We start from the raw sequence: 230,686 nt of genomic DNA on the forward strand, positions 1-230,686 counted from the left end.
AGCTGGGTGGTGGCATCTAACCAATCAAGGTGTTGTGGTTGCAGCCGGTAGGTCAGCTCAGCATCACGTTGAATGGTGGAACGATTTATCATCGGGTTAATATTCATATTTGAATTCGGCGCACTCTGATTGGCCATACGAGGTTCCAGGGCGCGGTTATTAAAATAGCGCAGGGCGGTGGTCAACGATTGGCTGTCAGAAAGGTAGGCGGTGGTCTTAAGCATCAGGTTGTTGATAGCTTCATCGTTCGGTGCTTCAGAGCCATTGCCGTGATAAATATTGCCAACCTTTCGTTTACTGAAGGCAAAAATACCATCCAGATGCTCAGTGCGGCCAAACACCGACATCTCCAAGCCTGTGCTGTGATAACCGGTAGCACCGAAGCCACTGACACGAAATCCGAAATTTTGATCTTTTGCCAGTAAATCAGCAGCATCGACAGTCTGGTAGGCAATCACTCCCCCCAAGGCTTCGCCACCCATTAACGAGGTCGCTGGACTACGAATAACACTGACTTTTTTAATCAATGCGGGATCAAGGAAAGTGCCATTAAAATGCACTCCTTTGATTCCCTGACGGATGCCATCAATTAATATCAGTACGCCATATTGATCATAGCCTCTGATATTGATGTTCTGCCCATTGGTGCGACTCGCCCCGGTAACCGTGACTCCAGGTATGTGTTGTAGCATTTCACCGGCAGTGGTGGCGGTTTGCTTTTGTGGCATCGAAGCATCAATAACAGTGACCACACCGGGGTGTTTAAAACTGTCGATGGTTGTACGTGAACCAACTACTTTCAGCGTGTCAGAGTGGCTTTTGGATGTGGGATCGGCTATGGCTGCTGACGACAGCACTAAAGCAATAGCCAAACTGCATGAAGATAAACGAAAAAAACGAGGCATAAACAGCTCTCCATATATTGTTTAATATAATCAATGGATTGCTGGCTGCCTGAGTAGTGATAATTAGGTGGCTGGCGTCGGGGCAATAGTGTTAAGCAAGGAGACTGACTGAAGGTTATTTCGTCAGTATCAGTTTTCCTGCTTTGGTCTGGCGTAAGTAATAAAGCTGACCCTGGTGATTGATGGCGACAACTTCATGTTGTCCAAGTAATTGTTGGCTGTTAATACATGAAAGTGGCAAAGAGGAAACGGTTTGGCCGGTTGCGTTTTGCGTTATGGATGTCGCTTTGTGCATAAGATACTTTCTTTGAGTTGATATTATGAGCAAGTTGATAATGATTATCATCCCCATGCGCTATTGGTTTCAACCCTGGACTTAATTAGTTGTTATTCCAATGTCTTGCTTTTCATTAGTAATTTGTATGCTGAATGATTTAGGCAGACATAAGGTGAGGAGGTGTGAATGGAGTGGCCTGATATATTTAGCTCAGTGATGGAGTGGAGCCTTAGCTAAATGTCATTCCATCACTGATTTTAAATCGAGTTAATGCTAGTTGAACCGGCTACTGACAGCATCGGCCAGTAAACTGAGTAACTGTTCGGTGTCGGCCCAATTCAGGCAAGGGTCAGTAATGGATTGCCCGTAGGTTAGCGGCTGACCCGCAACAATTTTCTGTGTGCCTTCAACCAGGAAACTTTCTGCCATCACACCGACGATAGCGGTGGATCCCGCGCGAATTTGCTGACCAATATCTGCGGCAACTTCTAATTGGCGGCGATGCATCTTCTGGCAATTGCCGTGGCTGAAATCCACCACCAGATGTTCAGGTAAATCAAATTCACGCAAGCTATCACAAGCAGCGGCAATATCAGATGCACCGTAATTTGGCGTCTTTCCGCCGCGCATAATAATATGCCCATGTGGATTGCCACTGGTCTGATAAATCGTCATTTGGCCGGTTTTATCCGGTGATAAAAACATATGGCTGGCTTGTGCCGCGCGGATCGCATCAATAGCAATACGGGTATTACCGTCGGTGCCATTTTTGAAACCAACCGGGCAGGAGAGGGCTGAGGCCATCTCACGATGGATTTGGCTTTCAGTCGTCCGCGCCCCAATCGCACCCCAACTAATCAAGTCGGCAATATATTGGCCGGTCACCATATCAAGGAATTCGGTGGCAGTAGGCAGGCCCAACTCATTAACGGCTAATAGCAACCGGCGCGCCATTTCAATGCCTAAATTGACCTGACATGAGCCATCAAGCGCGGGATCTGAGATCAACCCTTTCCAGCCAACCACGGTTCTCGGCTTTTCGAAATAGGTGCGCATGACGATTTCAAGTCGGTCTTGGTAGCGAATCCGTAATACATTCAATCGCTTTGCATAATCGATTGCGGCATCCAGATCGTGAATCGAGCAAGGGCCGACGATAACCAGCAGGCGCGAATCTTCACCGGTGAGTATTTTTTCAATTCGTTTACGTGACGCTGTCACGTTATCAGCAACAGCTTCGGAAATCGGTAACTTTTCTGCCAATTGTTGTGGCGTCACCAAGCTATCGATGCGCGCGGTCCGCAGTTCATCAGTTTTGTGCATGAAAATTCCTCTAAATCTGTTCTTCGTTGCGGCAGGAATACCGGGAAGTGATGGCGATCACAATAAACCAAAAATAGACGAATTCAACTGCCAGCGTCATGATTCATAGAAATTTTGCTGAAATAAGCCTTAAATTATCACCATAATGAATACTTGTAGCCAAAGTAATTGGAGTCGCAGCCAGGTAGTAAGCAAACCCCCTGCAACTCAAGGACGAAAGGGATAATCAGAACATCCGCCGACTCATGCCCAAAATATCGAGAATTTTGGTTGAAATCTCTTCAACAGAGTAGTTGGTAGAATTCAGATAGCGAATCTGATTCTTACGAAACAGGGCTTCCACTTCGCCGACTTCCATGCGGCATTGGCGCAGTGAGGCGTAGCGGCTGTTTTCACGGCGTTCTTCTCGAATAGCGGCCAGTCGCTCAGGATTAATCGTTAAGCCAAACAACTTATGCTGAAAGGGCTTCAGCGCCGCAGGGAGCTGTAAATTATCCATGTCATCGGCGATAAAAGGATAATTGGCCGCACGAATACCAAATTGCATGGCCAGATACAGGCTGGTGGGGGTTTTGCCGCAGCGGGAAACGCCCAATAAAATCACCTGAGCCTGGTCGAGGTTACGCAGAGAAATACCGTCATCATGCGCTAATGCATAGTCGATAGCCGCAATACGTGCATCGTATTTTCCCAGGTTACTCTCGGTTAAACCGTGGGTGCGATTGAGTACCGGTTGTGGGGATACACCCAGTTCACCCTGAAGTGGAGCCACCAGCGCTTGCACGATATCCTGACAGAACCCTTCACTATGCTGAATGAGTTCCCGAACTTCAGGGCTGATTATCGAATAGAAAACCAAAGGCCTGACACCGGTCTCGCGGTATATTTCATTAATTTTTTCACACACTTCTTGAGCACGCGTGGCACTTTCAACAAAGGGCAGCGTGAAAGTCGTCGCTTTAACTGGAAATTGCGATAAAACGGCATGGCCGAGCACTTCGGCAGTGATGGCCGTCCCATCCGAAATATAAAATACACTTCTTTCCACGCTGACTCCTGAGTCATTTCTGGCCGATTTATACCACTGATTAACCCCATCAGTGTGCCTTATTCGGCTTATCCGTAAAGAGTTTGCTGTCAGAATAGCCTGAAAAACATTTTTCTTGTTGGGTTGATCGATTCACCTGTCTATGGGCTATAGATGATTGTGCTAGTCTGAAATGTCTCCTTCGTCATTGACGCCGCAGCTCACTCACCTGCAACGCCAATGATTTTGGGCAGATGTACCCTACTGATCGTCCGTAATTAATGACAATGTAAAAAGGATTGTTTCGATGTCCAACAATGGCCTAAATCTGTGTAATGTGCTTTGGTACAACCAGCTTGGCATGCACGATGTTGAAAGGGTTGGCGGCAAAAATGCCTCCCTGGGTGAAATGATAACCCATCTTTCTGAACTGGGTGTTTCGGTGCCCAATGGTTTTGCCACCACCGCTCAGGCGTTTAACGACTTTCTGGAGCAAAGCGGCGTTAATAACCGCATCTATCAATTGTTGGATCAAACCAATGTTGATGATATTGCGGCGTTAGCTAAAGCTGGTGCACAGATTCGTCAATGGGTGATTGAAACGCCATTCCATCCTGAGTTCGAACAATCAATTCACGATGCCTATCAGCAGCTAGCTGATGATCCACAAACATCATTTGCCGTGCGCTCTTCAGCGACAGCCGAAGATATGCCGGATGCTTCTTTTGCCGGGCAGCAGGAAACCTTCCTAAATGTTCAAGGCATTGATGCGGTGATGATTGCTATCAAGCATGTCTTCGCTTCACTGTTTAATGACCGGGCCATTTCTTATCGCGTACATCAGGGATACGACCATCGCGGCGTAGCACTGTCCGCGGGGGTGCAACGTATGGTGCGCTCAGATCTTGCCTCATCGGGTGTCATGTTTACCATTGATACCGAATCCGGTTTTGATCAAGTGGTCTTTATCACCGCGGCCCATGGTTTGGGGGAAATGGTGGTGCAGGGGGCGGTAAACCCTGACGAATTTTATGTACATAAGCCTACGCTGCGTAAGGGAAAACCCGCGATTGTACGCCGCAATATGGGGTCGAAAAAAATTCGTATGGTCTATGCCGAAAATCAAGACCACGGTAAACAAGTCCGCATTGAAGATGTGCCAGAGGCGCAACGCAATCGTTTCGCTCTCAGTGATGACGAAGTTGAAGCTCTGGCCCATCAGGCTTTATTGATTGAAGAACACTATGGCCGTCCGATGGATATCGAATGGGCCAAAGACGGCCATACCGGCCAGCTGTTTATTGTGCAGGCGCGTCCGGAAACCGTGCGTTCCAACGAGCAGGTTATGGAGCGCTATCAGCTTAATAATCAGAGTAATGTGCTGGTGGAAGGTCGTGCTATCGGGCATCGCATCGGTGCCGGGCCAGTTAAGGTTATTCATGATATTAGCGAGATGGATAGAATTCAGGCTGGTGATGTGCTGGTAACCGACATGACTGATCCTGATTGGGAACCTATCATGAAAAAGGCAGCGGCCATCGTCACTAACCGTGGCGGGCGAACCTGTCATGCCGCCATTATTGCGCGTGAGTTAGGTATTCCAGCGGTAGTGGGGTGCGGTAATGCCACTGATATTCTGAAAGAAGGGCAAAATGTGACGGTTTCCTGTGCTGAAGGGGATACCGGCTATGTTTACCATGAGTTGCTCGACTTCTCTATTCAAAGCTCTCAGGTGACAGAATTGCCTGATTTGCCTTTGAAAATCATGATGAATGTCGGCAATCCGGATCGGGCTTTTGATTTTGCCCGCTTGCCGAATGAAGGTGTTGGGTTGGCGCGGTTAGAATTTATCATCAACCGGATGATTGGTGTGCATCCTAAAGCACTGCTGGAGTTTGAGACTCAACCGCCTGCAATTCAAACCGAGATCAAGGCGTTAATGAATGGTTATGACGATCCGGTTGAGTTTTATGTCGGCCGTTTAACCGAAGGGATTTCGACTCTCGGCGCGGCATTTTGGCCAAAACGTGTGATCGTGCGCTTGTCAGATTTTAAATCTAATGAGTATGCCAATTTAGTTGGCGGAGAAGCCTATGAACCGCATGAAGAGAACCCGATGCTGGGCTTCCGTGGTGCAGGGCGTTATGTCGCAGACAGCTTCCGTGACTGCTTCGCACTGGAGTGTGAGGCGGTTAAGCGTGTCCGCAATGAGATGGATTTGACTAACGTTGAAGTGATGGTGCCTTTCGTGCGCACTGTCGCTCAGGCTGAGGCAGTGGTAGCTGAACTGGCCCGCCAAGGGCTTAAACGTGGCGAAAATGGCCTGAAAATCATTATGATGTGTGAAATTCCATCTAATGCTTTATTAGCCGATCAATTCCTTGAGCATTTCGACGGTTTCTCCATCGGTTCCAATGATATGACCCAATTAACATTAGGGTTAGACAGGGATTCTGGTGTGGTGTCTGAGTTGTTTGATGAGCGTAATGAAGCCGTTAAGGCATTGCTCTCAATGGCTATTCAGGCCGCTAAACGTCAGGGGAAATATGTCGGGATTTGCGGGCAGGGTCCTTCAGATCATGAAGATTTTGCGTTATGGCTGATGGATCAAGGGATTGACAGTTTATCTCTTAATCCGGATACCGTGGTGCAAACCTGGTTAAGTCTGGCTGAACATACCAAACACTGATAGATAGTACTTTGCGATAGATAGCACTTTGCGATAGATAGCACTTTGGCCAATATATTTATTATCCGCAGCTTAGGTTGCGGATTTTTTATCCTTTTTGGTCGTCATCCCCATCACTCAAGTGATTCAAGGGAATGGACGTAGCTAATACAGACGCTATTCTAATTACACAGAATATAATAAAAAAAAGCCCGTCTTAGGTGACAGGCAAAGACTACACACAGCAATACTTATATTCGATTACAGATATTTAAATAAGTCATTATGAGATAATTTATTTAAATATCCCGGGGGAAAGTACTACTCGATAATAATAAGTAAATTCCGTAACTTAGTCATTAAGAATCATCTGAATAAGATCGATTGAATATATATTTACAATAAAAGTGATTTCACCTTGTTATTAATAATGACTTGATTTAATAACTAATACGAACGGTTGTTTCGAATATAAAAGTGAATATTAAAAAGGCTATTATTTATTTCCAGTAGCGGATGTTGCTGAATAATAGGGGTTAGGCAGCATAACCCCTATTCTATTTCAAAGCTCTTCTAAATGTTTGGCGACTTCGGTAATGCTCTCTTCGGGTTCCGGTGCTTCATTGACCCAAGCGGAGGTCAATCGATAGGAGATAGCCAGCACCACTGGGCCGATAAACAAACCAATCATACCGAATGACAGCAAGCCACCAATAACGCCGGACAGAATTAATATCATCGGCATATCCGCTTCCATACGGATCAGGTAAGGCCGCAACACGTTATCCATTGTCCCGACGATACAACTCCACACCAGCAATATCGTGCCCCAGGTTGAATCACCCGTCCAGTAAAGCCAGATGACCGCAGGTATCAGTATTAGCAATGGCCCGAGTTGCGCGACACAACAAATAAACATTAAGACGGTAAACAATGTCGCATATTGAATTCCGGCAATAGCGAGGCCAATTCCGCCTAACACAGCTTGCACCAGTGCGGTAACTACCACCCCCAACGCCACTGCGCGAATGGCTTTTGCTGCCAGTACAACCACTGCATCACCACGTTTATCGGCAGCTCGCACCGCAAAATGGCGAATACCCAAACCCACTTGCTCGCCGTGGAAATAGAGCAAAATGCTAAATAGCACCATCAGCGCTAAATGAATCAAGAAGTAGCCGATATGAGCGGCTTGTGCGACCAACCAGGTTGCAGCAGCACCGACATACGGCTGAATTTTGGCGATTAGCAGATTACCGCCACCGGCAATTAGCGAATGCCAGCCGCTATAGAGTTTGTTACCCACCATGGGGATTGATTTTAGCCAGGTGACATCCGGCATTTTTAAATTGGATGGGCTGGATGCCCACTGGATAAGCGGGCCGCTATTCTCAACCAGGCTGCTGACCAGCAGAGCAATGGGAATAACGAACAGCAAAATCAGCAGAATGGTCATAATAATCGCGGCCAACCAGCGCTTGCCCCATAAGATCTTTTGTAGCCAGATCAACAAAGGCCAGGTAGCAATTACCACCATGCCAGCCCAGGCAAATCCCATAATAAACGGCTGTACCACCCAAAAACTGGCGATAATCATTATCATAATGAATATCACCCCAAACATCAGTTTGGGTAAATCGAAACGACGTAGCTGCGGGTAATTCATCAGTGGGTTCTCACTTCACAAATCATGGCAAGGTGGCCATCGCACTGTTTTATTTGTACTCATTAGAAAATGCACTAATGAGATATTTGCACCAATCTTATTCAGGGTCAGCTGTAATCATGGTGTATTTCAGCGGTTTTTAACAGATACACTTGAGTTTTACTGCTGTATTTTTATCAAAAAAAGGCAATGTCCTCGGGATAATATAAATCCGATTGCAGTAAAAGTGATGTAACAGCACGTTCTGATTGTGGTTTGATTATTATTTGCGCAATATAAAATTTTGATACTTAATAATTTATTACTGTATTTAACCTTGGTCGCCAGACATCTCTTTCCCATCGTTCTGAATTGGTATAAATCGTTCGACAAAGGTGATGGGTAACGGATAGTCTTTCAGTGGAATAGTCCTTAAAACAAACCCACATATAGATAGGGTCACACTAATGATCCCACAGATTTCTCAAGCGCCAGGTGTTATTCAGTTGGTGCTGGATTTTTTGGATGCTTTGAAGCAAAACGGATTCACCGGCGATACCGCTACCAATTATGCAGATCGCCTAACCATGGCGACGGACAACAGTATTTATCAACTGCTTCCTGATGCTGTTATCTTTCCGCGCTCGACGGCGGATGTCGCACTGATTGGTCGTCTGGCCGGGCAGGAAAATTTTAAATCGTTGGTCTTCACGCCACGTGGTGGCGGAACAGGAACCAATGGTCAGGCATTGAATACCGGTATTGTGGTGGATATGTCGCGCCATATGAACCGCATTCTGGATATCAATGTAGAGCAAGGCTGGGTGCGAGTTGAAGCGGGGGTGATTAAAGATCAACTTAATCAATACTTACGTCCATTTGGCTATTTCTTCTCGCCGGAATTATCCACCAGTAATCGCGCTACATTGGGCGGCATGATTAATACTGATGCCTCCGGTCAGGGCTCATTGGTCTATGGCAAAACCTCCGACCATGTTCTGGGGTTGCGCGCTATTTTGCTGGGTGGCGAGATGCTGGATACTCGCGCTATGCCGACGTCACTGGCGGAAACGATTGCGCAGGAAGATTCAGTCACCGGGCGTATTTACCATACCGTGCTTAACCGCTGTCGGGATCAGCGGGCGCTGATTCTGGAAAAATTCCCTAAATTAAACCGCTTCCTGACTGGCTATGATTTGCGCCATGTGTTCAGTGACGATCTACAAATATTTGATCTGACGCGTATTTTAACCGGTGCTGAAGGGACGCTAGCCTTTATTACCGAAGCCACACTGGACATTACGCCACTGCCAAAAGTTCGCCGTTTGGTGAATGTGAAGTATGACTCTTTCGATTCGGCACTGCGCAATGCGCCTTTTATGGTGGAAGCCAAAGCGCTGTCAGTGGAAACCGTGGACTCAACAGTCCTCAATCTGGCGAAAGAGGATATTGTCTGGCACTCGGTCAAAGAACTCATTACGGATGTTCCGGATAAAGAGATGCTGGGGCTGAATATTGTCGAGTTCGCCGGTGATGATAAGGCACTGATTGACAGCCAAATGGAATCACTTTGCCAACGTTTGGATGATTTGATGGCGGCGCGCGAAGGCGGGGTGATTGGTTATCAGATTTGCAGTGATTTAGCCGGAATTGAGCGCATTTATGGCATGCGCAAAAAAGCGGTTGGTTTGCTGGGTAACAGTAAAGGGCAGGCGAAACCTATCCCCTTTGCGGAAGATACTTGTGTGCCGCCGCACCATTTAGCTGATTATATTGTGGAATTCCGCCAGTTGCTGGATAGCCATAATCTGACCTATGGCATGTTTGGCCATGTGGATGCCGGTGTGTTGCATGTTCGTCCGGCGCTGGATATGTGCGATCCGCAACAAGAAATGCTGATGAAGCAGATCTCCGATCAAGTGGTGCAACTGACGGCGCGCTATGGCGGCTTATTGTGGGGAGAACACGGTAAAGGCTTTCGCGCGGAATATAGCCCCGAGTTCTTCGGTGAGGTGCTTTACCATGAGTTGCGCCAGATAAAATCGGCATTTGATCCCGATAATCGACTGAACCCCGGTAAAATTTGCTCTCCATTGGGGAGTGATGCCCCGATGATGAAAGTCGATACTTCTGACAAACGCGGTACTCTCGACAGACGTATCCCGCTCTTTGTCAGAACTTCATTCCGTGGGGCGATGGAGTGCAATGGCAACGGATTATGTTTTAACTTTGATGCTCGTAGCCCCATGTGCCCGTCGATGAAAATAACCGGTGACCGAATCCATTCGCCAAAAGGGCGGGCCACTTTGGTTCGGGAATGGCTACGGCTGTTATCCGAACAAGGGGTTGATCCGGTGGCACTGGAAAATGGGCTGGCGACTCAGCGCCCCAGCTTGCGCGGGTTGATTGAAAAGACGCGTAATACCTGGCATGCCAGTCAGGGAGATTATGATTTCTCACATGAAGTGAAAGAAGCGATGTCCGGTTGCCTGGCGTGTAAAGCTTGCTCGACGCAATGCCCGATAAAGATTGATGTGCCGGGTTTCCGCTCCCGTTTCCTACAGTTGTATCACACTCGCTATCATCGGCCACTGCGTGATTATGTGGTCGCTGGTGTAGAAGACTATGCCCCGTTGATGGCGAAAGCGCCTAAAGTGTTTAACTTCTTTCTCAAGCAACCGTGGGTTAGTGCGTTAAGCCGCAAAAGCATCGGCATGGTGGATCTTCCGTTACTTTCCAGCCCAACTTTGAAGCAGTCATTGTCCGGTCACTATGCCAGCACCATGACACTGGAACAGTTGGAGAAGTTGCCGGATTCAGAGCGCCGTCAGCATGTTTTGATAGTGCAAGACCCTTTCACCAGCTACTACGATGCTCAGGTTGTCGCCGATTTTGTCCGGCTGGTGGAGAAGCTCGGTTTCAATCCGGTGTTACTGCCGTTCTCGCCGAATGGTAAAGCACAGCATATCAAAGGGTTCCTGCAACGTTTTGCTAAAACGGCGCGGAAAACTGCTGATTTTCTGAACCGCATTGCTTTATTGGGGATACCAATGGTCGGGGTTGATCCGGCGCTGGTGCTCTGTTATCGCGATGAATATAAAGAGATTCTGGCGGATTCCCGTGGTGACTTTAATGTGCAACTGGTGCATGAGTGGTTACATGAGGCATTGGCTGAACAGCAAGAGCAACAAATGACCGGTGAATCCTGGTATCTGTTTGGCCATTGCACCGAAACTACCGCACTGCCCGCCAGTAGTCAGCATTGGGCTGCGATATTCTCCCGTTATGGAGCCAGGCTGGAAAACGTCAGTGTAGGATGTTGTGGCATGGCTGGAACTTATGGTCATGAAGCGAAGAACATCGATAACTCGTTAGGTATTTATGCATTATCCTGGCAACAGGCATTGCAAAAGCTGCCAGCAAAACGTTGTTTAGCTACCGGTTATTCTTGCCGCAGCCAGGTTAAGCGTATTGAAGGCAACGGTATACGACATCCATTGCAAGCGCTACTTGAATTGGTTTAAGATTTGCCCGCTATTAACATTTCTGCAACTTCAAGTAGGCAGGGGCCCCAAACTAATTGAAGTTGCAGGTAGGCAGCAAAAGAGCTAATCCCGATGAGCTGACACCCGTCAGTGATTTGGGTTAGTGAGAGCAGCTAACACCGCTGCAACGCCAGGTTAGGAAGGGAAAAGGATGCTTTGGAAACGCACTGCAACGCTGGAACAGCTAAATCAACAGAGCCAAGGCTGCATGGTCGGGCATCTGGGCATAGAATTTACTCGATTATCCGATGACGAACTGGAAGCTACGATGCCAGTAGATAATCGGACAACTCAACCCTTTGGTCTGCTGCATGGCGGGGCGTCAGTGGTGTTGGCGGAGTCACTGGGTTCGATGGCTGGGTATTTATGTACCACTGAGGGGCAGAACATCGTGGGGTTGGAAATCAATGCCAACCATCTAAAAGCGGTAAAGTCAGGAAAAGTGCGCGGCTGTTGTCGTGCTATTCATGTTGGCCGCAGTCATCAGGTTTGGCAGATTGAGATTTTTGATGAACAAAACCGCCTGTGCTGCACCTCTCGTTTGACCACTGCGGTATTATCATCGCCAAAATAACCTCTCTAAAAATAAATATATATTGCTCAGCGCCAATTGTGGGCCTTGAGCAATATCATTCATGACCACATCTTTCTATTGCTTACCTTCTGATCTTGTGTGGATACCCTAAATCATTCGAGTTGTGGGAAAGCGGCAATTGAGTGACAAATCGGTCGGCAACTGATTTGAACAGCATTTATGCTAGCCCGCAGGGTGAGCCTCAAGGATGAGCTTACTTACTTTAAGGTTAACGACAAATAAGTGATTCGGGGTACGAGAGCCGCCAACGCACATGCAGCTTGGAGTATGAAGGGTATATCTGATAAATGCGGCGAATCTCTCTGATAGGTTCCCCCTGAGGGGGTTTTCAGCTAAAGTTAATGGAGAAATAGGTATTTTTTATGAATGTTTAAAAATACAGAGATTAGCCGTAATTAACCTCTGATATAGCAAGGGATTCAGGCATCGCTGTCGTAATTACTGTTTTATTTCATGGCGATAAAAGTGTGTTTGTTTACCCAGACTTCTCCGGCCATCGCAGCATGCTTCTTTCGTTGCCGCCTCATTTGAGGTCTAAACGGCACTTTTCTTAATATCCCTGCAAAACAAACGGTTGAAGTGATAATTATTATCACTACCATTGTGAACAATCTGTGTTGATTTACCCATAATCAGCCAGCTAATTATTAAGAGATAAAAGGTGGGGCATATGCAACAGGAATCCGTCGGGACATTTTCGCTTGATGATAATGTTTGGCAAGGCGTTACGATCACCGACAGCGCCGCGGCGCAAATTACACGGCTCATGCAACAGGATCCTGAAATAAAAGGGTTGCAGCTGGGGGTCAAGCAATCCGGTTGTGCCGGTTTTGCTTACGTGATGGATATGGCTAAGGAGCCAGCCAGTGATGCTTTGGTTTTCGAGCATGGTAGTGCCAGACTTTACGTACCGCTAAAAGCAATGCCGTTTATTGATGGCACCGTAGTGGATTATGTCCGCGAAGGGCTAAATCAGATTTTTAAATTTAATAATCCTAAAGCTCAGCACGCCTGCGGGTGTGGCGAGAGCTTTGGCGTTTGAGCGATGTAAACGAAATGACACGAAGCAATGTAGAAGTTCCAGATGATGTGCAGGCTTGGGTCAGCGATGGTCGCTACAAAGAAGGCTTTTTTACACAACTTGCGACTGATGAGCTGGCGAAGGGCATCAATGAAGATGTGATTCGCGCCATTTCTGCCAAGCGTAATGAACCGGAATGGATGCTGGAGTTTCGCCTCGGGGCTTATCGCAGTTGGTTAGAAATGGAAGAACCGCATTGGCTGAAAGCGCATTATAAAAGTCTGGATTATCAGGATTACAGCTATTACTCAGCGCCATCTTGCGGTAGCTGTGATGATAACTGCGGTTCGCAATCCGGCGCACTGCAGCAGTCATCAGCTGAAGATTCAGCCGCGCACACCATGAATGAGTACCTCACCGCTGAGGTTGAATCTGCCTTTGCCCAGCTTGGGGTGCCAGTGCGGGAAGGGGCTGAAGTGGCGGTTGATGCCATTTTTGACTCGGTTTCTGTTGCGACCACCTATCGCGGTAAATTGGCTGAACAAGGTATTATTTTCTGCTCATTCGGTGAAGCCATTCAGGAATACCCGGATTTAGTGCGTAAGTATCTGGGATCAGTGGTTCCCGCCAAAGATAACTTTTTTGCCGCGCTGAATGCGGCAGTCGCTTCTGACGGTACTTTTGTCTATGTACCCAAAGGGGTGCGCTGCCCAATGGAGTTATCCACTTACTTTCGTATCAATGCCGCCAAAACCGGTCAGTTTGAGCGCACTATCCTGATTGCCGATGAAGACAGCTATGTGAGTTATATCGAAGGCTGTTCTGCGCCGGTTCGTGATAGCTATCAGTTGCATGCCGCAGTGGTTGAGGTCATTTTGCACAAAAATGCAGAAGTGAAATACTCGACAGTTCAGAACTGGTTTGCGGGGGCTGACAGTACTGGCGGTATTCTCAACTTTGTGACCAAACGGGCGCTGTGCGAAGGTGAGGGTTCCAAAATGTCATGGACCCAATCTGAAACCGGTTCAGCCATTACCTGGAAATACCCGAGTGTCATTTTGCAGGGCGATAACTCTATCGGCGAGTTCTTCTCGGTTGCATTAACCAACGGCCATCAGCAAGCCGATACCGGCACCAAGATGATCCATATTGGCAAAAACACCAAATCAACCATTATTGCCAAAGGGATCTCTGCGGGGCACAGCCAAAATACCTATCGTGGGCTGGTTAAAATTTTGCCCGGTGCGGATAACGCCCGTAACTTCACGCAATGCGACTCGATGCTGATTGGCCCGGATTCCGGCGCACATACTTTCCCTTATGTGGAAGTGCGTAATAACACCGCACAGCTAGAGCACGAGGCGACAACCTCAAAAATTGGTGATGACCAACTGTTTTATTGCTTGCAACGTGGCATCAGCGAAGATGATGCCATTTCAATGATTGTTAACGGCTTCTGTAAGGATGTGTTCTCCGAGTTGCCACTGGAATTCGCCGTGGAAGCCCAGAAATTGTTAGCCATCAGCCTGGAACACAGTGTTGGTTGAGTCTCAGTTGAATAAGCATTTGCAGAGTTTTGCGCGCCTGCGCACCAAGGAAACTTATGTTAAGCATTAAGAATTTAAAAGTCAGTGTTGAAGGTAATGAGATCCTCAAAGGTTTGGATTTGGAGATCAAACCTGGCGAAGTGCATGCCATCATGGGGCCAAATGGTTCAGGGAAAAGTACCTTGTCTGCGGCGCTGGCCGGAAGGGAAGAGTATGAAGTCACTGAGGGTAGTGTGACATTCAAGGGTAAAGACTTGCTGGAACTTGACCCTGAGGCTCGGGCTGGCGAGGGGGTATTTCTGGCTTTCCAATACCCGGTAGAAATTCCAGGCGTCAGCAACCATTTCTTCCTGCAAACTGCCGTCAATGCGGTACGTAAATATCGCCAACAGGAACCGCTGGATCGTTTTGATTTCGCTGATTTTATCGAAGAGAAAATTGAGTTACTCAAAATGCCAGCAGACTTACTGACCCGTTCAGTGAATGTGGGTTTCTCGGGCGGTGAGAAGAAGCGCAACGATATCTTGCAGATGGCCGCATTGGAGCCTTCTTTATGCATTTTGGATGAAACCGATTCTGGTTTGGACATTGATGCATTGAAAATTGTTGCCAACGGGGTGAACTCACTACGCAATCAAGATCGCGCCTTTATTATTGTGACTCACTATCAGCGCATCCTCGATTACGTCAAACCTGACTTTGTGCATGTGTTGTATCAGGGGCGAATCATTAAATCTGGTGATTTCACGCTGGTGAAACAGTTGGAGGAGCAAGGCTATGGCTGGCTTACCGACCAACAGTAATATGCTGGAACAGCAACGTATTCTTGAAAAACAGCGCGCTGATGCGTTGCTACATTTTGGTCAATTGTTTAAACAGAATCAAAAGCTTAAACAGCACCAAAGTGATCAGAGTGCTGAGGCGACTGCACATTGGCAACAAGTGCTGCAATTGGGCTTTCCCAGCAGCAAGCATGAAGACTGGAAATACACACCACTGGAGCGCTTACTCGCGCACAACTTCAGTTTTGCCCCCGCAGCGGAAGTCACGGCGGCTCAGTGCGATGATCTCTCATTGATCAAAGATGCGCATCGTGTGGTTTTCATTGATGGGTTATATGCCCCTGAGTTGAGCGACCGCGATTGTGGCCCGTATCAACTGACACCTGCGACAGAAAATACCCCATTTCCTGCGGCTATTCGGTCGGAAGTTTTGTTGCATCTGACAGAGAGTCTGGCTCAGCAACGTCTGCACATTCGGTTACCCGCTGGGAAACACAGCGACAAACCGCTTTATCTGCTGCATATCAGCTCAGGTAAGGGTTCTGAGGTGGTGAATACCAGCCATTATCGCCATCATCTGGCGATTGAGGCGAGTGCACAGGCTGAGGTCATTGAGCATTTTGTTAGCCTCAATGAACAGCCGCATTTTACTGGCGCGCGGCTGACTATCTCAGTGGGTGAAAATGCTGAGCTGAGTCATTGCAAACTGGCATTTGAAACACCGCAAAGCTACCACTTTGCCCATAACGATTTAGTGTTAAGCCGCGATGCACGGGCCAAGAGTTACAGTTTCTTGCTCGGGGCGGGGCTGACTCGCCACAATACCAGCGCCCAGTTAAATGGCGAGGGTGCAACGTTGTCCATTAATAGCCTGCTGCTGCCAATTGGGCGTGAAATCTGTGATACCCGCACTTATCTGGAGCATAACAAGGGCTATTGTGAAAGCCGTCAGCTGCATAAAACCATAGTGCGCGAACGGGGTAAAGCGGTCTTTAATGGCATGATTAAAGTGGCTCAGCACGCCTTAAAAACTGACGGGCAAATGACCAACAATAACTTGTTGCTCAGTAAGTTAGCTGAAGTTGATACCAAACCGCAGTTGGAAATTTACGCTGATGACGTGAAGTGTAGCCACGGGGCTACCGTTGGGCGCATTGATGCGGAACAGCTGTTTTATCTGCAATCACGCGGTATCAATCAGGCAGATGCACAGCAAATGATTATTTTTGCTTTTGCCGCAGAATTGACCGAAGCCATTCATCACGCATCCATCCGCAAAGTGGTGTTGGCGCGCATTGCACAGCGGCTGGCTGGGGAGTCGCTATGAGTTTCTCTATTGGACAAGCCAGTATCGAACAGATCAGAGCCGATTTTCCACTGCTTAGCCGTGAAGTTAACGCTCAGCCGTTGGCGTACCTGGACAGTGCTGCCAGTGCGCAGAAACCACAAATAGTTATTGATAGAGAGCTTAACTTCTATCGTGATGGCTATGCGGCGGTTCATCGTGGCATCCATACCTTGAGCGCCGAAGCGACTGCGCAGATGGAAGCGGTGCGCAGTCAGGTTGCGGGCTTTATTAACGCAGCCTCTGCCGAAGAGATTGTTTTTGTCAAAGGCACCACCGAAGCCATTAATCTGGTCGCTAACAGCTATGGCCGCCATGCTCTCAAAGCCGGTGATAGCATTATCATTACTGAAATGGAGCATCACGCCAATATTGTACCGTGGCAGATGCTGGCCAAAGATATTGGTATCGAAATTCGTGTCTGGCCGCTGACGGCAACCGGAGAGTTGGAACTTACAGCGTTGGCAGGGCTGATGGATAACACCACCAAGCTGTTGGCGATAACCCAGGTGTCCAATGTGCTGGGAACAGTGAACCCGATTAAAGAGATCGTGGCGCAAGCTAAAGCGGCGGGCCTGGTGGTGCTGGTGGATGGCGCTCAAGCCATTATGCATCAAGCCGTCGATGTGCAGGATCTGGGTTGTGATTTCTATGTCTTCTCCGGTCACAAACTGTATGGGCCATCGGGCATTGGTATCTTGTATGGCAAGAGTGAATTGCTACAGCAAATGCCGCCTTGGGAAGGGGGCGGTGCGATGATTAAAACCGTCAGCTTGACGCAAGGCACGACCTTTGCTGATGCGCCGTGGCGTTTTGAAGCGGGTTCGCCAAATACAGCGGGGATTATGGGGCTGGGTGCAGCAATCAGTTATGTGAATGGCTTGGGGTTAGAGCAGATCCAGCAATATGAACAATCACTAATGCAGTATGCATTGGAGCAACTAAGCCAGATCAAAAGTCTGACACTTTATGGCCCGACCAAACGGGCAGGCGTGATAGCGTTTAATCTGGGGCAACACCATGCCTATGATGTGGGCAGCTTCCTGGACCAATATGGTATTGCGATTCGTACCGGCCACCACTGTGCCATGCCGTTGATGGCGTTCTACCAAGTCCCGAGTATGTGTCGCGCGTCACTGGCACTGTATAATACCCGCGAGGAAGTGGATCGCTTGGTGGCTGGATTACTGCGCATCGAAAAATTATTGGGCTAGCGCAAACCGCTCGCGACAGAGTCCCCGAAAGCCGATTATCATTATAAATAGTCGGCTTTTATTTTTACTGTAAGAGGCATGTTATGGCTGGTTTGCCAGATAAAGATAAATTGATTCGTAACTTTTCCCGTTGTTTGAATTGGGAAGAAAAATACCTGTATGTCATTGAGTTGGGTGCACAGCTACCGCCGTTAACTGAGCAGCAGCGCCAGCCTGACAACCTTATTTCGGGCTGCCAAAGTCAGGTGTGGATTGCCATGAGCACCTCAACCGAAGGCCAGGTGGTTTTTGCCGGTGATAGCGATGCCGCCATCGTCAAAGGCCTGGTTGCCGTGGTGTTTATTCTGTATCAGGGTTTGACCCCGCAACAGATAATCGATCTTGATGTTCGGCCATTCTTTGCCGATTTAGCCCTTAGTCAGCATCTAACCCCTTCGCGTTCCCAAGGCCTTGAAGCCATGATCCGCGCCATTCGTGCTAAAGCAGCGGTACTAAAAGCGGGCTGATTCACGTCAACATTTTGTGCTTTATTCTCCCGTGACTGAGCATTTTTGCGTCATGGGTCACAGTCTTAAAATGGTGAAATTTCAGCAGCTTAAATCGCCCTCAAGGTTGGAAGAAGCATAATAAATTACATTGTAACACCTTGATTTCTAGAGATATAAATTGCCTTTATAATAATGACTGTTACTATATGGTGGCCTTATTATTGGCTGCTAAAATTAACGTAGATAGCCGAATCGAATTTTAAGAAGTGATGTAGGAACTAAGCATGAAACGTGCATTAACTTTGATTGGTATGTTATTCGCAACTTGTCTGGCGGGAAGTATTACCGCTGCCAATGCGACCGAGTATCCTCTGCCGCCCGCCAATAGTCGTCTGATTGGTGAAAATACTACCTATACTGTTCCAAATGATGGTCGTCCACTGGAGGCTATTGCTGCCGATTATAAAATCGGTTTGTTGGGAATGCTGGAAGCAAACCCAGACGCTGACCCATATTTGCCGTTACCCGGTTCAGTGTTAACTATCCCGACTCAGATGTTGCTGCCTGATACCCCACGTGAAGGTATCGTCATCAACCTGGCCGAACTGCGTCTTTATTATTACCCTAAAGGCCAGAACAAAGTCATTGTATACCCAATCGGTATCGGCCAGTTGGGGCGTAATACTCCAACGATGACAACTTCTGTTAGTCAGAAGATCCCGAACCCAACCTGGACACCAACGGCCAACATCCGTAAGCACTACGCAGCTGAAGGTGTGACTTTGCCAGCAGTCGTTCCAGCGGGCCCAGAAAACCCAATGGGTCTATTTGCCATGCGTTTGGCTGCCGGTGGTGGTGAATACCTGATCCACGGAACCAACGCTAACTTCGGTATTGGTATGCGTGTCAGCTCCGGCTGCATTCGTTTACGTCCAGATGATATTGAAGCGCTGTTCAAAGCGGTACCGAAAGGCACCCGCGTACAGATCATCAACGAACCGGTTAAATATTCCGTTGAACCAGATGGTAAGCGTTATGTGGAAGTCCATCAGCCGTTGTCTCGTGTAGACAGTGATGATCCGCAAACCATGCCAATTGCTATCAGTAGCAGCCTGCAGAAATTTATCAATGACAGCCAGACTGATGCACAAGTGGTTCAGGAAGCGATTGTACGCCGTGCTGGCATGCCAGTTATCGTTACTGTAGGTGAGACTGCCCCTGTACAAGCTCCGGCTGCTGTAGCCCCTCAGAGCGAGCAACAGGCACAACCGCAGAGCGAAGGTCAGCAACCCACTGAACAAGAAATTCCTAAGTTGGTTCAGCCTGGCCCGGTTTACTCAGCAGCGAACTAAGCCTTAACACATCCAGGTCTTAACACATCTAAGACTTAACGTATCTTAGCCACGGCAGTTATCATTTTGCCGTGGCTAATTTTTTGCGTATCGGCATGGTGAATGAATAAGTTGCTGATGAAGTAGGTGGTTAGGGAAGGGGATAACAGGGAGAGTTACCGTCAGAGACGAGTTTCTGCGAGGCAAAAAAATGGCGCACAATGTGCGCCATTTTTCATTCAGGAAGTAATATTACTTCTTGTAAGCGTGAGCTTGGTTGTCAAGACGTTGGTTAGCACGTGCTGCATCGTCTTTAGCTGCTTGAACGTCAGAACGGATTGCGTTCACGTCGTTGCTCAGTTGGTCAACTTTAGCGTTCAGAGTCTGAACGTCAGAAGACAGTTGATCGATTTTAGCATTGCTTGAACAACCAGCCAGCATAGTAGAAGCCAGAATTACCGCGCCCAGTACAAGTTTAGTACGATTCATTATTAACACCCTCTAGATTAAGTTAATCTCCATGTAGCGTTACAAGTATTACACAAAGTTTTTTCGAAAGAGAATAAATTTTTAGTATTAGAGGGGTTTATTTTGATCGTTCGCTCAAAGAAGCATCTTGTTTTAAAAAAAAGTTAAAAAAACGAGGTAAAACAGCCGGATTCTTTCGGATAAGTCCTATCCGGGAAAAAGGGTTTGGGGTGCCTAAGATAAAATGGTTTTTTCGGAAAGTTTATTTAGCGGTGCTCAAAAAGAAAAACGCCGCTATTGAAAGCGGCGTTTTTAATTAGCGTTTAGTCGTGCGTTAAGATTATAAAACGTGCACGGAAGAGGTATTGGTGGTGCCACTTGGCACTAACGCACCAGAAACCATCACGACAACGTCGCCTTTTTGTGCCAGGCCGCTCGCCAGAGCTGCTTCTTTACCGATGCGGTAGAAGTCATCTGTTGAAGCAATCTCGTTGACCAGTTGAGTTATCACGCCTTTGGTCAGGATTAACTGACGCGCGGTCACTTCATTGGTAGTCAGTGCTAAAATGGTCGCTGTTGGGAAGTATTTGCGTACTGACTTGGCAGATTTACCGCCACCCGTTGCTACCACGATCAATTTTGCTTCCAGTTTTTCTGCGGTTTCTACTGCACCACGGCAAACCGCTTCAGTGATACGCATTTTACGATTATCATTCAGCGTATCAATGCGGCTAGGCATAATACGGTCTGTACGCTCACAGATGGTCGCCATGATGGTGACAGACTCTAATGGGTACTTACCCTTAGCACTTTCACCAGACAGCATCACGGCGTCTGTACCGTCCAGAATGGCGTTAGCCACGTCGCCAGCTTCTGCACGGGTAGGGCGTGGGTTTTTGATCATGGAATCGAGCATCTGCGTTGCAGTGATAACAACTTTGCGAGCGCGGTTACATTTCTCAATCATCATCTTCTGCGCGAAGATAACTTCTTCAACCGGGATCTCAACACCTAGGTCACCACGAGCAACCATGATACCGTCGGAGGCTTCCAGGATTTCGTCGAAGTTATTCAGACCTTCCTGGTTTTCAATTTTGGAGATGATCTGAATGTGCTCACCACCGTGGGCTTTCAGGTGTTCGCGGATTTCCAGCACGTCTGAACGTTTACGGATAAAGGATGCCGCAACGAAGTCCACGCCTTGCTCACAACCAAAGATCAGGTCAGCTTTATCTTTTTCAGCTAGTGCTGGCAGTTGGATAGAAACACCTGGCAAGTTAACGCCTTTGTTTTCACCTAAATCACCATTGTTCAGCACCTTACATACCACAGTGCTTTCAGTGACTTCGGTGACTTCCATGCCGATCAAACCATCGTCAACCAGCACAGTGTTGCCAATTTTCAGATCAGCAGCAAAGCCAGGGTAGGTCACAGCAACGATGTTGTTGTTACCAATAACGCTTTGATCAGTGGTGAAAGTGAAAGTCTGACCTGCAACCAGAGCAGCATCTTTGCCGCCTTCCAGTTTCATGGTGCGAATTTCTGGGCCTTTGGTGTCCAACAAGATACCGGCTTTCAAGCCAGTTTTTGCCATGACAGCACGGATATTCTTGATACGTTGACCATGTTCTTCATAGTCACCGTGGGAGAAATTTAAACGCATGACGTTCATACCAGCTTTCAGCAGGTTCGTCAGCATTTCTTCGGATTCGGTTTTTGGACCGATAGTACAAACAATTTTAGTCTTTTTCATGACGGATTTTTTCTACAAGTTGTGATGGATTAAAAGCGAATATTCCGTTAAATACAGCAACGGAGTGGAATTTGATTAGTGTCTGGTGTAGCGAAACGTGACCAAGAAGCAAAACATTACTAAGAATAGATGACAGTTGCGGAAGTTGAGTGGAAAACTTTAGCACGAGGCTAAACGCATGATCGATATACGATGGCGTAAATGTGAGTTGTATTTTTTTAGCGTATCGGCAGATCAAGATGCTGAAACCATTCAACTGAAACGACGGTTCGTATTATAAGCGGTAAGTCGCGGGAAATGAAATAGAAAACAGAAACTCATTGCCGATTTTTATAAAAATGGGTCATTAGTCGCGCAAACCTTGCGAATAACGCTTAGTTTGTTGCGCAACAAAAAAGGTTTTTAACAATTTTAACAAAATGAAGCTGGAATAATTGTTGAGAACAACATCAACAGATTGCAGGGGATTAAGTCAGATTGATTAGCGCAGGGAGATAATCGGAAATAAGAGAGTGGTGCGTTCTAATGGACTCGAACCATCGACCCCCACCATGTCAAGGTGGTGCTCTAACCAACTGAGCTAAGAACGCATTGAAAAACTAGCAATTTACCATTTCAGGATAATGCGAGAGTGGTGCGTCCGAATGGACTCGAACCATCGACCCCCACCATGTCAAGGTGGTGCTCTAACCAACTGAGCTACGGACGCACATGATACTCTTGGCATTCTAATAACTTGGCATTCTAATAATAAGATTGGTGCGTCCGAATGGACTCGAACCATCGACCCCCACCATGTCAAGGTGGTGCTCTAACCAACTGAGCTACGGACGCACATTCTATCCTTCTTATCTTGAAGCCGTAGCGTTGTTAGCTGCTCTAACTCACCAGAATCACTGACTTGTGTCAGTTCAACGGGACTCGCTCGTTTGCTGCCTGGCTACAACTCCAATTACTTGGATATAATTATCTCTATCTTCACTCTTATTATTCGCCATCAATGCTGACAGCGGGGACGAATATTAACGAGCCGCCCGTCCTCTGGCAAGGAGAAAAACATAATATTCATCGCAAACTCACGTAATTGCTGCGCTTTTACTCATTGCGCTGTTTTTTTCTCCAGCTTTTCTTATTTGGCGGGGCATTAATCACTGAGATGAGCGTCAGCAATTAATGCCCATAATGACAAGCGCTTAGTGTGCCGCTTTTTGCAAAATAAAAGCAGATGGCTGCTTTTGTAACCAGCGGATGCGTAGCGCCATCAGTATAGCTGCCGAGGTCAGGCCGATAACGAACCCGATCCAGAAACCACTTGGCCCCATCGCGGGCACAATATAATTGGTCAAACCGAGTAAATAACCACTCGGTAGCCCCAACAACCAGTAGGCGGTGAAGGTAATAAAGAAGATAGAGCGGGTATCTTTATAACCGCGTAATACGCCGCTGCCGATCACCTGAATTGCATCAGACAATTGGTAAAGTGCTGCCAATAACATTAAGTGTGAGGCCATTACCACCACTTCAGGTGTCTTGTTATAAAGCAGCGCGATATGTTCGCGAAATACCACAGTAAATATCGCGGTGACACACGCCAACATTAGACCCACAGCAATACTGGTATAAGCAGCAACTCTGGCATCGTCAACCGAACCCTGACCAAGACGAAAACCGACACGAATGGTCGCGGCGACACTCAATGACATCGGTAACATAAACATCAATGAACTAAAGTTGAGGGCAATCTGGTGCCCAGCCACCGCGACAATGCCCAGCGGAGAAACCAGTAATGCGACAACCGCGAACAACGTTACTTCAAAAAACAGCGCCAGCGCAACCGGCAGCCCAAGACCCCCGAGGCGTTTCATGACTTGCCAGTCCGGTGCAGCAAATCCTTTTTCCAGTTTGATATCTTGCTGTGAGCGCGCGCGCGTCACATACCAACGCATCATTAAGAACATCACCCAATAAACCGTTCCGGTTGCCACCCCGCAACCGACACCGCCTAATGCCGGAGCACCAAATTTACCGTAGATGAAAATATAGTTAATGGGAATGTTAACCAGTAAACCAATAAATCCAATCACCATCCCAGGTTTGGTTTTGGATAGCCCTTCACACTGATTGCGTAGCACCTGAAAGAAGAGATAGCCCGGCGCGCCCCACATAATGGCATGCAGGAAACCAACGGCTTTATCTGCCAGTACCGGATCAATATTATGCATGCGCATAATGATGTGGTCGCTATTATAGATGACCACCATAATTAATACCGAGACACAGAATGCCAGCCAAAAGCCCTGTCTGACCTGATGAGCAATTTGGTTGCGCCGCCCGGAGCCATTAAGTTGAGCAACTGTCGGCGTTAACGCCAACAATAATCCGTGACCAAATAAGATAGCCGGTAACCAGATTGAGGTCCCCACCGCCACCGCAGCCATATCGGTTGCACTGACAGAACCGGCCATTATAGTGTCAACCACCCCCATGGCGGTTTGGGACAATTGCGCGATAACAACAGGAATAGCGAGAGCCAACAAGCTACGCGCTTCGACGATATACTTCTGCACGTATGCACCTTTATCTACCCATCGTTCTTCACGATGCATGGGTATAACCTAGTTATAATTTCAGTAGCGATAATTTATCGTTTTGTAACCGATAAATAAAATAGCGGGAAAACATAATACTCTCGGAACACGAAGAGTATAAAAGATTGTACCTCCTCGCAGTGCTTAAGCAATCCTTGTCATTCAGTTTCAATGAAATAACGCGAATACAGATTTTTAGTCTAAGTGGTTTGGTTTTCCTGATCTTCTGAGGCAAAATCAGGGCAGTGAAACTTTTTTTCTACAGATTTTTTTACAGATAAGAGGCATGGCGTATGTTTACCGGTATTGTTCAAGGCACCGCGCCAGTGGTTGCCATTGACGAGAAATCCAACTTCCGCACCCATGTGGTCGAAATGCCAACTGAGATGTTACCTGAATTAGCATTAGGTGCTTCAGTGGCCCACAATGGCTGCTGTTTGACAGTGACTGAGGTTAATGGAAATCGAGTCAGTTTTGATTTAATGAAGGAAACGCTGCGTATTACCAATTTGGGTGATATTAAAGTAGGCGATGTAGTTAATCTGGAGCGGGCCGCTAAATTTAGTGATGAAATTGGCGGCCATCTTATGTCCGGTCATATTATTTGTACCGCTGAAATAGCCAAAATATATACCTCAGAAAATAACCGTCAGATCTGGTTTCGACTGCCCAGCGACGATTTAATGAAATATGTATTACACAAAGGCTTTATCGGTATTGATGGCATCAGTCTGACCATTGGCGAGGTGGTGGGTAACCGTTTTTGCGTTCATTTGATTCCGGAAACACTGGCGCGAACCACATTAGGTAAAAAGCGACTGGGGCATCGGGTGAATATTGAAATAGACCCCCAAACACAGGCTGTAGTGGATACCGTTGAGCGGGTATTGGCGCAACGCGAAATTGCTCCGGTAGCAGCAGCTGAAAAAGTCGCTCGCGTATAAAATAATAAAAGGCAGGGCTGATGTGCTCCTGCCTTTTTAAGTCTGTCTTTTTAAAAGAGTATCACGTTAGATATTAACGAGCGACCCGAATACCGCCTTCTACCCCATTGGGGCTGAATAATACCTGCCACAATTGAATATCTCTGGCGCGGAATGCACCGGCACAGGCATTCAGATAATAGCTAAACATCCGCTCAAATCGAGGCGAGTAATTCTCAGCTAATTTTGGCCATGCGGCTTGGAAACGTTCATACCAGGCCATCAATGTTCGGTCGTAATCGGCCCCGAAATTATGCCAATCTTCCATGATGAAATAAGGCTCGCTGGCCTTGGCAATATGTTGTACCGACGGCAAACACCCATTGGGGAAAATATACTTATTAATCCACGGGTCAACACTCAGGTCAGTACGATTAGCGCCGATGGTATGTAGCAGAAATAAACCGTCAGGTTTTAAATTACGTTTAACTATCTCAAAATAGGTGCTGTAATTTTTAGGCCCAACATGTTCGAACATTCCCACCGAGACAATACGATCGAATTGTTCATCCAGGTCGCGATAATCTTGCAGCAAAATAGTGACATCCAAACCTTCACAGCGTTTTTGTGCCAATTTTTGCTGTTCAGCTGAAATAGTGACACCTGAAACCGACACCCCGAAATGGCGCGCGGCGTAAGCGGCTAGCCCACCCCAGCCACAACCGATATCGAGCAGCTTCATACCCGGTGCTAATTGCAGCTTCTCACAGATCATCTGCAATTTATTTTCCTGCGCTTGTTCAAGGGTGGCCGCATCTTTCCAATAGGCGCAAGAATATTGCATATTGGGGTCGAGCATTAGGCTAAACAGATCATTACCGAGATCGTAATGTTCTTTGCCGACAATCCAAGCTCGTTTCTTCGATTGCAAATTGATAATACGTGCGGCAGCAATGCGTAAAGTATCTTTGAAATGGTGTGGAAGTTGATGCTCCAGACCAGCTCTGAGAACGCGCTGGAAGAAAATATCCAGCCGATCGCATTCCCACCAGCCATCCATATAACTCTCACCTAATGCCAAAGATCCTTCTTGTAATACCCGCTTAAAGAAGTCTGGATTATTAACTCTAATATCGAAGGGACGTGAGCCATTGATTTCAATATCAGCGCGGCTCAGCATTTCTTGTACAATGCGAAACCACGGATTTTCTTGAATACTCTGGTCTTCTATACAGGATGAACTCATAGCTTCTCCATCACTTTCTTCTGACTTATGACCCGCGATAAAAACTATATGCGCAGATACATACCAATAAAGTTGGTGTTTGGTATCCATTACGGACAGAGGAAGATTAAGAAGAAACCCTAATTTAGGGCTGCTCATCCATAAGAGTAAATGTGACGCAATCCACGCGTCCAGCAAGTGCTTAAGATAATGCTTTTTTTAAATGATATTATAATCGGTTAAACCGAGTATAGGCTTGCCGGGAAGCTTTCTCAATACTAAATCTTTCCCGGCCAAAATTTCACTTAGTGACTATTTTTACAAGGAATTATGACTCCACGCAATTATAGTCATTATTATTAGTATGGACTTTTTCTTTCCTCAACGCATAACAATGAATGCCATATCCCAATGCGGCTAAAGCTACCGTTGACAGCATCACAGTGACGGTTGCCAGCAAAGGTTGGCTGATATAGGCCGACACCATCATGCTGGCAATAAAACACAAGCCCAGTTGTAGTGTGTTTTGCAACGCTGCTGCTTTACCCGTACTGGCAGGAAAGGGCATTAATGCATTTGCTACGGTAATAGGGTAGCAGGCACCATTCACAAGCGCCATTAAGCAGAACGGAATAAGTAAGGTCACCAGTGTTGGCGTCGTCAGCGTTGCTATCAGATAAAGTGCAATCATACTGATAGCATAACCGGCCAACAGCCACGGCAGTAGGGTGTTACCCTTGATTCGACTCAATGCACTACGGCAACCAAATCCCCCCAGTAGAAAGGCTACTGTTTGTGGAACATAACTCAAACCAATGACATTCGGGCTATATCCCATATCACCTAAAATAAAAGGTGAACCCGTTAGCCAGGCAAAAAAAACCGGCACTGCATGCAGCAAACATCATCACGTTGCCGCTGAATACCGGAGACTTCAGTAACTGCCAGAAACTAATGGCGTTTTTGCTTCTATCTACGTTATCCGGCGCTGTTTTTTTCCGTTCCTTAAGCAAGGCGGTCGGAATCAGTAGCAGCAGGGTAATCGCCAATAGCACGACAAAAATTGAGCGCCAGCTGAAATGGTTTAATAACCAGGCACCCAGTAATGGCGCGAGCGCAGGGGATAACGCCACTAATGGCATAATGGTCGCAAATACTCGGTTGGCCTTGCCGTCGCGATAGCGATCGACCACTAAGGCTTGCCAGCTCACCGCAGCGGAACAGACCCCCACCGCCTGAATAAAGCGCAAAACCAATAACTGCGCCGCAGTTTCAACCCATAAAATCCCCAGGCAGCCGATAGCAAATAACCCTAACCCTGCTAACAGCACCGGTTTGCGGCCTATTTTGTCCGAAACGGGTCCCCAGATAAGTTGGGCGATCGCGAAACCCGCGAGAAAGATACTAAGGCTGGCGCTGATGGAGCCGGCGGAGGTTTGGAGTTCTTGTTGCATGGCACCAAAGGCGGGCAAATACATGTCAGTGGCCAGATACCCCAACATGCTCAAACCGGCCAGGTAGAACATGAAGCTCGATGTTGTTTTCATTGTTGTTTCTCATTATATCCTTCGTCCTTGAAACCGCAGGGGTGTTAGCTGCTCTTACTTACCCGCATCACTTATTGATATAAGCTCATCGGGATGTGTTCGTTTGCTGCCTGCCTGTGGTTCCAATGACTTTGGCTAAATTATAGTTTTTGCAGGTAAAACTTTTGTTATCGAAAATTAATTGCGGGGGCATTCTAACGACGCGATATTCTGTTGTGAAACGGTAATATTTGCGCCATGCTATCAAAAAAATTGATGTCAAAAATTCCGTTTAAAGGAAGCGCAAAACCATGTGGTCAGAATACTCATTAGATGTGGTGGATGCTGTTGCGCGCACCGGGAGTTTCAGCGCTGCTGCGCAAGAATTGCACCGCGTACCGTCTGCGATAAGTTATACCGTGCGTCAATTGGAGGAGTGGTTGGCTGTGCCGCTATTTGCGCGCCGCCATCGGGATGTAGAATTGACCGAAGCAGGCAAAGTTTTTATTAAAGAATCGCGTGATGTTATCAAAAAAATGAATGACACACGTCGTCAATGTCAACAAGTGGCGAATGGCTGGCGCGGGCAATTAAATATCGTGGTCGATAAAATTGTCAAACCTCAGCGAAGCCGCCGTTTAGTGCTGGATTTTTATCGCCATTTTCCCGATATCGAATTGCGGGTGCGTTATGAAGTCTTTAACGGCGTTTGGGATGCGCTGGCGGATGGGCAAGCGGATATGGCCATTGGTGCGACGCGTGCCATCCCGGTTGGCGGGCGGTTCGTCTTCCGTGACATGGGTTTTCTGACCTGGCATTGCGTAGTAAGTATCAATCACCCTTTAGCGCAGCTAACCGGGCCACTTAACGACGATCAGTTGCGGCCTTATCCCTCCCTCTGTTTAGAGGATACTGCGCGAAATTTGCCGAAACGAGATACCTGGACGTTGGATAACCAACAGCGATTAGTGGCACCGGATTGGGCGACGGGCATAGACTGTCTGTGTGAGGGGTTATGTATTGGCATGGTGCCCGCTCATATGGTATCGCCCCTGATTGCACAAGGGAAACTGGCAGCCTTAACACTCGCTGACCCCTTACCTGCTAGCCCGTGTTGCTTGACGTGGGAGCAGAATAACCATTCCCCGGCCTTAGCCTGGATGTTGGAATATTTGGGTGACAGTGTCACGTTAAATGATGAGTGGCTAAGAGATGCTAATGGCACGGATAATGAGCTTCGGCAGAATTAGCCGCCGGTAACAGGGCGCTACCGGCAGACTAAATGTTTAGCGATGATAACTGTGCTTAGCGACGATAATCGCGGAATGGGCCATCAGCAACAGAACGACGTTCGACTAGTTTTGGATGTACTTCAATGGTTTGAGGGTCTTCGCGTTTGCTGACAATTCTGTCGAGCAACATAGCAAAAGCCGTTTCACCCAATCGCTCTTTCGGCTGATGAATGGTGGTCAACGCCGGCGAGAAATAGCGCGCATTACGCACATTGTCATACCCGATCACCGAAATATCTTGTGGTACACGCAAACCTAATTCATCTGCGGCGCATATCGCGCCCATTGCCATAATATCGCCACCACAGAATACAGCAGTCGGACGATGCTTTTGTGTCAGAATTTGATGCATGGCTTTATAGCCGGATTCTGGCTCAAAATCACCTTGAACCACCCATTCTTCTCGCAGGGTGATGTTGGCCTCCTCTAATGCTTTTAGGAAGCCCTGATGGCGACCGCCACCGGTATTACGCGATAGCTGGCCGGGGATAGCCCCGATATCGCGGTGACCACGCTCAATAAGATAACGGCCAGCTAAATAACCGCCTTCGAATGCATTATCAATAATCGAATCGGTAAAATCGCCACGGGCGGTTCCCCAATCCATCACTACCATTGGAATATTGCGATAATCCTCTAACATTCCCAGTAGCTGTTCCGGATATTCAGAACACATCACCAATAAGCCATCAACACGCTTTTGTGCCAGCATCGCCAAATAGGCTTTTTGCTTGTCCAGATTATTATGAGAGTTACATAAAATCAGAGTGTAGCCTTTGCTATAACAGCTATTTTCAACCGCTTCGATCACTTCAGCAAAATAGGGGGCTTCGCTGGATGTCGCCAACAAGCCAATTGATTTAGTGTGATTAACTTTCAAACTGCGCGCCACAGCACTCGGTGAATAATGCAGTTCTTTAATGGCTGCCCACACAGCGGCCTTGGTGTTTTCGGCGACGAAACGAGTTTTGTTGATAACGTGCGAAACGGTGGTAGTAGACACACCCGCGTGTTTGGCCACATCTTTAATCGTTGCCATAAAAAGAATGACTCCTAAGCTCACCTGTTACAGCAGGTAAGTATTATGTTAATCGTTTGCCTGCATGACTCGAACACCGCTCAGACAGAAACAAGATAGTAGGCTGGAGAGCTAAGTCAGATGGTCGTCTGAGAGTATTTATTAGACGTTATTAGTCGGCATACAGTTATGAACTGCGAATTTTGGCTGATCTGGAGGAAAAGTGGAAGAGGTAATCAATGTTATAAAGTGCGTAATGGGCACAAGATTTTTTTTCTTAACTGTGGGAAAATAATTTAACGCACTAACTATGTGCCTTTACCCTACTAAAATAAACCGGCTGAGGAGTTCTTATGGATACCAATCTGAAAATGTCGCTGATTACGACTGTTGGTGCACTGGCGATGATTATTGCCTTTAGCTTCGTGGCGGTCATGAATTAATTAAGCCGCGTGCCGGTGTGAAGTGATAAGTAGGGCGGTTAACCCGCCCTTAATTATTTCTGTTGGTAATATGATTACCCGGCGTCTTTTGCTTCTTGTCTTATCAGGCTAAGTTTTTCTCAACGAAAGACCAATTCACCAGCGCCCAGAAATTCTCCAGATATTTTGGTCGCGCATTACGATAATCAATATAGTAAGCGTGCTCCCATACATCCACAGTTAACAATGGCTTATCAGCGGTCGTCAGCGGTGTCGCCGCATTTGATGTGCTGACAATAGCTAACGTGCCATCCGTTTTTTTGACCAGCCAGGTCCAGCCCGCGCCAAAGTTTTTTACCGCCGCATCAGTAAATTGCGCTTTAAATTCAGCAAAAGATCCAAAGGATTGATTAATGGCATCGGCGACTTTTCCTGTCGGCTCGCCGCCGCCATTAGGTGATAAACAGTGCCAGTAAAAGGTGTGGTTCCAAACTTGAGCTGCATTGTTAAAAATACCGCCACTGGAGGTTTTGACAATCTCCTCCAAGGATTTACCTGCAAACTCAGTATCCTTGATCAGGTTATTGAGGTTTACCACATAGGTGTTGTGGTGCTTGCCGTAATGGTATTCCAGCGTTTCAGCAGAAATGTGCGGTTCCAGTGCATTTTGTGCATAAGGTAATGCCGGTAATTCAAAAGACATAGCTCTCTCCTTTCGGGGTTGCTCAGGGTGTTTGCTCCTCAAATCCGAACGTTAGCTCACTAAGATGTGGTGAGGAGCGGTTAAAATCGTAATTGTTGTATTTTTATTGTGGGCATTAATTTTAACAACTTTTAACAGGAATGACAGGCATAACCATATTATTTGATGGGATATTGGCTGGTTGAAGTTTGACAGGTATGTTTGACAGGTATACAAGCACCCGATAGGGCTACCGGGTGCGGTGCTTGGTTTAGCGGATAGTTTTCGGTGTCACAACACGACGAGCGCCGACATAATGATCTTGCCAGTAGTCGTTGTCTAGCATGCTGATACGAATTTCTTCACCGGTGCGTGGTGACTGAATAAATTTGCCGTTGCCTAAATAAACGCCGACATGATCAGCAACACCGCGATTAGCAATATTGAAGAACACTAAATCACCACTTTCTAATTCAGCGCGTTTAACCGGTGCTGCATCGCGCAAATGATACATTTCATTAGCAGTACGTGGCATTTTTATTCTGATGACATCTTTATAGGCGTAGTAAATAAGCCCGCTGCAATCAAAACCGGTATTAGGGGAGGTGCCACCCCAGCGATAAGGTTTCCCTACTTGCTTCATCAGTTTGCTCATTGCGGTCTGTTTAGCATGCTGATAGCGCTTTTTATGCGCAGGGCTGAGTTTTATTTTACTATTTGCTACTAATTCGGTCGCGGCTTTACCTTGGGTTTTATTGCGATGGCGACCGTAAGCCACTTTTTCGGTTTTTTTAACTGCCGCTTTTTTATTGCTAGCAGTTTTAATATTCGTTTTTTTGCTACTAGTGACTTTTGGGCTGGTAGGTTTGCTGACTTCCTGTGCCTTTTTCTTAATGGTTTTGCTGGCGGTAGCTGCCGTTTTCTTTTTATCGTTGTTGGTCGCTATTTTATTTGTCACATTTTTACTATTGGTTTTGTTGTTATCAATTTTGGCTTTTTTAGTATTTTTATCAGCTTTACGCTTTTTACGGTCATCAGGACTGGCCTGACTGACTTGGCCTTTTTTTTGCTCAGCCGAGACGTGAGCCTGCGGCGACGCATGTGCGAGGTTTAGAAATAGCTGGGTAAACAGCAGCACAAACAGCGTAAGTATTAAACGCATAATAACGCTACCAACCTTGGCCCTGAAATGAAGATGAAGAGTCACAGTATTGCCGAAACTCCGGATATAAAAAAGCGGAGAGCTACAGGATTTTAGTCGATATTGTGAGAAAACGTTAATGGCGTCGCAATTGTCGTTTTTTCACACGGCTAATGAACTTAAATCAACCATACGTCAACGAGTTAGTCGACCCGAATTTCTGGTATCCCTCAGTGAAGATAATAATGAAGAGAAGGGATCAAAAATGTTATTCTAAATGCACATATTTGTAGCTGATAATATAATCCACAACTAACCGAGTAAAACCCCTGCAAAAGATGGCGTTTTATTCCAGTGGTGACAGTCGCTACAATAGGCTGGACGCAATAATAAAATAGCCCTAATGGATAGGTTCTAAGTATTGTAGCCACTAAATGGCTTGAGGAAGCAAGAAATGACGACGATTGATAAAATTCAGCGCCAGATAGCAGAAAACCCCATCCTGCTTTACATGAAGGGCTCACCAAAACTGCCAAACTGCGGTTTCTCTGCTCAGGCTGTACAGGCGCTATCTGCTTGTGGCGAACGCTTTGCTTACGTTGATATTTTGCAGAATCCAGATATCCGTGCTGAGCTGCCAAAATACGCTAACTGGCCAACTTTCCCACAACTGTGGGTTGACGGCGAATTGGTGGGCGGTTGCGACATCCTGATGGAAATGTATCAGCGTGGTGAACTGCAACAACTGTTGAAAGAGACGGCAGATAAATACCGTACTGAAGAAGAAAAACCTGCAGCAGAGTAATGAGCTGCCAGCTTAGGTAATAAATAAAAAGGCAGCTACTTAAGCTGCCTGAGGTTATTGACAAAGTGCCCGCAGCGGTGAAAACAGGTAGATCATAAAGACGCCGTAAAATCGTCCCTGATGGCTCGAGCCGCGCCGTCCGTGGCGCGGACGCTTTACTCTTCTACCTGTCCTCACCTTGCAAGATCGAGTCGTTGGGGTTTGTCAGCAGTCTGAGGTGGCTCGCAGGCCACCTTTTTTAATAGTGAATTTGCAATTATTGACTTGAGTTAGGTTACTCAGATTCACCCGCCGGTACCGGCCAGCCACCCAATTTCTTCCAACGATTGACCAACTCACAGAATAATTTCGCCGTTTGCATTGTATCGTACAAAGCAGAGTGAGCCTGGCTGCTATCAAACGGAATACCTGCCGTCAGGCAAGCTTTTGCCAATACGGTTTGCCCCAGAACCAGCCCACTAAGTGCTGCGGTGTCGAAAGTGGCAAATGGGTGGAACGGGTTACGCTTCAAGCTGGCGCGTTCAGCCGCGGCCATCACAAAGCTGTGATCAAAATGAGCATTATGCGCGACGATAATGGCGCGGTTACAGCCTTGTTCTTTCAACCCTTTGCGCACAGCTTTGAAAATAGCATGTAACGCATCATGTTCACTCACTGCACCACGTAATGGATTGGTGGGGTCTATTCCATTAAATGCCAGCGCTTCGGGTTCCAGATTGGCACCTTCGAACGGATCTACATGAAAATGTAGCGTTTCATCAGGCAGCAGCCAACCGTCCTTGTTCATTTGCAAAGTGACGGCAGCAATCTCTAATAATGCGTCAGTTTGAGCATTAAAACCGGCGGTTTCTACATCAATTACTACGGGATAATACCCACGAAAACGGCCACTCAGGGCGTTAAGGTCACTTTTATCTGCCATCAGTTTCTTATCTTCATCGAATTCAGCACGCATTATGTCAAATTTTGGCGTGGGATGCAGGGGGATATCGCGATGAGAAAAAAGGCACCTTGCAGGTGCCTTCTTGCTAATCAGTTTCCGAGGCCGTGTCCGGCACTTTTATTCTCGATTAGCTCTATTTTGTAACCGTCTGGATCTTCGACAAAAGCAATAACCGTGTTACCGCCCTTGACCGGGCCTGCTTCACGGGTCACTTTGCCACCAGCATTGCGAATTTGGTCGCAGGTGGCGGCAACATCATCCACCCCCAAAGCCAAATGACCGAATGCCGTTCCCATCTCGTAACTGTCTACGCCCCAGTTATAGGTCAACTCGATCACTGAGCCTTCGCTCTCATCGCTGTAGCCGACGAATGCCAGTGAGTATTTATATTCGGTATTTTCACTGGTACGCAGCAAACGCATCCCTAATACCTTGGTGTAGAAATCGATGGAACGTTGCAGGTCACCGACGCGGATCATGGTATGGAGTAGGCGCATAATACCCTCTGTTGATATGTTGCCTGAATTGTGGGCAAGAGTGAATGAAACCAAGTTTAAGTATAGCCTTGGTAATTAAATCAGTTCAATGGGTTACAGAAAATGAATAGACTGCAAATGATAACGGCCAGGCATATTGCCTGACCGTGAGCAGAGAAATTGATTCACAACTAAGCAAGATTTACAGCTTTGGATAGTCGGTATAGCCCTTAGCGCCACCCCCGTAGAAGGTTTCACCGTCAGGCTCATTCAGTGGCGCATTTTGCTGCAAACGCTCAACCAGATCCGGGTTGGAAATATAGCTGCGGCCAAAGGCAACGGCATCAATAAATCCTTTCTCAATCAGGTTTTCGGCTTTTTCTGCGGTATAAGCACCTGCGCCGATAATCACCCCTTTGAAGCGGGCACGCACAGCATCGCGGAATGCATCCGAATAAGGTTTACCGCCAGCCCAGTCTGGCTCGGAAATGTGCAGATAAGCAATATGGCGTTTGTTTAATTCTTCAATCAGATACAGCGCCGCTTCTTCCTGATCTTCACCATTATCCAAACCATTGAATGGGCCTAAAGGTGAAATACGGATACCAATATGCTCAGCGCCCCATTCAGCCGCTGTGGCATCAACCACTTCTAAGGTCAGGCGAGTTCGGTTTTCAATGCTGCCACCGTATTGGTCAGTACGCTGGTTTGATGCCGGAGACATAAATTGATGTAATAAATAGCCGTGGGCCGCATGCAATTCAATATAATCAAACCCAGCCTCACGGGCATTGGCTGTTGCCTGGCGGAAATCATTAATGATGCCAGGGATCTCTTCTGTTTCCAGTGCGCGCGGCGTAGAGCAGGGAACACGAACCCAGGCACCCGTGTCATCACGAACAGTGGTGCGGGTATCTGCGGCAATGGCAGATGGCGCAACAGGTGCTTGTTGGCCTGGCTGTAAACTGTTGTGTGAAATACGGCCCACATGCCACAGTTGCACGGCAATATGTCCACCTTCATCATGCACAGCTTGCGTGATTTTTTTCCAGGCGTTTAACTGCTCTTGAGTGTGCAACCCCGGAGCGCCAGCGTAGCCTTTCGCCTGGAAAGAAATCTGAGTCGCTTCAGTGATAATCAAACCTGCACTGGCGCGTTGACGATAATATTCAGCCATTAAAGGAGTAGGAATATCACCTGGCTCAATACTACGTAAACGCGTCAGTGGAGCCATAAATACACGGTTTGGCAAAGTGAGCGCGCCAACCTTCAAAGGGGAGAACAGTTTAGCAGTCTTCATGGTGCGTCCTATATTAATAGACCAGTCGACTAGTGACTGGGTAAACCCTGAAAATAAAAAACATAACATTCAGGATCATTGAGCGGGTTGTAAAATCAGTTCGATACTTTCTAGCGCACAGGTCAGCGGCGCAACTGATCGTTTCACCTTCGCTCGCAACGAAGCGCCCAGCCACAAGGCATAGAGCGTTTCTGCGGTTGCCGCAGGGGAAAGCGTAATACGCAAAGAGCCTTCTTCAATGCCGGCTTCGATGGCATCTTGCAAACGACCAATGACGCGAGCAGTGCCGATATCTAACGCATGACGCATAGGTTCAGATAAATCACTCACTTCAGCTGATAGTTTAACCGCCAGACAAGCATTGTGGCATTCACTGCCACAATAGTTAGCAATCGCTTGAGCAAAATAGTGCAGCAGATGGTGGCGCTTATCACCTTGTGAACCGGTTAACAGGGTTGCCATCTGTGCATCATAGCGATCAAAATAGCGCTGTAGCATCGCCTCACCAAATACTTCCTTTGAGCGGAAATAGTGATAAAACGAACCCTTAGGGATACCCGCAGTCGTGAGTAACTGGCTGAGACCCATGCCATTAAAACCGAGGCGTAGGCTGAGGCTCTCACCGGTTGCTAATAGATGTTCACGAGTGTCTACATGTGCGTGCTGTGTTTTGTTCATGCTCGAAAGATTAATAGACCGATCGGTCTAGGTCAAGAAAAAAAATGCCAGCGGAGAGTACGCTGGCATCAATATAGATATCTATCGGCTATTTATTTATGACTACTTTTTTATCGGTTTGCCTTAACTTCGACATTTTTGTAGCAAATCCATTCCAGATTGATATTCAGTAGTTTGAACATTCATCATTCCTAAAATGGTGTGGAAGAGATTATCTTGTGAAATCTCATCATGTTGCGCGCTATCGGACAAACACTGGCGATCAATGCCATAGTTTTTGGTGTATTCAGGCGACAACCACATCAAAAAAGGAATATGTGTCTGCTGGCTGGGGGCAAACATATAGGGTGTGCCATGTAAATACATGCCATTTTCACCTAACGATTCTCCGTGGTCAGAGAGATAAACCAGTGCGGTGTTAAATCTATCATTATGCTGTTGCAGTAATTTGATGGTGTTATCGAGCATCGCATCAGTATAAAGAATGGAATTGTCATAGGTATTGACCAGTTCCTGTGGCGTGCAATCCTGAATTTGGTTGCTATCACAGGTAGGAGCAAACTGACGTATTTCTGACGTGGATCGGCGATAGTAAGCTGGGCCGTGACTGCCCATCTGATGTAACACAATAACGCCATCGCTTTGTAGCCCCTTGATATAATTATCTAACTTGTAGAGCAATGCATTATCCATGCAAACACCATTCTCACAATCAGTGGTTAATTGCAGCTGTGTGACGTCCTGATGAGGAATGCGATCGCAGGCACCTTTACAGCCACCATCATTTTCGCGCCACAACACATTTAACCCGGCATGGGCAAGAATATCCATCAAGCCTTCCTGATGGCTGGCAAGTGTTGCATCATAATTTTGCCGCGGCATATTTGAGAACATACAAGGCACGGATACCGCTGTTTCAGTGCCGCAGGATGATGCATTCTTGAAATAGGTCACATCCTGTTTTTTCAGTCGTGGATTGGTTTCCCGCTCATAGCCACCTAAGGAGAAATTCTCTGCGCGAGCGGTTTCGCCCACCACTAATATCACTAGCGTTTTCTTTTGTTGCCCGCTAATCAAGGGGCCTTTATGGGCATCTTCCCCGATTGTCACTAATGACATATTACTGGCGAAATATTTATGTTTGGCGAATTGAAAACTCCCACTGACAAAATTGGACGGTGTTAGCATTTTAACAATGCTTTTATTATTCCGGATAAGCGAAGCGTAATCTTTATAAAATAATGCCGCGATCAGCAGAATAATGACGACTGACGCCAGAATATTGGCGGCTCTTAGCCCCAGCATATACCACCAAGGGCGCGTCGCTCGGATACGCACGAAACAGATAATAATGGCGGGGAAAATACCTAATATCAGCAACCATAAAGCCATGCGCGGCGTGAAAAGGGCGGTTGCTTCCTGTGCGTTGGTCTCAAACGCATTTTGCATCATATTGGCGTCGATAACGGCACCATAGCTGAACATAAAATAGTTGGCCGCTGCACTCCCCAGCAAAAACAAAATAATGATTGGCTTACGCAGTACAGGTACGGCTAAAAGACTAAAAATAATATTAAGGGCGCAGAAAATCACCAGCGGAATAGTTGCTGCAAAGAAATAACTATCACTGCTGTCAAAGTGAATTAACGACCAGGCTTTATAAATAAACAGCGCATTCTGAAAGAGAGTAAAAAATAGTGCAGTGATTAAAATAAACACCAATCCGTTACACTGTAACTTGTATCGAACATTCATTGTAAACATCAGACCCTAGTATTAACCAATTAACGAAATGCTACTGAATAAAACTTAAGATAACCTTAGCGGTCAGGGCATAGTGTGTAACGTGATTAGCAATAGGAACTTGCCAGTCGCGCTGAAGCAGGCTTCAATTAAAGTACTACCTCTGGTACTTGGGGCCACAGGGGGGTTAGTTGTATTCACTTACCCGAATCACTTACTTGAGTAAGCTCATCGGGGTTCATTCATTTGCTGCCTACCTGCAACCTCAAGTTCTTCAGGTATGTCAGCAGCAGGAGAGGCGATTTGGCTCAGCAACTTGAGTTTTTTGACATCCCCAGCCCATGCCGTGGTATCTGTCAAACAGATGACCGTGGCTTTTGCCGTGGGTGTATGCGTAGCCGGGATGAGCGCTTTAATTGGATGAAAATGAGTGATCCGCAAAAGCGGGATGTCCTGCGGCTGTGTCACCAGCGCTTGTTACGTTTGCAGCGCGCTAACAAACAGCTGGATGACCCGCTACCAGAACAACCTTCATTATTCTGATTCGCCATTGTTTTACCTTAGTGTTTAGCGATTATGGCGATTTCACTGCTCAGCCCCAATTCATTACTCAGGGAGGATTTAACCTTTCTGCCGGTTGTGTATGCTTAAGAGAGATAAACAAATGAGGTAGCAAATAATGGATACACGTAGCCAACTGGCTCCACTTGGGCCTGAGTTTTCTCGCATGATTTGCGGCTATTGGCGGCTGATGGAATGGGAGATGACACCGCAACAGTTGTTGGCCTTTATTGAGCAACATGTTGAGTTGGGCATCACTACTGCTGATCACGCTGATATTTATGGCGGCTATCAATGCGAACAGGCATTTGGCCAGGCATTGCGCCTTAAGCCTTCCTTACGTAGCCAACTGGAATTAGTCAGTAAATGTGGTATTGCCACCACGGCTAAGCCAGAGCATGCGTTGGGGCATTATATTACGGATCGTTCCCATATCATTGAAAGTGCAGAACAATCCTTAACGCATCTGCATACAGATTATCTTGATTTATTGCTAATCCATCGCCCAGACCCATTGATGGATGCAGATGAAGTTGCTGAAGCATTCACTCAATTACATAAAAGCGGCAAGGTGAAACATTTTGGTGTTTCAAACTTTTCGCCTACGCAATTTAGTTTGTTGCAGTCACGCTTGCCATTCTCATTGGTCACTAATCAGGTTGAGATTTCACCGTTGCACCAACCTGCCATTGTGGATGGGACACTGGATGCTTGCCAGCAGTTGCGTATTAAGCCAATGGCATGGTCTTGTTTAGGGGGCGGGCGTTTGTTTAGCGACCCTGAATTCCAAACATTACGTCATGAGTTACAGACAATAGCTGATGAGATTGGCGCTGAAAGTATCGAGCAAGTGGTGTATGCCTGGGTTCTGCGTTTGCCATCGGCACCCTTACCGATTATTGGTTCCGGCAAGATAGAGCGCGTTAAAACTGCCTGGGCATCGCTCTCCCTAACCCTGACTCGCCAGCAGTGGTTCCGTATTCGTCGTGCTGCACTGGGCTATGACGTGCCTTAATTTTATCCTTTGCGCCAGCGAGCCTCAGGCTGGCGCAACTTTGCTTTCTTCGCCCGGCACCGCCATTTGCAATTGTGTTAGCGAACAATACAGCCGCCAGATAAGCCCAGCCAGTTCTCGGCCTGTAGCATCCGGATATTGTCCTAAAATAGCACTCATACGCTGCAATTCTTGCAACGTAGCTTGTAGTGAACTTGGCTGAATACCTTTCTCGGTCATACAACCTTTCAGGCAATGAATACACACGTCCCGCACGGCAGACAAAGGTGCAGAAGTGGTTTGCCAATCGCGTAACTGCCAGACCACATGGCTGCAATTGAGCAGCACCATTCCCCACCGCAGTAGCCACAAGCGCGCGGGTTGATCTTTGCTAAGATTGAGTTGATTGACGCGGTGATATATCAGTGATTCAAATTGATTCTGACTTTGTTGCGGGTGTGCGCTGAGTTGATCGATAAAGTCACGCCGTAGCATGCGAACAATGCGCCGACTCTTGCGTTTATCTGAGCTGGGACGCAGTATCTGAAATGCCACACCTGCCAACATCACGCCAACTAATTTACCAATATTATCATTGAGGAACTCTTGATAATCATAGCTCGGGGGATTGGTCACGCTTAAAAATGAACCCATAAAAACAATCAATTGCCCCCATAGGGAAGCATAAGCCGGATGCTGAAGCTTCATCATTTGCATGGTGATTAAAATGGGAAACAACACCGCGGCAAATTGCCAAAAATCATCAATTTGTACCATCACGCCAAATTTCAGAATAAAACAGCCAATCGAAAGCAAAATAATGGCTTTCACTAGCGTGGCAATGCTGTCAGTTGGCGAAGGGGTGGCAGAGTAAAGCACGCAACTGACCGCCGCCAATGACAGAGCAGCAGCGCCGGAACTCCACTGCGTATTTATCCAGAAGGCACAACCGATAACAATGCACACAAAGGTTCTCAGGCCGTTATAGGCGGCCTCATAGGTGTCGGTGTGGCGAGCCAGGGAGGTCACGGCCGGGGGCAACAACATGCCGCTTTCCGGTTCCTTATCCAGTTGGGCCAGCCAGCGATTAACTTGCAAATATAACCAACAAAAATGTCGCAAGCGCAACCAGAAGGCCCGATGGCGATAATCAAACTCATCATGGGGAGCAATTTGTTGCAGGATCCTGGCTATCTGATACTTATCACAGTCAGGTTGTTGTAAGGCGTTTAGCAATTGATTGAGAACGGCGGGCAGATTCTCCGGTGGCGATGGCCAGTTAACCAACATACGGCGCAGACTGGTAATTACGCTGGTGATGCGTAACTGGCGATGCAAAATGAAATTCAATACATTATTGTGTCGCCGTAAACGGTAATGGCTCCAAAATGCCTGAATACGCAGCAGATTCATCGTAAGAATCTGGCCAATCAGCCCCTCATGGGAGGTGCGAATCTGCGGTGTTTGCTCGGTTTGCCATAATAATTCTGCATGTTCTAACAACCGTGATTGCATACGGCGCAGGGATGTCAGCAGTGCTTCGCCGTCCGAAGTGCTGGGGAGCAGCATCATCATCAGACCACCGCAAAGAATGCCGGTAATAACCTCACAAACCCGGGCTTGGGCAATATCAAAGATTTGTTGTGTATCAGTAGTATTGACAGTAGAAAAGGCAATGATCGCGGTGGTATAGCCAGCCAAAGCGAAAGCATAAGAAACGTTATTTTGATAGTGATTGGAGACAAAAGTACACAGACCAATCCAGGCAGCAATGACAAAGGTGAACAACCAAGGGTCATTTAGACAATGACCTGCAATCATCAATGATGCGGCGGCACCAATCAGGCTACCAATAACCCGGCCAATACTTTTACTGATAACACCGCCAACCGTTGGAAAACTGACTACCGCCGCAGAGGTCATCGCCCAATAGGGCTCATCCAAATTCAGTGCAAACGCAATCCATAGCGATAAACACATTGCCAGCGAATTGCGCAATGTATAACGCCACTGACCCGCATTGGCTTTGCCCCAGGGAGTTTGCTGCCATGAGGGGAAAGAGAGGCGCATTTTTAATTTGCCAGCGAAATGGTGCAGGTGGTGCCAGCGATCAAGGTGACATTGGGCGGAACATCCAGCAATTTAATCCTGACGGGTACCCGCTGTGCCAGACGAACCCAAGGGACATTAGGTTTCACATCAATCAACAAACTCCCGCTGCTATCGACGCTTTGATCATAAATGGCTCGCCCAATACTTTCGACCACACCGCGTAAAGGAATATTGCCATTATACAAAACAATCTTGGCTTCATTACCTTCTCTAATGTGTCTGAGCTTGGTTTCTTCGAAATACCCCATCACATAAAATGAGTCGGTATCGATAAGTGCAACTAATGGAGTGCCAACGGTTGCATAGTCGCCAACCCGGGTTTGCAAGTTGGTGATATAGCCATTGGCGGGGGCATAAACCCGCGTTTTGCTCAGATTCCATTTCGCCTGTTCGAGGTTTGCCTGCGCGCCTTGATACGCGGCCTTCATGCTGTCAGCTGTTAGGTTGGCAATGTCGAGATCTTCGCCTGAAATGATATTTTTAGGTAAATTCCGCCGACGTTCGGCTTCATGATTGGCTTTGGCCAGTTCTGCCTGCGCCCGTACCACGGCAGCTTGGGCATTATCCAATGCTAATTGATAGGGCTGTGGGTCAATGACAAATAATAAGCTTCCAGTGCTTACCAACTGGTTATCATGAACTAATATTTTAACCAATCGGCCAGAGACTTCTGGTGTGATACTGACTAATTCTGCCCGGACTTTGCCATCACGAGTCCAGGGGGATTGCATATAATAATTCCACATCCACCAACCGGCACAAAGTGCAAAGGCGAATACGATGACAGAAGAGAAATATTTAAGAGACTGATGATTCATATCAATTTACCAACCGGCTAATATCCATAAAGAAACGCTGACCGCAATGACAAAAATGGACAGATCCATTAATATTGGATGCCAGATATCACCCGAGTAGATCCAATTCCGCAGCATATGATGGATCAGTAGCCATAACACTAAACCTAGCATAACCGCCTTAAAAATTGGCGGGAAATAGATAGAGGCACCTAAAACCAAGTCTGACAGGGGTGCACTTGTGGATAATATAGATACATACATAAGGTTAATCCTTAAGAGGTAATTTTAGTAAATACATAATTTTTGCTAAAGGATTCCCCGTATTTATTGCTATTGTCCTAGCATCGACGGTATATATACATTTGTGTTTTTAATGTTAATTACCCAAAATAGACTGGACTCTGGTAGTTATGCTAGCACGCTAAATAAAAGGAGGGGCAATTGGAATCGACATTAGGATCTGATTTAGCACGATTAGTTCGCGTTTGGCGCGCGCTAATAGACCACCGGTTGAAGCCGTTGGAGCTGACCCAAACGCATTGGGTTACCTTGCATAACATTAATCGTTTACCACCTGAGCAATCCCAGATTCAACTGGCGAAAGCGATTGGTATCGAACAACCATCATTGGTTAGAACCTTAGATCAACTGGAGGAGAAAGGTCTAATCACACGCCATACCTGTGCAAATGATCGGCGTGCAAAGAGGATAAAACTGACGGAACAGTCTTCACCGATAATAGAGCAGGTTGATGGAGTCATCTGTTCCACCCGTAAAGAAATTCTTGGGGGAATTTCACCAGATGAAATTGAATTGTTATCTGGTTTGATTGACAAGCTTGAGAGAAACATTATTCAACTACAAAGTAAGTAAAATAAAGTTTTAAGACTCAATTCACAGCAGAAAGAAAATTTTTAGCAGTAAAAATAAGCCAGAGATCGCAATGATCTCTGGCTTTACGGATGACATCATAAAATATATTACACAGAGGTGATTAGCGCGGGCTAACAGTCACTGTACTGCCACTGCTGGCGAGCATCACGCGCTGGCCTACGCTAAAGCGGGTTGGGCCTTGTTTCTGAACAACCAGAATAGTGGTGCCATCATCTTTACGCACTTCAAGTTGCACGCCGTCAGTACGGTTCATTGCACCTTGAACACCTTGTCCTGCCATACCACCAGCAACTGCACCAGCTGCTGTCGCCAGGCTACGGCCTGTGCCGCCACCGACAGTATTCCCGAGGAAACCACCCAGTACAGCACCACCGATTGCGCCCATAACATTGTTGTCATCGCCGCCTTGAATCGTCACCGGACGCACGGAAAGCAGAGTACCGTAAGTCACCGTTTGTACTTGCTTGGCTTGTGAAGCGCTGAAAACGTCACCAGATAAGGTGTTGTTGTTGGCACAACCGGTCAGAGTAACCGCAGCAATAGCAACGGCGATTAATGGCTTGATCATAAAAACTCCTATTAAAATGCATAACCGTATTACGGTTCAGTATGCTTGGTATATCCAAATCCAGTCCAATGACGGCCTAGTATTTGCATAAAGTATGGCTTACCCCAATATTTATTTCACTACTTACCGTATTTTTGACGGTGTGCTTTATTTTTTGATAACACTAATAAGACCGCAGCTTAGCGGTTTATACTTCAACCAATATTAAACGGCAGTTTAACTTTCATAAAGTTAGAAATGTCACTGTCATAACTCATACTGTAAGAAGTAATGACTTTTATGTGACCCTTCTTGCAAATAAAAATCATTCTTTAAGACATGCCCCTATGGCGGTATACACTTAAAAAAGTATATCTTTTCATGGTGTTAATTTTATTATTCTGACGTGATTTGGGTAAAGTCTCGTTGCTATTTTGTCCCACAATGGGAAATAAGGTCATTGCTATGAAATCAGGCCGTTTTATTGGGGTGATGTCGGGAACCAGTCTGGATGGCATCGATGTTGTTCTGGCCGCCATTGATGAGCGCATGGTGGCCCAGCAGGCCAGTTATTGTCACCCGATGCCGCTCCAGTTAAAAAAAGATATTCTCGGCATGTGCCAAGGGCAGTCAACCACGTTATCTGCCGTGGGTAAGCTCGATGCGCAATTAGGAATACTATTTGCTGAAGCGGTGCTGGCACTGCTGGCCAAAGCGGGGCTGACAGCACAGGACATCACGGCAATTGGCTGTCACGGGCAGACAGTTTGGCATGAGCCACTGGGTGAACCGGCCTTTACTATGCAATTAGGTGACAATAATCGTATTGCTGCCATGACAAAAATTGCCACTGTTGGGGATTTTCGCCGCCGGGATATGGCTTATGGTGGGCAGGGCGCACCGCTGGTTCCGGCCTTCCACCATGCTTTATTAGCCCATTCCACGGAACGGCGTATGGTGTTGAATATCGGCGGTATCGCGAACTTATCTATGCTCTTACCTGATTTGCCGGTGCGCGGTTTTGATACTGGGCCGGGGAATATGCTGATGGATGCCTGGATCTGGCGTAATCGTTCGCTACCTTATGATAAGGATGCTGCTTGGGCACTATCGGGCCAGGTAAATCAGCCATTGTTGGAACTGATGTACAGTGACCCCTATTTTGCGAAACCGGCACCGAAAAGCACCGGTCGTGAGTATTTCAATGCCGGGTGGCTGGATAAACAATTGAATAAAATTCCGGGTATTAAACCTGAAGATGTCCAGGCGACATTAGCAGAGCTAACCGCGCTCTCCGTGGCTGAGCAAGTTCAGTTGGCTGGTGGTTGTGAGCGGCTGCTGGTTTGTGGTGGCGGGGCGCGCAATCCATTAGTGATGTCACGGATGTCAACATTATTGCCGGGTACCGAAGTGTGTGTTACTGATGATTTTGGTGTCAGTGGCGATGATATGGAAGCGCTGGCATTCGCCTGGTTGGCTTTTCGAACCTTGTCCGGTAAATCGGGTAATTTACCCTCAGTGACCGGAGCCAGTTGCGAGACCATTTTAGGAGCAGTCTATCCTGTATCGTCACGATGAGGGTGCTAAGCTGCCATAAACTAGGGTGGCTTATCCACGCAATAAGGACGGCAAAATGAAACATCTATTTGGCACGACGGCAGTATTGGGTACCGCGGCAGTATTGATGCTAACAGGATGCAGTTTGGTGCAGCCCAAAAACGAAACTTTGCATTACCAATGTGGTGGTACCAAGCTAACGGTAATGCAAGATAATAAGCAGGATAAAGTCAGTTTAGTGCTAGACGGCAAACAGCTTACCTTGCCGCAAGTTCGTGCCGCTTCCGGGGCCAAATACAGTGATAATCACTATACTTTCTGGTCGAAGGGCAATACGGCTTTTGTTGAGCGAGACGAAAAAGTCATTATCAATGACTGCAGACTGCTGACGACCCCCAACGACGCGATCTTGCAAGGTGAGGACAGGTAGAAGAGTAAAGCGTCCGCGCCAAGGACGGCGCGGCTCGAGCCTCCAAGGAGGGGTTTACGGCGTCTTTACGATCTGCCTGTTTTCACCGTTACGGGCACTTTGTCATTAACCTCAAGTCATTATCAATGACTGTATGTTGATAAAATAAATACTTTGATCAAGTAATCAGGCTGTTGTCGGCTCAGGGTGATTGTGATTCTGCCGCTGTGAGGGCAAAATGACAATCACTGCTTTCCTGCGCGATACCGAGCTTATATGACTGACAATAATGAATTTGATGTTGCAGATTTGCGCCGTGAATATATTCGTGGCGGTCTACGCCGCAGCGACTTAACCGAAAATCCATTGGAATTGTTTGAGCGCTGGTTAAAACAGGCTTGTGATGCGCGTTTACCCGATCCAACAGCCATGTGTGTGGCGACAGTGGACGCCAACGGCCAGCCCTATCAGCGGATTGTGCTGCTAAAACATTATGACGACCAGGGTTTGGTGTTCTATACCAACTTAGGCAGTCGCAAAGCGCAGCAGTTGGCGCAAAACCCGCATATCAGCTTATTATTCCCTTGGCATATGCTTGACCGGCAAGTCATCTTCCTTGGCACAACGGAACGGCTTTCCACCCTCGAAGTGCTGAAATATTTCAGTTCTCGCCCCAAAGATAGTCAGATTGGTGCCTGGGTATCCCAGCAATCCTCACGGATTTCCGCTCGTGGCGTATTGGAAAGTAAATTTCTCGAGCTTAAGCAAAAATTCCAACAAGGTGAGGTGCCGCTACCCAGTTTTTGGGGGGGATTCCGGGTTAAATTCGACTCTGTCGAGTTCTGGCAAGGAGGTGAGCACCGCCTGCATGACCGATTTATCTATCAACGGAATGCAGATACCTGGAAAATTGACCGTTTAGCGCCGTGAGAATGATGAAATAATTGTGGTTAAGCCTAGCGCTCATCGGGCGGGCGCTTTATTCTATACCCGCCATACTTCAAGCTGCATGCGCGTTGACTGCTTTCGTTCACCCCAGTCACTTACTTGAGTAAGCTCCTGGGGATTTGCTCAATTGTCGCCTTCCTGCAACTCGAATTATTTAGGGTGTAAATCCGCGTTACCTCGTAAAAGACAAATTTTTTGTAAAAATAATTTTGTAAAACAATGGAGTCGTTGATGACCAGCAGCAACCTGATTAAACAATTGCAAGAGCGGGGCCTCGTTGCCCAGGTTACGGATGAAGACGCGTTAGCAGAGAGACTGGCGCAAGGGCCAATTTCACTGTATTGCGGTTTCGATCCTACCGCAGACAGCTTGCATTTGGGTCATCTGGTTCCATTGTTATGCCTAAAGCGCTTCCAACTGGCAGGGCATCGCCCGGTTGCTTTAGTGGGGGGGGCGACTGGTATGATTGGTGACCCAAGCTTCAAAGCCAGCGAACGTAAGTTGAATACCGAAGATACGGTGAATGAGTGGGTGGAGAAAATCCGTCGGCAGGTTTCGCCATTCCTGGACTTTGATTGCGGTGACAATAGTGCTATTGCGGCTAACAACTACGATTGGTTCGGTGGCATGAATGTGTTGACGTTCCTGCGTGATATCGGCAAACACTTCTCTGTTAATCAGATGATCAACAAAGAAGCCGTCAAACAGCGTTTAAATCGCGATGATAGCGGTATTTCATTTACCGAGTTCTCCTACAATTTGTTGCAGGCTTATGATTTTGCTTGCCTGAATAAAGCGCACGGCGTTGCATTACAAATTGGGGGATCTGACCAATGGGGTAATATTACCTCTGGTATCGACTTAACCCGTCGTCTTCACCAGCAGCAGGTTTATGGCCTGACTGTGCCATTAATTACCAAAGCAGATGGTACCAAGTTCGGTAAAACCGAAGGTGGCGCGGTGTGGCTTGATCCGAAGAAAACCAGCCCTTACAAATTCTACCAATTCTGGATCAATACCGCAGACGCTGACGTTTATCGCTTCCTGAAATTCTTTACTTTCATGAGTTTGGAAGAGATTAACGCACTGGAAGAAGAAGATAAAAACAGTGGCAAAGCGCCACGCGCTCAATACGTGTTGGCGGAAAATGTTACCGGTATGGTGCATGGCGAAGAAGGTCTGGCTGCGGCAAAACGTATCTCTGCCAGCTTGTTCTCCGGTGATTTAAACGACATGACAGAGGCTGACTTTGCTCAACTGGCGCAAGATGGTATGCCGACCATTGAACTGACTCGTGACGCCGATTTGCAGCAAGCGTTGGTCAATGCGGAGTTGGTGCCTTCCCGTGGTCAAGCTCGCACCATGATTAGCTCGAATGCGGTGGCGATTAATGGTGAGAAGCAATCTGATCCGGAATACGCTTTCACGGATGCCGATCGTCTATTTGGCCGCTATACCTTATTGCGCCGCGGTAAAAAACATTATTGCCTGATTAGCTGGCTGTAAGAGTAAAAGAAAATAAGGGGCAAGATATGTCCCTTATTTTTTTGCTGATGGTTTATTCACTTTAGGCCGTACCAATGAAAAATATACTTTCGATTCAGTCACATGTTGTTTTTGGCCATGCAGGTAATAGCGCGGCTGAATTTCCTATGCGCCGGATGGGTGTTAATGTCTGGCCGCTAAATACCGTACAGTTTTCGAACCATACGCAATATGGTCACTGGACGGGATGTGTTATGCCGGCCAGCCATCTGACTGAAATTGTACAAGGTATTGCTGATATTGACCGACTGAAAGATTGTGATGCTGTATTGAGTGGCTATATTGGTTCACCAGAGCAAGGTGGTCATATATTGGCGGCTGTCGCGCGGGTGAAGCAGGCCAATCCTAACGCCTGGTATTTTTGTGATCCGGTTATGGGGCATCCTGAGAAAGGCTGTATCGTGGCACCCGGTGTGGCAGAGTTTTTCTGCCAGGAAGCATTACCTGCCAGTGATATTATTGCGCCAAATCTGCTCGAACTGGAACAACTCAGCGGCGTACACGTAGACAATGTTGAGCAAGCGGTAAAAGTCGCCCGTGACCTCTGTGCGAAAGGGCCGAAAGTCGTTTTGGTCAAACATTTGAGCCGTGCCGGTTATCACCTTGACTGTTTTGAAATGTTATTAGTGACCATGGATGATGCCTGGCATATCAGTCGTCCATTGGTAGATTTTGGCGCACGCCAGCCAGTGGGTGTGGGTGATTTGACCAGTGGATTATTGCTGGTAAATCTACTTAAAGGCGAGCCCTTGGATAAAGCGCTGGAGCATGTAACGGCTGCGGTATATGAAGTGATGTTGAAAACGCAGCAGATGGGGGAGTATGAACTTCAGGTGGTTGCGGCACAGGACGCTATTGTTAACCCTTCCTGTCATTTTACTGCGACAAAATTATAATCTTGGTATGCAGTGCCCCTTATTTAGGGGCACTTCAAATAAGTGACTTTCTTATTTCTTCCCGTCTTCTGCTGCCAGCGCGGCTTTAACTGCCGGACGCTCTGCTACCCGCGCCATATATTTATCTAAATGGCTGCGCTGTTTAATTTCAAGTTTCAGTGCAGTTGCCCAGCGGGTTACGGTAAATAGATAAGCATCGGCTACGCTGAATTTTGAGCCTAACAGATAATCATGCTTTGCTAATACGCCATCGACATAGCTAAATTGCTTATCCAGCCGTTCACGGGCAATAGCTTTATATTCGTCTGGTGTTTTCGGGTTAAACAGCGGGCTGAAACCTTTATGTAATTCAGTCGCAATGAAGTTTAACCACTCAATGGCGTGGTAGCGGGAAAGGGTGCCTGATGGTGCAATCAGGTGGCGATCAGGCACTTTATCTGCCAGATATTGCACGATAGCCACACCTTCAGTGAGTAGGCTTCCGTCATCCAGTAGCAGAGCAGGCACTTGTCCTTTCGGGTTGATGCGCAAATAGTCTTCACCCGTTTCAGTTTTTTTAGTCGCCAAATCGACACTTTCAATACTGAAGTCTAGCCCCGCTTCACGTAATACAATGTGGGGAGACAAAGAGCAGGCACCGGGTTTATAGAACAATTTCATCACAAACTCCTTAATAGCATACTGAAAGAGAAAAACTTCCATTAATCCTAAGACAGGCAGACAAAAAATGCAGCTAGTGCAATGTAATATAATTATGCAGGAAGTGATAAGTTGACCTACAGCAGTATATTTCCCCCACTGTAGGCCACTTGTGACAGTTATTTTCTGTCAGTGGAGATTGTTACCGTGGTGGACGTGTGCTGATCGAGGCAGACCAGCTAAAAGTGGTGGTGCTTGGTGCTGTTTTTTTGGTTTTTCTTTCTACGCGGGTTAATTTTGCGATTTGTTCGCGGGCGTTCATGATCTTTTCTATGGCTTCGTCTTTTACTTTATTTTGTTCTGAGTTGGTTAATGCCCTTCCTAAATTTATCCTGGCTTTATCGAGTTGCGTTTTGACGTCACGTTGCTCACTTTCAGTCATTTCTTTTAATGTCAGCTTTTTCATTTTTTTTGCCTTGTTTGCCTCAGTCCTACTTAGTGTACAACTTTATCCTAAGTGGAGATGTAAGAGATTGCGATCTGGGCGACATTAATCACGATAAAAGCCTGTTAGTGACTTCAAATAGGGAATTAGCACCCGCTCTCAGCAAAATAATGCCAAGAGCGGAGCACCGCAGTTATTTTAAGTAATTATAGCAATCGCGAACCGTAACCCCACAGTAAAACGGTCAGGCCAAGAAGTAACTCTAAAACCAGCACTCCGATGGCAAAGGTAGAACCAGAGAAGATAAAACCTTCTTGTCGGTCAATATTGAGGAAGGTGGGGATGCCCAGATACATCAAGTAACCGGCATAGCAAAGTGCAATTACCCCGACCAATAAGCACAACCAGATAATTGGGTAGAGGGCGACCACTCCGGCCAGCAACATCGGCGTCGCAGCATAACCGGCAAACAAGGTGCAGCGCTGCCAACTTGGGCGGCTTTCATAGCGGCGCGCCATCCAGTAAATCACCCGGCCCATCAGTGCTACGGCAGCCAGAATCAAAACGTAAAAAATGACAGCGAAATAGAGCGCGGTTAGGGAGGCCAGTTTTATGCTCTGCCCATCACCAAAATGCCAACCGACTTGTGTGGTGCCGATAAAGGCGCAAATCACAGGGATAGCAGCCATCAGGAGAATGTGATGAGCATACATGTGGCGTACACTTTCGCCTTCACGTTTGATTTGTTGAAACTCCTGACCGGGATGGGTCATAAGCCCCCAAACATGGTTGATCATAAATCACCTCCTGATCGGTTATCGACCGCAGATAACAGACATGTATCAGCCTGAGATAGGGAGTAAAATTCTGCGATATAAATTGAGTATAGTTTATTTTTTGTACACCAAGAGTGTGACGTTATTCACATTGGTGTTGAGCGGTGGTGCAGACATAATTGGAGGGAATGAATAAGATAAATCAGCAATACTATTTGATGAGTTAATCATAGGAGTAGATCATGGGTATTCAGGGAAATGATAGTCGTATCGACAATATAGAGTTTACTGTCAGTGATATTACCCGTTCAAAAGATTTTTACGGGACGGTTTTTGATTGGCGCTTTACTGATTATGGGCCGAGCTATTGTGAGTTTACCGATGGTCGATTGACGGGAGGATTCACTTTAGGCGAAGTTAAGCCTAATGGTGGGCCACTTGTCATTCTGTATGCTGATAATTTAGAACAGATGCAAAAACGTTTGGAACAGACGGGTGCCAAGATTGTCATCCCGATATTTGCTTTCCCAGGTGGGCGGCGTTTCCACTTCACCGATCCGGATGGATATCAGTTGGCCGTATGGTCAAATAACTGACAGCCCGCAGATGCCAAAAAAGAAAGCGCTCCCGAAGGAGCGCACCAGACTGCTGACAAACCCCAACGACTCGATCTTGCAAGGTGAAGGCAGGTAGAAGAGTAAAGCGTCCGCGCCAGGGACGGCGCGGCTCGAGCCCCCAGGGAGGGGTTTACGGCGTCTTTACGATCTGCCTGTTTTCACCGCTGCGGGCACTTTGTCATTAACCTCAAGCGCTCCCGAAGGAGCGCTCTTAACCAGCCAGCAGATTAAACAACTGCGGCAGGAGAGGGTTTGTTACTGTCACTTGGTGCCAATGTCATGCGATACAGTTTTGGTGCGGTGAGCATCATCAGAACCGCGATGATAGCGGTAACAATACCAATCTGCATAAACACATGACTATAGATAGCAAGTGACGCATGGGCGTCGGTGATATCACTTGGTACCGCGGTCAATGCGGCAACTTTACCGGCGATCAAGGCAGCAGCAGCAGTGGTCAGGAACCATGACCCCATGATGAAGCCCATTAAACGCTGAGGCACCAACTGTGCGACCATCGCCAGACCCAGACCTGAAATCATCAGTTCACCGATGCTTTGCAGCGCATAGCTGAGGATCAACCAATTGACGGAAACAATGCCGTGTTCGTTGGCAAAGCTTGCACCCCACGGCAGCACCAGGAAGGCTGCGGAACAGAGCACCATACCGAAAGCAAACTTATGCGGCATTGGCAGGCGGTCGCCCATTTTGTTATAGACGGCAGCCAGTATTGGGCTGGCAACCATAATCCAGAATGGGTTCAATGCCTGATATTGTTCCGGCTCAAAGGCAATACCAAAGATAGAATGTTCAACGTTATGAATCGCGAAGAAGTTCAGTGATGTTGGCATTTGGCTGTACAAGACAAAGAACACCACCGCTTCCAGCATCAGCAGGAATGCGACGATCATTCTACGACGTGCGGTACCGTGCAGTGAGAATGTCTCTTTGGCAAAGATAAAAATAATGCCGACAGAAACCAGTGCTAATGCCCAGCGTGCCACTATTTGGTTGTGTAGTAGCCAGCTTGACAATGCAACCAGAGCGACGACACCCACCAAAACCATCAGCAGCTTTTTAAATTGTAATGGAGCAAAGTCAGGTTTAGAACCTTGGTTTTTCACCCATTTACGGCAGAACCAGAAGTTCACCAGCGTGATCAGCATCCCGACAACACTCAGTGAGAATGCTACGCTCCAGCCATACTTTGCTGCTAACCACGGGGTCGCCAGCATAGAGAAGAACGAACCGATATTGACGGACATATAGTACATAGTAAATGCACCGTCCAACCGCGGATCGTCTTTGTTATAGCAGGTTGACAGCAGGGAAGATGGGTTGGCTTTGAACAAACCATTACCAACTGCAATAGTTGCCATACCCAGATAGACCCAAAAAATGTCATGACCGGAGTAGGCTATCATGGCATAACCCACTGCCAGCGTCAGCGCACCCAACACAATGACGCGCTTTGCACCGAGGACTTTATCTCCTAACCAGCCACCAATGGCAACAAAACCATAAACCAAGGCGCTGAAGGATGAGAACAAGGTGATAGAGTCGGCTTCGCTCATCCCGAGCATTTTCACCAAATAAACGGCCATGATCCCTTGCAGGCCGTAATAACCAAAACGCTCCCAAAGCTCGATAGAGAAGATCAGGTAAAACGCCTTCGGTTGCTTGAAAGCATTCATGCTGATTTCAGGCTGGCTGTTGTTTGGTGGCTGTGTTGATTGTTGATTGTTGTTTGCTGTTGACACGGAAACCTCTGTTTTCACTACCCGCCATAAATGACAGGAAAGACAAAAGTGAATGCGCGAGATGGCATCCTTTTGCGTTGTTATAAGATGTTTAGCGGCGGTTAATGTTCACTATCTTTGTCAACGAGACAAGGCTTTTGTAATATTCCGTTACATATATCTTACTCAACGCGATAAAGCTATGTTGCAAATGTTATGCAGTATTAACGTTTATGTTTTCGCTGTTTGGCGAATTTTTGTTTTGATTAAATGCTGAACTGATTTTGTTCAGGCATATATTCTGCTATTTGGCTATTTTATGGTTCATATCGTTATATGTATGTGAATAACCAAATCATTATTGTGCTTATAGTGATATATCTGAAACTATCCAAAATTAGATTAAATGTTAACCAGGCAAATGCCTGAGTTGAGCAGTGAAGTGAGATCTGGATCAGAGAGTTGTGTAAATTTTAGCGGGTAAAAACAGCAATACGGCAAAACACGGATACAGGCACAATGATATACTGCATGGAATCATGAAAATCTGAGAATGTGTATGGATATCAAACAGCTTATCTATCTCTGTAATTTGGAGCGCGAGCGGCATTTTGGCCGAGCGGCTGAAGCCAGTTTTGTGAGTCAGCCAACATTGTCGATGCGTTTGAAAAATCTGGAGCGGGAGCTGGGCGTTGCACTCATAAACCGTGGCAATAACTTTGAAGGATTTACCGCAGAAGGCGAACGCGTATTATCGTGGGCGAGAGAAATTGTCTCTGTTTATCAGGGGCTAAAATTGGAAGTCGAGTCACTTAAAAATGGGTTGAATGGCACATTACGTATTGGCGTGGTGCCACAATGCAGTATCTCATTGGCACGATTACTGAAGAGCGCCGGCGAACGCTATCCTCATCTGGACTATCGGGTCTCGGTGTTAAGCGCGGATCAATTGTTGGAAGCGTTAACCGGTCATTCGGTTGATGTAGGCATAGGTTTTTTTGAACTGACCATACTCAATGAGCTGCATTTTCAAGCTCAACCGCTAGTCGATAGCGGGGTTGATGTGGTGTTTCATCCCGAGCATTTTCCTGAGTTGATAGGCACCGAGCCACTGACACTTTCTCAGGTAGCAGCATTGCCACTGTGTTTGGCGGAGCCTGGCCGTTACTTCCGGCGTTATCTGGATAATAGTTTCCACGATGCAGGGTTATCACTGCACGCTCGGCTGGAAAGCGCATCGATATTTCAGTTGCTACAAGGGATCTTTGTTGGGTTGGGCTGTGGTTTATTCCCTCAAGGCAGTTTACTGGCAGAGATGTCTCCGGCATTACTGCGAAGGCCGGTGGATATTCCTAAAATGAGCCGGCATGCTGCGGTGGTGGTGGCTGAGCCAGGGCGGGTAACACCGCTGGCCCAGCACTTCTTTGACGTTGCCCAAGAGTGGCTGACTTCCCACGAGGCGTCATAACTGAGGTGACCGCTGAATTTAAACCGTTTGCCCCAGAGTGTGGCGTAACCGGTTAGTCCATCCCGCAGAGGCGGCGCTGAAGATAATCCCCAGTAACTGTTTATCACCGAGGCCCATCGCCCGCAACGGGCTAATATGCTGCTGGCTAAAGCGCTCTGGTGCGCGGGTCAGTTCGGCCGTAACAGCGATAAGCTGGTGAGATATTTGCTCAGTAGCTTGTGCTGCCAGAGCTTGATCGACTCCGGCCTGTAACGCGGCTAGTAATGCGCTATCTTTAGTTAATTGTTGCAAATTATGCTGATGATGAGCCTGGCAGTAGAGGCTGCCGTTGATTCGGGCACTGACCAATGATACCCATTCCTGCCAGTCCGCGGGGACTCGATCAGGGTTATCTAATTGAGCGGTAATCGCGCTATAGGCGGACAAACTCTCTTGATGGTGCGAGAGCAACTCGTTGAGTGTCACCTCGCTAGCTACTGAGGTATCCTCGGCTGTAACGGAGTCGCTTTGCGCCAGCGAAGGCAGCCAACCTTGCCATTGTGGCTCACTTTCTAATAACAGGGCTGACGGGGCATCTTCCATTCGTGGGAAGCCGGGTAGCATGACGGTTGGATAGCCCGCCTGAGCAGAAAAACCGGCGACGACTCTGGCCTGGAATCCAACAAAACCAATTATCTGCGATAAAACAATAATATCTGCATCGGTTAGTCCTACCTCAGCCAACTGTTGCAATGCATGTCGGTCAATCAGTGTCGGTTGGCTGGCGAGTTGGCGCGCATATTGGGTAATTTGTGTCAATCGCATATTACTTTCCCGCGAGGCATCTGGGCTGGAAAGTGGTGTGAGGAGGGCGGCATAGTGACTGCATAAACGCTGAATTCCGGTAACTTGTGCGACAGTTAAGGCGCTACTTAATCGGTCATAGAGGGAAAATGTATTCTCGTGATTTAGCGCGACAACCGCAGGGAAAAGTGCCAGGTACATGGCATCTGAGGCAGATAAAATAGCAGCGTAATGCTGTAGGGAATGAGTTAATGCCAGCGGAATATCGTTGGCTAAACCGAGCAGGAAAATGCCTTGCTCAAGGGGGGCACCAATCTGATATGTATTGCCGATGTTGCCACTATTGGCCGTGTCACTTTCGTCGACAATTTGTGTTGCAAGAGCACCACCACTGCGCTGAGTTTCATGATACCAATGCGCATTATCTTGTCGTCTAAATTGCACCATAATGACCTCCGTTAGGGGCAGCAACGCGCCAAAGTGAAAGGTGAAAGAAGCACCTCTTCAGGCGACAGGTACAGATGAATACTGAACAAGATAGGTATTGCGGTATCTGGCTGGGCGTTATGCAAAGTGCGAGGGTTCAACATCGGCAAGATATCCTGTTGTTTTATGGAATGAACACAGTGGATATCATTGCTGATTGAGTTGGCGAGATAAAATAATGTTAAACCATAATCCATAACTAAAAGTAATAACATATTATTATATATAACAAAAATGTTGTTACGTTAGTTAATAATTGGCTAACGGGGGGATAGCATCATAAAATTTCCGCGATCAGACGATCGCGGAGGCAGGTTTGTGTGCGGATGACGTGACAATGTCACATTAACCCTGTGGCGGTTAGAAGTTTGCGCTATCCCGACGCCAGGCATCTGCGGTCAGCGCTTCACCAAAATGACTGGAAATCAATCGCTTAGTCAGGTCATGCAAGGGTGCTGCCAGCACTTCTGCGGTACTGCCCCGTTCCACAACTTCCCCTTCATGCATCACAATCACCTGATCACTGATATGCTTCATCATGCCTAAGTGTTGGGTCACATAAATATAGGATATGCCGTGCTTTTCCTGTAACTCCAGCATCAGATTAATAATCTGTGAACGCATGGACATATCCAGTGACGCCAAAGCTTCATCGGCAACAATCACTTTTGGTTGCAGGATCAATGCTCGCGCCAGCGCAATACGCTGTTTCTGACCGGAGGCCAACATATGTGGATAGTAATTCGCGTGATCCGGTAACAACCCCACCTGGCGTAAAGTCTGGTAGATGCGCTGTTCGCGCGCGGCAGCATCTAAATCGGTATTCAGCTTTAACGGTGCATCCAGTAGTTGACCAATACGTTGACGCGGGTTAAGCGAGGTACTCGGGTCTTGGAAAATCATCCGAATACGCTGGCTGCGATAAGCATAATCACCATACACCAGGCGGTGATCGTCGATGAGCAATTCACCGTCGGTCGGTTCAATCATGCCCGACAGCATTTTAGCTAAGGTAGATTTACCCGAACCATTTTCACCAATAACTGCCAGTGTTTGTCCTTCGCGTAAGGTGAAACTGACCGCTTTAACCGCCTCCACATGCTGGCGACGAAACAGCCCAGTGCGATAGCGAAAGGTTTTGCTCAGGTTACGGACTTCGAGCAGTGTCTCGGCCATTATTGCTCCTCCAGATTTAAGGGGAAGTGGCAGGCAAAGGCGTGGTTTTTCACCAATCGCAAGCGCGGTGTTTCGATACAGGTTTTCTGGGCATAAGGGCAACGCGGCCCCAGACGACAACCAATCGGCAAGTGCTCCAATGAAGGAATCGCACCCGGTAAAGTATTCAGCCGACTTTTGTGGGGCAGAGAGCGGCCAAAGTCAGGCATGGCGCGGATCAGCGCTTGAGTATAAGGGTGGTGTGGGGACGCCAGCAGGTCTTCACAAACCGCACTTTCCACCGTCTGACCGCAATACAACACATTAATCCGGGTGGCCCATTTACTCATCATTTGTAAGTCATGGCTGATGAGCAAAATTGTGGTGTTATTGTTTTGATTCAGCCGCGCCAGTAAACGGAAAATTTGTGCCTGAGTGGTGGGCTCCATCGCATTGGTGGGCTCATCGGCAATCAGTAAGCGGGGCTGATTGGCCAGCGCAATAGCAATCATCACCTTCTGGCATTCGCCTTCGGTCAGTTCGTAAGGGTAGCTGCCCATAATGTCTTTATGGTCTTTAATCCCCACCCGATGCAGCAGCTCAATGGCCCGACGTTTACGCCAATGGAATCGCTGCCACCAGCGGCCTTTGTAAGTCCAACCGGGTATAGCTTGCACCAGTTGCCGACCAATACTTTCTGACGGATCCAAACAGGATTGCGGCTCCTGGAAAATCATCGAAATATTATGGCCGATCACCTTACGTCGCTCACGGGGCGTCAACTGCAACAGGTCAATATCATTAAAGCGAAAACGGTCAGCGGTAATACGCCAGTTATCTTTGCTTACGCCACAGATAGCCTTGGCAATCAAACTCTTGCCCGAGCCTGATTCGCCGACTATTCCACGGACTTCCCCCTCCGTGAGGGTGATACTGATGCGGTCAACCGCCTTCACCATCCCTTCGGCGGTCATAAATTCAATGGTGAGGTTGCGAATATCCAGTAATGGCATTATTCCACCCCCGCATTAATAGCTCGGCGCATACCATCACCTAACAGATTAACCAGCAGTACACTGACCAAAATGGCCCCGCCGGGTAACATCACGGTCCACGGCGCGACATAGACTAAATCCAGTGAATCTCCGAGCATCGCCCCCCATTCAGGTGAGGGTAATTGCGCGCCTAAATCAAGAAAACCCAAGGCCGCAATATCCAAAATCGCCATTGAGAGCGCGCGAGTAAATTCAGTGACTAACACTGCCGCGATATTCGGCAAAATGGCATAGGCCAAAATATGGGGAGTAGATGCACCATCCAGACGGGCGGCAATCACATATTCTTTATCCAATTCATCATGCACGGCACTGTAAATAGTGCGCACCATGCGGGGCAGTAGTGCTAGCCAGACGGCGAACATGGCGTGTTCTAAGCTCGGGCCGACAAAAGCCACCACAATAATGGCTAGCAGCAGGGAAGGGATTGAGAGCAGGGTATCCAGTACGTGATTAAGAATGGCTGAACGAAAACCGTGGGTGATACCTGCAAACACCCCGAGGATCACGCCACACAGTGCTGCTGCCACTGTCACCAACAGCGCCGACCCATAAGTGGATGCAGTGCCCGCTAATAAACGGCTTAAAATATCGCGCCCTAAGTCATCAGTGCCGAGGAAGAAAGAGACATTGCCGTAACGTGACCATGAGGGGGGCAGTAACTGGTAGCCCAAAAACTGTTGATCGAGCGCGTAAGGGGCTAGCGTGCTGCCCAACACACAGAGTAATAATAAACCCAGCACGCCATAAAACCCCACCATTGCCAGACCATCGGCATAGAAAAGCCGCCAGGTATACAGCAGCGGGCTGGGCATTTTCTTCTCGCGGTAGACATTATCGAAGGGCATACCATTCCTTATGCTTTAACGGCGTCATCATCGCGCCCAGAATATCCGACAGGACGTTAATGACGATAACCAACGAACCAACCACCATCACACCGGCTGAAATGGCGGCGTAATCTTGTTGGCGAATCGCATTGATTAGCCAACGACCTAACCCCGGCCAGTTAAACACCACTTCGGTTATCATCGCCAGAGTCAGCATGGTCGAGAACTGTAACCCTAATTTTGGAATGATGGGCGGGAGTGCATTGTGCAGAACATGGCGGCGAATAATAGTGAATCTGGATAAGCCGCGGGTGGCCGCTGCTTTAATATAATTCTGCCCGATAACATCGTCGGTACTGGTGCGCATCAGGCGGATAACTTCAGTGGTGGGGGCCACGGCCAGTGCCGTGATGGGTAAAATCATATGTTGCAACGCACTGAGCATCATCTCTTTACGATAGGGCGAAGGTGACAACCATGCATCCACCAATGCCAGCCCGGTGACGGGTTTCACTTGATATAACAGGTCAAACCGCCCAGAAACCGGCAGCCAACCCAAATGCAGTGAAAAGAACAACATCAATAGCAGAGCCAGCCAAAACACCGGGATTGAGAAGCCGAGCAGCGCTATTGAACTGATGGCAATATCAGCAAATTTGCCGCGCATCACTCCGGCAATAATCCCCAGCGGAATACCGACAAACAGTGCCAGGGTAAAGGCCAGAACACACAGCTCCATAGTGGCAGGGAAAGCTTCGCGCAATTGCTCACTGATCGGCTGCCCATTAATACTGGAAACGCCAAAGTCCCACTGAAGTAAGCTGCTGAAATAGAAACGGTAGGCATCAAGCAGAGATGCGCCATTCAAGGGGGCATGAGGAGTAAAATAGCTCAGGCTAAAACTGACCAATGACAACATAAATAGGGTTATCACCAACAGTAATAAGCGCCGTAACGTAAAGATTATCATGGTTTTTTCCCCTCATCGGCAGGACTTTCGCGAAATACACCAGCAAAAGAAGAATTACCAAACGGGCTTAACACTAAACCTTTAATATCATAACGGTATGCTTGCAACCGCAAGGATGACGCCAGGGGTAACAGCGGCAATTGCTGTTCCAGAATGCGTTGGGCTTGCTGATAATATTCAATACGTGCCGATAATTGCTGGGAACGTAAGGCTTTTTGCAGCAACTCATCAAACTCAGGGTCACACCAGTGAGCATAGTTTGTTTGCGATCGAATTGCCGCACAGCTTAACAATGGGCGGAAGAAACTGTCGGGGTCATTACTGTCGGTTGACCAGCCAGAGAGTGTCAAGTCGTGGCTCATTTCCATCAGGCGCGCTTCCTGGAACCGGCCTTCGACCGGCACGATACTCACCGTAATCCCGACCTGCGCTAAATCAGCTTGTATCAACTCCGCGGTTTTTAACGGGCTAGGGTTATAGGACTGCGATGCGGTCGGTACCCATAAGTTGAGTTGCAGCTTGGTGATACCCAGCTCTTTGAGGATCGCTTTGGCTTTTTCCGGATTATATTCAGTCACCTGGGCCTGGTTATCATAAGCCCATGATGCACGGGGTAAAATGGACGCCGCTGTTTCCGCCGTGCCGTAATAAATTGATTGCATCAATCGTTGGTTGTTAATAGATAAGGCGATGGCCTGGCGGACGCGTTGATCATTCAGTGGCGGCTTGCGGGTATTAAAGGCCAAATAGGCCACGTTCATTCCTGGGCGCAGGGTCAAGCGCAGGCGGGGGTCATCGCGTAAAATAGATAACTGGCTAGCGGCGGGATAGGCCAACACATCACATTCGCCAGTCAATAACTTGGATAAACGGCCCGTCCCACCCGCGCCGAGGTCAATGACGACCTGCGGCATACGCGGCAAACCTTTCCAATAATCACTGTTACGGAACAAACGGATATATTGCCCAGACCGATATTCGTTTAGCAAGAAGGGGCCAGTGCCTACCGGTTCGCGGTCGATCTGCTCTTGTCGGCCTTTTTGGCTTAATACATCGGCATATTCGGCCGAAAGGATCGGCGCATAGTGGGTTGCTAAATGCCAAAGAAATGAGGCATCGGGGGCTTTCAGTTTAAATTCAACGGTATAGTCGTCAATTTTTTTGACGCTTTGCACCGCATCTGCAAATTGTAGGCTATCAAAGTAAGGGTATTCACCGCCGTTGACATCATGATAGGGATGCTGCGCATCAAACACTCGTTGGAAACTGAACACCACGTCATCAGCATTCATCTTGCGGGTGGGAGTAAACCAATCAGTCGTCTGGAACGGGACATCTTTACGCAAATGAAAACGGTAGGTGGCGCCGTTATCCAGCACTTGCCAACTTTCCGCCAATTCAGGACTTAACCGGTAGGTGTAGGGGTCAACATCCAATAAGCGGTCATAAAGCTGTGCCGCCAGAGTGTCGATAGTCAATCCGCTACTGGCCATCTGTGGGTTGAAGGTATTCAGTATCCCACTGACACAATAGACAAAACCGCGCTGACGGATATCCGGCAGAGGTTGAGTCGGTTCGGCAACTGGGGCCGGTTGCGCCAGCGCTGGGGGCGCAAGGCAAGCCAGCGACAGCATCCAAATCGATAGCATCAAAATTAGTAACGCACGCATAAACGCTTCGCAATCAGTAAGCAATACTCTTAGTGTACCGTAATCTGGCACGCCTCCCAATCCATTGAGCAAAACAACTGCGCTGTCTGCTGTTTGTTGCAGCAATTGAGAGCAATAAACAGCAAATTATTGTTTATTCACCGAGAAATCGTGAATGCATCATTGGCAGGAAAGGTTTTTCATTCTGAAATTGGCCATAATTCCATCAGAATTAGCATGGGAATGAGAAAAATTCTCAACAAAGTGTTTGCAACTGCTATTGATAACTATTATCATCTGTTTGCTCTTCGAGACAAAGCTAGTTGTTTCAGGCTTTTGACAGAAAAGCACGACATTGCTCACATTGCTTCCAGTGTTTTTTAAGCCAGCTCGGGTGCTGGCTTTTTTTTTGCCTGCCTACAGCCACCATTTCCCTTTTATATATTATGTGTACTGCTATCTGTTCACCATTTAACTTTAAATGATAATGATATTTATCATGTATGTGTCCAGATATTTTGAATTATGGCGTCAATATATCTATTGCTATATTTATCTCTGAGGTAAATGAGTGATGGAGCTATATTTATATATTATTGGAGGTGTCATGAGGCAATATCAGTTAATGATTTCATTGCTTGTTTTCAGCCTGGTGAGTTTTATTAGTAGTGCCAAACCACCGGATATCGTCTGGCGTGTTGATACGCGCGACCATAATGAAATATTCGGTGCGGGTTTTTTTTCTTCTGGTGATAATGATTTTGTACTTGAGCATTTGAGTGGTCGGAGTTGCCGTAGTTACGACAGCCACTCGGCAGATAGCGCATTTATCTCTACTACGGCTGATAGAGGATTTGCTTATGATTATTTAGAACGAGTATTAAAAAGTATACAAAAAACCATAACCAGCAGTACAAAAGCTTATATTTATCAGATACGAGCCGATGCTAATATGTATAGCGCAGAGCACTCCTTGGATTCTTTATTACGACTCGGTGCGAGTGAGATTCAACAGGAGATTCATCGTATTTTTCGCTATGCACCTTTCTTATCGGAATGGATGGCGCACCGCAGAGTTTTAGCGGAACAGGTTATGTCAGCAACCTCATATATATTTGAAGGGGGCCGCGTTATATTTAATGGATATCTCCCTAACCCGTTCTATCGGCAAACACGTTCGAGTGCCAGTATGAATCCTTATCACAATGCTTTAACACTACCGTCGACTCTGAATATGATGCGAGTCTGGATGTTAAGAATGGGGATAAGACCGATGGTCAGGGCGTGTTTTGGCATTATGGATTCAATGAATTCCAAGCGTAGTATAGATTCAATCAATGACAGTGATAGCAAAATGTTTAAGCTGGTGGCTATCTTATAAAGGTAAATCTCATATATCACTAAATGGGGATGGTATATTATGAAATTAATTATCTATGGGGCTATTATATTGGTGTGTGGGCCAGCACTGGCGATTAAATCTGGTGATTTAAAATCACAATGTGATGTTGATAATGGGGTGATGATTTATAAACAGATAATTAAAAGTTATAATGCGAGTGTTATGTGGCGGCCGGATGATATATCGCTTGATGCAATAAATATTAAGATAGATGATCAATGGTATGGAGCCATCGCTGATGATAGAACCAATGGTAATGTAGCAAAAGGGATGTCCAGTTTTGCGCAAGCGGCGTATTTAATTAGTCTTCCTGTTAATGTTTGCGTAAAAGAGGGTTATTTACGTGGGGTTGAGGGGGCTGGCTGATATTCCAGTCAGCGCCCTCTGTTTATCTATTTAGTAGATATGTTTATTGTTCACCAGCCAATATTTGATGTTTTTTCAGCATGCCACGTAATTGGTGGTAGGTTAGCCCCAGTAAGCTGGCTGCCTTGCGTTGATTAAAGCGTGCTTGTGCCAACGCCTGTTTGAGTATCTGATATTCACTATTATGCAGCCAATCCTTAAGATTGAGCGGTAAGGTGGGTAACTCGCCGGTTTGGCTGCCCGACTCATTGAGTTCAATACCCTCGTTTTCTCGGTTCTGTTGGCGTGCAAAAGGGTCGATAATAATATTATCTAACGCCTCGTTGTTGTCGCCGTGGCGATATACTGAGCGCTCGACTACATTTTTCAGCTCTCGCACATTTCCTGGCCAGTGATATCCCAGCAACTGCTGTTTGGCTTGCGGGGTAAAACCGGGGAATAGCGGTAAACCCAATTCGCGGCACATCTGAATGGCAAAATGTTCTGCCAGTAACATGATATCTTGTTGGCGCTCACGTAGAGGCGGCAGTTGCACCACATCAAAGGCCAGACGGTCGAGCAGGTCAGCGCGGAATTTCCCGGCGGCTGCCAGTGCGGGCAAATTATCATTGGTGGCACAGACTAAACGCACATCCACTTGCAAGGGTTGGCTCCCACCAACCCGCTCCAGATGACCATACTCAATCACCCGTAATAGCTTTTCCTGTACCAGCATGGGGGCGGTTGCCAGTTCATCTAAAAATAGCGTGCCGCCATCTGCACGTTCAAAACGCCCAAGATGACGCTTCTGCGCGCCAGTAAAGGCCCCCGCCTCATGGCCGAACAGCTCTGAATCGAGTAAATTTTCATTAAGAGCCGCACAATTGAGCGAAATAAACGGCCCTTGCCAACGGTTGGATAAATAATGCAGGCGATGGGCTATCAGCTCCTTGCCGGTACCCCGTTCACCAATCACCAACACCGGCTTATTCAGTTTTGCCAGCCCTGAAACTTGCTCCAGCACTTCAACAAAAGAGTTGGCTTGGCCTAACAGATTTTCTAATTGCTCACTCATGATGAAATTCGCCAATAGTTGGTTAAAGTAATCAATCTACATTTTATCTTAAAACAGTAAAAAATATTTTTATGTTATTTTTCAATTCATTATATTTTATGAAAAGTTGGCACGACTCTTGATATATCACTACTGAAATTATGTTAATCGGCGCAACCAAACGCCAATCAGTTAAAGAGGATATAAATTATGGGTATTTTTTCTCGTTTTGCCGATATCGTGAACGCCAACATCAATACATTACTGGATAAAGCTGAAGATCCACAGAAGTTAGTGCGGCTGATGATTCAGGAAATGGAAGATACATTGGTTGAGATCCGCTCCACATCGGCCCGCGCACTGGCGGAGAAAAAACAGCTGCTACGCCGCATTGACCATTGTGAAAGCCAGCAACAAGAGTGGCAAGATAAAGCCGAATTAGCTTTGCGCAAAGATAAAGAAGATTTGGCGCGTGCCGCACTGATTGAAAAGCAAAAAGTGGTAGCACTAATTGAGACGCTGACTCGGGAAGTCGCAACAGTTGATGAAACTCTCACCCGCATGAAACACGAAATCACTGAGCTTGAGAGTAAACTGACTGAAACCCGTGCCCGCCAGCAAGCTTTGACGCTGCGTCATCAGGCGGCTGCATCATCTCGCGATGTTCGCCGTCAGTTAGACAGTGGCAAACTGGATGAAGCAATGGCACGTTTTGAACAGTTTGAGCGCCGCATTGATCATATGGAAGCTGAGGCTGAAACCGTGGGTATTGGTAAACAAAAGTCGCTGGAAAGCCAGTTTGCCGAATTGAAAGCCGATGATGAAATCAGCAACCAACTGGCAGCACTGAAAGCAAAAATGAATTCAGCGCAATAAGTTAGCGCTAAACGTCAGAAAAATACCTCGCCAGGCCGCCGGCATAAAGGCGGCCCGTTATGATGAAAATGCGGATATCCGCGAGCATATATACACCAATAATTCGAGTTGCAGGAAGGCGGCCAACGCATATACAGCTTGAATATACTTAAGGAGAATGAATGAGTATTCTATTTCTTGCCATACCGTTGACCATTTTTGTGTTGTTTGTCGCACCGATTTGGTTATGGCTGCATTACAGCAATCGCCAACAAAGCGGCGCTCAACTTAGCCATCAGGATATGCAACGTTTATCGCAGTTAACTGACGATGCACGCCGGATGCGTGAGCGCATTCAGGCATTGGAAGAAATTCTTGATGCTGAGCATCCAAATTGGAGGCAGTCATAATGGGCGATATGTTTAAAAACAATTCTTTTAAGAACGATTCTTTTAAAAACGATTATTTTAAAAACAATGTGTTAAGTAAGAAGAAACTCTATCGCGTGCCAGAAGAAGGCATGATCAAGGGCGTTTGTGCCGGGTTAGCACACTATTTTGATATTCCGGTGCGGCTGATTCGTGTGATGGTGGTGTTATCGCTGTTCTTTGGTCTGTTCGTTTTCACTATTGCGGCTTATATCGTACTGACTTTCGTGTTGGAACCCGCGCCTGCATCCAGTTTTAGTGAGCATCGCGAGGCGACGCCGCGCCAGCTTCTTGATCAGTTAGAATATGAACTGGGGGCAGGAGAGCAACGCTTGCGCCAGGTCGAGCGCTATGTCACTTCCGAAACCTTTGGGGTGCAGAGCCGTTTTCGTCAGTTGTGATATGACTCATTCAATTAACGCTAAAGCCTGCCGGAGGGCATAAAGATGAACAATAATCCCGCCCGAAGCCGTGCAGGTGTAGTATTAACCACACTAATTAAAATTATTTTTAGTGTCGCATTGACCTATGGCCCGGCAGGTGCAGCAGGTTTTATCGTCAGAAATGTCAGCCGTAAACCGCTGCGCTGGTTGTTGCTGATGATGTTGGAACCAATGCTAAAACGTGCAATGGGGGCGGCGGCAGGTCAATTTGCCAAGGAGAAGCATGAAACGACTGCAAAATGAGATTACGTCATTGGTCAATCGCGGGATGGATAGGCATCTGCGGTTGGCAGTAACCGGCTTGAGCCGCAGCGGGAAAACCGCCTTTATCACTTCTCTGGTGAATCAATTACTTCATGTCCACAGCGGTGCGCGTTTGCCGCTGTTTTCTGCTGTGCGCGAAGATCGTCTGCTTGGTGTTAAGCGTGTGCCGCAGCGTGATTTGGGCATTCAGCGCTTTACTTACGATGAAGGTCTGGCCTCTTTATATGGCACGCCGCCTAATTGGCCAACCCCAACTCGTGGTGTTAGCGAAATTCGTTTAGCTTTGCGTTTTCGCTCCAGCGACTCTCTGTTGCGCCATTTTAAAGAGACATCAACGCTGTATTTGGAAATTGTCGATTATCCGGGTGAATGGTTGTTGGATTTACCCATGCTGGAACAAGATTATTTGAGCTGGTCGCGGCAGATGGCTGGCTTGTTACAAGGGGATCGCGCTGAGTGGGCCAAACCTTGGCTGACGCTGTGTCAGCAGTGCGATCCATTGGCCCCGGCCGATGAAAATCAACTGGCGGCGATTGCTCAGGCTTATACTGATTATCTGATTCGTTGTAAAAATGAAGGCCTGCATTTCATTCAACCGGGCCGATTTGTGTTGCCGGGTGATATGGCGGGGGCGCCTGCATTGCAGTTCTTCCCGTGGCCGGATGTCACTGATCTTGGCGAATCGCGGCTGGCTCAAGCCGATAAACATTCCAATTTGGGCATGCTGCGCACTCGTTTTAACTATTACTGCAACTCGGTGGTGAAAGGTTTTTACAAAGAACACTTTGTGCGCTTTGACCGGCAAATCGTGCTGGTAGATTGCCTGCAACCCCTGAATAGCGGGCCGCAGGCGTTTAACGATATGCGCCTGGCGTTGACACAATTGATGCAGAGCTTCCATTACGGAAAGCGCACGTTATTCCGTCGCTTATTTTCTCCGTGTATCGATAAGCTGATGTTTGCGGCAACCAAAGCCGACCATGTGACGGCCGATCAACACGCCAACCTGGTCTCCTTGCTGCAACAATTGGTGCAGGAAGCCTGGCAAAATGCCGCATTTGAAGGGATTAGTATGGATTGTGTCGGGCTGGCGTCGGTACAGGCAACACAAAGCGGCATCGTTGAACATCAGGGACAGAAAATTCCTGCATTACGCGGCAATCGGCTAACTGATGGTGCGCCGCTAACGGTTTTCCCCGGTGATGTTCCAGCGCGTTTACCCGGCCCGGCATTTTGGCAGCAGCAAGGGTTTCATTTTGATGAGTTCCGTCCGCAAGCGGTACATGTCGATAGCCCATTGCCCCATATTCGCCTTGATGCCGTCATGGAATTTTTATTGGGAGATAAATTGCGATGAGCGAGCCTTTAAAACCCCGGATCGATTTCGAACAGCCTCTGCAACCCATAGACGAACCGGTATTAAAAGCGGCGCAAGCTTTTGACCAACATGCTGCCGAGAATTTCTATCCTGCGGACCCCGAACTGGACGCAGAAAATGAAGAAGGGCGGGTAGAAGGGCTGGTTAATGCGGCATTGAAACCCAAGCGCAGCCTGTGGCGTAAAATGGTGACGGTGGGGATAGCCCTATTTGGTGTCAGTGTGATTGCTCAGTCAGTGCAATGGGTTAATCAGGCGTGGCAACAGCAGGATTGGATTGCACTGGGGGCCACCACTGCGGGCGGGCTTATCGTGCTGGCGGGGGTCGGTTCAGTGGTGACGGAGTGGCGGCGTTTGTATCGTCTGCGCCAACGGGCTGAAGAGCGGGATATTGCACGCGAACTACTGGTAAGCCATGGTATTGGCCAAGGGCGGGCGTTTTGTGAAAAGCTGGCACGCCAGGCTGGACTTGATCAAGGGCATCCGGCCCTACAGCGTTGGCAAGCCTCGCTACATGAAACCCATAATGATCGTGAAGTGGTTGAACTGTATGCCAAACTGGTTCAGCCTTCGCTGGATAATTTAGCGCGGGCAGAAATCAGCCGCTATGCCGCCGAGTCAGCATTAATGATTGCCGTCAGTCCGCTGGCGCTGGTGGATATGGCGTTTATAGCCTGGCGAAATATTCGTCTGATTAATCGTATTGCTGCTTTGTATGGTATTGAGTTGGGGTATTTCAGCCGCATCCGCCTGTTCCGTTTGGTACTGCTCAATATTGCTTTTGCCGGAGCATCTGAATTGGTGCGCGAAGTGGGTATGGACTGGTTATCGCAGGATTTAGCCGCACGTTTATCTGCCCGCGCCGCCCAAGGCATCGGGGCTGGCTTGCTGACGGCTCGACTGGGTATCAAAGCAATGGAGTTGTGTCGCCCATTGCCGTGGTTGGGAGATGATAAACCTAAATTGGGTGATTTCCGGCGGCAATTAATTGGTCAATTGAAAAATACCTTGCCAAAAAAAGATAAACCGGCACAGCAGTAGCGCTATTTCAGCCGTGGGTCAAAGGCAAAAGAGAGTGGTTGAACACTGCTTAAGCAGGTTTGAAAGCTTTTGTGCCGAGGATTGAGCAGTAGATTGTTTTCTGTCGGCACCAGAGTGGATGGAACCAGTAATCCAAGTGATGATTCTGACTCCAGCCATTCAGTGCCGATATCCATTGTGGTCGCAGGTGCGGGGTCGCTGCGCCAGTTCGTGGGCCAATCTTGCGGCTGAAGCAGCATAATGTTGCTATCTTCGATTTCAATTTGGAATAACTCGAACTCACTCAGTGTTGAGCTGTCCTGAATATGTACCAACGTCTCCAACATCGCCAGTGATACACTGCTGGCTAAGTAGATGGCGGCGTGCCCCTTATGGTTCCAGCGCCCACCATAGGTTTCGGCACCATAGCCGGTCCAGGTTGAGGCAAGATAGCGGCGCATCACAATGCGGTAGAGCATCATAAATATAGGCCTACCGGATTTATCTTCATAAGCACCTGATCCTTATAGCGCACAGTTATGAAAATACGCCGTGCTCCAGGCGTCCAATCAAATCACAGACTTCCAATGCACCGGTTTCGGTCTCCAGCAAGGAATCTGGACTACGGTGGCCCAGGCCTTTAATCGGGGTCGACATCCAAGTGATAGCTTTGCCTTTATCTCCGCCAAATAGATCAACTGCGGCGTCCATAACCCGAACGAAACGCGCAATGCGCTCACTCTCTTCGGGAGTGAAACGGCCATCATGGGTGCGTCTGCGAGTCAAGCTGCGGCTGGGAATACCGGTCGCACGCAAGATTTCAGCTTTTGGGATAGATGCCCATAGATGGATGCTGTCAATGACATCAACAGAAAAACCCATTTTGATGCTATCGACCAATACCGTACCGCGGCTGGCGGGCAAACCAATCTCTCGCCATAGCGCCCTTGTTTTGGTCGCTGGAGTGGGGTGATACGCTCTCATGTAACCTCCTCGGTCAATTGGCTATGTCTACTATAGCCAGTTGGCCGATATAAAGCAAAGTGTCACTGGTTCTTGACGAGAATGCTGACGGCATGCGTCATTATATAATTCTAAATTATTAGTATAAAAACTAATAACTCGCTATATACGGTGCTGATAGGGGTTGATGATCTTATCTTTGTGAGTTCAATTGGATAGAAAACACAGCAAAAAGCCGATTCCTGTCAACTTTTGCTGACAGACTGCTTCATCAGTAAGGGGGGACAGGGTATTATCATAGACAGATATTCCGCACCTGCCCTACATAAGGTCGATACTGATGCGCTTGGAAGTTTTTTGCGAAGACCGAATCGGTCTCACCAGAGAGTTACTTGATCTCTTGGTTTTACGCGGCATTGATTTACGTGGGATCGAAATTGATCCGATTGGCCGTATTTATTTGAATTTCTCACAGCTGGATTTCAGTGTATTTAGTGCGTTGATGATGGATATTCGACGCATTGATGGAGTGACTGACGTCCGCACCGTCTCCTTTATGCCATCTGAGCGAGAACATCGTTCGCTGCGGGCGCTACTTGAATCCATGCCAGAGCCGGTATTTTCTATCGATTTAAAAGGTAACCTTGAGTTAGCTAATCCGGCTGCCCGTGAGCTTTTCTCCCTTAATGAGGAGAAGGTTCGTCACAAAACCGCGGGTAGTTTGCTGGGCGGATATAATTTTGCTCGTTGGTTCGATGGGGGGGAAACTGCACCTCATACCGAACGTGTATTGATCGATAATCAGGATTACCTGATGGAGATCACCCCGATTCAGCTTGAAGACGAAAATCAGCAGAGTCAGACGGTAGGCGCTGTCGTGATGTTAAAATCGACCGCTCGCATGGGGAAACAGCTGCAAATCTTATCGGTAAATGATGATACCGAATTTAAACAGATTGTTGCCACCAGCGTTAAAATGCGTCAAGTACTTGACCAAGCACGTAAATTAGCCATGTTGGATGCGCCGCTACTGTTGGTGGGTGATACCGGCACCGGCAAAGACCTGTTGGCACGCGCTTGCCATCTACGCAGCCCGCGCGGGAAAATGCCTTTCCTCGGCCTGAATTGCGCTTCTTTACCCGATGATGTAGTAGAAAGTGAGCTATTTGGCTATGCCGCAGGAGCATACCCCAATGCTGTTGAGGGTAAAAAAGGCTTCTTTGAGCAGGCTAATGGTGGCTCAGTACTGTTAGATGAAATCGGCGAAATGTCGCCTCGCATGCAGATCAAACTGTTACGTTTCCTTAATGACGGAACTTTCCGCCGTGTCGGAGAGGAGCATGAGGTGCATGTGGATGTGCGGGTTATTTGTGCCACCCAAAAGAATTTGGTGGAATTAGTACAGCGTGGCGAATTCCGCGAGGATCTCTATTACCGCCTTAATGTATTGACTATCACTTTACCGCCTCTGCGTGAGCGCCAAGCCGATATCATGCCACTGACAGCACTGTTTGTTGCGCGATTCTCTGACGAACAGGGTGTGCCTCGGCCGAAACTAGCGCCTGAACTGAGTGGTTTTCTGACCAATTATGGTTGGCCAGGTAATGTCCGCCAACTGAAAAATGCGATTTATCGTGCTTTGACCCAATTGGAAGGGGCGGAGTTACGGCCACAAGATATCGTCTTGCCGGAGTTTGAGGTTGAAGCGGCTCTGGGGGATGAAGTGCTTGATGGTTCGCTCGACGATATTAGCAAACGTTTTGAACGCTCTGTTTTAACACGACTTTATCGTAACTATCCCAGCACACGTAAACTTGCCAAGCGCCTTGGTGTTTCTCACACCGCAATTGCCAATAAACTACGTGAATATGGCCTGAGTAGTAAGCGCTCCGCCAGTGATGAAAGTGAAGAAGAATAAGGTGTATAACCCACCTGTAGTTTGACGTATGGCGGGTATAAAAGATAAAACCATAAAAAACGGCTGTTCCTGAGAGGGGCAGCCGTTTGTATTAAACTCTATTTAAACCAAAGTAGTTCGAATTACTTCAGTGCTGCCAGTGCAGCATCATAGTCTGGTTCAGTGGTGATTTCGTTAACCAACTCACTGTAGATAACATTGTCCTGACCATCCAGAATCACGACAGCACGAGCGGTCAAGCCTGCCAATGGGCCTTCAGTAATTGCCACACCGTAAGCTTGTTTGAAATCTGCGCCACGCAAGGTTGACAGCGTCGTCACGTTGCTCAGGCCTTCAGCACCGCAAAAACGTGATTGAGCAAATGGCAGGTCAGAGGAGATACAAAGAACAACGGTGTTCTCAAGTTCGCCAGCCAATTGATTGAATTTGCGTACAGATGCGGCACAAACACCGGTATCAATACTCGGGAAAATATTCAGAACCTTACGTTTGCCCACGAAGCTGCTCAGAGCAACATCAGATAAATCTTTCGCAACCAAAGTAAAATCTTTAGCTTTATCGCCGGGTTGCGGTAGTTGACCTGCAACGGTCACTGGATTGCCTTGGAAATGTACTGTCTGTGTCATTATTTGATCCCTTTTACAGATGTGTAACACGAAGCTCAGTTTAAGGTAACAATAGCGGCTTGGATATGAGAAATTTGCTAAATAATTTAGATTTTACTGACATTAGGTTCTAATACCGACCGTCAACCCCTGAATTCTTCTGAGGAACTATAATGAGAACCCTGCGTTGCTATCCCGAGTCCTGGCCTCTACATTCCGCATTTGTGATTTCCCGCGGAAGCCGTACCGAAGCAAAAGTTGTGGTTGTCGAGATTGAGGAAGCGGGCATTCATGCTTTTGGTGAATGTACTCCATATCCACATTATGGAGAAAGTGAATCTTCTGTGATGGCACAGTTAGCCCTGGTGGCCAGCGCCGTTGAGCAGGGTGTTTCGCGTGAGGGTTTACAACAGTTATTGCCTGCTGGGGCGGCGAGGAATGCGGTCGATTGTGCGTTATGGCAGTTGGAGAGTTGGCAAAAACAACAGAGTTTATGGCAGTTGACTCAGACTGCACCGGTCGCCCATATCTCTATGGCCCAGACTGTCAGTATCGGGACTCCGGAAGCGATGGCGTACAGTGCGAGCGCATTGGTACATCAAGGCGCTAACTTATTGAAAATAAAACTGGATGACCACCTGATTGCTGAGCGTTTGGTGGCAATCCGCAGCGCGGCACCAGAAGTGACATTAATTGTAGATGCCAATGAATCCTGGCAGCCTGAGGGTTTAGCCGCGCGTTGCCAGTTACTGGCAGATTTAGGGGTGGCTATGTTGGAGCAGCCATTACCCGCTGGAAATGATGATTCCTTGCAGAACTTTATTCACCCACTGCCTATTTGTGCCGATGAGAGTTGCCATACTCGCGCTGATTTGGCAGGATTGGTTGGCCGTTATGACATGGTCAACATTAAACTGGATAAAAGCGGTGGGTTAACCGAAGCATTGCTATTGGCCGAACAGGCAAAATCGCTCGGATTTGCCATTATGCTTGGCTGTATGTTGTGTACATCTCGCGCAATACGTGCTGCATTGCCACTGGCTCCAGGTGCCCGCTTTGTTGATCTGGATGGCCCTACGTGGTTGCAACACGATGTCGATGATGGGTTACATTTTTCGACCGGTGCTATTGATTTATCGGCTTAATCCGGTCTGGTGAGTAAGTCTATCAGGGCAGCCAGATAACATTCACTGGCTGCATCGGCAGAGATGGGGGGGAATTCCGCCGTAATACAAGGTAAGCTGATGTCGGCACACCAACTGCCGAATGACCCCGGAGTGGCGTAACCCACATTCGTCACCAGTGGTAAGTTAAAGTTTGCCGCCAACTGTTCCCCCAATGCTGAACTATCAGGGTCTTCAATGCAGGCTAATGGTTCGTGAAAAGAGACTACCCAGCGCGGAGACAACTGCGTAATCAATGCACACAATGCTTGAGTTTCGGGTTCGGAGGCGGCGCACTCTCCAGTCGATAACACCACATCTCTTGCATCCGCCGCACTGTTCCAGCGATATACTGTTTCGCCAGCCTGCCAGTTTTTTGCCGGAAAATTACGATTAAGATCTACGCCATTGGCATTAGCCCGCAGCCCCAATTGGCAACCATCAGGATTGACTGCCAATATCACATGGTGGCGCTGCTGTTCAGGGGAAATGCTACGTAACGCGCAGGAGAGGGCTACAATTGCCGCACTTTCATCGCCATGAGTCCCCGCGATAATTAGCCCGGTTTGCGCTGATGGATTTGCGGCCGCAAAATAGATCAGTGGCGCTCCCAGCAGAGAGGTACCGTAGTGTTGCCCTAAGGTAACCAGATTTCCCCGTGTGGAGCGGGGGCGATATTGACTCATGATATTCTGTTATTCCAAATTATATGCATATTACACCCAACATATCATTTAGCATTATTACTTTGAACCAATTGATCTGCTAGTTTATGTTGATAAGAGTTAGTGACTTTCGCTGAAATGGAACGACAACGAAAAGGTTAATAATTATGCGCTATTTCCGTTATGCATTATGTGCCGTATTGGTGGGGGCAGCGCTGGGCGCGGCAAATGCTGCTGATGTCCCTGCTGGCACTGTATTGGCTGAAAAACAAGAACTTGTTCGTCATATTAAAGATGAGCCTGCGTCCCTTGACCCAATGAAAGCGGTTGGGTTAATCGAAGCTCAGGTTGCCCGTGATCTATTCGAAGGGCTGGTTAACCAGGATTCGCATGGACAGATAATTCCAGGCGTTGCGACAAATTGGAAAACGTCAGATAACCAAACCTATATATTTACGTTACGCAAAGATGCTAAATGGTCGAATGGTGACCCAGTGACCGCACAGGATTTTGTATATAGTTGGCGTCGCTTGGTTGACCCTAAAAGTTTATCTCCTTTCGCCTGGTTTGCCGAGCTGGCTGGCATGGAGAATGCGCAACAGATTATTGCCGGAAAAATGCCACCAGAAACTCTTGGGGTCAGTGCTGTTAATGATTACACTCTCAAAGTCAAACTCAGCAAGCCGGTGCCTTATTTCCCCAGCCTGACTGCTAATTTCAGTTTATTCCCGGTACCATCAACCGTGGTTGAAAAATACGGTAGTGACTGGACTAAAGTCGGTAATCTGGTGGGGAACGGCGCATTTAAATTACAAAATAGAGTGGTGAATGAGAAGTTGGTATTGGTGCCAAACGACTATTATTGGGACCATGCTCATACAGTCCTCACCAAAGTAACTTTTATTCCTATCAATCAGGAAGCTAATGCTACTAAGCGCTATCAGGCAGGTGATATTGATATTACGGAATCTTTCCCTAAAAATCTCTATCAGAAACTATTAAAAGATATTCCTGATCAGGTTTATACCCCCGACCAATTAGGCACTTATTATTACGCATTTAATACCCAGCGAGCACCAACAAATGATGTTCGGGTGCGTAAAGCATTATCTTATGCAATAGACCGTAAAATTATCGCTGAAAAAGTCTTGGGTACCGGGGAAAAGCCTGCCTACCACTTTACCCCTGATGTCACGGCTGGCTATCATCCGGTGACCAATTTATTACAACAACAAGATCAGGAAGAACTGAATGCACAAGCTAAAGCGCTACTGCATGCGGCGGGTTATGGGCCTGATAAGCCATTAAAATTATCGCTGCTGTATAACACATCAGATAATAATCAAAAGTTAGCCATCGCCATTGCTTCAATGTGGAAAAAAACATTGGGTGTGGATGTTCAAATGATTAACCAAGAGTGGAAGACCTATATTGATAGCCGCAACACCGGAAATTTTGATGTGGTCCGTGCTTCATGGGTTGGGGATTACAATGAGCCTTCTACATTCCTGTCATTACTGACCTCGACCCATAGCGGTAATATCGCTAAGTTTACGAGTGCAGATTATGACCGTTTGCTGAGTGAAGCGGGTAAACAAACTAATCCTAAAGCACTGAGTGATGATTATAATAAAGCCGAACAAATTATTGCAGATCAGGTGCCAATAGCACCTATATATCAATTTACTAACGGGCGCTTAATTAAACCTTGGGTGAAAGGTTACCCGATTACTAACCCAGAAGATGTGGCATATAGCCAAATGATTTACATCATTAAGCACTAGTTGTCATTAACCAATTAACTTACAAGGGAATTCATTCTTGCGGGTTAATTGGTTGAGTCGAAACTTAATCTATAAGTTATTTATATTATGCTAATCAGACTGTTTTATTTTATCCTGCTTAGGAACAATGGCAGATATAGAGATCATAAAACCAGTCAATGATGCTACTATGAGTGGAAATATAAAAGCATCAGATGTTCTTAATGGGTTTTTCATATCAAAAATTATCACAATAAAAAATGAGCTAGTAGCAAACGTTGATGATGAATATAGTTCATTAAGCTTATATTGCAGATTTTCCAATGCAAATTTTGGCGTCTTTTTTGAAATACAATCCCATGTGATATGCACCAACATGTAAGAAATACAGATGATACAGTAGAACTTCGTCAACTCATCAGTGGTCTGCGGTGAGTACCAGAGGGAAGAGAGTGGCTCCAATTCAGTTCCCCCACTGTTTGCTCAGATAGATACCGGAAATTAATACACTGCCAATTGCTGCGAATGTAAATGCAAGGGATGTAGTAATGGTTAATGTGGGGACTAAAAATGATAACCCTCCAGTAAATGCAAACCCTGCTCCTGCGCCACCAATGAATGCTTTCATTAACGTAATAATACTGGTTTTCATAATCAATATCCCTTGAATATATAACGTGATAATTAGCAAAAATTGTACCTCAAAGTTTGAGGGCTTCTTCTGTCTTTATTATTATGTATCCTTAATATAAGATCTGATTGTTTGAGATAAATTCTGTTGTCCGGAAACATATAGTTAATGAATCGGATAGCTGCATTTACGATGCTCTAATATAAAGTGTATTTCGATTGTTTTATAGTGATAGCAAGCTATCCGCATACATCACCTTTAAATATCAGTGGGTGGGCGCTACACTGAGCTAATTGCATGATAAATGCTGAAATTGAGGATGTTGTCGTGGATGTAGTCGCAGGAAAAGCACTTCAAGTTTCTGATGCCGTTTATTCTTATCAACTCGATGGTAAAGGGGGCGTAACATCAATCAGCCCCGATGCTGTTGCTACCGCAGAGCAGCCATGTTGGCTGCATCTGGATTACACTCACCCGGACAGCGCAGCCTGGTTGCAAAATACCCCGCTATTGCCTGAAGTTGTTCGCGATGGTTTGGCGGGTGAAAGTGTCCGGCCGAAAGTGACCCGCTTGGGTGACGGCACAATGATCACCCTCAGAGGGATTAACTTCAATAATGATGCCCGGCCTGACCAGCTAGTCACTATCCGGGTTTATATGACAGATAAGTTGATTGTCTCAACCCGGCATCGCAAAGTTTACTCGATTGATGATGTGCTCAACGATTTACAAAGTGGCACTGGCCCCACCAACAGTGGCAATTGGCTGGTGGAGATTGTCGATGGCCTGACCGACCATACCAGTGAGTTTATCGAAGACTTACACGATAAAATTATCGATCTCGAAGATGATTTATTGGAGCAAAAAATCCCAGCGCGCGGGCAGATGGCATTGTTACGTAAGCAATTGATTGTACTACGGCGGTATATGGCCCCCCAGCGCGATGTTTTCTCTCGGTTAGCCAGTGAGCGCTTGCCGTGGATGAATGATGATGATCGGCGTCGCATGCAGGAAATTTCAGAGCGTTTGGGGCGGGGTTTAGAAGATTTAGACTCCAGTATTGCGCGTACTGCGGTGCTGTCCGATGAAATTAGTTCATTAATGGCCGATGCGATGAACCGGCGTACTTATACCATGTCACTGTTGGCTATGGTATTTTTGCCCACCACCTTTTTAACTGGGCTGTTTGGTGTCAACCTTGGTGGTATTCCTGGGAATACCGACTCTTTTGGTTTTGCGACATTTTGTATGATGTTGGTGGTGTTGGTGCTCGGTGTTGCATGGTGGTTAAAGCACAGTAAATGGCTCTAATTAGCTATTCGCAAGCGAGTAAAAGAGTGTGCCAGGTAGCACGCTAATCACTGCAAAATTGAGCGATATCAAGATTTGACCGTGATGACTCAGGCATTATCACTTTGCAGGTGAATGCAACGTCAAGCGATGGGCGTTGCGCTCCATATTTGTAATACTTTTATTTTTGAATTACTGCATAGCACATAATTGTTACGATGCCGATGTTGTCTCAACATCGGCATTTTTTTGTTTTTTAGGAAGAACAATGGGTAAGGCAGACGAAAGGATTGCCTCTACACCTGAACGGTGAGAAGCAACACCTGATACTTGCTTATTTGATTTCCAGTACATCGAGGCGAACCAGCGGTTGTGTATCGCCATCTTCAGCATCTTCTGGCTGCCAGCTAACCGGTTGTAGTGGCAGTTCTTCACGATCAAAAGCTAAATCACCGCCATCAACAATTTCACTATTGTGGGTGATATTTTTGAAATCAAACAACTTGTGATCATTTAAATGTGATGGCACCACATTTTGCATGGCGCTGAACATGGTTTCGATCCGCCCCGGATACTGTTTATCCCAATCACGAAGCATATCTTTTATCACCTGACGTTGCAGGTTAGGTTGCGAGCCGCATAAGTTACAAGGAATAATTGGGTACTCTCTGGCAATAGCGAAACGCTCAATGTCTTTTTCGCGACAGTAGGCCAGTGGGCGAATAACCACATGTTTGCCATCGTCGCTCATCAGTTTGGGTGGCATGCCTTTCAGTTTGCCGCCATAGAACATATTCAGGAATAGCGTTTGCAGAATATCATCGCGATGGTGACCCAGCGCGATTTTAGTGGCTCCCAGTTCAGTGGCGGTGCGGTATAAAATCCCACGGCGCAGGCGCGAACAGAGTGAGCAGGTGGTTTTCCCTTCCGGAATGATCTCTTTCACAATCCCGTAAGTGTTCTCTTCAACAATCTTGTATTCAACACCTTGCTTATCCAGATAGGCAGGCAGGATATCTTCAGGGAAACCTGGCTGTTTCTGATCCAGATTAACCGCGATGAGGGTGAAGTTAATTGGCGCACTTTTTTGCAGGTTCTGCAAAATATCCAACATGGTGTAGCTGTCTTTGCCCCCTGACAGGCAGACCATGACGCGATCACCTTCTTCAATCATATTAAAATCAGCAATCGCCTGGCCGACATTGCGGCGCAGGCGTTTCTGTAATTTGTTCAAATCGTATTGTTTTTTTTGGTTAACCACTTGTTTCTCTTGCATTTGTTCTTGACTCATATCCAGTTAGGGGCATGACGGGCAGTGCTGCTATGACATAAGTTTATCATTCAACAAGCATATATATTAGTGTTTTAATCTCTGGCATGTGGGGCATGGTATATGAGATTTGTGAAAGGAGCTCATCTATAGCTTGTGAAATAGTTCACAAAAAAAGGAAGAATCATTATTGCAACTTGCCACAATCCATCCTTTATGATGTAGTGGCTTCAACGGATTGTTACTGTGTAAGAACAGGCAAAACCTAAAAGAGAATGACTCTTTTAAGTTTTGCCTTTTTTTTTGGGTGGAATATGAGAATACAAAGAGTTCTGAATAACAATGTGGTCGTCGCTCACGATTTTAGTGGGAAAGAATGTGTTGTTATTGGTAAAGGCGTTGGTTTCAATAAAAAGCCCAATGATCTGGTTGATGAAGCTGGCATTCAAAAAATATTCCGTCTTGATGCAGAAAATAGCTTTGATAAAACCCATGATGCTTTTCAGGATCTCCCTGAGGAGCTGTTTGATATCGTCCTGGATATTGTTAAACAAGCCACGACCAAATTAGATAGAAAAATTCATAAGAGTGTTTACGCTTCACTGTTGGATCATCTTAGTTTTGCTATTGAACGAGCGAAGCAAGGAGTCCATGTTAGAAATATGCTACTTTGGGATATCAAACGTCTCTACCGTAATGAATTTATTATTGGTGTTTCTGCATTAGAAAATATTAAACAAAAACTTAATGTCGATCTTGCTGAAGATGAGGCTGGATTTATTGCACTTCATCTGTTGAATTCACAAAAAGACGGCACCATGCCTGATATAGAGAATGTGTCAAAAGTCATTCAAGACTTATTGAATATCGTTAAATATCACTTCAATATTGAATATGAAGAAGAATCAATTAATTTCCAACGTTTTGTGACACATTTGAAATTCTTTTCTCACCGTTTACTCAGTAATACTTATGTCATGACCAATGATAACTCTTTGCATGATGTCGTTGCAGAAAAATATTCTACGTCTTATGAGTGCACCAAGAAAATAAATAAGTTTATCAAACATGACTATGGCCGGGAATTAACAAGTGACGAAATGATGTTTCTCGCCATTCACATTGAACATGTCAGAGTGCTGACTTAAATAGAGCATTAAAATATTAATTAAAAAGAATCATCCATAAAATAAATGGATTCAATAGATTATCAATTTAATTGAGGTTATCCCATGGGCGCATATAATATGCTGGCAGGGGAAATAATTGAACATGTAGGTGGGAAGGAAAACATTGTTTCGCTCACTCACTGCATTACACGTTTAAGGTTTTCTCTAAAAGATTCCAAAAAATTCAATAAATCAGTTTTAGATAAATTAGAAGGTGTAATTTTAGCTGTTGAAAGTAATGGCCAATATCAAGTTGTTATTGGTAACGATGTGACTAAAGTCTACAATGTGATCGTTGACGAGTTTGGTATTAAAGGAGATGTGTCATCAATAGACGGTGAGTCATCACCTGATAAGAAAGGTAATATAGTCGGCCGTATCTTTAATAAAATGTCGTCCATTTTAGTCCCTATTGTGCCGGCTCTGGCTGGTGCTGGTATGTTAAAAGCATTGCTGGTTATTTTATCGACGTATCATTTTATTGACCCGACCGGTAGCACTTATAAAATTCTGGCTGCGGCCAGTAACAGTGTATTTTATTTCCTTCCACTCTTATTAGCGTTCTCATGCGCTAAATCTTTCAATGCTCACCCATTTGTGTCAGTGGCAATAGTGGGGGCATTACTGGAGCCTACATTTACAGGGTTGATGAAAAATCAGGGGGATATTGTCGAATTTATGGGGATCCCCGTAGTGCTGATGAAGTATTCATCAACCCTGATCCCGGCCATCCTCGCTATTTGGGCTTACTCTTATCTTGAACGATTTTTAAAACGCTTCATCCATCAAAGTATTGAAATGATTGCTGTCCCTATGCTTGGGCTGCTCATCATGGTACCGGTAATCGTTATTGCTGTTGGGCCGATTGGTGTGTATCTGGGGGATGGCATTGGTGCCGGTATTGCTTATATGAATAATGTAAGCGGTATGCTGACGGGTGCAATTATTGGTGGTGGCTGGACATTGTTAGTTATGTTTGGCTTACATTGGGGATTAGTCCCTGTGATGCTGAATAACCTGGCATTACATGGCTTTGATACCATTAAGCCCGCTGCGGCCACCGCAACATTCGCTTCGGCTGGCGCTGCATTTGGTGTGTTCCTTAAAACCAAGGATAAGAAATTAAAATCCTTCGCCTTGTCCACTATGGTTCCCGCGTTATTTGCCGGGGTGACCGAACCGATTGTTTACGGTATTTCCATCAAATATAAGCGTCCATTAATTGCTTCCCTTATTGCAGGAACTATTGCTGGAGGATTTGTTGGCGCCATGGGCACCACAGTGATGGCTTATGTTTTCCCCGCATTGACTACGCTGCCCGCATTTATGACCAATACTTTTGCTTATTATGTTATTGGTATATCGATGGCATTTGTCTTATCAACAGTACTGACTTATATATTAGGTTTTGATGAGAAAATAGATGAAAGCAGTGTGGTATCGCGTCCAGATAGCTCATCAAATAGTCAATTATCTCGAAATAACTCAGCAACTGTATTAACTGAAGTCTTATTGAATGCACCACTTAATGGAAAAATAGTACCGTTGACTGATGTTAAAGATGGCGTTTTCGCCAGTGAAATAATAGGGAAGGGAATAGCTATTTATCCCACAGAAGGTTTGGTCTATTCGCCGGTGAATGGCGTTGTGTCAAAATTATTCCATACTCACCATGCAATAGGAATTATCTCTGATGAAGGGGTGGAAATTCTCATTCATGTAGGTATTGATACGGTAAAATTAAATGGCGAATTTTTTAAAAATAATATTAATGAAGGTGATATTGTCACCAAAGGGCAACTGCTTTTAACATTCGACCTTAATGCACTATTGGCTAAAGGATTTGATATAACAACACCAGTTATTATTGCTAATACCGACGACTACAAAGATATTCTGGTCACTGAGAGAGACAGTATTGATCGTAGCAATACATTAATGACTGTGCTTCCTGCCTCAGCCTAAATATATATTGGAGATATAAGATGACAGATTTATTGATTAAAGGTTTTCCTAAGGGATTTCTGTGGGGGGGCGCTGTCGCCGCTAATCAGGTTGAAGGTGGTTGGAATGTAGGGGGCAAAGGTTTATCTACCGCCGACATGGCAATTCATAAAAAAGATCTCAAACGTGAAGAGTATGAGAAGCATTATAAAATCAGCAATCAACAAATTGCAGATGCTATTGCTGCCAAGGATGCGAGTGATTATCCAAAGCGTCGGGGTATAGACTTTTATCATCGTTATAAACACGATATGGCGCTATTTGCCGAAATGAATTTTAAAGTTTTGCGAGTATCTATTGCCTGGACACGCATTTACCCCAATGGCATTGAAGAACAACCGAATGAAGAGGGCTTACGTTTTTATGATGAATTATTCGATGAAATGCATAAGAACGGTATTGAACCTTTAGTCACACTTTCACATTATGAAATGCCAATCTATTTGGTCAATAATTACGGTGGTTGGAGTAGCAGAAAAACTGTCGATTTATTTGAAAAATTTTCGACTACTGTTTTAGAACGCTACCAACATAAAGTAAAGTATTGGCTGACCTTTAATGAGATCGACAGTTTAATTCGCCATCCATTTACTTCCGGCGGTATTGTTACTGAGCGCCTCCCCGCAGATGAAATTGAATCGGTTATTTATCAAGCGTTGCACCATCAGTTTGTCGCTAGTGCATTAGCTGTTAAGCACTGTAAGCGAATTTCACCGGACGCCAAAATAGGCTGTATGTTGACTCGCTTGCTGACCTATCCTGAAAGTTGTGCGCCGGAAGATGTATTGCTGGCTTACCAGGAAAATCAACTTAACTATTTCTTCTCGGATGTCCAAATCCGTGGCCGTTATCCACGTCATATGACGCGTCGTTTTGCGGAAAAAGGTATTAACATCGTCATGCAGCCCGGCGATGAAGAGATTCTGCAACAACATACCGTAGATTTTCTGTCATTTAGTTATTACATGTCGTTGGTGACCAGTGTTAATGCCGATAAGATGGATAAAGTGGGTGGAAATATTGCTGGCGGCGTTAAAAACCCGTATTTGAAGACCACTGACTGGGATTGGCAAATTGATCCGGTCGGCTTGCGTATTGCACTAAATGATATGTACGACCGCTATCAAATCCCATTATTTGTGGTGGAGAATGGGATGGGGGCCGTTGATAAAATTGATAAGGACAACCAAATCAATGATGACTATCGAATCGAATTCTTCCGTTCCCATTTAAAGGAAATGAAAGAGGCCGTCAAAGATGGGGTTGAATTGATGGGCTATACCTCTTGGGCGCCTATCGATCTGATTAGCGCGTCAACGTCGGAAATGAATAAACGCTATGGTTTCATTTATGTAGACCAAGATAATGATGGTAATGGCACTTTGGATCGTTACCGTAAAAAAAGTTTTTATTGGTATCAAAAAGTGATTGAGACTAATGGTGAATATTTGTAGTTTCTCACCATGGGTAGCCTAAAAAAAGCCAGTCAGCTTTTCACTGACTGCTCAGACTGCTGACAAACCTCGAGAACTCGATCTTGCAAGGTGAAGGCAGGTAGAAGAGTAAAGCGTCCGCGCCAGGGAGGGCGCGGGTCGAGCCCCCAGGGAAGGGGTTACGGCGTCTTTACGATCTGCCTGTTTTCACCGCTGCGGGCACTTTGTCATTAACCTCGCCAGTCAGCTTTTCACTGACTGGTTTTAGGGGCGCGCATTATATTAGAAGATTACTCTGTTGGCGCTTTTTCGGTTTTCCCCGCGAGCAAACTTAGGAAGTCATACCGTTTTTTCAGATCTTTTTCAGCCGCAGCATACAGCTGTGCAGCAACCTCTGGCTCTTGGGTATTGAGCCGCCGGAAACGCTGTTCATTGAGCAATGTGGTGGTCAAATCACTGTTTGGTGGGCGAGAATCCAGCGCCAAAGCCACTTTGCCTTCGTCGGTACGGCGTGGGTCAAAGCGATACAGTGGCCAGAAGCCGGTGGCTGTTAGCTGCTTCATTTGGTCATGACTGTAGGCCAAATCATAACCGTGTTCTTCGCAAGGGCTGTAAGCAATAATCAGAGACGGACCCGGGTAGGCTTCCGCTTCCTGAATAGCTTTAACAGTTTGATTCAGTTGCGCGCCTAGCGAAATCTGTGCGACATAAACATGACCATACATCATCATGCTGACGCCCAAATCTTTGCGTGCCTTACGTTTACCATGTTCGCCAAACTTGGTCACCGCGCCCAGCGGGGTTGCTTTGGATTGCTGACCACCGGTATTGGAGTAACATTGGGTATCTAACACCAGCACATTAACGTTTTCCGTCAGACTGAGCACATGGTCCAGGCCACCAAAGCCAATATCGTAGGCCCAACCGTCACCACCAATCAGCCAGATGGATTTATCGACCAGATAATCTGCATCGGTTGCCAATTGTTGTGCGTCATTACCCGGAATATCTTTTAACAGCTGGCGCAGTTGTGTGACCTGCTCACGGCGAACTTCAGGTGTCGCCTCCTCATTCAGCAGTTGGTTGACCAATTCCTGCGGCAATTGCGCTGCCAATTGATTGATCAAACGGATAACCCGTTGGCGATGTTGGTCAACAGTCAGGCGGAAGCCCAAACCAAATTCGGCGTTATCTTCAAACAGTGAGTTAGCCCAGGCGGGGCCACGGCCATCGGCATTGGTGGTATAAGGCGTGGTCGGCAGGTTGCCACCATAAATTGAAGAGCAACCGGTGGCATTGGCAATTAACAGACGATCGCCATACAACTGGGTGAGTAATTTAATGTAGGGCGTTTCACCACAACCAGAGCAAGCACCGGAATACTCAAACAGCGGCGAGATCAACTGTGAGGTACGGATATCGATGCGCTCCATTTGCGTTTTATCGATTTCCGGCAATTTGAGGAAGAAATCATAGTGGGCTTTTTCTTCCAGCAGATGTTCCAGCCGCGGTTTCATATTGATGGCTTTGATTTCTGGGTTCTGCCGGTCTTTCGCCGGGCAGACTTCATAGCAGAGATTACACCCAGTGCAGTCTTCCGGAGCAACTTGCAAGACATACTTCTGTCCCCGCATATCGCGGGCTTTCACCTCCAGCGATTGCAAGCTGTCTGGTGCGCCTGACATAGCATCCGGCTGAACTACTTTGGCGCGAATGGCCGAGTGCGGGCAAGCCGCAACGCAGTGGTTACACTGGGTACACAGATCAGGCTGCCAGATAGGAATATCTTCCGCAATATTGCGTTTTTCCCACTGGGTGGTGCCCACTGGCCAGGTGCCATCAGGTGGGAAGGCCGAAACGGGCAGGGCGTCCCCTAAACCGGCCAGCATGGTGGCAGTGACCGTTTTCACGAAATCAGGCGCTTGATCCGAGACAATCGGTGGGCGCATCGGGCTATTTTCATCAATCGGTTGCAGTGGGATTTCTACCAATGCATCAAGGGTGGCATCCAGCGCCTGCCAGTTACGAGTAACAATTTCCGGCCCTTTATTACTGTAGCTACGGTCAATGGCTGCCCGTAATTGTTCTTGTGCCATAGCCGTTGGCAATATTTGTGTCAGATGGAAGAACGCCATCTGCATCACGGTATTGATACGCGCACCCAGTTTGCATTCGCGGGCAATTTTTGCCGCATTAATCACAAACAGACGGGCATTGCGCTGGTGTAGTACCGCCTGAACTTCTTGCGGCAGACGCTGCCATATTTCATCGGCGCTGAACGGGGTATTGATCAGGAAGATACCGCCGGGCTTGAGGCGTTCCGCCATTTGGTAGGTATCAATAAACTGTAACTGATGGCAGCCGACAAAATCGGCCTGGCTGACCAGATAAGCCGAATTGATAGGCGTTTTACTGACACGCAAGTGAGAGACGGTTAGGCCACCGGCCTTTTTCGAGTCGTAAACAAAATAACCTTGGGCATACAGCGAGGTACTGTTGCCGATAATCTTAATGTTATTTTTTGTCGCAGAGACCGAACCATCACTACCAAGGCCGTAAAACAGGGCTTCCAATGTGGCGCGTTGTTCGATTTTCTCATCAGTGAGCGGTAAGGACAGACCCGTCACGTCATCAAAAATCCCTACGGTAAAGCGCGGGCGCGGTAAATCAAGTGATAATTCTTTGAACACCGCCAGTGCACAATCGGGGCCAAATTCTTTGGAAGATAAACCATAGCGGCCGCCAATCACTTTCGGCAATGTGGCTCGCTCACCACGGCTATAGGCTTCAGCCAGCGCCGTCATGACATCAAGATAAAGTGGCTCGGCCAGTGCACCGGGTTCTTTGGTGCGATCCAGCACCGCAATTTTAGTCACTGATTGCGGCAAGACACTGAGCAGATGTTCAGCAGAGAAGGGGCGGAATAAGCGCACTTTCAGTACGCCCACTTTTTCCCCGCGGGTCAGCAAGCTATCAATCACTTCTTCACAGGTACCAATCGCTGAACCCATCAGAATGATAACGCGCTCCGCCTGTGGGTGGCCGTAATACTCAAATGGCTTATATTCACGCCCAGTGGCTTCAGCAAAAGCCTGCATTGCATCGGCAACATGTTGATAAGTATTGTTATACCAAGGGTTAGTGGCTTCACGAGACTGGAAATAGGTATCCGGGTTAGCGGAGGTACCCCGCACCACCGGATGGTCCGGCGAAAGCGCCCGACTGCGGTGGCCGTCTATGCCTTTCTGCGGCAGCAATTGGCGCAGCGTGTCATCACTGAGCGGTACAATTTTATTGATTTCGTGTGAGGTGCGAAAACCATCAAAGAAATGAATAAATGGAATGCGACTATTGAGAGTTGCTACTTGGGAAATCAGGGCGAAATCTTGCGCTTCCTGCACACTGCTGGCGCACAGCATCGCACAGCCCGTTTGCCGCACAGCCATAACATCGGAGTGATCACCAAAAATAGACAAGGCATGGGTCGCAATGGTGCGCGCTGCCACATGCAGCACAAAAGGTGTCAGCTCGCCAGCCAGCTTGTACAGGGTCGGGATCATTAACAGCAATCCCTGCGAGGAGGTAAACGAAGTCGACAATGCGCCAGTTTGCAGTGCGCCATGCACCGTCGCAATGGCCCCGCCTTCAGACTGCATTTCAACCACGCGGGGAACATCACCCCAGATATTGACTTTACCATCACCTGACCAGGCATCAGCTTGTTCTGCCATGGTGGAGCTTGGCGTAATAGGGTAGATGGCAATAACTTCACTGGCACGATAGGCCACAGAAGCTACGGCACTGTTACCGTCAGTAGTAATCATTAATTTATACCTTCACATTGCAAGTCATGCCGGAACAAAAGAAGTGCGGGGTGTCTCTGACTATTTGAACTAATAATGAAATTCTAGCAGAGAGTATTTTTGCCCGTTATCGCATTTGTGTGGCGGCGGCTCGATAGGTTATGTCGTGAATAAGACGAATAGCGGATTTGGGGTTATATTGTGGCTTTCAGATAATAATTATTACAATTAGAAAACTATTGTTAACAGCGATGAGATATTACTTGCCACTTCGGCACACAATAATTGCGCGGCGCTGAGTTTATTTGTGAAATAATTGTGAAGCGTAAACAGATTTAATGACCATTTAATCATCGGCGGGCATAATGTCGACCCAATGCTGAAATGAGAGACTGATAATGAGTGGTTTCATGTATTTAATGATGGCAATTGTTGCCGAGGTGGTAGCCACCACAATGCTAAAAGCCTCTGATGGCTTTACTCGTCTGGTGCCCTCTATTGTAGTGGTGATTGGTTATGGCATTGCTTTCTGGGGGTTATCACAGGTGGTGAAAACCATGCCATTGGGTATTGCTTATGCTATTTGGTCAGGATTGGGGATTGTATTAGTGTCCGTCGCTGCCACTTTTATGTACCAGCAGAAATTAGACTGGGCGGCCATTGCCGGTATGACATTGATTATCGCCGGTGTGTTGGTGATTAACCTGCTGTCGAAGACGCCGATGCATTAGACATATACTCGTCATACTGCAAACTTCCGCGTTATCGTAACCCTGTGGCGATAACGCGGAAGGGGATAACTGTGATTTTATACTCGTCATACAGTGCTTGCAGTACAACTATTTAATGTCCAACTGCTATTTAATGTCCAACTGATGTATCCCCTCGACGGCCAATAATGTTTCATAAACCTGATCCAGATTTTTTCTTGGTGGTAAGGTGACTTCCATCGTGAGTTCACATTCATGCTCACCTTTCTCAGGTTTGTGAGTAACGGACAGATTAATAGGATGTAATTTTAATTTTTGCATCGCAATCAAAATACGTGGCACGCTGTCCGCGAGTAGCTTAATAGAAACAAAATGGTGTTGACCAATAAATCGGTTACTTAACTGGCGGAAGATCTCCAGCACTACTAATGTCACCATGGTGCCGTAAATACCAATCTCATATAGACCACTACCAATCACCAGACCAATAGCGGCGGTGACCCACATCCCGGCGGCGGTGGTAAGCCCTTTGACCATCTGTTTTTGAATCATGATGGTCCCGGCACCGAGGAAGCCCATGCCACTGACGACCTGTGCCGCGACACGGCTGGGGTCAAAACTGACGTGTTCTAATGTCAGTAAATCCTCAAAACCATATTTTGAAACAATCATAAACATGGCACTACCAATACCCACCAGGATATGGGTTCTTAATCCGGCATCTTTAGCCCGCAGCTGACGTTCAAGCCCAATCAATCCTCCCAAAGCACCCGCTAAAGTAATTCGTAGTAGTAAATCAGTAATCATAATTATTCCCGTTTTATTTTGTACAAACTGTAGGTGTTTGATTCTTTACTATGATTAATATGGTTTGCTTATTTTTTCCAACCCTTAGCGCCAGAATAGCGCGATAATTCGATAGTCTGTTTTGATCTGGGCTAAATTAAATTAGCGCACTCTGCTTATTTATGTTGTGTTTTAATTATAACAGTTATTATATGAACCTATTATAGCGCTATATATTTCTCATGCCGGAGCATAAAGAATGAATGCATTATCTTGGTTTGTGGGCGGAACTGTGTTCTTTCTAGCCGCTTGTAGCAGCAATGACCCAACAGATACAGCATCAACCTCTCGATTTTTAAACAATAACGATACCGCTGAGCCAGTACAACAAGCCACCAGTGCCAATGTTCATCATCTCAATATGGCGAATCCGGCGGCCGTCAATTGTGCCAATGCCGGCGGTGTATTGACCATTGCCAAGCAACTTAATGGAGGTAGCGTCGGCATGTGTCAACTGCCGGATGGTAAACGCTGTGAGGAGTGGGCATTAATGCGTGGCGCTTGTCCGGCTCGCTGATACCCGTCATCTTTCAAACGGCAGGTGTGTTGGCTACGTTCAATAACCCGAATCACTTACTTTAGTAAGCTCATCGGGGTTATCTCACTTTTGGCCTTCCTGCCGCTTGATATCTATTGGGTATACCTATATTAGGCAGAAACAATATTCGGGCAAGGCTCGCCCTTTTTCAGTTGCGCAATATTCTGCATGGTGGTGTTAGAAATACTGGTCAGCGCTTCTTCTGTCAGGAATGCCTGATGCCCGGTAAACAACACATTATGGCAAGAAGACAGACGGCGGAAGACATCATCCTGAATCACGTCATTGGATTTGTCTTCAAAGAATAGATCGCGTTCATTTTCATACACGTCCATGCCGAGTGAACCGATTTTCTGCTGTTTCAGTGCATCGATTGCCGCTGTAGAGTCAATCAGACCACCACGACTGGTATTGATGATCATTACGCCATCTTTCATTTGTTCAAAGGATTGCTTATTGAGCAAATGGTGGTTTTCTGGCGTCATCGGGCAGTGCAGCGAGATAACATCCGATTCGGCATATAAGGTTTTGAGGTCGACATATTCAGCCCCCAAATCCAACGCCGCCTGGCTTGGGTAAGGGTCATAGGCTAGCAAACGCATACCAAAACCTTTCAAGATGCGCATGGTGGCAACACCAATTTTACCGGTGCCGATGATCCCCGCGGTGCGGCCATGCATATTGAAGCCAATTAGGCCTTCCAGCGAGAAGTTGGCATCACGGGTGCGTTGATAAGCACGATGGATACGGCGGTTAAGGCTCATCATCATACCGACGGTATGTTCAGCGACGGCTTCAGGTGAATAGGCCGGAACGCGCACCACCGGAATCCCCAACTCTTTCGCTGCTTTTAAATCCACATTATTAAAGCCGGCACAGCGTAATGCCAAAATCTCAACGCCGACTTCTTTTAATTCTGTCAATGTTTCGCGACAAGCATCATCGTTGACGAAAATACAAACCGCATCACAGCCAGCCGCCATTTTTGCGGTTTTGGGGCTTAACAGAAAATCGAAAAACTCTAATTCAAAGCCAAAATCTTTGTTGACCAATTCGAGGTATTTACGGTCATACTGTTTGGTACTGTAAACGGCTAATTTCATCATGATATCTCCGCTAAAATATTGTGATCAATCTAACAGATTTGAATAAATCATACAATTTGCCACAATAATAAGTTAAATAAGGCGCTTGTAAGTTTCTCATGCCAGTGAGGTGAGGTTTTTCTTCCCACTTTCAATGGCAGCAGTTCTGCGTGTGAGTCACCAGAGCATAGTTCGTTATTATGGTATCGTGCAGCAGTTTAGTTGCAGTGATTTTAGTTGTAGAGATTCAAGTACATCGGATGTCGGGTTAGTGATTACACAAGGCAAGTCATGACTAAATGCGCAAAAACAGTGGGTTGGTTGCTATTAATCAGCGCAATTTTCCTGGTGGTTTTATGGAAAACGCTACCGCAGTGGTTACCGAAAATCGCACAATTTTGGTTGCCAGCGGGTAGCCAACTGGTTTTAACCCATCCCCCAGTTTGGCATGATGGCGCATTGCGTCTGCCACTACTGCGCTACCGGGTACAAGATTGCACCTTGGCCAATATTGACCAGCTGAGTGTCGGTTACCAGCAGGGGCGTTGGCAGTTAGCGGCTAATACCGTTGCTGTGGATACCGCATGTTTGAGCAAGTTACTGGGCAGCGACGAGGGCGCGCCGCAAGATTTGGCTTACTGGCAGCAACAACTGTCAAAGCTTGATCTGAATATTGGCAATTTGCAGATTACGCCGTGGCAGCAATATGCAGGCAAACTGACCTTAACCTCGCAAAAACTCAGCCAAGAGTTGCGTTATCAGGGCCAGCAACTGAGTTTCGCTGCAACACTGGATGCGCAGCAGCAACTTAGCTTAAATCAATTCTCCATTGCCGTTCCCGGCACCCCGCAACCCTTCGAACTGAGCGGTAAAATTAAAATCCCACTGTCGCTGGATGATTGGCCAGAACAAGGTGCGCTCGATGGCGTATTGACGACAGGTTATCTGTCTAAACCGTTATTATTGAATTTGAGTTGGCAACAGCAAGAGGGAGTTTTAACCCTGACAGAGCGCGGTGATGACTCTCCGCTCGCACGCTTACCGTGGCGCGTTTCCGCGAACAAAATTCAAATAGCTAATGGCCAGTGGCAATGGCCCTATACGCTGCAACCCTTGAGTGGCGGCATTAATCTGACGCTGTTTGACTGGGATCAGGGGTTGGATCAAACCTCGATTGAGGCGCGGATTAATGTCATCACCTCGGGGAAAAGTGGTAAAGGCAATGCTGTCCTGACACTTGGGCCTGGCAATCTAAGCATGATAAACAGTGACTTAAAATTCCAGCTCAGTGGTCAAGCAAATCTGGAAAGAATGGTATTGAATGCCACCATCCCCGGCTTACTTAGCGGTTCAATATTGAACCCGACCTGGGTACTGCATCCCGGTGCTTTGTTGCGTGCTCATGGTAATGTGACACCGGAGTTACGTATCAAAGATGCGCGTTGGCCTTTGGCGGGGGTCAAGGTGACGGCTGCTGGGGTGACGGGGCGGCTACAGGCCATTGTGGACGCGCAGGACAGTTACTGGGGTAATATTAATCTGCATTTGGATGGGCAGGCGCAAGAGTTTTGGCCCGATAAAGGCAATTGGCAGTGGCGATATTGGGGTAATGGTCAGTTGCCGCCGCTGGCTGCGCGTTGGGATATGGGCGGCAGGGGAAGTTGGCAGGGGACGTTGATAACTGTCGATAAACTCTCGACCGGCTTTGATCGGCTGAAATATGGGGTGGTTTCAGTCGAGGCACCAAGGCTGACTTTAGCCAAGCCTCTGACCTGGCAGCGCGATAATCATCACCCCGCTTTTATTGCCGGTTTTGAACTGGGCGCTAAAAAAGTCGCGTTTAGTGACGGTGGCGGTTATCTCCCTCCAGCCATGCTCTCACTGCAACTGAATGGACGCGAGCCGGACAGCTTTTTGTGGCAGGGTAAGTTACAGGCGCAGGCTATCGGGCCAATTGCATTGCGTGGCCGTTGGGATGGCGAGCGTTTACGGGGTGAGGGCTGGTGGCCAAAACAATCGCTGACAGTATTCCAACCGCTTATTTCAGAAGAATTGGGTATCAAACTGCGTGATGGGGAGCTGTATGCTCAGGCCGCTTTTTCTGCTGCTCGCGAACAAGGTTTTACTGCGGGGGGGCATTGGGTTGTCAACAATGGCGGAATGTGGCTGAAAGACGGCGAACTCAGCGGGTTGGATTTTGTCATGTCTTATCGCTTAGAAAATCACCACTGGCTGTTGGGGCCGAAAGAGCCTGTTATGCTGCGTATTGCTTCAATAACCAATTTGTTTGAAATGCAGAATATCACCGCCGATTTGCAGGGGACTTATCCCTATTCGGAGCAAACCCCATTGACCTTAAGTCACGTTGGCATGGATATTCTGAAAGGGCATTTAAGTTTGTCGGCTTTGCGCTTACCCCAACATGATGCGGCGGTGCTGAAATTAAAAGCGATTGATTTAAGTGAATTATTTACCGTGCTCAAACCCAAGCAATTGGCTATGTCGGGTAAAGTGAACGGCGAATTACCGCTTTATCTCAATAATCCACAGTGGTTGGTGCGTAATGGTTGGATAGCCAATGACGGCACAGTGACATTGCGCCTGGATCCTGATTTGGCTAATTCTATCGGTGAGAGCAATTTGGTTGCTGGTGCGGCGATTGACTGGTTGCGCTATATGGAGATTTACCAATCTTATGCCACAGTCAGTTTGGATAATCTGGGCCAATTAACGCTGCGTTCAAAGATCCATGGTGTTAATACGCAGAAAAACGCAAAACGAGAGATAGTGTTGAATTATCTGCATGAGGAAAATGTATTCCAACTCTGGCGCAGCCTCCGTTTTGGCGACAATTTACAAGAGTGGTTACAGCAAACACTTTCGTTACAACCAACAGAATCTATACCGTTGAGGGCTAAGGAATGAAGATCTTGACATGGAAACCTGTGGCAATCCTGCTGGGCATTTTTATGCTGAGTGGCTGTTTGCGCCTTGAAGTAGCAACCCCGGAAAAACCGATCACGATTAATATGAATGTCAAGATTGAGCATGAAATCCAGATCAGAGTTGATAAAGATGTGGAAAATCTGCTTAAAAATCAATCCAACCTATTTTAAGGGGCCATTATGAAAAAGCTAATGTTCGGCTGGATTGGCTCACCACAGCAGTTAGTCCGCGTGATATTGGGCTGCATAATATTAAGCGGCAGTTTAGTGTTTAGCTCAGGGGCATTTGCGCTGACATTAGAGCAGGCTAAACAGCAAGGCCGGGTGGGCGAAACTCTGAGTGGCTATCTGGCACCGGTGAAAAAAGATGCTGAAACACTGGCGCTGGTGGAACAAATTAACATCGCCAGAGCAGAGAAATATCAGGAAGTGGCGCAGAAAAACCATATTTCAACCGAGGATGTCGCTAAGCTGGCGGGGCAAAAGTTGGTTAACCGTGCGGCGGCGGGGGAATATGTGCGCGGAATTAACGGCCAGTGGATGCAGCGCTGAGCATCGTTATTCTACCGCTGCACAAAGATGGTTTCATTTCACAACATGATGTGGCGCAACTGACGGCATCCAATGTGGTGGCTGAAATGTTGGGTAACTTCATCGATATTGATGGTCAGCGAGTGAGCTATGAGCTGGATCAGCGCTTAACCAGTGCCAGCCTGCGTATTCGGCCTGAAAAACCGGTCATTGCTATTGCGGGTGGTGTAGAGAAACATCAAGCTATCAAAGCCGTTCTTAGGGGACATTGGGTGAATGGTTTGGTGACGGATGAAGAGAGCGCTATCGCGCTGCTGACAAACCTCGACGACTCGATCTTGCAAGGTGAAGGCAGGTAGAAGAGTAAAGCGTCCGCGCCAGGGAGGGGTTTACGGCGTCTTTACGATCTGCCTGTTTTCACCGTTACGGGCACTTTGTCATTAACCTCACGCGCCCAAGGGCGCGTAATGATTCAATAATACTATTGGGTAAAACGAGGGTAATACCAGGTCATTCAGTCATGCATCAACAGAGACACCTGCCGATGCATGAAAGTCATTCATTAAGCGCTAACAACCTGAGTCAGTAACTGTTTGGCATCAGCTTGTGCTTTGGTCGCCACTTCAGGACCATAAGCAATACCTTCTGCGAATACGAACTCGACATCGGTAATCCCGATAAAGCCCAGGAACAGACGCAGGTAAGGCACAACCAGATCAGTTGGGGTATCTTTATGGATACCACCACGGCTGGTCAAAATAATGGCACGTTTACCGGTAATCAGGCCTTCAGGCCCTTTTTCGGTGTAACGGAAAGTCACGCCAGCACGTGCAATCAGGTCAAAGTAGTTCTTCAACTGAGTTGGGATATTAAAATTGTACATTGGAGCTGCCATGACGATCACGTCATTAGCCTGCAACTCAGCAATCAATTCATCAGACAGCGCCAGTGCTTCTTGTTGACGCGGAGTCAGCGCGGCATCAGAAGGGCGCAAAGCCCCCACCAACTCGCCATCTAATACAGGAATCGGCTGAGCTGCCAGGTCACGTACGGTGATTTCATCGCCAGCGTGAGCCGTTTTCCATTGTTCAACAAAAAAGTCAGCCAATTGGTTAGATTGTGAATAGGTTGCCAGAATGCTTGATTTCAGAACCAGAACTTTGCTCATCGTAATTCCTTAACAGGTAACAGAAACTTATATCCGTGATACTTCAAGCTGCATGTACGTTGGCTGCTTTCGCTCACCCTGCGGGCGAGCATAAATGCTGTTCAAGTCGGTTCCCGACCGATTTGTCACTCAATTGCCGTCTTCCTGCAACTCGAATTATTTTGGCTATAGGCGGTACGCCCTTTCAATGAGAGACACTTTATTCAACTTTTTCTATCAGTGATAGCGCAATATTTTGCGTTCTTTGTTCGATTTTATTGAATGAGGCTGAGTCGTGTCTTCCATGCTCCTCCAGCAACTCAAATGATTTAGGTCATTGCCAGAAAGTCAGCAGCGTTATATGCAAGAATATTGATTAAATAGAGATTAATATGCTGGAGGTTATGACAACGACTGCGTGTGGAATCTGTATTTCAGGACTCCATTATCTGCGTTGTGTGAAGCGTAAAACGGATAATGGGAAAAATGAGTTATATAAATAGAAGCAATACATACAAATTACCCTCAAACATCTACATGCATAATGCAAAGGGTACTGACAATGGTTCGGGTGTTATAACATCAAATGTTAAGTGTATTGGGAATTCATCGATTGGGCTTTCCCATGAGTCACACAATATAAAAAAACAGAATAATAGAGTAAAGACTACACTATTAACACTATTAACAAATATAAAAAATATCGGTAATAAGGCAAACAAACCGGGCAACAATCTATGTAAACATATACCACAAGGTCAGGTGGTTGCGGGTTCTCATCTTGCAGCAACCGCCGCTTTTCGTGCTGATCCCAAGTTTAACCACGTCGTTTCTGACGTCACACCCGAACAATATTTAACACTAATAAGTGACAAAAGCGCGATTATGGCGGGCAATATTGAGCCGTTGGTCGGCAAGGGGATTATTGCAACCGATAAAGCTGATCAAAACCTGCCCACTAAGATGAACCTGGTGCGCTTTAATAGCCAGGCACAACAGCGGGTTCAAGACACAGATAAAACCTTTGCGGGAATCATCTGTTTCAGTGGTGTTGATACCAAGTCATCAGAATTAATACCGGGCTCACCCTTAGGCAATTATTTTAATCAACAGCGTTTTGATAACAATTTGAAGGTATTAACCATTCATAACGGAAACAGAGGAACGCTAGGCTGCCAATTTGATTTGGCTCAGATTGAAGAGGGGACGGCGCTTCTGATCAATGCTGGCCAACTGTCCGGAGGCACGATGGCCTACGCGATTAAAGACAATATATTTTTTTCCTATCATGCAGGGAAAAATGGTAATGATGCTTCAGAGTGGGAAACCGGTAGTGACGGCGCTCGTTCAATTATCGATGCACATAATGTATTAACGTCAAGCCCAAATCCTCACTCGGATGCCATGGCAAATAACCAAACCTTGGTAGATTTCTTGGCAAACAACTTTGATTTTTACTCTTTAACCTATTGTGGGCACGGCGAAAAAGTGGTTGGGAATGCAAATGTATTCGATTACAGACAAAATAAAGTGACTGACAATAATAAGGTGCAGCTAGGCAGTGCGATGGCGTTAATTACCCGGGAGAATGACAAGGTTAAAGTACAAACTTTAAGTGACAATATTATGGTCAATATAAATGGTTTGACCACGCAATCATTGGCACACCGCATAGGTGAATACACATGGGAAGCTTTTGATGAAATGACACATTTGTAACTCGCTCCACCGGCGGCACATAACAGTATCCACAGGAGAAACCAGCTGAATATAGGGTGAAAAAGGCGATTGTGTTACCATGCTGCGCAATGCATATATTCTCAATATAGCCTAAGAAAATCAGGCTCCCGCAGTTTGCCGGGGCTGGCGCAACAAGGAATACTGAACGTGAAATCTTCGCTCGCAGCATTATCCTCCCAACTCGGTGAGTTGATGCTCCGTGACCAACAGCGCATGCGGCGTCGGCTGCAAGGCGCACGAAAAGTCCATAATCCCGAGGCCGTAGAGGCGATTACCCGCGAAATCGAAGCTGAGATTGCCACTGCAATGCAGCGGGTTGCCAGCCGTCGGGCGGCTTGTCCGGCTATCTCGTATCCCGAGAATTTGCCGGTCAGTCAGAAGAAACAAGATATCTATAATGCTATTCGCGATAATCAGGTGGTCATTGTTGCCGGTGAAACCGGTTCGGGTAAAACCACACAATTACCGAAAATCTGCCTGGAATTAGGCCGTGGTGTCACAGGACTTATTGGTCATACCCAGCCGCGCCGCCTTGCTGCTCGTACCGTGGCAAATCGTATTGCTGATGAGCTAGACACCTCACTTGGCGGCTGTGTCGGTTATAAAGTGCGATTTAATGATCAAGTGGGCGAGAATACCCTCGTTAAGTTGATGACTGACGGTATTTTGCTGGCTGAAATTCAGCAAGACCGCCTGCTGATGCAATATGACACCTTGATTATTGATGAGGCGCATGAGCGCAGTCTGAACATTGATTTCATCTTGGGGTATTTGCGGGAGTTATTGCCAAAGCGCCCTGACCTGAAAGTTATTATCACTTCGGCGACCATTGATCCGCAGCGCTTTTCTAGCCATTTCAATAATGCGCCCATTATCGAAGTCTCTGGCCGTACCTATCCGGTGGAGGTGCGTTATCGGCCTATCGTGGATGATGCCGATGATGTTGAGCGTGATCAGTTACAGGCCATTTTTGATGCGGTAGATGAATTGGGGCGCGAAAGTCCCGGCGATATCCTGATATTTATGAGTGGCGAGCGGGAAATTCGTGATACTGCTGACGCGCTGATGAAGCAGAATTTGCCTCATACCGAAGTGCTGCCGCTGTATGCTCGCTTATCCAATAGTGAGCAGAATAGGGTGTTTCAGTCTCATCATGGGCGGCGCATTGTGCTGGCGACTAACGTGGCGGAAACTTCACTCACCGTGCCGGGCATCAAGTATGTCATCGATCCCGGAACTGCACGTATTAGCCGCTATAGTTTCCGTACTAAAGTTCAACGGTTGCCGATTGAGCCGGTGTCTCAAGCCTCGGCTAATCAGCGTAAAGGCCGCTGTGGCCGTGTCTCTGACGGTATCTGTATCCGTCTTTATTCCGAGCAAGATTTCCTTTCACGTCCTGAATTTACTGATCCGGAGATTCTGCGTACCAATTTGGCCTCCGTTATCCTGCAAATGACCTCATTAGGGCTAGGGGATATCGCCGCCTTCCCATTTGTGGAAGCACCGGACAAGCGCAACATTCAAGATGGTGTGCGGCTGCTGGAGGAGCTAGGGGCTATCCAAACGGCCAGTAACGGCCATCAACAATTAACACCGCTAGGTCGGCAATTGGCCCAATTGCCAGTTGATCCCCGTTTGGCTCGCATGGTGCTGGAAGCCCAGAAAAGTGGCAGTGTACGGGAATTGATGATCATCACCTCGGCATTGTCTATCCAGGACCCGCGTGAACGTCCGATGGATAAACAACAGGCCTCCGATGAAAAACATCGCCGTTTTGCCGATAAAGACTCTGATTTCCTTGCATTTGTTAATCTATGGGATTACCTGAAAGAGCAGCAAAAAGAACTATCATCGGCGCAATTCCGTAAATTATGCCGTAGCGATTTCTTGAACTATTTGCGGGTGCGCGAATGGCAGGATATCTATACCCAACTGCGTCAGGTGGTGAAAGAGCTGGGTATTCCGGTCAATAGCGTCGCCGCAGACTATCGCAGTGTTCATACGGCCATTCTGACCGGGTTACTATCACACATCGGTCAGAAAGACGTTGAAAAGCAAGAGTATACAGGTGCGCGCAATGCCCGTTTTGCCATCTTCCCAGGCTCTGGTTTATTCAAAAAACCGCCCAAGTGGTGCATGGTGGCCGAATTGGTCGAAACCAGCCGCTTATGGGGGCGCATTGCTGCTCGTATTGAACCGGAATGGATCGAGCCTTTGGCACAGCACTTGGTTAAACATCACTATAGCGATCCGCATTGGGAGAAAGCGCAAGGGGCGGTGATGGCCAGTGAGAAAGTGACCTTATTCGGGTTGCCTATCGTCACTGAGCGCAAGATCAACTATGGGCCAATTGATCCGCCGTTGTGTCGCGAGTTATTTATCCGTCATGGCTTGGTTGAAGGGGATTGGCAAACGCGCCATGCTTTCTTCCGCGCTAATTTGAAGCTATTGGCTGAAGTTGAAGAACTTGAGCACAAATCTCGTCGCCGCGACATTCTGGTTGATGATGAGACATTGTTTAACTTCTATGACCAGCGTATTAGCCGTGATGTTATCTCCGCACGTCATTTTGATAGCTGGTGGAAGAAAATCAGCCAGACCCAGCCCGAGCTGCTCAACTTTGAAAAAACCATGCTTATCAAGGATGGTGCAAACAAAGTTAACCCGTTGGATTATCCGAACTTTTGGTATCAAGGGTCACTTAAACTACGGCTTTCTTATCAATTTGAGCCGGGCACTGACGCCGATGGGGTCACTGTCCATATCCCGCTGCCTATCCTGAATCAGGTTCAGGAAGAGGGGTTTGACTGGCAAATTCCGGGGATCCGCCGTGAGCTGGTGGTGGCGTTAATCAAGTCATTACCTAAGCCGGTTCGCCGCAATTTTGTGCCTGCGCCTAATTATGCCGAGGCATTCTTAGCGCGGGTAACTCCGTTGGAAACCAGCCTGCTGGATGCATTAGAGCGCGAGTTACGGCGCATGACTGGAGTGACAGTGTCACGCGAAAGCTGGCAGTGGGAACAAGTTCCCGACCACCTAAAAATGACGTTCCGCGTGTTGGATGATAAAAACCGAACTTTGCGTGAGGGGAAAGACTTGGCCGCCTTGAAGCTCCAACTCCAGGATAAAGTACAAGAGACGCTTTCAGCGGTTGCCGATGACGGTATTGAGCAAAATAACTTACATATCTGGAGCTTCGGCTCACTTCCAGTGTGCTACGAGCAACGCCGAGGAGGATATGAAGTCAAAGCATACCCGGCATTGGTGGATGAGAAAGACAGTGTTGCGATTCGCTTATTTGATACAGAAGCCCAACAGCAACAGGCCATGTGGCAGGGGACACGCCGTTTATTGCTGCTAAATATTCCTTCTCCGATTAAGTACTTACATGAAAAGTTGCCGAACAAATCTAAACTCGGCCTCTATTTCAATACTTATGGCAAAGTGATGGATCTAATTGATGATTGCATTGCTTGTGGGGTGGATAAACTTGTCGCGCAATATGGTGGGCCGGTATGGCAAGAGGCTGATTTCGCTCAGCTACAAGAAAAAGTTCGGGCCGAATTAAACGATACTGTTGTGGATATTGCCAAACAAGTTGAACAGATCCTGACTACCGTATTCAGTATTAATAAACGTTTAAAAGGCCGGGTCGACATCTCGCAAGCATTAGCGCTTTCCGATATCAAAGCACAGCTTGGCGGCCTGATTTACCGCGGGTTTGTCACCAATAATGGTTGGAAACGTTTACCGGATACATTGCGCTATTTGCACGCCATTGAGCGACGGATGGAGAAGTTAGCCGTAGATCCTCATCGTGATCGCGCCCAAATGCAACGGGTGGAACATGTACAACAGATGTGGCAGCAATGGCTCAACAAATTGCCGCCTAAACGCCAACAAGATGAAGATGTTAAAGAAGTTCGTTGGATGATTGAAGAGCTGCGCGTGAGTCTATTTGCCCAACAATTGGGAACACCATACCCCATATCAGATAAGCGTATTTTACAGACTATCGAACAACTCTCTGCTTAATGGCTAATCAAGACGACTCCGCGCCTGAGATAATGGCTCAGGCACGGAGTTTTTTTACCGCTAGATCCCACTTCGCAGCAGTATTTATATAATTTAAATCCTCTTATTTGTATCTCAAATATGTAATCGATGAAATCTACTGATTTTCCTGCGAAGCCTCTCGAAAACTATCAATTAACTCCCTTATTGTGCGGCAACGTTATTGCCTTCGGCCTTCAACTACGGCTATATCTGCCTTGGCATTCAGGCGACTTGCTCAAAGTTTGTCTGATTGCGGGTCACCATATTTGATTACATTTGGTGCGTTTGATAGAGTTTTTCGGGAGCAGGGATTGCTTATGTATACGATTGGTTTGTTGAGGTTGGCACAAAGAGAATTGTTTAAATTACCCGCGGGGATACAGGCGGCTCTGATTAAGGCTCTTGATGAGTTAGAGGTTTATGGTCATGAGTTGAGAGAACCTGTAGTGCGGGATATCGGGAAAGGGCTGAAAGAATTGAGGGTCAGTGCAAAGGAAGGTTGCGGGCGTGGTTTTTTCTTTTACCAGGCAGATCGGCAGGTTTATATCATTCATATCTTGCAGAAGAAAACGCAAAAGGCCTCAAGACGGACACTGATGTTGGCTTATCAGCGTATGAAGGAACTCAAACGGAGATTGCTGCCATGAAAAAACAAGATGATTTTGACATTCTTCCTTTTTCTGAGGTTAAAGCGAACGCTTTAAATCACCCTCATGTAAATGAAGCGTATTCTGACTTGCAGATTAGGCAAGCCATGATGACGGAGCTTAAAGCTGCCCGCCAGCGATGCAATTTGACTCAAGAAGACATTGCACGGAGAGCTGGGTTGAGGAAACAAAATATCAGCCGGATGGAAAAAGGTATCATTTCGCCTAATCTCACGACGTTAAGCCGATATGCCGCAGCATTAGGTGGGACTTTTGTTTTTAAATTTACTCAAAAGCCCCGTTGTACCAGTAAGGAGTAGTGGCTGTTAGGCTCGTTGTTAATCCATCAATGCCTTTTGCCGAATTGAGGCGTGACTATTTGCTTGTTTTAGTCGCCTTATTAGCGAGCGTTTTTAACCGGTCTTTTATGGCAGTGACCGCCAAAGCCCGGTTATCTGCCAAATAACGGTCTTTAGCGGCGGGAGCTGAACTTTGAATGGCAATCAAAGACCATTTCTCGCCATTTTTCAGTAACAAGGGCGAGCCGCTATCACCTGGTAATGTATCGCATTGATGAGAAAGTACACCTTGTTGCGCCCAGCCGGTGATCAGGCAATCTTCATGGCTATAGAGGGTATCCAGGTGGTCAAGTGGATAACCGGCTTGTGTTATTTTGCGGTCAACTTGTTTAAGTGCTTGAGTCAACTCATTAGCGGTTCCATCCCACAATGGTAACGGCTTGATAGGGACTGGTTTTTTATTAGTTAATCGAATAAGAGCATAGTCATATGCAGCAGCTGCGGGTGGAACTATCCAGCCGTCGCCATCAGGTTTGAGCTTCTTACCCAACTTGGCATCAACCAGTGTTTCCAGACTCGTAATTTGATACTTCCAATGACCGTTGTGCGAAATAAACCGTAAGGCCACAGCTCGATCAATCTTACCTGGCGGTGCTAATACACAATGCCCAGCGGTAAGTGCGAGGCGAGGAGAGATTAAAGTCGCAGTACAAAGGTTGGCGCTGGCTGTTTCAACCTGGCCAATAGCCTGCCATGGCCATTGTGAGCTATTCGTGACTGCAGTACGATCATCTTTACCAAAAAATAGAGTAGTCTGATCGGCAATACCGCTGTCGTCATTTGACGTGTCAGTGGGGGGAAGGGCACGAGCCACGGAAAGAGGTAACAGACTTAATAGTAATAATGAAGATAAACGCATAAATAATTAGCCTGCCTTATTCCCTAAAGGGGTATTTATTCTCAAACCTGAGACCTACTGGTTAAGCTGTTAATCACAAGCCTCCCCATTGATAACTATAGACACAATTAGCTATGTAGTATGTTGTCAGCATTTGATTTTTCGATAATTTTAGCGCGGTATAAGTCGCTTATACTCTAAGTAATGCACATGCTGCTTGAAGCATTTCGGAGATGCACTATAAATAAAAAAACAGTGCGATCAGGCCGCAAATAATTAATGTTGCCAGAGTGATTTCAAATAAATAACGGCGCAGCATTATCAGCACTCCTGATAAAAAACACCCGGAGAACCGGGTGTTGAGCGAGTGAAGTTGTTGCAGGTCAATCTATAGAGCTAGCTTCAGCTATCTTTCTCGACTTTATTTTGCTGCTGGGGCAGATTTAGTGTGCGTCGCTTTTTTGTGATGTTTCTTAGCGGCTTGCGCTTTTTGCATCGGGGCGGCTTTGTCGGCTTTCTTCACCGATTTTGTCGTTTTTTTGTGATGCATGGTTTTGGCAGGAGCACTATGGGCCGCTGGTGCCGTAGCCATTGGAGCCGCAACTGGTGCAACGGTATCGGCGGCGAATGCAATAGAAGACATACCCAAGGTTGCAGCAACAATCAGAGCTAATACTGTTTTCATGATTTATTCCTCAGTGTTCTGTTTGTATATCGGCCCCGTTGGGTCGTTGTAATGAGAATAGGGTAAATGATGAATGGCTTCCGTGAGTCATTGGTTTCGGCTTGTAACCGATTGTACAGAGATGATTGTTATGATGATTAGTCAACTTTATGGCATATCGTTAAATGCATTTTATTGCATAGATAGCATGGAAGTTGAGAGGAATAAGACCAGCCAGGATGACCTTTACCCTAAATTAGTTACAACATACATTTGATTATTACCAACAAAAAGGTGTTCTCTTTAGGTACATACAAATTTGCAGCTAACGTGGAATTTATGTTCCACAGAACGATACTGCCTCCTCAAAGGAAGGGCAGTACCGAAGGAAAAAAATCTGAGGTCGAGGATAATTATAAATAACGGCGTTCTAAGTGCTCACGGAAAAAACGAGGGTTAAGTGATTCTCCGGTTGCTTTGGTAATCAACTCTGCGGTTGAGTAACGGCTTCCGTGTTGCCAGATATTTTTCTGTAACCAATTGAATAGGGTACTCAAATCGCCGTTGGCGATATTGCTATCTAATTCAGGGATAGCGCCACGCGCAGTTTGGAAAAGTTGAGCAGCATACATGGCACCCAGAGTATAGGTTGGGAAATAACCAAAGGCGCCATCCGTCCAATGGATATCTTGCATACACCCATAGCGATAATTTCCTTCAGTGTTTATCCCCAGATATTGCTGCATCTTCTCATTCCACAGCGTAGGGATATCATCTACCTCGATTTCACCACTAATCAATGCTTTTTCAATTTCATAGCGCAAAATCACGTGGGCAGGGTAGCTAACCTCATCAGCATCAACCCGGATAAAACCGGTCTTGACGCGTTGATTCAAGGCAGTGAAGTTTTGCTCATCAAACGCAGGTTGTTCACCAAATTGCTGTATAACCAGAGGGCGGATGACTTGCAGAAACTCCTTACTGCGAGCTAATTGCATTTCAAACAGTAAGCTTTGGGATTCGTGAATTGCAGTAGAGCGTGCATGCGATATAGGCTGACCTAACCATTCACGGGGTAAATTTTGCTCATACCTCGCATGACCCGTTTCATGAACAATCCCCATTAACGCACTGAGAAACTCTTGTTCATTATAACGAGTAGTGATGCGTACATCCTGAGGAACACCTCCGCAGAATGGGTGCACACTGACGTCGACTCGTCCGCCATCAAAATCGAAGCCCAATACTTTCATCACATTCAGCCCAAGTTGACGCTGTTTTTCCAGGTCAAATGGCCCTTGTGGTATCAAGCAGGGTTCATTTTCTTGCTTGGCGATCACTTTTTGCAATAACGTCGGTAACCATTGTTTAAGGTCGCCAAAGATACGGTCCAAATCAGCACTATTCGTTCCCGGCTCATATAAATTCAATAATGCGTCATAGTGCGATGTCCCAGCAGCTTGAGCCCGAATCGCCGCTTCTTCACGGCTTAACTTGACCACTTCACGTAGATTTTCAGCAAAACCATGCCAGTCATTTGCAAGACGCTGCTGTCGCCATGCGTGCTCGCATCGAGCACCTGCTAGTGATTTTGCTTCAACCAAGGCCTCTGGTACTAACACCGCATTATTGTAATGCCGTCGCATCTCACGCAGATTTGCCTGCTCAATATCATCCAGAGTTTCTTGTTCCGCTTGTTTCAACCACTCGCCAACCTGTTTGGCCGTCAGAATCTGGTGTTGCAGCACATTTAGCTCTGCCATCGCCTCTGAGCGAGCAAGATTTCCTTTGGGGGGCATCATTGTTTGCATATCCCACCCAGCAATGGCGGATAAGTGCTCAAAACGGGAAAGGCGGGTGAATGTAGTGCGCAGGGATTGATAAGCTGTAGTCATAAAACACTCCATAAAGCTAATAGCCAACTTATTTTATTAAGGCTTAATTATCGATCTTGATCCGCAGACAATGAGTAAGCGCCTTTCACCGGCCAACAAAATCGGAAACTGGCACCGCCCAGCGAACTGGCATCGACGGAAATGCTGCCCTGATATGCTTGTGCGATGGAATGGACGATTGCCAGACCTAATCCACATCCACCTGTTGCGCGATCACGGCTCGGATCTAAGCGGACAAACGGCTCAAATACGCGTGCGCGTTCTTCTAAAGGAATGCCCGGCCCGTCATCTTCAACTTGTAAACATGCATTATCGCCGTCAAACCACAAACCAATACGCAATCGCTGAGTCGAGTAGCGCAGGGCGTTGTTGACCAGATTATCCAATACTCTTTCCATTAGGCGCAGATCGACGGCACCAAAGTCGCCGCGATGAGGTATATCAAGTTCTATCTCGCGCTCACCATGAATCAAACGCATATCTGTTACTTTTGCGGTGAGCCACGCCGGTAAATCTATAGGTTCCAAATTGAGAGAGACTTGGGGGCGATCCAGCCGAGCATAGGTTAGCAATTCGTCAATCAGGGCTTCTAACTGACCAATATCATGATTTAACGCCAGTTGTTCACTTTCAGTCAGGTTATCACTCATGGCTAGCCGATAGCGCAAGCGAACAAGTGGGGTGCGTAACTCGTGAGCAATTCCATCAATAAGCAGCTTCTTACTGACGATCAATGTGCTGATGTTGTCGGCCATTTGGTTAAACGCGACACCTAAACGGCTTAGGCTGGAGGTGGGATCAAAATGTGTCCGTTCGCCCAGATGTCCGGCCCCAAGCCGCTGGGCGGCATTCTCCAATTTCAGCAAGTCTTTCCAGTGAGGGCGCATCCACAGGAACACCGGCAGCGCCAAAGAGAGACCAATCATGATGAGCAAGATTAAATCCAGTAGCCGCATTTGGTGCAAATAAAACAGATAGGGAACCGGGCCAACAGCCAGGACATAGTGGCTGCGGGGGATTCGTTGCAGGAAGGTGTATTCATCATCCAAGGCAATGATTTCACCCGCACGCAGGCGCTTATTTAATCTTTCACCCAGATCCCGTTTATCAAGAGGTTCAATATGTAATTGAAAAGAGAGATTTAAATCCAACGTAGCGATGGTTTTATTCCAATCTTTTAGCGGAATTTCTCGTAACTCACTGCGCATCAATGACAGAGAGCTTTTCATCAAATCATCTAATGACTGGCGGCCAGCGCGCTCAGCCGTGACTTTATAAACTAAGCCAACCAGCATCGCCATCACCATAAAGCAGACGAACAGCAATAAGAAAAACTGAATAAATAGCTTCCTCATTGCTGCACTGACTCCCAGGCATTGGGGGCGAACAAATAGCCTTTATTGCGCACTGTTTTGATTCTAAAAGGCTCTAGAGCATTGTCATAGAGTTTGCGGCGCAAACGCGAAATGGCCACATCAATACTGCGATCCATCCCGTCATAACTGACGCCCCGCAAATTTTTCAATAATGCTTCCCTGTCCATGATGATGCCGGCATGTGTTGCGAGTTCCCACAGCAGATCAAAATCTGAAGTCGATAATGTAATCTCTTCATCGCCGAGATTGACTTGCCGATTAACCGGGTCGATGCAAAGTAAACCAAAGTGAATGGCATTATGCCCAGTGAGTGGAATATGAGGCGCTTCTTTGGTTTGTTGCTGATTATGTTGACGTAAATGCAAGCGTAGCCGTGCCAACAACACCGCGGGAGGCGTAGTTTTCAGGATATAGTCATTCGCGCCCATTTCCAGAGAGAGGATATGGTTCATATCACTGTCAAGCGAGGTTAACAGCACTATCGGGCCGTCATAGCTTGGTCGTAAATCGCGGCACAACGTCATCCCATCTTTGCCGGGTAACATAATGTCGAGCAACACCAGGTCAGGCTGTTGATGTTCAATAACCGCTTGTGCTGTATCTCCACGCGGTTCCACAAACACATCAATATCATGCTTGCCGAGATAGGCTGCAATCAGTTTTCCGACCTCCGGGTCGTCTTCTACAAAAACAATCTTGGTCATGTTTTTCAGTTTTAAAAAATGCCGGAATTCAGCATAGCGCGCTGTGGGTAGCAATGCTATGCACGTTACTTTATTCTTCATGCCAATGACTGGCCAACGACTGATTGGTAGACAACTAGCAAATTATTTCATTATCATTATATTAATGAAAGTGATTGTATCGTCATCTCTATTTAGTTACGCCCATCGTTTATATATCAATACTTATGATTAATGAATAGCTGTATCGATCAGCTAAGGACTGAGGGATGAGTGGCGAACGCATTGGTGTGCCAGCATACAGTGAAAAAGTCTGCTTCGATTACACGGAGTTTTTAGCTGTTTCTTGCAAAAAGCGGTGGAGTTTTATTGATGCTATTTATGGTGTCATGCCGATTTTCGGAATGGTGGTAAAATCCCAAACTGAACCGGAAAAAACCCCGCAGGAGCGGCTTACCGCCTTGGCGCTACAGGTATTATCAACCCAACTGAGTGATGAAACGAATATCATTCGCTTGATTCGTCTGGCGGAGCAGCAAGGGATAACCCGGTTGGATATTCAATTGCCTTACCCACTGGAAACCGCCCAACTGAATGAAATTAAACAAAAATTCCCACTTTCGATGGCGTTAAGTCAGCAGGGGGAATGTTTAGCTGTCGACATCTCTGGCATAGCAAATAATAAGTTGTCTGCCGACTGAGGCCCAAGCGGACAGCCAGTTTAACTGGCATGCCCCTGTTTTAAACCTACTGCATCACCAGCCAGGTTGCCGGAATGGTTGCCATCAGCACCAGGAAAATTGCCGCTCGCTCCACGGTGTTGAGTAAACGAAGACCTTCATGCCCTTGACGCGCATACATAAAGACCAGCAAGCCGGGGGCATAGAGAAGCACCGATAGCAACAGATAGACTAAGCCTGCGGCATAAATCAGCCACAAACCATACAAACACGCGCCACTGGCGGCAATAATCAAGCGCCAGTCTTGGCGTTTCAACGCCACTTTAAATAAAAATGCCCCCACCAGTAAATAGGGCACCAAAATCATCTCTGATGCAATGGTTAGCAACGTATTGTAGTTACTGCCGGTCAGCCAGATGAGGATCAATGCCACTTGTACTGCACAGTTCGTCAGCCACAGTGATTTTGCCGGAGCATTGTGTTTATTCTGATGCTGGAACATTTTCGGAAATGCGCCATGTTTCGCGGCTACCATCGGGACTTCTGCGGCCATAATCGTCCAGCTAAGATAAGCGCCGCACACCGAAATAATCAGCCCGGTAGCAATAATGATTTCTCCCCAAGGGCCAATCATCTCTACCATAATGCCGGCCATTGATGGGTTACGCATACCCGCCAATTCAGCGCGGGGCACGACACCGAGCGATAATAATGTAATGAGCAAATAGACACATAGCGCTGAAAGCACGGCCAGCATGGTCGCCCGGCCAACATCTTTTTTATTGCGTGCCCTGGCGGAAACAACCACGGCACCTTCGACCCCAATAAAGACCCACAGTGTGATTAACATGGTGTCTTTCACTTGCTGCCAAACGGGGGTGTGCAGGGCCAGGCCGGTAAAATCAAAACTAAATGTATCGAGGCTGAACGCGAGGCCGGCTAAAACAATAAAGCCCCCGATTGGCAACAGTTTTGCCAGTGTCGCGGCCAAATTAATACTGGCGGCGGTTTGAACACCACGCAATACCAGGGCATGAACCAGCCATAACAGGAAAGAAGCCCCCAGTAGCGCCTGCCAGGTGTTACCTTCACCAAAGACAACTCCGTCAGATTTATCGGTAAAAAAGCTCAAAGCGGCAAAAACAATCACCAGATAAGAGACATTAGCAATAACAGCGCAAAGCCAATAGCCCCAGGCAGAGAAAAAGCCAATAAGGTCACCAAAACCTTCTTTGGCATAGGTGAATATTCCACCATCCAGATCAGGGCGTAGACGCGTCAGCAGCAACATGGCAAATGCCAGAAAAATAATCCCGATGCCGGTAATGCTCCAGCCAATAAGTAATGCCGCAGGGCTGGCGACCTCTGCCATATTTTGTGGCAGGCTGAAGACACCTGCACCCAGCATTGAGCTGAGAACCAGCGCAGTGAGCGCGGTTAGGCCGAGTTTTCTTTCCAATTATGGATCCTGGTTTTTAGAGTATTAATGAATGGTTACTGACTTGTAAGCAGCATTATATGAGGCAAAGTTATTGATACTTGACAGATAATAGCCCCAAGATTTTCGGAGGATTTTACGGAGTGGGGCGCGATCATGCAATGATTGGTTATGCGATTTGGGCAAAAAATTATTCAGTCAGTACTTATCAAGTTCATCGCCCTAACTAAAATATAAAAAAGGACAGCCGATGGCTGCCCTTATGGTGATAATTTAAACAGATTTATTTGAACAAGTCAGCGCTAATACTCACGTTACCGCCACTTTGGTTCTGCCACTGGCGAGTAACATGGTAATACTTCGCACCTTTGGCAGCAGCACGCTTAGCCACTTCATGGGAGACGTCGGTCATGCTGTTGTAGTGACCGCTAAAGGTCACAGAATCAAACGGTACCATCTGCGCGGCAGTGGTATTGTTTAATTCTTGGATCTGGGTGCCATCATTCAGGGTGACAGTGTAACGCTTGCCTGTTGATGATTGAGTCTCAAAGAAACGGCCCACATCAGTACTTGGCGTGCCTGAAGAGGCAACACCTGGAATCTCGACGTTTGCAGCAGCAGCACCGCCAGCGGCTAATGCAGCACGACCAGCATCTGAATCGGCAGGAATAACATCAGGGCTTTGTACCGCACGTTTGGCTGCATCTTGTTTATAAACATAAGCAGTCACAAACTGGTTGCCGCCTTGGTTAGCATCAACCTGGCGCACGATGAAGAAGGAGTATGCTCCTTTCTCTTTCGCTGCTTTGGAAATGGCGTCGTTAATATCTGGCTGGCTACGGAAGAAACCACTGACAGACACGGTGTCATAAGGTTGCAAGGCGTAGGCTTCTGTTTTTGGTAATTCTTTGATGCCATTGAAGATACGATACTGGGTATCTTTGCTCACTTCCTGTGCATCTTTATGATAAACATCAGCCGTTACACGCCAGTTGCCACCATTATTGTTGCTGTTCAGATCCTGAATATAGAATGAATCAGCACCTAATTTATCAGCACGACGGGATACCGCATCAGCGGCTTCATTGATTGCATTAAATCTGCCGGTAATAGTAATACGATCAAATGGCTTAATGGCTGCTGCTTGCTCTGGTGTAAGTTCTTTTGCCGCATGTGCAGCAGAAAGCGCCGAGAGTGATAGCAATGCCGACGCGATGATCGTGTATTTCAGCTTCATAAAAAATCCTTTCGCCTTGCGCATTAACGTTGATACGTGCGGAACAATTGATGTGTAACAGAATAGCAGATGATTATTACATGTAATAATGGCGGGTGTCTCCGCAATTTATATGACTAAGTAATTTATATGGCTAAATATATGAATTTCGAAGTTAGGCCTAATAGCAAGTTACATCAATAATTGGGATAAGCTTTACGAATAATGCCTTTAACGTCATAAGCGTTGTTTATTTACATTTTTCTAACCTAATGCCGCGCTATGACTGGGTTGCCTTATTATACTAAAGCTTATTATTTTAGCTCAATGTTGCAGGACAAGCCGCTAGTAAATATTATTTTTATAGTGAATTATACAGAGTTCTTTCCGCCTGCCAGTTTTAGTGCGAAAACTGCTTCAGAACCGCATACAGATATGGATCATAAGTCACATTTTCAGTAGGTTATAGGGAGCCGTAACAAAGCAGGTTTGTCAGTAACCCAATAGAACATGGCAATACTTATCATCAAAGACAGGTAAAAAAGGGAACATTATGCGTATTGGTGTACCAAGAGAGCGGTTGGCCAATGAAGCCCGTGTTGCAGCAACGCCGAAAACGGTAGAACAATTGCTGAAACTGGGTTTCACCGTGGCGATTGAAAGCGGAGCTGGCCATTTAGCCAGTTTTGACGATGCGGCGTACCAGGATGCGGGTGCCACCATTACGGATACCACCGATGTGTGGCAATCCGACCTTATCCTCAAAGTGAATGCCCCACTTGAAGAAGAAATTACCCTGATGCGTGCGGGGAGCACTTTGGTCAGCTTTATCTGGCCGGCTCAGAACCCGGAATTACTGCAAAAGTTGGCAGAGCGTCAAGTGACTGTATTGGCAATGGATTCTGTGCCACGTATTTCTCGCGCGCAATCAATGGATGCTCTTAGCTCAATGGCTAACATTGCTGGCTATCGCGCTATTGTTGAAGCTGCACATGAATTTGGCCGTTTCTTTACCGGACAAATCACGGCTGCGGGTAAAGTTCCCCCAGCTAAAGTGATGATTATCGGCGCCGGTGTTGCTGGGTTGGCCGCTATCGGTGCGGCAGGGAGCTTGGGCGCTATTGTTCGCGCTTTCGATACCCGTCCGGAAGTGAAAGAACAAGTCCAGAGTATGGGCGCTGAATTCCTTGAACTCGATTTCGAAGAAGAGGCTGGCAGTGGCGATGGTTACGCCAAAGTCATGTCTGAAGCGTTTATCAAAGCCGAAATGGCGCTATTTGCAGCGCAAGCGGCTGAAGTGGATATCATTGTGACCACCGCGTTGATTCCGGGTAAACCCGCGCCACGGTTGATCACTAAAGAGATGGTTGCTTCAATGAAGTCGGGCAGTGTGATTGTCGATCTGGCAGCACAGACTGGCGGCAACTGTGAATTGACAGTGGCCGACAAAGTGACGGTGACTGAAAATGGCGTGAAAATCATTGGTTACACCGATTTGCCAAGTCGCTTGCCAACACAGTCATCCCAGCTTTATGGTACTAACTTGGTTAACTTGCTGAAATTACTCTGCAAAGAGAAAAATGGTGAGATTGACATTGATTTCGAAGATACCGTGATTCGCGGTGTTACCGTGGTCAAAACCGGTGAAGTCACCTGGCCGGCACCGCCAATTCAAGTATCAGCACAGCCTCAGGCGGCGAAAGCTGCACCGATTGCCAAAGAAGATGCTAAACCTTCCTCACCTTGGCCTAAATACATCATTATGGCACTGGCTATTGTGCTATTTGGTTGGTTGGCCAATGTGGCACCGAAAGAGTTTTTATCTCACTTTACGGTCTTTGCACTGGCGTGTGTGGTGGGATATTACGTGGTGTGGAACGTCAGCCATGCGCTGCATACACCGCTGATGTCAGTCACCAACGCTATTTCCGGCATTATTGTCGTTGGCGCATTGTTGCAGATTGGTCATGGTGGCTGGGTGAGTTTCTTATCCTTTATTGCTGTTTTGATCGCCAGCATCAACATTTTTGGTGGTTTTACCGTCACCCAACGCATGCTGAAAATGTTCCGTAAAAACTAGGTTTCGATGAGGCCGAACTTGCCTAAAGCGCAAGTTGATAAAGCTGAGTGGATAAAACAATGTTTATAAAAACAACAATGTTTATAAAGACAACGTTATACAAAAATGAAGGGGTAACTGATGTCTAGTGGTCTCGTTACAGCTGCGTACATAGTTGCTGCGATTTTATTTATTTTCAGTTTGGCTGGGCTGTCGCGCCACGAAACATCCAAACAAGGTAACACTTTCGGTGTGACCGGTATGGCCATCGCGCTTATTGCGACCATTCTGGGGCCAGACTCAGGTAACGTTGCCTGGATTATCATCGCGATGGTAATTGGTGGGGCAATTGGTATTTATCTGGCGAAGAAAGTCGAAATGACCGAAATGCCGGAACTGGTTGCCATCTTGCACAGCTTCGTCGGTCTGGCGGCAGTTCTGGTTGGCTTTAACAGCTATCTGGATCATGGCCCGGTGGTCATGGACGCAGTGATGGTGAATATCCATCTGACTGAAGTGTTCTTGGGTATATTTATCGGTGCGGTGACATTTACCGGTTCTATTGTTGCCTTCGGTAAATTACGCGGGATTATCTCATCCAAACCGCTGATGCTGCCACAACGCCATAAACTGAACCTGGTCGCGCTGGTTGTTTCATTCCTGCTGATGATTATGTTTGTCAAAACAGATAGCGTGGCGCTGCAAGTGGTCGCACTATTATTGATGACCGTGATTGCTTTAGCCTTCGGCTGGCATTTGGTTGCATCTATTGGTGGTGCTGATATGCCGGTTGTCGTTTCAATGTTGAACTCCTATTCAGGTTGGGCGGCGGCGGCGGCCGGTTTCATGCTGAGCAACGATTTGCTGATTGTGACCGGTGCGTTAGTCGGTTCTTCTGGTGCGATTCTGTCGTACATCATGTGTAAAGCGATGAATCGTTCGTTCATCAGCGTGATTGCCGGTGGCTTTGGTACCGATGGTTCTTCTACCGGTGATGCTGAAGAAATGGGTGAGTATCGTGAAACCAATGCTGAGGAAGTGGCTGAACTGCTGAAAAATGCCAGCTCTGTCATCATCACCCCTGGTTATGGTATGGCGGTTGCGCAGGCACAGTATCCAGTTGCTGAAATCACAGCAAAACTCCAGGCTCGTGGGATCAAAGTACGCTTTGGTATTCACCCAGTAGCAGGGCGCTTGCCAGGCCATATGAACGTGTTATTGGCTGAAGCTAAAGTGCCTTACGACGTGGTGCTGGAGATGGACGAAATCAATGATGACTTCCCAAGCACTGATGTAGTGCTGGTGATTGGCGCTAATGACACCGTAAACCCGGCAGCACTTGAAGATCCTCGCAGCCCGATTGCCGGTATGCCTGTGCTGGAAGTATGGAAAGCGCAAAGTGTTATTGCTTTCAAACGTTCAATGAACACCGGTTATGCTGGAGTTCAAAACCCCTTGTTCTTCAAAGACAATACTCAGATGTTATTTGGTGATGCTAAAGATAGCGTGGAAGCTATTTTACGCGCATTGTAATGGCGGCAGGGTATTGATTCAGGGCCACTAAGGTGGCCCTGAGGTTAATGACAAAGTGCCCGTAGAGGTGAAACAGGCAGATCGTAAAGACGCCGTACTTCTTTTGTTAAAACAAGCATCCCTGGCGCGGACGGCCTGTATTCACCTTGCAAGATCGAGCCGTTGGGGTTTGTCAGCAGTCTGAAGGCCACCGAGGTGGCCTTTCTTTTGCTCTAATCACGAATAGCTTGTGAAGCGGTTATTCTCCATCCTCAGAATCTTCATTGCTTTCCACTGGGCAGTTAAAACCTTCAGGTTTAATGGCTAACAAATCACATTTCAGATGATCGATCACATGCTCCGTGGTATTTCCGATAAAGGCAGCAGATAGCCCCGTACGCCCCAAAGTACCCAGAACCACCACCCCAGCCCGTAAATGTTCCGCCAGATCAGGAATAACTTCTTCCGGCAACCCTTTTTCGACATGAGTGAATTTCTCATCAATACCAAATTGCTGGCGCAATGCTTTCATCGCGACCAAATGTTGGCCACGAATAGCATCGTTATAGACGCTCGGATCAAAATCAGGTAATTCAATGGCAATGTTAATCGGGGTAACCGGATAGGCGCTAATCAAGTGCACCGGTGTTTGGTTGAGATTTTCGGCGAGCTCTCTGGTTTCGTTAACTAAACGCAGATTAAGTGGGTCATGCAGTGGGTCTTCACTTGAGAGATTGACGGCAACCAGTGCAGTACCATTTTCCGGCCAAGGTTGGTCTTTGACCATCCACACCGGGCATGGGCATTTACGCAATAAATGCCAGTCAGTGGGGGTGAAGATAATTGATTCGAGGCGGTCGTGCTGATGTGCCATTTTGAGCAATAAATCATGCTTAAATTTCAGGACTTCCTGAATAATGGCTTCGTAGGGCCGATTGTGCCATACCACTTTGATTTCAATCGGTATCCCTTCATCAAGATAAAATCGACACTGTTCACTTATCCATGCTGAACGTTGGCTGATAACCCCTTTGCGCATTGCGGTGCGCTCATCAGGCGACAGTAGAGTGGTCATGTCATAGGACAAGTCGTAAATAGCCAAAAATGCTTTAATTGTGCCGCCATTACGCCGTACAAGATAAACTGCACGCCTTAATGCAGGCTGATCATCCTGATTGGGGTCAATAGCAACCAGAATATTCTGATACTTTGCCATAGAGTCTCCTTACAACCGTGAATTAACAGTATGTTAGTTAAAGAGTAAACCATGAAAGTGAAAGAGAACAGGTGAGAGCACAAACCAGATAAATTATATAGGTAGGAGGGGGACTGATAAATCACATTTTGTGAGTCAGAAAGTGGCGGGGCAGTTATACCGTTCGGCTCGCGCCGCTACACACCTCCGGTACATATCCCCGCCTACCCATTTACTGACGTCATAGGGCAATAATATTAATTACAGCTTGGTTTTGGGTTACCCGCCAGTTGAGCCAGTGCTTCGGTATTCTCGATAGTGATGTATTTACCTTTCACACTCAGAATATCGCTTTTCTGGAAACGCCCCAATAAACGGCTGATGGTTTCTACCGTCAGGCCTAAATAGTTGCCAATATCACCCCGCGTCATAGTGAGGCGGAATTCACGTGGTGAGAAGCCACGTTGAGCAAAGCGGCGCGAGAGATTATAAATAAACGCGGCCAAACGCTCTTCTGCATTCTTTTTAGAAAGCAGCAAAATCATGTCTTGATCACCTTTAATCTCGCCACTCATCAGGCGCATCATCTGTTGGCGCAGATTTGGCATTTTACCGGATAAGTCATCTAAGGTATCAAACGGGATTTCGCAAACCATTGAGGTTTCGAGAGCTTGCGCAAAGCTGGGATGTTGCAAATTACTAATAGCATCAAAACCGACTAAATCGCCTGCCAGATGGAAGCCGGTAATTTGCTCATCACCTTCTTCGGTAATGGTGTAACTTTTAATGGTCCCGGAACGGATGGCGTACAGGGATTTTAGCTCATCACCTGCTTTAAACAGCGCCTGTCCTTTCTGAATAGGTTTTTTTCTTTCAATGATATTATCGAGCTGATCCAGCTCATTTTCATTCAAAGTAAAAGGAATACAGAGCTGACTGATACTGCAATCCTGACAATGGATTGCACAACCGCCAGACTGAATACGTCGGATTATTCGTTTTTCCGGGATCATAGGGTATTCCCATTAATATTGATATGCGTCAATTTTAACATCTTTTCTTGCTTCTGATAAGAGCAACAATAGTTAGCGCGCTAAAAGATAGCCCTCGTGCATTAATAGCCAGCGTTTTCGTTCTACGCCTCCCGCATAACCGGTCAATGCACCTTGCTGCCCAATCACCCTATGACAAGGCACAACAATCGATATGGGGTTTAAGCCGTTGGCCATCCCAACCGCTCTGGAAGCGGTGGGGCGGTTAATGCGTTTTGCTAATTCGCCATAAGTAATGGTCTCACCACAAGGGATTTTACGCAGTTGTTGCCAAACTTGACGCTGAAAATCGGTACCCGCGGTTTTAACCGGTAAATTATCAATAATATTCAGTTCGCCGGAAAAATAGCGTTGCATGCTGTCACTCAATCCACCTGGATTGCGCTGTTCCACCAGGCTAAAAGTATTTGCGCCGTAATGATTACGTAGCAGCTTCATCAGGCGTTCGTAGTGATCGGTCCAATCAATGGCGCGTAGTCGGTGCTCTTCGTCTGCAATTAACAACAGTTCACCCTGAGGGGTTGCCATTCTATCAATCAAAAACGTTTCCATAGTTCTCCACGACGTTGCTGCCACTGGTTGAGCGAATTGTTGGCTTAAAAACTTTGCTGGCGATTATTACATGAAAATAACATCAATAGATGACTATCAGGGCTGAAAAGCAAAAACCTGCTTTTATTGCGGCGTTAATCGCATAAACCATGAAGTTTAGGTATAAGGTCGGGGTGGGCGAAGTCAGTGTAAACCGCTAGGATAAAAGTCTGTTATTTACGAAATCAATTCATATCAGGTATTCAATTCATGTCCAATTTCACCTCGCATCCTTTATTACGTGAGAACGAACCGCCAGCTGCGGCTATCGAACGAGCTGAGAGCCATTCGCCTTTTATCTTATTGGCAGACCATGCCGGGCAGCGTATTCCAGCTCAACTCGGGGATTTAGGATTACCAGCAGGAGAAATTGATCGTCACATTGGTTGGGATATTGGCTCATTAGCCACCGCGCAGTTACTTAGCCAGTATTTAGATGCCACATTAATTCATCAGCGTTATTCGCGTTTAGTTATTGATTGCAATCGTACCCCTGGTATCGCCAGTTCTATCCCTGAAATCTCTGAAAACACACGGATCCCGCGTAATATCGGTGTCACAGTGGAAGAGGCTCAAGCTCGTCGAGCAGAGGTATTTCAGCCATATCATGATTTGATTACACAGACGCTTAATCAGCGCCGTGATAGTGGCCAGCCTAGTGTCATTATTTCCATGCACAGTTTTACACCATCATTTAAAAATATTTCTCGGCCTTGGCAAATTGGCACTTTATTTCACCGCAACCCCGAGTTTGCGCTGCAATTAGTGTCATTTTTGCAGCATGAAGATGTTTTAGATGTGGGGATCAATGAACCTTATGCGATGACGGATGCAACAGATTTCACTTTGCCATTCCATGCCGAGCAGCGGCAGTTACCTTATGTTGGTATTGAGATTCGACAAGATCTTATTACTGATGAGAACGGGCAGGAGGAATGGGCCAGGCGGCTGGCAAGGTTGTTACCGCAAGTGTTATCCGCCTATACCCGTCATACTTCAAGCTGCAGGGGTGTTGGCTACACTCAATAACCCGAATCACTGACTTATGTAAGCTCATCGGGATTAATGAGCCTCATCCCTGAGGCTCACCCTGCGGGCAGCATAAATGCTGTACAAATCGGTTCCCGACCGATTTGTATCTCGCTTGCCGCCTTCCTGCAACTCGAATTATCTAGGGTATATAACCTTGTCACCTATTTAGCGACCCAAGAAAAATCTGTTTTGCGCCAATTATTTTTCTGGGTTTATGACTGGCCACTATTAATTAGTTATTATCGGTGGCTATAGTTATTTTTATTTTATAACTAATTATTTATCACACAACTTTAAGGTTGATAATCTTGTGGAACCCAAACCCGCGCGTATCCTGATCAGTGCCTGTTTGATGGGCAAACCTGTTCGTTATAATGGCAGTGCCCTGTCTGTCCATCATGAAATTATTCAGCGCTGGCAGGATGAAGGGCGGTTGGTCATGGTATGTCCTGAACTGGCTGCTGGAATGCCAGTACCTCGGCCTCCTGCTGAAATTCAGCAAGGTAATGGTGAGGCGGTATTACAAGGTCAGGCCCGGGTGATTGAACAATGGGGCAATGATGTCAGCCGGGAATTTCTGCAAGGGGCTTACCAGGCATTAGCGTTGGCCCAAAAACATCAGTGCACCTTGGCCATTCTCACTGAGGGTAGCCCGTCATGCGGTAGCAGCCGTATTTATGATGGCCATTTTAATGGCACCCAACGCACTGGACAGGGCGTAACAACGGCCTTATTGCGCCGCCACGGGATCACCGTATTCAGTCATCTTCAACTTGAGCTGGCGGATGATTTTTTGCGAAGTGGTTCACAAATCCAGGTTGAAAATTAATCAAAAGTCATAAAATGCCGCTATACTGTATAAATAAACAGTATTGTATCTTGAGTCACTTAATTTTATTGAAACCATTAAGTCGAGGTAGCGATATGGCATTTAAGATAATTGAAAAACAACCACAACAGATTGTGAGTATCCGAGTCGTCGGGCCTTATCACGAAACCATCCCAAAAGGTTTTGACCAACTATCATCACTTTATACCCAATACCAAATTCCGGGAAAAGATTGGTTAGTGCTCTACTGGGATAACCCTGAAACCAATCCACCGGCTGAGTTGCGAGCTGATGTCTCATTATCTGTTGCGGATGATTATGTCTTGCCGCCAGAGCTCAGTGATCATCTGCAACTACAAGTGATTTCCGCTGGTTTGTATGCGGTGTACCACACTCGTGTATCAGATGATGATTACGCCAAAGCTTGGGGGGAATTATATAACCAGCATCTGCCACAAAGTGGCTATCGTCCAACCGAAGGGGCGTGCTACGAGGTTTACCTCAATGACGGCAGGGCTGATGGCTATTTTGATATAGATATCTATCAATCCGTTGAGAAAGACCAATAAAGTGAGACAAGCAGTCGGACCTGAACAGTTCGGCTGTTTATTGCATCATTGTTGGCTTTTTTGGGATAGTGTTGTCGAAAAATAAGTCATTATCCGCAGCAGTAAAAGTGGCATGCTTTGTCTACCGATTTAAGCGGGTTGGTGCTTGTCTTTTAGACGTTAGGAGCTGCCCGTGAACCAAGACAGACGATGAAACTCGCATTCAGGATAATATTATGACAAATACCATTCAGCAGGTCGCGATTGTTACCGGTGCATCACGGGGTATTGGTGCAGCAATAGCCGAGCGTTTGGCTCAGGATGGCTACACCGTCTTAATCAATTACTCTCGGGCTGATGATGAAGCCGAAGCCTTAGTGCGTAAAATTCAACAGGCAGGCGGCAATGCATTGAGTGCCAAAGGCGATATTAGCGATCCTGCCGCTGTGGCTCAATTGTTTACCAAAGCTGAAACCGCCTTCGGTGGGGTTGATGTGTTGGTCAATAATGCCGGTATTATGTCACTCAGCACGGTTGCCGACAGCGACGATGAACATTTTGACCGCCAAATTGCCATTAACCTGAAAGGGAGCTTCAACGGAATGCGAGAAGCGGCGAAACGGCTCAGAAATGGCGGCCGAATTGTTAATTTCTCAACCAGTGTTGTGGGCTTAAAGTTGGAAAAGTATGCTGTTTATGCTGCCACCAAGGCTGCGGTTGAAACGATGACGGCAATACTGGCAAAAGAGTTGCGAGGCCGCGATATTACTGTCAATGCTGTGGCACCAGGGCCGACCGCGACGGATCTTTTCCTTAACGGAAAATCCGCTGAGCTGATTGAAAAAATGGCGAAAATGGCACCCTTAGAAAGATTGGGTACACCAGAGGACATTGCAGCGGCTGTGGCATTTTTGGTCGGAAAAGACGGCGGCTGGATCAATGGGCAAGTGTTGCGTGCTAACGGTGGGCTGATTTAACACTATTGTGCGAAGGCGCAGTGGGGCCAGGGAACTCTCCTGAAAGATAAGAAATAATAATTAATTGAGCTGCCATAAAAGTGTGGGCTGTCATAAAAGCGTCATTCGCCTGTTCTAGTATCCGTTGTAACCAATCAATACAAATTGTATTACTGTTTTACAACAAGGAACTCTACTGATGCAGAACCGCGTATCCACTTTGTCCGGCATAGCGTTATCCACCCTGATACTGAGCAGCTCTCTGTTCGCCCCTAATGCTATTGCCGCCGCCACCGGTTTATACGATCGCAGCGCCCACGGTGATGTCACTCAATTTGGTGGTGCTCGCCGTTTAACTGAAGACCAAACTCAGGCTCTTCGTGATTCGCTGTCCAACAAAACGGTAAAAAATGTCATTTTACTGATTGGTGATGGGATGGGTGACTCAGAGATAACCTCGGCACGTAACTATGCTATGGGCGCGGGTGGTTTCTTCAAAGGGATTGATGCATTGCCGCTGACCGGACAATACACGCACTATTCATTAGATAAGAAAACACAGAAACCAGATTATGTGACTGACTCGGCCGCATCGGCTACTGCATGGTCTTCAGGTGTAAAAACCTATAATGGCGCTCTGGGTGTCGATGTGTTCGGGAAAGATCACGTCACCCTGTTGGAATTGGCTAAAAAAGCAGGTAAAGCGACTGGCAACGTTTCAACAGCTGAACTGCAAGATGCAACGCCTGCGGCACAATTTGCTCATGTTACTGGCCGCAAATGTTATGGCCCGGAAGAAACCAGTGAGAAGTGCAGTACTAATGCGCTGGAGAATGGAGGCCGTGGTTCCATCACTGAGCAAATGATTGAAGGACGTGCCGATGTCACCTTGGGCGGCGGCTCAAAGTCATTCAGCCAGTTGGCTAAAGCGGGTGAATGGAAAGATAAATCTTTGCGTGATCAGGCACTGGCTCGCGGTTATGTAATTGTCGAAAACCTGGATGATTTGAATGCCATCAAACAAGCAGACCAACAAAAACCCCTGTTGGGGTTATTCAGTTCTGGCAACATGCCGGTACGTTGGCAGGGGCCAAAAGCCTCTTATCACGGCAATATAGATAAGCCGCCTGTAGTTTGTGAAAACAACGCTGAGCGAACTCAGGGTACGCCAACCTTGGCCGTCATGACCGAAAAGGCCATTGACCTGCTCAAAACCAACAAAAATGGCTTCTTCTTACAAGTCGAAGGGGCATCAATCGATAAACAAGACCACGCGGCTAATCCTTGCGGCCAGTTTGGTGAAACCGTCGATTTGGACGAAGCAGTGCAAAAAGCATTGGAATTTGCCCGCGCAGATGGCAACACACTGGTTATCGTGACCGCAGACCATGCTCATTCCAGTCAAATTATTGAGGCTGATGCCAAAGCTCCGGGCCTGACCCAAGCTCTAACCACCAAAGATGGCGCAATAATGGCTATCAGTTATGGCAACTCAGAAGATGATTCTCAAGGGCATACCGGTACACAATTGCGCATTGCCGCTTACGGCCCACATGCTGCGAATGTTGTTGGTCTGACAGACCAAACTGACCTGTTCTTTACCATGCGCGATGCCATGGCGATTAAATAAATATCCGAACTTGTTGTTGAGAATCCCGGTGCAGTAGTGGCCGGGATTTTTCATTTCTAAACGTTACCTCAATTTTCCGCACCACTAGCGAACCTTCATTTACATTACTACCGCTTACCAGTTGTTATAATTATAACATTACTTTTCTCTGGTTAAGGCCGTAACTCGGCAGGCCTCACTTTCATTGATGCGATCATTGTCACATACATAACATTTATTCCCTGTTAATGTTATTGAAATAACATTGAATGATAAAAAATAGCATAGAGGAATGGACAATGGATATTGCAGTCATTGGCTCGAACATGGTTGATCTGATTACCTACATTGATGACATGCCACAAGTCGGGGAAACATTAGAAGCACCAGATTTTGAAATCGGGTGCGGGGGGAAGGGGGCAAATCAAGCGGTCGCAGCGGCCAGATTAGGCGCCAATGTCATGATGGTTACCCGGGTAGGTGATGATCTTTTTGCTGAAAATACCATTAGAAATTTGCAACAAGCGGGGGTGGATACCCAACATGTTAAAGCGGTAGCCGGAACTTCCAGTGGAGTGGCCCCGATTTTTGTCGATAAATCGTCACAAAATCGCATTTTGATTATTAAAGGTGCCAACAACCATCTATTACCAGCAGATGTTGACGCCGCCGCAGATGTCTTAAAAACCTGCCAACTGATTATCTTACAACTCGAGATCCCGCTGGAAACTGTTTACGCAGCCATTGATTTTGCGAGACAGAATAATATTAAAGTTATTCTTAATCCGGCTCCAGCCTCCAAAGCATTGGATATCGGCTACGCCTGCCAATGCGAATTCTTTATGCCAAATGAAACAGAACTGGCCATTCTGACCGGAATGCCAGTAGACAGTCTGGATAATATCTATCGGGCAGGGCGTAGTTTGTTGGATAAAGGCCTACATAATCTGATTATTACTTTGGGGCATCGTGGCTCGTTATGGATGCATGGCGAAGAAATTCATCATGTCCCACCGGTCAGTGTTCATGCCATAGACACCAGCGGTGCGGGAGATGCTTTCATTGGGTGTTTTGCTCATGAATATGTCTTGCATGGCGATGTATTAAAAGCCATGGAAATGGCATCTGCTTTTGCTGCATACAGTGTCACCGGCAAAGGAACGCAACGTTCTTACCCTGACGCGTCGCAATTTATTGATTTTTTAAAGACCCTACACCAAGGAAAATAAAATGCGCCTTAATACCGTTCAACTGCCCGATGGCTATTTAAATAAAACACCATTATTCCAGTTTATTTTGCTTTCCTGTTTATTCCCTCTTTGGGGATGCGCAGCCAGTCTGAATGATATTTTAATTACCCAATTTAAAAGCGTTTTTGCACTTAGCGATTTTGCCAGTGCACTGGTACAAAGTGCTTTTTATGGTGGTTATTTTCTGATTGCAATTCCTGCATCATTAGTGATTAAAAAAAGCAGTTATAAAGTCGCTATATTGATTGGGCTAACACTTTATATTGTGGGCTGTACTCTGTTTTATCCGGCCTCACATATGGCAACCTATACGATGTTTCTGGCGGCTATCTTCGCCATTGCTATTGGGTTAAGTTTCCTTGAAACAGCTGCGAATACCTACAGTTCAATGATTGGTCATAAAGATTATGCGACGTTGCGGCTTAATATCAGCCAGACGTTTTATCCCATTGGCGCATTGATGGGGATCGTGTTAGGGAAATATCTGGTATTCCAGGAAGGCGACAGTTTACAGAATCAAATGGCATCAATGACGCCAGAACAGATTCATGAATTCCGCCTCAGCATGTTAGAACACACATTAGAGCCTTATAAATATCTGATTTTTGTCCTGTTATTGGTCATGCTACTTTTTGTCATTACCCGTTATCCTCATTGCAAACCGCAAGGTGACAATAATAAAAAAGTGGCTCAACCTTCATTAAAAGAAACACTGAAATATCTGGCAGGAAACAGTCGCTTCAAAAAAGGCATTATGGCGCAGTTCCTCTATGTGGGAATGCAGGTTGCGGTATGGTCCTTTACTATTCGCTTAGCGTTGAATCTGGGCGCTGCTAATGAGCGAGATGCATCAAACTTCATGATTTACAGCTTTATCTGCTTCTTTATTGGTAAGTTTGTTGCCAACTTCCTGATGACTCGTTTTAAAGCGGAGAAAGTATTAATCGCCTATTCCATCTTAGGGGCGTTGACCCTGTTATATGTGGTCTGTGTGCCTAACTTTACTGCAGTTTATGCGGCGGTATTTGTCAGTGTCCTGTTCGGGCCTTGCTGGGCGACTATTTATGCTGGCACTCTGGATACCGTGGATAATAAATATACCGAAGTTGCTGGGGCCATTATTGTCATGTCAATTGTGGGTGCCGCTGTCGTACCGGCATTGCAAGGCTTTGTCTCTGACCATTTGGGGTCAATGCAGCATGCTTTCGTTGTCTCATTATTGTGCTTTGTTTATGTAGGTTTCTATTTTTGGGGTGAACTGCGTAATAAGCAGCGGGTCAATGCGGCAACATTGGCAAATAATGAATCCTAATTAACCGGGGAGTAATCATAAATGACCGCCAAAATAATGCTATTTCGTGAACAATTCAGCCGTCATGAGCAGGAAATTTATCACAGCGATAATTTTACTGTGAGCAGTTTTAAATATGCATCAGGTATTGAAGCGTTAAAAATTACCAACTCACGAGGTTATGTAACTCTGTTACCTTATTACGGCCAGATGATTTGGGATGCAGAATTTGATGGTCACAATCTGAAAATGGATAACATGTTTTCTCAGCCTAAACGGGGGGAGAATATTGTCGATACTTACGGTTGTTTCGCTTTCCATTCAGGTCTGCTGCGCAATGGTTGCCCATCACCTGAGGACGATCATGTATTACATGGCGAAATGCCATGCGCCGACATGGATCAAGCCTGGTTACTTATTGATGGTGATCGACTGGCACTGACGGGTAGTGTGGAATATGTAAAAGGTTTTGGTGACCACTATTGTGCTCAACCATTAGTTCGGTTGACAGCGGATAGTGCACAATTCGATATTGAAATGAATGTCACAAACTTAGCCAGTATCGCTATGCCTCTCCAGTATATGTGTCATATGAATTACGCTTATATTCCAGGGGCCACTTTCCGACAAAATTTACCTGGCTCAGCCCTAAAACTACGTGAGACTGTGCCCGCACATGTTCATCCAACACCGCAATGGCTGCAATACACACAGCAATTACGGGAACGCCCCGCGGGACTCACTGATTTAAATGAGCCTGAGTTTTATGATCCGGAAATTGTTTTCTTTGCCGATGATCTTTCACAATATATTGATAATGCCGAGTTCTTTATGCTGGCTCCGCAAGGACATCGATTTGTAACACGTTTTTCAACTAAGCAGTTTAATTATGCTACTCGCTGGATATTGCATAATGGCGATCAGAAAGTGGCTGCTTTTATTTTACCGGCGACCTGTCGCCCTGAAGGTTATTTAGCCGCAAAAGAAAAGGGCACTTTGCAGATGTTATCACCGGGCGAAACCCGCCATTTTAGTGTAACCACTGGGGGGGTTTAATGCCGGTTGTTTTCTAGGCGGGCAGGGAAGCTCACTGCTGACAAACCCCAACGACTCGATCTTGCAAGGTGAGGACAGGTAGAAGAGTAAAGCGTCCGCGCCAGGGAGGGCTCGGCTCGAGCCCCCAGAGATGCTTGTTTTAACAAAAGAAGTACAGCGCCTTTACGATCTACCTGTTTTCACCGCTAAAAACTAAAGTCGGCCATAAAACGTCATTCTGGCGCTTTCAGATAACGAAATATCGGGCTGTGCATTATAAGCTAAAACCACCAGCATTCGGGTGATATAACCCTGCGTCGGCGTCACGCGATGAATGGCATTTCTGCCGCGGAATAGGACTAAATCCCCCGGTTCAATGTGCAATGTTTTGGGCGCGATTTGGTGGTTTAATAGTGCTTCGACTCCGGAGTAATTCATCTCACCTTTATCGGCATCCCTCATCTCTTCAATATATTCAAACACGCCACCCGCCTGCGGTTTTTGTATTAATAAGGTGATGGCAAATGATGAATTATCAAAGTGCCAGCCTAATTCCTGATCTTGGCTGGCGTAGTGTAAATTAATCGAAGAAAGAGAATCGGCATAGGGATAGAGCCGTTCTTCGCCTAAGACGGCACAGAGAAAACCCTGAAAATCAATAGCGCCATAGAGTGTTCGTAGTGCAGAACCTACGGGAATCTCCTCATCGGTAATACAGCCTTTTGATGAGGTAACCAACCGATTCCGTGGGTGATCAGCGGCAAACTCCGGATCAGTTTTGGTCAGATAAACATTGTGTTGGTTAGCCGCGTAGTAAGCCGAATGCTTATGCTCAATACCTTCTTGCTTAATACTATTCAGGGCCGGTGGTAATAGAAAATTAGATAAAACCAAGGCACCGTAGGTTTCTAAGGTACTTTTGGCTTGTGCAATGAATGCCGGGTCGTTGATCGGATGGGCAGTCATATCAATTATCTCAGCGAGTTTCTGCATATGTCCCCACAATGGTGCTAAATGTCAGTTGGTTGCAACATCTAACCATATAGGATTATTTGCAACCAGAATAATAATAAAACGTTACCGTCAGATTGAGTTTAGCTATGGGGAAGGGAGTGAAGTATAAATATCTTTGCTAGCTGAATGCATAATGAACTGGCATAATTGGTTTATGACCGTTTGGGTACGCTTTCTGCCGGACGGGCCATTATTAAAATAAAATACGACTTATTATTTAACCTATAAATTGGACTTAAGTGCAATTTACAGGATACCTCTGTGGTTTTTACAGCGCTTAATTTATGTAAAGAGTATCTGTAAGACGAGTTATTTATTAAAAATTGCCCTTAAAGGCAGAATAAAAATTATTATTTTAAGATAGGGGCATATAAACCATCGTGGCTAAGAGAAAATCTACTGGTACCGTCTGGGTTGTCCTACTGATCGTTGCCTTAGGGCTGATGACCGGGATCCCAAGAGAGGCGTGGATTGCACTGAGTGCGGCTATCTTATGCCTGTTTTTTGTCTGGCAGAATCTCAGAGGAACCAAGCGGCCCGCAATCCCGTCGATTAATACTGACATGCAAAAAACCGCGGCGGTTCCGGATCTGGGCGATTATCAAATAGCTCCTGCGCAATTGGAATCAGAACAAACCATTGCTCCGGATGAAGTCAATAAGAAACCCGCGGCTGATGAAGCAAAAAAAACCAAGGAAAAACAGCCTGATGTATCGCGGGGTTCTTTAGCTCGTGCATCATGGCTACGCCCTGGGGAGTTGGCGGTGGTTGCCGGAATAAACTTACCCGATGGTATGATTTATATTGGTAATAAATACAAAAGTAACCGCACCGGTGCAGAGCCAGCATTTATTAACCCATCAATGGATGTCGCGACAGTAGAAATAGATATCTCGTTACCGCTTATTGATAGTGCACCGGATTACTCGACTTGTTCGCCTGAAGCGAGAAGAGGGTATTTACAGTGGTTAGCTGAAGGGCGCAAATCTCCCACCGCAGATATTGGCTATGTTTTCTTATTTTTCTATGGCTTAGAGCATCGCGTACTCATTGATGCAGCTATCGACCCAATAGCAAAGAAAGAACTTCCTATTATTGAGGCTGAAATTAATCGCCTGCTAAATATTTATAGGAAAAATAACGCATTTAATCATTATGCACAGAATTTATTAGTTTATATCTCCCGAGTGAATATAGATGAGAAACTCTATCTCTCTGCGCCGCCGGCAACTCGCGAAGCTTCAACTGAACTGCCGCTAGCTTTATTGGTTGGGTTGGGGCAATTAGCCCTTGATCAGAAGCCACTACCGGCACAATGGGCACTCGCATGGGGAGAGGCTGACCCGGCAATTAACCAAAATATCTCCATGGCACATTGTGCGGATGTTTTTGCCACTCTGTTCTGTCAGCGTTATCAGGAGCAGTATGGCGACGGATTTTTATTACCAGTTAATAAAACCAAGTTGCAAATATTCTATCGCCCAGCGTCAGCGGGTTTGATGGGGCAACAGTTCTTCCAACAAATTGCCGATCTGCCCAATGTTGCTGTGTGTAAAGCGCATCGCGATAAGCTGCGAGCTATATTTGAAGCATGCCAACAAGAGCTTGATATTTATAACCGCTTTGCCAGTGTTAATCCGAAGAAAAAAATGTCACTGGAAGGGCAGTTATTAATGCCGGAGGCATTGTGGTCTGTGGCATTAAAAACTGAATTAGCGAATATCAAAGCCCGGGTCGGTTACGGGTTATTGATGGTCACATTGGGTGAACTGTTTCTTCAACTCAGTACGGCCTGTGGCGTCAAGCCATTAGAGCGCTTATCGCGCAGCCATGTTATGGCATTAACTTATGCATTAGCTTCTTTGCAAGTGGGTATTGAGCCTGATGTCCGGGCAGATAATCGCACCCCTATATTACAAGATGCTGTTGCATTGTTTCCTATTGAATCGCTGGTTGCGGAGTCGGCAACCTTTGATACCTACCGTGTCACGATGCTGACTGTCGAACTTGCCTGTGCTGCGGTGATGTTTGATGGAAGTATCGGTGAACCTGAATCGCTAATATTGACCCGACACATTGATGCCTGGGGCTTCCTGAGCCCCGGTCAACGGATGCGCCTAAAGGCCTATTTGCAACCAGGTATTCGGAAAAGTAATACACTGCTGGCGCTGAAAAATAACTTAGAGCCGCTTTCACTGGAAAATCGCCGAATTATAGCGCGGTTCCTGGCTCACTTGCTTCAGGTCGAAGGCACTATTACACCACCAGAAGTGAAGTTCCTTGAACGGGTATATAAACGTTTTGGTCTGGACAGTAAATTGGTTTATGCCGATCTTGATAGCCGTGCAACGCCAATGACATTAAGTCTACCGTCGGCGGCTATTGATATAGTGACTGATGTTGAACGCGTTAATCTGTTGAAAAAAGAAAGCCAGGAGTTGGTAACATTACTTGAGGATCTGTTTGTTACGCAAACGGCTGCGGTGCAAACCACGGAAGTAATTAATCCGCGTTCGATGGCCGCAATTACAGCTAATTTGGCTGATAGCCTGGTGACATTCTTAAAATTATTGATTTCACGTGATTCTTGGCAACGCGAAAAATTGGTGGATATCGCCGCTGATATGGAAGTTAAACTTGAAGACGCGCTGGTTGAAATTAACCGTAAGGTATTAGCTGCGTTTGATACCCCGTTAATTACCGGTGATGCCACTATCACGATAGATCGCGATATATCCGCTGCGCTGTTGTTATGAACAGTATCTAAAATACGCCTGGCTTGAGCTAGGCCGCAATACTCGCTACCATAGCGCGCCTAATAATGCCAAAAGTCAGAGAGACAATAGTAATGAAATACCAATGGATACTGTTCGATGCGGATGAAACTCTATTCCACTTTGATGCTTATCAAGGGCTAAAGCTGATGTTCTCGCGCTTTAATGTGGATTTCTCCGTACAAGATTTCGACCATTATCAGTTGGTTAACAAGCCACTCTGGGTTGATTATCAGGACGGTAAAATATCGGCAGCCGAATTACAAAGCACACGTTTTGAAATGTGGGCTGAAAAGCTGGGTGTGACGGCAACTCGCCTGAACAGTGAGTTTTTAATTGCTATGGCCGATATCTGTTCACTATTACCTGGCGCGCGTGAGTTAGTCGATGCATTAAGCGGTAAAGTGAATATGGGCATCATTACTAATGGTTTCACCGAATTGCAGACCATCCGATTAGAGAGAACTGGGTTAAAAAATATTTTTTCTCCGCTGATTATCTCGGAGCAAGTCGGTGTGGCTAAACCCGATGTTGCTATATTTGAGCATGCATTCAATTTAATGAATAACCCGGCGAAAGAAAATATTTTGATGGTGGGAGATAACCTCCATTCGGATATTCAGGGTGGTATCAATGCAGGTATTGATACTTGCTGGCTTAATACCAGTGGCGCAGTGGTGGATGATAATATTGCACCACGTTATCAAGTCAGTTCACTGGCCGAATTACAAAAATTATTGTTGGCATAATTTAACGCAATTTCATGAAGTAAGGGCGATTAACGATATATTGTCGATACCGCCCTTATTATTTTCTCCATACCCGCCGTTGCGCCGGCCAGTATGGAGAAATGCGAATGCGCTATTACCGCTGATGAGCGACTAAGTCTTCAACTTGATCAAAAATAGGCATTTCTGAGTCAAAACGGCAAACCTGAAGCACGTCTTCGAGTTTTTCCAGTTGGCTTATCATTTGCTGCAAACGCTGATCATCTAATACCTGCAACCAAATACGGCTCTCTTCTCCGCCAGCCAGCGGCATACACAATATCCCGTCAACGTTAAAGGCGCGGCGGGCAAATAAACCACAGATATGGGACATGACCCCAGGGTGGTTGCGCACTGTTAACAATAGCGTGACGCGTGCAGAAGATACGAGTTGACTATTCATATTATTCACCTCCAATCATATCGATATTTGCCGCACCCGGCGGCACCATTGGATATACTTTTTCATCTACATCAATCAGAGCATGAATAAGTACTGGGCCAGGGCGATTTAATGCCTCATGCAATGCGCGATAAGGATCACTGGCGGTATTGAGGTCACAAGTTGAGAAACCAAATCCTTCTGCAATATGAATAAAATTAGTGCGATAAGGGTAGTCTGCGGCAAAAATTCGCTTACCGAAGAACAGGTCTTGTTGCTGATGGACTAACCCGAGTGACTGGTTATTCATCAAAATAATCTTAACGTTAAGTTGCTCTTCCGCAGCCGTCGCCATCTCTTGAATATTCATCATCAGGCTGCCATCACCGGAAAAACACACCACTCTTGCTTGCGGTTTGGCCAGCGCGGCGCCAATTGCCGCGGGCAAACCAAACCCCATCGTGCCTAGCCCACCGGAGGTTAACCACTGGCGGGGGCGATGCAAAGGATAGGCCTGAGCCACCCACATCTGATGCTGGCCGACATCGGTGGTAATGATGGTTTCATCATCCAATGCGGCGGCGGCGGCACGAATCAAACCATAGTGGCACAATGGATTTTCGCTGTTGGGCTGATTGAAGGGGAATTCGCGCTGCATATCGCTAACCTTGCTACGCCATTCACCGCGCGCTTGTGTTTCGATCAAGGGCAGTAAGTCGGTTAACACCTGCTTGATATCCGCATTCATCGCCAAATGTGGCCGGCGAATTTTACCCAGTTCAGCCGGGTCGATATCAATATGAATGATACTGGCATCAGGGCAGAACTGTTCGGCTTTTCCGATGGCCCGATCATCAAATCGCGCACCGAGCACAATCAATAAATCCGCTTGTTGCATGATGAAATTGGTGGATCGCGCAGCATGCATACCTAACATGCCTAATGATAATGGATGGTCAACCGGCATGGTACCTAATGCCATTAATGTCATGGTGGTTGGCAAACCGGCTTGCTCGGCCAGTTGTATAGCTTGTTCATGAGCCTCAGAACTGACTATTCCGCCGCCGAGATAGAGTACTGGCCGCGCAGCGTTGTTAATCATTTGCGCAACTGTCGCAAGGGCAATGGGGTCAATCGGGCAAGATTTATCGGCGATCCCTGGCTCAGGCAGGTTATCAAGCTCGATTTCCGCCGTTTGTACATCTTTGGGAATATCAATCCATACCGGGCCGGGGCGGCCAGATTGTGCAATGCGAAATGCCGCCGGGATGACTCGTGTCAATTCGCTGATATCGCGTACCAGATAATTGTGTTTGGTTATAGGGATCGATATGCCGTAGGTATCGACTTCCTGGAATGCGTCCGTACCAATCATTGAGGATGAGACTTGTCCGGTGATGCAAACCAGTGGAATCGAATCGAGCTTGGCATCGGCGATTGCGGTGACCAAATTGGTAGCGCCAGGGCCACTGGATGCCAAACAGACCGCAGTTTGTCCTGTGGCTCGGGCCATGCCTTGAGCCATAAAGCCTGCGCCTTGCTCATGCCGCGCCAAAACATGGCGGATAATGCGACTTTGCCCCAGAGCATCATACAGCGGAAGCGCGGCTCCACCTGGAATGCCCGCAACAGTGGTAATGCCTTGCTGTTCCAGCAAACTAACTATTAATTGGGCGCCTGTATAACGCATGGTTATATCCTTCATCAGGGCCGGTAGCTAACAGAGTGGGGCTAAAAAGAAACCCCGCTCGGCTGGCGCCGGCGGGGTTTGGGAATCTTTCTAGATTCGGTACCCGTTACGGCGCGCTGCCGACCACTACCACCACCACGCGCACGACGACTACCGCGTCAACATGCGCGGCGTTTAGTAGAGCGAAATGAGCAGCAGTGGAATAGTTCACGGGGTATCTCATCAATAAGTGTTGTAAGTGTAATAAGTCTGGTAAGTGAAATCAGTGTAGTAAGTAAAATAAGTGTAGTAAGCCTTAAGAGATAAACACGCTTTCATAAAAGGTACAAGAGCGGCGAATAGCCAGAATACAAAAATCGAAGATTGATCACAAAATGATGCAAGGTGATATCAAATGAGTCATTATTTAATTGACTGAAACTACAGGAAATTTACCTCAGATAAACACCCTTCCCAGAATTGCACCGGGAAGGGCGAAAAATAGGTTACGGCACCGCTATCGGCTGGATGGGTTTTAATATGGCCGCTAATTGCGTTTGATGCTGCTCGCTGATTTCACTGCTGGCGGAATAACCCTCGTTGTGAATAATCATTTCACCTAAACCAACCAACCAATCATAAATATAAAATGCCGTGTTATTGGTGGGTGTGGGCGCCAATTTGGTCAGCCTTTGCGATGCGCCTACCGGTGATGCGGACGTCGGGATGCGAGCAAAAATCTTATAGCCCCGGTTAATGCGGCTATCTGGCCGTTGAGTTTCACTGATTTGCAGGAATCCCAGCCAGGCCACGAAATCACCCAACACCGTCAGGGCGCGAGAGACTTGACGATCTGCCTTAGTATCGCGATGCAAACTGACTTGCTCATTGTCAGCCAGTATTTTAACCAATTGCCCGGTGACATCTAATCGAATGCTGGCGGTTATTAACTCAGCGACCAGCAACTCAATAGTCGGTTTGGTGATCCCCAATAACTCAATGAGCGGCCCGTTATCGGGTAACTGCCGCAGGTGATTAACCCAGTAGCGTTGCACATTCGCGGCGTATTGAGTTTCATCATCCCCACCAAACTGCATAGCAGTTGGCGTCGGTTGTTCTGGTGATAAAGATAAGTCGCTGAACAAGTCAATATCAATGCCAATACTGAATGGATCATGATGAGTGTCACCAGCGGTTATCAGCTCAGCAACCCGGTTTTGCTGTTGCAAATACAAAGCTCGCAACTCGTCCCGCGCAGGTAATAATCGCTCCAGCAGCTCACCATGCAGGCCGGTTCGGGTTTGCAGTGCTTTAAGCAATGTTTCTGCGATGCGCTGTTTTTGTTGTGATTCATTGGTGACTGGCTGATACCAATTGGCCAGCATGTTCTCGGTCAATTCGCGTTGCAGTTCATTAAGCTGCTCGGTGATGCGTTCGGCCTTAATATCACGGCGAATTTCTTGTGTCAGATAACTCACCATGCGCTCTATGCCGCGAGTATCCAATGCCAGCAGGGTACCCCAACTGCTATCACCGGGCTGACCAACATAACGCTGTACCGCTTCGTCATGGTTTTTTGCGCCATCAGAAGCAATACGCTGGTCGAAAGGTGTTAGCGCCCAGATAAGGCCAGGATTACGGCGCGAACGCACTTGGGCATTTTCGCCCTGAGACTGTTTAACCCAATAATCCAGTGACTTACCCGCGGTTTTAACGTCGCTACGGTGACTCACTGCATTGCAGACCAAGAGCATATTGATTTGTTGCCTCTCCGTATAACGCTCAAGGAGATAGGCGTTTTTTGCCCATGATAACGACGCCGCCAGTGCATAGGACGAATGCGATACCTGCGTTGGCGTATCGAATTCATCGCCAAAATCGGGAAAATCTAATAACTCCACCGATTCGAATACATTTTCAGTGGCAGACATAGGTAATGGGATCTGCAGTTCTACCGCTAAAAATGTCAATTCAGCCAGTGACAACGTCACCGACTTTCCGGCAAGAGTTTCTTTCAAGGGCAGTACTTGAATCTGAGTATCAGCAGGGGTGTACAGGTCATTGAGTGTGGCGACATTCATGATGCCGTTGGCGGGCAACAACATGTCGTCGACTAACACACTTAGCGGAGCCAGTAATTGTGGTGCGCTATCCAGATGCTGTAACGTATAGGCAAAATGACGATAAGCATCCGTCAATGGTTGCGATTCAGCCCACAGCAGCGAAAATAGAATAGCCCGATCATCAATACGTAAATAAGGTGCCAATTCAATGGCGACCGGCCAGAAATGTGCTTCCAATCTCTTTTGGCGCGGTGCGTCATGGCGAACCAGATAATCCCAAAGGCTAATGACATCATCAGGGGTTATCCCGGCAATCGCGGTCTGTTGCTTGCGCATCGTCAATTGTTGGAGATGATCGGTAATATGTTGCTCACTCAGTGAGTGCTGCACCACGTCTTGCTGACTATCGTGCAGATACGCTCCCACCACTATTTTGGCCAGCTCAATTTCATTCAGTAGCGAAAGTTGTACTGGATGAGTTTCATGATTGATAGCCACTTGGTGGCTAAACCGCGTCACCAGACCACTGGCTTGGTAGCCGGGTTTAATTTGCTGCCAAAAGTTAAGTGTCTTTCCCGCCAGGGTGGTTGCCAACTGACCGTTTTCATCGGCAATCAGCGCTGAAATCAAATGCTGTTTTCCGGCAGGAGATTGCCCAAAAAAGCCAATACTCATTGGCGTTAATGACATTTCAGACAAATGGCGAGCCTTATTACGATGGCGACGCAGTTTGACGGTCAGTTGATCAGCTTCAATATCCAAACGAATAGCATGTTGGCGCGTATTGTTAATCCAATCAATCGTCTGATCAATGCCTTGGGTAACCTGTTGTAGCTGGCTATTGAGCTGTCGGCTGGTTAATGATTTCATTTTTTAAATACGCTCCCACTATCAATCCAATAATGGGTTGATGCTGAACCATTGCTGGCTAGTGTGTTTAACTTAAGACGCAGATGATGTAGTGGAACACGGCTGCCATCTTGCAGTACCGCATCAGCTATCTCAAAACGTTGCGGGCTGTTGTTTTTATCAAAAGCAGTTTTATCAGCGGCCGTTTTATCAAAGACAGTTTTGTCATCACCTTTCGCGAGTTTCAATCTGACATACAAGGCACCGTCTCCGGCAACTTTACGGGCCAGTTCTTGATCGACAATCGATAAGGTATAGAGCGGGGATGCTGGCCAGCGGTCATTATCAAGCTGGCGGAACCCCAGACACGACGTGCCTCTGACCTGAAAGCGCGCGTCAGATGGTAGGGTAAAATCCGTACTATCAAGATCGATGTCGCGATAGTAGACATTTTCATCGGTCAGGGCATCGTTGCTGCTCAGTATGCCAAGATAGCGGATGGTCGAATAAGGCTGGAAGTCACCGGCTTTGAAGTAAAAGCCGGCTAGCCGTAAATCGAGTGACAACAAACACAGCATTGCCCCCACCGCAGCCGTGGATTTAGGATTATCTATTCGGCCCTGTTTGTTAAATGGATACCAATCGTTGGTATGGTATCCATCCAGCGAAAGAATACGATTATTCGGCAACGGCTGTAAGTGGCGGAATAGGGCCTGAATGCCAGGGAAGCGCGAAGGGCGGCCAGTCAATAACAACACATCGCAACTGTAGAGCGACACCACTTCGGATAGCGAACGCAGGTTTTGAGTAATACTCATCCGGTTAGATAAAAACTCGCCGTGCAATTTACTTAATTTCAATACCAGCGGCACCTGCAAGATATCAAATGCCCCAGCATCGGCGGCCAATTCACGCTGAACTTCGCTGTTAATGTATTCCAACACCTTCGATGTTGGCTGTTGCAATAATAGCTCACCAAAGCTGGCGTCGATCTCTGCGTTGGTATCCAGTGGGTCAAAGTTTTCATAAGCTTCCAAAATAGCTCGGCCTACTGGCATAAATATCTGTAACGTGGCTTGCTGGCGTAACGCCGATTGCCCATCCATTCGGCCATCATTACCGAACAACTTATCCATCAGTGCATCAGTATTGGCAATAGCAACTTTCTTAAGCCGAGCCTGTAGGGCTGGCAAAATATAGAGCTGAATAACATCCAGCAAAATGTCGTCACCCGCGACTTTAAACCCCTCGCGGAACAGTAAACGCGGGCTGATTTTGACATTATTGCCCATACCATCATCCAGCCAGTATTGCGTAATGGCCAGATCCGTGGTGCCGCCACCAATATCAATTGAGGCGATTCGTAGGGTTTTCCCTGCGGTTTCTCCCGCTTCAAGTTGCTTGTCTGGCCGTGCCATGCTGGCAAAAAATGCGGCAGTACGTCCACCGAAGTTAACCTGGGTTTCGTTATACAGATAAACCATCTGACCACAGGTGGCTTCATCCCATTCCATCTGAACTGTCGGAACTAAGACCCGGCTTTTAGCGTGGTCTTGCTTAGAGACCTGTTTTTGCTCAAAGATAAAGTTATCATCTGCTGGATGCCACCCCATGGATTTCCACACCAGGGCAATAGCTTCATTCATCCGACGGCGGAAAATCTCCCGCTCGGGTTTGGGCATGGCTGACGGCAGAGTGAGAATAATGGCCCGCAGCTGGCGCGGGGCGTTGGCATGAGTCATTTTCAAGCGCTGTGCGGCGCTGTTTATTTGCATCAGCGCCTGTGCCAGTAGCTCCGATAACATAAATGTCATCAATGAGCTACGGCTATAATGTGGCGAAAATACTGGCAGCCGCTCGTCAACTGGCACGCTGTACAAAGGCTGGCCGTCATCATTCACCAGATGGGTCAGCGGCAATGCGGTGGCTAAGGGTTCATGTATTTGCGCAGTTTGCGTTTCATTGAAACGCCAGCCTGGGGTATAGGTTTCTTCATCCCACAAATAGCGGCGTGGGCTGGAAATACCGGTAGAACCTTCGGTACCCAACCGGTGCAGCGCCATACGGCTGGCTTCATTACCAACACGGGTAATCGATGGCCAGACAAAAGCATCATCACGGCCACTTTCTACTGAAAAATTCTGTTTGCCAAACTTAGCTTGGGCGAACTCAACCCGGCTCTCAAACAACTCATTATAGAGGTGGTGAGGCTCACTCAAATCGCGGATTTGCAATTCATAGGTTTGTTTCAGACCATGACTTTCGTCGCTACTGTCTTCCACCAAAATACCGCAGGTATGAGAGTTACCGACATCAAGAATAAGGTCGACATTCACTGCGGGTTCTTGCAGGGTGCTGGTATTGATTTTGATCTCTGGCACACCCACCTGGCTGCCCAGTAACTCCAGCAAATTAAGATAGTGGGCTTGATATTCAAACTCGCGCAGCGATGCACTAATATGGCGAGCGGTGCGTTCTTCCTGCTCAGAGGCTTGCTGAATAAAGACTTCGCGTAACCAGCCATCCACCCAGGTCAAATCAAGAAATTCGGCTAATTCTTCATTATGATACGCCAGCGCGAAACTTAATCCGGTTTTAATATCGTTTTCATTGGGCGCGAGATATTCGTTAGCATGGCCTTCCGCGTAAACCTTGGTATCAAAAGCAAGGGTAACCCGTAAGGTATTGCCATCTTGATCAGGGCTATCCAACACTAAAATTTGTACTCTGGCCCAATTATCCGGCCCATTAGTGAAGTTGCGCGGGGGATTAAAACGCAAGAACGGCAGGGGGAGCCAAATTTTATTCAGCAGCTTAAGTGATTGTTCCAGCGGGAAGCTAAATTCCGGTTTTACAATCTCAGGGGCCGCGCCCGGTACCATCAGTGAATATTTGCCATTATGTTCATGGTAATTCAGCCGTAATAGCGGGCCATTGGCACTTTTGCGGACAAATTTATTCGGCAATTCGCTATCAAATTCAGGTTTTAATGCGAAGTCCAAAAACTGGATACCACTATTCTGAATCAGCGAAATTTTCTGTTTATAGTCAGTGATCGTTGCCAGCATAATATTATTTAGTCTCGCGCTTCATCGTCATTGGAAGTGTGGTATTGGCATCATAACGGCCTTTACAATCAGCAATACCGGTAAGACCTTGCTTACAGACGATCTCAGGCATTTGATATTTTGAACCATCACTACACTGCGCCCTATAGCGGCTGTTAATCACCAAATTCCCCGATTTCATTAGCCCGGCGGTAATGTTGGCCTGGCAGGTGACATTGTCACCGTGGGTAATTTTTACCGTGCCTTTACCATTCTTAATCTGATATTTCAGGCTCGGTGCTCTACCGGTCTGGGCGGCTTTAATATCGGGGCTGACGCGCCAGTTGCCATTAAGGAAGGCGGTCGACCCCACCTTAACCGCATCGAACGGGAGGATCAGCGCACTCTTGCTCTGTGCGGCAGTTAACTCTGGTGCAGCAACCGGTTGTTGTACTACGACAGGTGCCGGGGGAACAATGGTGGCATGTTCTAGCGGGAGTTTTGGCTCCAGCAACGGCGGAGTCATCTTGATAATCGGTGTGCTGGCTTCTGGCTCGGCTTTATCTTTAACGACTTTATCTTCAGCTACCTTATCTTTAGCCACCGCTGGCTTAGCCTCGGGAGCCGCCGACGCACTTTCCGGTATTCCGCCACTGAATTGCACGATTAATGCGATAATTAATGCCACAACGGGCAATGCCCAGCTTAATCGCAGCCAACGAGATGTCTTTTTCTCAGGCAGGGAGGGCGGTACCGGTTCTGGCGTCGGCTCGATGGCTGGCGCAATGTCGGCTGGCAGTGGTGGTTCGCTAATCGCGGCAACCGGCGGCGCAACCGGTGCAACGCTCAGTGGTGAGAATGTCGGCTCAATAGCTTCAGCTGTCTGTCGTAAGCAATCGAGTGGGTCAGTTCGTGTTTTCTGATCCTGACTGACAAATCCCCAAAAAGTCAGTACCGGTTTACCTGCCACCAGATAAACATGATTCTGATCGGGAAATTGCAGGGTTTTGGCCAGCAACACACCGAATAACCGCTGAGCGGCTTTATCTGATTTTTGCGCACGCAGACATAAATCATTGGCACTGGAGAGGCAGGCAGACAGTTGTTTTATCGCGGATTTTCGCTCTGTGGTACTGGCCGCAACCCATGAGGTGACTTTACCTTCAATAGGCGCATACCAGTCAATACGGTCACCTTGTTCATTGAGCTGAGGGATCGCCAGACAATCGGCAATCGGCTGCTGTTTTTTGAGACGCAATGCCTCTCTAATCTGAAGTGCAGCAGCATAAACCGGTTGTCCGTTTTCGCCCAACGCCAGAATATCGTCCAAACTACCACTGCGTAAAAATGATTTCGCCACGCAAAAGAGACCTTTTCAAAGCAGAAAATAAAGTGTTATCTGCGACAGTGACTATTTTAAGGTCTGCGAGGGAGAATCAAACGTGGGAATAAGTGGCAAAATGGGGCGCTGTTTGCCAGTAAAGCGGGTTCTCAGGATTTACCCTGCAACGAAACTGGTTTTTCCGTTACAGGGTATTATTGATTGACTCAAAGACAATAGACGCGGCAACGTCTCAGACTGTTGACTAAGTTGATTGAAGGGGAAATGTTCCGTTGGGTCGTAGTCGCGTAAGCGACCGAAGCGCCCCGAGGGACAGTCGCCCCGTCATACACCTGGTTCATTGCTGGGTTTGTCATCAAGCTCAGACGTGACAACACCGTTTGCAATAGCAACATTTAATCAATTTTGGCACGGTAAAATAAGTTGGAACGCCGCGTTAAGTCAGCTATTTTTAATATGAATAAATTACTTTATAAACAAACTTCTTATAAATAGCTATGTCAGACTCTCAACCTGTTTTGTTGTTTGTCTTCTGGCCACAATACCTGCGGTAATAAAAGTGAGCAGGGCAGAGAGCAAACCGGTAACAATCCAGAATATTGATAATGTATGGAAGTTATAAAGTGTTTTGCCTGCTTCTATTACGGAGGTTTTATCAATAATAACCCCGGTAATAAACTCACCTAACCCGGCACCGGCATAGCTGGCAATACCAATCGTGCCCAGCGCTGCGCCCGCGGCCTTTTTGGATGAAATATCAACGGCAATCAAGCCGCCAAGAAAACAGGTTAATGCCCCTATTGTGGCACCGAAAATAATCATCGCTAATATATCGGTATAATGGTTTCGAGGCATAAATATCATTAAAGCAAAACCAAACGTATTTAATAAACCTATTATTCCGGCCATAACACTGCGATTACGCGGAAAGAATTTGTCTGATAAAATACCGGCGATAATAGTGCCAAATATACCGGCAATAGCATTTACCCCGATGATACCTGATGCTTCCAGCGTGGTATATTGTTTCGCTTGTTGCAGGAAGAAAATACCCCAAGAATTCACCGCGTAGCGGTCGATATACATAAATGCTGACGCCAATGCGAGTGTCCATAATGCCGGATTACGCAGTGACCAAAGTTGGCTTTTTAATACTGAAGTTTTCTCTTCAGCCACACTTTCTGGCTCATTTCGAATCACACTGATAGGCGGGTAACTGGCACTTTGTGGCGAGTCCGTCATAAACAGCAAAATCAGGACAATCCCAACCACGCCCAGCATGGCGGTGGTGAAATAACCAAACTGCCAGCCAAAACCGGCAATCACCGCCGCAATCACCATATAGGTGACAGCCTCGCCGATATTGTGTGCCGTTGACCAAATGGAGTAAAACGTTCCCCGTTCTTTATCGCCATACCAACGGGCTAATGAAACCACACAAGGGCCGACCCCCATTGATTGCGCCCAGCCATTAATACCCCAAAATAGTGTCAGCAGCAGGGCATTGGTAGTGGTGCCCATCATAAAGTTCATACCGGCACTGAGTAGCAGCCCCAAACTCATAAACCGCACGACATTGGCATGGTCAGCAATAAAACCATTCACTAACTTACCGATGGCGTAACAGAAAAACAGCGCTGAACCAATCATGCCCAACTCGGTTGGGGTGATGCCAATTTCCACCAATGCACTTTTGGCGACGGTGAAAGAGAGACGGCAAACATAAAACATCACATAAGCCACCGTCATCGACAAAAACGTGCTCCAGCGCAGAGTGATAAACTTCTTCTCATTAAACACCCCTTGTGGGGCTATCGCCGGTGCAGCTTTAAAGAAAGCGAAAATACCAGACATAATTTCACTCCAGATAGCGGATAAGCAAAATACACGCTGATTAAGCATTCTCCCGAGATTCCGTAAGGGGAGCGATTGATCCTTAATATTGTTGTGAGTGTGTAGGGTACATAATCAGAATGCTGTTGCTGTTCCAGACAATAAGTAAGTAGATAGTAGATAGTAGATAGTAGGCACCGCCCACTACTTCGGTCAGCTATGACTTCAGTGGTTGCTTAACAAATTCAGTCAGTTGCTGATAAACCTGTGGATTGGCCATCAAGACTACGTTGCCTTTTTGCAGCCCGCCATCAGCCAAAAAGTTATTGGTTATACCACCGGCTTCGCGTACCAGAACTATCCCTGGCAGGCTGTCCCACGCATTCATATGGGGCTCGTAGTAGCCAATCAGCCGCCCGGCAGCCACCTGCGCGGTCATCAATGCGCCGGAACCGCTGCGCATAAACATTCCTCCGGCATGCAGCAGATGGTGGAGAAAGGGCAGGAAATCCTCTGGCGTGACACGGTGTGAGGTGCCAGCCCCCATCACTCCATCGCGTACATCTTTGCCCGGATGAACCTGGATAGGCTTACCATTGAGAAATGCACCGCCACCCCGGCAGGCATGGAACAGTTCCTGATGATTGGGATCGTAAACAACACCAATAACCGGTTCGCCATCGACAATCACACCGACAGAAACACACCAGGTATGCAGCCCGTTCAGGAAGCAGGCGGTTCCATCTATCGGATCAACCACCCAGGTACAAGCGGCATTGGCATGACCTCCGCCGGTTTCTTCCCCCAAGAAATCATCCATTGGGAAGCGCTGTGCAATCATATTGCGGGTCAATGCTTCGACTTCGCGGTCAGCCATACTGACCACATCCTGCAAATCATTGCCTTTGTGTTGTATCTCTAATTCTTGTCGTTGCTGGTAAAAACCGAATGCCATAAAGCCAGCAGCTTTCGCGACATCACAGGCAAATTGATAGCGGGAATCAATGTCCGTCGCGCTTAATCTGGTCATATCAAATACTCCTTGTTAGCTTTTGCACTCGTGTGCAAACAAAGAAACTCATGTGGCCGGTAACAACTCTGCTACATGATAATGGCGATAATGAAAATATTATTCCGTGATCGCTTGCACATAAAACAAATCATTCATTTTATGCTGATTGTCGAACAACCAATTCCACTGGAATCGTCTTTTGTACCGAAGGTTGTTCAAAGCGACGAATGCGATTTACCAGTAAATTTACCGCAGTTTGCGCCAAACAGTCGGTATCTTGCCGGATAGTCGTTAATTGGTAGGCGGCGTAGGTTGCCTGTGGGATATCATCGAAACCGATGATTCGAACCGGTTGCTGGGGCAGATGGCGGTGTAAATAATCCATTGCGCCCATTGCCAGCATATCGGTGGCACAGAATAACCCATCGAGATCAGGGCACTGTGCTACTAAGGCCGCCGCAGCATCCCAACCCGCTTCATAACCGCCTTTCTCACAAAAAATGCTCGCGAGTGGCTGCCCGTGGGCTGTTAATGCTTGCTCAAACCCATGATGGCGTTGGCGGGTACTGAAATTGTGGGCATTTTCACCAATAAACCCGGCGGCCGTCACTCCTTGAGCTAACAGGTGCTGGGCCGCCAAGGTCGCGCCTTGCGCATTATCACTGCAAACCTGATCTGCTCCGTCTAATTCGGTCTGGCGATTGATCAAGGTGACAGGGATTTTTCTGGCGAGATACTCTTCGGCTAAGGAGAGGGGGGGAGCGCCAGAGGTAAGAATCACACCGGCCACATGGTAACTCAGTAACTCTCGTAGCTGAGGTTCCAATTGCCTGGGGTCATCGGCGTTCATCAACAGCGGCATAAACCCTTGAATCGCCAGATGATGGGCCAATGGAGCCAACAATTTACTGCGAAATGGGTTATCAAAACCCGCCGTCACTAATCCGATAAAATTACTGCTGCCGGTTATCATTGAGCGCGCAATAATATTGACCTGATAGCCAAGTTCAGTTGCCGCCGCCTGAACGCGCTGGCGTGTTTTTTCTGAAACAGAGGCTCCGGGAGTAAAGGTGCGTGAAACCGCGGAACGAGACACACCCGCTAGCCTGGCAACATCACTGGCGGTAACCCAACTGTTTTTTGCTTCGCTCATCTTACTGGCTCGGTATTGTTTTGCGGTGGGCGCTTGCGGCAAGTATACGTTTCTGTCGATGTTGAATCATTAGTATTTTCGCGCTAAGACATTTAGATTATCAAAACAGCAAATCAGATTGCTGACCAAGCCAACGGAAGGAAATACCGTGAATCAATCACAAGCGACAACTCATCTCTCGGCCGTTGAGGCGATAGAGAGGCTGGAGACATTATACGAGGCGGCGCTGAGCGCATTGCGTGATGCTATCAGCGCCTATATTCGCGATGGGGCTTTGCCTGATGTGGGTGACCGGGCGAAGGGCTTATTTTCATATCCACAGTTGAGTGTCAGTTGGGATGGCCGATTCCGGGATCATCAACGCACCAGAGCTTATGGCCGTTTTTCGCGCACCGGTCAGTACAGCACCACAATCACCCGGCCAACATTATTCAAAGAATATCTGACTGAACAGCTGACATTACTCGAAAATGAGTACAATGCGGTGTTTGAAGTGACACCGTCACAACAAGAAATGCCGTATCCCTTTGTTATCGATGGCTCTGACCTGATTCTCGACCGCTCGATGACCGCAGGGCTGGCCCAGCATTTTCCGACCACCGATTTGGCTAAAATCTGTGATGGCATCACTGACGGTATTGATATTGCTGGCGTAGATTTCCCGCTATCGCATTTTGATGCGCTACGGACAGACTTTTCCCTGGCACGACTCAAACATTACACCGGCACACCGGCAGAACATATTCAGCCCTATATTCTATTTACCAATTACAGCCGCTATGTTGATGAGTTTGTCAGCTGGGCCTGTCAGCAGATTCTGGATCCATCCAGCCCTTATAAGGCGCTATCTTGCGCCGGTGGGAGTTACATCACCGCTGAAAATGCTGAGCCAGAGAAGACAACATCTGATTTGGCATGGAAAAAATACCAAATGCCGGCCTATCATTTAATCGCAGAAAGCGGGCATGGCATCACACTGGTGAATATTGGCGTCGGCCCCTCTAATGCCAAAACCATTTGTGACCATCTGGCGGTGATGCGACCACACGCATGGCTGATGATCGGGCATTGCGGTGGTTTACGTGAAAGCCAGGCGATTGGCGATTATGTATTGGCCCATGCTTATTTGCGTGATGACCATGTGTTGGATGCGGTGCTGCCACCGGATATTCCGATCCCCAGTATTGCTGAAGTTCAACGGGCATTATATGACGCCACCAAAGCGGTGAGCGGTATGCCGGGGGTTGAAGTCAAACAACGGCTGCGTACCGGAACGGTGGTGACTTCCGACGATCGTAACTGGGAGCTGCGTTTCTCCGCCTCTGCACTGCGTTTTAGCTTAAGTCGTGCGGTGGCGGTTGATATGGAAAGTGCCACGATTGCGGCGCAAGGATACCGATTCAGGGTGCCTTACGGCACATTACTGTGTGTGTCAGATAAACCGTTGCATGGTGAAATCAAGCTGCCGGGGCAGGCGAATCACTTCTATGAAGGTGCCATTTCCGAGCACTTACAGATTGGTATTCGAGCCATAGATTTGCTGCGCGCGGAGGGTGACCAACTGCATTCGCGTAAATTGCGCACCTTTAACGAACCTCCTTTCCGTTAATATCACTGTTGTTGCCCCTCGCGACTGAGGGGTAACGCACTCGTTGCCTCCAACTGAGAAAACAAGCCAATAATGTGTTGTAACACCGGATCGGATTTTTGCGCCTTATGGATATGCGCATAAATATTAAGTTTACTGCTATCCAGAAACGCTGTTTTAACTGTTTTCAGCGGTAAAATTGCACACATTTGCCGGGCAAAGAGTGCCGGAGCAAACATCAGAGCATCAGAGTGAGCAGTATGTATCAACAGGTTGCTAAATGAGGTGCTGCGGTAAGTGCGGTGAACCGTATAAATATCATCGAATGCAACCAAGTATTGTTCTTTTTCGACGGCGTCCTGCGGCAAGATCCACCCCAGTAACTCTTCAGCCTTTAGCTCTTCAAGGGTAATGGCTTCTTTGACCCGTGGATGGTCACGTCGGCATACCAATACCGAGTTGGACTGAAATAGCGGGTAGCGCTGAATGGCACTGTCATTTTCCAGACTAAAACCAATATCAATATCGATTTGCCGTCTTCTTAACAACTCAAGCCGTTTTTGCACTGAGGGTTGATTGGAGAGAAATTCATACGACAGCGAGTGACCCTGCGGGGGATTTTGCATCATGTAGCCAAGCAACCAGAATTCAACTAATGAACTGCTCCGTATCCTGAGGGTACGCATAGCAACACCTTGCTGGTTAAGCAGCGCGCTTTTATTGACCCCTGAATCCATCATTTCCAGTGCAGGTTTGAAAATTTTATATAATTCAAGTGTCAATGCGGTTGGCTGCATGCCAGTTCCGCCTCTAAACATAATCGGATCGTTGTAATGCCTTCTCAGTTTATTCAGCACCACACTGACGGCGGATGCACTCATATCCAGCCTTACCGCCGTTTGCGACACCGTTCCTGTTTCGACAATCGCGCATAAAACGCGGGTGAGATTCAAATCAAGTGAGCTATTCACGCAGGATCCCAAATATTATTTTGCTAACTATCAGTATAGACAGCACTTTTTGATTTTCAAAAACTAACTTTTAGCTTTGACGATAGTAATTGATACTTACAGAGCCTAGATTTACCTCACGAACCTCATAAAGCGTTTTCAATTTATATTTTTCATCGGATTTTTCTGAAGAATTATAAATGCAATCCTAATGACTTAGAGGGGGATTCGTAAGGATAATGCCGCTTATGAAAATAGAACCTTTTAAATACCCACATAATAATTGTGGAATTAATAATGCCACTGAAAAGATCAATTTCTTTTTTTATAGTGATTCTGATTTATTGGCATATTCCCTCAGCCAACTGGTTCAGAGCATCAGTGATATCGATTATGCTCATTTAATTAAAGTAAATTTCTTTCATATAACAGTTATTGATGAAACTGTAATCAACATGTTAAGAAGTAGCGTGAATAATGTCATTATATTCGATCTTGATAGTATGTTTTACACTGAAAAAATACATGTGATAAATGATCTTAAAAAAACCAATCACACTCTACAGTCAATTGCACTTTGTAACGATCAGGAGTTTTTAATTTATTATAGATTCTATTCATCTTTTTTTGAGCTTGTTTTAAGAAAGAAAATTAAAATCAATGAATTGACTAAATATCTCGGTGCATTTATTGATGGATTTATCGCGCGACATGGCGAATTCTCACCAAGTGAATACGTTTCATCGAAACATTACTTTTATATGTTAACAGATAAAGAATCAGCCATTTTAAAGAAAATCCTGGCTGGAGAAACCAACAAGAAAATAGCCAATACATTATTTATCAGTGAGAAAACCGTCTGTAGTCATCGTTCAAAGATCTACTCGAAATTTGGTGTCAGAACATTATCTGAATTATATTCAAGATTAAAACATGAATCACTTATTGTTTAATTTCTTTAAGGTAAAGAAGCAGCAACAAACTTGGCGCTGACAAATTAAATAAAACTAACACTCATCAAATTTAATTAAATCTAAAAACCTCATTCCATCAATCGTGGACGGAGCGTTGCTATCTATATTTCGGAGTTTATATGCATAAAATTTACCGCTTTATAAAAACTTTTATGGTTAGCTGCCCGGTGTTATTGGGTGGATTTTCTGTCGTTGACGCTAAAGCTGAAACCGCACTTAATACCCAGTCCGGGCCAATTTATTTATCCTTGCTGGGGCCAGAAACCCAATTTGTGGTGGCTGATAATGCCACCATTACAGCCATAACTGATAGCGCGATTTTTGGTGATAATAGTGCCAACTGGCGGCTGATTGTTTATGGTTCAGTGCTTGATAATCCCAACTATTCTGTTGCCGCAGGCGTGGTTCATCTCGACGCTAAAACGGCCGCTGGCTCTCAGCTGGATAACTACGGCATTCTGGCGGCAAACCAAGCCGGGAACAATGTGTCTGGTGTAAAACTGGAGAATGGGGGGGTTGTCGTTAACCATGTCGATGCCCAGATTAGCAGCCTTGGCGGTTACGGTATCGTATCCAGCGGAGCATTGGCCGCTATTTGGAATGACGGCGCCATAAGTGGTTATTCCAGCGGGGTTCGCTTGGCTAGCGGAGGTTCGGTTATCCAGAGTGCTACCGGGACGCTGGTCAGTAGCGATGGCCCTGGTATTTTATCTGATAGTGGTATTTTTTCGGTGAATAATGCGGGCAGCATTACCGCCAATGTGGCCGCGGGTATCCTTGCGCGGGGTGACAGCAGCGGCTCTATCTCGAATAGCGGCACCATTACCGGGCCAAATGCCATTGCTATCCAAGGCAATGCCGGGATGATAATCAATAACACCGGCACCTTCACCGGCACCAATGGCACAGCGGTTGATCTTAGTGGCAGTAATAACCAACTGATATTAGATACCGGCAGCGTTATCAATGGCAAAGTGGTGAGTCGCGGTAGCAATAACACCCTCGCATTGCTGGGTGATGGCACCGCCACTAATGATTTCAGTGGATTGTCCTCAGTTTCAGCCATTGGCACCGGTCTTTGGACTCTGGGCGGCAATGTCACGACCACGGCGGCCAGCACTTCAGCGTTGGAGGTACAAAACGGCAAATTAATCATCACCGGTCAATTGACCAACAGTGGCGTTGGGGCGGCAGCCAATGTCTCACATGGTGGGATATTACAAATTGGCACTGGCTTGAGCCGCGGTAATCTCATCAGTGACGTCAATATTGAACAGAGTGGGACAGTCGGTGGTTATGGCAGCGTCACCGGCAAGGTGAACAATGCCGGTAATCTTATCGTGGGGCAGGCATTGTCCGGTGAGGGACATGGCGAGTTCACCATCAACGGTGACTACCATGGTCAGGGCGGGACAGTCGTCTTTGATACCGATATGGCAGCGGATAATGCTGCAACAGACAAATTGATAATCAATGGTTCTACTTCTGGTGAGAGTCATATCCGCGTTCAGAGCGCACACGGCGAGGGCGCTCAAACCTATGATGGTATTAAAATTATCACGGTCAATGGCCGTCAGTCTGACGGGCAATTTAATTTGCTGGGCCGTGCGGTGGCCGGGCCTTATGAATATTTTCTGCAACAAGGCACACTGACTGACCCGGACAACAAAGACTGGTATTTGCGTTCAACCTTTGGTGGCATCGCTCCGGTTAGTGGCGATACCGGTGGTGGTGCCAAAGACATTCCGGCGAGTAGCAAAACACTGCGCCCAGAAGCTGGCGGTTATATGGCCAATTTAGCTGCGGCACAAACCCTGTTCAACTTGCGACTCAATGACCGCGAAGGTCGCGCCGAAAACTCAAGTATGTGGCTGCGTCAGGTGGGTTCACGCACTGGCTTCAGTGATGGCAGCGGCCAGTTACACAGCACCGCCAATGCTTATGTGGTGCAAGGTGGCGGCGAAGTATTGAGTGCGGCAATGGGGCAGAATGACCGCTTGGGTGTCGGTGTCATGGCCGGTTATGGTTATAACAATAATCAGACCCAATCTAACCGCACCGGTTATAAATCACGCGGCACGGTGGATGGTTACAGTGCCGGCATTTACGCCACCTGGTATCAGGATGCCAAAAATCAGCAGGGTGCCTATGTGGATAGCTGGTTGCAATACAGCAAACTCAATGCCAGCGAGCAGGGCGATGAGTTGGCAATGCAAAGTTATAACATCAATGGTTTGAGTGCCTCGGTTGAAAGTGGTTACCGCATGCCGGTGTATCATGGTGTCAACGGTGATGTGTTTGTGACGCCACAGGCGCAGGTTATCTGGGATGGACAGAAAGCAGATACGGTGCATGATGACAGTAATACCCAAGTTCAATCAACAGGAGCGGATGTTATCAATACCCGAATCGGTGTTCGAGTGGCGCGTGATAGTGTCAGTGATCAGGATAAAGGCAAGGATAAGCTGTTCACGGTTTACTCGGAAGTGAACTGGCTACATAACAGCAAAGATCCCGGCGTCGCGATGGATAACATTACAGTGAGTCAGGCTGGCAGCCGCAACGTGGGTGAAATAAAACTTGGGGCGGAAGGTAAACTGAATAAAAATTGCAATACCTGGGCCAATGTTGGTCAACAAATAGGTGGCAGTGGTTACAATGACAGCCGCGTGACGGCGGGCCTTAAGTACGCATTCTAATCACTACTGATAAGAAAATTAAGCACCAATAAGAATGAAACGCTGCGGGCAGTCCGTGGCGTTTTTCTTTTTCAAATCAGCTTGATGCTACTGACCCCATCACCTGCTGGATAAAATTATCCCGTACCCAATCTTGTATGCGATCATCCCAGGCGATACCCACTTGCCAACTGAGATTCTCTCCACTGAGTGGCATGATATTTATGCCAGGCGGCGCAATATGCACCACACTTTGCGGTAATAAGGCAACGCCGATACCAGCAATCACCAGCGCCAGTATGGTCTGAATATCTTCAACTTCTTGCGTCGTGGGCGCATACCATTGGTTTGATTGCAAAAATAGATCGGTTTGTGCATTGAGCCCACGCCCACGCTCAGTATATAAACGCAGCAATGGCAGGTGTTTTAACCACTCATCGGGGGAGTGTGTTTTATTTTGTGCTGTCACCAGCACCAGGCGGTCGTCAAATAAAGGATAAAAATTCAATACCGCTGTGGGAGGAGCACGAACAAAGCCAATTTGCAGTTCACCGCGCGTTAATAACGCATATTGTTGCGCCGAGGGAATATCTTCCAGGGTGATAGAAATCGCCGGGAATTGCTGTCGGAATTTGGCGATATAATGTGGCGCGGTATAGAAAGTCGATAGACCAAACCCGATGGCGAGCAACCCTTCAATACCCTTAGCAACGCGGGCGGCAGATTGCAAAAAAAACTCGGATTGACTGACCGTTTTCTCAGCTTGTGCGAGTAATTGTTGCCCACTGCGTGTCAACGCCGCGCCATGTCGCCCACGGGTGAACAAGTGAATATTCAGCATCGATTCCAACAAGTTAATCTGCTTGGTCAGTGCCGGTTGCGTCACGCAAAGGGCCTGTGCAGCATCGCCATAGTTGCCTTTTTGTGCGAGCATCACAAAGGCTTTCAGCAACTTTATATTCACTTATTCATTCCTGTTGGTAATCAAAAAAGGAAAATCATTCATTATAAAGTTATCAATAGCGCTGCTGTAATACCAGTCATGAAAATCAGCAATAGATATCCTTGGAGGATAATGTGACTGAATTACCATTAATCACCGCAGCAACGGTACAATTCCAGCATCAGGCCAACAATAAACAATACAACCTATTGGTTATTGAAAGGTTTATTGAGCAGGCAGCTCTGAAAAACATCAAAATACTGGCTTTCCCAGAGATGTGCATTACGGGATATTGGCATGTGCCTAAATTGACGGCAGCGCAAGTTACCGCTTTGGCTGAGCCGATTGAAAGCAGCCCATCGATTGCCTTGGTGCGGGCTTTGGCGCTGAAACATCAAATGTTGATTGGTGTCGGCCTGATAGAACAGGGAAACGACGGGCGACTCTATAATGCTTATGTCGCTTGTATGCCTGATGGCTCGGTGCACACGCACCGAAAACTGCATGCTTTTGAACACTCAGCTATCAGCAGCGGTGATTCTTACACGGTTTTTGATACCCCCTGGGGCGTCAAAGTTGGCATTCTTATCTGCTGGGATAACAATTTGGTGGAAAATGTGCGCGCAACCACCTTGCTTGGCGCTGATATATTATTAGCACCGCATCAAACTGGCGGAACGCATTCCCGCAGCCCATATGGTATGAAGCCCATTCCACTCGACCTCTGGGCGCAACGCACGGAAAGAAAAGCGGAAATGACGGCGGCTATTCGCGGCGTAAATGGTCGGGAATGGTTAATGCGTTGGTTACCGGCCCGTGCACATGATAATGGCCTGTTTATTCTATTCAGTAATGGTATTGGCGCGGATGATGATGAAGTTCGTACCGGTAATGCCATGATACTGGACCCTTATGGCCGTATCATTAATGAAACCTGGGAAGCCGCCGATGTGATGGTCAGTGCTGAATTAGATTTGTCGTTAATCCCACTCAGCACGGGACGGCGCTGGATTTATGGCCGTCGGCCCGAAATGTACTCTATTTTAACTCAACGGCAAGGTTATGAACGGGATGCCATTTCAGCACGTTTTTCCACTGACATTCCTGACGTGAAAAAACCATAAATTAGCCAAAAGTAGGGGGCGGGGAAACCGGCCTACCTGCGCACACCAGTACCAATACTGATACTCGATATGCCGCTTGAACCGCCACTCACCCCAACATGGCCAGTATTGGCACAGGCGACCAGTAATAGCGTAAGCATCACGAGGGTTAATATTTTCATTTGAAGCCCTTGGTTTATCAATTAGTTCGTAATCATAACATTCAGTATATAACTAAAGCTTCTGGCGACCGACGCTTCTGTCATCAGTGACAGCGGAATAGGTCGCCTTGCCAATAATAAACAGCGCAAATAGTGAGTCACATCCGCCTTATTCAACCTGATTGGTGACTGTATCTGTTTAATAATCAGATCAACAACGTCGCAACACTCAATCAAGAGAATCGTCTATGCATTTTACTCAAGCCATTGCCAGACTTCCTGCTGACACCTGTGGTAGCGGCCAGACCACCGCCCAATTGGGCGCGCCGGATATTGCTGCCACCGGGCAACAATTTTTGGCTTATGTCGATACTTTGCTGCGACTTGGCCTGAAAGTGACTATCTTACCGGCGGCTCCGACCTTCCCGGATGCCCACTTTGTCGAAGATACGGCGGTGGTGATGCCGGAGCTGGCGGTGATAACTCACCCCGGAGCGCCAAGTCGCCAAGGCGAAGTGGACACCATTGAGCCACTGTTCACCGATCGCCCTGTTTTTCGCATGAGTCATCAGGGGCATCTTGATGGCGGTGATGTGTTATTAGTCGATAAACAGTTCTTTATCGGGCTGACGTCGCGCACCGATAAAGCGGGCATTAGCGAGTTTACCTCTGCGGTCGGGCGCTATGGTTATCAAGTGACCGCCATTGAAGTGAGCGCCGGTCTGCACCTGAAATCCATTGTGAACTATGTGGGCCGCAACACCTTGTTGCTAACCGAAGATTACCAACACCATCCGGCCTTTGCTGGCTTTAACACTATTGTGATTACCGATGCGGAGTCTTACGCCGGTAATACCTTATGGATCAACGATACGCTGATTACTCCGCAAGGTTATCCTGCTACCTTGGCGCAAATTGAAAAGCTGGGGATGCCTATTGTCCAACTGGATACCAGTGAATTTAAAAAAATGGATGGCGGCTTGACCTGCCTCTCACTTCGTTTCTGATCTTTGCCAACACCGGGATTTTAATAATGAAAAAGACATTCGCTGCATTATTGACTGGCTTGATACTTTCCGCTCCCGTAGCGGCTCAGACGATAGAAACTATCAGTTTTGGTGTGGACGGCGGATACCCACCGTTTGATGTGCTGGCGCCCAGCGGCGAGATAACCGGCTTTGATATTGATATTGCAAATGCATTATGTGACAACCTGCATGCCAAGTGTGTGTTCGTCAAACAACCTTTTGAAAGTATGATTGCCGCACTGAATGCGCGTAAGTTCGATGCCATTATTGCCTCGCTGAGTATTACCGATGAGCGCAAAAAAGAAGTCGACTTTACCGATCGCTACTACCGCAGTGCGGCACAATTAGTGGCGCGCAAAGGCAGCCCATTGTCACCTGATGTTGCCAGTCTGACAGGGAAAACTGTCGGCGTGCAGACCGGATCCATCCATGAAACTTACGCCAAAAAACATTGGGGTGGGCAAGGGGTCAAAATTGTCTCTTACGCCAATCAGGATAATGTCTATCTGGATCTGATGTCAGGGCGGATCAACGCCTCGCTACAGGATAATATTCAAGCTGCCAGCAGCTTTATTGATACGCCCCGCGGGCAGAAGTTTGCTTTTGCCGGGCCGGTTATTCAAGACGACACCATCTCATCTGATGTGGGTATCGCCGTCGGTAAAGATAACCCGGCCTTGCGCGATGCCTTGAATGGGGCCATAAAAGCTATTCGTGCTGATGGTACTTACGACGCCATTCAGAAAAAGTATTTTAGTTTCGATATTTACGGCGAGTGATTTTTAGCCATGATTATTGCGAGCGCCGGGCAATAGCAGCCACGCCCGGTTGCCGTTGGTTAGCCTTGGGAGGTCGATAATGGTCGTAGACTATTTGCCGTTACTGGCACAAGGGGCGGGCTTATCACTGTGCGTGATGCTGTTGTCACTGGCCGTGGCACTCACACTCGGCCTGATTAATGCGGTTATCAAGCTGTTTGGCCCGCGCTGGCTACGTTGGATCTCTACCGGCTACACCACATTAGTGCGTGGTATTCCTGAACTGGTGATCATGCTATTGCTGTTTTTTGGCGGCGAAATGTTGGTCAATGGTTTTCTCGGTCTGTTGGGATTAGGGCCGGTGCGCTTCAATACTTTTGTTTCCGGAGTGCTGGCAATCGGCATTGTATTTGGTGCGTATTACACCGAAACCTTCCGTGGCGCGTTTCAAACCGTCGATCGCGGTCAGTTGGAAGCCGCGGTGGCTTACGGCATGCGCCCCGGCCAAGTGTTTCGTCGTATTATGCTGCCGCAAATGCTTAGCTTTGCCATTCCCGGCATCAATAATAACTGGCTCGGTTTGATGAAAGCCTCTGCTTTGATCTCGATTTTGGGATTGGAAGATATGGTGTGGCTGGCCGAGCAGGCGGGGCGCGCAACACAAAAACCTTTCCTGTTCTACTTCCTGGTGGCGATGATTTATATGGTGATTACCGCGCTGTCCAGTTGGGGCTTTAGTCTGTTGGCGCGGCGTTATGCACTGTCAACCTCAACGGCGGCGAGGGCGCGCTGATGAACCTGCAAACTATCATAGAAGCGGTGCCAACATTTCTCTATAGCGACGGTGCTGATACCACCGGTCTGGCGATGACCGCCAAACTGTTTTTACTCTCGGTGTTCCCCGGTTTACTGCTGGCGCTGGTGATGGCTGTCGGGCAGGCATTCGGCCCACGTCCGTTGGCCTGGTTGATTCGCAGTGTGACTTATTTCTTTCGTAGCACGCCACTCTACCTGCAACTCATGCTCATCTACTATGGCCTGTCGCAGTTTGACATTGTGCAGTTAGGCTGGCAGGACGACCAACCCTTTTGGCTGCTGTTCCGTGATGCTACTTTCTGCGCCACACTAGCGTTGGTGCTCAATACCAGCGCTTATGTTGCGGAGTTATTGGCGGGCATGATGGTGACTTTCCCGCGTCAGGAGTGGGTGGCTGGCGAAGCGTTTGGTATGAGTCAGTGGCAAATCATTCGCCGTTTGGTATTACCAGCGACATTACGCCGCGGTATTCCGGCGTTGAATAATGAAATGGTGTTCTTGCTGCATGCAACCTCTCTGGCCAGTACCGTCACATTGCTCGATATCACCGGTGTAGCACGGGCTTTCTATGCTGCCACTTATTCGCCGTTTATTCCGTTTCTGATGGCGGCGGCGCTGTATTTATTGTGTACATTTATATTGATTTTCTTGTTTTCACGTGCGGAACGGCGCTGGTTAGCCTTTGCCCGCCACGATTGAATCCAGCGGGCAATCCAGCTTTAAGCATTTTTAACAATTTTAAGCATTTTCAACAGCTTTAAGCACGTTTGATAGCCTGTAACTCGGTGATGGTGACGATTTTATCGACGCGGAATTTTTTACTGGTGAGCCAGGTGTCGGCCAGTAGTCGGTAGTGCTCCATGTGGCGGCAGCCAATGCGCACCAGAAAATCAAAACTACCGCCGACCAGCCAGCAATCCAGCACCTCTGGTGTTTTACGCACTTCTTGCTCGAAGGCCGCTTGAGAGTGCCCGTGGTCGGCTAAGGCAATTTGTGCTTGGATAACAAAAGCATGCTCGGGTTCCGGTAGCTCAATAATCGCACTATAACCACGGATAATACCGGCGCGCTCCAACAGCCGAACGCGCTCCAAACAGGGGCGGGCGGTCAAATTGACCTGCTCGGACAACTTCTGATAAGAGATACGGCCATCCTGGCTCAGGATTTCAAGGATTTTTTTGTCAATTCGGTCAAGCCGGGGTTTCTTTTCCACAGATAGGACGTCCAATGAAAATCAATAATCATAAGTTACCTGAACATGCCCTGAGTGGGCAGCGTCAATTAACCAGTTTTCATTTCGGCCAGCCGGGTGTGGGCGAGAAAATCTACCTACAGGCGGGCCTACATGCCGATGAACTGCCCGGAATGCTGGTATTACATTATCTTAAAAGATTACTGAGTCAGGCGGAACGGCGCGGAGAAATTCAGAGTGAAATAATTATTGTGCCTATAGCTAACCCGGCAGGTATTGCACAAGTGCTGTTAAACAGTGGAATAGGTCGTTTTGATTTGGTCAGTGGCCGCAATTTTAATCGTGATTTCCCTGATTTGGCTAAATTAGTCTCACAACGGCCAGGGGCGGCGACATTAAGCGAAAAAGAGACGACGCCACAACAGATACGCCGCGCGATGGTCGCTGCATTACAGAGTTTGCCTGCGCTCAGTGAAGTGGATGCTTTGCGCCAACATTTACTCATGCTGGCCTGTGATGCTGATTTGGTGCTGGATTTGCATTGCGATGACCGCGCTATTTTGCATCTGTATGCCGATCCGGCCTGGCAAACATCAGTGGATGTGCTCGCGCAGTTTTTGCATATTGACACCGTGCTACTTTCACAAGATAGCGGTGGCGGTTCGTTTGATGAAGCCTGTGGCTTGCCGTGGCATCGGCTAGCTGCACATTATCCTAACCTGGCCCCCGCCTGTATGGCCGTGACGGTTGAATTACGCGGGCAACAGGATGTCAGTCACCCGCTGGCCAGCGCGGATGCCGAGCGTATTTATCAATATTTACAACATCGTGGCGCTATTGCTGGGGTTGTCCCTGAAATTCCGCAGCGAGAGGTGGTGATGTTGCCTTTTTCCGCCGGGGAAATCGTCAATGCGCCAGCCAGTGGTTTGCTGTTGCTATTGCGTCAGCCGGGCGAATGGGTGACAAAGGATGAAGTCGTCGCTGAAATAATTGATCCGCTTACTGATACGGTTAAAGCGGTGCGGGCAACAGCGGGCGGAATTATCTATGCCAGCAGGCGTACTCCGTTTGTGACGTTGGGGGCTGAAGTGATGAAAATTGCCGGGAAAACCCCCTACGCAGGTGGCGGGGGGTTAGCGTCCTAAGTGTTAAAGACTTAACTCGCGCAGCAGCGAAAATCAACATGTGGCTCCGCAAAATTTGCAATCTGCCACTCGTGATTTTCAACAGCAATTGATGACCCAAATGCTAAAGGAAAAGGGATTGGGTAGACGCGGGCTAAATAAGCGCCCTCAACCCTGAGAAAATCAGGCTTGAGGGCGGAATATATACTATTTTATCAGTCGGTCAAAATCTGAAGCATCATGGCGCTCAGCTAACTGTTCTTCTGGCGCTCCCCAGGTTTTATTGACGATACGGCCGCGCTGGACAGCAGGGCGCTTACCCATGGTTTCGGTCCAACGTATCAGGTGAGTATAGGATTTCACATCCAAGAATTCACCCGCTTCATATTGCAAGCCCAGTACCAGATTGCCGTACCACGGCCAGATAGCGATATCCGCAATGGAATACTCATCTCCCGCAATATATTCATGAGTCGCGAGCTGTGTATTGAGCAAATCGAGCTGACGCTTGGCTTCCATCGTAAAACGGTCGATGGCGTATTCAATTTTCACTGGCGCATAGTGATAAAAATGGCCGAAACCACCGCCCAAATAAGGGGCTGCACCTTGTAGCCAGAACAGCCAATTGAGTGCTTCGGTTCTGGCAGCAGGGGATTTTGGCAAGAAATGACCGAATTTATCCGCCAAATACAGCAGAATAGCACCAGACTCAAAAACCCGGACTGGCGGGGTGGTTGAATGGTCCATCAAGGCCGGGATTTTTGAATTTGGATTAACGGCAACAAACCCACTTGAGAACTGATCACCTTCACCAATACGAATCAGATGGGCATCATATTCCGCCCCTTTCTCGCCCACAGCCAACAACTCCTCCAACAAAATGGTGACCTTCTGACCATTCGGCGTGCCCATGGAATACAGCTGTAAGGGGTGTTTGCCAACCGGCAGGTCAGCTTCGTATCTGGCACCGGCAGTCGGGCGATTGATTTTGGACCACACACCACCGCTGGCATTGTTTTCCGTCCAGACTTTGGGTGGTTGATATTCGTTATCTTTCATCGTAGATGACCTTATTTGAGAATGAAGACGAACTGAATAATACTCATAGTGATTATGCCTCAATCATAAAGAATAACAGGGATAATATTTCTGTCATTCCAGCTCCCTATAGTGAAGTTGCTTTTTACCTTTGGGCAATAAAAATAATTAGGGAACTTAACATGCAGATGAAAAAATTCAGATTGGCATTGCTGGCCAGTAGCATCGCGTTCAGTACCTCGCTGTGGGCGCAAGCTGTTGAAGTGCCAGCAACACTGGTCGGGCATGCGGTTTTGCCAGTGAAATCAATGGTTGCAGCGCCTGCTGATGCGCCGACTGATTTACAACAAAGTGGCAAATACACCAGTGGTCAACGCGTAAGTACATTGGGCGCAGTCGCCGGTAAATCTGCCGATCGCCCAACAGGAATCGGTTTGCCAATCACCGGCCAGCCACTACAAGGTCATTCTGGAATAAAACACATGCCCGATGGCACCTATTGGGTGCTGACCGACAATGGATTTGGTAGCAAAGCTAACTCGCCGGACGCCATGCTGTATCTCAATCACTATGATATTGATTTCAAAAATGGCAGTGCCACGCCCCTGCAAACTCTGTTCTTGCACGATCCTGATAAAAAAGTCCCTTTCCATATCACCAATGAAAGTACTGATAAACGCTATCTGACCGGCAGTGATTTTGACCCCGAAAGCTTCCAGTTTGCCGATGATGCACTGTGGATTGGTGATGAATTCGGTCCTTATCTGATTAAGGCCGATTTGAACGGAAAAGTGTTAGCGGTATTTGAAACACAGGTTGATGGTAAAGTAGTGAAATCACCTGATAATCCAACACTTACGTTGTCAGGCGCTCCGGATGGTAAACAGAATTTTCAAGTGGCGCGCTCAAAAGGATTTGAAGGGATGGCGGTGTCACCGGATGGCAGCAAGCTGTATCCCATGTTAGAAGGTGCGCTGTGGAATGGCGAAAATTTTGAAAACATTGATGGCAAACGCTACCTGCGCGTGTTGGAGTTTGATGTTAAAAATCAGGCGTGGACAGGGCGCAGCTGGCAATATGTGCTGGAAGATAACCAAAACGCTATTGGTGATTTCAATATGATTGATGCGAAGCATGGATTAGTGATTGAACGCGACAACGGTGAAGGGACAGCGGATAAAGCTTGTGCAGCAGGGGCTGCGACCGATAAGTGTTTTAGCCAAATAGCCAAGTTCAAGCGTGTCTACAAAATCGCCTTTTCTGATGAAAACGTCGGCAAACCAGTAGAAAAAGTTTCATATATTGATCTGCTCAATATTAAAGATCCGCAGAACCTGGCACGTAAACCGCTAAATAATGGTGTGCTGACATTCCCATTTTTTACCATTGAAAACGTTGATGTGGTAGATGCGAACCATATCATTGTTGGTAACGATAATAATTTCCCATTCTCCTCCAGCCGTCAGCCTAATGAGGCAGATGATAACGAGTTTATCCTGTTGGATGTTAAAGATTTATTGAGCCAGTAGCTGACTCAATTCTTCCGGACAAGCCCGTCTAGAGCGGGCTTTTACTCTTGAGTATCATGCTTCATACAGTACTGTTGATGCTTCTTTGACTTGCCGTTCAAGAATATTAAGTGTCTTGGATAATACATTTTCTTGTTCTGTAAACCATTGTTCTTTATCAGGCAGAGAAGTGGCCAGCCGCCATGACTCTTCACCCTCCAGAGCTTTCAGTTCGTGCAATATCGCATCAATTTGTTTTCTGACTTCATCGATTTTACGCCGCAACCGCTCAAGATCATCAATAACATCACTGGACATCAATGGCTCAAGCCCTTGTTTTAAACTCTCCAGCAATGCGTGAATAGCAGGGAAGTCACCACGTTGGCGGGCTTGATTGAGCTGAACCATCAGCTGATGAGCTTTCTCTTTAAACTCATCAGCGACTAAATCTGGATGGCAGAGCCGGCTGGCTTGCCGCCACAACCGTTTGAGTTCCTGACGTTGGTGAGAAGAAAGTTTCTTGTCATTATTAAGCCGCTGCTCGGCATCTGTTTGTTTTTCCTGATAACTTTCATATTTCTCTTTTGCGTCTTCACGTGCTTTGCGTGTTGACTCAGTATTTCGCGTACAAAAGTTATTTTCCAGCTCTTTAATCTCTGCCAGCAATGCAGTAATCAACTCTGCCTGTTGTTGAATTCGGTTTCTTATCTCAATAGTTTCGCTAGATATGGATGGCAGTGCCAACCAGCGTTGCTTTAATGCAGCGAGTTCATCTATTGCCTGAGATATGTACTGCTGACAGTTGCGATAATCGCGTTCTCTGCGGCGAGCTTCAGCCTCGGCTTTGCGCAAGGTGCTTTCCGCCAACTGTTTGCGCAAATTAAGAATTTGCTTCATCAACGGGCCGAGACGCACCAGGTAAAGGTCATTAAAATCATCTAGCAACTGAATACGTTCATTACGTTTATCGATTAAATCGCTTAACTGTTCCTCCAGCGCTTTCAACTCAAGCTTGCAAGCCGACAGCTCGATATCTTGCCACTGCGTGACTCCTTGCTTGCTTCCCAGCCACGCAGAAATAGCCTCCAAAGCATGGGTGAATTTTCCCTGTTCGATCGCCGTGACGATAAAAACCAGTATGGCATCCTGAGTCTCACTTTTAAGATAAGGGAGTTGATGTCGAATAATGTCGTCATCTTCAAGCTCAATACCGCTTTTAATGATCTCCAGCCGTTTAATGAGTTTTTTCATAAATATAGGATTTGCTGATCGCTAGACAGAATACCTACATACTAAACAACGGCTTCACATTGTTCCAGATGAATGAGGAGTGATCCGGTCAGGATGCTCAGATAGTTAGGCGGGCATGTGCGATAAATCACATTCGATGCGCCGCAGGAAAAATCACAATGAATGTTAAGGGGCTGGGAGTCACTATTTCCAATACTGCTACGCGAATTCTACATCACTGTGGTACTGCAACAAGCACAGAATTTACGTAGCGCGATCGGATGAATATTATCGTTTAAATTCAATTAATTAATATTTTCATCGCTTCAATTTGCGGTTTAGATAAACTCTCCAACCTATTGCATAGCAAAATATTGAAATGGCGTTTTAAAAAAACGTAAAATCTCAAGTCACTCCGAATATTAAGCCACCCAAAGTCACCAAAATGAATAAACACCAAGCTCACGGTAGCGCGGCAACCGCAAATAACATTCAGTTCGGGGAAAATGAGTGAATCTGACTACCTCCATCTCATCTTCTCGGCATCCGTTTCACTATGCACCATTTAGAAATTTATTCTTCGCCCGGCTTCTCACTGTATTAGGTAATGGCATTGCACCTATCGCATTGGCTTTTGCTGTATTGGATATTGGCGGTTCCGCCACCGATTTAGGCTTAGTTGTTGCTGCGCGCTCGATTTTCAATCTGGCCTTTTTATTGATTGGTGGAGTACTGGCGGATCGCTATTCCCGAAGTATTGTTTTGTTATCTTCCGCTACCATTGCTGCATTGTCCCAAGGGGGGGTTGCCTGGTTGGTACTTGATGGAAGCGCAACAATCATGGGATTAGCTATACTGGGAACGATTAATGGCGCAGCTGCGGGCATCGCACTACCCGCATCTTCGGCCATGGTTCCGCAGACAGTACCTGCGCATAACCTCAGGGCGGCGAACGCTTTTATTCAAGTGGGTGTCTACGCTGGAACGATAATTGGTGCCTCATTGGGCGGCATTCTGACCAGCACTATCGGGCCGGGATGGGGCTTAGCGGTTGATGCTTTGGGGTTTGCAGCCGCCGCACCGTTATATTTCTATATTCGCGTCAATTCAACACTGTCTCTGGAATCGAACACCAACATTGTGCAAGATCTGCGTGATGGTTGGAAAGAGTTCATTGCCCGTTCATGGGTTTGGGCTATCGTCGCCCAGTTTACGATTATTAATGCGGCTTTCAGCGGCGTAGTGATGATTCTTGGCCCCATCATTGCCGATGCATCATTTGGCAGGGCAGGTTGGGGCATTATTGTTGCAGCGGAGAGCGTTGGTCTGATTGTAGGTTCATTTCTTGCTCTACGTTGGCGTCCACGGCGCGACCTATTTATTGGTGTCATATTAGTTTCGCTTTGCGCTGTACCCATCGTGCTACTCAGTATGATTTCGTCGACATTTGTTCTAATGGCTGGTTTCTTTATTGCTGGCATCGGTTTTGGGCAGTTCGGCGTGGTTTGGGCTAATTCGCTACAAACCCATATTCCCGCCGATAAACTCGCGCGAGTTTATGCCTATGATGCGATGGGATCATTTGTGGCGATCCCGGCGGGAGAACTGGCAGCAGGGCCACTTGCTATGCATTACGGTAACTCAACGGTTTTATTGGCCGCCGCCGTTGCTGTGGTGATAGCAACAGTCGCTGCCAGTTTTACTCCAGCGATTCGGCAGCTTGATAACGGGCCTAAAGTGAAACCATGCGATGAATAACTGTAACCGCGTTAGTAGCAAAATCTGGCGGAGTTAATGGGCAGGGAGCGGCTATTTTCCAATACTGTTACATGAGTTCTGCTCATCTTACTTAATATTATTTATTTGAATATGGGATTAACTCTGAACGCAAGGTTTTACAAACTTAGGCGGGATATATAAATCTAAACCTAAGTGACCACAATATTCTCTAAACATATTTATGGTTCTAACACCGGACTTTTCGTATATCAGTCTTAATTTATTCTCTATTGTCCTATGTGATAAAGACAGCCTTTTGGCCACCATTTTTGAAGTCATTGGCTGTAAAATGAAAAAAATTATCTCAAGTTCTTTCTCGTTGAACAGATCAGTGGGCGGGGTCAGTGTTAATACTGAGGGGCTGCGCCGGCCTATATATTGGGAAAGAGAAATAAAATTCAATTTACTGGCATTTGTTAATGTCCCTATACATTCACCAACTTTATTGTAAATTGGAAACCTGGGTAAATAATAGGGTTCTAATACTTTATCTCGCCCATAAAAATGGGTTGAAATAATGGCTACGCGCTTGCCACTTTTTTCCGCTTTTCTGTCATTAGCTTGATATTGTTCAGCAAATTCCGCCCAATCCGCAGGACATTCGTTATCTAATCGGCCCTCAATATCAAAGTCAGCAGGTAAGCTTAAAAAGTCCAGACCAGCTTGATTTACATAGACATAGCGGGATTCGCAATCTCTTATCACCCAAGGTTCATGACTGTATTCCATAATAGAAATTAGCGGCAGTGAATTCAGGGATTCTACAATTAGTTTTTTTGTATTCAGTGGCTTATTTTTTTCATCCATGACTAACTCAGCCTCTCAATTATTGCTTTACTCAAATAAAAAGTGAATTCGACGTTTGATTCTAACTCTTTAAATCCTACTCTCGCAAACTCGCAACATCAAGAAAGTTTCATTTATTCATCCTTTTTTAAATTAATTTATCTTCCTAAGCATTCTTTATAAGATAAGTTTTTAATAAATAAAATACGAATTTATTATAAAGCTTAATTCGTACATTTATAATCAGACCGCATTATCTGATGTAAAAAAACAATCCGAATAAGTGCGGGCTTTTCTTAATCCGCTGAGTATGGTAAACATTAATAAATATGTACATGTAAAGGTGATTGAAATGACTAGCATCAGTTATACAGCCGCAAAAAATAATTTAGCCAAGATATTATTAGAAGCGCAAAAACAGCCCGTAGAAATCACGCGTCGTGGACAGAGCGAAGTCTATATTATCAGCAAGGCTGATTATGAAGCTTTGATCAAAGCAAAGGTAAAAGCACACATTCAATTTAAACATGCTGAAACCATTAAAGCTCTTGCGGATAGATGATATTTTAACAGCGAATGATATCGCGGAGTTTAACGCAGAAATTATCCCTAACGGCAGGCCTGATAATAGTAAGTGAGGCTGTAGCCAGCCGCGTATTAAATGCACATCATTATGACAACGTGGATGATGTATATCAGTTAGCCGCTATCTACTTAATTGCCATTAGTCGAGGTCACATTTTTCTTGATGGGAACAAGCGCACGGCATTTCAAAGCATGGCGCTGTTCCTTGGTATAAATGGCGTAGACCTGTGTGCAAGCAATCAACTGGAAGAATTAACCGTTGAAGCAGCGCAAGGAAAAATTGGTGTTGAGCAGATAACGGAACAGTTACGCGAGCTTACCGAGTAATTTAATAAGGTTTTTGTTATGCCAACAACAGGCCTGCATAAGTGCGGGCTTTTTTGTGTTTGTTGTTTGGTGAAATCTGACGGCAATCATGCAGCGAGTTCTACAGATTTCACGTAGCGCCACCGGTCAAAAATGAGGGAAGGGGTTAATCTGTTAAGCAGGGTCATGTTTTTGTGCACCATAATACTTTAGCTACATACTTCAGCCATAAATAGCAAAACGACAAATATTACCTACGGGGCTAGAATAAACCCTTAGCGTATAAGCCCCGGCTCACTCCCAGTAATTCAATTTAACATAATATACATTATGCGCACCATGATAGCAGTAGGTAGAATGTGGGGTTTTAGTCGCTGTCATGGTTGCTGCTTCAGATCGATACTTGGCAAACATCCGTTCCAAACATCCGTTCCAAACATCCGTTCTAAACGTCTTCAGGAATGTGCAACTATCCGAAAGAACATCAGTTCGACTGGATAAAACAGGACATGAGAACAATACTTAGTAGGGTTTCACATGTTGTTCATTATCTTTGCAGAGGACTATTATGAAAATATTGAAAACAATGGCCATGCTGGTTGTTCTGGGTACATTCTCTTCCGCTGTCATATCAGCTGAACTGTTAACCAAGGAGGAGCTTAATAATAACCCGCAGCAATATGAAAAGATCGGCAATATCGTTACTGCTAATGAGTTGGCCACAATGGATGCTAAAGCTGAGTTGTCCAAAAAGGCCGATGAATTGGGCGGAGATTATTATGTAATTACCTCAGCAAACACAGATAATAAGATTCACGCAACGGCTGATGTGTATAAGAAAAAGTAGTGCTGATGTTCAAGTATTAAAGTTAAAGCTGGCTGGTATATTCACAGCCAGCTTTGTCTTTCAGTACCGCGTACGCTACATGACGTTGTCACAATAAATCTCCTCTTTTTAATCCTACTTTAATCCGGTATGCTCGAAATATGTCAGTAAATTGTCCGGATTTGAAACGTGATTTCATTGTTTAGACCAGCACAGTTATTTTGCGCCAGATCAGTGCATTGCCTCTTTTTATCTCGGCATGCAGCATGAGTCAACCTAACGCTATCACCCCTGCAAAAGTTCTTGGCCCTGCTCTACCCTTATTGGTCGCGGGCGCTTTCTTTATGGAAAACCTGGATGCAACGGTGATTGTTACCGCCATGCCACAAATGGCTTCGGCATTTGCTGTGCATCCGATTGATATGAATATTGGTATTTCTGCTTATATTCTTACCCTGACGGTATTTATTCCTGCCAGTGGTTGGATTGCTAATCGTTTTGGTGCTCGTAATATTTTTACCGCCGCTATGGTTGTTTTTACATTAGCATCAGTATGTTGCGCATTAAGCACTGATCTTGCGACATTCACTGCGGCAAGAATTTTGCAAGGAATTGGCGGCGCGATGATGGTGCCAGTGGGCCGATTGATTGTATTGCGCAATACGTCCAAAGCAGACCTGATTAAAGCTATCGCGACCATTACCTGGCCGGGATTGGTTGCCCCGATCCTCGGGCCTCCCGTCGGTGGATTTCTAACCACCTATGCATCCTGGCATTGGATATTTATCTTAAATGTCCCGCTGGGGATCTTCGGGATATGGTTGGCATGGCGGCTGATTCCTGAAGAGTCGCCACAAAAAGAGACACCTTTCGATATGCTGGGTTTCTTGTTAACCGCCTCAGCTTGTTTCAGTCTGATGTTTGGGCTGGAGTTATTTAATCACCAAACTTTATCACGCTGGATTCCTTTGTTGTGTATTAGTGCCAGCCTGCTATTAGGTGGGTTGGCGGTTTATCACGCCAAACGGCAGATTTCACCGCTAATTGACCTGTGGGCTTTACGTATAAAAAGTTACAGCGTCACCATTTGGAGTGGGAGTTTGTACCGAATCGCGATCGGCGCCGTTCCTTTCTTACTGCCGTTGCTGTTTCAGCTCGGGTTTGGCATGAGCGCATTTGATGCTGGTTTATTGGTATTGGCCGTTTTTGCCGGTAACTTGATGATGAAGCCTTTTACTTCAGCCATCTTATATCGCTTCCGTTTCCGTTCTACCTTGTTGGTCAATGGGTTACTTAATGCGGTCGCTATCTTTGCCTGTGCTCTTATCACACCTGAAACGCCTCATACATTGATTATATTGCTGCTATTTATCAGTGGATTAACGCGGTCAATGCAGTTCACCGCTCTCAATACATTGGCATATTCTGAAATCCCAGGGCCGAAAATGGGTGGCGCCAATACCTTTTCCAATATGATTCAACAACTGGCTATGGGGCTGGGGATTGCCATTGGGGCCTTAGCGCTGCGGATTGCCGAGTGGTTCCACCCTTATCGTGCCGGCGTTATCCCGTTAGAAAATTTCCAGATAGCATTTGTGGTTATTGGTGTGGTCGCATTACTATCGATAGTGGATACATTAACACTTAGCCGTGATGCGGGTGATGAAGTGCGGAAAAGACCGTCCAGACTGAAATGAATGAAAGCTGGACAATGGCGTCTCTCAGTACTTAAGAGTATGTTATTCATATCAAATTATTGGCAACGAAAAATAAGGAATGAATATGATCGTTTTCGTCACAGGCGCAACCTCCGGATTTGGTGAGGCAATCGCTCGCAAATTTATCAGCCACGGTCATCAGGTTATTGCTACTGGGCGTCGTCAGGAAAGATTGGCAGAATTAAAGGCCGAGCTGGGTGAGCAACTGCATATTGTGCAGTTAGACGTCCGTAATCGCGCGGCGATTCAGCATGTTATTGACGAACTCCCCGCTGAGCTGAAAAACATTGATGTGCTGGTGAATAATGCTGGTTTAGCATTAGGTTTGGAACCGGCTCACAAAGCCAATGTTGAAGATTGGGATACGATGATTGATACCAATACCAAAGGTTTGGTGAATATGACGCGTGCATTACTTCCTGAAATGGTGGCGCGTGATGTCGGCCATATTATTAATATTGGTTCTACTGCGGCTAACTGGCCTTATGCTGGCGGTAATGTGTATGGCGCGACCAAAGCCTTTGTTAAGCAATTCAGTCTGGGTCTGCGCGCCGACTTACATGGCACACACATTCGCGTCACGGATATTGAACCTGGTATGGTGGGTGGCACGGAATTCTCTGCGGTGCGTTTTAAAGGCGACGGCGAGAAAGTGAATAAAACCTACGATGGTGCTAACCCATTAACACCAGAAGATGTTGCCGAAGCGGTATATTGGGTGGCCACATTGCCTGCTCGCGTCAATATCAATACCCTGGAAATGATGCCGGTCAGCCAATCTTTTGCCGGATTGAGCATTCACCGCGAAGGCTAACCCGTGTTTGGGGCGTTCACCGCCCCACCCTTAACTGACCCGCCAGCCCGCGACAATAATCAACATCCCGACCAGCGCCACTGCCGCACCCACCCAATCAAAGAGAGATAGCTTCACGCCATCAACCACTCTCAGCCAAATTAACGCCGTCGCCACATAAACACCGCCGTAAGCCGCATAGACCCGACCACTGGCGGCAGGATGCAAGGTTAATAACCACACAAACAGCGCCAGACTGGCAACTGCCGGTAGTAATAACCACATGCTTGCCCCTTTGCGCAGCCATAAGTAAGGCAAGAAACAGCCAATAATTTCAGCCAATGCAGTGACAAAAAATAGTAACGACGCCTTTAACATGCACACATCCCTTTTGATACTACTCTTAAAAACAACACACATAGTGTGAGAGGTTAATGACAAAGTGCCCGTAAACCCTTCCTTGGTGGCGCGGACACTTTACTCTTCTCCCTGTCCTCACCTGGCAAGATCGAGTCAGCCATCGGACCCACTTGGTATGCTTGCTTTACTGGTGTTGCCTGAATATCCACTCGCGCACCGGTTCGATGTTGTAGGCAACACGCCAGGTATTTCTATGCCCGGAAGCGCCAGCCATCGATTCGCCTGCGGGTACCACGGTTCCTTGGCGAAAAGTAATGTAGTTAATCGACGCATTTTCAGCATCAATTTTTTCGAAAGCACGACGAAATTGTTCCGCATCCCAGGTTCCATCCCAAACGGCCTCGGCAACTTTTGCGCCTTCTTTTTTCAAAACATCAATAATGGCATTCTGCCCCGGCCAAGCCTTGTCATCATCTTGAGAAACAATAATCCACAGTTTCTGGCCTGCCAACGACTTGACCAGTGCGGGGTCCCACTGCCCAGCCACCAACAGTGATGCCGCAAAAAGATCAGGGTACTTGATGTTCATAGCAATTGACATCATACAGCCACCGGATTGCCCGGTCACATAAAGACGTTTGCGATCAATATTATACTGCTGGCACAGAGCATTAATCAGATCGATGGTGGTATCCAGCATATCTGACGTCTGCGAATTATCATCAGCGATGATTTCAGCATACTGCGGTGCCAGAATAAAACAGGGGCGTTGGGCTTGATCTTCTGGCGATGCCCAAGAGATAGCCCCTAATCCCTGAAACAATGTGGTTTGGGTTACATCACTGGTTGCCCCGGCATCATGCATAAACAACACCAGTGGCCATGCGTGTTCTTGGGTGTAATCTGCTGGAATATATAAATTGTATTTCAGTGTTTTTCCGGTCTTAGGATCTCGGTATTCCAGTTGTTTAAAATCATCAACAATGCGGTTTTTCACCTTATCAGTCGTCAGCTGTTTTTCTTTCGGCAAAATAGCCTGGCCGGAAACGGTATGAAGTTCAGATAGTTGGCTAAATGATGCAACTGCCGCCGGATAAACCGTGTCATAGACCGGTATGTCCCCTGCCTTACCTGGCCCGCCTTGCCCTGGATTCTCACTTTTATCTTTTTTCGGTTGCGGCAATTTTTCGGCTAAAGCGGCGTTTTTATCTTCCGGCGATAAAGCGATGATGACATATTCCCCGCTTGGCGCTTTATCTGCCGGATCCGCTGAATGGCTGGTAAATACATCGGTAACAGTACGGCCCTCAACCGTGAAATCCGTTGGCTTCAGCGCCTTACCATTGACGGGCTGATTGTAATGCACGGCAACGCCTGTCAGCCGGACACCGTCACCATAAACCTGAGTAATCGCAGTCCCCTCTATCATGGAGGGCTGCAAGCTGGTTGCCCTATTAGCGCCAGCGGCAAAAACCGGTGCACTGCATTTGAGCACAATGCCCAGCCCTGCCACCATCGTTAGAAATTCACGCCGTGTTTTCATAACGAACCTCCTTCTCTACTTGACTTGTCGATAGTCAAAAATGGCTATATGACCTACGTGCGAACACCTGATAATGCGTCAGTTGTTGTTGACTGGTTTATATACCGTGACCAATGATATAATTTTCTCTCGCTGATGGTGTGCCAGTAAATTATATGATGATTTCGCATCACCGACTCATAAAGGACTTAAGACGATGAAAATAACTAGCTTGCCCCGCCTGATGCGCGTTTTTCTCCCCGTAGCGGTGCTGGCTTTGCCGCTGGCATGGCAAACTGCCGCGTTGGCACAATCGGCCACCTGTACCCAAGGCAGCACCTGTGTTTCTGTTGGTGGCAACAATGACCCAATGTCAAAAGAACAAGCACGCCAAAGCCAGCAACAGTGGGATGATACCCACCGCTTGCGTAATAAAGTGAATAACCGGGCCGAGAAGAATTTTGATAAATATGATCGTGCCGAAGATGCAAAAGACAATTGCGATCGTAGCGCAAACTTTAATGCCTATTGGGAACCGAACACTGAACGTTGCCTGGATCGTTTGTCCGGTCGCCAGATTAATCCGTAATTGTCGGTAATGGCTCGGATTGACTTGAGGTTATGTCAACCAGCGCTATCCTTACGTTAGGCAAACTATTCATCCACATAAGGATTTTATGATGAAAAAAACGCTTATTATCAGCACATTGTTATTATCTCTGGCCCCTTTGGCTGCTTTGGCCTCCTGTGAAAGTGTCAAAGCAGATATCGCGCAAAAAATTATCAATAATGGCGTGCCTGAATCTGGTTTTAAACTGGATATCGTCCCTAACGATCAGGTACAAAATGCGGGTGGACAAGTGGTTGGGCATTGTGAAAATGATACTCAGAAGATTGTTTATACTCGCATCACTGACAGCGAATAATTTCTCCATTGGATTATCAGGGCGTACCTCTCGGTGCGCCCTTCTACTTTATAGCGACCCTAGTTTGCTTTATATGAAACGGCCTGCCCATTGGTATTACTATCGCGCCATGTTGCGCCGGCTGATGATTGCCATCATGCTGGGCATCATTTCTGCGCTAATTGTCTGGTTGTTCCATCAAGCGATGTTGGGGCTTGAGTGGTTATTATTTACCCGAACCGACGGCAGCCTGGTGGCAGCCGCCTCTTCCATTAGTGGCTGGCGACGTGCATTAACCCCCGCATTAGGGGGATTGGCAGCGGGCTCACTATTGTGGGTGTATCAGCGTTATCAGCATCGAAAACCCAGTGCCCCCACCGATTATATGGAAGCCATTGAAACCGGTGATGGTCGATTAGACATTTCTGCCAGCCTGGTCAAATCGCTGGCTTCGTTGCTGGTGGTATCCAGCGGCAGTGCCATTGGCCGTGAAGGTGCCATGGTGCTGTTGGCTGCATTGTTCGCTTCTGTATTTGCCCAGCGCTACGCAAAACCTAAAGAATGGAAACTTTGGGTCGCTTGTGGTGCCGCTGCTGGTATGGCCAGCGCCTATCATGCACCACTGGCTGGTAGCTTATTTATTGCGGAGATTCTATTCGGTACATTAATGCTGGCTTCCCTTCGGCCGGTGGTGATTGCTGCTGTCAGTGCATTGCTCACCACCAACCTGTTACATGGCGGGCAAGAAACGCTGTATCAAGTACAGGTGCTGCCATCCCCGTGGCCGATACAATATCTCCTAATGGCACTATTGGGATTATTCGCCGGTTTCTGTGGGCCACTGTTCCTTAAAGGTATGACAGCCAGCGGGCATGCATTTCGTTCCCTGAACTTATCACCACCACTGCAATTGGCGCTGGGTGGGGTGATTGTCGGGCTATTATCGCTCATTTTCCCTGAAGTCTGGGGCAATGGTTACAGTGTGGTGCAATCATTATTGACCACCCCGCCGGGAATTTTGTTAATTGGCGGTATTTTGGTTTGTAAGTTGTTGGCGGTACTGGCCAGTAGCGGTTCGGGTGCTCCTGGTGGGGTATTTACGCCAACACTGTTTGTTGGTGCGGCGTTGGGGATGTTATGCGGTCAAATATTTGCCTGGTGGCCCATGTTGGGTGACAATATTGCGTTATTAATGGCATTGACAGGCATGGCGACATTGCTGGCAGCGACCACTCACGCGCCTATTATGGCAGCACTCATGGTGTGCGAAATGACAGGAGCCTATACCCTGTTGCCAGAGCTACTATTATCCTGCGTTATTTCGACAACAATAGCCCGTTGGTTACGCCCTATTTCAGTATATCACTCACGCTAAATTAAAGTTTGATGGATATATTACTTGGCTATTGCGGTGAGATCTAAATACTTTGCTAACGGCTTTTGTTCTGCATGGGGCAAATAAGGTAGTTGCCCTAATTGTGGTGCAGGTAAACGTTCGCGTAACATTGCAATAGTTTCAGCGTAATGTGCCAGTCCTGGATTAATACGATTGGCAACCCATCCTAATAATGGCAATCCATCATTAAGAATAGCTTGAGCAGTTAATAAGGCATGATTAATACAACCTAATTTAATGCCGACCACCAAAATAACCGGTAACTGTTCTTGAATCACCCAGTCAGAATAAAAACGTTGGTCGTTCATCATCACTTTCCAGCCACCGCACCCCTCGACGACAACGGTATCGGCTTTCGTTGATAAGAGCTGCAATCCTTCGGTCATTTTATTGTAGTTAATCAGGGTGTCAGAGCAGGCATGGATAACATCCCCAGCCAGTGGGTATGGGTTAACTTCCTGATAATCCACTTCAATAGAGGATGAAGCTTGTAAAATCAGTGCATCCTGGTTGCGTAGTCCATCGGGAGTATCTTTACTCTCCGTTGCTACTGGCTTATAGCCAACAGCTGTTCTGCCATTTTGGCTTAAGGCCTGAAGTAAGGCCCGTGACACTACGGTTTTACCAACAGCAGTGTCGGTACCCGTCACAAAAATACGCGTTAACATAACAATACTCCGCAATCTGACCACTTCGACTCACGTCTTTCCGCCTAATATTAGCGAAATTGGTAACATGGATAAAAGTCTAGGCGATGCCGACCACAGACAGCTTGCGTTAGCGCAATGTTTTGCCGAACTGAGAGCGGTTTTTAGCGGATAACGCTCAATAATATGGGGAACACACCCAATATACCTACTAATAATTAACTCTTAATTATTAGTAATGCCCTATCCTTGCAGGAGTTTCACCAATAAAGAGCCATTATATAATGCTTCTTTTACCAGAGCGGCTCCCGGCATTGTCCCCTGATTAAAAAATGCCGTTGGCTCCACCAAAATATGCTCGCTATAAGCAGGTAGGGCTTGTTGGCGAATACAAGATGCAATGGCGGGATGCAGAATAGAAGCCGCTTTATTTAATGGCGAACCAACCAGAATCTTTTCCGGATTAAATAAATTGACCATAATGGCAATAATGCGCCCGACACTGTGGCCAACACCTAGAATAATATCTTTAGCTAATTGATCGCCGGCCAACGCCGCATCACATAAAGACTCAACCGTCAGTGGTGAGCCATGTAATAACGAACTCATTGAGCCATTTAATCGCTGTTGGGCAATTTCCAGCATATTTTCAATACTGGCAACCGTCTCCAGACAACCATGGTTACCGCAATAACAACGTTTGCCATAAGGGTCAACTTGAGTGTGGCCAATTTCAACCACACTACGGCTGCCTGCGTGTAATACCCTACCCGCAGCAATAACCCCTGCACCGACATTATGATCAATCACGACTTGAATCACATTCTGACAGCCACGCGAAGCGCCATACAAGGCCTCTGCCATCGTCCAGGCGCAAATATCATGTTGCAGATAAACAGGTAATCCCGTTCGCTGCTCCAATGCCGGGCCAAGTAGCATTTCATCCACTTTATAAAATGGCATTTTATGCACAATACCCGCTGGTGCGTCGATGATACCGGGCATGGTAATGGCGATAGCCGTCAGCCTTTCAAGTTTTTCCTGATGGCGGATAAAGAATTGGTCGACTTCGCTGAGAATGCGATTGAGTAAGGGCTCAGAGTGGCTATCCGGTAAGGGAATTTGATCTTCAACTACCAGTTTACTGCTGAGGTCACGCAGCGCGAGAGTTATCGAACCTCGGCTAATCCGTCCGGAGACATAATGCCAAGCCTCGGTATCCAGAACCAAACCAATTGCTGGCCGCCCACGACTACCAACATCTTGATATTCGGTTTCTTTTACCAAATGGGCTTCAACTAATTCCCGCACAATCTTGGTGATACTGGCGGGGGCCAATTGCGCCCTCTTAGACAGTTCAATACGGGATATCGGGCCGAACAAATCAATCAGCCGATAAACGGCCCCTGCATTGGTCTGCTTGATTTGATCAATATGCCCAGGCTGTCCATCCGTTATCACTAAACCGGCTCCTTCTCTGTCACCGAGTATTTTTCGCGCTTCTAAATAAAGATTATCGGCTATGTTGGGGCTTTTAGCATATGGCGTCAACTATTTGATTAGTTATGTGATTTACTGCACATAATCGCCGATGCCCTTTGACTATGCGCTGATTATTTAGACGAATAAAGGTCGAAAAACACTCACCAATATTATTTAACCTTAGCAACCCAAACTGCCTTTATGCTTCATTTATTGGGCTATCCGCTATCATTAGGCGGATCAATGCTTCCGCTGGCGCGGTCACCGGGCGATGTTTATGATTCACCAACCACACCTCAGTTGTCGCACTGCTTTCAGCTAACGGTAAGTATTTCACCCCATCCACTTTTACCCGCGTGAATGACGCTGGCAAAATAGAAACACCTAAACCGGCGGATACCAGCCCGACAATGGTCATCGCCTCCCCGACTTCTTGCGTGATATAGGGAGTGATCCCAGCACGAGTCAGCAGCGTGAGGATCTCATCATAAAGCGCAGTACCTACCTCGCGAGCAAAGAAAACAAAAGGTTGATCGGCCAACGAACTAAATTTGACACGCCCAAGAGGTAAAGCAGCTAACGGACTTTCTTCGTGGACCACCGCAACTAAAGGCTCGCGTAACAACAGACGGTATTGCAGCGCGTCGGGCAAGCGAGTGTTGCGCATCACACCAAGATCAAGTTGACCATTCAACAAGGGTTCAATTTGCTGTTTGGTATTCACTTCCTGCATTTTAATATGAACGTGCGGGTGCAACTGGCGAAAAGCGCGCAAATTCTTAGATACGGTGCTGATAAACGGTGCCGATGAGGTAAAACCAATGGTTAACTCCCCCGATTCCCCACGATGCAAACGCGCTGCTTTCTCAGCGGCCGAGCTAACCTGCGCCAGAATTTGGTAAGCCTCCTTTAAAAACAGCACACCGGCCTGTGTCAGGCTGACATTACGGTTATTGCGGGCAAACAACCTGGCCCCGATTTGCTCTTCCAATATCCGAATTTGTTGGCTCAGCGGGGGCTGAGAAATACGTAAACGCTCTGCTGCTCGCCCGAAATGCAACTCTTCAGCCACCGCGATAAAATAACGTAAATGCCTGAGTTCAATACTCATCCGACTCCAGTGATATTTTTAAAGTCTTATTATGAATAATTAATATATTAGACAAAAAACTCTGCTATTTCTATGATCCTATTATTACACCGAACGACGATTGAGCCTGTGCTCTTGCGGTGAACAAACTGTTTTGATTGTGCTTGTTTTTATTGTGCTAATGATAAGGAAATACCGTGACCACCTCTTTGCTCACTACGGATACCGCAGTGTCGAACCTCGCCGCAAATGACGATGCAACTGCTACAACGCCTAAAACCACTCGTTTTACTAAACGTCCTTATATTCAACGCGGTACACCGGAATTTATTCGTGTCACCCTGGCTTTCTTTTCCGCCGGATTAGCGACCTTCGCCCTGCTCTATTGCGTGCAGCCAATCCTACCGTTGTTATCACAAGACTTTACTATCTCACCGGCGAGCAGCAGCTTATCGCTTTCAACTGCCACCGGGATGCTGGCTTTTGGCCTGATGTTTACTGGCCCACTTTCTGATGCCATTGGCCGTAAATCCGTGATGGTAGTGGCATTGATGCTGGCCGCTATCTGCACCTTAATTTGTGCTTTTATGACCAGTTGGCATGGGATTTTACTCATGCGAGCATTGATTGGCCTCTCCCTTAGCGGCGTTGCCGCCGTGGCGATGACCTATCTTAGTGAAGAAATTCACCCCAGTTTTGTCGCGCTCTCGATGGGGCTGTATATCAGCGGCAACTCGATTGGTGGGATGAGTGGCCGTTTAATTACCGGGGTGTTGAGTGATTTCTTTTCCTGGCGCATCGCTCTGGCGGTGATAGGTATATTTGCGTTGGCCGCCGCTTGTATGTTCTGGCGTATTCTTCCGGCCTCTAAACATTTTCGCCCTACCTCATTGCGCCCCAGAACGCTGGTCATTAATTTTAAACTGCACTGGCGTGATTCGGGCTTACCCCTGCTGTTCGCGGAGGGTTTTTTAATCATGGGTAGCTTTGTCACTTTGTTCAATTACATTGGTTATCGTTTACTGGCACAGCCTTATTATCTCAGCCAGGCGGTGGTGGGGTTATTATCGATAGTCTATCTGACCGGCTCATATAGCTCCCCAAAAGCTGGCGCGTTGACCACTCGCTATGGCCGGGGGCCGGTATTAATGGCTGCAATAGGTATGATGTTGATTGGTGTCATTATCACCGGTTTCTCTGCGGTAATAACCATCTTTATTGGCATGATGGTATTTACTGCCGGTTTCTTTGCCGCGCACTCTGTTGCCAGCAGTTGGATTGGCCGCCGCGCGCGCCGCGCTAAAGCCCAAGCCTCTTCACTATATCTATTCTGTTATTACGCCGGTTCGAGTGTCGCAGGAACATTAGGCGGTATTTTCTGGCTTAATCTAGGGTGGGCCGGCGTTGTGGCATTTATCGCCACGCTCTTGTTGCTGGCATTGTATGTTGGGCAGCGGTTACGGAAATTGCCAGAAGCGGCCAAAATATAATCTTAGATGAAGTAAAGCCGATTGGACGCCAAATTACAATTTGACGTTCTCTCTGCTATGTACCTATTATTAAGGGGAGCTTAACGACCCTAAGTGATTGTTGCTTGAGATATAAATTAAGTATCTAGTGTATTAAGGGATTTATTACGAGATATTTCCTTAATTTATGTAAGGTCAGGAGAAAATATGACAAACCACTTCCTCACGCTTTGGGACATACTCGCGACAACATTTTCCATTTTCTTTTTCATCGCATACTTGCTGATTCTGTTTCAGGTCATTTCCGACCTGTTCAGAGACCATGAATTAAGTGGGTTTTATAAAGCGATTTGGATTCTGTTTTTACTCTTCATTCCACTACTGACGTCTCTGGTATACCTCATCACACGAGGTAAAGGTATGGCTCAGCGCTATCGAGCCTCGGTACAAAAATCAGTATCCGAAACCAATGAGTATATCCGTCACGTTGCGGGTAAATCGCCAGCAGAACAGATTGCTGACGCGAAAAAATTATTAGATGAAGGGACTATTACTGAAAGTGAATACCAGCAACTAAAAGCGAAAGCACTGTCCTAATATTTTGATTTATCACTCTAGCCAACACAGCTACAACATTGAAAACGTGTCGGCTATAAAGGCTAAATGTCACTTACCCTGCCATTTAGCCTTTTTTATTTCTGAATTAAAGCGATAAAAATAATAGACAGTGGTGCTTAGTCGCCATGGAGATTATAATTTCAGCCTTATGCTTATATTGTTTGCGAGATTCAGGAATGAAGCACTCTTCGCTACGGCGTTCACTATTATTAGCCGGTATTACCCTGCCCTTAGTCAATTTTGCGCCGCCAACCTGGGCCGCTGCGATTCCGGGATCATTAGACAAGCAATTGGCAGCACTTGAGCATAGTGCTAACGGTCGTTTAGGCATTGCGATGATTAATAGCGGCGCTGGCACCAAAATTTTGTATCGCGGAGCTCAACGTTTCCCATTCTGTAGTACTTTTAAGTTTATGCTGGCCGCTGCTGTATTAGATCAAAGCCAGTCTCAGCCGAATTTACTCAATAAGCATATAAATTACCATGAGAGTGATTTGTTATCTTATGCCCCGATCACGTGTAAAAATCTGGCGCGTGGCATGACCGTCTCCGAGTTATGTGCTGCCACCATTCAATATAGTGATAACACTGCCGCGAATTTATTAATTAAAGAGTTGGGTGGTTTAGCGGCTGTTAATCAGTTTGCTCGCAGTATTGGCGATCAGATGTTCAGATTAGACCGCTGGGAGCCTGATTTAAATACCGCGCTACCTAATGACCCACGTGATACCACCACTCCTGCGGCTATGGCAGCGAGTATGAATAAATTGGTGCTGGGTGATGCATTGCGCCCTGCCCAACGAAGTCAACTCGCTGCATGGCTGAAAGGAAATACCACCGGGGATGCCACAATTCGTGCGGGTGCCCCTACTGACTGGATTGTGGGTGACAAAACGGGTAGTGGCGATTACGGAACCACCAATGATATTGCGGTACTTTGGCCGACTAAAGGCGCGCCGATTGTTTTAGTCGTGTATTTCACGCAACGCGAAAAAGACGCGAAGCCACGCCGCGATGTATTGGCCTCTGCGACCCAAATAATTTTGTCGCAAATATCCTGATTTCCTGTGCGGGTGACGTTACCCGCCTTTTAACCGCTATAGATGCTTTTGATATTTTGGCAAATACCCCATGATTAATGGCAACACTGGCTTTCAGAGGTATTGTTTTATTGATATAACTTAGTGTATGTTGTAACTAAAGTAAGGTTAATTAAAGATACGATGAATAAATATGATCTGATAGAGCGGCTAAATAACCGCTTTACCGCGTTGGAAGCCGGATTGCAGGCGCTCCACCAGCAGCTTGAGGATTTACCCCTGCTCGCTGCCCGCGTGTTTTCCTTGCCTGAAATAGAGAAAGGCACGGAACATCAACCCATTATGCATATCCCTGTGAATGCAACCGTGGGAGTAGCGGCTAGAGATTTAGCGATACAGCATTATCAGCGGCTGTTTATTCACCACCAAGGTCAGAATGTTAGCAGCAAAGCAGCCCTCCGCCTCCCGGGAGTCCTTTGTTTTTCGGTGACGGAGAGCCAATTAGCCACTTGCCAAAAGAGTATTCAACACATTAATCAATTAAAAACCGAGCTGGAACATATCATTACCGTTGAGTCTGGTTTGCCGAGTGAGCAACGTTTCGAGTTTGTTCACACCCACCTGCATGGGTTGATCACGCTAAATACCTATCGCACCATTACGCCGTTGATAAACCCCAGTTCGGTTCGCTTTGGTTGGGCTAATAAACATATTATTAAGAATGTTACCCGCGAAGACGTGCTGGCGCAGTTAAATAAAAGCCTAAATGCAGGCCGTGCCGTTCCCCCTTTTAGCCGTGAACAATGGGTGGAATTAATTAGCCAAGAAATTAACGATGTTCAACGGTTGCCGGAACAAGCGCGCTTAAAAATCAAACGTCCGGTAAAAGTACAACCTATTGCACGAGTTTGGTATCAGGAACAGCAGAAACAAGTTCAACACCCCTGCCCTATGCCTTTGATTGCCTTTTGCCAGCTTCAATCGGCAGCCGAATTACCTAAATTAGGCGAATTAACTGATTATGATGCCAATCAGATTAAACATAAATATAAGCCAGATGCCAAACCATTACAGCTGTTGGTACCCAGGTTACATTTATATCTCGAAATATAGATAAAAAGTCTAAGCTAATCATTTACTCTCATAGAACCTATAAGATTACGCTTCTTCTGGTGATTTTTATGAATAAGCAACTCAATTACCAGAAGAAATTAACCCCTTCACGTAGAACTTTTTTAGGGACATAGTGACTCAATCCTGAAGTATGGCAATATTCAATCAACTCTTTTAAAGAATGACACCCCACTTTGTCATAAATAAATCTAAGCCGATTTTCAATAGTTCTATTTGACAGGGATAATTTTACCGCTATTTCTTTAGCGGTCATTTTTTGAATCGCATAAAATATGATATCAAGTTCTCTTTCTGAGAAGCCATCTACCGGCGGGGTGAGTGTAATAACGGAGGGTTTTAAACTGTTAAAAAAATCACATATAGAAATAAAGTTAAATTTTTTACCAAAAAAAACAGTGCCTAACACCTTCCCATTTTGGTTATAAATAGGAAATTTAGGGAAGTACCAGGGTGAAATAACCCTTTCACGCCCAAAGGAAGAGGTGACAATGATCTCCGCGCCCTCTCTGCTTTGTTCCGCCTTTCTATCGTGAGCCTTGAAGTCATCACTATACTCCGACCATGAGCATGGCATTTCCTCATCTAAGCGCCCTTCAAAATCAAAGCCAGGCTGAATATCAAACAAATCAAGACAAGATTCATTTAAGTAAACAAATTTGGAGTTATTATCTTTTATCGCCCAAGGAATACTCGCCTTTTCCATGATGGAAATAAGCGATGTTTCACTGAGTGAATTAACAATCATGTTAGATTGATTCTGGGGGACTGATTTTTCATCTTCCATAAAATGAACTCCTATCGCGTCAAAAACAACATTTTAATAAATAAAAACCACCTTAATTATATTAACCATAGCAACCCGGTGGCCCACGGGAAAAATAAGCAAAACGTATTTTTTGCTAAAAACCTCAAAAAACACAACTTAAATAAAATGATTTTTCTTTTTTATACGATTAGCCAATGCAATTATAGGTATTATGCTTATTACTTCTGACAATATAATGCTTAATATTGCACAACGTCTCTCTCTGCTGAATACCATATTGTCATAAAGAACGCCGGGAATAGATCCCGGCGTTACCAGCGAGGCTATTTCATAGTTCCAACCATATCTTCCGGTTTAACCCATTCATCGAATTGTTCATCAGTAACATAACCTAGTTTCAGCGCCGCCGCCTTGAGGGTCAGCCCCTCTTTATGGGCTTTCTTCGCAATTTCAGCCGCCTTGTCATAACCAATATGAGTATTCAACGCAGTAACTAACATTAGCGATTCATTCAGTAGCTGAGTGATACGGTCACGATTAGGTTCAATGCCAACTGCGCAATGCTCATTAAAACCGCGCATACCGTCGGCGAGCAGACGAATAGATTGCAGGAAGTTATGAATCACCAGCGGGCGGAAAACGTTCAATTCAAAGTTACCAGACGCCCCACCAATATTGACCGCCACGTCGTTACCCATCACCTGCGCGCATAACATGGTCATAGCTTCACATTGTGTCGGATTGACTTTACCCGGCATGATAGAACTGCCTGGTTCATTCTCCGGAATAGAAAGCTCGCCAATGCCACTGCGGGGGCCTGAGGCTAACCAGCGCACATCGTTGGCAATTTTCATCAACGAGGCCGCTAAACCTTTCAATGCACCGTGACCATGAACTAATGCATCACAAGTTGCTAATGCCTCAAATTTATTCGGCGCGGTGACGAAAGGTTGCTGGGCCAAGGCTGCAATCTCATTGGCGACGCGCACCGCATATTCAGGATGAGTATTCAGCCCCGTCCCAACGGCAGTGCCGCCCAATGCCAGTTCGCACAGATGAGGAATAGTGGCTTCAATATGTTGTACATTGTGCGCCAACATCGCCACCCAGCCGGAAATTTCCTGCCCCAGCGTCAGTGGCGTGGCGTCTTGTAAATGCGTGCGGCCAATCTTCACAATGTCGCGATAGGCTTCGGCTTTATTTTTCAGGGTCTGTTGCAATACTTTCAGTTCAGGTAACAGATGCTCTCTTAACCCAATAACTGCGGCGACATGCATTGCGGTTGGGAATACATCATTTGAGCTTTGGCTTTTATTCACATCATCATTAGGATGAACCAGACGATCATTACCTCGTTCGCCCCCTAACAATTCACTGGCCCGATTGGCCAGCACCTCATTCATATTCATATTGGTTTGCGTGCCAGAACCGGTTTGCCAAATTGAAAGTGGGAACTCGCTCGCATGTTCGCCATTCAAGACCTCATCAGCCGCACGCATAATCGCTCTTGCCCGCTCGGCGGGGAGCAAACCCAGATCCATATTGACCTGGGCTGCGGCGCGTTTAGTCAATGCCAACGCATGAATCAGTGCCGTTGGCATCTTCTCTTGCGAAATACGAAAATGCTCGAGTGAGCGCTGGGTTTGCGCGCCCCATAATTGACTTGCCGGTACATCAATAGGCCCCATTGAGTCCTTTTCACTGCGGGTGGTCACCATCACTGTCTCCTTAGCATATGAACAGAAGGTTGTAGTATGACGGGTATATGATGGCATATTTATCACCACCTTTATGCGATTGATTCGCATTTCTCTCATTTAGTTATATTCGGTTATAAGACGGATTACATTACTACTTGCAACCCCTTTGGCCCCATTGTTTACTAAGGGACGATTTTTATCAGGGCGATGAATTTCGCCAGATTCAACGGCAGATGACCTATGATGCAAAAAATGAAGAATGCAGTACAAAACTACGCCTGGGGCAGTACCAATGCGCTTACCGAGCTTTACGGCATAGCCAATCCGCAAGGCAAACCTATGGCTGAATTATGGATGGGCGCTCACCCCAAAAGCAGTTCTGAAGTTGCGGATGCCAGCGGCCAATGGCATTCATTGCGTGATGTGATTGAGAAGAACCCTGATGCCACTTTAGGTCATGACGTTTTTAAACGTTTTGGTGAATTGCCCTTCCTATTCAAAGTGCTATGTGCCGCCCAACCATTATCGATTCAGGTGCATCCAAGTAAGGCTGCGGCAGAAATTGGCTTTGCCAAAGAGAATCAAGCGGGTATCCCGCTGGATGCCGCCGAGCGCAATTACAAAGATGCGAACCATAAGCCTGAGTTGGTTTATGCCCTAACACCTTTCCAGGCCATGAATGGTTTCCGTACTTTGGATGACATTGCGGCCCTGCTCCAGCCATTAGCCTCCGCTCATCCGGATATCGCAGCGTTTCTACGCTCCCCTGATACCGAACATTTAGCCACCTTATTTGCCAGTTTGCTGAGTATGGCGGGCGAAGAGAAAACGCGAGCTTTGGGGATATTGAAAGCGGCACTGAATAATCAATTGGGTGAGCCGTGGGATACTATTCGCAGTATTTCGCGTTTCTACCCGGATGACAGTGGTTTGTTCTCTCCGTTGTTGCTTAATGTGGTCACCCTGCAACCGGGTGAAGCCATGTTCTTGTATGCTGAAACCCCTCATGCCTACCTTAATGGCGTGGCGCTGGAAGTCATGGCAAATTCGGATAACGTATTACGCGCGGGACTGACACCTAAGTTCATCGATATCCCTGAATTAATGGCTAACCTGCAATTTATTCCAAAACCTGCCGCTACTTTACTGACCACGCCCCAACAGCAAGGCAACGAGTTGCTATTCCCCATCCCTGTTGAGGATTTTGCTTTCTCACTGCATACATTAACGTCAGAGCCACAGGAATTGGCGCAAAACAGTGCAGCCATTGTATTTTGTGTTCAAGGTCAGGCGATATTGAAAAAACAGCAGCAAGAAATCACGTTGCAACCCGGTGAGTCTTGTTTCATTCCGGCTAATGAATCGCCAATTACCGTCCACGGAATAGGCTCAATTGCCCGTGTTTATAACGCGGGATGAACGAAGTGACTTATTTTGTTGTCTATTGCTGGCCTTTTGATGCTGTGGTGGTTAAATTTCACCAGCGCAATAAGTCGTTATCGTCGCAATAATATTTGTGTACGGTTAATCTAGGCCTATATTAATTTGGGAGATGTTGTTTTCTATGCATCTCTTTGGTGTTATTTAACTAGCAACTCATTACCGCGTTCAACAGTGAATTTGGTGTATTAGAAAAGGATGAACAGAACAATGAAAAAATCGTTAGTGGCTGTCAGCGTCATAGTCGTACTTGGCGCAGCATGGACTGGGGCCTCATGGTATACCGGCAAATTGATTGAACAACGTATGGGCGAATTGGTTAATAACGCCAATGACCAGATCAGAACCTTGCTGCCGAAAGCCGGTGTAAAGTTCGCTTATAAAGATTACCAACGTGGCCTGTTCAGTAGCCAGGTGCGCTATGTGTTGCAAGCAGATAGCAGCGTTGCGGGTGAAAAAGCCTTGCAAGATGGTGATGAAGTCGCATTCATCGAAACTATCGATCACGGCCCTTTCCCATTGGCGCAGCTAAAAAAATTCAATCTGATCCCAAGCATGGCGTCGGTACATACCGAACTTGCGAATACCCCAGCATTGAAAAAACTGTTTGAAGTCACTAAAGGCCAATCACCGTTTACTGCGGATTCGCGCATTTCATACAGCGGCGATACCTCTTCTGCCATTACATTTATTCCTATTGATTATCAGCAGAACACCACCAGCATGAAATTCTCTGGTGCAAAAATTGATGCTGATGTCTCCCGCGATCTGCGTGATGTGAAAATGAGTGGTTCAAGTGATAGCCTGATTTTCGCCAGCAAAAATCAGTGGGATCAAGTTGAGCAATTTAGTCTGCAAGGTTTGGTGATTAAAAGTGATACCAATATCGGCAAGTTTGATCTCAGCATTGGCTCCCAACTACTGGGAATCAAACAAATTGGCCTCAGTATTGATGGTAAAGACACCGCGACATTAATGGGCTTTAACCTGAACACACAATTGGGCGAAACCGATAAGGACTTGAACGGCAAGCTGACTTACACCCTGGACGCATTAAAAATTCAGGATAATGACTTCGGCTCTGGTAAATTAGCCTTTGCCTTCGACAAACTTGACGGTCAAAGCTTGAAGCAGTTTACCAATGCCTATAATCAGCAAGTATTGCAGGCCGTTCAGGCGGGTGAAAACCTCGATCCCGTTGCTTATCAAGAGCAAATGACCGAGATACTGATTGCTAACCTTCCGGCCTTGCTGAAAGGTAACCCAACCATCAGCATGGCACCACTAAGCTGGAAAAATGCCAAAGGTGAAAGTACCTTCACTCTGAATATCGCGCTGACTGACCCGGCACAAGCCAAAACCGGTAGTGAGCCAATGCTGGCGCAATCAGTGAAAAAAGTCGACGCAACATTGACCATCCCAATGGCTATGGCCACTGAGCTGACAACCCAGGCCGCTCGCCTGCAAGGCTATAACCCAGAAGAAGCACAAAAACTGGCGCAGCAGCAAGTTCAGGGTATTGCGGCCATGGGCCAGATGTTTAAACTGACCACCACTAAAGATGATGTTATTAGCAGCAGCTTCCACTTTGCTGATAACCAGGTCGATTTGAATGGTCAGAAAATGTCACTGCAAGAATTCGTTGGCCTGTTTGGCATGTTCGGTGGTGCACCTGCTGAAGAAGATACCGGTACTGAATCTGAAGATGCGCCCGTCGCACCAGCACCAGCACCAGCACCAGCACCAGCACCAGCACCATAGATATGAAATATTAAAACCATAAGAAACGGGGCCTGATGGCTCCGTTTTTTTATCCAAAGAGGTCTAGATTATGAAAGATAAGCCAATATTAGGGCCAGATCCCCAGTGTAAACACCCGATGGCGGGGTTTAATCAAGTATGCTTTATCAAAAATACCACACAGAATCCGAACATTATTATCGGTGATTATACCTACTACGACGATCCACAAGATTCTGAAAACTTTGAACGTAACGTGCTTTATCACTACCCCTTTATTGGCGATAAGCTGATTATCGGCAAATTCTGTGCATTAGCTCATGGGGTGAAGTTCATTATGAATGGTGCCAACCATAAAATGTCTGGGTTATCGACTTACCCATTCAATATTTTTGGTAACGGCTGGGAAAGAGTCGCCCCGTCCAGGGATGAGCTGCCTTATAAAGGTGATACTCATGTCGGAAATGATGTGTGGATTGGCTATGATGTGTTGATTATGCCAGGTGTCACCATTGGCAATGGGGCAATTATTTCATCACGCTCAGTGGTCACGCGCGATGTGCCCGCTTATAGTGTGGTCGGCGGTAATCCCGCAACACTGATTAAAAATCGCTTCTCCGCCGAGGTTATCGGTAAGCTACAAACCATTGCCTGGTGGGATTGGCCAATAGACGCGATCAGTCGCAATCTACACCTGATCGTTGCCGGTGATATTGAGGCATTAGCGCGAGCAGCCAGCGAGATTGAACACACCTAATCAGGCCGACCCTCGGCGGATCAACACCGGCGGTAATATGACGCTTTGCAGTTGTAAATCTACCCCAGAAATACGCTGAAGCAGCCGCTGCCCGGCACTGTAGCCAATTTCCCGGGCAGAACTGGTGATAAAGGTCAATGGTGGCTCAGTAAGTTCTGCTGCTGGCACATCACCAAAACCAATTAATGCTACTTGCTGATCGAGATAAGTATCTACCCCCGCACTGCCAATCGTCCTGCCAGTCCGTAAAATACCAAAATAGGCTCCCAATGCGATGGATGCCTGATGACATACAATCGCGCTGACATTAGGGTGACGCCGTAACAGCTCTTCCGCTGCATCTGCCGCCGCCTGTTGCTGACCATCACATTCGACCACCCACTCCGAACGAAACGGTAGCCCATACTGCACTAGAGTGGCACAAAAGCCCCCGAGCCGTTCAGCCCGCGTCAGCGAGTGCGAATGTCCGCCAAGATAGGCAATTTGCCGATGACCACGACCAATCAGAAACTCGGTCGCCATTTTAGCGGCTTGCATATTATCAGGACGCACCACATCAACGCCGTCCAGCACATGGGATCGGGCAGCGCAAATCAGTGGAATATCATGTTCAGCAGCCTTTTCTCGTAGCCCCATTTCCCGCTTGGCTCCACCGCCCAGCACCAAGCCATCGACACCTTGATCGATAAGCGTGTCGAAACAACGCAATAATCCTTTGCCTTCGCGGCCACTTTGCGTCAAGAACAACAATTTACCTTCAGCCTCAATGGCTTCACTTAAGCCGGCGGTCATTTCCGCATAAAAAGGATCGCCAATATCACGTACAATCAAGCCAATGACACCTGACTCCCCGCCGCGTAATTGTGCCGCCTGACGGTTACGTACATAGCCTAATTGTTCTATTGCCTGATTAACCCGCTCGGCTGTCGCCGGAGAGATACGCCCTTTGCCACTGATCGCTAACGAAACTGTCGCCACAGAGACGCCAGCAAATTTAGCGACATCAGTGATTGTCGTTTTTTTAATTGTCATGCCAAAAAGTAAGCCAAGTTAAACGTTTAATCCATGATGACCCAGTATACCCAAAAATTTGGAGTTGCAGCCAGGCAGTCAGCAAACTCATCCCAATGAGCTTAACAAGTAAGTGATTCGGGTGAGAGCGCGCAGCTAACAACCCTGCGGCTTCAAATGTGAAGGGTATACAGAAATAGGATCAGTAATTGTGACATATCACTCATATTATCTGGGTTAAACGTTTTATCTTATTTTACCTCCAGACAGGGAGGCGAAATAGTCGCCATTATCCATCAATTTTTTAACATCAGGTGTATCAGTACAGGAGTCACTATGTCAGCGGCAAAAAAACAAAAAATTACGCTGTGGGAGTTTTTCCAGAGTTTAGGGAAAACCTTCATGCTACCGGTCGCCTTGCTCTCCTTCTGCGGGATCATGCTGGGTATCGGTAGTTCGCTTAGCAGTAAAGATGTCATCACCTTATTACCTTTTATTGGTCACCCGGCCTTCCAGCTATTGTTTACCTGGATGAGTAAGGTTGGCTCATTTGCCTTTAGCTTCTTGCCAGTCATGTTCGCCATCGCGATCCCACTGGGTATGGCGCGTGAAAACAAAGGGGTGGCCGCATTCTCCGGTTTCGTTGGTTTTGCCGTACTGAATCTGGCAACCAATTTTTACCTAACCACCAGCGGCGTATTACCGACAACTGACCCACTGGTTCTGAAAACACATAACATTCAGAATATATTGGGCATCCAGTCCATCGATACCGGTATTTTAGGCGCGGTGATTGTAGGGATCATTGTTTATTTACTGCATGAACGCTTCAATACCATTCGCTTACCTGATGCATTAGCCTTCTTTGGTGGCACCCGTTTCGTGCCGATTGTCACCACCGTGGTACTCGGATTGGTCGGTTTGTTGATCCCGCTGATCTGGCCTTGGTTTGCGGCGGGTATCAATGGCTTAGGCCGTTTGATTAACGGTGCTGGCATGTTCGGGCCGATGATTTTCGGCAGCGGTGAGCGCTTATTACTGCCATTCGGCCTGCATCATATCTTAGTGGCATTGATCCGCTTCACTGAAGCTGGCGGCACTATGGATGTGTGCGGTCATAGTGTTAGCGGTGCTTTAACTATTTTCCAGGCGCAATTATCTTGCCCTACCACCTCCGGTTTCTCTGAAAGTGCCACTCGCTTCCTGTCGCAAGGTAAAATGCCCGCGTTCCTCGGCGGCCTGCCAGGTGCGGCACTGGCAATGTATCATTGTGCTAAGCCAGAAAATCGCCATAAAATTAAAGGGTTGTTGATTTCAGGTGTCGTTGCTTGTGTTATCGGCGGCACCACAGAACCCATTGAATTCCTGTTCCTGTTTGTTGCCCCGTTCCTGTATTTGATCCATGCCATCCTGACCGGGCTGGGCTTTACTGTTATGGCGCTATTAGGGGTGACCATCGGTAATACTGACGGTAATATCATTGATTTCGTGGTATTTGGCATTCTGCATGGCACCGCGACTAAATGGTACTGGGTGCCTGTCGTTGCCGGGATCTGGTTTGTGGCTTACTACTGTATTTTCCGTTTTGCTATTCAGCACTTCAATATCAAAACACCGGGTCGTGAGAATGAAACCACCGCCAGTAGCAATGCAGAAAAAGCAGCCAGTGGCGCTGTTAGCGGCAAGTCTGGCTATAACTCCCCTGCTATCTTGGCTGCTCTGGGTGGTGCCGATAATATCGTCTCATTGGATAACTGTATTACGCGCTTACGCATGTCGGTCAAAGATATGAATTTAGTGGATAAAGAAGCATTGAAAGCCAATCGTGCCATTGGTGTCATTCAACTCAATGACCACAATCTTCAAGTTGTTATCGGCCCGCAAGTGCAATCAGTGAAAGATGAATTAGACTCACTGATAGGAAATGGTCAATTTGCCATGTCATAAGACGGTAATTCGCTAACCATCGTTGCCTGGATATGAGTTACATAGAAACTATACCCGAAGCCATTGGAGTCGCAGGTAGGCAGCCAGCAAACTCATCCCGATGAGCTATAAGTAAGTGATTCGGGTGAGTGCGCGCAGCTAACAACCCTGCGGTTTCAAGGGCGAAGGGGATACTTGATAAGCGAGATGCTGATGTTTGATTTCTCCACCCCCGTCGATCGTCACGGCACCTGGTGTACCCAGTGGGACTATATTGCTGACCGCTTTGGTGCTGCGGATTTGCTGCCCTTCACTATCTCGGATATGGATTTCCCCACCGCGCCGGTTATTTTACAAGCACTCAATCAGCGCATCGAGCACGGTGTGCTGGGGTACAGTCGCTGGCAACATGAAGATTTTCTCGGCGCGATCCGCCACTGGTATCAGCAACGTTTTCATTGTCATATTGATACATCAATGGCGGTCTATGGCCCGTCGGTCATCTATATGGTAGCCCAACTGATTCGCTGCTGGTCGGCACCCGGTGATTTCGTCGTCACCCACACCCCGGCTTATGATGCTTTTTACAAAGTGATCCTCGGCAATCAGCGCCAATTACTCAGTTGCCCGCTGCATAAAGTCGATAACCAGTGGCAGTGCGATATGGCACATCTGGAAGCATTACTGGCGCGCCCGCAAACCAAAGTATTGTTACTGTGCAGCCCGCATAATCCCACGGGCAAGGTCTGGACAGCAGCAGAACTCACCCACATGGCCGAGTTATGTGAGCGCCATCAGGTCAAGGTCATCAGTGATGAAATTCATATGGATATGACGTGGGATAATCAAGTGCACACGCCGTGGAGTCAGGTCGGTCAAACACCTTGGGCCTTACTAACCTCGGGTTCCAAGACATTTAATATTCCGGCCCTCACCGGGGCTTACGGTTTTATCAGTGATACTGAAACTCGTGAAACCTATAGCCAGATGTTAAAGGGGCGTGATGGTCTCTCTTCCCCGGCTGTTTTAGCTATCGTGGCGCATATCGCGGCCTACCGTCAGGCGGAACCCTGGTTGGACGAATTACGCAATTATCTGCAAGCCAACCTGGCTTATGTGGCTCAGCGGTTGAATGAAGCATTTCCCACATTAAACTGGCAACCGCCGCAGGCAACCTATTTGGCATGGATAGATTTGCGGCCACTGAATATTGACGATAATCAATTGCAGAACGTGCTGATCGAGCAACAGAAAGTCGCCATTATGCCGGGCTTCACTTATGGTGAAGAAGGCCGCGGCTTCCTACGCCTTAATGTCGGTTGTTCGCGCAGTAAAATTGAAGCCGGCATGGGTAAACTCATTAATGGTATCCGGTTTTTACAACGAGAATAGCAAGTTTGCGTCGGATAAATGCAGATGTTGAAATCGGCTCTCTCTCCACAGTAATGCAATTTACAGGCACCTTTTGAAGGATAAAAAGGTGCCAAAATGAGACTGTCATCACTTTTTTATGTAACACGGTGGATATTTTCACTGATTTGTTTTTATAATGTTCTGCACTTAATCCATAATAACCCAGTGAGTGCACACATGATCGATCCCCGCCTTCCCTTGACTGACATTCATCGCCACCTTGACGGCAATATTCGTGCGCAAACTATTTTGGATCTGGGCCGTCAGTTCAATTTGTCGCTGCCTGCTGATGAGTTAGAGGCTCTGCGCCCGCATGTTCAAATCACTAAAACTGAACCTGATTTAGTTAGCTTCCTGCAGAAGTTGGATTGGGGCGTCGCGGTTTTAGGCTCTTTGGAGGCCTGCCGCCGCGTGGCTTATGAGAATGTGGAAGATGCCGCGAATGCGGGCTTACATTATGCCGAGCTGCGTTTCTCTCCATTCTATATGGCGATGAAACATCAGTTACCCGTCGCCGGTGTAGTAGAAGCCGTCATCGATGGTATTCAATCTGGTTGTCGTGATTTTGATATTGATATTCGTCTCATCGGTATTCTTAGCCGCACTTTTGGTGAGCAAGCCTGTCTGCAAGAATTGGATGGTTTGCTGGCACATCGTGATGCGATTACTGCGCTGGATTTGGCGGGTGATGAACTGGGTTTCCCTGGTGGGCTATTCCGCAGTCACTTTAACCGCGCACGTGATGCCGGTTGGCGGATTACCGTCCATGCCGGTGAAGCCGCTGGCCCTGAGAGCATCTGGCAGGCTATTCGCGAGTTAGGGGCAGAACGTATCGGTCACGGTGTTAAAGCTGTAGAAGATATCAAACTGATGGATTATTTGGCTGAGCATAATATTGGTATTGAATCCTGTCTGACATCCAATATTCAAACCAGCACCGTGGCATCACTGGCTACTCACCCCTTAGCCACCTTCTTGCGCCATGGTGTATTAGCATCAATCAATACTGATGACCCTGCGGTTCAAGGAATTGAGATTGCTAATGAGTATCATATTGCAGCACCAGCAGCTGGCCTGACACCACAAGAAATTCGTCAGGCGCAAGAAAATGGCCTGACAATGGCCTTTATCAGTGAGCAAGAGAAACAAGTGTTGCGTGACAAAATTCGCAACTAAACAGCCGGATATCAAAACAGCGCGTACGCGCTTCGAGTCACTAACCAAGCCAAATAAAGGGGAAACGTGCCGTTGGGGTCGTAGTGGCGTGAGCCACCGGAGCGCCCCTGGGTGCGGTCACCCCTGCGATAACTGGAGTGGGTCAGTTACAATGTCTCGTGTGTTTTCGCAGTGAGCATTTCCGCATTCTCTCTGGCGACCCGTTTGGCGTATCGCTGCGCCAATACGGCACAAACCATCAATTGAACCTGATGGAATATCATCAGCGGCAATACCATAACCCCCACTACCGAGGCAGGAAACAACACGTTAGCCATCGGAATTCCATTAGCCAGGCTTTTCTTCGAGCCGCAGAACACAATGGTAATCTCATCGGCGGTATTGAAGCCCAACCAACGGGCAGCCAACGTATTGACGACCAACACCACTGTCAGCAAGACCATTGAACAAACCAATATTGCCAGCAACGACCAGCCGTCGATTTGATGCCAAATCCCCTGCACGACCGCCTCACTGAAGGCAACATAAACCACCAACAGAATCGATGACCGGTCAGTAATATTGACCAGTTTCTTATGACGCTCAACCCATTTGGCTATTAGCGGACGTGATAAGTGACCGACAATAAACGGCACCATCAATTGCATGACGATAGAACCGATAGCATGCAAAGTATCAGTATCGCCCCCCTGGGTATGCATCAACATCCCGACCAGAATCGGTGATAAGAATACACCGAGAATACTGGATGCCGAGGCGCTACATATGGCAGCAGCAACATTGCCTCCGGCTACCGAGGTATAGGCGATAGCGGATTGCACCGTCGCTGGCAATGCACACAGATACAGGAAGCCCAGATACAGAGTTGGCGTTAACACCCCAGGAACTAACACATTCATACCCAATCCCAATAGCGGGAACAGAGCAAACGTACTGAGGAATACCACTAAATGCAGTTTCCAATGCCCCATGCCGGAGACTATAGCGGCGCGGGACAGTTTGGCACCGTGCATAAAGAACAGTAATGCGATAGCTGCTGTCGTCAGGTGTTCAAACCATACTTTAACCTCACCCTCACAAGGGAAGATCGAGGCAATAATAACGACCAGTATCAGTACTAATAAGAACTTATCTATTCGTAAGCGTTGTAACCAAGACATGCAAAAGTATTCCTTCAATATACCCTTCGCTCTGGAAGCTGCGGGGGTGTTAGCTACGCTTACTCACCCGAATCACTTACTGATGTATGCTCATCGGGATTTGTTCGCTTGCTGCCTACCCGCAACTCCAATAGCTTTGGGTATAGTTTCAAAAAACCGCAGAGGTCTAACTCAATTTGCAGTGACAACTGGCAGCGTTTTTTTCTGTTGATCAGAGGCAATGCCCAACTCAATCAACTCCATCACCGTAATCGCTTCAGATGCTGGCACTGGATTGGCTGCCGTACCCAAAATGGCATCGCGAATGCCAGCATAGTAGGCAGGATAATTACCCGGTAAGGTCAGCAATGGCTTTTCGGCCAATACGCCGTCATGTGACAGTGTCACGACACCATCGCGCATGTCATAGCCCCAGTCAGCCTGCGGTAAACGCTCACCTGCTTTCAGTCGGTCTTCCTGTGGGTCTAACCCAAATTTAATGTAGCTGCCTTGCATGCCGTGGACGATATAACGCGCAGTTTCTGCCGCGGCCAAAACGGTGCCATGCAAGACCACACGTTGATCTGGATAGCTGAGAATGGCATGGAAGTAGTCAACCGACTGCGCCCCTGGACGTAGCATTGCCAAATCCACATTTAAGCTGTCTGGCAAACCAAATAGTTGCAGCGCTTGATCCAGTAAATGTGGCCCCAGATCGTACCAAATACCGCTGCCAGCACCGCCTTGCTCGCGCCAGCGCTGACGGATTTCAGGGCGATAACGGTCAAAGTGAGATTCAAAATAGACGATTTTCCCCAGCGAACCTTCCGCCAGTAGTGTTTTTAATGTCAGGAAATCACTGTCCCAGCGGCGATTGTGGAATACGGATAATAACAACCCAGCTTCGTCCGCCTGTTGCTTCAGATCTCGCGCTTGTGACAGTGTCACGGTAAACGGTTTATCGACCACCACATGTTTACCGGCTGCCAGTGCCCGCTGGGCCAAAGGGAAATGGGTATCATTGGGTGTTGGAATAACGATGAGTTGAATTGCCGGGTCATCAAATAAGGCTTGCGGGTCAGAAACGACAGTCATTGACGGCCAATCTGCATGAACTTTACTGGCATCACTACTGGAAACCCCTGCCAGTTCCAGCCCCGGCGTCCCCATAATCAGGGGAGCATGGAATGTTTTACTGGCGTAGCCATAACCCAGCAAACCCACTTTTATTTTTTCAGCCATCACATATTTCCTCTTGCCCGCTATCACTCGATACAATCGATTTGACACTATGATGATTGCCGCGACAAGAGGTAATTTTTTGCTTCACGAGACAAGTGGCATTAAACCCGTACGATGCCCTCGGCATTCTCGCGCCATTCGGGGTGGCGCAAGCTGCGTTGTGGATAATTGGTTTCAATGCTGCGACGCCTGAAATCACTGGGGCTAACCCCTACGCGCTTGCGGAATACTCGGGAAAAATAAAGTTGGTCGTCATACCCCACCACCCGGCCAATGGTCGCGATCGGTTCTTGCGTGGTTTGCAGTAATAATTTAGCGCGGATCACCCGCTGATCTTCACGCCAGCGCAAGATATTAATCCCCACTTGCTCGCGAAACAGGTGCGCCAACCGTGACGGCGATAAACAGACATGGCGGGCAACTTCATCGATGCGCAACTCACCCGCCAAATTGCCGGTGATAAATTGGCATGCTTCAATCACCCGCGGGTCCATAATACGTTGTGGGCTGAGAGGATCTTCTTCCATTGAACGCAACAACAGCCGCTCTAGCAAGTTCATTCCTAACTCTTCACCAAACCGCCGTCCGGATTTTTGTGTCTGTTCTATATTGGCAAACAGGCGATCGAATTCTAGCAGTAAGTTATTGTTAGGTAATGATAAACGCCCTACTTCATGGGTTTTACTGTGCCACTCCAACCAATCTGCCCAATAGGCCCGAGGACGGAAATAGACCCAGCGATGATACCAACAATCACTGTTAGGTGAGCGACCATAATAATGTGCCGCTTTAGGCGGAAAGAGCAGCAAATCACCAGGGTTACTGTAAAAGGTGTTTTCACCATCAAAAATCTTGCCCTGACCCTTAATGGTCAGATTCAAGATATAACCTTTCATGCCGCCGGGCCGGTCGATAAAGAAATCGAGTGGTCCATCGGCCAGAATCGGGGTTAATCCAGCCACCAGATAAGCATTAAAAGTGTAGCCTGGCAGCAAGGGATTGGGTTGCGGTTCCTGAACCATTCGATGGTACATTGAGTCTCCTTGGTGTCATTTCCTAATCATCAGTTTATCGGGCAGATTTGAAATCTGCCCGATAGTGATAACAGAATTGTGAGCCACGGTGGATTTTTATGGACTTTCCTGTCATCGGTGCGCTTATACCGTCCGTTTAGCCAGCTGTTTGTAACGGTCGAAGATAACCGCTGCCAGCAGGATCAAGCCGCGCACCACGTATTGTGAGAACGGGGAAATATTCAGTAGGTTCATGGCATTTTCCACTGTGCCAAGAATCAAAATACCGGCGATTACATAGGAAATTTTGCCAATGCCGCCTTTGAGAGATACCCCACCCAGCACACAAGCGGAGATAACTATCAACTCATAACCAATCGAAGTCATTGGCTGACCACTGGTCATACGTGAAGCCAAGATGATCCCCGCAGCGGCGGATACCAGACCAGACAACACAAAGATAATGATTTTGGTACGTACCACCGGAACCCCAGCCAAACGAGCGGCATCTTCATTACCACCGATCGCCAATGTATTGCGGCCAAATGTGGTTTTATTCAGCAGGAAACCAAACAGTGCCAGGCAAGCAATAGTGATCCAAATCGGCGCGGGCAACCCTAACCAATTGGTATAGCCAAGTGCAAAGAAACGCTCATCTTCGATACCCACTGCTTTACCATCAGAAATGATATAAGCCAGACCACGAACAATTTGCATGGTCGCCAGAGTGGTTATCAGGGCATTTATCTTCAGCCGGGCAATGACAAAACCGTTGATCAGACCACACAATGCGCCCAGTAACAAACCCGCCCCCACCCCCAGCCATAAGCTTTCAGTCATATTGATGACCACCGCGGTGGTGACCCCCGCACAAGCAATAACTGAGGCGACAGATAAGTCAAAATCACCGGATGCCAAACAAAACAGCATACCGCACGCCACCATCCCGGACATTGAGATAGCCAGCCCCAAGCCTTTCATATTGATAAAGGAGCCAAAATTAGGCACAAATATGACACAGCCAATAAACACCACGGCGAAAACCACCAGCATGCCGTAGCTATCCCAAATGCGAGATAGCCCCAGCCCCCTATTAGCAGGAGCCTCTTGCGGTGGCTGCGACTGAGGTGATGTGGGGGTGGTCTTTTTATCTGAGCTCAAAGTCACGCTGGACATGGATGTATTCATTACAATCTTCTTCACAGTCATCTCCTTCACAATCAGGCCACCGCAGGTGCGGTATCCGTCGCAATATTCGGGGTACGTAGCATCGCCAAACTGAGCGCTTGCTCTTCAGTGGCATCATCGTGATTTAACTCACCGGAGATGGCTCCTTCGCGCATCACCACAATTCTGTCCGCCAGCCCAAGAACCTCTGGCAAATCGCTCGACGCAAACAGCACGGCAATGCCTTGTTTCGCCAGTTCATAAATCACGTTATAGATTTCATGCTTGGCCCCGACGTCAATACCACGAGTCGGTTCATCCAGCAGGATCACTTTCATATCCTCAGATAACCAGCGGCCCAAAATGGCTTTCTGCTGATTTCCTCCGGAGAGATTCATAATCAACTGCTGAGGGCCAGGGGTTTTGATATTCAAGGACTGAATGCGTAGTGCCGCGTTCTGTTGTTCCCAGCGATTATTAATCAGGCAGCCAGCGGTCAGTGTTTTGCGGCGGGCGCTGATATTGATATTGTCCTGCACCGAATGCACTGGAATGATACCGTCAGCTTTGCGATCTTCCGGGCACAGCATAACTCCGGCGGTAATGGCATCAATCGGCGAGCGAATAGTGAGCGGCTTGCCATCCAGTAAAACCTGCCCACTGGTCAGTTTGGTGCCACCAAATAGCCCTTTAAGTAATTCGCTGCGCCCTGCACCGACCAGCCCAAACAAGCCGACAATCTCACCTTGATGTACGGTTAGGCTAATGGGAGATTTCACACCAATGGCTTTGACGTTTTGTAATGTCAGGCGCTCAGGCCCAATGTCACGTGGCAGATAACCATAAATATCCCCCAGATTGCGCCCGACCATGGCTTGTACCAGCGAATCATTATTCACCTGCGCCATATCATCAAAAGTGCGTACGTAGCGGCCATCTTTGAACACGGTAATGGCATCACTCAGCGCAAAGATTTCTTCCATACGGTGAGAGACATACAATATGACGCGCCCTTCAGCACGTAACTCACGGATCACCCGGAACAGTTGCTCGATTTCCCGCGCAGAAAGCGAACTGGTCGGCTCATCAAACGCAATAATTTTGGCATTACGCGCCAGTGCCTTAGCAATTTCCACCATCTGCCATTGGCCGATGGAGAGGTATTTGAGTGGAGTATCGGGGTCAATATCCAGCCCCAAATGCGCGAGTTGTAAGCTGGACTCATAACGCAGCAATTTACGATCAACCATGCCCATCTTGGTGGGCAATTGGCCTAAATAGATATTTTCTGCCACTGTCATTTCCGGAACCAAATGCAGTTCCTGATAAATGATTGCCACTCCCGCATCAAGCGCTTCGGTGGTATTGGTAAAATTAACGGCTTTGCCTTTAATATGAATCTCACCCTGAGTCGGGGTGTAATTGCCGCTGAGAATTTTTAGCAGAGTCGATTTCCCTGCGCCATTCTCCCCCATCAGGGCATGGATTTGCCCGGCCTGACAGGTAAAACTGATATCATCCAGCGCTTGCACACCGGGGAAACTTTTTCCGATGCCACAAAAAGCCAGATACGGTGACTGTTCGGCTTCCAGCTCGGCCTGTAACGCAGAATGGAGTGCTGACATGATGGTTTCCTTATAAAGATTGGGTTGCACCGGGGCCAAATATCAAATGACCCCAGTGCGCCATAGCGTGTAGTGGAATTACATCAAGCCTTTCTTCTCTAACTCAGTTTTGAAGTTATCGCGGGTGATCAGCACCACATCAGTCACTTCAGTAAATTTCGCTGGCTCAACATCTTTGGTGACCCAGTCATGCAGCATCTGAATGCTCTTATAACCGTGGATATCCGGGCTTGGTAACAGAGAACCGTAGAAGCCAGTCGCCTGACCTTTGGACAGTTCGCTAACCGCATCAACCCCATTGATACCAATGCCTATCACATTCGGCGCCTTAAAGCCCTGACCTTCAGTGGCACGCACACCACCCAATACGGTGTTGTCGTTCATCCCGACGATCAGCCAGTTTTTCACTTCAGGATGCTGTACTAACATAGAGTTAGCGGCATCGAATGCCCCTGGGATATCATTGGATTTAGTGGGAACTTTGTAGATCTGTTTTTCCGGGAAGCCCGCAGCTTTCAATGCGTCCATTGAGCCAGAAGTGCGACGGCGCGCGGTGTCCAGCTCATCAGAAGTGATCGCCATAACGGCGGTTTCCCCTGGCTGCCACCCCCGTTTATTCATCTCTTTCCACAGTTCCTGCCCTTGGCGCTCACCAATTTTGGTCGCCGCCATCATCACCAATGGCACGCTCTCCATGGGTTTGCCTTTGGCATTGACGAATTGATCGTCAACTGCGATCACTTTCAGGTTATAACTGCGAGCCTTAGCTTCAATGGCTGGCCCTAGTTTCGGATCAGGGGTACAGATAACGAAACCTTTCGCACCACTGGCGGCCAGACTGTCGATAGCATTTAAGGTTTTTTCACCATCGGGCACGGCAATTTTTATCACTTCAAAACCTAAATCTTTGCCCGCTTTATCGGCAAACTTCCACTCGGTCTGGAACCAAGGTTCTTCAGGTTGCTTAACTAAAAATCCTAGTTTCATGCTTTCGGCAATAGCTGAATGTGACATAACTGCCGCTAACCCAACCACTGCCAGCGCTTTAGTTAATTTATGCATAGTGTTCTCCGGACTTTTTTTGTAGGAAGAGATATTTTTTGTTTATTTAATCGACATCAACCACAATCAATCGTTTTTCAGTGGAAACGTTATCAATCGTATTTTTCAACGTTAATAAGCTTTAATCCTTTATTAAAAGCGACCTAACCTCACCATATCCGCTAAGACAGGAACAGTTTTAACGTTAATTACGTGTCAGAATGTAGAGCGCTATCACATCCAGGGATTACAGTTTATTTATCCATGTATTCAGCAAATTTAACCTATTGCTAACTTTTGACTAGCATCACAAAAACGCTATAGGAAGCAGAAAAGTGCATACTTCCAGCTATTGACTCCTCACCTCTTGCTGTCACTCACTCCTATCTTTGTTAGCAATTAATAGGCAATTGCCCATGAATCCTTGTTTTCAGTAATGAGTTAGGAGCAACCACCATGACAGGCGACGTTATATCGGCAGAACGCCCTTTTTTGACAAAAGAGGCTATCTCGCTCGGGTTGGATTTTGGCAGCGATTCCGTTCGGGTATTGGCGGTGGATTGTCAGGATGGCACTGAGATAGACACTGAAGTTGTTTACTACCCTCGCTGGCAGAAAGGCCTCTACAGCCACGCTGCGCAAAATCAGTTCCGTCATCATCCCCTCGACTACATCGAAGCCATGCAACAGGCTATTCGCCAAGTCGTTAGCCGCCTGTCAGTAGAACAACGCCAACACATTATTGGCATCGGCGTGGATACCACCGGTTCCACCCCCGCACCGATTGATGAACAAGGTCAGGTATTGGCGTTACGTCCTGATTTTGCTGAAAACCCTAATGCGATGTTCGTGCTATGGAAAGATCACACCGCCATAGAAGAAGCTGAAGAAATCAACCGGTTATGTCGCAGTGGCGAATTTGAGGATTATTCGCGTTATATTGGTGGGGTTTACTCTTCTGAATGGTTTTGGGCGAAAATTCTGCATGTCACGCGCGCCGATAAAGCGGTGCGAGATGCGGCGGTATCATGGATTGAACTATGCGACTGGGTTCCGGCGCTACTTTCAGGCACCACTGCCCCTAAAGATATTCAGCGGGGTCGGTGCGCTGCGGGGCATAAAAGCTTGTGGCACCCCTCATGGGGAGGATTACCACCGCGTGAATTCCTGGCCGCACTTGATAACAGTTTAGTCAGCCAACTCGATTACCCGATGTTCACTGATACCTATACCGCTGAACGCCAGGTTGGTCTGATTACCGCTGAATGGGCCGAGCGTTTGGGGCTGCCTGCGACTGTGGTTATTTCAGGTGGTGCATTTGATTGTCATATGGGTGCCGTCGGTGCCGGTGCTCAACCTTATACTTTGGTTAAAGTTATCGGCACTTCTACTTGCGATATTTTGATTGCCGATAAAAAGCTCGTCGGTGAGCGGGCTATCGCTGGGATTTGTGGGCAAGTAGAAGGCAGTGTTGTTCCCGGCTGGATTGGTATGGAAGCGGGCCAGTCAGCATTCGGTGACATGTATGCCTGGTTCAGCCGTTTATTGAGCTGGCCACTGCATCAAGCTGCACTGACACAACCAGAATTACAACCACAGTTAAAACAGATTGAATCTACCCTACTGGCTTCACTGACGGCTGAATGGGCTAAAAATCCCTCACTTGATAATCTGCCAGTGGTATTGGATTGGTTTAATGGCCGCCGCACCCCGAATGCCAATCAGCGACTAAAAGGCGTTATCACTGATCTCAATCTGGGAACGGATGCTCCCACGCTATTTGGCGGGTTTATCGCTGCCACCGCATTTGGTGCCCGCGCAATTATGGAATGCTTCGAACAGCAAGACATTCCGGTGGAGAACGTGCTGGCATTGGGCGGTATTGCACGCAAATCGCCGGTTATCATGCAGGTTTGCGCTGATGTCATGAACCGACCGATCCAGATTGTGGCATCCGATCAATGTTGCGCCTTGGGCGCGGCGATTTTTGCCGCTGTGGCCGCTGGTGTGTTTGCTGATGTACCGACAGCACAACAACATATGGCGTGTAAGATTGAACGCACCCTGACCCCCAATGCAGCACAAGTTGCCCGCTATCAACAGCTTTATCAACGCTATCAACAGTGGTGTCTATCCGCTGAGCCACACTACGCACCGGTAACCGAAGCGTGATTAACCGGCTGATTTATCACTTTATGTTGTATAAAAATTGATTAAATGGAGTATCAGATGGACGTATTCAAGCAATCAGAAGTGTGGTTTGTGATAGGCAGTCAAAACCTGTATGGCCCTAAAACCCTGCAACAAGTTATGGATAATGCCCATCATGTCGTCAATAGCCTCAATAGTGAAGCGGGCTTGCCGGTCAAACTGGTGCTTAAACCTTTGGTGACCACCCCAGATGAAATTACCGCGTTGTGTCGTGAGGCCAACTACGATACCGCCTGTATTGGCGTCATGACCTGGCTGCATACCTTCTCACCGGCCAAAATGTGGATTGGTGGACTGAGCATTCTGCATAAACCGTTGCTGCAATTCCATACTCAATTTAATGCACAGATCCCATGGGAAACCATGGATATGGACTTTATGAACTTGAACCAAACTGCTCATGGTGGCCGTGAGTTTGGTTTTATCGGCGCACGTATGCGCCAGCAACACAGTGTTATCACCGGTCATTGGCAAGATAAAGAAGCTCATCAGCGGATTGGTCAGTGGATGCGCGTTGCGGCAGCCAAACAGGAGAGCCAACAACTGAAAGTTGCCCGTTTCGGCGATAATATGCGCGAAGTCGCGGTGACCGAAGGGGATAAAGTTGCAGCACAGATCCAGTTTGGTTACTCGGTTAATGCCTATGGTATCGGTGATTTAGTCACCGTGGTGGATGCGGTCAGCAAAGGTGAGATTGATGCCTTGGTTGAAGAATATGAAGCCACTTACCGGCTGACAGATGCCGTGCAACTGCATGGCAATAAACGCGAAAACCTACTGGATGCCGCGCGTATTGAATTAGGTATGAAGCGTTTTCTGGAACAAGGTGGTTTTAAGGCTTTCACCACTAACTTTGAAAATCTATATGGATTAAAACAGTTACCGGGCTTGGCGGTTCAACGCCTGATGCAACAAGGTTACGGTTTTGGTGGCGAAGGTGATTGGAAAACCGCCGCATTATTACGCATTCTGAAAGTCATGGGTACCGGCCTAAAAGGCGGCACCTCCTTTATGGAGGATTACACCTATAACTTCCAGCCAGGTAATGATCTGGTGGTGGGTTCTCATATGCTGGAAGTGTGCCCATCTATCGCCAAAGAAGAAAAACCACTGTTGGACGTGCAGCATTTAGGTATTGGCGGTAAAGCCGATCCCGCCCGGTTGATCTTCTCGACTCCGGCAGGCCCGGCACTGAATGCCAGCTTAATTGATATGGGTAATCGCTTCCGCTTGTTGGTCAATGTGGTTGATACCGTCGAGCAACCGCATCCATTACCAAAACTACCGGTAGCGCGCGCTATTTGGCAAGCTCAGCCTTCACTGGCAACCGCCGCCGAGGCATGGATTATCGCTGGTGGTGCGCACCATACCGTGTTCTCACAAGCTATTGGTGTGGATGAGTTGCGTTTGTATGCTGAAATGCACGGTATTGAGTTCCTTCTTATCGATAACGACACCACATTGCCAGCATTCAAAAATGAAATTCGCTGGAATGAAGTCTATTACCACCTGAATCGCTGAGTCAGGCATATTGGTACATCACGATAAAGGGGTTTAATCGCCCCTTGAGCTTAATGACAAAGTGCCCGTGTCGGTGAAAACAGGCAGATCGTAAAGACGCCGTACTTTCTTTGTTAAAACAAGCATCCTTGTAGGCTCGAGCCGCGCCCCCCCTGGCGCGGACGCTTTACTCTTCTGCCTGTCCTCACCTGGCAAGATCGAGTCGTTGGGGGTTGTCAGCAGTCTGAAGACGCTTAACCCCCCCCTATATTTACTCTGTCTGTAATTGCCACAGGCGTGCATAAGTGCCGGATTGATCCAACAACTCTTGATGGTTACCCTGCTCTAATACTTGCCCCTCTTTTAACACCAAAATACGATGACATTGACGCAAGGTGTTTAAACGATGTGCAATGCAAATTACCGTGCGATTACGCGTGATTTCCGGCAACTGGCGCATAATCGCCGCCTCAGACTCATAATCCAGCGCACTGGTTGCTTCATCAAGAATCAGTATTTTGGGATCCGCCATCAGTGCTCTCGCCAATGCAACTCGCTGCCGCTGCCCACCCGATAACAAACTGCCGCGTTCGCCAACGGGCGTTTGATAACCCTGTGCTAGTGCAGCAATAAAGTCATGTGCGCCTGCTAATCGAGCAATATGCTCAACATGAGCATCATCAGCATTTGGCCGACACTGGCATATGTTGTCACGTATCGAGCCAGAAAATAGTACGCTTTCCTGCAACACCACACTCATCTGACAGCGTAATGTGGTGGCATCCGTAATAGCCAAATCCTGCCCATCGACCAGAATTTGCCCGTGTTGTGGCGTATATAATCGTTGGAGTAGCTTGGTTAATGTTGACTTTCCGCAGCCAGATGGGCCGGTAATACCAATAAACTCACCACCAGCAATATCTAAATTAAGGTTTTGTATCACTTCGGCGGTATCGGGTCGATAACGGAAACGTACTTGTTTAAAAGCCAGCCCCCCAAGGCTATTCGAACTCGATAACAACCCAGCGCTACCCGGTTCAGTGGGATAATCCAGAATGGTACCAATGCGTTTTAGCGCCACCTGCGTATGCTGAAAATCTTGCCAGATTTGCGCCAAACGCAAGATAGGCTGAGTGACATAACCCGAAAATAACGTAAACGCGATAAACTGGCCGGGGCTAAGCTCTCCGTCCAATACCAACGTGACGCCAACCCACAATAAAATCGCCGCAGTCACTTTATTAATTAAACTGATACCTTGCTCAGCAATATTGGCAGCTCTGGCACAAGCAAATGAGGCACGAACATAATTTGCCAACGAATGCCGCCAACTCCGATTAAACTGGTTTTCGGTGGCCGATGTCTTGATTGTTTCCAATCCACTAATAGCTTCGGTGAGAAATGCCGTATTCTGGGCACTGGTTTCATATTGGCGCTCCACCCGCTTGCGTAACATTCCGCCCGCAGCCCACCAAAACAGCAGATAACAAACGAGAGAGAACAAGACTATCCATGTCAGTGGTTGACTATAGCAAAACATCACGGCGATAAAGGTGCTGACAAAAACCAAATCCAACAGCATGGTTAAAGCAGAACCGGTTAGAAAGCTGCGAATTTGCTCCATTTCTCGCACTTTAGCGATGGTTTGTCCGGTTTGTTGTGAAGCGAAGTAACCCAGTGGCAACCCCATTAAATGGCGATAAAGCCCGGTGTTAAGCTCGGCCCCCACTCGGCTGGATAAATGTGAAAACAACCACCCACGTAAAAAGGTATAGCAGGGTTCCACAATCGCCAGCGCAATCATGGCAATTCCCAGCACCATTAAGCTGCCCATTCCGCGGCTCACCAGGACTTTGTCGATAACCGTTTCAAATAGCATTGGCGTTACCAGCAAAATGCCCTGCAATAGCAGTGAAACCAAAATGATATTACGCAACTGATGGCGGTATTTAGTGATAACCGGAATAAACCAGCTAAAGCCAAAGGGGACTTTCTTTTGCTCATGCAGCTCAGCTTTTGCCAATAATATGGCCTCGCCACACCACAAGCTGGCGAGTTCCTGCCGGCTTATCTGTTTTTGTATATGTTGTTGCTGACTATCGGCATAACAATAAATGCTCGCCTCTTGTTCATTAAGGGCCAATAACACGTACCACTGAGTATCACAACTGAATATAAGTGGCAGCGTCAGATTGTCCAGACGCGAAATGGGGTAGTTCACTGCTCTGGCTCGCAAACCAATCCAATTTGCACAGCGGCATAGCGCAATATTATCGATATCTTGAGGCGCTAATCCGACCTTGTGTGCCAAGTGTGAAGATTCGACAGCCAAATCAAAACATGCCGCAGCACGGGCCAGCGCCGCCAACGGTTGATTAACCTGAGTCGTGGTTGAATTCATCATTATCAACGCTCCCTCATGGCTTCGGATTGGTACTGCTGCAATGGACTGAGTAAGTAATCAATCACCCGCCGACGGCCGGTCTTAATCTCTGCACTCACAGCCATACCTGCCGATAAACGCACCGGTTTTCCCTCTACGATCAGTGTGTCGCTATCAAGCCGAATGCGTGCCGGAAACACCAAGCCTTGCTGTTGGTCTTCCATGGCATCACGGGAAATATGTTTGACTTCACCAGAAAGAGTGCCGAATCGGGTATAGGGGAAACTGTCAATTTTGACTTCCACCGCCTGGCCGGGGAGTACAAAACCGATATCTTTATTGAGGATCATCACATCCAGTTCTAGCTGGTGACTTTCCGGAACCAAGACCATAAGCGGTTGAGCGCTGGTGACGACACCGCCCAGAGTATGTACGGTGGATTGCTGTATCACACCGGCGACGGGGGCACGTAAGGTTTGTTGCCGCTGTTTTTCCATTAACTTAACCAACTCTTGCTTTAGTTGGTTGATAACTTCGTGAGCCTTATTCAACTGCTCCTGATAACTTCGTTTCTTCTCGGCTAAATAGTGCAATCGGACTTGCGCCAGATTGCGCATTTTAGCGCGCAGAACAGCTTGTTCACTTTCTAAACGATTGCCCTCCGCGCTCGCATTTAGCCACTCCCGCTCTTGTATCAATACCTCAGCTTCAGCAATTGCCTTGGATTTCACCAGAGTTTGTAGTGCCTGCAATCTTTGATGAATATTTTTCATCAAAGCCTTGTGATGAGTAATATTGGTACTTCCGGCCTGAATATAAGCCTGATTAACGGCTCGCTCGCTGTCTTGACGTGCCAACTCGGCGTTAACTTCATCATATTCTTTCACCAACAAGGACTTAGCTGTCATGACTAAATTCTCAGGACTATTATCAGGATAGATAAAATTCGCCAGAGGGTCATCAGTGAGCAGCGCCGACATTCGCGCGGCCTCCAGCGAACGATGCATTAATTGTTGGTTGATATTATTAACTTCTGCATCGACCCCAATGGGGTTGAGTTCTAACAGCACCTGACCGGCAACCACCCTGTCACCGTCATGAACATTAATTGCCACCACAACACCCGGCTCAAGTGACTGAATAATTTTGGAATGTTCAGCAACGATCACTTTCCCATTGGCTGATGCATGAATATCTAGCCTTCCCGCAATCGACCAAACTAATACCAATAACAATGTCAGTGCCAAAAACCAGGCGGTACGCCGTGCCAATGGCGCTACCGGACGCTCGACAATATCCAGATAGGCCGGAAGAAAATCATATTCGTCGCGGGTTCGTTTCGCAGCGTGATGGCGTTGCCAGCGTTTTTTTATACCGTCGAAAATGGCTAATTTCGCCAAAAATTGTATCAACTTCATTTTGATTCCTCATGGCTAAAGTCGGCTTGCTGTTGCCAAAGTTGGGCATAGATACCGTTCTGCACCAACAGTTGCTCATGATTTGCCAGCTCAGCCACACAACCTTGCTTTATGACGGCAATACGATGACAGTGCCGCACCGTCGAAAGGCGGTGAGCAATGGTAATGACGGTGCGATTGGCAATAATGCGGGACATATTTTTCTGAACTTCAGCTTGCGACTCATCATCCAGAGCACTGGTCGCCTCATCAAAAATCAATACACGGGGATTGGCCAGTAGAGTACGAGCAATCGCAATACGCTGACGTTGCCCACCAGAAAGGGATGCCCCGCCTTCAGACAGCACGGTGTCATACCCTAGCGGCAGGGCCAGAATAAAATCGTGCGCGCCCGCCAGACCGGCCGCATCAACGACATCACTCAGTGAAGCGGTTGGCCGAGAATAGGCAATATTTTCACGAACAGTGCGGTTAAACAGGTAGTTTTCTTGCATAACCACACCGACCTGACGCCGTAGATACTCAGGAGAGAAATGATTTATCGAGTAACCATCAATATTAATAACCCCCTGTTCAGCAATATAAAGGCGCTGTAACAGCCGCGCGACCGTACTTTTGCCTGAACCTGACGGGCCGACCAGACCGATATGCTCTCCCGCGCGCAGTGATAATGAGAAATGACGCAATACAGGATCAAGATCGGGGCGATAACGGAAAACCACATTATCCAGGGTGATATCACCGTTAATTTGGCGATTAGACGGAGCGACCCCCGTGGCTTGCTCGACCGGCAAACTTAAAATATCGGATATCAGCATCAGCCCAACTTTCGCCCGTATACTCTGCTGCCATAAATCAACCAACTTACTCATTGGCATTAATGCTTGCACCGCCAGCATATTAAAAGCGATTAACTGCCCGATACTCAGTTGCACAGACATGACTTGATATGCCCCAATAACAATCACTAGCGCACTGGCTAATTTTTGCAGTAACTGAGCACACTGGCTGCTGAAGTTTTGCAGGTTTTGCACCTGAAAATTAGCTTGAGCGTAGTCCCGCGTTTGCGTCTCCCACCGCTGCTGCATCTGCGGTTCCAGGGCCAGGCTTTTAACGGTTTCAACGCCGGAGACCGTTTCGGTTAAAAATGCACCATTCTGAGCCGCACAACTGCACAACACTTCAACTTTCTTTTGCAAGGGACGGGTGGTTAATGCCGCTAATAACAGATATAGCGGCAGTGCGGCCAGTATGATTAATGTCAGGAGCGGCGAAATACACCACATAACAATAAATAAGATGAGGGTAAAAACAACATCAACACATAAGGTAAGTGCTGTCCCGGTAATAAACTCACGAATATTATCCAGTTCACAGACTCGCGCAACAATATTCCCGACATGGCGTTGCTTAAAATAACTTAATGGTAATTTGATTAAGTGATTAAATAATTTACCTCCCAATAAAATATCCACTCGAGTTGTGGTATGACTAAAAATATATTCACGCAAAAACTTCAGTACAACCTCATAGACTCCTACCACCAATAATACGATAATTAACACGTCGAGAGTCGTTAGTGCATTATGCACCAGGACCTTATCCATAATAACCTGAAAGAAAAGTGGTGATATCAATGCCAGAAACTGTAATAGCATTGATAACACCAGCACTTGGATCAAGGATTTACGATGGCGTAATAAAACGGGGATAAACCACCGGATATCAAAGCGTGAATGGCTACAATAGAATACCACCCCACTCCACATCTCACTCAGTAACTGATAGCTAATTATTTGTGGCTTATTGCTATCAGCATGTTGCAGCAATGCCTCATTATCATTTAATCGTGCTAATAAGATAAATCTGCCCTCTGCATCACGAAATGCCAGTGGTAACTGCTCAGGTTTTATTTTATTTAATGCCCGTTTTTTCACTTTAAAACGAGTCGATGTCGCACGTGATAACTGTGATAAATATTGTTGCAATGAGGTGAGTGTTCCCCTGGTCGAAAGATCAATAGCAGCATTTTTACCCAATGTTTCTACTGGCTCCGCATTAACCCCTGCTAAGCGAAGTAATCGCGCAGCACAGACCAAAGAAGAGTGAATATGATTTCCCATAAATTAGACTACCTATAATTTTACCGTCAAAAACAAATAATTGTTCATGAAACCATAGAATATAACCATGGGATTGTAGGGCTTCTTTTATATACCACGCTTATAAAGTAAGAATTTAAAATAAAACCAATCTCAAAATTTCTTTAATTTCATCAAAAAAAACAAAACTCACAAAATTAAAATATAAAAAGTAGAAATCGCAATATTGGTGTTATGGGTTAATCCGCACACAGCAGCGCGCTATCAGCGCCGGTGGCCTCACATTTATTGATTTGCATCGCCAATTTCTTAGCGCTTTGTGTGATAATTTCGCCGTGATTTATAGCCTAAATACTTAGAGTTGCAGCAAGGCGGCAAGCGAGTGACAAATCGGTGAAAACCGATTTGAACAGCATTTATGCTAGCCCGTAGGGTGAATCCCGATGAGCTTACAGTAGTAAGTCATTCGGGTGACGAGCGTAGCCAACGCACATGCAGCTTGAAGTATGACGGGTATAGTCATCGTGATTGGCTGCCGCCGTTTTATCACCACTAACAGGAACTTTCGCACCATGACACCGACACTGTCTTCCTCTGCCGATGTACTCCCTTCGCTATCAAATATGAGTTCTGAAACAAATTTGCTTCCCATTCAGCAAATTGCACCACAATTAGGCCTGAGCGCAGATGATTTAATCCCCTATGGGCACCATATGGCGAAAGTTGATATCAGTGCATTACGGCCCAGTGGCCCACAAGGCAAACTGATTCTGGTTTCCAGCATTACTCCGACGCCGTTGGGAGAAGGTAAAACCGTCACGACCATTGGTTTAAGTCAGGGAATCAACCGCTTAGGCTATCGTGGGGTAGCTTGCATCCGCCAACCGAGCCTTGGCCCAGTCTTTGGTGTTAAAGGGGGAGCCGCAGGCGGTGGTGCAGCACAAGTGTTACCCATGGAGAAATTGAACCTGCATCTGACCGGTGATATCCATGCTATTAGCGCGGCACATAATCTGGCAGCGGCGGCGCTGGATGCACGTCTGTATCATGAACAGCGCTTGGGCGCGGTTTTTAGTCAACAAACCGGGATGCCACTGCTTAATATTGATGCTCAACAGATCCTATGGCCGCGAGTGGTTGACCATAATGATCGGGCGCTGCGCCATATTCAGGTCGGTGTGGGCGGCGGTACTCACGGTGTTGAGCGGCACGACCATGTGGAAATTACCGCGGCATCAGAACTTATGGCCATTCTGGCGTTGTCAGAAAGCTTGCACGACATGCGCCAACGCATTGGCCGGATAATTTTGGCCCACAGCACTAGCGGTCAAGCCATTACGGCTGATGATTTGGGGGTAGCAGGTGCCATGACGGCGCTAATGAAAGAGACCATCCACCCGACACTGATGCAAACCAGTGAACAGACGCCGGTGCTTATCCACGCTGGGCCATTTGCCAACATTGCTCACGGGAATTCTTCAGTGCTGGCTGACCGTCTGGGATTGCAGTTAGCAGACTATGTGGTAACGGAAGCGGGCTTCGGTTCTGATATGGGCATGGAGAAGTTCTTTAATATCAAGTATCGGCAATCTGGTATTGCGCCATCCTGTGTGGTTCTGGTCGCCACATTACGTAGCCTGAAAGCCAATAGTGGTGTTTTTGATATCAAACCGGGCCAACCTCTGCCTGCTGAAATTCTCAATACTAATATTCCTTTATTAAGCCAAGGGTGTGCCAATCTAAAATGGCATATTAATAATGCCAAAAGCTATGGCTTACCGGTGGTGGTGGCCGTCAATTGCTTCCCTGACGACAGCCCGGAAGAACTGGCCTTTTTAGCCGACTATGCGCTATCAGCTGGCGCAATTGCCTGTGACATCAGTGAGGCTTTTGCAAAAGGTGGCGCGGGCACCACCGCCTTGGCTCAGCGCGTTATCGATGCTTGCGCTCATGCATCTCCCCCTGTACTGGCGTACCCTGACAATGCCTCATTGGAGCAGAAAATAGAGATTTTGGCGCAGCGCTATGGTGCTCGTGAAGTCACTTTCACCCCACAAGCGCGTCAGCAGCTTGACTCAATCACGGCGGCAGGTTTTGGTCATTTACCGCTGTGTATCGCCAAAACACCGTTGTCCATCAGCGCAGATGCCAGCTTGAAGAATGTTCCACATGACTTCGTGTTGCCTGTCACAGCCTGTGCGGTGTCAGCCGGTGCCGGATTTGTGCGCATTTATGCTGGGGATATTATGACCATGCCGGGCCTGGGAACACAGCCTGCGTATTATCATATTGATATAGATGACGAAGGGTGTATTCGCGGGTTAAGCTAGCGTGATGTAGAGAAGGAGTAACTGCATGATAGGTTATCCCTTTTGATGAATATATAAAAGGCGCACTATGTCTCAACCTAAGGAATATCAACGTATTGGCGGCTGGCTATTGGCCCCGCTGGCTTATTTGATTGTGACATTGCTCAGTGCCAGCTTAATGTTGGCACTCTATGCTATGGCGATTTTTACGCCCGAATCCAGAGAATATCTGGTGACCAACTCGCAGGCATTTACTTTGCAATGGTATTTCTCCGTGGTCACCACGCTCTTAATGTGGACTTATACCTTATGGGTCATCTGGCTATTCTGTAGCCGCTCACAGCGATTCCCTAAATGGTTTATTCTCTGGCTATTACTTACCGTATTATTGGCATTAAAAGCATTTGCTTTCTCGCCCATCAGTGATGATATCGCCTTACGCACCTTGGGTTGGCCCCTGCTGGCGGCGGCGGTTTTTGTGCCTTACATGAAACGTTCGCAGCGAGTGAAGCATACTTTTATTGAGTATTAAGCCGATTGCGCACCTTTTCCTTGCGGTATCCTATAAATTTCAAGATACAGGAAGGCGGCAAGCAACAGCATCCCGATGAGCCGACACAAGCCAGTGATTCGGGTGACAAATCTGTCGGGAGCAGATTTGAACGCTGCTCGCAGCGGCCTCGTAGAGGCGAGGCCCATGGACGGGCCGAGTAATTGAGTGCAGCCAACGCACCTACAACTTGAAATATGACGGATAAAAGGGTAATAACCCTGCTATTCATCTGTTGTTCTTAAGCCGCCAATTTTAGATAATAGGCGGCTTTACTTTTTTTAGACTCCGCAATGACTTTTTAGGCTCCGTAATGACTTTTAGGTTCCGCAATGACTGAATACCTGCTGCTGTTTGTCGGTACTGTTTTGGTAAACAACTTCGTTCTGGTCAAATTTCTTGGCCTGTGCCCTTTCATGGGGGTCTCCAAAAAACTGGAGACCGCCATTGGTATGGGGCTGGCGACTACTTTCGTACTGACATTGGCCTCGGTTTGCGCCTGGATGGTCAACAGCTTTATTTTACTGCCATTGGGGTTGGTCTATTTGCGGACGCTGGCCTTTATTTTGGTTATCGCGGTGGTGGTGCAATTTACTGAGCTGGTGGTGCGCAAAACCAGCCCGGCACTTTATCGCTTGCTGGGGATCTTTTTGCCGCTCATCACAACAAACTGTGCGGTATTAGGTGTGGCCTTACTTAATATCAATCAATCACACAATTTTATGCAATCGGCAGTCTATGGCTTCAGTGCCGCCGCCGGTTTCTCTTTAGTCATGGTGCTGTTTGCGGCTATCCGTGAGCGGCTGGCTGTCGCTGACGTTCCCGCCCCCTTCCGTGGTTCGTCCATTGCCCTGATAACCGCGGGGCTGATGTCATTGGCCTTTATGGGCTTTACCGGATTGGTGAAGTTCTAATGATGTCGTTATGGATTGCCATTGGTGCATTAAGTACATTGGCGCTGATTTCCGGCGCCGTGCTGGGTTTTGCTGCCCGCCGTTTCCAGGTTGATCAAGACCCGGTTGTCGAGCAAGTTGATGCTATTTTGCCGCAAAGCCAGTGTGGTCAATGTGGCTATCCCGGCTGTCGCCCGTATGCCGAAGCGGTATCCGCGGGTGGTGAGAAAATAAACAAATGCGCTCCCGGTGGCGAGCAAGTGATGCTTAAGCTGGCCGAATTGCTGGCCGTAGAGCCACAACCGTTGGATGGTGACGAAGCTGCCGCCCACCCGCAGCGCAAAGTGGCTTTTATTGATGAAGCAAATTGTATTGGTTGCACCAAATGCATTCAGGCCTGTCCGGTTGATGCCATTGTTGGCGCGACCCGTGCAATGCATACGGTTTTGCCGGATCTCTGCACCGGTTGTGACCTCTGTGTCTCGCCGTGCCCGACCGACTGTATTGAGATGATCCCGGTTGCCACCACCACCGCCAACTGGAAGTGGGATTTAAGCACCATCCCAGTTAAAAACCTTCCAAGCCAATTAGCTGCCTCGCAGATGATTCCGGTGAAAATGATAGATGTGGAGCAACATGTTTAAGCTGTTTACTGCCCGCAAACACGACAACATCTGGGATTTCGATGGAGGTATCCATCCGCCTGAAATGAAGCTGCAATCAAGCCGGGTTCCGATGCGTATCGCGACTTTGCCGGAACAATTAATCGTTCCTTTGCAACAGCATCTGGGGCCAGAAGGCGAACTGCGCGTCAGCACCGGTGAGCGGGTGTTAAAGGGTCAACCGCTGACGGTTGGCCGTGGCCGTACGGTGCCGGTACATGCACCGACTTCCGGCATCATTACGGCAATTGCGCCGCATACTACTGCCCACCCCTCGGGTCTGGCAGAGCTGTGCGTACACATAACTCCCGATGGTGAAGACCGCTGGCGCGAGCAACAACCGTGGGCCGATTACTCGCTACGCGATAAAACCGCCCTGCTGGAGAGGATCCATCAGGCAGGTATCGCCGGTTTAGGGGGCGCGGGGTTCCCCACCGCCAGCAAATTACAGGGCGGCTTGAACAGTGTAACCACGCTCATTATTAACGCCGCTGAGTGTGAACCTTATATCACTGCCGATGATCGCCTGATGCAAGAACATGCCTCAGAAGTGGTCTTGGGGACACAGATTTTAATGTACTTGTTGCAGCCGCAGCAGGTGCTGATTGGTATTGAAGACAATAAACCCGAAGCTATCGCCGCCCTGCAACACGCACTACGGGGCCAGGATGAAATCCAGCTGCGGGTAATTCCTACCAAATATCCGTCAGGTGGGGCCAAGCAACTCACCAAGATCCTGACGGGCAAAGAAGTGCCTTTCGGTAAACACTCATCATCCATTGGCGTATTAATGCAAAACGTCGGTACGGTAGTGGCCATTAAGCGGGCGATTATTGACGACGAGCCATTAATCGAACGCGTGGTGACATTAACCGGCGATGCATTATCAAAACCAGGTAATTTCTGGGCCAGAATTGGTACGCCCGTGCTGCATTTGCTAAAACTGGCCGGTTTTACGCCGCAAAACCAACCAATGGTGATTATGGGTGGCCCATTGATGGGCTTTACCCTCCCCAGTCTGGATGTGCCGATTGTTAAGATCAGTAACTGTATTTTGGCTCCCACGGAAGCCGAAATGGGGTTATCTGAGCCTGAACAGTCGTGTATTCGCTGCGGTTTGTGTGTAGATGCCTGTCCGGCGGGCTTATTACCTCAACAACTCTATTGGTTTAGTCGCGGCGAAGAGCATGAGAAAGCACGCAATCATAATTTATTTGATTGTATCGAATGCGGTGCCTGCGCCTATGTTTGCCCAAGTAATATTCCTTTGGTGCAATATTATCGTCAGGAAAAGGCCGAAATACGCACCCTTGATCAAGAAGCTGAACGTGCTGCACAAGCGAAAGCGCGTTTTGAAGCTAAGCAGGCACGCCTGGAGCGGGAAAAAATCGCACGCGAATTGCGTCACAAACAAGCCGCCGTCAAGCTGACAGATGTAGACCAACAGACGGTTGAAGCGGCTGTGAGTCGTTTAGCTCGTGAAACTAATAATACAGATTCAACTATCAGTGTGACCCTTGGGCAACCACCCGATAATAGTGCCGTTATTGCTGCTCGTGAGGCTCGAAAAGCACAAGCTCGAACACGTCAGGTAGAGAAAAAGCTTGCTGCCGCCGAACCAGAAACTGATGCTATTGACCCACGGCAGGCCGCCGTCGCCGCAGCGATTGCCCGCGTGAAAGCCAAAAAGGCCGCACAAGCTCAACTTGAGTCAGAACCGGTAAAAAGCGAAAGTGAAGCGCCAGAGGAAGATCCGCGCAAAGCTGCCGTGGCCGCAGCGATTGCCCGCGTGAAAGCCAAAAAGGCCACGCAAGCTCAACTTGAGTCAGAACCGGTAAAAAGCGAAAGTGAAGCGCCAGAGGAAGATCCGCGCAAAGCTGCCGTGGCAGCAGCGATTGCCCGCGTGAAAGCTAAAAAGGCCGCGCAAGCTCAACTTGAGTCAGAACCGGTAAAAAGCGAAAGTGAAGCGCCAGAGGAAGATCCGCGCAAAGCTGCCGTGGCAGCAGCGATTGCCCGCGTGAAAGCTAAAAAGGCCGCACAAGCTCAACTTGAGTCAGAACCGGTAAAAAGTGAAAGTGAAGCGCCAGAGGAAGATCCGCGCAAAGCTGCCGTGGCAGCAGCGATTGCCCGCGTGAAAGCTAAAAAAGCTGCGCAAAGCGCTTCAGCCGTTAATCCCGATTAGGTAAGAACTGACGCGCTTTTGCCGTCGCAGTTGAGCGTCAGTTCACCGACATAAGGTAAGTGTAGGCAGCGGTAATATCACGTAATTTAGATTCGGCGTGGCAGCTATCAACCTCAATCACTTCCATTTCAATACCACCGCCGAACTCATCACGCAGCTTAGGCAGCACTTCATTAAACAAATATATTGAAAACTTGATACATTCTTTAGCATTGCCTTGATGAGAAATCGCCAGAAACTCTCCCTTAGGAATTGAGATACTGTCTATCTCCCGATGCCCTTGAATTTCATTCCGTTTTTCTTTATCAATTGCCGTCGAATAATACATACTTTTCTGCCCTTGCTGATCCTTATCGGCAGAAAACAGGGAATACACTCGCTGGCAAGAAAAGTTAACTTCCTTAAAAAAATCGAGCAAGATTTCATCTTTCATTGCCATGCAAGAGGAATGCTGCCCACTGCAATGATTATGTTCATCAAAATTCAGCTGCCGGGTAAACCCGACCAGCTCTTGTGCGGGTAAAGATACCCGTTTGATTTCTGGCGTGTAATTCTCATAGAAGTTAAAACGCGGAAGCATCCCCTGCACAGCCCACTGTTCCATCTGGCGAAAACTATTGGGCGTGACACCAAAGCGCTTCTTAAAGGTACGAGTGAAGGTCTGTTGTGAGTCGAAACCCAATTCATCAGAAATCTCAATGATTGGCCGACGCGAAATGCGTAGAGCAACAGCCGCGCGCGTCAGTACCCGTCCACGTATATAGGAGGCTAATTGTAACCCCACAATACTTTTAAATTTTCGTTGCAGATGCCATTTTGAATATCCGGAAATTTTTGCCACATCATCCAAGGTAGGACGTTTTTCTAAATTAATTTCAATCCATTCAATTAATTCATCTATAAACAATATGTCTTCGTTTATCATTTCATTGTTCTTTAAATATATAATTACACTGCATACTACATTAATCTATCATTATGCCAACGCTTTTCTCAACTCTCATTTTTCACGTTAATAAATCGTTAACTTACAATTAATTACAAATAAACCACCCACAATCATCGCTATTATAATCATACTATCAGGCCACTCTGTTAAGTACCGCCGCCTAATTATCCCCACCAGTAAAACTGTATTTCTTTCTATTTGCCTATTACTATTCGGATATAAATTGCAAGTTAAATTTTAAGATTAATGCTGTTTATTAATACTTCTATTTACTTAATAGCGCGCAGATGATGGATAATAACCCTATGATTCAGGCGTATTACACTTTGTCTGAATAGGGTAGAATGCTGCACCAATATTATCCCCCTGACGGCTGAGTGTATTGACGCCCGCAAGCATCGACTTGCCCGCGCAACGCCTGCGTTTGAGAATCCTGATAAGTATTTGACATATGGTTACAATTTCATGAAATTCAGGCCTGTAACATCGACCCAGAACAAAGGGTTGCAGATAGCCAGTTCCCCTTTTACGCATAATCAACGTAGCACCCGCAGTATTATGCTGCTGGTTATTTTAGCCTGCATTCCGGGGATTATCGCCCAGACTTACTTCTTTGGTTATGGCAGCCTAATCCAAGTTGCACTGGCTATAATGACCGCCGTGCTGGCCGAAGGCGCTGTCTTGCATTTACGTAAACAGCCGGTACTGACACGATTACAGGATAACTCTGCCCTGCTCACTGGCTTATTGTTAGGTATCAGTCTGCCGCCACTTGCCCCTTGGTGGATGATTGTTCTGGGTACGGCATTTGCCATTATTATTGCCAAACAACTTTACGGCGGTTTAGGTCAGAATCCGTTTAATCCTGCCATGGTCGGCTATGTTGTACTACTGATTTCATTCCCAGTACAAATGACCAGTTGGCTTCCTCCTCTGCCATTACAGGGAACGCCGGTTGGATTCTATGACAGCTTATTAACTATTTTCACCGGATTCACCCAAAATGGTGCCGATATTCACCAACTGCAGATTGGCTATGATGGGATAAGTCAGGCCACGCCTCTCGATAACTTTAAAACCTCACTGCGCTCCCAACCCGTGGAACAGATTCTGCAACAACCGATTTATACCGCGGGGCTGGCGGGTATTGGTTGGCAATGGATTAACCTCGGTTTTCTGGCGGGCGGCCTGTTGCTGCTATGGCGTAAAGCCATCCACTGGCATATTCCGGTGAGTTTCCTATTGGCTTTGGCAGGTTGTGCTGCTATTAGTTGGATGATTGCGCCACACAGCTTCGCCCCCCCTATGTTGCATCTGTTTTCCGGTGCCACCATGTTGGGTGCTTTCTTTATTGCCACCGATCCGGTCAGCGCCTCGACAACACCTCGTGGCCGGCTGATTTTCGGCGCATTGATTGGTATTTTGGTGTGGCTGATTCGCGTTTACGGCGGTTATCCCGATGGGGTAGCATTTGCGGTGCTGCTGGCCAACATCTGTGTTCCACTGATTGATCACTACACTCAACCACGCGTTTATGGTCATCAGCGCGGGCATAAATAAGGAGCCGTTATGCTAAATACTATGAAGCGTCACGGCATCACTCTGGCATTGTTTGCCGCCGGTGCCACTGGGCTGACAGCAGTGGTTAATTCGTTAACCGAATCTACCATCGCCCATCAGGCTGCACTACAACAGAAAGCCTTGCTGGAGCAGGTCGTTCCAACAGAGAATTATGACAATGACATGCAAGCTGAATGTTACGTTGTCACTGATTCAGCGCTCGGCAACATGGCCCCTCACCGCCTTTATCTGGCGCGCAAAGAGGGCCAGCCAGTCGCTGCCGCCATCGAAACTACCGCGCCAGATGGCTATTCCGGCGCTATCCAATTATTGGTCGGAGCAGACTTTGGCGGTAACGTACTGGGTAGTCGGGTGATTGAACATCATGAAACCCCCGGCCTCGGTGATAAAATTGATATTCGTATATCTGACTGGATCAGTCATTTCAGCGGTCGACATGTTGAAGGTGAGCAAGATAAACGCTGGGCGGTGAAAAAAGACGGCGGTGACTTTGATCAGTTTACCGGTGCGACCATCACGCCAAGGGCAGTCGTCCGGGCGGTGAAAAACACGGCGCTATTTTTAGAAACTCTGCCAGCAAAACTCGATAGCTTGCCCGTCTGTGGAGAAGATCAATGAGTGAAGCAAGAGACTTGTTAGCCCAAGGGCTATGGAAAAATAACTCGGCATTGGTACAACTGCTGGGCCTGTGCCCGTTGTTGGCCGTTTCATCAACGGCAACCAATGCGCTAGGCTTGGGTCTGGCCACCACACTGGTATTGGTATGCACCAACACCGCTGTCTCGGCGCTACGCCGCTGGGTGCCGAATGAAATCCGCATCCCTATCTATGTAATGATCATTGCTTCAGTGGTCAGTACTGTGCAAATGCTGATTAACGCCTATGCATTTGGCTTATATCAGTCCCTTGGGATATTTATCCCACTGATAGTGACCAACTGTATTGTGATTGGTCGCGCAGAAGCATACGCCGCCAGGAACCCGGTAGGTTTATCAGCACTGGATGGCTTAGCTATGGGGCTGGGGGCAACATGCGCATTATTTGTCTTAGGCTCCCTGCGTGAAATTCTGGGTAATGGCACCCTGTTTGATGGTGCTGATATGTTACTCGGTGATTGGGCAAAAGTACTGCGCATTGAAGTCTTACATCTGGATAGCCCTTTCCTGTTAGCTATGTTGCCACCGGGCGCGTTTATCGGTCTGGGTTTGTTGTTAGCCGGGAAATATGTCATTGATGAGAAAATGAAAGCACGCAAAGCCAGAGCCTTGGCTACCGCACCGCAACTTCAGGATGGAGTGGCAGAGAAAGCCTTATGAATCAAGAAAAACGTGTTGCTATTTTGACCCGCCTGCGGGATAACGACCCGCACCCAACGACGGAGTTGGTCTACAGCACGCCGTTTGAGTTGTTGATTTCGGTGCTTTTGTCGGCACAAGCAACCGATGTCAGTGTCAATAAAGCCACTGCTAAGCTCTATCCAGTGGCTAACACTCCACAGGCCATACTGGATCTGGGGGTTGATGGCCTCAAGTCATACATCAAAACTATAGGTTTGTTTAACACCAAAGCTGAGAACGTGATTAAAACCTGCCGGATATTGCTGGAAAAACATCACGGCGAAGTACCAGAAGATCGCGCAGCACTGGAAGCATTACCAGGTGTTGGCCGTAAGACCGCCAATGTGGTGTTGAATACCGCTTTTGGTTGGCCGACGATTGCCGTTGATACGCATATATTTCGTGTATGTAACCGCACCGGGTTCGCCCCTGGTAGCAATGTTGATCAGGTTGAAGCCAAGTTACTCAAAGTGGTTCCCGCTGAATTTAAACTGGACTGCCACCACTGGCTGATTTTACATGGCCGCTACACTTGTATTGCCCGCAAACCCCGCTGCGGTTCATGCATTATTGAAGACTTGTGCGAATTTAAAGAAAAAGTCTATCCTGAGCATTGATGATTGAATCTGAGTAAATCACGTCGTAGGCGTGTTAGTGAACACCAGAGAAATGACTAAGGCAGCGAATCGTTTTTTGCAAGGAACTGCAATATTGTTCTGTTATCTTTCCTATACATTATTATAGGAGCAACATTTAATGACGCCACCCAAAATTAGTTTGAGTCTAAAAGATAGAATTTCTTTTTATCAAAAATTGGCACAAGGCGGTAATGATAAACAGAAGAATGGACCTGAGAGATTATCCCTTGTCAGGATTACTCAATCACCTGTAAAACGTGAATTATCTCCCTTGCAGGGACAACGCCCCCCAGTTGAGGAACGTTCCTCATCCCTCTCACATATTCCAAGGCCTCAAAAACTGTCCTTGCAGCTACCTAAGAAGACAGATATACAACAGCAGAATACTTCAAATACACAGGCAGGGCCTCGGGTATTCCCTAAAGATCTGTTCCAGCAACTGAAAGAAAAACTGAGCGCGGTTGAAAATAATACCGCTGATGTGACCAATGGCGGCCCCCATAAGGGGCTATCTGCTATTCAACAGGAAATAGTTCAGGCGAAAGAAGAATACATACTTGGGGAGTCTAAGCGAGTAATAGCAGAAGAAAAAGAGGATGCCAGAGTTGCCGAGGCGCTGGCAAATGAGTCGGCAAATGAGTTGGCACAGCAGACTAGAAATAAAACTAGAACTGAGGCTGAGCAGTTTAAAGTTAAACTCCAATTTGATGCAAACGGCGTTCCGACTTCCGCTCCTTCTATGCCAGCACCTTCACTTTTGACTTCATCTCGGAGTGTTGAATTGAAACCGCAGGTTAAAAGCGAGCAGCAGACTAACACCTCACTGGAGCAACGCACTAAGCACCTGATGCAGGAACTGAAAGCAAAATTAGCCAAGATTCAAGATAAAAACGATGATGTCTCTAATCGCAGCTCCAATCGCAGCTCCGATAATAAGCAACAGAAAGTTCGAGATGAGATAGCTAAGGCGAGAGAAACATATAAAAATCAGGAGCCTGACCGAGTAATAGCAGAAGAAAAAGAGGATGCCAGAGTTGCCGAGGCGCTGGCAAATAAGTTGGCAAATGAGTTGGCGCAGCAGACTGAAAATAAAACCAGAACTGAGACTGAGCAGTTTAAAGTTGGTCTCAAATTTGATTCGAACGGCGTTCCAACTTCTGCGCCCCCTCTTCCATCATTTTAAAGCCCGCATTGGCGGCGTTAGGAGTGTGAAAAATTATGTGTCATTCCAGTAAAATACCATCAAAGGGAATGACACACCGCCTAACTCTTCTATTTTGACAAAGCGCTTAGCGCAACGCCATTCAGGTCAGGTACTGACCTGAAAAGAAGTATCTAAACGCCACAAGTCAAATCAGCTGTTTGATTAATGACTCTAAATAGATCTGCTGTTTTATTAGTGGCTTCGATAGCTCAACTTCATTCAGTGAAGTACCTTGTAGAGCTGTTATCTCATGAATAAAAATATGCCATGCACGGCTAAGTTTTTCGGCCTCAACAACAACAGCACTTTTCTCCTGATCAATTTTAATAACCGCGTTAACACCGGCAATTAACTTCTCTGATTGCTCTAATTGGCGATTGAGTTCGGTTAAACGGGTGGAGGCGGTATCTATTTGGTTATCCAGCTTTTTCCGAGCGTCAGTTAAATCTATATACTTTAAACCCTCGGAAAACTGCCCCAATAATTTTTTGGTGATTTCTAATGACTGTTTAAGCAATTCTATTTCAGGTTTAGCCAGATCTAATTCACTTAAATTTTCGCCCGTCGGGATAAGATCTTTGAATGCATCGACCAGATTATGCTCGCGAATAACATCCAAGGCTTCTATTATCTTATCTCTTTTTTTCTCAATCTCTTTTCTTTCCAGTTCTTTGGTAGCGATATCTTCTGTCAGTTGTTTTTGACGTAATTGTTCTGCTTGCAAGACTTTGTCGGTTCCTTCAATAATCACTACGTTATGCAGATCAGAGGAAGACTTATCTAATAACTCAGTTTTTTCGATAAACAACTGCTTTAGTTGAGTAATGTCATTAGCCAGATTTTTAATAATATTAATGCGCTCTTTACGCATTTCAGATTTACTTTCTTCATCAATATCTTGACTAATCAGTGCCTCATCGATTTCTTCCAGAGTGGTAAAATAGGTGAGAGCCAGAGTATTTTCCAATTTAACCTGTAAACTTGACAATGACTCTCGCACAATAACATCCAACCTTTGTGAATATAAACTGACTCGTAGTGCTTTTTCCTGTAGTACTTCAACGCCTGTCGTTTTAAACTGGGCGAGATGAGATATATTTTTAACGCCTTGGCTAAAAATTTTGAAATTAATGTCTGGGTAACTCAGACCACTGTGTGGAAATGTGCTTATTTCGGCCATAGTGATAATCCTCATAATGAATAATTAAATACGGTAATATTGATTAGCCATACACTTTTTTGTATTCTTTTATTGCCTCATCAAATATATCCACCAACTGGCGGGCAGAATCTCCGACACTTTGCCATGGAGTTATAACCTGCTGGAATTTATTAACAAAACTAGTCAGGCGCAACGCATTGTTAATCATCGCAAACTGTATCTGAGATTCAGTAATTTGGTTGAGAACAGATAGCCACATAAAATCCAAATGATTAAGCGCCGATTCGGCATCAACCATTCGAATGCCAATATCACTGAATGACAGAGAAAGTGCCTCTAACGCAGTTTGTAATGCTCTTTGCGAGCTAACTTTGCTTTCTAATTCAGCAACCTCAGAGATTAATGCGTTTTTTTCTTTTCTGGCGTTTTCAGCTTTAGCACCAAAGATCCCACCAGTAATAGCCATCGCTATTATACCGCCTATGGCCCCAGTAAAAGACAACCCGACAAACTTATCGTAATCTTTCTTTAGTTGCTCAATTCTCTGTCTCTTCTCTTTTATTTTTTCGTCTAATTCCTTTATTGATTTCCTCATATTGCTTTTTTCCATCAGGTCGTATTTTGTTTTGACCTGTGGTTCCAACCCATTGACTTTATCTCCCGAAGATAACTCACCGCCGGTCAGGGTGATTCTATAATCGGATACTTTTTTCCTGACATTCTCAGTTGTTGTTTGATGCCTGTTGATATCCCCTTTCATGTCATCAAGAATATCTTTTAATGCTGAGGCTACCTCATGATCAGCAGATTCATAAGTGATATTCTCTAACTGCTTATCTGTAATGTCACCCAATAGGGTTTTGACACGAAGGGTTATTGGCATTTGATTTATCAGATTAATAATTTCATTGCCGGTACTGATGATGTTTTTTGCTGCTATATCCAAATCCAAACTTTGTTGTAATACGGCCTGCTCCACATCATTCCAATTTAAGGCATGATTATGAATTTCATCAAATAATAATTTAATATCTTTCGGTTCAAGACCAGCGACATCTATTTTTTTATATCCAAGGTAAGCCTCTACTTCATCCTGTCGGGTTGGTAATGAAAGCCCCTTTCTGACATAAAGTTTAAGGTTAATTAAATCCTCTTTAGTAAAAATCCCGCCGGAACGCGCAACACTGGTTTGCTCCCCGGTGATAAAATCCAGAACAACTTTAGGTAACTCATTAAGTTGTATTGTACTTTCAGCACTAGCCAAGACATTATCAATAGCCAATTGTGTTTGTGTCATTGTATTATCCTCATCTGGATGATTATGGATGCAGACCCGTAAAGGTAGGAAAATAGCTACCTTTATATATCTCAGTTGTGGCGCTAAACATGACTGGTGTGATTGTTTTTACTTAATAGTTATTATTTGAAATTAATAGTTATTTTTGATTATTTATATTGGCACTTATATTAAACACACTAAGCTGCCTGCTATTAAATAATAGAGCAGTTAAGTCATTTTGCCATTATTTAAACCAGATAAAATTTAATATCAAGCATGCTAAATTATATTTTTGTTAATTGTAAAATCATTTATTAATATAATTATTAAATAATTTTATTTCATAAATATAAGATACAGCCATTAACTCACCAGATGTACATCAACGGATTTGATCAGCAACATATCGAGTGATAAGCCCGCTCTATGCCGCGATTGCGGTATTCGATTAGACGCTAGTGCCCCGCCCCACTAGACTTGTGACAAAATAGACTCAAACAGTTAATCATTTTGTTACCTGCTTGAAACAAAAAAACACCTGCGGCGTATTATCATGAAATTTAAATCAGCCATAAAACCCTATACCGGCGCTGCTGGTGGCTGGGGATCTCTTGAAGCCACCACGCGCTTTGTGTTGGACAGCAAGCAAGCATTGAAGAATATTCGTAACTTGTTGCGCGTCAACCAAGTCAAAGGTTTTGACTGCCCGGGCTGTGCCTGGGGAGATGACAACCACAGCACTTTCAGTTTTTGTGAGAATGGGGCCAAAGCGGTCAGTTGGGAAGCTACCCGCAAGGCGGTGGAACCGGAGTTTTTTGCGGAACACAGCCTGACGACTCTGCACCAACAAAGTGACTATTTCCTTGAATATCAAGGGCGAATCACCCATCCCATGCGCTATAACCCACAGACTGACCGTTATCAGCCGATTAGTTGGGAAAGTGCTCTTGAATTAATTGCTAAGCACATTAATGGGCTGGATAACCCAAATCAGCTGGAGCTATATACTTCAGGCCGAGCCAGTAATGAAGCCTCCTACCTTTATCAGCTTTTCGGCCGTATGTTGGGAACAAATAATTTTCCAGATTGCTCAAATATGTGCCATGAAGCCAGTGGTACCGGCCTGAAACAGAGTATTGGGGTCGGTAAAGGTACCATTCGTATGCAGGATTTCGAGCTGGCTGATGCCATTTTTGTCTTCGGGCAAAACCCAGGTACCAATCATCCGAGAATGTTGCACAGCTTACGTCATGCCAAAGATCGCGGCGCACGGATTGTCAGCTTCAATACCTTACGTGAGCGTGGATTGGAACGCTTTGCTGACCCACAAAACCCGATTGAAATGTTGACACCTAAATCATCCCCCATCAGCTCTGCCTATTTTCAACCTAATCTTGGCGGTGATATGGCCGCGGTTCGCGGTATGGTGAAAGCTTTGCTGGCAACCCATCACCAGCAACTGGCACAAGGGCTGCCCGGTTTATTGGATGAAGCGTTTATTGCCGCGCATACTCAAGGAATAGATGATTATCTGGCGGCGGTTGATAATACGTCATGGGCGCAGATTACCCAGCAATCAGGCTTAACCGAGGCGCAAATACGCCATGCAGCAGATATTTATCAGCATGCAGAGCGCGTTATCCTGACCTGGGCAATGGGTATCACGCAGCATAAACATTCAGTGATAACAGTTAGGGAACTTACTAACCTGCAACTGTTATTTGGCCAGTTAGGCAAACCTGGGGCGGGTTTATGCCCGGTTCGAGGTCACAGTAATGTGCAAGGCAATCGCACTATGGGGATAGATGAGAAACCCTCTGCCGCCATGTTAACGCGTTTAGGCCAGCATTTTGGTTTTACTCCGCCTCAAGCCGCCGGACATAATACCGTGGAAGCGCTTGAAGCCATGCTGCGCGGCGAAGTCAAAGTGTTGATTGCCCTTGGTGGCAATCTGGCAGCTGCGGCTCCCGATACCGAGCGTACCGCGCAAGCACTGCGCCGCTGTGATCTCACGGTACATATCAGCACCAAACTCAATCGTAGCCACCTGATAACCGGTGCTGAAGCCTTGATTCTTCCGACGCTGGGCCGTACTGAACGTGATATGCAAGCTACAGGCTCACAATTTATTACCGTAGAAGATTCATTTAGCATGGTGCACGCCTCTGAAGGTGTGGGGAAACCGCTGGCGGAAACTCAGCACTCAGAAACAGCCATTGTCTGCGGCATTGCCAATGCTGTTTTTGCTCAGCAGCCCGCCGAGGGAAGAGCGCTGGATTGGCTGGCATTAGCCGATGATTACAACTTGATTCGTGACCATATTGGCGCAACCACTCCCGGTTTTGATGACTTTAACGCCCGCTGCGAGCAACCCGGTGGTTTCTATCTGGGCAGTGCCGCCGCCGCAATGCAATTTGCCACCCCCAGTGGTAAAGCCGAATTTTGTGCATCAATGCTCCCTGATAGCTTATTTCCGCAGATTGCCGGTGAACAGGCCCCTTTTGTGCTGCAAACTTTACGTTCACACGATCAATATAACACCACTATTTATGGCCTTGATGACCGCTATCGCGGGGTGTATGGTCAACGGGAAGTGCTGTTTATTAACCCGCAAGATTTGACTGAACTGGCATTAGAAGAAGGTGATTTAGTTGAAATTGAAACGCTGTGGAATGACGGAATTACGCGAAAAGTCAGTGGTTTCAAACTGGTGAGCTACGATATCCCCCGTGGAAATCTGGCTGCTTATTACCCTGAAACTAACCCACTGGTGCCGTTATCCAGTTTTGGTGATGAAACCCACACGCCAACCTCAAAATCCGTGCCAGTGACGGTGCGGCGCTGGCAACAACCACAAACATTGCGTATTGCTTGAATATCGTCAAAAAGCTGGCCCTGTTTCGTCGGGGCCGATCATTCTGGATGATAGCTGACAAAAGACACCAGACATGCCCCTGTCTTTAATAGGGAATTCCTCTGCCAAATGATATGCCGCTTGCCCGATGGGGCTGATTCGCGTAAAACTGTCAGCCGGATTAACCCCACTCACTACACCATTCACTGGACGATATGTTTCAAGATAACCCGCTGCTGGCGCAGCTAAAACAGCAACTTCACACTCAGACTCCACGCGTCGAAGGCGTGGTTAAAGGTACTGAGAAAGGCTTTGGCTTTCTTGAGGTAGACGGGCAGAAAAGTTACTTTATTCCGCCGCCACAGATGAAAAAAGTCATGCATGGCGATCGTATTATTGCCACTCTTCACACCGATAAAGATCGTGAAATTGCTGAGCCGGAAACCCTGGTTGAGCCATTTTTATCCCGCTTTGTTGGCCGTGTGCAACGAAAAGATGACCGCCTGTCTATCGTTCCTGACCATCCTCTGCTGCGTGATGCCATTCAATGTCGTCCAGTGCGTGAACTGACTCACGATTTCCAGAGCGGTGATTGGGCGGTGGCCGAGATGCGCCGCCATCCATTAAAAGGCGATCGTGGCTTTAATGCCGATCTGACTGCTTTTATTACTGATGGTGAAGATCACTTCGTGCCTTGGTGGGTCACCCTGGCGCGCCATAATCTGGAGCGTGAAGCGCCAGTCATGGTTGAATCAGCGTTGCATGATGCCAACCTGCAACGGGAAGATTTGACTGCGCTTAATTTTGTCACTATCGACAGTGCCAGCACGGAAGATATGGATGATGCTTTGCAGGTGCAAGACAACGGTGACGGCTCGCTGTTGTTGACCATTGCTATTGCTGACCCTACTGCTTATGTCGATGAAAACAGTGAGTTGGACTTAATTGCCCGTAAACGTGCATTTACCAACTATCTGCCGGGCTTTAACATCCCGATGCTACCACGTGATTTATCCGATAATCTTTGCTCACTGCGACCGAATGAACGCCGCCCGGTATTGGTGTGCCGCGTCACTATTGCTGCTGATGGCACGCTCGGTGAAGACATTCACTTCTCAGCCGCCTGGGTTGAGTCGAAAGCCAAACTGGTTTATGACGACGTCTCTGATTGGTTAGAAGGCAGTGGTGACTGGCAGCCACAAAATGCTGATATCGCTGAACAAATCACATTATTAAAACGTGTTTGCGAAGCGCGCAGCCATTGGCGTGAACAGCATGCATTGGTGTTTAAAGACCGGCCTGACTACCGCTTCTTGTTGGGCGAAAAAGGCGAAGTGCTGGATATCATTGTTGAACACCGCCGCATTGCTAACCGTATTGTTGAAGAGTGCATGATTGCCGCTAACGTCTGTGCCGCTATTGCGCTGCGTGATAATCTTGGTTTTGGCATCTATAACGTGCATACCGGTTTTGATCCCGCGCTGGTTGAGCAAGCCGCTAATGTGTTGCAGGCCAATGGGGTGGAAGCCGATCCGCAAGCACTGCTGACCTTACCTGGTTTCTGTGAATTGCGCCGTCATCTTGATGCCTTACCGACCCAGTTCCTTGATAGTCGCATCCGCCGCTTCCAGACATTCGCTGAAATCAGCACCGTTCCCGGCCCACACTTCGGTTTAGGGCTTGAAGCTTACGCCACCTGGACCTCGCCAATTCGTAAATACGGCGATATGGTCAACCATCGTCTGCTGAAAGCCATTATTACGGGTCAGCAAGCGGAAAAACCACAGGACGAAATCACGGTTCAATTGGCCGAACGCCGCCGTTTGAATCGCATGGCTGAACGTGATGTCGGTGATTGGTTGTATGCCCGTTACCTACAACCGATGGCAGGCACAGATACGCGCTTCCCGGCGGAAATTATTGATGTCACTCGCGGTGGCCTACGGGTGCGCTTACTGGATAACGGCGCAGTCGCCTTTATTCCCGCGCCCTTTATTCATGCGGTGCGTGATGAAATGGTGTGCAGCCAGGAAACCGGCACCGTGCAAATCAAAGGTGAAACGGTTTACAGCCAGAGCGACAAAATTGAAGTGCGCATTGCCGAAGTACGGATGGAAACGCGCAACGTGGTGGCCCGTCCAGTGGTTTGATGTTCAGAATCAATATATTGTTAATTATACCCTCAATAATTTGAGTTGCAGGAAGACGGCAACGGAATGACCCCAAGGCGTTGAGATAACTCAATGACTTAGGTAAGTGATGGCAGCCAACGCACATGCAGCTTGCAGTATGAAGGGTAAAGCCGTGGTGATGCACAACATCCCACGGCTTTTTTATGCCCCGACCCCATTATTTTACCCACCACGGTTCCCCGTCGGGTAGCCGTCACAATATGTAAGAAAATGATTCTAATGGTGAGCAAAAAACATTTACCTCATCACAGTTCTCACTTTCGCTACTTTTCTTTCACATTAAAACTCCTATGTTAACTAACGGTTTGCATCTTTTTTCCCAAACGGGTGCTGATTACCGTTAAATTTCCCCCATAACAAGGAGTCGTTACCCATGAAAAACGTCAAGACTGTCGTCATCTGGCTGACCGTCGCGTTAATAGGTGCATTCGCGTTTGCCATGCTGGCATTGAGCCGAGGCGAACATGTCAATGCCATCTGGCTGGTGATTGCATCGGTAGCCTGTTACAGCATCGCCTACCGCTTTTATAGTCTGTTTATTGCCAAGAATGTCTTTGAGCTGGATGACCGCCGTTTAACCCCGGCAGAGCGACGTAATGATGGTCTGGATTATGTTCCGACCAATAAATGGGTACTGTTCGGCCACCACTTCGCGGCTATTGCCGGGGCCGGGCCGCTAGTTGGGCCTATTTTGGCCGCCCAAATGGGCTTCTTACCCGGTACTATCTGGATTCTGGTGGGTGTAATGATGGCCGGTGCGGTACAGGACTTCCTTATCCTGTTTATCTCAACCCGCCGTGATGGCCGCTCATTGGGGGAAATGGCAAAACAAGAATTAGGCGCTTTTGCGGGTATTATTACCATGTTGGGTGCCTTAGGGGTGATGATCATCATCTTATCTGCACTGGCATTAGTGGTGGTTAAAGCACTGGCCGACAGCCCGTGGGGCCTGTTTACCATTGCTGCTACTATCCCGATTGCACTATTTATGGGCGTGTACATGCGCTTCCTGCGCCCGGGTAAAATTGCCGAAGTGTCATTAATTGGTTTTGTGTTAATGATGGCGGCGATTATTTACGGCGGGAATATTGCCGTTCACCCTTACTGGGGGCCGTTCTTCACATTACACGGTACCACCTTGACTTGGGTGCTGGTCATTTATGGCTTTATCGCCTCCGTTCTGCCGGTATGGCTGCTGTTGGCACCACGTGACTATTTATCGACCTTCCTTAAAATTGGCGTCATTATCGGTTTGGCAATTGGTATTGTGTTTGCCATGCCAGAAATGAAAATGCCTGCCGTTTCACGCTTTATTGATGGCAGCGGCCCGGTCTTCTCCGGTAGCCTGTTCCCATTCCTGTTTATCACTATCGCCTGTGGTGCTATTTCGGGCTTCCATGCGCTGGTTGCCAGTGGTACCACGCCGAAATTGGTGGAACGCGAAAGCCATACCCGCTTTATCGGATACGGTGCGATGCTGATGGAATCATTTGTCGCCATTATGGCGCTGATTTGTGCATCAGTTATCGATCCCGGCGTTTACTTTGCCATGAACTCACCGGCGGCACTGATTGGCACCACGGTAGAAAGTGCCGCTCTGGCCATCAACAGTTGGGGATTTGTCGTCACACCTGAAACCCTGACCATGATCGCGAAAGATGTCGGCGAAAACTCAATATTATCTCGTGCCGGTGGCGCACCTACCTTCGCGGTTGGGATGGCGCATATCATCAGTGAAGTCTTTAATAGCCGCAATATGATGGCGTTCTGGTATCACTTTGCCATTCTGTTTGAAGCGATGTTTATTCTGACCGCTGTTGATGCCGGTACCCGTGCTTGCCGCTTTATGGTACAGGATTTGGTCGGCGTGGTGGTGCCAAGTC

At 47.1% G+C, this 230,686-nt stretch carries 195 protein-coding genes, 3 tRNA genes, 1 other RNA gene and 2 pseudogenes (2 of these 201 only partly in view); 106 read left to right on the forward strand and 95 right to left on the reverse strand.

Features of this window, described 5'->3' with window-relative positions:
* The 4 genes from FGL26_RS04295 to ppsR form a co-directional block, all read right to left on the reverse strand.
* Window positions 1-905, reverse strand: partial view of a TonB-dependent hemoglobin/transferrin/lactoferrin family receptor gene (locus tag FGL26_RS04295; protein WP_005169410.1) — the 5' end (the start) only. 1,126 nt of this gene lie to the left of the window's left edge; 905 of the gene's 2,031 nt are visible here — the first part of the coding sequence; the start codon lies at window positions 903-905; its stop codon lies off the left edge, out of view.
* 115 nt (window positions 906-1,020) lie between these two features.
* Entirely contained in the window at window positions 1,021-1,200 is a 180-nt protein-coding gene (gene hemP / locus FGL26_RS04300) for a hemin uptake protein HemP (protein WP_005169411.1), read from the reverse strand.
* 255 nt (window positions 1,201-1,455) lie between these two features.
* Window positions 1,456-2,505 carry a 3-deoxy-7-phosphoheptulonate synthase gene (locus FGL26_RS04305; RefSeq protein WP_005169413.1) on the reverse strand — a complete coding sequence of 350 codons (1,050 nt, stop codon included), beginning with the start codon at window positions 2,503-2,505 and terminating at the stop codon, window positions 1,456-1,458.
* Between the two features lie 226 nt (window positions 2,506-2,731).
* Window positions 2,732-3,553: a posphoenolpyruvate synthetase regulatory kinase/phosphorylase PpsR gene (ppsR, locus tag FGL26_RS04310; protein ID WP_005169416.1), complete on the reverse strand. Its 822-nt coding sequence runs from the start codon at window positions 3,551-3,553 to the stop codon at window positions 2,732-2,734.
* A 286-nt stretch (window positions 3,554-3,839) separates the two neighbouring features.
* Here ppsR and ppsA point away from each other — a divergent pair, with 286 nt between their 5' ends.
* Window positions 3,840-6,221, forward strand: a complete 2,382-nt coding sequence (gene ppsA / locus FGL26_RS04315; protein WP_005169417.1) for a phosphoenolpyruvate synthase — start codon at window positions 3,840-3,842, stop codon at window positions 6,219-6,221.
* Window positions 6,222-6,400: 179 nt separating this feature from the next.
* Here ppsA and rprA read toward each other — a convergent pair.
* Together rprA and ydiK are read right to left on the reverse strand one after the other, a co-directional pair.
* Window positions 6,401-6,509, reverse strand: an RNA gene (gene rprA / locus FGL26_RS04320) — antisense sRNA RprA.
* A gap of 253 nt (window positions 6,510-6,762) precedes the next feature.
* Window positions 6,763-7,866 (reverse strand): AI-2E family transporter YdiK, encoded by a 1,104-nt coding sequence (gene ydiK / locus FGL26_RS04325; RefSeq protein WP_005169418.1) that lies wholly within the window; start codon window positions 7,864-7,866, stop codon window positions 6,763-6,765.
* A 446-nt stretch (window positions 7,867-8,312) separates the two neighbouring features.
* On the opposite strand from ydiK, the gene ydiJ reads away from it, so the two are divergent.
* The 9 genes from ydiJ to FGL26_RS04370 all read left to right on the forward strand — a co-directional run bounded on the left by ydiJ (window position 8,313) and on the right by FGL26_RS04370 (window position 19,734).
* A complete protein-coding gene (gene ydiJ / locus FGL26_RS04330) occupies window positions 8,313-11,369 on the forward strand; it encodes a D-2-hydroxyglutarate dehydrogenase YdiJ (protein ID WP_005169419.1) in 3,057 nt (1,018 codons plus the stop codon).
* A 172-nt stretch (window positions 11,370-11,541) separates the two neighbouring features.
* On the forward strand, window positions 11,542-11,964 hold the full coding sequence (locus FGL26_RS04335; protein ID WP_005169420.1) for a hotdog fold thioesterase: 423 nt from the start codon (window positions 11,542-11,544) through the stop codon (window positions 11,962-11,964).
* Between the two features lie 691 nt (window positions 11,965-12,655).
* A complete protein-coding gene (gene sufA, locus FGL26_RS04340) occupies window positions 12,656-13,027 on the forward strand; it encodes a Fe-S cluster assembly scaffold SufA (RefSeq protein ID WP_005165616.1) in 372 nt (123 codons plus the stop codon).
* A 14-nt stretch (window positions 13,028-13,041) separates the two neighbouring features.
* A complete protein-coding gene (sufB, locus tag FGL26_RS04345) occupies window positions 13,042-14,553 on the forward strand; it encodes a Fe-S cluster assembly protein SufB (RefSeq protein ID WP_005169421.1) in 1,512 nt (503 codons plus the stop codon).
* A gap of 56 nt (window positions 14,554-14,609) precedes the next feature.
* On the forward strand, window positions 14,610-15,356 hold the full coding sequence (sufC, locus tag FGL26_RS04350) for a Fe-S cluster assembly ATPase SufC (RefSeq protein WP_005165620.1): 747 nt from the start codon (window positions 14,610-14,612) through the stop codon (window positions 15,354-15,356).
* Entirely contained in the window at window positions 15,331-16,662 is a 1,332-nt protein-coding gene (sufD, locus tag FGL26_RS04355; RefSeq protein ID WP_005169422.1) for a Fe-S cluster assembly protein SufD, read from the forward strand. Before sufC ends, sufD begins: the two co-directional genes overlap by 26 nt.
* Window positions 16,659-17,894, forward strand: coding sequence for a cysteine desulfurase SufS (sufS, locus tag FGL26_RS04360; protein ID WP_005169423.1), 1,236 nt, complete (start codon window positions 16,659-16,661; stop codon window positions 17,892-17,894). Before sufD ends, sufS begins: the two co-directional genes overlap by 4 nt.
* 83 nt (window positions 17,895-17,977) lie before the next feature.
* A complete protein-coding gene (gene sufE, locus FGL26_RS04365) occupies window positions 17,978-18,400 on the forward strand; it encodes a cysteine desulfuration protein SufE (protein WP_005169424.1) in 423 nt (140 codons plus the stop codon).
* A gap of 266 nt (window positions 18,401-18,666) precedes the next feature.
* Window positions 18,667-19,734 (forward strand): L,D-transpeptidase family protein, encoded by a 1,068-nt coding sequence (locus FGL26_RS04370; RefSeq protein WP_005165628.1) that lies wholly within the window; start codon window positions 18,667-18,669, stop codon window positions 19,732-19,734.
* Window positions 19,735-19,965: 231 nt separating this feature from the next.
* On the opposite strand, the gene FGL26_RS04375 is transcribed toward FGL26_RS04370, so the two are convergent.
* The 6 genes from FGL26_RS04375 to FGL26_RS04400 form a co-directional block, all read right to left on the reverse strand.
* On the reverse strand, window positions 19,966-20,202 hold the full coding sequence (locus FGL26_RS04375; protein WP_005165631.1) for a major outer membrane lipoprotein: 237 nt from the start codon (window positions 20,200-20,202) through the stop codon (window positions 19,966-19,968).
* A 319-nt stretch (window positions 20,203-20,521) separates the two neighbouring features.
* Window positions 20,522-21,934 (reverse strand): pyruvate kinase PykF, encoded by a 1,413-nt coding sequence (gene pykF, locus FGL26_RS04380; RefSeq protein WP_005169426.1) that lies wholly within the window; start codon window positions 21,932-21,934, stop codon window positions 20,522-20,524.
* Between the two features lie 513 nt (window positions 21,935-22,447).
* A tRNA-Val gene (locus tag FGL26_RS04385) sits at window positions 22,448-22,524 on the reverse strand.
* A gap of 42 nt (window positions 22,525-22,566) precedes the next feature.
* A tRNA-Val gene (locus FGL26_RS04390) sits at window positions 22,567-22,643 on the reverse strand.
* Between the two features lie 48 nt (window positions 22,644-22,691).
* A tRNA-Val gene (locus tag FGL26_RS04395) sits at window positions 22,692-22,768 on the reverse strand.
* A gap of 359 nt (window positions 22,769-23,127) precedes the next feature.
* Window positions 23,128-24,501, reverse strand: coding sequence for an MATE family efflux transporter (locus tag FGL26_RS04400; RefSeq protein WP_005169436.1), 1,374 nt, complete (start codon window positions 24,499-24,501; stop codon window positions 23,128-23,130).
* 314 nt (window positions 24,502-24,815) lie between these two features.
* Here FGL26_RS04400 and FGL26_RS04410 point away from each other — a divergent pair, with 314 nt between their 5' ends.
* Window positions 24,816-25,466, forward strand: coding sequence for a riboflavin synthase (locus FGL26_RS04410; RefSeq protein WP_005169439.1), 651 nt, complete (start codon window positions 24,816-24,818; stop codon window positions 25,464-25,466).
* A 73-nt stretch (window positions 25,467-25,539) separates the two neighbouring features.
* Here the strand turns inward: FGL26_RS04410 and cfa are convergent, their stop codons facing one another.
* Both cfa and punC read right to left on the reverse strand, forming a co-directional pair.
* Window positions 25,540-26,691 carry a cyclopropane fatty acyl phospholipid synthase gene (cfa, locus tag FGL26_RS04415; RefSeq protein WP_005169440.1) on the reverse strand — a complete coding sequence of 384 codons (1,152 nt, stop codon included), beginning with the start codon at window positions 26,689-26,691 and terminating at the stop codon, window positions 25,540-25,542.
* A 307-nt stretch (window positions 26,692-26,998) separates the two neighbouring features.
* Window positions 26,999-28,217: pseudogene (punC, locus tag FGL26_RS04420) on the reverse strand (purine nucleoside transporter PunC).
* Between the two features lie 290 nt (window positions 28,218-28,507).
* Here punC and punR point away from each other — a divergent pair.
* Entirely contained in the window at window positions 28,508-29,446 is a 939-nt protein-coding gene (gene punR / locus FGL26_RS04425; protein ID WP_005169444.1) for a DNA-binding transcriptional activator PunR, read from the forward strand.
* 55 nt (window positions 29,447-29,501) lie between these two features.
* Here the strand turns inward: punR and purR are convergent, their stop codons facing one another.
* Complete coding sequence (gene purR / locus FGL26_RS04430) at window positions 29,502-30,527, reverse strand: HTH-type transcriptional repressor PurR (protein ID WP_005165644.1); 1,026 nt, start codon at window positions 30,525-30,527, stop codon at window positions 29,502-29,504.
* A 332-nt stretch (window positions 30,528-30,859) separates the two neighbouring features.
* Between purR and cydH the strand changes: the two genes are divergently transcribed.
* Window positions 30,860-30,949: a cytochrome bd-I oxidase subunit CydH gene (cydH, locus tag FGL26_RS04435; RefSeq protein WP_016266160.1), complete on the forward strand. Its 90-nt coding sequence runs from the start codon at window positions 30,860-30,862 to the stop codon at window positions 30,947-30,949.
* Between the two features lie 103 nt (window positions 30,950-31,052).
* Here the strand turns inward: cydH and sodB are convergent, their stop codons facing one another.
* Together sodB and FGL26_RS04445 are read right to left on the reverse strand one after the other, a co-directional pair.
* Entirely contained in the window at window positions 31,053-31,631 is a 579-nt protein-coding gene (sodB, locus tag FGL26_RS04440; protein WP_005169447.1) for a superoxide dismutase [Fe], read from the reverse strand.
* A 250-nt stretch (window positions 31,632-31,881) separates the two neighbouring features.
* Window positions 31,882-32,772: a C40 family peptidase gene (locus FGL26_RS04445; RefSeq protein ID WP_005169450.1), complete on the reverse strand. Its 891-nt coding sequence runs from the start codon at window positions 32,770-32,772 to the stop codon at window positions 31,882-31,884.
* 433 nt (window positions 32,773-33,205) lie between these two features.
* Here FGL26_RS04445 and FGL26_RS04450 point away from each other — a divergent pair, with 433 nt between their 5' ends.
* A complete protein-coding gene (locus tag FGL26_RS04450; protein WP_004390185.1) occupies window positions 33,206-33,556 on the forward strand; it encodes a Grx4 family monothiol glutaredoxin in 351 nt (116 codons plus the stop codon).
* Between the two features lie 274 nt (window positions 33,557-33,830).
* Here FGL26_RS04450 and rnt read toward each other — a convergent pair whose 3' ends face one another.
* From rnt to eptA, 5 genes are all read right to left on the reverse strand, one after another.
* Window positions 33,831-34,478, reverse strand: coding sequence for a ribonuclease T (gene rnt, locus FGL26_RS04455; protein WP_005169454.1), 648 nt, complete (start codon window positions 34,476-34,478; stop codon window positions 33,831-33,833).
* Between the two features lie 110 nt (window positions 34,479-34,588).
* Complete coding sequence (gene gloA, locus FGL26_RS04460) at window positions 34,589-34,996, reverse strand: lactoylglutathione lyase (protein ID WP_005165939.1); 408 nt, start codon at window positions 34,994-34,996, stop codon at window positions 34,589-34,591.
* A 181-nt stretch (window positions 34,997-35,177) separates the two neighbouring features.
* Entirely contained in the window at window positions 35,178-36,275 is a 1,098-nt protein-coding gene (gene nemA, locus FGL26_RS04465; RefSeq protein ID WP_005169458.1) for an alkene reductase, read from the reverse strand.
* 75 nt (window positions 36,276-36,350) lie between these two features.
* Window positions 36,351-36,953, reverse strand: a complete 603-nt coding sequence (locus tag FGL26_RS04470) for a TetR/AcrR family transcriptional regulator (protein ID WP_005169460.1) — start codon at window positions 36,951-36,953, stop codon at window positions 36,351-36,353.
* A gap of 123 nt (window positions 36,954-37,076) precedes the next feature.
* Window positions 37,077-38,708 (reverse strand): phosphoethanolamine transferase EptA, encoded by a 1,632-nt coding sequence (gene eptA / locus FGL26_RS04475; protein WP_005169462.1) that lies wholly within the window; start codon window positions 38,706-38,708, stop codon window positions 37,077-37,079.
* A 291-nt stretch (window positions 38,709-38,999) separates the two neighbouring features.
* Between eptA and FGL26_RS04480 the strand changes: the two genes are divergently transcribed.
* Window positions 39,000-39,239 (forward strand): DUF1289 domain-containing protein, encoded by a 240-nt coding sequence (locus FGL26_RS04480; RefSeq protein WP_005169466.1) that lies wholly within the window; start codon window positions 39,000-39,002, stop codon window positions 39,237-39,239.
* A gap of 136 nt (window positions 39,240-39,375) precedes the next feature.
* Window positions 39,376-40,272, forward strand: a complete 897-nt coding sequence (locus tag FGL26_RS04485; RefSeq protein WP_005169468.1) for an aldo/keto reductase — start codon at window positions 39,376-39,378, stop codon at window positions 40,270-40,272.
* A gap of 24 nt (window positions 40,273-40,296) precedes the next feature.
* Here FGL26_RS04485 and FGL26_RS04490 read toward each other — a convergent pair whose 3' ends face one another.
* The 3 genes from FGL26_RS04490 to FGL26_RS04500 are packed head-to-tail and all read right to left on the reverse strand — an operon-like array spanning window position 40,297 to window position 43,424.
* Window positions 40,297-42,321: an FUSC family protein gene (locus FGL26_RS04490; protein WP_005169471.1), complete on the reverse strand. Its 2,025-nt coding sequence runs from the start codon at window positions 42,319-42,321 to the stop codon at window positions 40,297-40,299.
* A 2-nt stretch (window positions 42,322-42,323) separates the two neighbouring features.
* Window positions 42,324-43,181 (reverse strand): efflux RND transporter periplasmic adaptor subunit, encoded by an 858-nt coding sequence (locus tag FGL26_RS04495; RefSeq protein WP_005169474.1) that lies wholly within the window; start codon window positions 43,179-43,181, stop codon window positions 42,324-42,326.
* Window positions 43,182-43,187: 6 nt separating this feature from the next.
* Window positions 43,188-43,424 (reverse strand): DUF1656 domain-containing protein, encoded by a 237-nt coding sequence (locus FGL26_RS04500; RefSeq protein ID WP_005169476.1) that lies wholly within the window; start codon window positions 43,422-43,424, stop codon window positions 43,188-43,190.
* Between the two features lie 180 nt (window positions 43,425-43,604).
* Here FGL26_RS04500 and rovA point away from each other — a divergent pair, with 180 nt between their 5' ends.
* Window positions 43,605-44,036, forward strand: a complete 432-nt coding sequence (gene rovA / locus FGL26_RS04505; RefSeq protein WP_004706617.1) for a virulence master transcriptional regulator RovA — start codon at window positions 43,605-43,607, stop codon at window positions 44,034-44,036.
* A 121-nt stretch (window positions 44,037-44,157) separates the two neighbouring features.
* Here the strand turns inward: rovA and FGL26_RS04510 are convergent, their stop codons facing one another.
* Window positions 44,158-44,625, reverse strand: a complete 468-nt coding sequence (locus tag FGL26_RS04510) for an outer membrane lipoprotein (protein ID WP_005165921.1) — start codon at window positions 44,623-44,625, stop codon at window positions 44,158-44,160.
* Between the two features lie 444 nt (window positions 44,626-45,069).
* Here FGL26_RS04510 and anmK point away from each other — a divergent pair, with 444 nt between their 5' ends.
* The 5 genes from anmK to pdxY all read left to right on the forward strand — a co-directional run bounded on the left by anmK (window position 45,070) and on the right by pdxY (window position 49,959).
* A complete protein-coding gene (gene anmK / locus FGL26_RS04515; RefSeq protein ID WP_005165918.1) occupies window positions 45,070-46,182 on the forward strand; it encodes an anhydro-N-acetylmuramic acid kinase in 1,113 nt (370 codons plus the stop codon).
* Window positions 46,183-46,237: 55 nt separating this feature from the next.
* A complete protein-coding gene (locus FGL26_RS04520; RefSeq protein WP_005169480.1) occupies window positions 46,238-46,591 on the forward strand; it encodes an MliC family protein in 354 nt (117 codons plus the stop codon).
* Window positions 46,592-46,846: 255 nt separating this feature from the next.
* The gene (gene pdxH / locus FGL26_RS04530) at window positions 46,847-47,500 is read left to right on the forward strand and encodes a pyridoxamine 5'-phosphate oxidase (RefSeq protein WP_005169486.1); all 654 of its coding nucleotides are present in this window, start codon (window positions 46,847-46,849) and stop codon (window positions 47,498-47,500) included.
* A gap of 249 nt (window positions 47,501-47,749) precedes the next feature.
* Complete coding sequence (tyrS, locus tag FGL26_RS04535) at window positions 47,750-49,024, forward strand: tyrosine--tRNA ligase (RefSeq protein ID WP_005169489.1); 1,275 nt, start codon at window positions 47,750-47,752, stop codon at window positions 49,022-49,024.
* Window positions 49,025-49,098: 74 nt separating this feature from the next.
* Window positions 49,099-49,959: a pyridoxal kinase PdxY gene (gene pdxY / locus FGL26_RS04540; RefSeq protein WP_005165910.1), complete on the forward strand. Its 861-nt coding sequence runs from the start codon at window positions 49,099-49,101 to the stop codon at window positions 49,957-49,959.
* 51 nt (window positions 49,960-50,010) lie between these two features.
* On the opposite strand, the gene gstA is transcribed toward pdxY, so the two are convergent.
* The 3 genes from gstA to FGL26_RS04555 form a co-directional block, all read right to left on the reverse strand.
* Window positions 50,011-50,619 carry a glutathione transferase GstA gene (gene gstA / locus FGL26_RS04545; RefSeq protein ID WP_005169494.1) on the reverse strand — a complete coding sequence of 203 codons (609 nt, stop codon included), beginning with the start codon at window positions 50,617-50,619 and terminating at the stop codon, window positions 50,011-50,013.
* A 181-nt stretch (window positions 50,620-50,800) separates the two neighbouring features.
* Window positions 50,801-51,064: a YjbD family protein gene (locus FGL26_RS04550; RefSeq protein WP_004706625.1), complete on the reverse strand. Its 264-nt coding sequence runs from the start codon at window positions 51,062-51,064 to the stop codon at window positions 50,801-50,803.
* A gap of 185 nt (window positions 51,065-51,249) precedes the next feature.
* Window positions 51,250-51,840 (reverse strand): Yip1 family protein, encoded by a 591-nt coding sequence (locus FGL26_RS04555; RefSeq protein ID WP_005169498.1) that lies wholly within the window; start codon window positions 51,838-51,840, stop codon window positions 51,250-51,252.
* Between the two features lie 221 nt (window positions 51,841-52,061).
* Here FGL26_RS04555 and FGL26_RS04560 point away from each other — a divergent pair, with 221 nt between their 5' ends.
* A complete protein-coding gene (locus tag FGL26_RS04560; protein ID WP_005169499.1) occupies window positions 52,062-52,415 on the forward strand; it encodes a VOC family protein in 354 nt (117 codons plus the stop codon).
* A 248-nt stretch (window positions 52,416-52,663) separates the two neighbouring features.
* Here the strand turns inward: FGL26_RS04560 and dtpA are convergent, their stop codons facing one another.
* A complete protein-coding gene (gene dtpA / locus FGL26_RS04565) occupies window positions 52,664-54,196 on the reverse strand; it encodes a dipeptide/tripeptide permease DtpA (RefSeq protein ID WP_005169502.1) in 1,533 nt (510 codons plus the stop codon).
* Window positions 54,197-54,734: 538 nt separating this feature from the next.
* On the opposite strand from dtpA, the gene FGL26_RS04570 reads away from it, so the two are divergent.
* Window positions 54,735-55,643: a LysR family transcriptional regulator gene (locus FGL26_RS04570; protein ID WP_005169504.1), complete on the forward strand. Its 909-nt coding sequence runs from the start codon at window positions 54,735-54,737 to the stop codon at window positions 55,641-55,643.
* Between the two features lie 18 nt (window positions 55,644-55,661).
* On the opposite strand, the gene FGL26_RS04575 is transcribed toward FGL26_RS04570, so the two are convergent.
* The 6 genes from FGL26_RS04575 to sapA all read right to left on the reverse strand — a co-directional run bounded on the left by FGL26_RS04575 (window position 55,662) and on the right by sapA (window position 62,592).
* Window positions 55,662-56,873 (reverse strand): hypothetical protein, encoded by a 1,212-nt coding sequence (locus FGL26_RS04575; protein ID WP_005169507.1) that lies wholly within the window; start codon window positions 56,871-56,873, stop codon window positions 55,662-55,664.
* Window positions 56,874-57,272: 399 nt separating this feature from the next.
* Window positions 57,273-58,088, reverse strand: coding sequence for a putrescine export ABC transporter ATP-binding protein SapF (sapF, locus tag FGL26_RS04585; protein ID WP_005169510.1), 816 nt, complete (start codon window positions 58,086-58,088; stop codon window positions 57,273-57,275).
* Window positions 58,088-59,080 (reverse strand): putrescine export ABC transporter ATP-binding protein SapD, encoded by a 993-nt coding sequence (gene sapD / locus FGL26_RS04590; protein WP_005169513.1) that lies wholly within the window; start codon window positions 59,078-59,080, stop codon window positions 58,088-58,090. Before sapD ends, sapF begins: the two co-directional genes overlap by 1 nt.
* The gene (gene sapC / locus FGL26_RS04595) at window positions 59,080-59,970 is read right to left on the reverse strand and encodes a putrescine export ABC transporter permease SapC (RefSeq protein ID WP_005169515.1); all 891 of its coding nucleotides are present in this window, start codon (window positions 59,968-59,970) and stop codon (window positions 59,080-59,082) included. The genes sapD and sapC overlap by 1 nt, the downstream gene beginning before the upstream one ends.
* Window positions 59,957-60,922 (reverse strand): putrescine export ABC transporter permease SapB, encoded by a 966-nt coding sequence (gene sapB, locus FGL26_RS04600; RefSeq protein WP_005169521.1) that lies wholly within the window; start codon window positions 60,920-60,922, stop codon window positions 59,957-59,959. Before sapB ends, sapC begins: the two co-directional genes overlap by 14 nt.
* Window positions 60,919-62,592: an ABC transporter substrate-binding protein SapA gene (gene sapA / locus FGL26_RS04605; protein ID WP_005169524.1), complete on the reverse strand. Its 1,674-nt coding sequence runs from the start codon at window positions 62,590-62,592 to the stop codon at window positions 60,919-60,921. Before sapA ends, sapB begins: the two co-directional genes overlap by 4 nt.
* Before the next feature lie 586 nt (window positions 62,593-63,178).
* Here sapA and ytxA point away from each other — a divergent pair.
* A complete protein-coding gene (gene ytxA, locus FGL26_RS04615) occupies window positions 63,179-63,952 on the forward strand; it encodes a putative AB5 enterotoxin ADP-ribosylating subunit YtxA (protein ID WP_032902778.1) in 774 nt (257 codons plus the stop codon).
* Between the two features lie 39 nt (window positions 63,953-63,991).
* Window positions 63,992-64,339, forward strand: a complete 348-nt coding sequence (ytxB, locus tag FGL26_RS04620) for a putative AB5 enterotoxin binding subunit YtxB (RefSeq protein ID WP_005169530.1) — start codon at window positions 63,992-63,994, stop codon at window positions 64,337-64,339.
* 43 nt (window positions 64,340-64,382) lie between these two features.
* Here ytxB and pspF read toward each other — a convergent pair whose 3' ends face one another.
* Window positions 64,383-65,393 (reverse strand): phage shock protein operon transcriptional activator, encoded by a 1,011-nt coding sequence (pspF, locus tag FGL26_RS04625; RefSeq protein WP_005169531.1) that lies wholly within the window; start codon window positions 65,391-65,393, stop codon window positions 64,383-64,385.
* Between the two features lie 189 nt (window positions 65,394-65,582).
* On the opposite strand from pspF, the gene pspA reads away from it, so the two are divergent.
* From pspA to FGL26_RS04655, 6 genes are all read left to right on the forward strand, one after another.
* Complete coding sequence (gene pspA, locus FGL26_RS04630; protein WP_005169534.1) at window positions 65,583-66,248, forward strand: phage shock protein PspA; 666 nt, start codon at window positions 65,583-65,585, stop codon at window positions 66,246-66,248.
* Between the two features lie 161 nt (window positions 66,249-66,409).
* Window positions 66,410-66,637: an envelope stress response membrane protein PspB gene (gene pspB / locus FGL26_RS04635; RefSeq protein WP_005161022.1), complete on the forward strand. Its 228-nt coding sequence runs from the start codon at window positions 66,410-66,412 to the stop codon at window positions 66,635-66,637.
* Between the two features lie 8 nt (window positions 66,638-66,645).
* Window positions 66,646-67,056, forward strand: a complete 411-nt coding sequence (gene pspC, locus FGL26_RS04640; RefSeq protein WP_042593254.1) for an envelope stress response membrane protein PspC — start codon at window positions 66,646-66,648, stop codon at window positions 67,054-67,056.
* Between the two features lie 45 nt (window positions 67,057-67,101).
* Entirely contained in the window at window positions 67,102-67,341 is a 240-nt protein-coding gene (gene pspD / locus FGL26_RS04645; protein ID WP_005169543.1) for a phage shock protein PspD, read from the forward strand.
* Window positions 67,322-68,719, forward strand: coding sequence for a YcjX family GTP-binding protein (locus FGL26_RS04650; protein ID WP_005169547.1), 1,398 nt, complete (start codon window positions 67,322-67,324; stop codon window positions 68,717-68,719). The genes pspD and FGL26_RS04650 overlap by 20 nt, the downstream gene beginning before the upstream one ends.
* Entirely contained in the window at window positions 68,716-69,780 is a 1,065-nt protein-coding gene (locus tag FGL26_RS04655) for a YcjF family protein (RefSeq protein ID WP_005169550.1), read from the forward strand. Before FGL26_RS04650 ends, FGL26_RS04655 begins: the two co-directional genes overlap by 4 nt.
* Window positions 69,781-69,782: 2 nt before the next feature.
* Here FGL26_RS04655 and FGL26_RS04660 read toward each other — a convergent pair whose 3' ends face one another.
* Window positions 69,783-70,241: an RES family NAD+ phosphorylase gene (locus FGL26_RS04660; protein ID WP_005169553.1), complete on the reverse strand. Its 459-nt coding sequence runs from the start codon at window positions 70,239-70,241 to the stop codon at window positions 69,783-69,785.
* A 55-nt stretch (window positions 70,242-70,296) separates the two neighbouring features.
* Window positions 70,297-70,743, reverse strand: a complete 447-nt coding sequence (gene xre, locus FGL26_RS04665) for a type II toxin-antitoxin system antitoxin Xre (protein WP_005169556.1) — start codon at window positions 70,741-70,743, stop codon at window positions 70,297-70,299.
* 319 nt (window positions 70,744-71,062) lie between these two features.
* On the opposite strand from xre, the gene tyrR reads away from it, so the two are divergent.
* A complete protein-coding gene (gene tyrR, locus FGL26_RS04670; protein ID WP_005169566.1) occupies window positions 71,063-72,640 on the forward strand; it encodes a transcriptional regulator TyrR in 1,578 nt (525 codons plus the stop codon).
* 122 nt (window positions 72,641-72,762) lie between these two features.
* On the opposite strand, the gene tpx is transcribed toward tyrR, so the two are convergent.
* Complete coding sequence (gene tpx, locus FGL26_RS04675) at window positions 72,763-73,266, reverse strand: thiol peroxidase (RefSeq protein ID WP_005161000.1); 504 nt, start codon at window positions 73,264-73,266, stop codon at window positions 72,763-72,765.
* A gap of 152 nt (window positions 73,267-73,418) precedes the next feature.
* Here tpx and ycjG point away from each other — a divergent pair, with 152 nt between their 5' ends.
* Window positions 73,419-74,390, forward strand: a complete 972-nt coding sequence (gene ycjG / locus FGL26_RS04680; RefSeq protein WP_005169570.1) for an L-Ala-D/L-Glu epimerase — start codon at window positions 73,419-73,421, stop codon at window positions 74,388-74,390.
* On the opposite strand, the gene mpaA is transcribed toward ycjG, so the two are convergent.
* Window positions 74,387-75,094: a murein tripeptide amidase MpaA gene (mpaA, locus tag FGL26_RS04685; RefSeq protein ID WP_005169573.1), complete on the reverse strand. Its 708-nt coding sequence runs from the start codon at window positions 75,092-75,094 to the stop codon at window positions 74,387-74,389. The two genes, ycjG and mpaA, sit on opposite strands and share 4 nt — an antisense overlap.
* 146 nt (window positions 75,095-75,240) lie before the next feature.
* On the opposite strand from mpaA, the gene FGL26_RS04690 reads away from it, so the two are divergent.
* Window positions 75,241-76,857, forward strand: a complete 1,617-nt coding sequence (locus FGL26_RS04690) for a peptide ABC transporter substrate-binding protein (RefSeq protein WP_005169575.1) — start codon at window positions 75,241-75,243, stop codon at window positions 76,855-76,857.
* A 442-nt stretch (window positions 76,858-77,299) separates the two neighbouring features.
* Here the strand turns inward: FGL26_RS04690 and FGL26_RS04700 are convergent, their stop codons facing one another.
* Window positions 77,300-77,488: a hypothetical protein gene (locus FGL26_RS04700; protein ID WP_005169580.1), complete on the reverse strand. Its 189-nt coding sequence runs from the start codon at window positions 77,486-77,488 to the stop codon at window positions 77,300-77,302.
* 306 nt (window positions 77,489-77,794) lie between these two features.
* Between FGL26_RS04700 and zntB the strand changes: the two genes are divergently transcribed.
* The gene (gene zntB, locus FGL26_RS04705) at window positions 77,795-78,778 is read left to right on the forward strand and encodes a zinc transporter ZntB (protein WP_005169583.1); all 984 of its coding nucleotides are present in this window, start codon (window positions 77,795-77,797) and stop codon (window positions 78,776-78,778) included.
* A gap of 313 nt (window positions 78,779-79,091) precedes the next feature.
* Here zntB and ttcA read toward each other — a convergent pair whose 3' ends face one another.
* Entirely contained in the window at window positions 79,092-80,033 is a 942-nt protein-coding gene (ttcA, locus tag FGL26_RS04710) for a tRNA 2-thiocytidine(32) synthetase TtcA (protein ID WP_005169587.1), read from the reverse strand.
* Between the two features lie 308 nt (window positions 80,034-80,341).
* On the opposite strand from ttcA, the gene licT reads away from it, so the two are divergent.
* From licT to FGL26_RS04725, 3 genes are all read left to right on the forward strand, one after another.
* Complete coding sequence (gene licT / locus FGL26_RS04715) at window positions 80,342-81,175, forward strand: BglG family transcription antiterminator LicT (protein WP_032902751.1); 834 nt, start codon at window positions 80,342-80,344, stop codon at window positions 81,173-81,175.
* Window positions 81,176-81,259: 84 nt separating this feature from the next.
* Complete coding sequence (locus FGL26_RS04720; protein WP_005169593.1) at window positions 81,260-83,161, forward strand: beta-glucoside-specific PTS transporter subunit IIABC; 1,902 nt, start codon at window positions 81,260-81,262, stop codon at window positions 83,159-83,161.
* Between the two features lie 20 nt (window positions 83,162-83,181).
* Window positions 83,182-84,654 carry a glycoside hydrolase family 1 protein gene (locus FGL26_RS04725; protein WP_005169596.1) on the forward strand — a complete coding sequence of 491 codons (1,473 nt, stop codon included), beginning with the start codon at window positions 83,182-83,184 and terminating at the stop codon, window positions 84,652-84,654.
* Window positions 84,655-84,923: 269 nt separating this feature from the next.
* On the opposite strand, the gene nifJ is transcribed toward FGL26_RS04725, so the two are convergent.
* Complete coding sequence (gene nifJ / locus FGL26_RS04730) at window positions 84,924-88,457, reverse strand: pyruvate:ferredoxin (flavodoxin) oxidoreductase (protein WP_005169599.1); 3,534 nt, start codon at window positions 88,455-88,457, stop codon at window positions 84,924-84,926.
* Window positions 88,458-88,834: 377 nt separating this feature from the next.
* Between nifJ and FGL26_RS04735 the strand changes: the two genes are divergently transcribed.
* Window positions 88,835-89,167, forward strand: coding sequence for a DMT family transporter (locus FGL26_RS04735; protein WP_005160972.1), 333 nt, complete (start codon window positions 88,835-88,837; stop codon window positions 89,165-89,167).
* Window positions 89,168-89,293: 126 nt separating this feature from the next.
* Here the strand turns inward: FGL26_RS04735 and FGL26_RS04740 are convergent, their stop codons facing one another.
* The gene (locus FGL26_RS04740) at window positions 89,294-89,953 is read right to left on the reverse strand and encodes an MgtC/SapB family protein (protein WP_005169602.1); all 660 of its coding nucleotides are present in this window, start codon (window positions 89,951-89,953) and stop codon (window positions 89,294-89,296) included.
* 238 nt (window positions 89,954-90,191) lie between these two features.
* On the opposite strand from FGL26_RS04740, the gene FGL26_RS04745 reads away from it, so the two are divergent.
* On the forward strand, window positions 90,192-90,509 hold the full coding sequence (locus FGL26_RS04745) for a putative hemolysin (RefSeq protein ID WP_005169605.1): 318 nt from the start codon (window positions 90,192-90,194) through the stop codon (window positions 90,507-90,509).
* Window positions 90,510-90,640: 131 nt separating this feature from the next.
* On the opposite strand, the gene FGL26_RS04750 is transcribed toward FGL26_RS04745, so the two are convergent.
* On the reverse strand, window positions 90,641-91,633 hold the full coding sequence (locus FGL26_RS04750; RefSeq protein WP_005169606.1) for a 2-hydroxyacid dehydrogenase: 993 nt from the start codon (window positions 91,631-91,633) through the stop codon (window positions 90,641-90,643).
* Window positions 91,634-91,906: 273 nt separating this feature from the next.
* Between FGL26_RS04750 and FGL26_RS04755 the strand changes: the two genes are divergently transcribed.
* The 4 genes and pseudogenes from FGL26_RS04755 to FGL26_RS04770 all read left to right on the forward strand — a co-directional run.
* Window positions 91,907-94,540, forward strand: coding sequence for a YdbH family protein (locus tag FGL26_RS04755; protein WP_032912719.1), 2,634 nt, complete (start codon window positions 91,907-91,909; stop codon window positions 94,538-94,540).
* Complete coding sequence (locus FGL26_RS04760) at window positions 94,537-94,731, forward strand: YnbE family lipoprotein (RefSeq protein WP_005169621.1); 195 nt, start codon at window positions 94,537-94,539, stop codon at window positions 94,729-94,731. The genes FGL26_RS04755 and FGL26_RS04760 overlap by 4 nt, the downstream gene beginning before the upstream one ends.
* 9 nt (window positions 94,732-94,740) lie before the next feature.
* Window positions 94,741-95,112: a YdbL family probable chaperone protein gene (locus FGL26_RS04765; RefSeq protein WP_005169623.1), complete on the forward strand. Its 372-nt coding sequence runs from the start codon at window positions 94,741-94,743 to the stop codon at window positions 95,110-95,112.
* Window positions 95,113-95,126: 14 nt separating this feature from the next.
* A pseudogene (locus FGL26_RS04770) lies at window positions 95,127-95,450 on the forward strand (sugar-binding domain-containing protein); the annotation flags it as partial.
* A gap of 203 nt (window positions 95,451-95,653) precedes the next feature.
* Here the strand turns inward: FGL26_RS04770 and azoR are convergent.
* Window positions 95,654-96,259 carry an FMN-dependent NADH-azoreductase gene (gene azoR / locus FGL26_RS04775; RefSeq protein ID WP_005169628.1) on the reverse strand — a complete coding sequence of 202 codons (606 nt, stop codon included), beginning with the start codon at window positions 96,257-96,259 and terminating at the stop codon, window positions 95,654-95,656.
* A 465-nt stretch (window positions 96,260-96,724) separates the two neighbouring features.
* Here azoR and FGL26_RS04780 point away from each other — a divergent pair, with 465 nt between their 5' ends.
* The 4 genes from FGL26_RS04780 to FGL26_RS04795 all read left to right on the forward strand — a co-directional run bounded on the left by FGL26_RS04780 (window position 96,725) and on the right by FGL26_RS04795 (window position 103,001).
* On the forward strand, window positions 96,725-97,957 hold the full coding sequence (locus FGL26_RS04780; protein WP_223300555.1) for a cytotoxic necrotizing factor Rho-activating domain-containing protein: 1,233 nt from the start codon (window positions 96,725-96,727) through the stop codon (window positions 97,955-97,957).
* Window positions 97,958-98,125: 168 nt separating this feature from the next.
* Window positions 98,126-102,013, forward strand: a complete 3,888-nt coding sequence (hrpA, locus tag FGL26_RS04785) for an ATP-dependent RNA helicase HrpA (protein ID WP_071530602.1) — start codon at window positions 98,126-98,128, stop codon at window positions 102,011-102,013.
* A gap of 338 nt (window positions 102,014-102,351) precedes the next feature.
* Window positions 102,352-102,681: a type II toxin-antitoxin system RelE/ParE family toxin gene (locus FGL26_RS04790; protein ID WP_005160945.1), complete on the forward strand. Its 330-nt coding sequence runs from the start codon at window positions 102,352-102,354 to the stop codon at window positions 102,679-102,681.
* On the forward strand, window positions 102,678-103,001 hold the full coding sequence (locus FGL26_RS04795; protein WP_005160942.1) for a helix-turn-helix domain-containing protein: 324 nt from the start codon (window positions 102,678-102,680) through the stop codon (window positions 102,999-103,001). Before FGL26_RS04790 ends, FGL26_RS04795 begins: the two co-directional genes overlap by 4 nt.
* 55 nt (window positions 103,002-103,056) lie before the next feature.
* On the opposite strand, the gene FGL26_RS04800 is transcribed toward FGL26_RS04795, so the two are convergent.
* The 6 genes from FGL26_RS04800 to rstA all read right to left on the reverse strand — a co-directional run bounded on the left by FGL26_RS04800 (window position 103,057) and on the right by rstA (window position 108,517).
* Window positions 103,057-103,899, reverse strand: a complete 843-nt coding sequence (locus tag FGL26_RS04800) for a trypsin-like serine peptidase (RefSeq protein WP_032912722.1) — start codon at window positions 103,897-103,899, stop codon at window positions 103,057-103,059.
* Window positions 103,900-104,116: 217 nt separating this feature from the next.
* A complete protein-coding gene (gene ydgU / locus FGL26_RS21995) occupies window positions 104,117-104,197 on the reverse strand; it encodes a small membrane protein YdgU (protein ID WP_457785794.1) in 81 nt (26 codons plus the stop codon).
* Between the two features lie 102 nt (window positions 104,198-104,299).
* On the reverse strand, window positions 104,300-104,563 hold the full coding sequence (gene asr / locus FGL26_RS04805) for an acid resistance repetitive basic protein Asr (protein WP_005169648.1): 264 nt from the start codon (window positions 104,561-104,563) through the stop codon (window positions 104,300-104,302).
* Window positions 104,564-104,955: 392 nt separating this feature from the next.
* On the reverse strand, window positions 104,956-106,437 hold the full coding sequence (locus tag FGL26_RS04810) for a carboxypeptidase M32 (protein ID WP_005169650.1): 1,482 nt from the start codon (window positions 106,435-106,437) through the stop codon (window positions 104,956-104,958).
* Window positions 106,438-106,484: 47 nt separating this feature from the next.
* Entirely contained in the window at window positions 106,485-107,792 is a 1,308-nt protein-coding gene (rstB, locus tag FGL26_RS04815) for a two-component system sensor histidine kinase RstB (RefSeq protein ID WP_032912724.1), read from the reverse strand.
* Complete coding sequence (rstA, locus tag FGL26_RS04820; RefSeq protein WP_005169653.1) at window positions 107,789-108,517, reverse strand: two-component system response regulator RstA; 729 nt, start codon at window positions 108,515-108,517, stop codon at window positions 107,789-107,791. Before rstA ends, rstB begins: the two co-directional genes overlap by 4 nt.
* Window positions 108,518-108,765: 248 nt before the next feature.
* Between rstA and FGL26_RS04825 the strand changes: the two genes are divergently transcribed.
* Window positions 108,766-109,197, forward strand: coding sequence for a hypothetical protein (locus FGL26_RS04825; RefSeq protein ID WP_005169655.1), 432 nt, complete (start codon window positions 108,766-108,768; stop codon window positions 109,195-109,197).
* Window positions 109,198-109,243: 46 nt separating this feature from the next.
* On the opposite strand, the gene FGL26_RS04830 is transcribed toward FGL26_RS04825, so the two are convergent.
* Window positions 109,244-110,635: an amino acid permease gene (locus FGL26_RS04830; RefSeq protein ID WP_005169657.1), complete on the reverse strand. Its 1,392-nt coding sequence runs from the start codon at window positions 110,633-110,635 to the stop codon at window positions 109,244-109,246.
* A gap of 262 nt (window positions 110,636-110,897) precedes the next feature.
* Window positions 110,898-111,851, reverse strand: coding sequence for a DUF1471 family protein YdgH (gene ydgH / locus FGL26_RS04835; protein WP_005169663.1), 954 nt, complete (start codon window positions 111,849-111,851; stop codon window positions 110,898-110,900).
* A gap of 532 nt (window positions 111,852-112,383) precedes the next feature.
* On the opposite strand from ydgH, the gene pntA reads away from it, so the two are divergent.
* Window positions 112,384-113,910, forward strand: coding sequence for a Re/Si-specific NAD(P)(+) transhydrogenase subunit alpha (pntA, locus tag FGL26_RS04845; RefSeq protein WP_005169665.1), 1,527 nt, complete (start codon window positions 112,384-112,386; stop codon window positions 113,908-113,910).
* Window positions 113,911-114,030: 120 nt separating this feature from the next.
* Window positions 114,031-115,422, forward strand: coding sequence for a Re/Si-specific NAD(P)(+) transhydrogenase subunit beta (gene pntB / locus FGL26_RS04850; protein ID WP_005169667.1), 1,392 nt, complete (start codon window positions 114,031-114,033; stop codon window positions 115,420-115,422).
* 238 nt (window positions 115,423-115,660) lie between these two features.
* Here pntB and uspE read toward each other — a convergent pair whose 3' ends face one another.
* From uspE to ogt, 3 genes are all read right to left on the reverse strand, one after another.
* Window positions 115,661-116,617 (reverse strand): universal stress protein UspE, encoded by a 957-nt coding sequence (gene uspE, locus FGL26_RS04855; RefSeq protein ID WP_005169669.1) that lies wholly within the window; start codon window positions 116,615-116,617, stop codon window positions 115,661-115,663.
* A 236-nt stretch (window positions 116,618-116,853) separates the two neighbouring features.
* Window positions 116,854-117,609 (reverse strand): fumarate/nitrate reduction transcriptional regulator Fnr, encoded by a 756-nt coding sequence (fnr, locus tag FGL26_RS04860; protein ID WP_005160911.1) that lies wholly within the window; start codon window positions 117,607-117,609, stop codon window positions 116,854-116,856.
* Between the two features lie 72 nt (window positions 117,610-117,681).
* Entirely contained in the window at window positions 117,682-118,200 is a 519-nt protein-coding gene (ogt, locus tag FGL26_RS04865; RefSeq protein WP_005169671.1) for a methylated-DNA--[protein]-cysteine S-methyltransferase, read from the reverse strand.
* A 249-nt stretch (window positions 118,201-118,449) separates the two neighbouring features.
* On the opposite strand from ogt, the gene FGL26_RS04870 reads away from it, so the two are divergent.
* The 8 genes from FGL26_RS04870 to FGL26_RS04905 all read left to right on the forward strand — a co-directional run bounded on the left by FGL26_RS04870 (window position 118,450) and on the right by FGL26_RS04905 (window position 126,810).
* A complete protein-coding gene (locus FGL26_RS04870) occupies window positions 118,450-119,268 on the forward strand; it encodes an N-formylglutamate amidohydrolase (protein WP_005169674.1) in 819 nt (272 codons plus the stop codon).
* 313 nt (window positions 119,269-119,581) lie between these two features.
* Window positions 119,582-120,100, forward strand: coding sequence for a 2-thiouracil desulfurase family protein (locus FGL26_RS04875; protein WP_005169676.1), 519 nt, complete (start codon window positions 119,582-119,584; stop codon window positions 120,098-120,100).
* A 95-nt stretch (window positions 120,101-120,195) separates the two neighbouring features.
* Window positions 120,196-120,669 carry a DNA gyrase inhibitor SbmC gene (sbmC, locus tag FGL26_RS04880; RefSeq protein WP_005169678.1) on the forward strand — a complete coding sequence of 158 codons (474 nt, stop codon included), beginning with the start codon at window positions 120,196-120,198 and terminating at the stop codon, window positions 120,667-120,669.
* 215 nt (window positions 120,670-120,884) lie between these two features.
* Window positions 120,885-121,625, forward strand: coding sequence for an SDR family oxidoreductase (locus FGL26_RS04885; protein ID WP_005169681.1), 741 nt, complete (start codon window positions 120,885-120,887; stop codon window positions 121,623-121,625).
* A 178-nt stretch (window positions 121,626-121,803) separates the two neighbouring features.
* Window positions 121,804-123,234: an alkaline phosphatase gene (phoA, locus tag FGL26_RS04890; protein WP_005169683.1), complete on the forward strand. Its 1,431-nt coding sequence runs from the start codon at window positions 121,804-121,806 to the stop codon at window positions 123,232-123,234.
* Between the two features lie 278 nt (window positions 123,235-123,512).
* On the forward strand, window positions 123,513-124,442 hold the full coding sequence (gene rbsK, locus FGL26_RS04895; protein WP_005169684.1) for a ribokinase: 930 nt from the start codon (window positions 123,513-123,515) through the stop codon (window positions 124,440-124,442).
* A 1-nt stretch (window position 124,443) separates the two neighbouring features.
* Window positions 124,444-125,775, forward strand: coding sequence for an L-fucose:H+ symporter permease (gene fucP / locus FGL26_RS04900; protein ID WP_005169686.1), 1,332 nt, complete (start codon window positions 124,444-124,446; stop codon window positions 125,773-125,775).
* A 21-nt stretch (window positions 125,776-125,796) separates the two neighbouring features.
* On the forward strand, window positions 125,797-126,810 hold the full coding sequence (locus tag FGL26_RS04905; protein WP_005169688.1) for an aldose 1-epimerase family protein: 1,014 nt from the start codon (window positions 125,797-125,799) through the stop codon (window positions 126,808-126,810).
* A gap of 192 nt (window positions 126,811-127,002) precedes the next feature.
* Here FGL26_RS04905 and FGL26_RS04910 read toward each other — a convergent pair whose 3' ends face one another.
* Entirely contained in the window at window positions 127,003-127,782 is a 780-nt protein-coding gene (locus FGL26_RS04910) for a HalD/BesD family halogenase (RefSeq protein WP_005169690.1), read from the reverse strand.
* A 401-nt stretch (window positions 127,783-128,183) separates the two neighbouring features.
* On the opposite strand from FGL26_RS04910, the gene FGL26_RS04915 reads away from it, so the two are divergent.
* Window positions 128,184-130,559: a tellurite resistance TerB family protein gene (locus FGL26_RS04915; protein ID WP_005169691.1), complete on the forward strand. Its 2,376-nt coding sequence runs from the start codon at window positions 128,184-128,186 to the stop codon at window positions 130,557-130,559.
* Window positions 130,560-130,651: 92 nt separating this feature from the next.
* A complete protein-coding gene (yjjG, locus tag FGL26_RS04920; protein WP_005169692.1) occupies window positions 130,652-131,326 on the forward strand; it encodes a pyrimidine 5'-nucleotidase in 675 nt (224 codons plus the stop codon).
* A gap of 115 nt (window positions 131,327-131,441) precedes the next feature.
* Here yjjG and ilvN read toward each other — a convergent pair whose 3' ends face one another.
* The 9 genes from ilvN to FGL26_RS04965 form a co-directional block, all read right to left on the reverse strand.
* Window positions 131,442-131,747, reverse strand: a complete 306-nt coding sequence (gene ilvN / locus FGL26_RS04925; RefSeq protein WP_005169693.1) for an acetolactate synthase small subunit — start codon at window positions 131,745-131,747, stop codon at window positions 131,442-131,444.
* Window position 131,748: 1 nt separating this feature from the next.
* Window positions 131,749-133,416, reverse strand: a complete 1,668-nt coding sequence (ilvB, locus tag FGL26_RS04930) for an acetolactate synthase large subunit (RefSeq protein ID WP_005169694.1) — start codon at window positions 133,414-133,416, stop codon at window positions 131,749-131,751.
* Between the two features lie 106 nt (window positions 133,417-133,522).
* Complete coding sequence (locus tag FGL26_RS21900; RefSeq protein WP_071530604.1) at window positions 133,523-133,639, reverse strand: ilvB operon leader peptide IvbL; 117 nt, start codon at window positions 133,637-133,639, stop codon at window positions 133,523-133,525.
* Between the two features lie 262 nt (window positions 133,640-133,901).
* Window positions 133,902-136,328 carry a putative virulence factor gene (locus tag FGL26_RS04940; protein ID WP_005169695.1) on the reverse strand — a complete coding sequence of 809 codons (2,427 nt, stop codon included), beginning with the start codon at window positions 136,326-136,328 and terminating at the stop codon, window positions 133,902-133,904.
* The gene (locus FGL26_RS04945; protein WP_005169697.1) at window positions 136,325-139,375 is read right to left on the reverse strand and encodes a virulence factor SrfB; all 3,051 of its coding nucleotides are present in this window, start codon (window positions 139,373-139,375) and stop codon (window positions 136,325-136,327) included. The genes FGL26_RS04940 and FGL26_RS04945 overlap by 4 nt, the downstream gene beginning before the upstream one ends.
* Before the next feature lie 4 nt (window positions 139,376-139,379).
* A complete protein-coding gene (locus tag FGL26_RS04950; RefSeq protein WP_005169700.1) occupies window positions 139,380-140,714 on the reverse strand; it encodes an SrfA family protein in 1,335 nt (444 codons plus the stop codon).
* 477 nt (window positions 140,715-141,191) lie between these two features.
* Window positions 141,192-142,550 carry an MFS transporter gene (locus FGL26_RS04955; protein ID WP_032909285.1) on the reverse strand — a complete coding sequence of 453 codons (1,359 nt, stop codon included), beginning with the start codon at window positions 142,548-142,550 and terminating at the stop codon, window positions 141,192-141,194.
* A 196-nt stretch (window positions 142,551-142,746) separates the two neighbouring features.
* A complete protein-coding gene (locus FGL26_RS04960) occupies window positions 142,747-143,559 on the reverse strand; it encodes an inositol monophosphatase family protein (RefSeq protein WP_005169708.1) in 813 nt (270 codons plus the stop codon).
* 139 nt (window positions 143,560-143,698) lie between these two features.
* Window positions 143,699-144,694 (reverse strand): LacI family DNA-binding transcriptional regulator, encoded by a 996-nt coding sequence (locus tag FGL26_RS04965; protein WP_005169711.1) that lies wholly within the window; start codon window positions 144,692-144,694, stop codon window positions 143,699-143,701.
* Between the two features lie 148 nt (window positions 144,695-144,842).
* On the opposite strand from FGL26_RS04965, the gene FGL26_RS04970 reads away from it, so the two are divergent.
* Window positions 144,843-146,303, forward strand: a complete 1,461-nt coding sequence (locus FGL26_RS04970; RefSeq protein WP_005169715.1) for an AMP nucleosidase — start codon at window positions 144,843-144,845, stop codon at window positions 146,301-146,303.
* A gap of 2 nt (window positions 146,304-146,305) precedes the next feature.
* Here the strand turns inward: FGL26_RS04970 and FGL26_RS04975 are convergent, their stop codons facing one another.
* Window positions 146,306-147,253: a LysR family transcriptional regulator gene (locus FGL26_RS04975; protein ID WP_032902762.1), complete on the reverse strand. Its 948-nt coding sequence runs from the start codon at window positions 147,251-147,253 to the stop codon at window positions 146,306-146,308.
* Between the two features lie 227 nt (window positions 147,254-147,480).
* Here FGL26_RS04975 and FGL26_RS04980 point away from each other — a divergent pair, with 227 nt between their 5' ends.
* Window positions 147,481-148,185: a helix-turn-helix transcriptional regulator gene (locus FGL26_RS04980; protein ID WP_005169721.1), complete on the forward strand. Its 705-nt coding sequence runs from the start codon at window positions 147,481-147,483 to the stop codon at window positions 148,183-148,185.
* Between the two features lie 140 nt (window positions 148,186-148,325).
* Window positions 148,326-150,905, forward strand: a complete 2,580-nt coding sequence (locus FGL26_RS04985; RefSeq protein WP_005169723.1) for an autotransporter family protein — start codon at window positions 148,326-148,328, stop codon at window positions 150,903-150,905.
* 76 nt (window positions 150,906-150,981) lie between these two features.
* Here FGL26_RS04985 and FGL26_RS04990 read toward each other — a convergent pair whose 3' ends face one another.
* Entirely contained in the window at window positions 150,982-151,848 is an 867-nt protein-coding gene (locus tag FGL26_RS04990; protein ID WP_005169727.1) for a LysR family transcriptional regulator, read from the reverse strand.
* 113 nt (window positions 151,849-151,961) lie between these two features.
* Between FGL26_RS04990 and FGL26_RS04995 the strand changes: the two genes are divergently transcribed.
* Window positions 151,962-152,951, forward strand: coding sequence for a nitrilase family protein (locus FGL26_RS04995; RefSeq protein ID WP_032908400.1), 990 nt, complete (start codon window positions 151,962-151,964; stop codon window positions 152,949-152,951).
* Window positions 152,952-152,983: 32 nt separating this feature from the next.
* Here the strand turns inward: FGL26_RS04995 and FGL26_RS21765 are convergent, their stop codons facing one another.
* A complete protein-coding gene (locus FGL26_RS21765) occupies window positions 152,984-153,112 on the reverse strand; it encodes a hypothetical protein (RefSeq protein ID WP_019079415.1) in 129 nt (42 codons plus the stop codon).
* 227 nt (window positions 153,113-153,339) lie between these two features.
* Here FGL26_RS21765 and FGL26_RS05000 point away from each other — a divergent pair, with 227 nt between their 5' ends.
* The 4 genes from FGL26_RS05000 (at window position 153,340) to FGL26_RS05015 (ending at window position 156,392) form a co-directional block, all read left to right on the forward strand.
* Window positions 153,340-154,098 (forward strand): dimethylarginine dimethylaminohydrolase family protein, encoded by a 759-nt coding sequence (locus tag FGL26_RS05000; protein WP_032908401.1) that lies wholly within the window; start codon window positions 153,340-153,342, stop codon window positions 154,096-154,098.
* Between the two features lie 26 nt (window positions 154,099-154,124).
* Complete coding sequence (locus FGL26_RS05005) at window positions 154,125-154,898, forward strand: ABC transporter substrate-binding protein (protein ID WP_005169737.1); 774 nt, start codon at window positions 154,125-154,127, stop codon at window positions 154,896-154,898.
* Window positions 154,899-154,977: 79 nt separating this feature from the next.
* Window positions 154,978-155,670, forward strand: a complete 693-nt coding sequence (locus tag FGL26_RS05010) for an ABC transporter permease (RefSeq protein ID WP_005169740.1) — start codon at window positions 154,978-154,980, stop codon at window positions 155,668-155,670.
* Window positions 155,670-156,392 carry an ABC transporter permease gene (locus tag FGL26_RS05015; protein ID WP_005169743.1) on the forward strand — a complete coding sequence of 241 codons (723 nt, stop codon included), beginning with the start codon at window positions 155,670-155,672 and terminating at the stop codon, window positions 156,390-156,392. The genes FGL26_RS05010 and FGL26_RS05015 overlap by 1 nt, the downstream gene beginning before the upstream one ends.
* A 58-nt stretch (window positions 156,393-156,450) precedes the next feature.
* On the opposite strand, the gene FGL26_RS05020 is transcribed toward FGL26_RS05015, so the two are convergent.
* Window positions 156,451-156,906, reverse strand: coding sequence for an Lrp/AsnC family transcriptional regulator (locus FGL26_RS05020; protein WP_005169746.1), 456 nt, complete (start codon window positions 156,904-156,906; stop codon window positions 156,451-156,453).
* Window positions 156,907-156,920: 14 nt separating this feature from the next.
* Between FGL26_RS05020 and FGL26_RS05025 the strand changes: the two genes are divergently transcribed.
* Entirely contained in the window at window positions 156,921-158,030 is a 1,110-nt protein-coding gene (locus FGL26_RS05025) for a succinylglutamate desuccinylase/aspartoacylase family protein (protein WP_005169750.1), read from the forward strand.
* A gap of 186 nt (window positions 158,031-158,216) precedes the next feature.
* Here the strand turns inward: FGL26_RS05025 and yghU are convergent, their stop codons facing one another.
* Window positions 158,217-159,068 carry a glutathione-dependent disulfide-bond oxidoreductase gene (gene yghU / locus FGL26_RS05030; RefSeq protein ID WP_005169755.1) on the reverse strand — a complete coding sequence of 284 codons (852 nt, stop codon included), beginning with the start codon at window positions 159,066-159,068 and terminating at the stop codon, window positions 158,217-158,219.
* Between the two features lie 161 nt (window positions 159,069-159,229).
* Here yghU and FGL26_RS05035 point away from each other — a divergent pair, with 161 nt between their 5' ends.
* On the forward strand, window positions 159,230-160,576 hold the full coding sequence (locus FGL26_RS05035; protein WP_005169756.1) for an esterase-like activity of phytase family protein: 1,347 nt from the start codon (window positions 159,230-159,232) through the stop codon (window positions 160,574-160,576).
* 54 nt (window positions 160,577-160,630) lie between these two features.
* On the opposite strand, the gene FGL26_RS05040 is transcribed toward FGL26_RS05035, so the two are convergent.
* Window positions 160,631-161,806: a coiled-coil domain-containing protein gene (locus tag FGL26_RS05040; protein WP_005169758.1), complete on the reverse strand. Its 1,176-nt coding sequence runs from the start codon at window positions 161,804-161,806 to the stop codon at window positions 160,631-160,633.
* Window positions 161,807-162,295: 489 nt separating this feature from the next.
* On the opposite strand from FGL26_RS05040, the gene FGL26_RS05045 reads away from it, so the two are divergent.
* Complete coding sequence (locus tag FGL26_RS05045; protein ID WP_005169761.1) at window positions 162,296-163,543, forward strand: MFS transporter; 1,248 nt, start codon at window positions 162,296-162,298, stop codon at window positions 163,541-163,543.
* Window positions 163,544-163,660: 117 nt separating this feature from the next.
* On the opposite strand, the gene FGL26_RS05050 is transcribed toward FGL26_RS05045, so the two are convergent.
* The gene (locus tag FGL26_RS05050; RefSeq protein ID WP_005169767.1) at window positions 163,661-164,371 is read right to left on the reverse strand and encodes a helix-turn-helix transcriptional regulator; all 711 of its coding nucleotides are present in this window, start codon (window positions 164,369-164,371) and stop codon (window positions 163,661-163,663) included.
* A gap of 331 nt (window positions 164,372-164,702) precedes the next feature.
* Between FGL26_RS05050 and FGL26_RS05055 the strand changes: the two genes are divergently transcribed.
* From FGL26_RS05055 to ydfG, 5 genes are all read left to right on the forward strand, one after another.
* On the forward strand, window positions 164,703-164,912 hold the full coding sequence (locus FGL26_RS05055; protein ID WP_005169769.1) for a type II toxin-antitoxin system Phd/YefM family antitoxin: 210 nt from the start codon (window positions 164,703-164,705) through the stop codon (window positions 164,910-164,912).
* 14 nt (window positions 164,913-164,926) lie between these two features.
* On the forward strand, window positions 164,927-165,262 hold the full coding sequence (locus FGL26_RS05060) for a type II toxin-antitoxin system death-on-curing family toxin (protein ID WP_227746636.1): 336 nt from the start codon (window positions 164,927-164,929) through the stop codon (window positions 165,260-165,262).
* A gap of 547 nt (window positions 165,263-165,809) precedes the next feature.
* Window positions 165,810-166,088: a DUF1471 family periplasmic protein YahO gene (gene yahO, locus FGL26_RS05065; RefSeq protein ID WP_005169775.1), complete on the forward strand. Its 279-nt coding sequence runs from the start codon at window positions 165,810-165,812 to the stop codon at window positions 166,086-166,088.
* Window positions 166,089-166,333: 245 nt separating this feature from the next.
* Window positions 166,334-167,764 (forward strand): MFS transporter, encoded by a 1,431-nt coding sequence (locus tag FGL26_RS05070; RefSeq protein ID WP_005169778.1) that lies wholly within the window; start codon window positions 166,334-166,336, stop codon window positions 167,762-167,764.
* Window positions 167,765-167,849: 85 nt separating this feature from the next.
* Window positions 167,850-168,599: a bifunctional NADP-dependent 3-hydroxy acid dehydrogenase/3-hydroxypropionate dehydrogenase YdfG gene (ydfG, locus tag FGL26_RS05075; protein ID WP_005165755.1), complete on the forward strand. Its 750-nt coding sequence runs from the start codon at window positions 167,850-167,852 to the stop codon at window positions 168,597-168,599.
* A gap of 30 nt (window positions 168,600-168,629) precedes the next feature.
* Here ydfG and FGL26_RS05080 read toward each other — a convergent pair whose 3' ends face one another.
* Together FGL26_RS05080 and FGL26_RS05085 are read right to left on the reverse strand one after the other, a co-directional pair.
* Complete coding sequence (locus FGL26_RS05080; RefSeq protein ID WP_005169781.1) at window positions 168,630-168,956, reverse strand: YnfA family protein; 327 nt, start codon at window positions 168,954-168,956, stop codon at window positions 168,630-168,632.
* A gap of 166 nt (window positions 168,957-169,122) precedes the next feature.
* Window positions 169,123-170,481, reverse strand: coding sequence for a carboxylesterase family protein (locus tag FGL26_RS05085; RefSeq protein WP_005169783.1), 1,359 nt, complete (start codon window positions 170,479-170,481; stop codon window positions 169,123-169,125).
* A gap of 196 nt (window positions 170,482-170,677) precedes the next feature.
* Here FGL26_RS05085 and FGL26_RS05090 point away from each other — a divergent pair, with 196 nt between their 5' ends.
* The 3 genes from FGL26_RS05090 (at window position 170,678) to clcB (ending at window position 172,740) form a co-directional block, all read left to right on the forward strand.
* Window positions 170,678-171,049 (forward strand): DUF1283 family protein, encoded by a 372-nt coding sequence (locus FGL26_RS05090; protein WP_005169788.1) that lies wholly within the window; start codon window positions 170,678-170,680, stop codon window positions 171,047-171,049.
* 91 nt (window positions 171,050-171,140) lie between these two features.
* Complete coding sequence (locus FGL26_RS05095) at window positions 171,141-171,386, forward strand: DUF1161 domain-containing protein (protein ID WP_005169791.1); 246 nt, start codon at window positions 171,141-171,143, stop codon at window positions 171,384-171,386.
* A gap of 73 nt (window positions 171,387-171,459) precedes the next feature.
* Window positions 171,460-172,740, forward strand: coding sequence for a voltage-gated ClC-type chloride channel ClcB (clcB, locus tag FGL26_RS05100; RefSeq protein ID WP_005169795.1), 1,281 nt, complete (start codon window positions 171,460-171,462; stop codon window positions 172,738-172,740).
* Window positions 172,741-172,760: 20 nt separating this feature from the next.
* On the opposite strand, the gene bioD is transcribed toward clcB, so the two are convergent.
* From bioD to FGL26_RS05120, 3 genes are all read right to left on the reverse strand, one after another.
* Window positions 172,761-173,429, reverse strand: a complete 669-nt coding sequence (gene bioD, locus FGL26_RS05105) for a dethiobiotin synthase (protein ID WP_005169797.1) — start codon at window positions 173,427-173,429, stop codon at window positions 172,761-172,763.
* Between the two features lie 222 nt (window positions 173,430-173,651).
* Window positions 173,652-174,869 (reverse strand): sugar metabolism global transcriptional regulator Mlc, encoded by a 1,218-nt coding sequence (gene mlc / locus FGL26_RS05115; protein WP_005169799.1) that lies wholly within the window; start codon window positions 174,867-174,869, stop codon window positions 173,652-173,654.
* Between the two features lie 220 nt (window positions 174,870-175,089).
* Window positions 175,090-176,001, reverse strand: coding sequence for a LysR family transcriptional regulator (locus FGL26_RS05120; protein ID WP_005169803.1), 912 nt, complete (start codon window positions 175,999-176,001; stop codon window positions 175,090-175,092).
* A gap of 176 nt (window positions 176,002-176,177) precedes the next feature.
* Here FGL26_RS05120 and FGL26_RS05125 point away from each other — a divergent pair, with 176 nt between their 5' ends.
* From FGL26_RS05125 to tus, 4 genes are all read left to right on the forward strand, one after another.
* The gene (locus FGL26_RS05125; RefSeq protein WP_005169805.1) at window positions 176,178-177,470 is read left to right on the forward strand and encodes an MFS transporter; all 1,293 of its coding nucleotides are present in this window, start codon (window positions 176,178-176,180) and stop codon (window positions 177,468-177,470) included.
* A gap of 186 nt (window positions 177,471-177,656) precedes the next feature.
* Window positions 177,657-178,046: an SHOCT domain-containing protein gene (locus FGL26_RS05130; RefSeq protein WP_005169809.1), complete on the forward strand. Its 390-nt coding sequence runs from the start codon at window positions 177,657-177,659 to the stop codon at window positions 178,044-178,046.
* Window positions 178,047-178,243: 197 nt separating this feature from the next.
* Window positions 178,244-179,128, forward strand: coding sequence for a class A beta-lactamase BlaA (gene blaA, locus FGL26_RS05135; protein ID WP_005169816.1), 885 nt, complete (start codon window positions 178,244-178,246; stop codon window positions 179,126-179,128).
* 162 nt (window positions 179,129-179,290) lie between these two features.
* A complete protein-coding gene (gene tus / locus FGL26_RS05140) occupies window positions 179,291-180,220 on the forward strand; it encodes a DNA replication terminus site-binding protein (protein WP_005169818.1) in 930 nt (309 codons plus the stop codon).
* Between the two features lie 85 nt (window positions 180,221-180,305).
* Here tus and FGL26_RS05145 read toward each other — a convergent pair whose 3' ends face one another.
* Window positions 180,306-181,025, reverse strand: a complete 720-nt coding sequence (locus FGL26_RS05145; RefSeq protein WP_005169820.1) for a helix-turn-helix transcriptional regulator — start codon at window positions 181,023-181,025, stop codon at window positions 180,306-180,308.
* A 305-nt stretch (window positions 181,026-181,330) separates the two neighbouring features.
* On the reverse strand, window positions 181,331-182,725 hold the full coding sequence (gene fumC, locus FGL26_RS05150; RefSeq protein WP_005169824.1) for a class II fumarate hydratase: 1,395 nt from the start codon (window positions 182,723-182,725) through the stop codon (window positions 181,331-181,333).
* 225 nt (window positions 182,726-182,950) lie between these two features.
* On the opposite strand from fumC, the gene manA reads away from it, so the two are divergent.
* The 3 genes from manA to vat(F) all read left to right on the forward strand — a co-directional run bounded on the left by manA (window position 182,951) and on the right by vat(F) (window position 186,644).
* A complete protein-coding gene (manA, locus tag FGL26_RS05155; RefSeq protein WP_005169828.1) occupies window positions 182,951-184,126 on the forward strand; it encodes a mannose-6-phosphate isomerase in 1,176 nt (391 codons plus the stop codon).
* 231 nt (window positions 184,127-184,357) lie between these two features.
* Complete coding sequence (locus FGL26_RS05160) at window positions 184,358-185,908, forward strand: YdgA family protein (RefSeq protein WP_032912726.1); 1,551 nt, start codon at window positions 184,358-184,360, stop codon at window positions 185,906-185,908.
* A gap of 70 nt (window positions 185,909-185,978) precedes the next feature.
* Window positions 185,979-186,644: a streptogramin A O-acetyltransferase Vat(F) gene (vat(F), locus tag FGL26_RS05165; protein ID WP_005169832.1), complete on the forward strand. Its 666-nt coding sequence runs from the start codon at window positions 185,979-185,981 to the stop codon at window positions 186,642-186,644.
* Here the strand turns inward: vat(F) and malI are convergent, their stop codons facing one another.
* Window positions 186,645-187,676, reverse strand: a complete 1,032-nt coding sequence (malI, locus tag FGL26_RS05170) for a Mal regulon transcriptional regulator MalI (RefSeq protein ID WP_005169835.1) — start codon at window positions 187,674-187,676, stop codon at window positions 186,645-186,647. It lies immediately after the preceding gene.
* Between the two features lie 315 nt (window positions 187,677-187,991).
* On the opposite strand from malI, the gene malX reads away from it, so the two are divergent.
* From malX to add, 3 genes are all read left to right on the forward strand, one after another.
* On the forward strand, window positions 187,992-189,602 hold the full coding sequence (malX, locus tag FGL26_RS05175; protein ID WP_005169836.1) for a maltose/glucose-specific PTS transporter subunit IIBC: 1,611 nt from the start codon (window positions 187,992-187,994) through the stop codon (window positions 189,600-189,602).
* A 192-nt stretch (window positions 189,603-189,794) separates the two neighbouring features.
* Window positions 189,795-190,973 carry a MalY/PatB family protein gene (locus FGL26_RS05180; protein ID WP_005169839.1) on the forward strand — a complete coding sequence of 393 codons (1,179 nt, stop codon included), beginning with the start codon at window positions 189,795-189,797 and terminating at the stop codon, window positions 190,971-190,973.
* A gap of 198 nt (window positions 190,974-191,171) precedes the next feature.
* Entirely contained in the window at window positions 191,172-192,170 is a 999-nt protein-coding gene (add, locus tag FGL26_RS05185; protein WP_005169840.1) for an adenosine deaminase, read from the forward strand.
* 146 nt (window positions 192,171-192,316) lie between these two features.
* On the opposite strand, the gene FGL26_RS05190 is transcribed toward add, so the two are convergent.
* From FGL26_RS05190 to FGL26_RS05215, 6 genes are all read right to left on the reverse strand, one after another.
* Entirely contained in the window at window positions 192,317-193,330 is a 1,014-nt protein-coding gene (locus FGL26_RS05190) for a bile acid:sodium symporter family protein (RefSeq protein ID WP_005169841.1), read from the reverse strand.
* Between the two features lie 171 nt (window positions 193,331-193,501).
* Complete coding sequence (locus FGL26_RS05195; protein ID WP_032912727.1) at window positions 193,502-194,551, reverse strand: oxidoreductase; 1,050 nt, start codon at window positions 194,549-194,551, stop codon at window positions 193,502-193,504.
* 101 nt (window positions 194,552-194,652) lie between these two features.
* Window positions 194,653-195,585 carry an arabinose operon transcriptional regulator AraC gene (gene araC / locus FGL26_RS05200; protein WP_005164778.1) on the reverse strand — a complete coding sequence of 311 codons (933 nt, stop codon included), beginning with the start codon at window positions 195,583-195,585 and terminating at the stop codon, window positions 194,653-194,655.
* 123 nt (window positions 195,586-195,708) lie between these two features.
* Window positions 195,709-196,740: an L-arabinose ABC transporter permease AraH gene (gene araH, locus FGL26_RS05205; RefSeq protein WP_005169866.1), complete on the reverse strand. Its 1,032-nt coding sequence runs from the start codon at window positions 196,738-196,740 to the stop codon at window positions 195,709-195,711.
* A gap of 44 nt (window positions 196,741-196,784) precedes the next feature.
* Window positions 196,785-198,356: an L-arabinose ABC transporter ATP-binding protein AraG gene (gene araG, locus FGL26_RS05210; protein WP_005169867.1), complete on the reverse strand. Its 1,572-nt coding sequence runs from the start codon at window positions 198,354-198,356 to the stop codon at window positions 196,785-196,787.
* Window positions 198,357-198,434: 78 nt separating this feature from the next.
* Window positions 198,435-199,418, reverse strand: a complete 984-nt coding sequence (locus FGL26_RS05215) for an arabinose ABC transporter substrate-binding protein (protein WP_005169868.1) — start codon at window positions 199,416-199,418, stop codon at window positions 198,435-198,437.
* A 435-nt stretch (window positions 199,419-199,853) separates the two neighbouring features.
* Between FGL26_RS05215 and FGL26_RS05220 the strand changes: the two genes are divergently transcribed.
* Window positions 199,854-201,569, forward strand: a complete 1,716-nt coding sequence (locus tag FGL26_RS05220; protein WP_005169869.1) for a ribulokinase — start codon at window positions 199,854-199,856, stop codon at window positions 201,567-201,569.
* A gap of 57 nt (window positions 201,570-201,626) precedes the next feature.
* On the forward strand, window positions 201,627-203,129 hold the full coding sequence (araA, locus tag FGL26_RS05225) for an L-arabinose isomerase (RefSeq protein ID WP_005169870.1): 1,503 nt from the start codon (window positions 201,627-201,629) through the stop codon (window positions 203,127-203,129).
* A gap of 250 nt (window positions 203,130-203,379) precedes the next feature.
* Here araA and FGL26_RS05230 read toward each other — a convergent pair whose 3' ends face one another.
* The 3 genes from FGL26_RS05230 to FGL26_RS05240 are packed head-to-tail and all read right to left on the reverse strand — an operon-like array spanning window position 203,380 to window position 209,032.
* Entirely contained in the window at window positions 203,380-205,512 is a 2,133-nt protein-coding gene (locus FGL26_RS05230; RefSeq protein ID WP_005169873.1) for a type I secretion system permease/ATPase, read from the reverse strand.
* Between the two features lie 2 nt (window positions 205,513-205,514).
* Window positions 205,515-206,909: an HlyD family type I secretion periplasmic adaptor subunit gene (locus FGL26_RS05235; RefSeq protein WP_005169874.1), complete on the reverse strand. Its 1,395-nt coding sequence runs from the start codon at window positions 206,907-206,909 to the stop codon at window positions 205,515-205,517.
* Window positions 206,906-209,032 carry a peptidase domain-containing ABC transporter gene (locus tag FGL26_RS05240; protein WP_138060220.1) on the reverse strand — a complete coding sequence of 709 codons (2,127 nt, stop codon included), beginning with the start codon at window positions 209,030-209,032 and terminating at the stop codon, window positions 206,906-206,908. Before FGL26_RS05240 ends, FGL26_RS05235 begins: the two co-directional genes overlap by 4 nt.
* A 551-nt stretch (window positions 209,033-209,583) precedes the next feature.
* On the opposite strand from FGL26_RS05240, the gene FGL26_RS05245 reads away from it, so the two are divergent.
* The 5 genes from FGL26_RS05245 to rsxC all read left to right on the forward strand — a co-directional run bounded on the left by FGL26_RS05245 (window position 209,584) and on the right by rsxC (window position 215,607).
* On the forward strand, window positions 209,584-211,341 hold the full coding sequence (locus tag FGL26_RS05245) for a formate--tetrahydrofolate ligase (RefSeq protein WP_005169876.1): 1,758 nt from the start codon (window positions 209,584-209,586) through the stop codon (window positions 211,339-211,341).
* A 67-nt stretch (window positions 211,342-211,408) separates the two neighbouring features.
* Window positions 211,409-211,852 carry a DUF2569 domain-containing protein gene (locus tag FGL26_RS05250; protein ID WP_005169877.1) on the forward strand — a complete coding sequence of 148 codons (444 nt, stop codon included), beginning with the start codon at window positions 211,409-211,411 and terminating at the stop codon, window positions 211,850-211,852.
* A 350-nt stretch (window positions 211,853-212,202) separates the two neighbouring features.
* The gene (gene rsxA, locus FGL26_RS05255) at window positions 212,203-212,784 is read left to right on the forward strand and encodes an electron transport complex subunit RsxA (RefSeq protein ID WP_005169884.1); all 582 of its coding nucleotides are present in this window, start codon (window positions 212,203-212,205) and stop codon (window positions 212,782-212,784) included.
* Window positions 212,784-213,407 carry an electron transport complex subunit RsxB gene (gene rsxB, locus FGL26_RS05260; protein WP_005169885.1) on the forward strand — a complete coding sequence of 208 codons (624 nt, stop codon included), beginning with the start codon at window positions 212,784-212,786 and terminating at the stop codon, window positions 213,405-213,407. The genes rsxA and rsxB overlap by 1 nt, the downstream gene beginning before the upstream one ends.
* Window positions 213,400-215,607, forward strand: a complete 2,208-nt coding sequence (gene rsxC / locus FGL26_RS05265) for an electron transport complex subunit RsxC (protein ID WP_032912729.1) — start codon at window positions 213,400-213,402, stop codon at window positions 215,605-215,607. Before rsxB ends, rsxC begins: the two co-directional genes overlap by 8 nt.
* A 37-nt stretch (window positions 215,608-215,644) precedes the next feature.
* On the opposite strand, the gene FGL26_RS05270 is transcribed toward rsxC, so the two are convergent.
* Window positions 215,645-216,532 (reverse strand): helix-turn-helix domain-containing protein, encoded by an 888-nt coding sequence (locus FGL26_RS05270; RefSeq protein ID WP_005169887.1) that lies wholly within the window; start codon window positions 216,530-216,532, stop codon window positions 215,645-215,647.
* Window positions 216,533-217,021: 489 nt separating this feature from the next.
* Here FGL26_RS05270 and rsxD point away from each other — a divergent pair, with 489 nt between their 5' ends.
* The 5 genes from rsxD to FGL26_RS05295 all read left to right on the forward strand — a co-directional run bounded on the left by rsxD (window position 217,022) and on the right by FGL26_RS05295 (window position 221,295).
* Entirely contained in the window at window positions 217,022-218,116 is a 1,095-nt protein-coding gene (gene rsxD, locus FGL26_RS05275; protein WP_005169888.1) for an electron transport complex subunit RsxD, read from the forward strand.
* 9 nt (window positions 218,117-218,125) lie between these two features.
* Window positions 218,126-218,755 carry an electron transport complex subunit RsxG gene (gene rsxG, locus FGL26_RS05280; RefSeq protein WP_005169889.1) on the forward strand — a complete coding sequence of 210 codons (630 nt, stop codon included), beginning with the start codon at window positions 218,126-218,128 and terminating at the stop codon, window positions 218,753-218,755.
* Window positions 218,752-219,453, forward strand: a complete 702-nt coding sequence (locus FGL26_RS05285; protein WP_005169892.1) for an electron transport complex subunit E — start codon at window positions 218,752-218,754, stop codon at window positions 219,451-219,453. Before rsxG ends, FGL26_RS05285 begins: the two co-directional genes overlap by 4 nt.
* Window positions 219,450-220,091, forward strand: a complete 642-nt coding sequence (gene nth, locus FGL26_RS05290) for an endonuclease III (RefSeq protein ID WP_005164815.1) — start codon at window positions 219,450-219,452, stop codon at window positions 220,089-220,091. The genes FGL26_RS05285 and nth overlap by 4 nt, the downstream gene beginning before the upstream one ends.
* Before the next feature lie 139 nt (window positions 220,092-220,230).
* Window positions 220,231-221,295: a hypothetical protein gene (locus FGL26_RS05295; RefSeq protein ID WP_005169895.1), complete on the forward strand. Its 1,065-nt coding sequence runs from the start codon at window positions 220,231-220,233 to the stop codon at window positions 221,293-221,295.
* Window positions 221,296-221,461: 166 nt separating this feature from the next.
* Here the strand turns inward: FGL26_RS05295 and yaxB are convergent, their stop codons facing one another.
* Window positions 221,462-222,496, reverse strand: a complete 1,035-nt coding sequence (gene yaxB, locus FGL26_RS05300; RefSeq protein ID WP_005169898.1) for a pore-forming cytotoxin subunit YaxB — start codon at window positions 222,494-222,496, stop codon at window positions 221,462-221,464.
* 43 nt (window positions 222,497-222,539) lie between these two features.
* Window positions 222,540-223,775, reverse strand: coding sequence for a pore-forming cytotoxin subunit YaxA (gene yaxA, locus FGL26_RS05305; protein WP_005169901.1), 1,236 nt, complete (start codon window positions 223,773-223,775; stop codon window positions 222,540-222,542).
* Between the two features lie 535 nt (window positions 223,776-224,310).
* Between yaxA and FGL26_RS05310 the strand changes: the two genes are divergently transcribed.
* The 3 genes from FGL26_RS05310 to FGL26_RS05330 all read left to right on the forward strand — a co-directional run.
* The gene (locus tag FGL26_RS05310) at window positions 224,311-226,632 is read left to right on the forward strand and encodes an FdhF/YdeP family oxidoreductase (RefSeq protein WP_138060221.1); all 2,322 of its coding nucleotides are present in this window, start codon (window positions 224,311-224,313) and stop codon (window positions 226,630-226,632) included.
* 194 nt (window positions 226,633-226,826) lie between these two features.
* Window positions 226,827-228,761 (forward strand): exoribonuclease II, encoded by a 1,935-nt coding sequence (locus FGL26_RS05320; protein ID WP_032912730.1) that lies wholly within the window; start codon window positions 226,827-226,829, stop codon window positions 228,759-228,761.
* A 415-nt stretch (window positions 228,762-229,176) separates the two neighbouring features.
* Window positions 229,177-230,686 carry the 5' portion of a carbon starvation CstA family protein gene (locus FGL26_RS05330; protein WP_005169907.1) on the forward strand. 557 nt of this gene lie beyond the right edge of the window, so 1,510 of the gene's 2,067 nt are visible here — the first part of the coding sequence; the start codon lies at window positions 229,177-229,179; the stop codon falls past the right edge of the window.

Origin of the sequence: Yersinia enterocolitica subsp. enterocolitica (genome assembly GCF_901472495.1) — a bacterium.
Taxonomy (GTDB): Bacteria; Pseudomonadota; Gammaproteobacteria; order Enterobacterales; family Enterobacteriaceae; genus Yersinia; species Yersinia enterocolitica.

Bases quoted from the DNA above. Each gene is read 5' to 3' on its own strand.
- tyrS (WP_005169489.1), top strand. From the start codon at position 47,750: ATGACCAGCAGCAACCTGATTAAACAATTGCAAGAGCGGGGCCTCGTT.
- FGL26_RS05245 (WP_005169876.1), top strand. From the start codon at position 209,584: ATGACACCGACACTGTCTTCCTCTGCCGATGTACTCCCTTCGCTATCA.
- malX (WP_005169836.1), top strand. From the start codon at position 187,992: ATGTCAGCGGCAAAAAAACAAAAAATTACGCTGTGGGAGTTTTTCCAG.
- sapC (WP_005169515.1), bottom strand. From the start codon at position 59,970: ATGCCCTTCGATAATGTCTACCGCGAGAAGAAAATGCCCAGCCCGCTG.
- FGL26_RS05015 (WP_005169743.1), top strand. From the start codon at position 155,670: ATGAACCTGCAAACTATCATAGAAGCGGTGCCAACATTTCTCTATAGC.
- araC (WP_005164778.1), bottom strand. From the start codon at position 195,585: ATGTACCATCGAATGGTTCAGGAACCGCAACCCAATCCCTTGCTGCCA.
- cfa (WP_005169440.1), bottom strand. From the start codon at position 26,691: ATGAGTTCATCCTGTATAGAAGACCAGAGTATTCAAGAAAATCCGTGG.
- sapF (WP_005169510.1), bottom strand. From the start codon at position 58,088: ATGGCCGAGACACTGCTCGAAGTCCGTAACCTGAGCAAAACCTTTCGC.
- FGL26_RS04510 (WP_005165921.1), bottom strand. From the start codon at position 44,625: ATGATCAAGCCATTAATCGCCGTTGCTATTGCTGCGGTTACTCTGACC.
- sapD (WP_005169513.1), bottom strand. From the start codon at position 59,080: ATGCCATTACTGGATATTCGCAACCTCACCATTGAATTTATGACCGCC.
- FGL26_RS04885 (WP_005169681.1), top strand. From the start codon at position 120,885: ATGACAAATACCATTCAGCAGGTCGCGATTGTTACCGGTGCATCACGG.
- FGL26_RS04735 (WP_005160972.1), top strand. From the start codon at position 88,835: ATGAGTGGTTTCATGTATTTAATGATGGCAATTGTTGCCGAGGTGGTA.
- nth (WP_005164815.1), top strand. From the start codon at position 219,450: ATGAATCAAGAAAAACGTGTTGCTATTTTGACCCGCCTGCGGGATAAC.
- sufD (WP_005169422.1), top strand. From the start codon at position 15,331: ATGGCTGGCTTACCGACCAACAGTAATATGCTGGAACAGCAACGTATT.
- pdxY (WP_005165910.1), top strand. From the start codon at position 49,099: ATGAAAAATATACTTTCGATTCAGTCACATGTTGTTTTTGGCCATGCA.
- FGL26_RS05025 (WP_005169750.1), top strand. From the start codon at position 156,921: ATGAAAATCAATAATCATAAGTTACCTGAACATGCCCTGAGTGGGCAG.
- pspA (WP_005169534.1), top strand. From the start codon at position 65,583: ATGGGTATTTTTTCTCGTTTTGCCGATATCGTGAACGCCAACATCAAT.
- hemP (WP_005169411.1), bottom strand. From the start codon at position 1,200: ATGCACAAAGCGACATCCATAACGCAAAACGCAACCGGCCAAACCGTT.
- rstA (WP_005169653.1), bottom strand. From the start codon at position 108,517: ATGACCAAGATTGTTTTTGTAGAAGACGACCCGGAGGTCGGAAAACTG.
- sodB (WP_005169447.1), bottom strand. From the start codon at position 31,631: ATGTCTTTTGAATTACCGGCATTACCTTATGCACAAAATGCACTGGAA.
- rsxC (WP_032912729.1), top strand. From the start codon at position 213,400: ATGTTTAAGCTGTTTACTGCCCGCAAACACGACAACATCTGGGATTTC.
- ydgU (WP_457785794.1), bottom strand. From the start codon at position 104,197: ATGCTGCGCCGTTATTTATTTGAAATCACTCTGGCAACATTAATTATT.
- FGL26_RS04765 (WP_005169623.1), top strand. From the start codon at position 94,741: ATGAAAAAGCTAATGTTCGGCTGGATTGGCTCACCACAGCAGTTAGTC.
- FGL26_RS04520 (WP_005169480.1), top strand. From the start codon at position 46,238: ATGAAACATCTATTTGGCACGACGGCAGTATTGGGTACCGCGGCAGTA.
- FGL26_RS04495 (WP_005169474.1), bottom strand. From the start codon at position 43,181: ATGAATCATCAGTCTCTTAAATATTTCTCTTCTGTCATCGTATTCGCC.
- sufB (WP_005169421.1), top strand. From the start codon at position 13,042: ATGACACGAAGCAATGTAGAAGTTCCAGATGATGTGCAGGCTTGGGTC.
- FGL26_RS05035 (WP_005169756.1), top strand. From the start codon at position 159,230: ATGCAGATGAAAAAATTCAGATTGGCATTGCTGGCCAGTAGCATCGCG.
- ilvN (WP_005169693.1), bottom strand. From the start codon at position 131,747: ATGAATAGTCAACTCGTATCTTCTGCACGCGTCACGCTATTGTTAACA.
- purR (WP_005165644.1), bottom strand. From the start codon at position 30,527: ATGGCAACGATTAAAGATGTGGCCAAACACGCGGGTGTGTCTACTACC.
- FGL26_RS05215 (WP_005169868.1), bottom strand. From the start codon at position 199,418: ATGCATAAATTAACTAAAGCGCTGGCAGTGGTTGGGTTAGCGGCAGTT.
- FGL26_RS04795 (WP_005160942.1), top strand. From the start codon at position 102,678: ATGAAAAAACAAGATGATTTTGACATTCTTCCTTTTTCTGAGGTTAAA.
- FGL26_RS05235 (WP_005169874.1), bottom strand. From the start codon at position 206,909: ATGAAGTTGATACAATTTTTGGCGAAATTAGCCATTTTCGACGGTATA.
- FGL26_RS04980 (WP_005169721.1), top strand. From the start codon at position 147,481: ATGAAAATAGAACCTTTTAAATACCCACATAATAATTGTGGAATTAAT.
- FGL26_RS04800 (WP_032912722.1), bottom strand. From the start codon at position 103,899: ATGCGTTTATCTTCATTATTACTATTAAGTCTGTTACCTCTTTCCGTG.
- sapB (WP_005169521.1), bottom strand. From the start codon at position 60,922: ATGATAATCTTTACGTTACGGCGCTTATTACTGTTGGTGATAACCCTA.
- FGL26_RS04655 (WP_005169550.1), top strand. From the start codon at position 68,716: ATGAGCGAGCCTTTAAAACCCCGGATCGATTTCGAACAGCCTCTGCAA.
- sufS (WP_005169423.1), top strand. From the start codon at position 16,659: ATGAGTTTCTCTATTGGACAAGCCAGTATCGAACAGATCAGAGCCGAT.
- FGL26_RS21900 (WP_071530604.1), bottom strand. From the start codon at position 133,639: ATGAGATACCCCGTGAACTATTCCACTGCTGCTCATTTCGCTCTACTA.
- araG (WP_005169867.1), bottom strand. From the start codon at position 198,356: ATGTCAGCACTCCATTCTGCGTTACAGGCCGAGCTGGAAGCCGAACAG.
- FGL26_RS04500 (WP_005169476.1), bottom strand. From the start codon at position 43,424: ATGTATGTATCTATATTATCCACAAGTGCACCCCTGTCAGACTTGGTT.
- yjjG (WP_005169692.1), top strand. From the start codon at position 130,652: ATGAAATACCAATGGATACTGTTCGATGCGGATGAAACTCTATTCCAC.
- ilvB (WP_005169694.1), bottom strand. From the start codon at position 133,416: ATGCGTTATACAGGCGCCCAATTAATAGTTAGTTTGCTGGAACAGCAA.
- rstB (WP_032912724.1), bottom strand. From the start codon at position 107,792: ATGAGGAAGCTATTTATTCAGTTTTTCTTATTGCTGTTCGTCTGCTTT.
- FGL26_RS04955 (WP_032909285.1), bottom strand. From the start codon at position 142,550: ATGTCTGGTATTTTCGCTTTCTTTAAAGCTGCACCGGCGATAGCCCCA.
- FGL26_RS04870 (WP_005169674.1), top strand. From the start codon at position 118,450: ATGTCCAATTTCACCTCGCATCCTTTATTACGTGAGAACGAACCGCCA.
- FGL26_RS05010 (WP_005169740.1), top strand. From the start codon at position 154,978: ATGGTCGTAGACTATTTGCCGTTACTGGCACAAGGGGCGGGCTTATCA.
- punR (WP_005169444.1), top strand. From the start codon at position 28,508: ATGTGGTCAGAATACTCATTAGATGTGGTGGATGCTGTTGCGCGCACC.
- ttcA (WP_005169587.1), bottom strand. From the start codon at position 80,033: ATGCAAGAGAAACAAGTGGTTAACCAAAAAAAACAATACGATTTGAAC.
- FGL26_RS04550 (WP_004706625.1), bottom strand. From the start codon at position 51,064: ATGAAAAAGCTGACATTAAAAGAAATGACTGAAAGTGAGCAACGTGAC.
- FGL26_RS04700 (WP_005169580.1), bottom strand. From the start codon at position 77,488: ATGAAAACCAGTATTATTACGTTAATGAAAGCATTCATTGGTGGCGCA.
- FGL26_RS05285 (WP_005169892.1), top strand. From the start codon at position 218,752: ATGAGTGAAGCAAGAGACTTGTTAGCCCAAGGGCTATGGAAAAATAAC.
- cydH (WP_016266160.1), top strand. From the start codon at position 30,860: ATGGATACCAATCTGAAAATGTCGCTGATTACGACTGTTGGTGCACTG.
- FGL26_RS04570 (WP_005169504.1), top strand. From the start codon at position 54,735: ATGGATATCAAACAGCTTATCTATCTCTGTAATTTGGAGCGCGAGCGG.
- FGL26_RS04560 (WP_005169499.1), top strand. From the start codon at position 52,062: ATGGGTATTCAGGGAAATGATAGTCGTATCGACAATATAGAGTTTACT.
- FGL26_RS04725 (WP_005169596.1), top strand. From the start codon at position 83,182: ATGACAGATTTATTGATTAAAGGTTTTCCTAAGGGATTTCTGTGGGGG.
- FGL26_RS04825 (WP_005169655.1), top strand. From the start codon at position 108,766: ATGAGTGGCGAACGCATTGGTGTGCCAGCATACAGTGAAAAAGTCTGC.
- pntA (WP_005169665.1), top strand. From the start codon at position 112,384: ATGCGTATTGGTGTACCAAGAGAGCGGTTGGCCAATGAAGCCCGTGTT.
- mpaA (WP_005169573.1), bottom strand. From the start codon at position 75,094: ATGAGTCAATATCGCCCCCGCTCCACACGGGGAAATCTGGTTACCTTA.
- ydiJ (WP_005169419.1), top strand. From the start codon at position 8,313: ATGATCCCACAGATTTCTCAAGCGCCAGGTGTTATTCAGTTGGTGCTG.
- gloA (WP_005165939.1), bottom strand. From the start codon at position 34,996: ATGCGCCTACTCCATACCATGATCCGCGTCGGTGACCTGCAACGTTCC.
- licT (WP_032902751.1), top strand. From the start codon at position 80,342: ATGAGAATACAAAGAGTTCTGAATAACAATGTGGTCGTCGCTCACGAT.
- pykF (WP_005169426.1), bottom strand. From the start codon at position 21,934: ATGAAAAAGACTAAAATTGTTTGTACTATCGGTCCAAAAACCGAATCC.
- FGL26_RS05310 (WP_138060221.1), top strand. From the start codon at position 224,311: ATGAAATTTAAATCAGCCATAAAACCCTATACCGGCGCTGCTGGTGGC.
- manA (WP_005169828.1), top strand. From the start codon at position 182,951: ATGCAAAAAATGAAGAATGCAGTACAAAACTACGCCTGGGGCAGTACC.
- nemA (WP_005169458.1), bottom strand. From the start codon at position 36,275: ATGAAGACTGCTAAACTGTTCTCCCCTTTGAAGGTTGGCGCGCTCACT.
- FGL26_RS05180 (WP_005169839.1), top strand. From the start codon at position 189,795: ATGTTTGATTTCTCCACCCCCGTCGATCGTCACGGCACCTGGTGTACC.
- FGL26_RS04370 (WP_005165628.1), top strand. From the start codon at position 18,667: ATGAAACGTGCATTAACTTTGATTGGTATGTTATTCGCAACTTGTCTG.
- FGL26_RS05080 (WP_005169781.1), bottom strand. From the start codon at position 168,956: ATGTTAAAGGCGTCGTTACTATTTTTTGTCACTGCATTGGCTGAAATT.
- pspC (WP_042593254.1), top strand. From the start codon at position 66,646: ATGTTTAAAAACAATTCTTTTAAGAACGATTCTTTTAAAAACGATTAT.
- clcB (WP_005169795.1), top strand. From the start codon at position 171,460: ATGAAACGGCCTGCCCATTGGTATTACTATCGCGCCATGTTGCGCCGG.
- pntB (WP_005169667.1), top strand. From the start codon at position 114,031: ATGTCTAGTGGTCTCGTTACAGCTGCGTACATAGTTGCTGCGATTTTA.
- pdxH (WP_005169486.1), top strand. From the start codon at position 46,847: ATGACTGACAATAATGAATTTGATGTTGCAGATTTGCGCCGTGAATAT.
- azoR (WP_005169628.1), bottom strand. From the start codon at position 96,259: ATGAGCAAAGTTCTGGTTCTGAAATCAAGCATTCTGGCAACCTATTCA.
- rsxA (WP_005169884.1), top strand. From the start codon at position 212,203: ATGACTGAATACCTGCTGCTGTTTGTCGGTACTGTTTTGGTAAACAAC.
- FGL26_RS05230 (WP_005169873.1), bottom strand. From the start codon at position 205,512: ATGATGAATTCAACCACGACTCAGGTTAATCAACCGTTGGCGGCGCTG.
- asr (WP_005169648.1), bottom strand. From the start codon at position 104,563: ATGAAAACAGTATTAGCTCTGATTGTTGCTGCAACCTTGGGTATGTCT.
- FGL26_RS04745 (WP_005169605.1), top strand. From the start codon at position 90,192: ATGAATGCATTATCTTGGTTTGTGGGCGGAACTGTGTTCTTTCTAGCC.
- sufC (WP_005165620.1), top strand. From the start codon at position 14,610: ATGTTAAGCATTAAGAATTTAAAAGTCAGTGTTGAAGGTAATGAGATC.
- FGL26_RS05050 (WP_005169767.1), bottom strand. From the start codon at position 164,371: ATGGATGAAAAAAATAAGCCACTGAATACAAAAAAACTAATTGTAGAA.
- nifJ (WP_005169599.1), bottom strand. From the start codon at position 88,457: ATGATTACTACTGACGGTAACAGTGCCGTAGCTTCTGTGGCCTATCGT.
- ppsA (WP_005169417.1), top strand. From the start codon at position 3,840: ATGTCCAACAATGGCCTAAATCTGTGTAATGTGCTTTGGTACAACCAG.
- FGL26_RS04305 (WP_005169413.1), bottom strand. From the start codon at position 2,505: ATGCACAAAACTGATGAACTGCGGACCGCGCGCATCGATAGCTTGGTG.
- tyrR (WP_005169566.1), top strand. From the start codon at position 71,063: ATGCGCTTGGAAGTTTTTTGCGAAGACCGAATCGGTCTCACCAGAGAG.
- FGL26_RS05145 (WP_005169820.1), bottom strand. From the start codon at position 181,025: ATGGAAGATGAAAAATCAGTCCCCCAGAATCAATCTAACATGATTGTT.
- rsxB (WP_005169885.1), top strand. From the start codon at position 212,784: ATGATGTCGTTATGGATTGCCATTGGTGCATTAAGTACATTGGCGCTG.
- FGL26_RS04575 (WP_005169507.1), bottom strand. From the start codon at position 56,873: ATGGTGCAATTTAGACGACAAGATAATGCGCATTGGTATCATGAAACT.
- FGL26_RS05190 (WP_005169841.1), bottom strand. From the start codon at position 193,330: ATGTCTTGGTTACAACGCTTACGAATAGATAAGTTCTTATTAGTACTG.
- FGL26_RS05295 (WP_005169895.1), top strand. From the start codon at position 220,231: ATGACGCCACCCAAAATTAGTTTGAGTCTAAAAGATAGAATTTCTTTT.
- FGL26_RS05220 (WP_005169869.1), top strand. From the start codon at position 199,854: ATGACAGGCGACGTTATATCGGCAGAACGCCCTTTTTTGACAAAAGAG.
- FGL26_RS04790 (WP_005160945.1), top strand. From the start codon at position 102,352: ATGTATACGATTGGTTTGTTGAGGTTGGCACAAAGAGAATTGTTTAAA.
- bioD (WP_005169797.1), bottom strand. From the start codon at position 173,429: ATGTTAACGCGTATTTTTGTGACGGGTACCGACACTGCTGTTGGTAAA.
- fumC (WP_005169824.1), bottom strand. From the start codon at position 182,725: ATGGTGACCACCCGCAGTGAAAAGGACTCAATGGGGCCTATTGATGTA.
- fucP (WP_005169686.1), top strand. From the start codon at position 124,444: ATGCGCCTTAATACCGTTCAACTGCCCGATGGCTATTTAAATAAAACA.
- ydiK (WP_005169418.1), bottom strand. From the start codon at position 7,866: ATGAATTACCCGCAGCTACGTCGTTTCGATTTACCCAAACTGATGTTT.
- phoA (WP_005169683.1), top strand. From the start codon at position 121,804: ATGCAGAACCGCGTATCCACTTTGTCCGGCATAGCGTTATCCACCCTG.
- FGL26_RS04650 (WP_005169547.1), top strand. From the start codon at position 67,322: ATGAAACGACTGCAAAATGAGATTACGTCATTGGTCAATCGCGGGATG.
- rsxG (WP_005169889.1), top strand. From the start codon at position 218,126: ATGCTAAATACTATGAAGCGTCACGGCATCACTCTGGCATTGTTTGCC.
- rbsK (WP_005169684.1), top strand. From the start codon at position 123,513: ATGGATATTGCAGTCATTGGCTCGAACATGGTTGATCTGATTACCTAC.
- FGL26_RS05250 (WP_005169877.1), top strand. From the start codon at position 211,409: ATGTCTCAACCTAAGGAATATCAACGTATTGGCGGCTGGCTATTGGCC.
- rsxD (WP_005169888.1), top strand. From the start codon at position 217,022: ATGAAATTCAGGCCTGTAACATCGACCCAGAACAAAGGGTTGCAGATA.
- ytxB (WP_005169530.1), top strand. From the start codon at position 63,992: ATGAAATTAATTATCTATGGGGCTATTATATTGGTGTGTGGGCCAGCA.
- blaA (WP_005169816.1), top strand. From the start codon at position 178,244: ATGAAGCACTCTTCGCTACGGCGTTCACTATTATTAGCCGGTATTACC.
- sapA (WP_005169524.1), bottom strand. From the start codon at position 62,592: ATGCGTGCGTTACTAATTTTGATGCTATCGATTTGGATGCTGTCGCTG.
- FGL26_RS04760 (WP_005169621.1), top strand. From the start codon at position 94,537: ATGAAGATCTTGACATGGAAACCTGTGGCAATCCTGCTGGGCATTTTT.
- malI (WP_005169835.1), bottom strand. From the start codon at position 187,676: ATGACAATTAAAAAAACGACAATCACTGATGTCGCTAAATTTGCTGGC.
- FGL26_RS05005 (WP_005169737.1), top strand. From the start codon at position 154,125: ATGAAAAAGACATTCGCTGCATTATTGACTGGCTTGATACTTTCCGCT.
- FGL26_RS05060 (WP_227746636.1), top strand. From the start codon at position 164,927: ATGATATCGCGGAGTTTAACGCAGAAATTATCCCTAACGGCAGGCCTG.
- eptA (WP_005169462.1), bottom strand. From the start codon at position 38,708: ATGAATGTTCGATACAAGTTACAGTGTAACGGATTGGTGTTTATTTTA.
- FGL26_RS04690 (WP_005169575.1), top strand. From the start codon at position 75,241: ATGCGCTATTTCCGTTATGCATTATGTGCCGTATTGGTGGGGGCAGCG.
- araH (WP_005169866.1), bottom strand. From the start codon at position 196,740: ATGTCCAGCGTGACTTTGAGCTCAGATAAAAAGACCACCCCCACATCA.
- pspD (WP_005169543.1), top strand. From the start codon at position 67,102: ATGAACAATAATCCCGCCCGAAGCCGTGCAGGTGTAGTATTAACCACA.
- FGL26_RS04780 (WP_223300555.1), top strand. From the start codon at position 96,725: ATGAGTTATATAAATAGAAGCAATACATACAAATTACCCTCAAACATC.
- FGL26_RS05320 (WP_032912730.1), top strand. From the start codon at position 226,827: ATGTTTCAAGATAACCCGCTGCTGGCGCAGCTAAAACAGCAACTTCAC.
- FGL26_RS05195 (WP_032912727.1), bottom strand. From the start codon at position 194,551: ATGGCTGAAAAAATAAAAGTGGGTTTGCTGGGTTATGGCTACGCCAGT.
- FGL26_RS05090 (WP_005169788.1), top strand. From the start codon at position 170,678: ATGAAAATAACTAGCTTGCCCCGCCTGATGCGCGTTTTTCTCCCCGTA.
- FGL26_RS05160 (WP_032912726.1), top strand. From the start codon at position 184,358: ATGAAAAAATCGTTAGTGGCTGTCAGCGTCATAGTCGTACTTGGCGCA.
- gstA (WP_005169494.1), bottom strand. From the start codon at position 50,619: ATGAAATTGTTCTATAAACCCGGTGCCTGCTCTTTGTCTCCCCACATT.
- ycjG (WP_005169570.1), top strand. From the start codon at position 73,419: ATGAGAACCCTGCGTTGCTATCCCGAGTCCTGGCCTCTACATTCCGCA.
- FGL26_RS04940 (WP_005169695.1), bottom strand. From the start codon at position 136,328: ATGAAATCATTAACCAGCCGACAGCTCAATAGCCAGCTACAACAGGTT.
- FGL26_RS05055 (WP_005169769.1), top strand. From the start codon at position 164,703: ATGACTAGCATCAGTTATACAGCCGCAAAAAATAATTTAGCCAAGATA.
- FGL26_RS04960 (WP_005169708.1), bottom strand. From the start codon at position 143,559: ATGACCAGATTAAGCGCGACGGACATTGATTCCCGCTATCAATTTGCC.
- anmK (WP_005165918.1), top strand. From the start codon at position 45,070: ATGAAATCAGGCCGTTTTATTGGGGTGATGTCGGGAACCAGTCTGGAT.
- yghU (WP_005169755.1), bottom strand. From the start codon at position 159,068: ATGAAAGATAACGAATATCAACCACCCAAAGTCTGGACGGAAAACAAT.
- FGL26_RS04905 (WP_005169688.1), top strand. From the start codon at position 125,797: ATGACCGCCAAAATAATGCTATTTCGTGAACAATTCAGCCGTCATGAG.
- FGL26_RS04755 (WP_032912719.1), top strand. From the start codon at position 91,907: ATGACTAAATGCGCAAAAACAGTGGGTTGGTTGCTATTAATCAGCGCA.
- FGL26_RS04470 (WP_005169460.1), bottom strand. From the start codon at position 36,953: ATGAACAAAACACAGCACGCACATGTAGACACTCGTGAACATCTATTA.
- tus (WP_005169818.1), top strand. From the start codon at position 179,291: ATGAATAAATATGATCTGATAGAGCGGCTAAATAACCGCTTTACCGCG.
- araA (WP_005169870.1), top strand. From the start codon at position 201,627: ATGGACGTATTCAAGCAATCAGAAGTGTGGTTTGTGATAGGCAGTCAA.
- FGL26_RS04335 (WP_005169420.1), top strand. From the start codon at position 11,542: ATGCTTTGGAAACGCACTGCAACGCTGGAACAGCTAAATCAACAGAGC.
- pspB (WP_005161022.1), top strand. From the start codon at position 66,410: ATGAGTATTCTATTTCTTGCCATACCGTTGACCATTTTTGTGTTGTTT.
- FGL26_RS04485 (WP_005169468.1), top strand. From the start codon at position 39,376: ATGGATACACGTAGCCAACTGGCTCCACTTGGGCCTGAGTTTTCTCGC.
- pspF (WP_005169531.1), bottom strand. From the start codon at position 65,393: ATGAGTGAGCAATTAGAAAATCTGTTAGGCCAAGCCAACTCTTTTGTT.
- FGL26_RS05120 (WP_005169803.1), bottom strand. From the start codon at position 176,001: ATGAGTATTGAACTCAGGCATTTACGTTATTTTATCGCGGTGGCTGAA.
- FGL26_RS05095 (WP_005169791.1), top strand. From the start codon at position 171,141: ATGAAAAAAACGCTTATTATCAGCACATTGTTATTATCTCTGGCCCCT.
- FGL26_RS05070 (WP_005169778.1), top strand. From the start codon at position 166,334: ATGAGTCAACCTAACGCTATCACCCCTGCAAAAGTTCTTGGCCCTGCT.
- FGL26_RS04410 (WP_005169439.1), top strand. From the start codon at position 24,816: ATGTTTACCGGTATTGTTCAAGGCACCGCGCCAGTGGTTGCCATTGAC.
- yaxB (WP_005169898.1), bottom strand. From the start codon at position 222,496: ATGGCCGAAATAAGCACATTTCCACACAGTGGTCTGAGTTACCCAGAC.
- FGL26_RS04985 (WP_005169723.1), top strand. From the start codon at position 148,326: ATGCATAAAATTTACCGCTTTATAAAAACTTTTATGGTTAGCTGCCCG.
- ogt (WP_005169671.1), bottom strand. From the start codon at position 118,200: ATGGAAACGTTTTTGATTGATAGAATGGCAACCCCTCAGGGTGAACTG.
- FGL26_RS04945 (WP_005169697.1), bottom strand. From the start codon at position 139,375: ATGCTGGCAACGATCACTGACTATAAACAGAAAATTTCGCTGATTCAG.
- FGL26_RS04910 (WP_005169690.1), bottom strand. From the start codon at position 127,782: ATGCAGAAACTCGCTGAGATAATTGATATGACTGCCCATCCGATCAAC.
- FGL26_RS04740 (WP_005169602.1), bottom strand. From the start codon at position 89,953: ATGATTACTGATTTACTACTACGAATTACTTTAGCGGGTGCTTTGGGA.
- add (WP_005169840.1), top strand. From the start codon at position 191,172: ATGATCGATCCCCGCCTTCCCTTGACTGACATTCATCGCCACCTTGAC.
- FGL26_RS05040 (WP_005169758.1), bottom strand. From the start codon at position 161,806: ATGAAAAAACTCATTAAACGGCTGGAGATCATTAAAAGCGGTATTGAG.
- yaxA (WP_005169901.1), bottom strand. From the start codon at position 223,775: ATGACACAAACACAATTGGCTATTGATAATGTCTTGGCTAGTGCTGAA.
- ydgH (WP_005169663.1), bottom strand. From the start codon at position 111,851: ATGAAGCTGAAATACACGATCATCGCGTCGGCATTGCTATCACTCTCG.
- FGL26_RS04965 (WP_005169711.1), bottom strand. From the start codon at position 144,694: ATGAGCGAAGCAAAAAACAGTTGGGTTACCGCCAGTGATGTTGCCAGG.
- FGL26_RS04450 (WP_004390185.1), top strand. From the start codon at position 33,206: ATGACGACGATTGATAAAATTCAGCGCCAGATAGCAGAAAACCCCATC.
- FGL26_RS04810 (WP_005169650.1), bottom strand. From the start codon at position 106,437: ATGACTACAGCTTATCAATCCCTGCGCACTACATTCACCCGCCTTTCC.
- sbmC (WP_005169678.1), top strand. From the start codon at position 120,196: ATGGCATTTAAGATAATTGAAAAACAACCACAACAGATTGTGAGTATC.
- FGL26_RS04445 (WP_005169450.1), bottom strand. From the start codon at position 32,772: ATGCGTTTAATACTTACGCTGTTTGTGCTGCTGTTTACCCAGCTATTT.
- tpx (WP_005161000.1), bottom strand. From the start codon at position 73,266: ATGACACAGACAGTACATTTCCAAGGCAATCCAGTGACCGTTGCAGGT.
- rnt (WP_005169454.1), bottom strand. From the start codon at position 34,478: ATGGCAGATAAAAGTGACCTTAACGCCCTGAGTGGCCGTTTTCGTGGG.
- yahO (WP_005169775.1), top strand. From the start codon at position 165,810: ATGAAAATATTGAAAACAATGGCCATGCTGGTTGTTCTGGGTACATTC.
- FGL26_RS04375 (WP_005165631.1), bottom strand. From the start codon at position 20,202: ATGAATCGTACTAAACTTGTACTGGGCGCGGTAATTCTGGCTTCTACT.
- FGL26_RS04660 (WP_005169553.1), bottom strand. From the start codon at position 70,241: ATGATGCTCTACCGCATTGTGATGCGCCGCTATCTTGCCTCAACCTGG.
- FGL26_RS04720 (WP_005169593.1), top strand. From the start codon at position 81,260: ATGGGCGCATATAATATGCTGGCAGGGGAAATAATTGAACATGTAGGT.
- FGL26_RS05130 (WP_005169809.1), top strand. From the start codon at position 177,657: ATGACAAACCACTTCCTCACGCTTTGGGACATACTCGCGACAACATTT.
- FGL26_RS21765 (WP_019079415.1), bottom strand. From the start codon at position 153,112: ATGAAAATATTAACCCTCGTGATGCTTACGCTATTACTGGTCGCCTGT.
- sufE (WP_005169424.1), top strand. From the start codon at position 17,978: ATGGCTGGTTTGCCAGATAAAGATAAATTGATTCGTAACTTTTCCCGT.
- FGL26_RS05085 (WP_005169783.1), bottom strand. From the start codon at position 170,481: ATGAAAACACGGCGTGAATTTCTAACGATGGTGGCAGGGCTGGGCATT.
- FGL26_RS05000 (WP_032908401.1), top strand. From the start codon at position 153,340: ATGCATTTTACTCAAGCCATTGCCAGACTTCCTGCTGACACCTGTGGT.
- fnr (WP_005160911.1), bottom strand. From the start codon at position 117,609: ATGATCCCGGAAAAACGAATAATCCGACGTATTCAGTCTGGCGGTTGT.
- ytxA (WP_032902778.1), top strand. From the start codon at position 63,179: ATGAGGCAATATCAGTTAATGATTTCATTGCTTGTTTTCAGCCTGGTG.
- xre (WP_005169556.1), bottom strand. From the start codon at position 70,743: ATGAGAGCGTATCACCCCACTCCAGCGACCAAAACAAGGGCGCTATGG.
- FGL26_RS05240 (WP_138060220.1), bottom strand. From the start codon at position 209,032: ATGGGAAATCATATTCACTCTTCTTTGGTCTGTGCTGCGCGATTACTT.
- FGL26_RS04490 (WP_005169471.1), bottom strand. From the start codon at position 42,321: ATGCGCCTCTCTTTCCCCTCATGGCAGCAAACTCCCTGGGGCAAAGCC.
- sufA (WP_005165616.1), top strand. From the start codon at position 12,656: ATGCAACAGGAATCCGTCGGGACATTTTCGCTTGATGATAATGTTTGG.
- FGL26_RS04555 (WP_005169498.1), bottom strand. From the start codon at position 51,840: ATGATCAACCATGTTTGGGGGCTTATGACCCATCCCGGTCAGGAGTTT.
- uspE (WP_005169669.1), bottom strand. From the start codon at position 116,617: ATGGCAAAGTATCAGAATATTCTGGTTGCTATTGACCCCAATCAGGAT.
- FGL26_RS05270 (WP_005169887.1), bottom strand. From the start codon at position 216,532: ATGATAAACGAAGACATATTGTTTATAGATGAATTAATTGAATGGATT.
- FGL26_RS04750 (WP_005169606.1), bottom strand. From the start codon at position 91,633: ATGAAATTAGCCGTTTACAGTACCAAACAGTATGACCGTAAATACCTC.
- ydfG (WP_005165755.1), top strand. From the start codon at position 167,850: ATGATCGTTTTCGTCACAGGCGCAACCTCCGGATTTGGTGAGGCAATC.